This window comes from Rahnella selenatireducens, from assembly GCF_046449555.1.
Lineage (GTDB): Bacteria > Pseudomonadota > Gammaproteobacteria > Enterobacterales > Enterobacteriaceae > Rahnella > Rahnella selenatireducens.
The window spans coordinates 57,334-288,019 of the sequence record NZ_JBKEZJ010000007.1 but is presented as its reverse complement, the minus strand read 5'-3'; the positions used below and the strand labels follow the sequence as shown (position 1 = coordinate 288,019).

Here is a 230,686-nt window from a genome sequence, read left to right as displayed (position 1 = left end):
GTACTTCAGCATGTATGCCATGTATTCTGCGTCTAACAGATCGTTGATTGCTACGATCTCGATGTCAGAACGTTCCTGAGCAGCACGGAAAACAATGCGACCGATACGGCCAAAACCGTTGATACCTACTTTGATAGTCATATATTCCACCAGCTATTTTTTTAGTGAATAAAAGGTTGGTTGTAAAATTACAAAAACCTTGCTGAGCGTCAAGCGGAATCGTGTCAATTATTGCTGTAAGTCAAAGCGACGACCTACTGTTGCTCGCTTATTGCACGTTCCGTTTTTTTAATCGGCTCACAACCACATGGGGGCGAAAAACAGAATATAAAGGGCAATAAGATCAGGAGTGTGATCGCCATCACAAGTTGGAGCTGGCTAACGCTGATGCCATACAGTTTAGGACAAAACAGGCTGAATTGTTGTTAATTTTTTGTTATTATAAACTGTTAATTTAGTTGTAATTTAAATTCGTCAGAGAACGATAATCATGAGCAATGCATCCAAATCTGCTTCTGCACTCGAACAACTCACTGAAATTCAACGTTATGTCACCCAGAAACATGGAACCGAGCGTCCGTATACGGGAAAACTGCTGCACAATATTCGCCAGGGTATTTATCATTGCGTAGTGTGTAACGCGCCTCTGTTTTACTCCGAGACTAAGTATGAATCCGGCTGCGGGTGGCCAAGTTTTTATCAACCTGTTGACCACGATGCGATAAAATATCTCACTGATAATACGCATAATATGGACCGCGTTGAGATCCGCTGTTCCAGATGTGAGGCGCATTTAGGGCATGTTTTCCCGGATGGCCCGCAACCAACAGGTGAACGTTACTGCGTAAATTCTGCTTCGATGAGTTTTACCGACAGCAAAAATGGCGAAAAAATGGCCGGTTAGGTTGCGATGTAATCTTACCGACAAAATCGATTCAGCTATTATTCAAAATCTTTTGAATAATCGTGTTGAACAGAGGTGCTCAGATGGAAATTAATCAACTCATTGATGTCATGACGCCGGAAATCTACGCACGTCTGGCGCAGGCAGTAGAACTGGGAAAATGGCCAGACGGTGTGGCGCTGACGCCAGAGCAAAAAGAGCACAGCCTGCAGGCGGTGATGTTGTATCAGTCACGTCACAACGTGGATGCCCAGCATATGAGCATCGGCACTGACGGGCAGATCGTTACCAAAAGCAAACAAGAGCTGAAACAACAGTTTGCTCAGGACGCGCTGATTAGACTCAAACCGGAGTAATGGGAAGGGGGTTGTCAGATGCAAAAAAGGCGCATAACGCCCCTTTTTTGCATCTGAAGAGCTGTGCGAATCAGCCGTTCAGTGCATCTGCCGTTCCGATTTGTGCGCCAGCCTCGCGCATTGCTTCAACAGCTTCAGCACTGTCGTGAGGTTCGAGATTCACGCCACGGCAGCCATCGGTCAGCAGCGTAACCTGATATCCCTGCGCCAGCGCGTCCAGCACCGTGAACTTCACACAGTAATCCGTTGCCAGCCCCATAACATAAAGATGCGAGATTTCGGCGGCCTTCAGCCAGTCGTTTAGCACGGTGGCGGCGCGATGTCCGTTATCGAAGAATGCACTGTAACTGTCGATTTCTGCGTCCGTGCCTTTTTGCACGACAAAATCTAAAAGACGCGTATTCAGTGACGGATGGAATTCCGCGCCAGGCTCCTGCTGAACGCAGTGAACCGGCCACCAGACCTGCGGCAACCCGTTCAGTTCGCCCGATGTCCAGGCATCCTGATGCGAGTTTGCGGCAAAACTTTTGTGTCCGGCAGGGTGCCAGTCTTGCGACGCCACCACGGGAATATCGCGGTTTTTACACCACGACATCATCTGATTGGCGACGGCAATGGTTGCATCTCCGTCATTAACGGCCAGCGCGCCACCGCGGCAAAAATCGTTTTGCAGATCGACAAGCAACAACGCAGATTTCATATCGCCTCTTATTCGGGTAATTATTCCGTCAGCTCGCCACGCAGATTCTGCTGCATCAGTTCGCGGATTTCTTCCGGCGTATGCGACTGGCTGAGCAGGTAATGCAGCTTAGTCAGCGCGGCCTCTACCGTCATATCAAACCCGCTGATCACGCCGGAGTGTGCCAGCGCATTGCCTGTTGCATAACCGCCCATGTTGACGCGTCCTGAGATACATTGCGTCAGATTGACGACTACAATGCCGCGCTCGGAGGCATCTTTCAGCACTTTCAGCAAATCACCTTTTTGCGGGGCATTGCCGACGCCGTAAGAGCGCAGGATAAGCGCTTTCACCGGCTGCATCAGAAAGTTTTGTACAACTTCTGCGGAAATGCCGGGGTAAATTGTCACCACGCCGATAGGCTGCGGGGTGATGTGATGCACTTTCAGCGTCGAGGCAGGAACGACCGGCAGCGACGGTGTGGACAGGCGGCGGATATGAATGCCTGCTTCCAGCAACGGAGAAAGATTGGGTGACGCAAATGCATCAAAACCGTCCGCGTGGGCTTTGGTGCTGCGGTTGCCGCGATACAGCCGGTTATTGAAAAACAGAGTGACTTCGTTAACCGGATGATTTGCAGCGATATACAGCGAGTTTAGCAGGTTAATCTGGCCGTCAGAGCGCAGGGCTTCCAGCGGGATTTGCGAACCCGTGACGATCACCGGCTTGCTCAGATTTTCCAGCATGAAAGACAGCGCAGAAGCCGTGAAGGCCATGGTGTCCGTGCCATGCAGGATCACAAAACCGTCGTAATCGTCGTAATGCGCCTGGATGTCGTCCGCGATATGCTGCCAGTCTTCCGGCGTCATGTCGGAAGAATCCATCAGTGGCGCGTATTCCTGAATCGTGAATTCAGGCATTTCAGGTCGGTGGAATTCAGGCATCAGCGCCAGCTGGCGTTGTAAATGGCCGGACACAGGAATGTAACCCTGCTCAGAACGCTGCATACCGATGGTGCCACCGGTATAGGCAACGTAAATAGATTTTTTAGTCATCGAAGATGTTCTTTTTTTAGAAAGGTGAAAGCAACTGCGCTAAGTATAAAGGCTTCGCCGCCGCTGTCCCACCCAAAAAGCGCCGTGCCATAAAAAAGCCCGGCGTTCTTTGAGAGAAGTGCCGGGCGGATTTTCATGCAGCGGTGTTTAACGGAATTACTTCACGTCACCACACGTCAGGCAAAGTGCGTAACGGTTTTGCGGATCGTTCATGTTGCTGAACAGGTCAGCCTGTGATTTCAGCTCCATCGCCATTTTGCTCACCGGCGCAGGCAGATAGGCCTGAATAGCCGCGGGCAGCATGGCGTGAACGGATACGCTGACCTGAGAGAACAACATATCGCTCAGACTTGGCTCGCTGACATACCAGTTCAGCTGCCATTTTGGCAGTTTTGCCAGATCCGCGGCTTTCTTCACGGCGTCATCAAAATCACCCAGTTCATCCACCAGACCGTTGGCCTTGGCGTCAGAACCAATCCAGACGTGTCCCTGTGCAATCTGATCAATCTGCTCCGGCGTTTTATGGCGGGAATCCGCGACCAGGCCGAGGAAGGTTTTATACCCATTCTCGATGTTCAGCTGCATCATTTGCGAGAACTCTGGCGGCAACGCTTTGGTCGATGCGATATCGGCCAGCGGGGAGGTCGCCACGCCGTCAGTATGCACACCGGCGTAATCAAGCGTGTTCTGATACGTATTGATCACACCAAAGATACCGATGGAACCGGTCAGCGTGCTCGGGCTGGCAATGATGTAGTTCGCTGGCGTTGAAATCCAGTAACCCCCGGAAGCCGCCATGCCACCCATTGAAACCACAACCGGTTTACCTGCGGCTTTCGCGGCGGCCAGTTCAGAGCGGATCACTTCAGATGCGCTGACGCTGCCGCCCGGGCTGTTGACGCGCAATACAATCGCTTTCACTTTCGGATCCAGACGTGCATCGCGAATTTGCTGTGCGGTCGTATCGCCGCCCACGGCACCCGGTTGTTCTTCACCGTCGTTGATCGCGCCGGTTGCGAAGATCACGGCGATTTGCGGATCGTTATTATCCGGTTTTGGCTTCGGTGAATAATCGTAAATGCTGGTGTAGTTAAAGTCTTTGGTGGTTTTATTCCAGCCAAACGCTTTCACCATGTCATTGTCCGCTTCGGTACGCGACGCCAGAGAGTCCACCAGTTTGGCTTTCAGCGCGTACTGCGCCATGTCGCCTCCGGTGGCCTGCATGCCCGCAAGAATGCCCGCTGCACCGGGGAACAGTTGCTCAGGCGTAATCTGGCGGTTAGCTGAAACGGTATTGAGGTAGTTACTCCACAAGCCACCAATCCAGCGGCTGTCCGCCTCGCGGGCCGCAGGGGACATATCATCACGGATCAGCGGTTCAACGGCGGATTTATACGTCCCGACGCGGAAGATGTTGGTGGTGACTTTCAGCTTATCCAGCAGTGATTTGTAGTAAAGATTATTGGTCGCAAAGCCGTGCAAATCGACCGCGCCCTGCGGCGACAGATAGATTTTATTAGCATAGCTCGCCAGATAATATTGCGACTGATTGTAGCTGTCGCCGATGGCGTAAATCGGTTTTCCGGCATCACGGAATTCGCGCAATGCTTTACCGATATACTGCATGGATGACTGATCGGTGCCGGTGAAATCGGTCAGCTGCAACACGATACCGGTGACGTTTTTGTCATCTTTTGCGGAACGAAGGGTATCGACCAGATCAAACAGGGAGTTTTCCTGCAACCGGCTGCTGGATGTCCCCAGAAGCTCACGGCCCCACTGGCGGACTTTATTGTTCACGGAAGGTTTATCCACCACCGAGCCGCTAAGATCGACCAGCAGCGCGCCTTTCGTGGTTTCAACCGGCTTATCCTGCACGGCATACCAGATGCCGACGCCGGCCAGAATGATCAGAATAAGAAATACGTTGAGAATGAATTCTCTGACGAAATTAAGAAGACGCCAGGTCCACTTAAAAAAACCGGCGATAATTCGCCACAATGTGCGCATGGTCTCTCCAATAAGACGGTTAAGTCTCGCTATCCTAATGACCTGCCGGAGAAATGTCAGCTTTAAATCATTTCAGAATTTGGCGGTGACGCATTATCCGAAAGCCTGCCGGAGGTTGGAAAAATGCGTTGTGCCTATGTTAACGTAAGGTAAATAGCAATTATTCTCAGGAGATTAAAATGGACGCACTGGATTTGTTACTCAACCGCCGTTCTGCATCCCGTCTGGCGGCCCCCGCACCGGCAGGGCAAGCGCTGCAAAATATCATCAACGCGGGGATGCGTGCCCCGGACCACGGTGCGCTCCAGCCGTGGCGATTTGTGATTGCTGAAAATGATGGCCTCACGCGTTTCAGTGAATTACTGCGCGCAGCGGCCATTAAAGACGGTGCGGACGAAAAAGCCATTGAGAAAGCGACGCAGGCTCCGCTTCGCGCACCGCAAATTATCACCGTGATTGCAGCCTGCAAAGAAAGCCCGAAAGTGCCACAGTGGGAACAGTTATTGTCTGCCGGTTGTGCGGTGCAGGCGATGCAGATGGCGGCGCTGGCGCAGGGGTTTAACGGCATTTGGCGCACCGGCGCGTGGACCGATCATTCTGATGTCCGCAAAGCCTTCCATTGCGGCGAGAACGATAAAATCGTCGGTTTCCTCTATCTCGGTACGCCGCAACTTAAGGCCAGTTTGCAGGTCATTCCGGTGGACAGCGCACCTTTCGTGACACATTTCTAAGCCATTTCCTCACGAAACGCCGACCGGTTTTTCAGCAGAATATCTTCAGTACATTCTGATAAACCGGTTTTTCGTTGTCTTTGTGAGCGACTGCCATCGCGGATATCTCTATCCATCTTACTAATTGCGTCGCTAGCGGCTAACATAGCCCCCTCTGGATGATGAGGGCGTTGTGAATGAAGGATGGGACGATGGAAATTTTTGTAGCGATCACACTCGCGGTCACAGTTCAGGCCGGTGCGGTCTGATGCGTCTGTTTATTGCCGAAAAACCCAGCCTTGCCCGCGCTATTGCGGATGTCCTGCCGAAGCCTCATCGCCGCGGTGACGGATATATTGCCTGTGGTAACGACCAGGTGGTGACCTGGTGCGTCGGTCACTTACTGGAACAGGCCCAGCCGGATGCCTACGACAGCCGCTTCGCCCGCTGGGCGCTGGCTGACTTACCGATCATCCCCAATAAATGGCAGCTTCAGCCGCGTCCTTCCGTCGCCAAACAGCTTAATGTCATCAAACGTCTGCTGCTTGAGGCCTCTCAGGTTGTCCACGCGGGTGACCCGGATCGCGAAGGGCAGCTGCTGGTGGATGAAGTACTGGATTATCTGGAACTGACGCCGGAAAAACGCCACGCGACCCAGCGCTGTCTGATTAACGATCTCAATCCGCAGGCCGTCGAACGCGCCATTGAACGCCTGCGCGATAACCGGGATTTTATTCCGCTGTGCGTTTCAGCGCTGGCTCGCGCCCGTGCTGACTGGCTCTACGGCATCAACATGACCCGCGCCTATACTATTTTAGGGCGCAATGCCGGATACAACGGCGTGCTTTCTGTTGGCCGCGTGCAAACGCCGGTGCTCGGGCTGGTGGTGCGCCGTGATGAAGAAATCGAAAATTTCATACCGAAAGATTTCTTTGAAGTGAAAGCGCATATCGTCACCCCCGCCGAAGAACGCTTTATCGCGCTCTGGCAACCGAGCGAATCCTGTGAGCCGTATCAGGATGAAGAAGGGCGATTGCTGCACCGTCCGCTGGCCGATCACGTTGTGGCGCGCATTGCCGGGCAGCCAGCCATCGTCACCGGATATAACGACAAACGTGAAAATGATATCGCGCCGCTGCCGTTCTCGTTATCCACTTTGCAGATTGAAGGTTCAAAAGCCTTCAATCTTAGCGCACAGCAAATTCTGGATATCTGCCAGAAACTTTACGAAACGCACAAATTGATTACGTATCCGCGTTCGGATTGCCGATATCTGCCAGAAGAACATTTTGCCGGCCGTCACGCAGTGCTGAATGCCATCGGCGTTCACCGCCCGGATTTAATGCCGCAGCCGCTGGTTGATACCGATTTACGTAACCGTTGCTGGGACGACAAAAAGGTCGATGCGCACCATGCGATTATCCCGACGGCGCGCAGCAGTAACGTCAACCTGAGCGATGACGAGCGCAAAATTTACGGTCTGGTGGCGCGTCAGTATCTGATGCAATTCTGCCCCGACGCGGTTTACCGCAAATGCGTTATCGATCTGGATATCGCGGGTGGCAAATTCATCGCCAAAGCGCGTTTCCTGGCTGAGGCGGGCTGGCGTACACTGCTCGGCAGTAAAGAGCGTGACGAAGAAAACGAAGGCACGCCGCTGCCGGTGGTGGCGAAGGGCGATGAATTACTGTGTGAACGCGGTGAGGTGGTAGAGCGCCAGACGCAGCCGCCGCGCCCGTTTACCGATGCGACCTTACTTTCGGCGATGACCGGTATTGCGCGTTTTGTGCAGGATAAAGAGCTGAAGAAAATTCTGCGCGCCACGGACGGATTGGGCACAGAAGCGACGCGCGCCGGGATTATCGAACTCCTGTTCCGCCGTGAGTTTTTATACAAAAAAGGGCGTTATATCCATTCCAGCGACACTGGCCGCGCACTGATTCATTCGCTGCCGGACATTGCCGCACGGCCAGATATGACGGCTGACTGGGAATCCACGCTGACGCGTATCAGTGAAAAAAGCTGTCGCTACCAGGATTTCATGGAACCGCTGGTCGCCACGTTGCAGAACCTCATCATTCAGGCCAAAACAAACCGGGTGTCTTCGGCGTTCCGCAGCCTGCCTTCTAAGCCTCCAGCGGCGGCGAAAGGCAAAAGCGCACCTAAACGGCGTAAAGCCAGCCCCAAAGGGAAGGAAGCAAACAGTGATGAATAACGTACTGATGAACAAGAAGCTGATGCATAAAGTGTTGATGGCGTTACTGGTCAGTTCGTCATTGCTGGCCTCTCCGGCAATGGCGGAACGTTACGGTAACGGCGCGGACGTCGTGGTGCCGCTGCCGCCGCAAATCTGGGAGAACAGCGGCAACAGCAATAACAACAGCGCGCCGACCTGCCATAACTGCTGCATCTATAATAACCAGAGCTACAGCGAGGGCGCGGTGGTCACGGCGGACAGCGTGGTGCTGCAATGCTCGCGCGACCCGAACGTGGTCGGCACCAATGAACTGAAATGGGAAGTGCTGAAAAAATAACCCGGCTCTGAACAGCAAAAAGGCGCGGAAACAGTCACCTGTCCGTGCCTTTTTTATGGAGAAGCGTTAAGCGGCGCCGTGGCTACAGTGCGCGCAGATAGGCGTCAATCAGCGGAATATCTGCCGGTGCCAGTTCAAAGGAACTAACTTCTTCTGGCGCAACCCAGCAAAATTCCGAGTGACACTGTAACGAAATCGTTCCTGTAAAGCGGCTGACGCGCCAGCCGTGCAGGCGAATCAGGCGTTCCGGCTGATGCAGTTCGCTGGTCGCGACAAAATCGTCAACTTGCGCGGTGATGTTCATCTCTTCGCGTAACTCACGCACCAGCGCGGCGGGCTGGCTTTCCCCGGCTTCCACTTTCCCGCCGGGGAATTCCCACAAACCTGCCTGATCGCTGCTGGCATCACGCCGGGCGAGGAGTAATTTTCCCTCACGTTCTATCAGCGCGGCGACCACATCAATCGTTTTCATCTGTATTACTTCAGGTCGAACGTTGCCCAGATTGGCGCATGGTCAGACGGTTTTTCCATTCCGCGAATATCGTAATCGATACCGGTCGCTAAACAGCGTTCAGCCAGCGGATTGCTCGCCAGGATCAGATCGATACGCAGGCCGCGGTTTTCGTCAAAGCCGCGTGAACGGTAGTCGAACCACGAGAATCTATCGGTCGCTTCCGGGTTAGCGGCGCGGAAGGTGTCCACCAGTCCCCAGCCTTTCAGGCGATCCATCCATTCGCGCTCTTCCGGCAGGAAAGAACATTTACCGGTGCGCAGCCAGCGTTTACGGCTGTCTTCGCCGATACCGATATCCAGATCGGTCGGGCTGATATTCACGTCGCCCATCACAACCACCGGATTATTCACTGACAAACTGGTGTTCAGGTAATCCTGCAAATCACGGTAGAACTTCTCTTTGGCCGGGAATTTGGTCGGATGATCGCGGCTTTCGCCCTGCGGGAAATACCCGTTGATGACCGTCAGAATGCCCTGTGGCGTTTCAATGTCGGCCATAATGATACGGCGCTGGGAGTCTTCATCGTCTCCCGGGAAACCACGGCGTACAGCCACCGGTTCCTGTTTAGTCAGCATGGCCACGCCATAATGGCCTTTCTGCCCATGATAAAACACGTGATAGCCGTACTGGCTGACATCTTCCAGCGGGAACATGTCGTCGTGAACCTTAGTTTCCTGCAAACCGATCACGTCAGGCTGATGCTGTTCAATAATGGCGGCGAGTTGGTGTGGGCGCGCGCGCAATCCGTTGATATTAAAGGAGACGAACTTCATAGTCGGGAACCATTTGGCGATGAAATCAGAAGGGCGATAGTAGCAGAAAAAGGGAGGGATGGCGAAATCCGCGCACCCGAAAATCACAGCAAAAACACCGCAAAAGCAAAACGCTTACCCGATCATTGCGGCAAGCGGATTTCCACCCGGGAATTATTTTGTCAACTTTTCGTGACAGTCTCTTCTTCCCTTGTACATGAAAGAGTATTATCCCCCCAGCGATTTCCGCACCGGCAGAAAAAAGGTCAACACTGATGCGTCTGGAAGTTTTTTGCGAAGACCGCCTGGGGCTCACCCGGGAACTACTCGATCTACTGGTTTTACGCAGTATTGATTTACGCGGGATCGAGATTGCCTCGATTGGCCGCATTTACCTTAATTTTTCCCAACTGGATTTTGATACTTTTCGCGCCCTGATGGCAGAAATCCGCCGTATTGACGGCGTGACGGATGTCCGTACTGTTACGTTCATGCCTTCTGAGCGGGAACATCGCGCCCTGCGTGCGCTGCTGGTCTCCATGCCGGAGCCGGTTTTCTCCATTGATATGAAAGGCAAAATCGAGCAGGCCAATCCGGCGGCGATGGCGTTGTTTGAACTCGATGAAGAGAAAATCCGCAACGTCACGGCGGTGAACCTGATCACCGGTTACAACGTCACGCGCTGGCTGGAAAGCGATAATGCTCAGCCGCATTCCGAGCGAATTGTCATCCGCAGTCAGGATTTCCTGATGGATCTCACGCCGATCCACATTGAGGATGAAAACGAAAAAGGCGGTATCGCCGGTGCCGTGGTCATGCTCAAATCGGCCGCCCGCATGGGCCGCCAGTTGCAGGATCTGACAGTCAACGACGACAGCGAGTTCGACCACATTGTCGCAGTCAGCAGCAAAATGCGCCACGTGCTGGATCAGGCACGCAAACTGGCGATGCTGGATGCACCATTGCTGATTGTCGGTGACACCGGCACCGGCAAAGATTTGCTGGCGCACGCCTGTCATCTGCGCAGCGCACGCGGCAAAAAACCGTTCCTCGGCCTCAACTGCGCCTCGCTGCCGGATGACGTCGTTGAAAGTGAACTGTTTGGTTATGCCGCTGGCGCATATCCGAATGCACTGGAAGGCAAAAAAGGCTTCTTCGAACAGGCCAACGGCGGTTCGGTATTGCTCGATGAAATCGGTGAAATGTCGCCGAGAATGCAGATCAAGTTGCTGCGTTTTCTTAATGACGGCACGTTCCGTCGCGTGGGCGAAGAGCATGAAGTGAAGGTGGATGTACGCGTAATGTGCGCCACGCAGAAGAATCTGGTGGAACTGGTTCAGCGCGGAGAATTCCGTGAAGACCTGTATTACCGTCTGAACGTGCTGAGCCTGACGCTGCCGCCGCTGCGCGATCGTCCGGCGGACGTCATGCCGCTGACCGAACTGTTCGTGGCGCGTTTCTCTGATGAACAGGGAATGCCGCGACCAAAACTGTCCTCGCAGCTGGCAAATTATCTGACGCATTACGGCTGGCCGGGCAACGTCCGTCAGCTGAAAAACGCCATTTATCGTGCGCTCACCCAGTTGGAAGGCGGCGAACTGCGTCCGCAGGACATCGTTCTGCCAGACTTTGATGCCGAAGTGACGATTGGCGAAGAAGCGCTGAATGGTTCGCTCGACGATATTAGCAAGCGTTTCGAACGTTCGGTGCTGACCCGTCTTTATCGCACTTATCCAAGTACGCGAAAACTGGCGAAACGTCTGGGCGTTTCACACACGGCGATTGCCAATAAACTGCGCGAATACGGCCTCAGCGCCCGTCGCGGTGAAACCGGCGAAAGCGAAGAGTAACACCTGCTGATCAGTAAATTTTTCATCAAATAAGAAGCAATAAAAAAGCAACGGACTGAGCCGTTGCTTTTTTTCGCCTGTCATCCGCAGATGACAAAACTCAGATCCTTATTTCAGGACAGCCAGCGCAGACTCGTAGTCTGGTTCGGTGGTAATTTCGTTCACCAGCTCGCTGTACAGCACGTTGTCCTGACCATCCAGAACGATCACGGCACGTGCAGTCAGGCCAGCCAGTGCGCTGTCGGTGATCGCGACGCCGTATTCAGATTTGAAATCACCTCCACGCAGGGTGGACAGTGTAATAACATTGCTCAGGCCTTCCGCGCCGCAGAAGCGGGATTGTGCGAAAGGCAAGTCAGCGGAGATACACAGTACAACAGTGTTCTCGATTTCGCCCGCCAGCTGGTTAAATTTACGCACTGACGTCGCACAAACGCCGGTATCAATGCTTGGGAAAATGTTCAGGACTTTCCGTTTACCCGCGAAGCTGCTCAGGCTGACATCAGAGAGATCTTTAGCGACCAGGCTGAAAGGCTTGGCGGCGTCGCCTTTTTGTGGGATTTTGCCAGCAACGGTGACCGGGCTGCTCTGAAAGTGTACTGTCTGGGTCATGATTATTTCCTATGGACATTGGAGTCAAACGGCTTTCAGTTTAGGGGAACAATTGTAGATTGGATATATATTAAATGCTAAATACTTGTATATCTTATATATGCCCGTTTGAGTATATACCGAGGAGCCGTTATGAGAAGTGTTCGCTTTTATCCCGAAGCCTGGCCGTTGCATACGGCATTTGTGATCTCCCGCGGCAGCCGCACTGAAGCGCGCGTAGTCACTGTCGAAATCGAAGAAAAGGGCATTCGCGGCGTAGGAGAATGCACGCCGTATCCCCGCTATGACGAAAGCGAAACCTCGGTGATGGCGCAAATTGCCAGCGCCGTCACAGCGATTGAACAGGGTGCAACCCGCGAACAGTTGCAACATTTGCTTCCCGCCGGTGCCGCCCGAAATGCACTGGATTCTGCGCTGTGGAACATTGAAACACAGCTGACCGGCCTGAATCTCTGGCAACTCACCGGCACCGAACCGCTGGCGTCGATCAGCATGGCGCAAACCGTCAGTATCGGCACGCCGGAAGAGATGGCGCAAGCCGCGCTCGCGCTGCAACAAAGAGGCGCAACGCTGCTAAAAATCAAACTCGACGACCGGCTGATTGCCGAGCGTCTGGTCGCTATCCGCGCCGCCGTGCCCAAGGCGTCCCTGATTGTGGATGCCAATGAAGCGTGGCAAAGCGACGGGCTGGCGGCACGCTGCCAGTTGCTAGCCGATCTCGGGATTCTGATGCTCGAACAGCCGCTGCCTGCGGGCGAAGATTCCGCACTGGAAAATTTCATCCATCCGCTGCCCATTTGTGCCGATGAAAGTTGCCATATGATTGAAGGGCTGCCGGCGCTGAAAGGGCGTTATGAAATGGTGAATATCAAACTCGATAAAACCGGCGGACTGACGGGCGCTTTGCAACTGGCGCAGGCGGCGCGTGAACAGGGTTTTGAAATCATGCTGGGCTGCATGTTATGCACGTCGCGCGCGGTGCGGGCGGCACTTCCGCTAACGGCGGGCGCGAAGTTCATCGATCTCGATGGCCCGACCTGGCTGGCGCAGGACGTGGAACCTGCGATGAAGTTTCACTGCGGCGGAATCGACCTCGCCGGTTCCGAATAATTTTCCGCCTGTTGTCGCCGTTTTGTGCGCGAAGGCAAATCTGTAACGATTTCCTGTAGGGGATTGCGGTAACAAATGATAAAACTCCTGAATATTTCAGGGCTGGCCCCTTATGTGTTCAGGAGAATTTATGCCGCAGGGAAAATCGTTTCCTCTCTTATCGTATTCCGCCTGTGCCGCGCTGGTGGCACTGATTTCCGGTCAGGCCGTGGCCGCTCAGGTTCCCGCCGGTACGCAACTTGCCGCTAAACAGGAAATCGTCCGTCATATCAAAGATGAACCCGCTTCGCTGGATCCGGCAAAAGTGGTCGGCCTGCCTGAAGCGCAGGTGGCGCGTGACCTGTTCGAAGGTCTGGTGAATCAGGACGCTAACGGGAAAAGCATTCCCGGCGTCGCCGAAAGCTGGCAGAACCAGAACAATCAGGTTTTCCTGTTCACATTGCGTAAAGATGCCAAATGGTCGAACGGCGATCCGGTGACGGCGCAGGATTTTGTTTACAGCTGGCAGCGTCTGGTTGATCCGAAAAGTTTATCAACCGGTTCATGGTTTGCGGCGCTGGCCGGTATGGCTAACGCCGATGCGATCATTGCCGGGAAAATGCCGGTTGATAAGCTCGGTGTGACCGCCATCAGCCCGACGCAACTGCGCGTCACGCTCGACCGTCCGGTGCCGTTTTTTGTCAGCCTGCTGGCGAACTTCAGCCTGTTCCCCGTACATAAAGCTACGGTGGAAAAATTTGGCGATGACTGGACCAAGCCCGGAAATCTGGTGGGCAACGGCGCGTATGTGCTCAAAGAGCGCGTCGTGAATGAAAAACTGGTGCTGGAGCCAAACCCGAATTACTGGGATCACGCGCATACCGTGCTGACGAAAGTCACCTTCGTGCCCATCAATAAAGAATCCAACGCGACAAAACGCTATCTGGCCAACGACATCGACATCACCGAATCCTTCCCGAAAGATCAGTACAAAAAACTGATGCACGATATTCCGGGACAGGTCTACACGCCGTATCAGCTCGGTACCTATTATTACGCGTTCAATACCCGCCGTGCGCCGACCGACGACGCCCGTGTGCGTCTGGCGCTGTCGCTGAGTATCGACCGCGCCGTGATTGCCGAAAAAGTGATGGGCACCGGCGAAAAACCGGCATGGCATTTTACGCCTGACGTCACCAACGGTTTTAAAGCAACGAAAAGTGAAATGCAGGATTACTCGCAGGAAGAGCTGAATGCGCAGGCGAAAGGGTTGCTGGCGGCGGCGGGTTATGGCCCGAACAAACCGTTGCATCTGACTTTGCTGTACAACACCTCTGAAAGCCATCAGAAGATTGCCATCGCGGTGGCCTCGATGTGGAAAAAGAATCTGGGTGCGGATGTGAAACTGATTAATCAGGAATGGAAAACCTATATCGATAGCCGCAACACCGGTAATTTCGATGTGATTCGTGCGTCATGGGTCGGCGATTATAATGAAGCGTCAACCTTCCTGTCCCTGCTGACGTCCACGCACACGGGTAACATCAGCAAATTCAGCAGCGCCGATTACGACAAAGTGATCGCAGAAGCCAGCCGTGAAACCAGCGACGCACGCCGTAACGACGACTACAACAAGGCCGAACAAATCATCGCCAGCCAGGCACCTATTGTGCCGATTTATCAGTACACCAATGGTCGCCTGATCAAACCGTGGGTGAAAGGCTATCCGATCACCAATCCCGAAGACGTCGCTTACAGCCAGGAAATGTACATCATTAAGCACTGATATCCGGTTTCCTCCCAAAATACAAAAGCGCCAGTCACGGCGCTTTTTGTTTTATATGCCTGTCAGCTTTTACGGCTGAACAAACGGACCAGAAGGGCGGCGGCCGCAGCAACGGTGGCAAGCAGAACCACACCCGTCCAGCCACCGACTTCCAGTGCTTTACTGCCCAGTGCGGCACCGGCGGACATCCCGATAAACACCACGGTAAACAGCAGGGCGTTCAGCCTGCCGCGAGCCGCAGGTTCCAGACCATAAACCAGTGTCTGATGGGCAACCAGCGTGGCCTGAATACCTAAATCAAAACCGATGGCACTCGCCACAATCAGCGCAAGTTGCGCATGTGGCGATAACAGCGGTAGCAGGAACATCGCGGCGAATGACACCATCACCAGCGCAGAACCCAATTGTGTGACCCGCGCCGGGCCTTTTTTATCGGCTAATGCGCCTGCCAGCGGAGCCGCCAGCGCACCGGCCGCACCGGCCAGCCCAAAAGCGCCGGCCACTGCGCTCCCCAGATGAAACGTATCGTTGAGCATAATCGCCAGGGTTGACCAGAAGGCGCTGAACGCGACAGACAGCAAACCCTGAGCCAGCGCCGCGTGGCGCAGTGTTTTATAGTGTTTCCATAACCCGAACATGGAATGCAGCAGACGGGCATAGCTGATGCGCGTGTCCGGCGTAAACTTTGGCAGAACCCTCCACAGCGCAAAACCAATCAGCGCCACACTTACCGCCGCCAGCTGATACATCACCCGCCAGCCAAAATATTCAGCGACAAAGCCGCTGACCACGCGGGAAAGCAAAATCCCGACCAGCAAACCGGTCATCACCGTCCCGACCGTTTTCCCGCGCTGCGCCGCCGGAGCCAGATGCGCAGAGGCGGGCACAATATCCTGCGCCATCGTTGCACCTATGCCGGTGATCAGGCTGGCGGCCAGCAAACCGTGAATGCCCGGCACAAAACCGCACAGCAAAAGCGCCACGGCCAGCAAAATACTCTTGAGCAGAATAATCGTCCGGCGATCATGACGGTCACCGAGGGGGATCAGAAACAGAATGCCCAACGCGTAACCGGCCTGTGTCAGTGTCGGGATCAGCCCGACAGACGTGGTGCTGGCTTGCAAATTTCCGCCCATAATGCCGAGCATTGGCTGGCTGTAGTAAATCGATGCGACGCTCAGCCCGGCACCGGCGGCCAGCGTAATAATGATTTTTCCGGAAAGCGCCGGTTCAGCGGCAGTTGCAGAAGTTTGGGTGAAGTCGGACATGATATTTTCCTGATGAATTCGCGTGTTGTGTGGGATGTCATGGCATGTATTCTTCACCCGAACGGTTATAAGTGGTAGCCTGCAGAAAGGTAAAACTGTTATACGCGAGGCGTATGAATACACCCATCACCAGCGGTATTGACCGCATCGACTTAATGCAGACGTTCGTCCGTATCGTCGAAAGCGGCAGCTTGTCCGCCGCCGCCGCCCAGCTGGGCACCAGCCAGCCCACGGTTAGCCGCCGCTTGCAGTCGCTGGAGAAAATGCTCGGAGCCCGGCTGATTCTCCGCACCACGCACGCTATGAAACTAACCGACGACGGCGAGCGGTGTTACGCGCAGGCCAAATTATTGCTCGAACGCTGGGCCTCGCTGGAAGATCAGTTACACGGCGCGGGAGATAAACCGGTGGGGATCCTGCGCGTGCGTGCGCCGCATGCGTTCGGGCAGGACCAGCTGATCGGGCCGCTGACGCGCTACTTGCAGCAGTACCCGAATCTCACGGTGGACTGGATGCTCAACGACCGCACGCCGGATTTTCTCTCCGAAGATATCGACTGTGCAATTCAGGTCGGGAACGTTGCGGATCCGTCGATGGTGGCGGTTTTGCTTGCCGAAGTACCGCGTATCGCGATCGCCAGGCCCGAATTACTGCAACAGCATCCGGTGACGCAGGTCAGCGAACTGGCGAATTTACCCTGGGTCGCTCTCAGCACCTTTTACCGTAATGAAGTCATGCTGCGCCACGATACCGACGGCAGAATGGAAAGCTGCACGATTGCGCCGCGCATGGCGACAGACAGCTTATATGCCGTGCGCAAGGCCGCGCTGTCCGGGCTGGGCGCAGGCATAGTGTCGGCATGGGTGGTGCAGGACGATCTCGCGCAAGGGCATTTACAACGCGTCTTGCCGGGCTGGAACGCGCTGCCGCTGCCCGTGTATCTGGTCTATCCGTATTCCAGCTACTATCCGGCGCGGCTGCGCAAATTTCTGGAAGTGATGCGCAGCGTTATGCCGGATCTGGCCGAAATGCAGGCTCCGGGCAGTCAGAAATACTCTGGAAAATTATGAAACAGTAAAGCGGGCGCTGTTTACATTTTTCACGCTAACTCATGGCATGATCGCTTCAGGATATTGTGGTGAAGGGTTTTCACCTGAGTTGTGTTTTGGAACTTCAAACACTTAACGCTAAACTTAGAAAAGCTAATGCAGAAAAAGCGAGGAACATCGTGGAAGTGATAAAGGGAAATGAACTACAGGTTGCCGACGCCGTTTATTCATTCCAGATGAACGGCGAGGGCGGTGTGAACGAAATCAGCCCGCAGTGCGTGGCGAGCGATGAAAAGCCGTGCTGGCTGCATCTGGATTACACGCGGCCTGAAAGCGAACGGTGGATCAGCAATACACCGGTGTTACCCGATACCGTGCGTGAAGCGCTGGCCGGTGACAGCGTGCGGCCAAAAGTGGTTCGCGTCGGCGAAGGGACATTAATCACCCTGCGCAGCATCAATCTGAATGCGGATGCAAGACCAGACCAACTGGTCACGATCCGCGTTTATCTGACCGATAAAATCATCGTCTCGACCCGTCATCGCAAGGTGTTCTCGATGGAAGAGATGATCAACGATATGCAAACCGGTAGCGGCCCGAAAAATACCGGCAGATGGCTGGTGGAAACCTGCGATGCGCTGACCGATCACACCAGCGATTTCATCGAAGACCTGCACGACAAAATCATTGATATTGAAGACGACCTGATGGAACAACAGGTGCCGGAACGCGGCCAGATGGCGTTGCTGCGCAAACAACTGATCGTCCTGCGCCGCTATATGGCGCCGCAGCGTGACGTCTTCTCGCGTCTGGCGAGTGAACGTTTGCCGTGGATGAATGACGACGACCGCCGCCTGATGCAGGAAATCTCAGATCGTCTGGGGCGTGGGCTCGACGATCTGGATGGCAGCATTGCGCGCACTGCCGTGCTCTCCGATGAAATCAGCTCGCTGATGGCCGATTCCCTCAACCGCCGCACCTACACCATGTCGATGTTGGCGATGATCTTCCTGCCCACCACCTTCCTGACAGGCTTGTTTGGTGTGAACCTCGGTGGGATCCCCGGCAATACATCGCCTCTGGGTTTCGGCGTTTTCTGCGGATTCATGATGCTGTTGGGGGTTGTTGTGGCGTGGTGGCTGAAGAAAAGTCGCTGGCTGTGATGTACTAATTGCCTGAAAAAAAGCAAAAAAAAGCCGGTCATAAGACCGGCGTCGTTCGAATTAAATTGTGCTATGCATTAATTCTAAAAATTTGGAAATAAGACAATATGGAGCACAACGCCCATCGCTTGACGTTGCATTCACCTGCGAAATAGATACTGCACCCAATCAGTAGTTCTAATGTTGATTTCGCTCAATCTTTTTGAGGTTTATGCCCTGCAAGGTGCATTCACAGGCACTTTTGCCGGAATGATCCCATTTTTGCATACCCAGGAGTTTGTCTTGCATACCGCCGAAATGATTCAAAAAGCGTATGACGACGCGACCCGCAGAACGCTGGAAATCTGGAAATCTGGAATTCTCAACCGGAAACCGGCATTGTCCGCTCAGAACCTTTCTACCATCCCACCCGTCTGGCGATCACCAGCGGAAACCGCGCCGGGCCGGCCATGGCAGGGCTGATATCGGAACTGAAAGCGGTGACGCAGGGCGATCCGCTGGCCGACGTTGCGCCGCCAGACGGCATGCATTTTACCTTTTTCTGTGTTACGCAGGCGCTGTTTAACAAACCGGAAGACGCGAAAGGGGCTGGCGAACTCACTGAAATTTTCAGAAAGCATTGTGACGGCCATATCATGCATATCCGTAATTTGCGACTGATTGCGTTGCCGGACCAGCTGCTGCTTGCCGGATTTCCTGATGAAGAGAGTCAGCGCGTCAGACAATCGCTGGTGAATGAACTGATGAAAACACCGTGGGCGGAAAAAATCCGGGAGCGGTTTCCCCACACGGAAATACCGCAGGTTTTCTGGCATAGCACGCTGCTGCGGTACGGTGCACAGTACTTGCCTGAACCGCTGCGCGTCTGGTTTGATGAAAATCAGCATCGAAACTTCGGGTCACTCAGCCTGCCGGTGAAACTGGTGATGACCAATTACAACTGGACCGAAACACGCCCCCTGGCCTGAGAAACAAAAAAGCCCGCATCAGTGCGGGCTCTTCAAATTAGCGACTACCGGACGAAATCTTACTTAATTTCCAGCACGTTAAGACGCTCAACCGGCGCACTCGTTTCGTCGTCTTCCGGCTGCCAGCCTACAGGCTGCATCGGGATCTCTTCACGGTCAAACGCCAAATCGCCGCCATCAACTACTTCACCGCCATGTTTAATCCCTTTAAAATCAAAAAGATTCATGTCATTAAGATGTGAAGGCACCACATTTTGCATCGCGCTGAACATGGTTTCGATACGGCCAGGGTATTTTCTATCCCAGTCTTTCAGCATATCGCCGATCACCTGACGTTGCAGGTTTGGCTGAGAACCGCACAGATTACAAGGGATGATCGGGTATTCACGCGCAACGGCAAAACGCTCAATATCTTTCTCACGGCAATACGCCAGAGGGCGGATCACGATGTGTTTACCGTCGTCGCTCATCAGTTTTGGTGGCATGCCTTTCAGCTTGCCGCCGTAGAACATATTGAGGAACAGCGTTTGCAGAATGTCGTCGCGATGATGGCCAAGGGCGATTTTAGTACAACCCAGTTCAGTCGCGGTGCGGTACAAAATCCCGCGGCGCAGACGTGAACACAGAGAGCAGGTAGTTTTGCCTTCAGGGATTTTGTCTTTCACGATGGCATACGTGTCTTCTGTGACAATCTTGTATTCCACTCCCAGCTTTTCCAGATATTCTGGCAGGATATGCGCCGGGAAGCCCGGTTGTTTCTGGTCAAGATTGACCGCCACCAGGGAAAAATTCACCGGTGCGCTTTTTTGCAGATTGCCCAAAATTTCCAGCATGGTGTAACTGTCTTTACCACCGGACAGGCAAACCATAATGCGGTCGCCTTCTTCGATCATGCCGAAGTCACCGATCGCTTTACCCACTTCACGGCGCAGGCGCTTTTGTAATTTATTCAGGTTGTACTGAACTTTTTTATCAACTGATTGAATTTCTGACATTAATAGTAACTCTGACTCAAAAAGGGCACCAGAAGGGCGTGGTCGTCATAGCGCGAGTTTAGCATTATGCGATTCAGTCTGCTCGCCGCCCATATCTTCCGTCCTGCGGCGTTGTGGCGCGTATGATACGGATTACGCCGCCGAATGTCAGCGCGTTTTATAGCGGATTAATAAAGGGAAGGTTTGGTGCCAATAGTGAAAGTACGTTTAAGGCTTGCTGGCCAACCCCTTTATTTGCAGCCCTTTAATCTCCGGATATCATAAGGGAAAATGATAGGTTAGGATGTTTCTATAACCGAAATTTCTGCTACCCTGAGGGTCTAAACAAGCTGCTTTGGAAACATCCGATGCTTTTAACCCTCGTTTATCGCAGCCACATCAGTGAGCATGTTCATGCTCCTTCACTGGTCGAAATGGTGTCGCAAGCCAATGTTAACAACGAACTTTTGAGCATTACCGGCATTCTGCTTTTCGACGGGAAGCACTTCTTCCAGTTGCTGGAAGGGCCGGAAGAGGCAGTGGACGCACTCTACAGCATGATTTGCCAGGATCAGCGTCATCATAACGTAGTGGTTCTTATGCGCGATTATGCGCAGTCACGCCGCTTTGGCAATGTGGGGATGGAGCTTTTTGACCTCAGGCATCATCACGAAGATGAGGTGCTTCAGGCGGTGCTCGATAAAGGAACATCTAAATATCGTCTCACTTATGAAGACCGGGCTCTTCAATTTCTGTGCACCTTTGTGCAGGCTCGTGAGAAGGAAAATTATCTCGAAATTCTCCCGGCAGATTCCTGGTCTTTCATCGCCGATGAACCCCTGAAAGCAGAAGTAGAATTTATCTTTCCCGAGATGCAGGACTACAATTTTGCCTTCCAGCCGATCGTTGACCCGCTGAGTCGCGAGATTATTTCTTATGAAGCCACAATCCGCGGGCCGGAAGGTGGCTCCGCGATGGAGTATTACTCACGGCTTTCCGGAATAACAATCTATGAGGCAGATCTCAAATCCAAAAAGCTGGCTTTTGCTATGGCGCAGAAAATGGGGATCGGCGACAAAACGATTTCAATTAAGCTTTTGCCTATGACACTTGTGATGGTGCCGGATGCTGTGCAGTCTCTGGTTAATGACATCACCGCCGGCGGTCTGGTTCCTGAACAGATAGTGGTGGCAATCACAGAGAACGGCGTCATAACGCGTGAGGACAAGTTTTCCAACGCGATGAAACAACTCAAAGCCTCAGGAATGCGTCTGGCGATCGACGATTTTGGTGCGGGTTCAGCGGGATTGTTGCTGCTGACGCAATGCCAGCCGGACAAGATTATGATTGATCGCAATATGATTTGTGACATCCATACCAGCGGCCCGAAACAAGCTGTCGTGCAGGCTATCATCAGATTCTGTTCTGCGTTAGAAGTATCAGTTATCGCGACAGGCGTTGAAAAACCCGAAGAATGGATGTGGCTGGATGCGGCAGGGGTGTGTAATTTTCAGGGCGAGCTGTTTGCTGAGCCAAGACTGAAGGGCATTCCGGTGGTGACCTGGCCGGAAGTTAGCTACAAGTATCAGTCGGGTGAACAGACACTCTGAGAAGGTGCAGGCGGAATGTAAGCTTTATACGCATGAGCCCGGCAGATGATATTTGCCGGGTTCATTTCAAAATGTTTTGCTGTGGATTTATACAATATCATCATCAGGTGTGCGGTAAACGACGTATTCAAGTGCTTCCAGATAAATATCCTGCTTATCGGTATCACTTTCCTGCTCAATATTCTGAATCAGACAAAGAATAATATCTTTGTGAGTAACCACTTCTTTTTGTTTCTTTAAGTTTTTATAAATACGGATGACCGTTTCGTTTTCGACAAGAAGTTCAGGGTCTTCTGTCAGAATATAATCAGCCAATGTGACATGAGTATAAGACACGTCTTGCATTTTAATACCCTCCGCGTTTGTATTTAGAAAATATCATTTAATATCCCGTGCCGTCTGCAATGACTGAGCGGGAGGCGAATAAGAGAAAAGTGGATCTTTCTTTAAGGATCAGAATCCGTAATCATCGGGCGTCATGCCCACGACCATTTCAAGTGCACCGCGCAAGATATCCAGCTGCACAACGTCAGAAGTGGTTTCAAGCTGATTAATCAGGTGCATCATGATGGCCTTATTGGTCACCGTACCTTTATTCGCAAGAATAAGACGAATTGCGGCACCCAGAACTTCCGCTTCGCTGGAATAAAGTTCACCGGCTTTAGCGAAATGTTGATAAATGCCAGCGCTACTGACGGCGTCTGAAATCGGCTGAGATGGATTTGATACAACCGAATCGCTGTGACTAAGTGCACATTGGTTTGTTGTATCAATGTTTTTTCTGGTCATCGGACGGTCCTTCAGCATTGAAAAAGTGTCGTACATTGTCGACGTCCCGGACTTCATAACTGACACGCGCACGCTTATCAGCCTGATCGTGGCGCATTTCATTAATGATTTGCTCCAGGGCACTTTTTCGATTTAAGTTTTCAGCACTCACAGCCATAAACTGTAACTGCTTAATGAGTCTGTCGATTGATATTGGACTCTTCGATTTGAGTAAGGCGATAACTGCCTCACCAATCAATTTGTCCGTTAATTTTTCTTCGTTACTTCTATACATATTATCAGCCTCTGAATATTTGCTGGCCAAAGGTCTGGGCAGAGTAGCTTCAGGTTCAGAGTTATTACTTCATACCAGAGGGAATTACGCTAATGGTAATAAAGTATTGGTAGGCTATGAATCAATCAAGCCCGCATAATATGTCAAACCGTAGTTCTGTGAAGCTAATCTTAACTCTCTGAACTCAATTGATCATGAATCACGCTCAAGAACCAGACGGATAAGCTTCATATAATGCTTTTCCTCTTCTTCGCTGCCAGCGGATTCAACACGATTCAAAAGTTTCGAACATAATGCTTTTCGATTAAGGTTCTTGCCCGCTTCCAGAATTTCGACCACAACGCGTCCCATCGTTTCCTCTTTAGATAAACCCTGAGTGAAGAGAGAAGGGGAGATTTCTGGTGACAATCCATCGTGCTTATTCTGACGCATGACATATCCTCTTGTTAATGTGTGCGTAGTTAATGATTACTTATGTGACTATAAAGTTATACAAGATGCGGAAAGTTGTACAGGTATTTTTAGGAATAAGTGACATAAATACAGAATATTCTTAAACGGTCAACGGCTGAATCGCTACAATTGTCCACCGTCAGAGGTGAACTTTGCTCACAAAACTTCCGTTTGTCCTATTTTTCAATGTCTCCGGGAAGAGTGCCTATACTTACTAAGCTAATTGTTAAGGCAGAACCCTTTCAGGAGGAAATGTATGAAGAGGAATAACCTAATCGCCGCATCGCTGGCTGCTGTCTCCATTTTATTCGTCGCCGGGTGTGCGTCGAATCAGGCGATAAAAACTACGGACGGAAAAACCATCGTCACGGACGGGAAACCTCAGGTTGACAGTGATACCGGCCTGGTATCGTATAAAAATGCTGAGACAGGAAAGACTGAGCAGATTAACCGCGATCAGGTTAAAAATATGAGCGAACTGGATAACTGAGTTGCTCAATAATCGTTAGACAGGAGAGAATTATGAACAGGACTTTGCTTTTGCCAGTAGCCGCATTAATCAGTGTCGCAGCCTTATCGGGCTGTACTCGGACGAGCTATGCCATTCAGACCAATGACGCGAGAACCATCGTCAGCGACGGTAAGCCAAAAGAAGCCCCTACCGGATTGCTTGAATTTACTGATGCCAATGGTGTGAAACAGCAAATCAACAAATCCGAAGTGAAACAGGTCACGGAGCTGCCTAAATAAGCCCGGTGTTTCTGATTCAATTTCCTGATTATTTCTTAAAAACCTGCTGATAAGGCAGGTTTTTTTACGGAGGCACGGCAACAAATTTGCGCAGCACTTCTCAAGTCTTCCCGTCTCCCGCCACAGCGATGCCAGATTATGGTACTTTTTACCGCGCACAATATTGCCAAAATAGATCGTCAAATCAAAGTCTCAAAACAAGGAAAGTCATCATGCGCCAGAGAACCATCGTTTGTCCGTTGATTGAACATGAGGGTACGTTTCTGCTGTGTAAAATGGCCTCTGAGCGCGGCGTTTTTCCCGGCCAGTGGGCGCTTTCCGGCGGCGGAATGGAACCGGACGAAACCGTTGAGCAGGCGTTATTGCGCGAAGTGCGGGAAGAGTTGGGCGAAGCACTGGAACTCACGCATATCACGCCGTGGACGTTCCGCGATGATATCCGCCTGAAGACGTATCCCGACGGAGCTCAGGAAGAAATCTACATGATTTACCTGATTTTCACCTGTCAGGCGAAGAACACCGCGATTACGCTAAACGACGAATTTGAAAGTTACGCCTGGGTGCGAAAAGAAGATCTGCTGAAGTTCGATCTCAACGAAGCCACGCGCATTACCTTAAAACAGCGCGGACTGATTTAACGGTAAAGATGTGGACCTGCGTTCATGTTCAGCCCGTTGTTTTCAGTGCGAAATAAACACCGTATCGGGAGAAAACATGACGTTATTGCCGTGCCGAAAATCTGTTTTATTGAATACGACGACGATCATCGCGTTATTGCTGTCTTCTGCTGCCGCACTGGCGGATGCGCAACCTGCATTCCTCAATATTGCGCAGCTAAAAGTCGTGCGCCAGCAGTTGCAGGACAACTCCGCTGCGCCGCAAACGGCAGATGCCTATCATTATTTACTGGCGGCGGCAGATTCCGCGCTGAAGAAGCCCGAGCTGAGCGTGACGGACAAAGGCATGACGCCGCCCTCCGGCTCTAAACATGATTATCTCAGCCTCAGCGCGTACTGGTGGCCGGACAACAGCAAAGCAGACGGTCTGCCGTGGATCCGTAAAGACGGGCGCGTCAATCCGGCGAGTAAAAATGAGCAGAGTGACGGCGTGCGCCTGGCGGATTTCACCGCGCGGGTGCAGAACCTGACGCTGGCCTGGTATTTCTCCGGCGAACAGAAATATGCTGATAAGGCTGCCAGCTTGCTGCGTGCATGGTTTATTACACCGGAAACGCGCATGAACCCGAACCTGAATTTTGCGCAGGGCGTGCCGGGTATTTCTGCCGGACGAAATGCCGGAGTGCTGGACGGGCGTTACTTCTCCACGCGCATTGTGGATTCGCTGGTTTTACTGCACGGGAATCCGGCGTGGACAGACAGTGACGAACAGCAAACCCGCGCCTGGATGCAGGATTATCTGACCTGGCTTCAGGGCAGTAAAATCGCCAAAAAAGAAGGGCGCACGCAGAACAATCACGGCAACTGGTATGTCACACAGGTGTCCGGTATTGCGTGGTATCTCGGCGATAAAGCGGTGATCCGCGATATGGCAAAACTGATGGAAAGTAAGCTGAATATCCAGCTTAAACCCGACGGCACCCAGCCCGCTGAACTGGCGCGCACCCGTTCGTTCCATTACAGCTATTTCAATTTGCAGGCGATCAGCATGATGGCGGTGCTGGCGCAGAAAAACGGCATCGACCTCTGGCACTACAAAACACCACAAGGCGGCGGCCTGCTGACGTCGCTGGATTATATGGCGCGTTACACGGATCCGTCCGTGTCGTGGCCGTATAAAACCCTCGACCAAATCCGCGTGCGGCCCGTGCCGTTGCTGTCGTGGGCGGATAACGGCACAGGCGAAAAACGATACGAACAGCAAATCCGTCGCGCTACGTATGAACTGCCGCCAGCCGTTAAACCGGCAAAGGGCGGTTACCACGAAGACGTCACGCGCGGCGCGGTGATGGAGGCTGAGCGCGAGACGTGGCTGCTGTCACTGCCGTCGTTTGCCAGGGGGTATGTCGGCGCTTAAGTTTATGCCGGTAATCATCATCGTTATAACGGGGTATCGCATCGCGACACCCCGTTTTTTATTACGGTGCCACACATCCTGAAATAACGGCGTGATGCAAAATTGACACGACTATCACAACCGGTTACGCCACAGTGCCACACTGGCGTATAGACTTGTCATCATTATTCCGGTCTAATTATTCAATCAGGACGTTATATTTTCTGGAAAATGAAAGAGTCTTAATATTTATTATTATCAGGGTGGATAAATGAAAACCCTCAAGGTTGATGATTTCTTTCTTTCAGAATGTCATACTTTCAGCTTATTTGATATGACGCACCAGTCGATGGAGGATGTTCATCTTCACGAATTTGATGAGCTGGTAATCGTCCGTAATGGCAGTGGTTTCCATATAATTAATGATCAGGTGGAATTTATTCATAAAGGTGATTTTTTTATCGTCAGCGCAAACGACGTTCACTGCTATGAATCGACCAATAAACTGTCCATCACTAATATTTTGCTGCATAAAACACGGTCATTTTACTATCTTAGGAATGTCAGTGAACTGACTGATATGATCCGTGAACAGGGCGGAATAACGAAAAAAAGATGCGAAGGATTAACGGATGAAGAATTACTACAAATCATTCAGTTAACAAATAAAATCAATAGCGGCTGTGATGAGAAATATAATAATAGTTACTTTTGCGCCGTCGAGTCTGCATTGTTAGCCATATTGGTAATTATGTTCCAAAGTGTGACGCGAAAGGAGAGTCGCAACCGACATACCAATGCGGGTAAGCGGCATCTGCTGAATTATTTACGCGAGAATTATACACGAAGCATTAATTGGAATTACTTATGCGATGAAAGTGGTGTTGCGAAACGCACCATGTTTCGCTTTGTTAAAGAAATAACCGGTTATACCCCCGAGAGATTTCAGCAGCGTTTCCGCTTGCTTAAAACGAAAGAACTATTACGGACATCTGATTTAAGTGTCGGGAAAATCGCGACGATTTGTGGGTTTTCCACAACATCGAGGTTAACGGAAGCTTATAAAAAGGAATTTAATCGTACTCCCACTGAGGAGCGCCTCAGAGTCAGCAATAGTGTTGTCTGAGGGTTTAAAAAATAACAAGTCAAAATAAAGGAAGTCTTACGTAATAAATTACTCACCTCTACCTCTCAAGGACATAAATATGTCAACGGTCAAACAGCCAAACCCCTGGTATATCGGGGGCGTTTCCGGCATGGCGTCATATATTGATTCGGCAGCGATTGTTTCAAACGGAACGGCTCTGGTTATTTATCAGAAAGCGATAGGAACAACGTCTGCTCAGATAGGTATTCTCTCCGGAATATTAACGCTGAGCATCGCGCTCGGGGCGCTGGTGGGCGGGCGGTTGGGAGATTATTGCGGCCGGCGTAAAGTATTTATTGCCACAATGGCGATGATCATGATCGGCACCTTGCTGCTCGCTTTCGGCACACAATTTTCTGTGCTGCTGGCCGGAACCTTTCTCGTCGGCTTGGCGACAGGCGCGGATTTACCGGTGTCTTTAGCCACCATTTCCGAGGCGGCGACGGATAAAAATCGCGGTAAAATCATCGGATTATCCAACCTCTTATGGTTTTTAGGCATCGGAACAACGATGGCGATCTCCGCCGTCGTCGGTGACTGGGGGCAAACAGGGGCGCAAATTATGTATCTGCACGTCTGTATTGTTGCCATTATTTTACTGGCGCTGCGCTGGACCATTCCTGAATCCCCTTTATGGCTGACGGCTCGCAATGAACGCCGCGCGGGAATTATCACGGTTCGCGCACAAAAGTCAGGTTTTAAAGATCTGCTCTGCGGAAAATATCTCTGGCCCTTTATCGCACTGTGCTTGTTTTATGCTTGCACGAATCTTGCAGCCAATACTGGCGGGCAGTTTGGCACCTATGTAGCGGTAAACGTGGTCGGAATTTCCGTGGCGCAAAACTCTCTGTGGAACCTGCTGACATTACCGACAGGTATTGCAGCGGGAATAGTATTTATGCGTTATGTCGATACCTCAAAAAGAATTCCCGTCTTTATTTTGGGTGCCTGTTGTTTTGCAGGGGGATTTTTCCTGCCGGTAATATTTAACTTTTCCTCCACGTCCTGGTTCTGCTGCTTGTTCTTCACGGCGATAGGCAGCGGGCTGGCGTTTGAAGGCATTATGAAAGTCTGGTCACAGGAATCATTTCCAACAATGTTACGTTCTACCGCGCAAGGGCTTATCGTGGCCATTTCCCGATTATTGTGTGCTGTGCTGGCATTCGTCACGCCATTACTGCTTGATGCTGGCCCGGTTGTGCTCTATTGCATATTATCCACCACGGTTGCGTCGGGGTTATTGATTGGCTGGATATGTTTTCACGGAAAACAGCGGAATGAATTCAACAGCGAATCCGCGATTGTCGCGCCTGAAATACAGCCCGATTTTCAAAACTCTGCTCTGAAAAGTCGGTGATTTTTCTACAAATCATCGATATCACTTTGATTATATTTACACGGAGATACGTAATATGCTCACTGTTACCCGATTGACCCTGAATCAGGAATCCGCTTTATCCGGTGTACAGGAACTGCCGGTCATGGGTTGGGAAATTGAAAGTAATAAACGGGATGTTATCCAGACCGCTTATCGGATCCAGATCCACCACGAACGTGATTTTAATAACAGTATATTTCAGGGTGAATGGCAGGAGAGTGAAAAATCTAATAATGTCGAACTGACGGAATTGATTCTTTCACCCTCTGAACGTTATTTTATCCGGGTGCAAATTCGAGATAATTATGGTGAAACCAGCCTGTGGAGTTCACCAGCAGAAATGATTTCCGGAGTAATTGATAATCAATGGGAGGCGGAGTTTATTTCCGCAGAAACGTCAGAGGATAAAAATAATGCCAAAGGGACGTTGCTGAGAAAATCATTTTCGCTGACCAGAAACGGGGATATTCAGTCTGCGTTTATTCATGTCAGTGCGCTTGGGCTTTACGAATTGTATCTCAATGGGCAAAAAATTGGCGAAGATGCATTGACGCCAGGGTGGACGAGTTATCACCACCATCTGCTTTATCAGACATATGATCTGACCGGTCAGCTGGTAAATGGTGAAAACGTCATCGGCGCTATTCTGGGCGCTGGCTGGTACAAGGGCGATATGGGGTTCTCGCGTCACCGCAACTATTATGGCGAACAGACCGCGCTGATTTCACGATTAGTCATCAATTATAAAGATGGCACCCGGGATATTGTGGTCACCAATGAAAGCTGGAAAGGGAATGATTCCGCTGTTCTGTTTTCTGAAATCTATGACGGCGAAATCTACGATGCGCGCAAGGAAATCCCCGGCTGGTGTGAGAAAGCGTACTCCGGTGAAAACTGGCGTCGGGTCAATATTGTAAAACATGATCACTCTGCGCTGACGGCGCAGGGAAGCTGCACGGTCAGAAAAAATGAAACCCTTAAACCCGTGGCACTGATCACCACGCCACAGGGCGATACGGTGATTGATTTCGGCCAAAACATGAGTGGCTGGGTCGATTTTCAGGTCAGTGGTCGTCCGGGTGAAAAAGTGGTCTTGCGCCACTTTGAGGTGCTGGATGCGCAAGGTAATGTGTATCTGGATAATCTGCGCAGTGCGCAACAACGCACGGAATACGTGTTGAAAGGCGAAGGTGAAGAGTCCTGGCATCCGCGTTTTACGTATCAGGGCTTTCGTTATGTCAAAGTTGAACACTACCCGGGGGCGTTAAATCTGGATAATTTCACGGCGGTGGTGCTGCATTCCGCAATGGAACAAACCGGGCATTTTTCCTGCTCTGATGCCGACCTCAATCAGCTTCATCACAACATTGTCTGGGGGCTGAAAGGTAATTTTCTCGATGTGCCGACCGATTGCCCGCAGCGTGATGAACGTCTGGGCTGGACCGGCGATGCCCAGATATTTTGCCGTACGGCCAGCTATCTGATGCAAACGCGGAATTTCTTTGCCAAATGGCTGGCCGATCTCCGCTATGACCAGACGCCCGAAGGCGGCGTTCCGCATGTCATCCCGGATATTCTGACAAATCACTGTGATCAAGATCGTCTGTTGTCGGAAGGCGGGACACATTCTGCTTCGGCCTGGGCGGATGCCGCTGTGATCAATCCGTGGACAATTTATCTGATGTACGGCGATACCCGCGTGCTGAAAAAGCAATATGCGAGCATGAAGGGTTGGGTTGATTTTATGACCGCGCACTCAGAAAACCACGTCTGGAAGTACAAATTGCAGTTTGGTGACTGGGTCGCGCTGGATGCCAAAGAGGGGAGTTATTTCGGCGCAACGCCCAATGATCTGACCTGCATGGCGTATTACGCCTATTCCACGCTGCTTTTTTCGAAAGCGGCGAAGGCGCTTAACCGCGAAGAGGATTATCAGAAATACGCCGCGCTTCACGGGCAAATTGTCAGCCGCTTCCAGGCTGAATTCTTTACGCCCACCGGGCGTCTGGCGGCTAGTACGCAAACGGCGCATATCCTGGCGTTATATTTCAACCTGGTGCCCGACGCGTTCCGTCAGAGAACCGTGGATACGCTGGTGGAGTTACTTCATGAACATGATGGGCAACTGGTGACCGGTTTTGTCGGCACGCCTTATTTCTGTCATGCACTCAGCCAGAATGGACGGGCCAAAGAGGCCTGGAGTTTGTTGCTAAAAGACGATTTCCCGTCATGGCTCTATCAGGTCAAAGCCGGTGCAACGACGGTCTGGGAACATTGGGACGGCATCAAACCTGATGGCTCAATGTGGAGCGCAGACATGAATTCTTTCAATCATTACGCTTATGGTGCCGTTGGCGAATGGTTGTACCGCGCGGCGGCGGGCATAGAAGCCGATGAAAATGCACCCGGCTTTAAACATGTGGTGATAAGCCCGGTAATTGGTGGCGGTCTGGAATGGGTCAACGCCTGTTATAAATCGATATATGGGATGATAAAAGTCCACTGGACGGTCAGTGATGCCGCCGAGGGGGTTCAAAACATTGTCCTTGCTGTGACTATTCCGGCCAATACGGTGGCGACAGTATCGCTCATCAATGCAGAACGTATTCTTGCATCGGATGGGATCGCGTTTGTCGATTATGCGCAGGGGGTAACCGCTAAAGTCGGATCCGGAGAATATCGGCTGGAATATTTGATGAGGACAGAGAGGGTGAGGACCCGGCATACATGCCTGACCGGGAATTCTTCGGTTTTCCAATGACATCGATGACGTAACGTACGGCGTCGAAACCGTCCAAAGAGGGAAGTGCTTTCCCTCTTTGGATTTCTTCTCACAATATTAAACAACGCAGGGCGGTTAAGGAGCGCGTTAACGCTCCTTAACCCGGTGTGGGCTGGCGCCCACGACCTTGAACTTAAGATTCAGACTCGGTCTTCTTCCCCGCCAGCAGGGCCAAAAAGTCATATTTCTGCTGCAATTCCTTCTCCGCCGCTGCATACAACTGCGCCGCCACTTCCGGTTGTTGCGCATTCAGCCTTCTGAAGCGTTGTTCATTGTTGAGCGTATCGGTCAGTCCGCTGGAAGGTGGCCTTGAATCAAGCGCCAGCGCGGGTTTGCCTTCTTCCACACGACGCGGATCAAAGCGGTACAGCGGCCAGAAACCGGTAGTGGTCAGCTGTTTCATCTGATCATGGCTGAGCGCGAGATCATAGCCGTGTTCTTCACACGGGCTGTACGCAATGATCAGCGACGGCCCCGGATAAGCTTCGGCTTCCTGAATAGCTTTCACTGTCTGGTTGAGCTGCGCACCGAGGGAGATCTGCGCCACATACACATGACCGTACATCATCATGCTCACGCCCAGATCTTTACGCGATTTTCGCTTACCCTGTTCGGCGAATTTCGTGACCGCACCCAGTGGTGTGGCTTTCGACTGCTGCCCGCCGGTGTTGGAATAACACTGAGTATCGAGTACCAGCACGTTGACGTTTTCCGTCAGGCTCAGGACATGATCCAGCCCGCCGAAACCGATGTCATACGCCCAGCCGTCGCCGCCGATCAGCCAGATGGATTTATCCACCAAATAATCCGCGTCGGTCGCCAGCTGGCGCGCGTCCGGTGTATCAATATCGGCCAGAATCTTGCGCAGCGCGGTCACATGCTCACGTTTGACTTCCGGCGTGGACGTTTCATCGCGCAGTCCGCCCAGCACATCTGCCGGAATATGCGGCTCCAGCGATTCCACCAGACGCAGCACGCGACGGCGATGCTGATCGACCGTCAGACGGAAGCCCAGCCCGAACTCGGCGTTGTCTTCAAACAGGGAGTTCGCCCACGCCGGACCACGTCCCTCGGCGTTAGTGGTGTACGGCGTTGAGGGTAAATTACCGCCGTAAATGGATGAACAGCCGGTGGCGTTGGCAATCAGCAAACGGTCGCCGTACAACTGTGTCAGCAGTTTGATGTAAGGCGTTTCGCCACAACCGGAACAGGCACCGGAATACTCAAACAGCGGCGTAATCAGCTGCGAGGTACGGATATCGATGCGTTCCAGCGTGGTTTTATCGATCTCCGGCAGCTTGAGGAAGAAGTCATAGTTGGCGCGTTCTTCTTCCAGGTGCTCGATGCGGTCGGCCATGTTAATGGCTTTGATGGACGGATCCTGACGATCTTTCGCCGGGCAGACTTCCACGCACAAATTACACCCGGTGCAGTCTTCGGGCGCGACCTGCAATACGTATTTCTGGCCACGCATGTCACGGGATTTAACGTCCAGCGATTGCAGCGCGGCAGGGGCGTTTTCCATGGCGTCTGGCTGAACCACTTTGGCGCGAATGGCCGAGTGCGGGCAGGCGGCGACGCAGTGGTTACACTGCGTACACAGATCCGGCTTCCAGATCGGCACTTCTTCAGCAATGTTACGTTTTTCCCACTGCGTGGTGCCGGTCGGCCAGGTGCCATCCGGCGGGAAGGCAGAAACCGGCAAGGCGTCGCCAAGCCCGGCCAGCATGGTGGCGGTGACGGTTTTGACGAAGTCTGGCGCGGCGTCCGAAACAATGGGCGGACGTTTGCGCGGATTTTCCGGAATAGCCTGCAACGGCACGGCAACAAGCTCTTCCAGCGTGGCGGCCAGCGCCATCCAGTTGCGCGTGACCACGTCTTCGCCTTTGCTGCTGTAACTGCGGGCAATCGCGCCCTGCAATTCTTTCAGCGCTTCGTCGCCCGGCAGGATTTGCGTCAGGTGGAAGAACGCCATCTGCATGACGGTGTTAATTCGCGCGCCGAGTTTGCACTCGCGGGCAATTTTCGCCGCGTTAATCACGTAGAAACGGGCCTCACGCTGAATCAGCGTCGCCTGCACTTCCAGCGGTAACCGCGCCCAGACTTCCTCGGCGCTGAACGGCGTATTAAGCAGAAAAATCCCGCCATGGCGCAGACGTTCTGCCATCTGATACAGGTCGATAAACTGCCACTGGTGGCAGGCAACGAAATGCGCCTGACTGACCAGATACGCGGATTTGATCGGTTTTTCACTGACGCGCAGATGCGAAACCGTCAGGCCACCAGCCTTTTTGGAGTCGTAGACGAAATAACCCTGCGCATACATTGGCGTGCTGTTACCGATGATCTTGATGTTGTTTTTGGTCGCCGATACAGAACCGTCGCTGCCCAACCCGTAGAACAGAGCTTCGAGTGAGGCGCGCTCAGGCAACTCTTCTTCAACCACCGGCAGGGAAAGCCCGGTGACGTCGTCATAAATGCCGACGGTAAAGCGCGGACGCGGTTTGCTGAGCGCCAGTTCGCGGAACACCGACAGTACGCAGTCCGGCCCGAATTCTTTTGACGATAATCCGTAGCGACCGCCGATCACTTTCGGCAGCGAATCGCGCTCGCCGCAGTTATAGGCTTCAGCCAGCGCGGTCATGATATCGAGATACAGTGGTTCGGCCAGCGCGCCCGGCTCTTTAGTGCGGTCCAGCACGGCGATACTTTTCACGGTCTGCGGCAGCACGGCCAGCAAATGTTCAGCGCTGAACGGACGGTATAAACGCACTTTCAGCACGCCGACTTTCTCACCGCGCGCATTCAGGGTTTCGATGACTTCTTCGGCGGTGCCGATCCCGGAACCCATCAGCACGATCACGCGTTCTGCCTGCGGGTCACCGACGTATTCGAACGGTTTATATTCGCGGCCGGTGAGGGCAGCGAACGCATTCATGGCGTCGATCACGTGCTGGCAGGTGGCGTCGTAATATGGATTAGTAGCTTCGCGGGACTGGAAATAAGTGTCCGGGTTGGCGGACGTGCCGCGGATCACAGGATGATCCGGTGTCAAGGCGCGGGCGCGGTGTGCGTCAATCTGCGCCTGCGGCAGCATCTGCTGGAGCGTGTCGTCGCTCAGCGGCGCGATTTTATTGATCTCATGCGAGGTCCGGAAACCGTCGAAGAAATGGATAAACGGTACGCGGCTGTTCAGGCTGGCGACCTGGGCAATCAGCGCGAAATCCTGCGCTTCCTGCACGCTGGCTGCAGAGAGCAGGGCGCAACCGGTCTGGCGCACGGCCATGACGTCGGAATGATCGCCGAAAATAGACAACGCGTGCGTCGCGACGGTACGCGCCGCAACGTGCAGGACAAACGGCGTCAGCTGACCGGCCAGTTTGTACAGCACCGGGATCATCAGCAGCAGACCTTGCGACGAGGTGAAAGAGGTCGATAGCGCGCCGGTCTGTAATGCGCCGTGCACGGTAGAAATCGCACCGGCCTCAGACTGCATTTCCATTACCGTCGGGACATCGCCCCACAAGTTTTTCTTCCCTTCGCCAGACCAGGCACCGGCAATTTCGGCCATGGTTGAACTGGGAGTGATCGGGTAGATGGCAATGACTTCGTTGGTGCGATAAGCCACGGAAGCGACTGCGTTATTACCGTCAGTGGTGATCATGGAATACCCTTTGCTTTGCTCACAAAAAGGCCGGGAAACAGTAATTTTTACCGGCAATAATCATAAAAGCTTAGCAGAGGGGGGATTAATCAATTTATCCTGATTGTGTGCAGGGCTTTTTAACCTGATATTTTAAGGGGTTATGCGCGGCGGGGCGGTTTCAGGAATAGTCGTAGCCGCTGGCAGGAATAACCTGTACGTCAGCGGCGAAATAGGGGAATTCGCGCAGTAAGTGGCGATTAATTAATATCGATGCGTTTTATTCCTTTCACTGACATCAGCGCTTCATAAAGTTTGTCGACACTTTGTTTGGGCCGCAAGATAACGTCCAGAATCAGTTCACATTTGCTTTCATCTTCATCGCGCTGATTGATTTTGATATGGCCGGGACGAATACGCATTTTCTGTAATGCTAATAAAACTGAAGGCACACTTTCCGGCAATAAACGTATTTCGATTAAATGATGATGGCCGACCCAGTGATTGCTGATCTGGCGAAAAACTTCCAGCACAATTAAGGTCATAAAAGCGCCATATATCCCGATCTCATACAGTCCGCTACCAATCACCAGACCAATGGCGGCAGTGACCCATAATCCGGCAGCGGTGGTTAATCCCTTAACAATTTGCTTCTGGATAATGATGGTTCCGGCGCCGAGAAAGCCCATCCCGCTGACCACCTGCGCTGCCACGCGGCTGGGGTCAAAACTGACGTGTGTTTGCATCAGAATATCGGCGAAGCCGTACTTTGACACAATCATAAACATGGCGCTGCCAATCCCCACCAAAATATGGGTACGTAATCCGGCTTCTTTGGCGCGTAATTGACGTTCGATGCCGATCAATCCGCCCAGGGCACCGGCCAGGGCTATCCGCAGTAAGAAATCTGTCAGCATGTATTGCTCCTTTATCGTTATATTTCCCGGTCTTATGCAGGAGGAAAAGCGGTTAATCACGCTCTATTTTATGAGTCAAAGAAATAACCAGACGAAATAAAATGTGTCGGAGTGTTTAATTTTGGAATTAATTTAGGAAAAAGTTGATGTTATTTCGCCAACGGGCTCGACGCAGGCGAAAAACCTCGGATATGATGGCGATTCGAAAAAATTCCCCGCATTACCCAAAATCATTCAGGAGCAGGACAGATGATCACTGCGTTTCGCGTGTTACTGGCCGCCGGTGTGCTGGTGTTAGCCGCATGCAGCAGCCACGACGATTCGGCTGACGTTCCCCAAAAAGGCAACAGCGTGAATGTCGGTCAGCGTACCGTCAACATGGACAGCCCGGCCTATGCAGCCTGTTCAATGGCGGGCGGGCAACTCAGATTAGCACCACAGCTCGATGGCAGCCGCGTCGGCATGTGTTCGATGGCGAATGGCCGTCAGTGCTCTGAAGCCGCGTTGATGCAAGGGCGTTGTACTGCGGGTTAAAATGCCAGATGGGTGTCTGGCTTTTTCATGATTACATCCGGTCTTTCAGGCGGTAAACCAGCGTATGTTTACCCTGTTTCAGGACCATCTTATTCTCATTAAGGGAAACGGCCGCGCCGTTATTGAGCACGTCGCTGATCACGTGATCCCATTTGTTCAGGTTCTCGTCCGGGCACAACATCATGGTTGAAGCCAGGCCTTTTACCGTCAGCACGTTATTTTCCAGATTGCCCTGACCCATAAAGCGGTTACACATCTGGCCGGAAACATGCAGGTTTGAGCCGAACTCAATTTCCGGAATACGGCCCTGTGCGGCCGGAACTGTCTGACCATCCACACTCAGCAACTCGAAACGATGATGCTGCAAATCAGTTTGCTTCACGCCGGTCTGGCTGCTACATGCGCTGATAGTGATGGCGGCTGCCAGAACAAACAGTGACTTCTTCATGTTCTCTCCTGAGAAATATTCCATATGTGTCATACATATCGTTATATTCATCTTAATATATTACGTATTGCATCGCAATTATAGCGCAGGCGAATGCGTCGTCAGAACACTGCCAGATGCTCAAAAAAAACCTGCGACCTTCCTTTTCAGGATGACCACAGGTTTGTGCTTTCGCGAACTTTACTCAGGCATTTCACCGTATCAGCGTGACGGATGATTCACTTCAACCGGACGCAAATCAAACAGCAGGACTTCCGCATGGTCGCCGTCGGTAAAGGTAACGCTATCTTCATTGCGGATACGCGCGCCGTCGCCGGTTCTGAATTCGACGCCGTTCACCTTGATGCTGCCGCGGGCGACGTGGAGGTAAGCATAGCGCTCCGCATCGAGGGTAAACGTCGTTTGTTCTGCACCGTCGAAGAAACCGGCGTAGATTTTCATGTCCTGACGCACGGTCAGCGAACCGCCTGTGCCAAGTGGTGAAACAATCAGGCGGAATTTCCCGCGTTTTTCCGCTTCTGCGACGGACACCTGCTGGTATCCCGGTTGGGTGCCATTTTCTGACGGCACAATCCAAATTTGCAGGAAATGCACGTTTTCTTCACCGGAGTGGTTGAATTCACTGTGCGTCACGCCGCTGCCTGCGCTCATCAGCTGAACATCTCCGGGAACAATCACGGAACCGGTGCCCATTGAATCTTTATGTTCCAGCGCGCCTTCAAGCACATAGGAGATAATTTCCATGTTGCTGTGCGGATGCGCCCCGAAGCCGCGACCCGGTGCGACCTGGTCATCGTTAATCACCAGCAGGTCTGAGAAACCGACCTGTTTCGGATCCCAGTAATTGGCGAAAGAAAACGTGTGACGGGAATGCAACCAGCCGTGGTCACCTAAGCCGCGTTGTTCAGAGAGACGTTGTTCGATCATGGTGTACTCCTCAGTGTTGTCAGGGGGAAAGTGCGTTTGCGCTTTCGATGAACAGAGAATACACGTAAACTAATTTGCTCAACAATAAGGTGGATTGACTATCACTGTCACACTTCAGTTGACAATAACCGGTTGTATTTCTCAGGGCGGAACCGACATGCAGATAGAAGATCTCCGTATTTTTATGGCAGTGGTAAAAGCCGGGAATTTCACCGCAGCGGCGGAACAGTTGCTGCTCTCCAAGCAATACGTCAGCCGCCGGATGGCCGCGCTGGAGGCTTCGCTGAGCGTCAGGTTGCTTAACCGCAATACGCGCAAACTATCGGTGACCGAATCCGGTCAGGTATTTTTCCTGCACGCACAGCGCATTCTTGATGATATAGAAGAAGCGGAAAGGGCGGTTTCGCCGAAACGCCAGGCATTACAGGGTTCGTACCGTATCAGTATCCCGATGTCCTTTGGCATCAGCCATCTGTCGCCGCTGATGGCGGAGTTCTTACGGCAAAACCCGGCGATTCAGTTTCAGGTGGAACTGGTGGACCGGTATGTCGATCTGGTGGGTGAAGGGTTTGATATCGCCATTCGTATTGGCAATCTGGCGGATTCCTCACTGGTGGCGCGGCGTTTGGGCCAGCTGCAACGCATCATTTGTTGCAGCCCCGGCTATCTCGAACGGCGTGGCACGCCGGAAACGCCGGACGATTTACTCCAGCACGATTGCCTGCGTTATGGCCGTGAAGGGCAAAACGGCTGGGAGCTGGAGCGGCACGGTAAACTGCGGATTTTCGACGTGCGGGGGCCGGTTCTGAGCAACAACGGCGAAGTACTGCGCGACGCCGCTGTAGCCGGGCTGGGGATTGTCCTGCTGCCTGAATTTATCGTCGGCCCTGCGCTTGAAAACGGTTCGCTGGTGCGGATCCTGGAGGGCTTCCAGCCTGGTTCACTGAGCCTGCATGCGCTCTACCCACAGCATCGTCAGCGCAGCGAAGTCACCCGCGTGTTTCTGGATTTCTTACAGGAAAGGCTGAAAGCACAATTGGTATAACATTAATCCTAGCTCTGTAAAAATAACGTTTTAGAAAGCACCTAAATGTTATCAATATTATGTCAACTAACATAAAAGATATTGATAATTCGTATATATCCAATAACAATTATTTAAATCTATGATCATTAATTCCTTAATGAATCTTTAAATAAATATGTGATTGCAGACTTATCCGGCTGTTTAGGTTATGTATATCAGGGAGATATGGTTTTTTAATTCATAAATCACTTCAATTCATTCTATGGACTTCTGGTTTATTAACTGTTGAAATTACGCAGGTCAAAAATATTGGGTGATATTTCCCTGCCAAACTTTACCACGTTTTTGTTGATGCTTTCTAAATGGCAGAGTTATTCAGCTTATAGTTTACGTGTTTGTGAATAACAAACTCTCCAACAGAGAATGCATTGAAATGAAATCAGAAATTACCCCCCCTCCAGATCAGCAAGCAGTACCCAGGAAAATTAAATTTAACCTTAACTATTTATATACAGCATTGAAACTCTGTTTACTTACAGGATTTTCTGCAATTAACCCTGCTTACTCTGTTGATCTGCCTGCTGAAGGCACCGGATGTGAAAAAGGCAGTGTCAGTTGCGAAGTGACGTCTGAGATGGGGAATAATTTCACCATTAACAGTAACATGCTCGATACCGAAATTCATCTGGATAACACCGTCACCGACAGTACGTTGACAATTGACTCAAAAGTGATTGTGAAAAGCACAACAGGGGATGCCGTGACTCTCTTTGTTGACGGGGGTAAAAACAACACGATTATAAATAATGGTTCGATTTTTGGTCCCGTTGAACTTGCCAATTCAGACGGTTTGGTGCTGACAAATAACGGTAATATCATTGATGATTACGACAATCATCCTTACGGAGCGGTTTGGCGGGCGATAAATAAAGTCGGCAGCAATTCAGTTATTTCAAATAATGAAGGTGCGGTTATTATTGGCACGAAATCGGCCATTGCGGGTTCAGAGAATGCCAGTGGCATTACCATTAATAACGCGGGTTTCATTGGCTCTGATTTAGTCGCAATACAACTCTACGGTGATAACAATACCCTTAACCTGGCGACAACATCGGTGATCAAAGGCGATGTCCAGATGATGCCCGGCCAAACCAATAATGTGCTTAATTTGCTGGGAGGCACCACCGATGTCGGTACGTTTGATAATTACGTCAATGACAGCTCATTTAATTTTCTAAATATTGATGCGGCCGGGAAAGAATGGGATCTCTCCGGCGAACTGGTGGTGGCTGACACCATTCACGTCATTGCCGGAAAAACGGTAGTCACCGGAGATCTCGCGAATTCAGGTTCAGGCGCGACAACTATTGATAAAAATGCAACGTTACAGATAGGTAACGGAGGCGAGACAGGGACACTGGACGATAATGTTGTCAACGAGGGCGAACTGATATTCAACCGCACCAATGCGTACAGTTTTGGTAACAGCATCGGGGGTTCCGGCAACCTGATTAAAGCGGGAGCGGGTGAGCTGACATTAGGCGGAACCAGTGATTATACCGGTATCACCTGGCTCAATGATGGTGCCATTGTGGCGGGCAGTGATAACGCTTTGGGTAATACCTCTGCGTTGGTGCAGGCAGAGGGAACATCGTTTGATCTGAACGGTAAGTCGCAGACTGTCGGAAGTTTGAGCAGCGCAGCAGGGTCAACGCTAGATATTAACAACGGCACGATGACCATCAGCCACGGGGGGGAAAGCGATGGCGGAATCGTGGGCAAGGGTAATCTGATTATCGATAACGGCATATTCAATGCCAACGGCGATAACGCCGCCTTCGGGGGCACGTTTGTCATTAACGAGGGTGCAACGCTGGTGGTTGAGCAGAATAAGAATCTCGGTTCATCTGCTGCCACTGTGAACGATAATGGCCTTCTGCAAATTAATAACAACACCGACTGGGCGTTGACCCAGGCAGTGACAGGCACCGGCGGCCTGAATAAAAACGGAACCGGTACGCTTATTGTTAATCATGGCCTGACCTACACGGGAGATACGCATGTTTCCCAGGGCACATTACAGATTGGCGAAACGCAGGGCAGCCTTGACAGCACCGGCACTGTTTACATCGATAATGCCGCGACGTTGCAGGGAAATGGCGCGGTAGCCGGTTCGGTGGTGAACAATGGCCGCGTCGGCATGTTGAGTTCAGGATCAAGCCATCTTACTGTCGCCGGAGATTTTGAAAATAATGGCGTGATAGATCTCACCGGCAACACAACGGGCAATGCGTTGACTGTGGGGGGAAATTACACCAGCAACGACGGCATGCTCTGGGTGAATACCTCTTTATCCGATGACAATTCCTCAACGGATAAGCTTTACGTAGAAGGGAACACCCGTGGGAAAACCACCGTTCGGGTGAACAACATGCATGGTCTGGGGGACGCCACCGTTAACGGTATTGAGTTGGTGGATGTTCAGGGGCAGTCAGAGGGCACATTTGTTTTGCAGGGGCGCGCAGTTGCCGGTGCTTATGAGTATTCGCTTTATCAGGGAACCTCAACAGGTAATGACGGTAACTGGTACCTGAGATCTTCGTCAGAAGATCCTGACTCAGGGCTTCCGCCGGATCCGAATTTGCCGCCAGACCCCATTTTACCTCCGGATGATAATCCCTCTGCGCCAGTTATCCGTCCTGAGGCGGGAGCATACCTTGCGAACCAGAGCCTGGCCAACAGCGTTTTCCTGACAACAATGCATGATCGTAACGGTGAAAACCGGGAAACATGGGAAGAGTCAGCGGCGGGTTGGGCACATTTTGATGCCGGTCGTGTGAACAGCCGCGCCGCGGGTGACAATATTTCACTGGGTTCCAATACGGCAGTTTTACGTGCAGGTACCGATATCTATCGCCATGATTTTGGCGACCAGCAGGTTCGTGCCGGGCTGATGACGGGCTATGCGGATGCGGACACTGATAGCAGTGCGAAAAATGTTAGTGGCAACGCGAAAAGTAACCTTAAGGGGTATAGCTTCGGTGCTTACGGCACCTGGTATGGTGGTGCGGCAGGGCAAAAAACCGGCCCTTATGTGGATAGCTGGATCCAGTACGGCACGTTCCATAACACAGTTAATGGCGATGATTTGGCGGAGGAGAAATACGACTCACATAACTGGGTCGGGTCACTCGAAGCCGGATACGATTTGTCGCTTAGCAACAATCATGCGCTGTACTTCCAGCCTCAGGTTCAGACGATTTATACCCGTTACAGTCAGGGCGATCATACTGAAAGCAACGGTACGCAAATACACAGCCAGGATGCGGGCGGGCTGACGACGCGACTCGGTGGACGGTTATATGGTCAGTTTGACGATAAGGGTACCACTCAGCCATTTGCGGAAGTGAACTGGTGGCATGGTGGCAGTAGCAACAGTGTTGAGATGGACAGCACCTCCGTAGAACAGTCAATCCCCGTGAACCGTTATGAAGTCAAAGTCGGCGCACAGGCTCAGATCAGCAAAGACTGGTTATTGTGGATTAATACAGGCGTACAGGCGGGAAAAGATGATTATTCCGCGATTCAGGGGCAGGTGGGGGGAAAGTATTTCTGGTAATGCCACCGGCAGCGTCTTTCAATTTCACGATGTAACAAATGTAAAATCCACGCGCAGGCGTGGATTTTTTTACGCCGAAACTCCATGAGTTCGCACGCTTTATGGCGAATGACACACAAAAATCCAGATTTTTGTAGGATTTGCATCGTTTATTCCTATAAGAACTGCCGTACTTTTGTGTTGCACAAACGTTAACTAAAGAGGTGGGAAATGATAAATTTATCTGAGCAAAACCTGGATGAGCAGTACCTGGACGCCCTTGGCGCAACGCAGTCTCTTACCGCAGAACAAGCCGGAGAGCTGGAAACCCGAGGTTACGTGATCATTCATAATGTGATCGACAAAGACTGGCTGGAAGACATGCGCGTGGCGTTCGATGCGCTGGTGGCAAAAGAGGGGGACAATCTGGCCGTGGAGCATCATCAGGAAGCTACCGCGACGCGTATTGCGAACATGATCAACAAAGGCACTGTATGGGAAAAAGCGTGGTCACATCCGCTGATTCTGTCGGTTTGCCGCCATATCTTCCGCGGCGCGTTTAAAGTCTCTAGTCTGAATGGCCGCGAAGCGCTGCACCGTGGCGGGCATCAGCCGCTGCATGCGGACTGGAAAAAACCGCGCCCGGACTTTCCGAAAGTGCATCTGGTGAACTCTATCTGGGCGATTGACGATCTCAGTGCGGCAAACGGCGCACCGCGTATTATTCCGGGCACGCATCACCGGCCCGAACTGCCGGAAGATGTTCTGGCGGACGTCGGATTACCGCATCCTGATGAAGTGATTTTTGAGGCTCCTGCGGGCAGCGTGATGATTTACGACGCGCACGCCTGGCACGGCGGCACCAACAATACCGTCGGGACGCGCCGGCGCGTGCTGCACAGTTTGTACATCGACCGTGAAGATGCGCAGCAGCAGGATCAGCGCAAATGGCTTAAACCGGCAACCGCCCGCCGCCTGACACCGGCGCAAAAATGGCTGCTTGATGTATTGTAAATGCCATACCGGTCAAGACCTTGGGCGTCGGCAAGCCCAAGGTCTTGACCGGTATGGCAACCCAAGTTTTACCCTAAGTGATCAATGCAATTGAAAAACCGAGGGAACACTATGCTGCCCGTTGTGATAGAGACACTTTTCCGATCGTTTTGTGGCAGTGAGGCGCAGGCCGTGCGCTTTCCGGATAACACACAACCCGCACCTGAACTGGCACTGATGGTCAGTTTCCCGCGCATCGAATTTGTGGTCAGAGGTCACGTTCACGACCGGAGCCTTCCGGTGGAAAAAGGCTTACTAAAAGAAGGCGAAGCCCTGTATATCCCCGGCGGAAAATGGAATCTCACCCAGTGGAGCGCGCCCGCCGTGCTGCTGAGTATATTGTTCAGCAAAGAAAAGCTCGGTTTCAGCCTGCAATCCTGGGACGGCAACCGGTTTTCAGAAACTGACAAACAAAGCGTCGCCCGTCTGGGTCCGCGCGTCGGCTCGTTTTTATTGCAGGCGATGAATGAAATCGTTTCAAACCCGGATGACCAGCAAACCGCCCGTTGCGTGGTCGCCGGTTTGCTGAGCCATTGTCAGGAACAATTGGCGAACCGCACGCAAATTCTGACCCGCAGCGGCGCGCTCTTTGAAGTGATGAAGAAATACATCGAGGAAAACGCCTCGCTGCCGCTGACACGTGAAAACGTGGCCAAACGGTTCCATATCACGCCGAATTACCTGTCACATCTGTTCCGAAAATCCGGCGATATTGGCTTCAGTGAATACCTCAATCATATCCGGCTGGAACGGGCAAAATTGTTGCTGAAAGGGTATGAACTGAAGATCAAAGAAGTGGCGAGCAGCTGCGGATTTGTCGACAGCAATTATTTTTGCCGTGTGTTCCGTAAAAGCACCGCGCGTTCGCCTTCGCAGTACCGCAGCCAATGGCTGAGCCAGCATCCGGAAAAAGTAAACTGAACAGAATCAGGCAAGGATTCAGGAGAACTGTGGCTTGTGGCTTTAGGGGTAAATTCTATAGTAAAGGGGTCACTATCAACTCAGGAGTTTACCGATGAAAACTGTTGGATTTGCAGCGTACGATCCGAAAAAACCGCTGGCACCTTACGCATTTGAACGTCGCGGCCTGCGTGAAAATGATGTCGCAATGGAAATTTTGTATTGCGGCGTCTGCCATTCTGATTTGCATACCGCCCGGAATGACTGGGGCTGGAGCTATTATCCGATTGTTCCCGGCCATGAAATCGTCGGGCGCGTCACGCAGGTTGGTAATCAGGTTTCCCGCTACAAAGTGGGCGACCATGTTGCCGTCGGTTGTATGGTGGACAGTTGTCAGGAATGTGACCAGTGTGAAAAGGGCGAAGAACAGCTGTGCCGCGAAGGCAATACCGGCACATACGCGGGTTACGACCGTTTCACCAAAGAGCCGACGCAGGGGGGATATTCCAAACATTTAGTGGTGCGCGAGGAGTTTTGCCTGCGTATGCCGGAAGGGTTAGATCTCTCCAAAGCCGCGCCGCTGTTATGCGCCGGCATCACCACCTGGTCGCCGCTTAAAACCTGGAATGTTGGGCCGGGCAGCCGCGTGGGCGTTATTGGTCTGGGCGGGCTGGGCCATATGGCCGTTAAACTGGCCGTCGGGTTGGGCGCGGATGTCACCGTCCTGAGCCGTTCCAATGCCAAAGAGGCCGATGCACTGGCGCTGGGCGCGAGCCGTTTGCTGGTCAGCGCAGACAGCGATGCCATGGCGCAGGCGCACGATCATTTCGATTTGATTATCGATACTGTGCCGGTGAAACACGACATCACGCCATACATGCCATTGCTGGATGTGGACGCGACGCTGGTGCTGGTCGGACAGGTCGGGGCGATGGAAGAGTTCAATACCGTGCCGCTTCTGCTGGGCCGTCGCCGTGTGGCAGGTTCGCCAATCGGCGGGATCCGCGAAACGCAGGAAATGCTCGACTTCTGCGCTGAGAAAAACATTCTGCCGGACTGCGAGATGATCCGTATGGATGAAATCAACGCGGCATTTGAACGTATGGAAAAAGCGGATGTTCGCTACCGTTTTGTTATTGATATGGCCTCGCTGGAAGCCCCGGCGGCGGTATAAAAACGTGTAATTTTCGCAAAATGATGGCCCTGCAAAGGGCCATCATTCTTTCAGGCCGATGTCAGCACCGGCCTTCTTCTCAGCGGAACGGTGATGAAAATCAGGCAGGCGACGACCAGCCCGATGCCGGTCCAGCCCATTGCGGGCAGGCGTTCGCCGACAATCAGCACCGCCAGAACCGCCGCCACAGCAGGCTCGAGCAGCGTGATGGTTGTCGCCAGGCTGGCCGGAATGCGTGCCAGCGCATAACCGAAACACACATAACCGGTAAACATCGGGATCAGCGCCATATAAGCGCCGACAGCGGCGTTATTCCACGACGCCAGCAAAGGTGCGCCGGTCACGAATAACACCGGCATCAGCATCAGACCGCCGAGGCCAAACGTTGCGCCCATCGATACACGCGAAGGGACGCCGCGCTGCATCAGCTGACGCGCAGCCCACGCATAAAGTGCATACGTCAGGCCTGCCACCAGACCGAGCGCCATACCCGCCAGCGCGTGTGGTTGCTGGCCGGAAAGGGCGTGCGTGGTGCTTTCCGCCAGACATAACAGCATCATCCCGGCCACACCAATGGCTGCGCCCGTCATCCAGCGGCGGGTCAGACGCTGGCCTTCGAGCCAGTATTCAATCAGCGCAGAAAGCAGCGGGGCGGAACCGATGGAAATGACCGTACCCACCGTCACGCCCGCAAGATGCATCGAGGCATAAAAAGCCAGCGGATAGATGCCGACGGACAGGCCGCCGGTCAGTAAAATCCGCCAGTGCAAGGTGAGTGCGCGGCGGTGTCTGAGAATGCCGCGCGCGGCGATGACCGCCTGTAAAAGGCCGCCAATCCCCATTGCCACCGCGCCAATCGCCAGCGGACTGACCTGCGGGGCGAACGTCGCCGCTGTGCCCGTCGAGCCCCATAACACCGAGGCAAAAACCACGGCCAGAATGCCGAGTAACCGTTCTGCGGGCGAGTTTGTCACGACGCCTCCATCATGGCTTCGGCCATCGCCATCGCCTGACGCACGCAGGCACCGTTGCCTTCCAGCCCGGCGCGGGAAATCGCTCCTTCGAGCAGGAATGAAAAATGCCGCGCAAGTAATTTCGCTTTTGCTTCATCGCCGGCAAACAGCTCCAGCAAATGGGCGGTCACGATGGATTCCACCTGTTCCTTGTGGCCGCGCACCGCCAGCCTGCCGGGCGCACCGGCTGGGAGTTCGGCGGCGGCATTCAGCAGCCCGCAGCCACGAAAACCGCGCTCGTAGGAAAACTCCGCGTGATCGTCATACGCGCGGAAAACCGCCAGCACTTTTTCCTTCGGGCCAGAGGCTTCCTGTTCGCGGCGTGCATACAACGCCAGCCATTCGTCGTGGCGGACGGTAATGTATGTCGCGACCAGTTCCGCTTTGGATTCAAAATTGTTGTAGAGGCTTTTCTTCGCCACGCCCGCTTTTTTTACGATGGCATCAATGCCCGTGGCGGCAATGCCGTCGTTGTAAAACAGGACGCGGGCTGCGCCAAGCAGACGGTCGCGGGCGCTTTCCGGTGGCGTTTCAGGTTGTGACATAACGGCGCTCATTTTAGGGCTGCTATTGAGTAGGTAGCCCAGTCTACCTACTCAGTTTCTAAAAAGAAAGAAAACAGAAAGCCCGGCGTGCTGAAACGCGAAGACATTACCCGTGCCTTTATCAGGGGAAAAGGACATAATCCGGTAAAAGCCGTGAAGAGACAGCAGGTTGAAGTTGCCCGGCGTACCGCATTGTCGTTAACTTTAGAAGGAGTAAAACATGCTTCATGAGTGGCTGAATGCCCTGCACATTATCGCAGGGATATTGTGGATCGGCGGAATGCTAGCGATGGCGCTGGTTTCCATCACGTTTTCTAAAACCGCCGGAATGCAGGACAACGCGGGCAAAGCGGCGTTACTCGACACCGTCCGCCAGTGGAACCGCTGCGTCACCAGCCCGGCGATGATTTTGCTGTGGATTGCCGGGATTGTGATGATTGTCAGCCACGGCCAGATCCCGCACGCATGGCTGCTGATTAAGATCCTCGTGGTGTTCTTCCTTTCCGCGCTGCACGGGCTGCTTTCCGGCGATTTACGCAAACGCGCCACCGGGCAGCCCACAAAAAATTACGCATTACTGCGTAACGCCGCGGGAATTATCGCTCTCTGCGTCATTATTATCGGGATTCTGGCGATCATCCGTCCTTTCTGAATAACCGACATCGTTACCACCGATCCACGCCCCGGCGTGGATTTTTTTACCTGACGGAAGAGGAAAGCGAGCGCGGGAGGCAATTTTGTAAGGTGACTAATAGTTTCGTATGTTTTGTTACACTCTTCAAAAGGGCGCAATCTTCCGTGCAGGCTAAAATACTATTTTAAAATACGCTGAGCTGTTGATTTAAAGATGAAATGGTTAACAAAAAATGCGCTCTTGTTCTCCGTCAAAACCTGTATAGCGGCATTTTTAGCCTTATATATCGCACTTGAACTCAATCTCGATAAACCTGCCTGGTCAATGGTTTCGGTGTATGTCATTTCCCAGCTCTATTCTGCCTCTACGCTTTCTAAAGCCACGTACCGTTTTCTGGGCACGGTGCTCGGTGGGATTTTCATCTTTCTGGTGTATCCGTTTACAGTCACCGATCCGGTGCTTTTCAGCCTGAGCGTGTCGCTGTGGGTGGCATTTTGCCTGTACCTTTCACTGCATGACCGCACGCCGAAAGGGTACATTTTTATGCTGGCCGGATACAGCGCGGCGATTATGGGATTTGCTGACGTTGATACGCCGCTTTCCATTACGTATACCGTGATTTCGCGCGTCGAAGAGATCACTGTGGCGATTGTATGTAGTTCGCTGATCCACATGCTGGTGTTCCCGGTGCACATGCGCAATCTGCTGGAGAACAGCGTCAGTAACTGGTACGACAGTGCCAAAAAACTCTGTTCTGAGTTGCTGACCGTTACGCCAAAAGAGACATCGCCCGAGCGAGAACACATTCTGGTACAGATGGCGAATTACCCCGTCAGCGTGGAAGCGCTCATCACCCACAGCGTGTTTGAAGGCGATTCCGCGCGCCGGCTGATTCGCCTGGTGAACGCGCAGTATCAGCATTTGTCGTATCTGATCCCGACCCTGACGGCGATTGAAAAACGTCTGAGCCTGCTGGGCGAGCAGGGCATTGCCTTCCCGGATTTTGTCTCCGCGACCTTCAGTCAGTTTCTGCTGTGGCTGAACAACCCGGAACAAAGCGGCAATGCGAAGGCGATTCAGGACGACATCCGCGCGTCGCAGGAAAGAATTAAAGCGTGCTACGATCGGGGCGAAATGACGCCAGAAGAAGGGCTGTTGTTTATCGGTTTGCTGGAGCGTTTACAGAATTTTATTCACATTGCCGAGTCGTATTTTGGCGTGACCGAGCGCGTCAGTCAGTTAAGCAAAGAGAAAAAACGCAGCAAACTCAAACTCATCAGAAAGCATAAAGATGAAGGGATGATCCTTTTGTCGGCCTTCAGCGCCTTTGCGGCGACGATGGTCGGCTGCCTGTTCTGGATTGGTACAGGCTGGCGCGACGGGGCTTCCGCGCCGATGATGGCGGCGGTGATTTGCTCGTTCTTTGCCTCACTCGACAGCCCGATTGCCTCGATCCACGTCTTTCTCAAAGGCGTGCTGATTGCGATTCTGATCAGCATCGTTTACGCCGCGGTTTTTATCCCGCTGACAGTGACGTTTGAATCCCTGATTATCTGCCTCGCGCCGGGCTTGCTGGCGCTGGGGCTGGTGATTGCTAATCCTTCCACTAACTTTATCGGCCTGATTATTGCCACGCAGATCCCCGGTTTTATCGGCATGAGCCATGATTTCAAACCTGACCTGCTGGTGATCGTTAACGCCGCGATATCCACGCTGGTGGGGATTGCGATTGCGTTGCTAACCACGGCGCTTATCCGCAATAAACGGCCTTCGTGGACGGCAAAACGTGCATTACGCAAAGGTATTAAAGAATTATTGCAGTTTACCAATGAGATCAAAATTAACGCGTCGTCATTGCGCGGACGTCAGCAGTATGTCGCTAGCATGCTCGATAAAGTGAATATTATTTTGCCACGCAATAAAGTGGATCCGGTGCCGGGTGTTGCGCTGGGCGGGAATTTGATTACGGAAATCTGGCTGGGCGTGAATTGCTATGATTTTTATGCCCGCCATCAGGCCATTTTAAAAAACCATACGCTGGAAACGGACGCGCTGATGTTTGAAATTAATCAGTACATCAAAAAACGGTTAAAAAATATTTATATCGCCCCGCCGGAATCGCTGCTGGCGGAATTAAACCGCGTGCTGTTAAACCTCGAAACACGATGCCGTTCAGACATGACTTTATTTAAACCGCTGTTCCATCTGTTCAATATTCGTCTGTCGTTGTACCCGACGGAACGCTGGCCGGAGGGACTTGCTGCCTGATATCTTTCTGGTTCGTCGCATGAAAAAAACCACGCCAGGCGTGGTTTTTTCTAACATATTCGCTTGTTCAATACTTATTTTTTCTTATACACGTCAGCGGTACCGTGGATTTTGTTATTGGTATTGCCGGACGTTAATACAAAGACGTCGCCGCCTTTTTTATCGGCTTTCTTGGACAAGTCTTCAATTGCACCAGACTGGGAAGTTTTATTCGACGTGGTGACAGAACCGACCTTTGTATATTGCGAAGCGACTTTTTCAAAATCTGTTTTTTTCAAAAGCTGTGCTGAAAATGCGCTAAAGGAGAGACCACCGGTTAAAGCCACTGCCAACAATGCGTGAGATATTTTCATTTTTGCCTCAGAAGAATGAGAACCGGAAACCCGGCAGAATAAGCCTGTCAATAATTACCCTGTTAAGCGATAAGCCGGTGCAAAAACAGCAGTTTATCGCGTGGTTTAAGTAATAGACAAGGAACGTGATTATTACAAGGGGGAATGAAAATTCTTTGATGATTATCCCGCTGTGATATTTCCCCGTTTTACCTGCCTGTGTTATTCGCGTGTTAATTCCCCTACAAAAAATGTTTCATTGCTAATAGTTAATTTTGAACCTGATCACATTTATGGTTTTCGGCCGCCGTCACCGATTGTCAGACGTAAAAATCCCTCTGATAATGTTACCGATAACATGTTACCGGTAACATGGTTTATTAAGATTAATGGGCCAGGAGCGTAGTCGTGAACAATAACCAAAACAATAATCGTATTTACATCTTCATGGGTGTGTCCGGTAGCGGTAAATCCGCCGTGGCCAACGCCGTGTCACACCAGCTATCCGCCAGTTTTCTCGACGGTGATTTTCTGCACCCTCGCAGCAATATTTCCAAAATGGCCGCAGGCGAGGCGTTAAACGATGACGACCGCGCGCCGTGGCTGGCCTCACTCAATGACGCGGCGTTCGCGATGCAGCGAACTAACAGCGTGTCGATCATCGTCTGCTCTGCGTTGAAAAAACGTTACCGCGACCGCCTGCGCGCAGGGAACGGCAATTTGTCCTTTATCTACCTGCAAGGCGATTTTCCGGTGATCGAGAAACGCATGGCGGCGCGGAAAGGCCATTTCTTTAAGTCACAAATGCTGATTTCTCAGTTCGCCGCGCTGGAGCAACCCGGGGTTGAAGAGAGCGATGTCATCACCATCAATATCAATCAGCCGCTTGACGATGTGATCGCAGAAACCTTGCAACATATTCAAAGTTTCCAGCAACAGGAGCATTGCGCGTGAATACAGTTACTTTAGTTGGGACAGCAGTCGGGTCTGTTTTACTGCTTCTGTTCCTGGTTATGAAAGTCCGCATGCACGCCTTTGTGGCGCTGATGCTGGTGTCCATCGCCGCCGGGATTTTCTCCGGTATGCCCATTGATACCATCGCCGACACCATGCAAAAAGGCATGGGTAGCACGCTCGGTTTTCTGGCGATCGTGGTGGCGCTGGGCGCGATGTTCGGTAAGATCCTGCATGAAGTCGGTGCGCTCGATCAAATTGCGGCCCATTTACTGAATCGTTTCGGCAAAAACAAAGCCAATTACGCCCTTGGGATTGCCGGGCTCGTATGCGCATTGCCGCTGTTTTTCGACGTCGCGATTGTCCTCCTGATCGGCATTGTGTTCGCCGTTGCGCGCCGTACTGACGGCAACATTGTCAGGCTGGCGATCCCGTTGTTTGCCGGTGTTGCTGCGGCCGCCTGTTTTCTGCTTCCGGGGCCGGTGCCGATGCTTCTCGCGTCACAACTTAATGCGGATTTTGGCTGGATGATTGCCATTGGTCTGGTCGCCGCCATTGTCGGCATGCTGATCGCCGGGCCGCTGTACGGTAATTTCATCAGCCGCTATGTGAACTGGCCGATGCCAGTGGAAGAAAATGCGCCAACGCTGAACAAAGACAATCTGCCGTCTTTCGGTTTCAGTCTGGCACTGATCTTATGTCCGCTGGTGCTGGTGGGGATGAAAACCATCGGCGCGCGTTTCGTTACCCAGGGTTCGCATTTGCAGCAATGGCTGGAATTTATCGGCCATCCGTTTACCGCCATTCTGATTGCCTGCCTGATTGTGATTTACGGCCTGGCTAAACCGCGCGGCATGACCAACGAACAAACCCTCGCTATCTGTTCTGCTGCTGTACAACCGGCCGGGATCATCCTGCTGATGACCGGTGCGGGCGGCGTATTCAAACAAATTCTGGTGGATTCCGGCGTCGGCCCGGCCATCGGTGACGCCATGATCGGCACCGGTTTGCCTATAGCCGTGGCCTGTTTTGCGCTGGCCGCCGTGGTGCGCGTGATTCAGGGCTCGGCGACTGTCGCCTGTCTGACCACTGTCGGTCTGGTGCTGCCGGTGACGCATCAGCTCGGGCTGAACGGAGGACAACTCGCGGCGCTGGCGATCTGCATCACAGGCGGTTCCATCGTGCTGAGCCACGTGAACGACGCCGGTTTCTGGCTGTTCGGTAAATTTACCGGTGCGAGTGAACTGCAAACGCTGAAAACCTGGACCGTGATGGAAACCCTGCTGGGCACCACCGGCGGGATCATCGGCATGATTGCGTTCACGATGCTTTAAGAGAAGGAGAACGAAATGATTAACGAAACAGTCTCGCGCGTCACGCAGCGGATCATTGAACGCTCCGGCCCGACCCGCGAAGCCTATCTGGCGCGCATGGAATCTGCCCGTTCGAAAACGGTTCACCGCGCGCAGCTGGCCTGCGGCAATCTGGCGCACGGTTTTGCGGCCTGCCAGCCGGATGAGAAAAATGCCCTGATAAACATGGTGCGCAGCGACATCGCGATTATCACCGCCTACAACGACATGCTCTCCGCGCATCAGCCTTACGAGCATTATCCGCAGCGACTGAAAGAGGCGCTGAAATCCGTCGGTGCCGTCGGGCAGGTGGCGGGCGGCGTACCGGCGATGTGTGATGGTGTCACGCAGGGGCAGGACGGCATGGAGCTGTCGCTGATGAGTCGCGATGTGATTGCGATGTCCGCCGCCATTGGCCTGTCGCACAACATGTTCGATGGCGCGCTGTACCTCGGAATTTGCGACAAAATCGTGCCGGGATTAGTCATGGCGGCGCTGTCATTCGGGCACCTTCCTGCGGTCTTTATTCCGGCCGGACCGATGAGCACCGGTTTGCCGAACAAAGAAAAAGTGCGCGTTCGCCAGTTGTACACCGAAGGCAAGGTGGATCGTCAGGCGCTGCTGGAAGCAGAAGCCGCGTCATATCATGGCATCGGCACCTGCACGTTTTACGGCACGGCCAATACCAACCAGATGGTAATGGAAGTGATGGGCCTGCACCTGCCGGGTTCGTCATTCGTGCCGCCGGACACCGCATTGCGCGATGCGCTGACCGATTCGGCGGCGCGTCAGGTGACGCGTCTGACGGAAACCAGCGGTAATTATCAGCCGCTCGGACAAATGGTGAATGAGAAAACCGTAGTGAACGGTATTGTTTCGCTGCTGGCGACCGGCGGTTCCACCAACCTGACCATGCACATGGTGGCGATGGCGCGTGCGGCGGGCATCATCATTAACTGGGATGATTTCTCTGAGCTGTCCGACGCCGTGCCGTTGCTGTGCCGCATTTACCCGAACGGCCCGGCGGATATTAACCAGTTCCAGGCTGCCGGTGGCGTTCAGCGGGTGGTGCGCGAACTGCTTAATCATGGTCTGTTGCATCAGGACGTCAGCACCGTCGCCGGTTTCGGGCTGGAACGTTACACGCAGGAACCGTGGCTGGATAACGGTGAACTGGCGTGGCGGGAAGGGGCGCAAAGCTCGCTGGATACAAACGTGATCGCCAGCGTTTCCGCACCGTTCGAACATCACGGCGGCACCAAAGTGTTGTCCGGCAATCTGGGGCGCGCGGTGATGAAAACCTCGGCGGTTCCTGCGGATAATCAGATTATCGAAGCGCCCGCCGTCGTCTTTGAAAGCCAGCACGACATCGTGCCTGCGTTCGAGGCCGGAAAACTTAACCGCGATTGCGTGGTGGTGGTGCGTTTTCAGGGGCCGCAGGCCAACGGCATGCCGGAGTTACACAAATTAATGCCGCCGCTTGGCGTGTTAATGGATCGCGGATTTAAAGTGGCGCTGGTCACCGATGGCCGTTTGTCCGGCGCATCCGGCAAAGTACCGTCTGTCATCCACGTCACGCCGGAAGCGTATACCGGCGGCATGCTGGCGAAAGTGCAGGACGGCGACATCATCCGCGTGAATGGCCGCACCGGCGAGCTGGCGTTACTGGTGGATGACGCCGGGCTGGCGAAACGCACCACGTACCAGCCGGATCTGAGTGCCGAACATACCGGCTGTGGCCGTGAGCTTTTCGGTGCCTTGCGCAGCCAGCTTTCCGGCGCGGAACAGGGCGCGTGCTGCATCAAATTTTAAAGTCGAAGACGTAAGATAAGAGAAAACGAACATGAAAAACTGGAAAACGAGCGCTGAACAAATCCTGACATCGGGCCCGGTTGTACCGGTGATTGTCATTAATAAACGGGAACACGCGGTGCCGCTGGCGAAAGCACTGGTCGCCGGGGGCGTTCGCGTTCTGGAAGTCACGCTGCGAACTGCCTGCGCGATGGACGCGATCCGTGCGATTGCCCGCGAAGTGCCGGACGCGATTATCGGCGCGGGCACCGTGCTGAATGCGCAGCAGCTGAAAGACGTCACCGACGCGGGCGCGCAATTTGCCATCAGCCCGGGTCTGACGGATGACCTGCTGAAGGCCGCAACGGCCGGAACCATTCCGCTGATCCCAGGGATTTCGACAGTTTCCGAACTCATGCTGGGGCTCGATCACGGATTGCGTGAATTCAAATTCTTCCCGGCAGAAGCCAATGGCGGCGTGAAAGCGCTACAGGCGATTGGCGGCCCGTTCCCGCAGGTGCGTTTCTGCCCGACCGGTGGCATTTCACCGGCGAACTACCGCGATTATCTGGCGCTGAAAAGCGTGCTGTGTATTGGTGGTTCGTGGCTGGTTCCGGCTGATGCGCTGGAAAGCGGCGATTACACACGAATTACCCAGCTGGCAAAAGAAGCCGTAGCGGGGGGAAAAGCGTAACCAATAAATGTAGGAATAAAAAGTAAACAGAAAAGCAGACCCGCAGAGAATCATTTCTGCGGGTCTGCTTTTTTTATTTTTAACGCATTTAATGTTAAAGCTGTTTTTCTGATATTAAAGAACACAGCAATGAGTTCTTATTAATGCGGAAATAAACAGGGTTAACGCCTTTCTCTGAAAAGGTTATCACAATTCGTCAATGAATACGGGTTAATGAGAAAGAGTATAAAGTAAAGTTTCTGATTACCCATTGTGCAACTGACCGGCTTTACACGATGAATACCGGAAGTTTTCTGGCATATGAAATATAAAGTGTGACTCACATCACTCTTTACGCGATGTGGAAAAAAAGAGATAAATGGGTGTTATTTCAACGTTATCGTAATGTGAGAATGCAATGTAGAATAATGAAAATGGCTCCTGATCCTTGGGCGTCTGCACAATGTTATTTCGACTTGCCTTTCTTATACTGATTCAACCCTCTGAAGGTAGCCTTAAATCACAATCATTGCGTCAACAATACGGGTGAATTAAGGGCGTTATCTGCCAAAAGGATTTTTTATTTTAACAAGGATAGCAAACCTCCGGTTTCTGCATTTCACACTTTGACGGAGATTTTTTTCAAAGCGTGCTGAGTCCGGAAAGTGTTATTGAGAGGGTTCCCATGAGTGTTGAATCTGTCGCGTCAGGAAATAAAAAGACGCATGTCCGTTACATTATTCTTCTGATTATTTTTGTTATAACCGCCGTCAATTATGCCGACCGCGTAACCTTATCCATTGCCGGAACAGAAGTGTCTAAAAATCTGGGATTAGACGTTGTTGATCTCGGCAAAATATTCTCAGCCTTTGGTATTTCCTACCTGCTGATGCAACTGCCCGGCGGGTGGCTGCTCGACCGTTTTGGTACCATAAAGGTCTATACCTACAGCCTGTTTTTCTGGTCGTTCTTCACGCTGGTGCAGGGTTTCGTCGGCTGGTTCCCGGTGGCGTACGCCGTGGGGTCGCTGTTCCTGCTGCAATTCCTGTTAGGTTTTGCGGAGGCCCCGGCATTTCCAGCCAACGCGCGTATGGTCGCGGCGTGGTTCCCGACGCGGGAACGTGCCACGGCGTCTTCCATCTTCAATGCGGCGCAGTATTTCTCGCTCGCCATTTTCTCGCCTTTCCTCGGCTGGCTGACCTACGCCTGGGGCTGGGAAAACGTGTTTGTGGTGATGGGCGTGATTGGTTTTATCCTGACGCTATTTTGGGTGAAGTTTGTCCGTAACCCGCTTGACCATCCGGGTGTTTCAGCCAGCGAACTGGAATACATCGAGCAAGGTGGCGCGGTGGTCAATATGGATCAGGCGAAATCCAAAAAGGACAAAAAAGGCCCGAAATGGAATTATGTCCGTCAGCTTCTGAGCAGCAGAATGATGTTAGGCATTTTCTTCGGCCAGTATTTCCTCAACACCATTACCTGGTTTTTCCTGACCTGGTTCCCGATTTATCTGGTGCAGGAAAAAGGCATGTCGATTCTGAAAGTCGGCCTGATTGCTTCAATTCCGGCCCTGTGCGGTTTCTGCGGTGGCATTCTGGGCGGCGTGGTGTCAGACAATTTGCTCAAACGTGGATTCTCATTAACCGCCGCGCGGAAAATCCCGATTGTGTGCGGCATGATCCTGGCGTCCGGAATTATTCTGTGTAATTACACTGATAATAACGTGGTGGTGGTGGCACTGATGGCGCTGGCTTTCTTTGGCAAAGGCTTTGGGGCGCTGGGCTGGCCGGTGATTGCCGATACCGCACCAAAAGAAATGATCGGCATGTGCGGTGCGATATTCAATATCTTCGGTAACGTCGCTTCAATCGTCACGCCACTGCTGATTGGTTATCTGGTGAAAAACCTGCATTCATTCAACAGTGCGCTAATCTTCGTCGGCTGTTCTGCGCTGATGTCCATGCTCTGCTACCTGCTGGTGGTCGGCGAAATAAAACGCCTCGAATTTAAGAAAGTTTAAGGCTAAAAAAGGTGAATGCAGGTTGTCTGCATTCACGCTTTTATCTGCAATTCCACGCTCTGACTATCCGCAATGCACCCGGTTTCTGCCACGTCGTTTCGCTTCATACATCGCGGCATCGGCGTCGTTGTATAACGTATCAAAGCTGCTGTTCTGCTTTCCCCAGCTTACGCCCAGGCTGGCCGTCACCAGCTGATTTGGCAATAAATCCAGCGGCGATGCGTTGAGCAGCGCATGAATATAACCGGCGACAATCACCGACTGCGCTTTGGTGTAACGCGGCAGCAGAATGGTGAACTCCTCGCCGCCGACGCGCCCGATACTGCCCAGCTCCGGCACGGATTGCTCAATGCGCCGGATCAGCCCGCAAATCACTGCATCGCCCGCCGGATGTCCGTACTGATCGTTGATCGCCTTAAAGTGATCGATGTCGAGCAAAATCAGCCCGGCTTCTCCCGTATTCAGGGCTTTAGTTATCTGATCAATGATGGCGCTGCGGTTATAAACCCGCGTCAGCGGATCATGCGTGGCCTCATATTCCAGCCGCTCATTGAGCTGGTTCAGATCCCGCTCGGCGCGGTCGCTGCGGCGGATCAGGCGGTAAGATTCGTTCATGATCTTCTGATAATGCGCGGTCAGTTTGATCAGCGCGTCGCGGTAAACCTCTGCGTCAAGTCCCTGCGTCTCCGCCAGTTCGCGGTTGTCTTGCAGGATGGCGCTTTCTGCCGTGAATAACTCATCTAAGCTCGTCATGGTAGCTTTCCGCGTGGAGGTGGAAGGCGATGGCGGGGAAATCAAGGCTCAGTTCCTGGCCGAATTCTTCGGAAATATCGTCCTCAGGATCGTAATACCAGTGCAGCGTGGTGGCGATCCCGGCGGCTGCGGTGTTGTTCACCGCACTTAACAGGCTGAAAAGCATTTTGGTGCTGGAGCTATTGAAGTAACTCAGTGCGACGTGCAGCGTCAACGGCGAGCCGGTGCCCTGAGGTTGCGCGGGCACAAAGTTTTCCAGGGCGGTGATCAGCGGACGATAAAAAGCCGCCGCATTTTCCGGATAAGATTCACCGGCCAGCGACAGAGTTCGGCCATCAAAATCAAATTCAACTTCCGGCGTGCAGGAAGTCGCAGGGATGCTGATATTGTTCATAGTGATGCGCTCATTTTTAGATTATGGCTTTCAGATGAAAAGTGGACAGTTCAGAGGCTTTCACCTGATGAAAAGTAAATTCCAGCGGTTCACTGGCATCGCGGGCGAGGGTGAGCAGGCCAATGTTGGCTCCTTTACTCCACACCGGGCTTTCCGCACGTAGCGACGCTTTATAGGTGAGTTTAATTTCGTCGGCGCTCATGGTTCTGATCGTCTCCAGATATTCGCGCAGCCGCACAATATCTTCCGGGCGGATCAGGTTGGTGCTTTCGCATACGTACCGGCCATTATCGATGCCCAGCGTGACGGATCCGAAACGCATTTCGTCGTCAGCACGCGCCAGTGCACGACTATCCGAGGAGTAACGCAGGATGTTTTGCACCATCTCAATAAAGGTGGAAAACAGTTTGCGGCGTGTGCTGGAAGACGCTTCATGCTGTTCCAGATACAAACGGATCACTTCGCCCATCGCGGTAATATTGTTCTGCGAGAAAAATCCGGTGTACTGCAATGCCACCACGTCATAATGCGGCGCACTGAACGGTCCGGTGAAAACGGGTTCGTTTGTCATAAATAAACTCTACGGTTGCCGGCCCCTGAGGCCACAGTAACGGAAACCTAAAAAGGTCATATCATCGCGGCGTTGCTGATTGCCCTGCCAGTCGAGATAGGCCTGCATCATCGCTGCCGAGAGTTCGGGCACGGGCGCTAAACGGTGCTGTTCGAGCAGCGTTTTCACCTTTTTCTTCCCGAACATGATGTTGCGTTTACCGCCAACCTGATCGGTCAGGCCATCGGTATAAATAAACAGTAAATCCTGCGGATTGAGCGGGGTTTCATGCAGCGTCCAGCGATATTCAGCGGGCGTTTCGGTATATCCCACACCCATCCGGTCGGCACTCAGCGCCACCGCTTCTTCACTTTCAGCCGGTAACAGGAAACCGGAAAGGCGCGCACCGGCCCAGATCAGCCGCGGATCCTGCGGGTCGATAAACGCCGCCATCGCATCGCAGCCGTCGTTGGATGTGGAGGTCTGATTCGACTGTTCGGATTGCCCGAGTGTCTGTTTGATAAACTGGTTCACGTGACCGAGCAGCAAATCCGGGCGGTTGGCCGCGCATTCCTGCAAGGATTTATCCAACGCCGACGACAGGATCACGGTCATGAACGCGCCCGGCACGCCGTGGCCGGTGCAGTCGGCGACAAACAGCAGCCAGCCGCCGTCAACTTCATGAAACGCATAGAAATCACCGCCGACCAGATCCCGCGGCTGCCACACCAGGCTCCAGTCTTTGAGCTGCGCCGTCAGCGTTTTATGCGACTTGTTCAGCATTGATTCCTGGATCACGCGCGCGTACTCAATGCTTTGCATGATTTGCTGATGCTGCCGGGTCTGAACGTTCGACACCGTTTTGATGACGTCGATCCCCAGCCCCATGCCGATGTAATGGCCGCCGGTGGTCAGAATAAATCCGTCCGTAACCGAGCGGTCGCCGGACTCCACCATTTTCTGCGCCAGTTCATCGAGCGTACTTTCGGAATCAATTACCAGCGGGTGCTTATCCATAAACGCGATACAACTTTTCCGGTCATACAGTTCGCGAAAATAAGGTCGCGCCATCTGGGAAAGAAAGATATGGCGATTAATAAGCCCGAAGGGGCGATGGTCTTCGACAACGGGCAAACTGATCAGCGAAGAGTGCTGGGTGAATAATTCCATCACTTTCAAGTTGTCACTTTCCGGGGTGACAAAAGGGGCATCAATACACAATTCCCGGGCAGTTAAAGAACGGGAGCTGGGCGTAAATTGTCTTTGCAAATAGCCTGAGCGTTCCATGTTGACAGATCCGGTCACGATTAAGATGAACAGATTACTGCGGAAATATTTCAGTTTATCGATGCCATTAAGAAAATTCCGAATAACAGATAATAAAAACATTTCCTTACGGCAAACGCCGACATTAACGTCTCTGGAGATCGTTTACGGGTGGCTGTATTCTGGCAAAAGCGTCTCTCCGGGAAAAATAACCGCATGTTTGCTCTTGAAACTATTGAATCACTGATTAAAGCGCACGGACTCCTGTTCCTGACGCCACTGGCGATTATCGAAGGCCCCGTGGTGACGGTGCTTGCGGGCTACTTTGTCCGTCTGAATTATTTCAGTTTAGCAACGGTATTCACCATCGTGATGGCAGGTGAAGTGCTTGGCGATATTCTTTTTTATTCGCTCGGGCGCTGGGTTATCGGGCCGGACGGACAACCGCCTGGCTGGCTGGCACGCCTTGGGCTGACGCAGCCCAGACTTGAAAAAATGGTGCGCAGTTTTGAGCATAAAGGCGGGCGGTTGCTGGTGTTAGCAAAGCTGACCCATTCTGCCGGTGCGCTGGTACTGACCGGTGCGGGTATGGCGCGAATGCCACTGGTTCCGTTTTTCTTCTACAACATCCTCGCTGCCATTCCCAAGAGTCTGTTTCTGCTGGCGATCGGCTGGGTATTTGGCGACATCATCGCGCAAGTAAATAACTGGATGCTGTATCTATCAGTGGGGCTGCTTGTCGTGCTGGTCGCCGCCGGTGTGATGTGGTTGAGGCCAAAAGAGTGATGAAGATGCTGAATATCTTCCGTATCGCTACCACCGGTTTGGCCTTTTTATTCTCTATTTATTATTTGGTTACAAATAAAGCACTCTTTACACCCTTTTCTTAATTTCACATCACTCTGTTGCAAATCCTCATACTCCATTTCTTCCTTCCCGTTCGGGCAACTGATATCAATTATCATTAATAATTGATAATGCTTCTTGTTGCCGCGGAGTCAGCCCTTTGTTAGCCACTTTTATTATCGGACTTCGTGAAGGTTTAGAAGCCGCGCTTATCGTCGGGATTATTGCGGCGTTTCTCCGTAAGAATGGCAAAAGTCTGACCGCGATGTGGGTCGGCGTAGTGCTTGCCGTGGTGCTTTCTGTGGTGGTCGGTGTGGCGCTGGATCTGACTGAACGCGCGCTGCCGCAGGCGGGCCAGGAAGGGATGGAATCGGTGATTGGCGGCGTCGCCGTCTTCTTCGTCACCGGTATGATTTTGTGGATGAACACCCACGCCCACAATATGAAGAAAGAGCTGGAAAGCGAGGCCGCGCAGGCGATCAGCCAGTCGGGCGCCTGGGCGCTGGCGAGCATGGCATTTCTTGCCGTGCTTAAAGAAGGTTTTGAAACCAGCGTCTTCCTGCTGGCCACTTTCTCGGTGGCGCAGTCGGCGGCCTGGGCTGCCGCCGGGGCGGTTATCGGCCTTCTGGTGGCGGTATTTATCGGCTGCGGGATTTATTACGGCGGCATCCGCATCAACCTTTCCCGCTTCTTCCGCTTCACCGGCCTGTTCCTGATTTTCGTCGCCGGTGGCCTGATTATTACCTCACTGATGACCGCGCATGAAGCGGGCTGGCTCAACATCGGGCAGCAGCGCGTTGCCGATCTCTCCTGGCTGGTGCCGCCGGGCACGATCCGTTCGGCGCTGATCACCGGCGTTCTGGGTATTCCTGCCGATCCGAACCTGATTGAAACTTTCGGCTGGGTGCTCTACATCGCGATTGTCACGGTGATGATTTACTGGCCCGCAAACTATCGTCCTTCTGCAAAAGTGGCTGCCCGCGCCTTGCTGACGTCCGCCGCCGTGCTGGCGCTGGCGGCCATTTCGCTGTTCCTGTTTTATCCCGCTTTTACGCTTCAGGTGCCGGATACCGCGCCACTGGTCAGCAATGACGCACAAAACGCCGTGGGGCAGTTACAGCTTCTGCCGTTGGCCGGAAACGGTTATCAGTTGAGTGTGAAAACGGCCAGCGGCGGTGCCACCGTGATTAACCTGCCTGCGGAGGCGGCAACGGCGGGCAGCCAGGCCGGAATGCCAGCGGATGAGTGGACGGTTAAAAGTACGTATTCGCCGCCGGGCGCACCCGCGATTCTGGATCTCGATGCGGTGGTGGCGTTGTACGGCAACCGTATTCCGATCGGGCTGGATCCGGCGCAGCATCCGGGGCCGTATCAGGCGGCGTGGACGCTTCACTGCAGCGTTCAGGTTTCCGTGGCGCAGGGCGTTTTGCTGGGGGCCAGCGCGCAGGCCGACGAAGTGATCACGCTTTCGGGCAGCGGCCTGCAATCTCCGCGCACCGTCACGGCGCGCAATCCTACGGCGGCGGCGTCCGACTGTAACTGGCAGGTGAGCGGCGCGTATCAGCAGAGCGTGTCTGATGCGCTGCAACAGATGCAAACTTATCAGGATACTTACCGTTTTTGGGCCGTCATTTTGCCTGTTCTTCTGGCGGTGCTGGCCCTTGTTTTTGTCATCTCTGCATTACGGGTTCTCTTGAAACTCCGCAATGAACGGCTTTCTGTTTTGGGTAAAGACGGCCTGTCATTCGGTTCTCCATTACACACTGGCTTACCAAAAAATAAATAAAGGATAGGAAACTTATGCGCATTAAGACGTTTAAGAAAAAAGAGTCTCTGATGACGGCCGCGGGTCTGACGGCATTGCTGATGTTCTCCGTGGAAGCGCCTGCCAATGCGGCATCGGTGGCTCCGGTGAAAAACGGCGTTTCTGAAGTGAATATCACCATGACCAGCGCCGCAGACGGCACCTGCGTGGTCGACCACGATTCTGCGAAAGCCGGTCCGGTGACGTTTAACGTGGTGAACAAAACCGCGACGGCGATCACCGAATTAGAACTGCTGAGCAACAACCGTATTCTTGGCGAAAAAGAGAACCTCGCGCCGGGGCTGCCAGCGGTGAAATTCACCCTCACGCTCGATGGCGGCAAATACCAAATCTATTGCCCGGGCGCGAAACGTGAACTGATCGACTTCACCGTGACCGGCAAAAGCGCCGCGCAGCCCCAGGGCAGTACCGCCATCATTCTGGCGCAGGGCACCCAAGATTACGCGACTTATGTGAATGGCGTGGTGGACGCGATGGTCGTGGCCGTTAACCGCCTGAAAGCGGATATTGATGCTGGCGACCTGGCGACGGCCAAAGCTGATTACGCCAAAGCGCGTCCGTTCTACGAACGTATCGAATCTGATGTGAACGGCTTTATTCTGCCGGGCTTCAAAGCGACCGATAACGCCGGGAATCTGGATTACCTGATCGACATGCGTGCATCCAATCTGGATCCGAAAGCGGGCTGGCACGGCTTCCACGCCATCGAACGTGACCTGTTCGGTCAGGGCAAAATCACTGCCGAAACCAAACAAACGGCCACCGAATTGCAGCAGAACGTGGTGCGTCTGGACACACTGACCAAAGCGCTGACTTACAAGCCTGAAGATCTGGCTAACGGCGCCGCCGACCTGCTGGAAGAAGTGCAAAACACTAAAATCAACGGGGAGGAAGAGGCATTCAGCCACTTCGATCTGGTGGATTTCGCCGGTAACGTCGAAGGCGCGCAGCAAGCATTTGCTTATCTGCAACCGGGTCTGGAAAAAATTGATCCTGAACTGACTAAACAGGTTGCTGCGCAGTTCGCTGCCGTTCACGACATGCTGGAAACCTACCGCGACTCAAAAGTCCCGGGCGGATATAAATACTACACGGCTGAACTGAAAGCGTCTGATGCCGCCAAACTGAGCCGTACTATTCAGGCGTTGCAGGAACCTCTGTCTAAAATCGCTGAGAAAGTGGCGGCGAATAAAGGAGCCTGATCAATGAGCGACAAACTCAGTCCGGCCAGGGAGGCCGGTAAGTTTTCCCGTCGTGAATTGCTGAAAGGCGCAGTGGCGGGCGCTGGTGCTCTGGCTATTCCAACGGTCAGCTATGCGCATGGTCAGGCCACGGCCGCCCGCGACCCGGAAGATAAAATTGACCTTTCCCGTCAGTATTCTTTTTACGGTCACGAAGGTCAGGTGGGGATCAGCACGCCGCCGCAGCGCCATATCATGTTTATGACGTTTGATCTGACGACCACCACGCGGCAGGACTTGCAGGTTCTGCTGGCGCGCTGGTCGTCGGCGATTGCGCAGTTGATGAAAGGCGGCACCATCGGACAGGTTGAACCTGCCCGTGACAGCGGCGTCGGGATGGATACCGGTGAAGCGATGGACCTCGGCCCGGCGTCGCTGACGGTGACCGTCGGTCTGGGGCCGCGCGTCTTCACGGACACATTCGGGCTGACGCAGCACAAACCGGTGCTGATGCGTAACCTGATGCAGTTGCCGAGTGACGACATGCAGGCGGAACTGACCGGCGGTGACTTGTCATTGCAGGCCTGTGCGGACGATCCGCAGGTGGCGTATCACGCCATCCGAGATCTGGCGCGTATCGCCAAAAGCACCGGCGCAGCCCAAACCCGCTGGACAGTCATGGGCTTTGGTCGTGCGTCCGCCGGAAAAGGGCAGTCCACGCCGCGCAATCTGTTCGGCTTTAAGGACGGCACGCGCAACATCACCGAGAAAGCTGATTTCGATAAATATGTCTGGATCAAAGACGGGGGGCCCGCGTGGCAGCAAAACGGCAGTTATCAGGTCGTGCGTAAAATCAAAATTCACATTGAAAGCTGGGACACCGACCGCGTCAGTGATCAGAACAATGTGTTCGGACGCCACAAAGTTTCCGGCGCGCCGTTAACCGGTACAAAGGAATTTGATACGCCTGATTTTAAGAAGAAAGATGCTGACGGAAACCTGATCATTCCGGCGACCGCGCACATCAGTCTGGCGTCGCATGAAAATAATCAGGGCATTAAAATCTTACGCCGCTCTTACAACTATACGGACGGTCTGAACAACATGGCGCAGCTGGATGCCGGCCTGTTGTTTATCAGTTATCAGAAAGACCCCGCCCAGTTTGAAGCGCTGCAAACCCGCCTCGGTTCTTCCGATGCGCTGAACGAATACATTTCCCACATCGGTTCGGGGATATTCTTTGTGCCGCCAGCGCCAAAAGAAGGGTCGTATATCGGCGCGGAAATGTTCGAAGCCTGAAAATTTGCCTCAACGGTTTTACGCTGAGCCTCTTTCAATCAGCGTAAAACCGATATCCACCACGCTTTCTGCCACCGGCAATTCTTCAATTTTATCTGCCAGCAACGTGGCGGCCTGCTGTCCGATTTTCCAGCGATCGATTTTCACCGTCGTCAGCGGTGGCAAGGTGCATTGCGCAAAGTCCAGATCGCCAAACCCTATCACTGCAACATCCTCAGGAACCCGCAATCCGCGGCTTTGCGCCTCAAAAATGGCACCCTGCGCCAGCGTATCGGAGCTGCAAATAATCGCACCGTACTGTTCGCCGCTGTCCAGAAGTTGCGCCATCGCCTCGCGCCCGCGCGCAATGGTCGCGGGTAACGGCACGTGACTGTCGGTAAACGTCAGACCTTCATGCGTGGCGAACACATCCAGAATGCCTTTATGACGAAGCGCGGCGCGCTGGTCGGGCGTCCAGATCAGCCCGAAGCGCTGATGCCCTTTACCGAGCATGAAGCGGGCGAGGGCATTGCCGATTTTCTCGTGCGAAAAGCCGATCAGCATGTCGAGCGGTGTCGGCGTCAGATCCCAGATTTCCACCACCGGAATGGCGGCATTCAGCACGCATTTTTTCAGCTCGCTGCTGTGGTGGATCCCGGTCAGCACAATGCCGTCCGGCCTGCGGGAAAGCAGCGTCGAGACAATATCTGCTTCCTTTTCCGGGCTGTAGCCCGACACGCACAGCAGCATGTGGTAATTACGCCGCGCCAGCTCGTCGCTGATGGCCTGAATGGTATCGATAAACATGCTGTTGTTGATTTGCGGCACCACCACGGCAATCAGTTTGCTGCGCCGCGACGCCAGCCCGCCTGCCAGCATATTGGGAATATAGCCGGTCAGCAGCACCGCCTCTTTCACTTTAGCGACCGTTTTCGGGCGCACGATATCCGGCGTATTCAGCGCGCGGCTCACGGTGATCGGCGAAAGCCCTGCCGCGCGGGCGACATCTTCCAGCGTCGGCGGCCGCGTGGGACTTTTTTTAGCGTCAGAAGCGTTTTTCACAGGCGGAACCTTTCATCAATGATTGCGATATCATTACGCGTAAACAGCAGGGGAGCAGTATCGCAGGGATTAAAATACAAATCATGCTTAGTGCCAGAAATACCGCCATTTTTGTGAGCGGAAACAAATTTATCTGCCTTATTTATAGCCAGCGTTAACGAGCGGGTGTATCAATGATTGCGCAATCATTTTAAATATTATCTTAACGTGGAGGTTTAGCAGATGGTTTCCGGAACAAATTCTCAGGCAGTGACTTACGCAAAAGCGACAGACACAAAAACGGCGGCAGAAACCGGTGACAGAATTGCGTGGGTGAAAATCTCGCTGTCCATCTTGCCGCTGGCGACGCCCGTCAGTGACGCAAAAGTGCTGACCGGGCGGCAAAAACCGCTGACAGAAGTGGCGATTATTTTCGCCGAAATCCGCACGCGTGACGGCTTTGAAGGCGTCGGGTTCAGCTATTCCAAACGGGCTGGCGGGCAGGGGATTTATGCTCACGCGAAAGAAATCGCCGACAATCTGCTGGGTGAAGATCCAAACGATATCGACAAGATTTATACCAAACTGCTGTGGGCGGGCGCATCGGTGGGCCGAAGCGGCATGGCCGTTCAGGCGATTTCGCCGATCGACATCGCGCTGTGGGATCTCAAGTCCAAACGCGCCGGACTGCCGCTGGCGAAACTGCTCGGCGCACACCGCGATTCCGTGCAGTGCTACAACACCTCCGGCGGTTTCCTGCATACGCCGCTGGAGCAGGTCATCAAAAATGTCGCGATTTCCCGCGAAAGCGGCATCGGTGGCATCAAGATAAAAGTCGGCCAGCCGGATACCCGCGAAGACATTCGCCGTCTGACCGCCGTGCGTCAGGAACTGGGCGATGATTTCCCGCTGATGGTCGATGCCAACCAACAATGGGATCGCGAAACCGCCATCCGCATGGGCCGGAAAATGGAAGCATTTAATCTGGTATGGATTGAAGAACCGCTGGATGCTTATGACGTGGAAGGCCACGCTGCGCTGGCCGCCGCGCTCGATACGCCGATCGCGACCGGAGAAATGCTGACCAGCTACCGCGAGCATGAACAGCTGATCCTCGGCAATGCCAGCGATTATGTGCAGCCGGATGCGCCACGCGTGGGCGGCATCACGCCGTTTCTAAAAATTATGGATCTGGCCGCGCGGCACGGTAAAAAACTGGCCCCGCATTTTGCGATGGAAGTGCATCTGCATCTTTCCGCCGCGTATCCGCTGGAACCCTGGCTCGAGCATTTCGAGTGGCTGAACCCGCTCTTTAATGAACAGCTGGAACTGCGCGACGGGCGGATGTGGCTGTCAGACCGGCCGGGGCTGGGTTTCACGCTGAGCGAACAGGCACGCAAATGGACGCAGCGGGAGTGTGAATTTGGAAAACGGCCGTAACGGCAAACCCTTTTTTCAACTCTGTATTGATCGCAGCTGACCGCTGACTTTTTGTGGAAAAGTTTCCACCAGCCAGTCGATAAACACGCGAAGACGATGCGGAACGTGGCGGTTTTGCGGATAGACCGCATGGAACGGATAGGGCGCAGGCCGCCACTCTTTCAGGATTTCCACCAGCGTTCCGCGTTGCAGCATGTCGCAAATGGAATAGCTGAACGTCTGAATAATCCCCAGACCGGCCATTCCGGCCGCCAGATGTGCGTTGCTTTCATTCACGCCAATACGGTGATCGACCTTAATTTCCGTTTTCCCGCCATCGCGTTCAAAACGAAACGGAAAAGCCCGGCCATTCTGCGGTGAAAGATAACTCACCAGCCGGTGACCGTTTTTCAGTTCATCGGGATAAGCCGGTGTGCCAAAGGCTTTAAGATAAGCCGGTGTCGCGCAGGTGATAAGCGTCGCATGGCCAATATTGCGGGCGATCAGCGAAGAGTTGTCCAGCGGCCCGCCGCGTATCACGCAGTCCACATTGTCACTGATGAGATCAACCGGACGGTCAGAAACGCCCAGATCCAGACGGATTTCGGGATAAAGCGCCATAAAATCAGCCAGTGCCGGGATCAGCACATCGCGCGCCGTCGAACCGCCGACGTCAATGCGCAACAGCCCGCGTGGCTTGCTGCGCACGGCATTAAACGACGTATCGACATCTTCCAGATCGCGCAGGATACGCGCCGTTTTCTCATAATATTCGCTGCCTTCCGGCGTCACCGTCACGCGCCGCGTGGTGCGCTGCAACAACCGCACGCCGAGATGCGCCTCCAGTTCCTGCACCATTTTGCTCAGCGTCGCATTGGGCATATCCAGAGAATCCGCCGCACGGGTGAAATTCCCCGCCTCAACCACCCGGGCAAACGCCCGTATTGCCGTTAACTGATCCACACGCTTTTCCCGCCGGTTATCCGATGCTTTGATTATACACGTACAGGAATAGTCATTTTCATTTTTCACTATTTTTCAATAAACCGTCAGGCGCTAAATTACAGCCATGCCTGAGGCGGCAGACAACGGTCACCTCCCTCTGGCAACTTTACTTAACCTGATCTGACTTTGAGGAATGAAAAATGACAACTCCACTGAAGGGTAAAATTGCACTGGTCACCGGCGGGACAAGCGGCATCGGTCTGGGTACAGCGAAAGAGCTGGCGGAACAGGGCGCGCAGGTCTTTATCACCGGTCGCCGTCAGGCAGAACTGGACGCCGCCGTCGCTGAAATTGGCGCGGCGGCAACGGGTATCCGCGCCGACGCTTCCGTTCTGGCCGACCTTGATGCGGTTTATGCACAAATCGCCAAAACCGCAGGGCGCCTGGACATTCTCTTCGCTAACGCCGGTGGCGGCGATATGCAACCGTTGGGCAGCATCACCGAAGAACACTTTGACCGTATTTTTGGCACCAACGTCCGCGGCGTATTGTTCACGGTTCAGAAAGCTTTACCGCTGCTGGCCGATGGCGCATCGATCATTCTGACCGGCTCCACCACTTCAGTGCTGGGCACGGCGAGTTTCAGCGTATATAGCGCCAGTAAAGCCGCCGTGCGTAACTTTGCCCGCTCATGGGCGCTGGATTTGAAAGACCGCGGCATCCGCGTCAACGTCGTCAGCCCGGGCCCGATCCGCACCCCGGGCTTAGGCGATCTGGTTCCGGAAGAACACCGTCAGGGCCTGTTCGATGCACTGGCCGCACAAGTCCCGTTAGGTCGTCTGGGTGAACCGAAAGAAATCGGCAAAACCGTCGCATTCCTGGCCTCCGATGCCGCCAGTTTTATCAACGGTGTCGAACTCTTCGTCGACGGCGGAATGGCACAGGTCTGAGTATTAAAATAATAGTGAAAATAAACCGGCAGAATAGTGCCGGTTTTTTGTGTCTTGATTTCTGGCACTTCGGCTATCTGCTTATCTGTTTAATAATGTGCATAACGTCTCATATTAAGTTTAATTTTTAAGAAGATGACTAACTTCTTAAATTAAGATTTCCTGTAACAAAGGGGTCTCTCTTGGTAATTATGCTGTGGATGAATTGTTCCTATATTTATATTGAAATACAGCATTTGTTTGGAAGGTTTTATTCAGCTATAACCTCGTAAATTCACAGGAGGTGTTAAATGGCTAATCAAATCTACATGACGCTGAACGGAGAGAAACAAGGCCTGATTTCTCAGGGGTGCGGAACCTATGACTCCATGGGAAATAAATATCAGGCACTGCATCGTGATCAAATATTTTTACTCGCACTTTCACACAGCACGCATCGTGACCAAAACGTGTGTCATCAACCTCTATCAGTAACCAAAGTTATCGATAAATCGTCGCCCCTGCTGGGCGTTGTCATCGCCAATAATGAAAAAATTACAGTGTAATTTAGACATTATGCGAATCGATACGACAGGTATGCTATCAAAGTATTATTCAATCGAATTATGTGACGCTTATCTCATTGATGATTCCGTTAATTTCCCCCACTCGATAGACCACAGCGAAGCACAACCGGAAGAAAATATGATTTTTACGTTTAAAAGCATCACATGGCATCATCTTCAGGCGGGAACGTCGGGTTACAGCTTCTGGCAAGATATTGTGATGTAAAGGAGAAGGGAATGAGCAAACGCAGTGATATAAAAGATGGAACCAGTTCGTCTGGGGAAAAAAGTGGAATCATCTATACCCGGGTTTTGGGCTGGGTCGATCTCGGCCATGCTGGCGGGGAGGATTGCCGGAGGCTTAAAGCCATTTTGTTCGAAGAAAAAAACAGAAAATTCTTTCCTGAGTTTAATGAATGGTACTTTCCGGTAGATTACTTTCAGGATTTTGCCTTGAACTTTAAGATCAATAACATCACGAGGCAAACTGCTGTCGGGATTAATACGCCTTTGATGGTGCGTTCCTGCCTGAGCTGGGAGGTCAAAAAAAGAATCGCACTGACCATCATGATGAAAACAGCCTACCGGCTTGAAGTACTGGAGCAATCTCGCGCCTTTTCCTGGTATACAGACAGCGGATTTAGCGGTGGAGATCTGGTTTCGGATTTAGTCGGTTTTTACCGGATATTTGGTAACGGTGGAGATCCGGTCGTTCTTGCCTATCCCACAACCAAAGAATATGCCTTACGTATTTGGGGTTGCTACGGGCCAATAGGAAGCTATAAGAATAAAGAGTTCCGGCCATTGCTGTTCCCCCAGCCTTCACCGTTGAGGAAATTTTTGCCGAGAAAAGGCTATCTTCCCTCCTGGCTGAATTACATTAAACCACTCACTGACCTTTCCGATAATTATATATATAACAGAGTTAATGACGGGCCATTTGAAACATTATTTGAATAGAGAGACAGAATGAATCATGAGGTTTATTTTTCTACCCGGAATAAAGGTTGGGATTTTACTGATGGGTTAAAAAATAATCGCAAACCTCCGATGATTGATTTATGGCCACATGCGCCTGTTGTGCCCGATTATTTCCAGATCAGAGACTGGAAAACGAAGCACGCTGTTTTTAATTAATAAAAGGATTGCGGTAATGTTGAGTACGATAAGGTTTTGTCTGAAGTCCATTCTTGCGATAATTATTCTGATAGTTATCACAGTGATGCTTTTTGCCTTTTACTTATATTTCATGCTCATCTATACGCTTGACGGGAAGGATTATAAGAGATCAAATGTCTTTGATTATTATCTTTTAACCCCAAAGCTATTCAGGGATGCCCCCGATATCTCTAAGAATATTTTGTATTACACACGGGCTGACGATAATTATGGCTTTACACAAGAGCGGGTCACATGGGAAAACGTGGGGGACATCATGGTAGCGAAGAAAAAGGTTGAAAATTTTCTGTCAGAAAATGGCATCAAAAACGGAGAACTAAACAGCATGGGAGAAACATATTCAATCGTTCTGGAGGATGATGATATCACCCTGGTATTGATCACTTGCACCCGGTACTGTTGAGTCAGATCTTTACCAACCAAACCGTTATAACCTCGCACAAAACCATCTAACCCGCTGACTGCATGCGGGTTGCCACTTAAAGATATACGATATATTCTCTGAGTTCATTTTTTCGCCGGATTCGCCCATGACAACCGCCAGACCGCTCCTTGATGTCCGCTCTCTTACCATTCATACCGCCGCCGGTTTGCCACTGGTTAAGCCTGTTTCGTTGCAGGTAAACCGCCGTGAAATTGTGGCGCTGGTTGGTGAGTCCGGTTCGGGGAAAACCCTGAGTTCGCTGGCGCTGATGGGGTTGTTGCCGTCCGGCGTGAGTATGACCGGCGGAGAAATCTGGCTCGATGATCAGAGAATTGCCAGCCCGCAGATGCCTTTTGACGCCCCGGTGCGTGGGAAACGGCTTGCGATGATTTTTCAGGAACCGATGACCAGCATGAATCCGGTGCTGAAAGTTGGGGAGCAGATTGCCGAGGTTTTGGTTCGCCATCAGCAGCTGAGCTGGAAACAGGCGCACCGCGAAGCGGTGGCATTGCTCGATCGCGTCGGGATTGTGAATCCGGAACAACGGGCGAAGCAGTATATTCATCAGCTCTCCGGCGGGATGCGTCAGCGGGTGATGATCGCCAGCGCCATCAGCTGTAAACCGGCGTTGCTGATTGCCGATGAGCCGACGACAGCGCTGGACGTCACCATTCAGGCACAAATTCTGACGTTGTTGCAGCAACTGCAACAGGAAATGGACATGGGCATTTTGCTGATTACGCATGACCTGAGCGTGGTGGCACGCTACGCCGACCGCGCTTACGTGATGCATCAGGGAAATCTGGTTGAGCAGGGGCCAGTGGCGCAGCTGCTGACGCATCCGCAGGAGCCGTATACCCGCAAACTGATTGGCGCGTCGCAGCCGGAACCGCGTGAAAAGACCTGTGAAATCAGCGCGGATTCGCCGCTGGTGCGTTTACGCGGGCTGACCAAAAGTTATCCGCAGGCGCAACGTCTTCCCTTTGTTCCGGCAAAGCGCCAGACGGTGCTTTTCCCGACCACGATGGATATACGCCGGGGGGAAATTCTCGGGCTGATTGGTGAATCAGGTTCCGGCAAAACCACGCTCGGGCGCGCCATTATGGGTCTGACGGACACCGACAGCGGCGATATCGAATTTGACGGCGTGTCGCTGACACTGGCCAGCCACGGAACGCGGCAGAAAATGCGCCGCCGTGCGCAGATTATCTTTCAGGATCCTTACGCCAGTCTGAATCCTAGAATCCCCATCGGCGAACAAATTGCCGAGCCACTTCGCGTGTATAAGCTGCAGCCTGCGGAGCAAATTCAGGCGCGTGTGGAAGAATTACTCAAACTCGTCGGGCTGGAAGCGCATCACGCCAACCGTCTGCCCGCCGCGTTTTCCGGGGGGCAGCGTCAGCGTGTGGCAATTGCCCGCGCGCTGGCGCTGGAACCCGAATTACTGGTGGCGGATGAAGCCGTTTCGGCGCTGGATCTTTCGGTGCGCGGGCAGATTCTGACGCTGTTGGATCAGTTGCGCCAGCAGCTCGGGCTGACCGTGCTGTTTATCAGTCACGATCTGGCAGCGGTGAAACAGGTGTGCGATCGCGTGGTAGTGCTGTATCACGGGAAAATCGTGGAAAGCGGCGATACGGCGCGGGTTCTGCGTGCGCCGCAACATCCTTATACGCAAACCTTACTGGCCGCCGCGCCCGATATCACGCGGGCGTTGCAACTGCGTCAGGCGGGTTGAAAGCCGGTCAACAGTGGCAGTTCGCGGTGTTCTGCCCATTCATGCCACGAGCCGACATACACCGCCAGCTGGCGATAGCCGGCCCGCTGAAGCGCGATCAAAACCGTGGCCGCCCGCGCACCGCGATGACAATAAATGATCGTCCGCTGGTCAGGCGATAAACCCGCGGCGTCTGCCCGCTGGCGAATTTCCTCTGCGCTGAGAAATGCGCCGTTTTGCACCACATCTTCCCAAAACAGCAACTTCGCACCGGGTATTCTGCCCGCACGCTGACAGCATTCATGCGCAAATTCGCCGCTGAATTCTGTCGGACGGCGTGCATCCAGAATTTGCGCGCCCGTGGTCTGCGCGCTCAGCACGTCATCGCGGGTGGCGGTCAGGTCTTTCCGGAAAACGGAAGGGGTTAATGTATCCGGATTGTCTACGCTGATGACTGCCCGGCGACCGGAACCAGGCTGTAATTGGCCGCCTGCCTGCGTCCAGGCTTCCAGTCCGCCATCCAGAATCAGCGCATTATCAATGCCACCGAACTGCGCAAACCATGCGCCGCGCGGGGAACGCATGCCGACCTGTTGTTCGAAGAATACCGGCGTGACGTTGTCACTGATAGCCAGTTGTTGCCATGCCCGGTGAAACGCATTCGCCATCCCCGTAATGCCTGCAAAGGTGCTGTCGGGAATAAAATAATCGTACACGTTGAGGTGAAGTGCGTCGGGCACTGTTTCGGTTTGCCACTGCGAAAATTCACGGACGTCAATCAGGGCAAATGCCTGCCCGAGTTGGCGGCGCGACAGCAACTCTGCGGCGCTGATCAGCAGTTTTTTTTCTATTACATTGTGAGCAGCCAAATTTTTACTCCGGGAAAAGCGTTAAAAACGTGCCCGTTCCGCGTTCGGCGGCGAGTTTTAAAACGCGGGAAGCGAGGGCAATATCAAAAACGTTGAGGCCGAAAGAGGAGAAATACACACTGTCGTCAGCCGCCGGTCGCCAGCCATCGAGCAGCAGATTGCCTAAATCGGCGTCGACGTGTTCGGGCAGAAACTTTCCGGCGCGGTACATCTGGAACAGACTTTTGGCGCTGGTTTCACAGAAATCTCCCCATAAATCAACCAGCACGCGCGTCGAGCGGTTAATCGCTGCAAAGGACACTTCGTGATAGCCAACCTGAATGACCAGACGACCGGCGCGGATCGTTTCCGGCCCGAGCAGCGGTTTGGCGGCGCTGGTGCAGGTGAGCACGGCGTCAGCGTCCTGCGCCAGCGCATTGTGAAGATCGGGAATCCGAATCAGCGGCCAGGGAAATCGCGCGGTATCCACCGGCAATGCAATGGCACTGCGATCCCACCAGCTGACCTGGCGCAGATCGGGGAAAAGCTGGCGAAGCATGTCGAGATGCGCCATCGCCTGAACGCCCGCACCGAGCAGTAACACGCGCTGAACGGGACGCGGCGCGGCATGGCGCAGCGCAAGGGCCGTCACCGCAGCGGTGCGCGTGGCGGTCAGCGCGCCGCTCTCCACCAGCCCCAGCGGCTGGCCGCTATCGGCGCGGTTAATCAGCGTCAGCGCCATCGCCTGCGGGAACTGGTCCTGAGCATCCGGGCGATGTGCGGTCCATTTCACCCCGGCGGCGTTAAACCGCCCGCCCACGCTGGCGGGCAACGCATAGGCTTTGCCGCGCGGCGTGCCTAAACTGACGTGGGTCTCCGCCGGCATCTGCGCCGCATTCTGACGCATCAACGTGACAACGTCACAGATATCATCCAGCGCGGCCTGCGGATCGGTGCCGCCGAGTGCCACGATATCTGCGCGGTTCAGGATGCGAAAACCCGGTGTCATATTCAGTGCTCCAGCAACGTTTGTGCGAAAGGATAAAGCGCCGGTGAACCGCCGCAGTGCACGAAAATCACCCGCGAACCGGCACTGATTTTGCCTTGCTCAGTCAGGCTGATTAAGCCGTGCATCGCTTTGCCGGTGTAGACCGGATCCAGCAGCACACCCTCAGCCTGTGCAACGCGGTAGATAGCGTCGATACCGCCGTCAGAAGGCACGCCGTACGCGGTACCAACAAAACCGTCTTCAATCCAGATGTCGTCCGGTGTCCAGCTTTGCGGCCATTCAAGCAGGTTAGCGCAATCCTGCGCCATGGCGGAAATGCGGGTCTGGAACCATTCGGCTTTAGCGCTGACGCTGATACCGACAATTTTGGTGTCCGGCCAGTAACGGCGGGCACCGACATACAATCCGGCCAGCGTGCCGCCGGAACCTGTGGGCGCAACGATGACATCTGGCGGGAGTTGCCCGCGCTCTTTCCGCTGGGCGTCCATTTCTTCGATGGCGCGGACATATCCCAGCGCACCCAGCGGTGTGGCACCGCCCAGCGGAATGATCAGTGCTTTTTCGCCCCTTGTCTGTGCGGCGTCAGCATGGGCATTCATCGCGCCTTCAATCTGGGTGAAATAGCCGTCCGGATCGAGAAACTCCAGCTCCGCGCCAAACAGTTTGTCGAGCAACAGATTGCCCTGATACACCTCTGGCTGGTTGCCCCGCAGCACCAGCACCGGTTTCATGCCGAATTTACGTGCGGCGGCGGCGACCATACGTGCGTGGTTGGACTGATGTCCGCCAGTGGTGATCACCACATCCACGTTGTTGCGGCAGGCGTCGGCCATCAGATATTCCAGCTTACGGACTTTATTGCCGCCGCCGCCGAAACCGGTGTAATCATCGCGTTTGATGTCCAGCGTGATGCCGAGTGAGTCGCCTAATGTGGTCAGGCGCTCAAGCGGCGTGGGGAAGAACCCCAGTGAAACTCTTTCAAAATCATCGGACTGTTTCATGGCAATTATCCTGCTGGTTTATTTTTTAAAACTTTCCCGGGAGTTGACGCAAAACGCCTGCGGATCACACCGCCTGCGTAGAAAAATGAGGGCCTTTGCTGAATTCGGTGATCCAGTCTGTGACCGATTGCTGAAAACGTTCGAGCCCGCGCAGTGTGACGAATTCATTCACGCCGTGCGCGTTGCCGCCGTGGCCCAGCCCGCCAATCAGGAAGGCCGGTGCCACGCGCGCGAAGGTGTAAGCCGGTGCGCAGCCGGGTGCCCATGGCCAGATTTGCGGTTTTGCGCCCTGCATTTCATAGCTGGTGAGCAGAGCGTCGACACCGGGGCTGTGATGGGCAAAACGGTGGCCGGGATAACTGTCGTCGAGTTCCAGTTCCACGCCGTCGAATTCCGGGCGGGAAAGCGTCTGGCGGATCACCGTCAGCAGGCTTTCACCGTCAATACCTGGCGGGACGCGCAACGCTATTTCGGCGCTTGCGCTGGACGGAATGACGCCGCGTGACTCCAGCGGATCGCTGCGGATTTCAGAAATATTCAGCACCGCGCCGTTGATCAGCTGTTGCAGGCAGGCCAGCGTGTCGCCGCTGACCGATAACGTTTCACTGCGGCGGAACGCTAATTCGTCGGCGATGCTGAACTGTGCAGCGAGAGTGGAAAGCATCCAGCTGGCTTCCTCATCTATCACCTGACGGACAATCACGCCGCTGTTTTGCGCGGGTGCGATGGCGTTCAGTGCCGCCACCAGCCGCCACACGGGGTTGGCGATCCAGTTGGCGTTACTGGCGTGGATCGCCGCAGACGGCCCGCCCCATTTTCCGCCGCTGACTTTTAATCGTCCGCCGCTCAGCCCGCTGAAACCGAGATAGATGCGCGGTTCGCCGCCGCCGTATTCGCACAGCGACGGGAAAAAGACGGCGCTGGCGGCAGACAACGGGCAGGGATTTTGCGCCAGATAACGGCGCAGTTCGCCGCTGCCTGTCTCTTCTTCGCCTTCCAGAATAATTTCAATATTGACGCTGAGTTTTCCGCTGTCGCACAGAGATTTCACCGTCATCAGCATGCCCGCCAGCGGGCCTTTGTTGTTTTCGGCACCGCGCGCAATAAACACTTCGCCGACGCCCGGCCAGTCAGACACGCCGCCGCTGAATGGCGGGAATTCCCAGCCTGCGTCGTCCGCGGGCATCACGTCGTACATGTTGTAAAGCACCAGCGTTTTTTCCGCCTGCCGGTCAATGCGCATGTGTACCAGCGGCGGGGCGCTAAGTTGCGTCTGTTCACTTACGGACAGCACCGGCACGCCGCCCAGCTCAGTGCGGATCCAGTCTTCCAGCCAGTGCGCCAGTGCGCGTTGCTGATCAAGCTGGCCGGAAACGCTGGCGAATGGCGTAATGGCAGACAGCAAATCCAGCGTCGGGTAAATCGCTGGCGTAATGGAAATACTCACAGGCGGATCCTCGGGTTCAGTACCACATAGAGCAGGTCGATAATCAGGTTGATGCCGACAAACACCAGCGCGGCCAGCAGCACAATGGCCTGTACCAGCGGAAAATCACGGTTCTGAATGGCCTGCACGGCGAGGCGGCCAATGCCCGGCCAGGCAAAAATGATTTCTGTCACCAGTGCGCCGCCAAGCAGCGAGGCGAAATACATGCCCTGCACGGTAATGACCGGGATCAGCGCATTGCGTAATCCGTGACGCACCACAATCCGCCAGGCACTCAGCCCTTTGGCGTGCGCTGTGCGGATATAATCCTGCTGCATAACGTCAATCAGGCTGGCGCGGATCAGGCGCGCAATCGCGCTCATGTAATACGCGCCAAGGCTCAGGGCGGGCATGATCAGCTGACTGGCGCTGCCATAACCGCCGGACGGCAGCCAGCGCAGGTTCAGGCTGAATACGATAATCAGCAACAGGCCGAGCCAGAAAACCGGGACTGCCTGACCGCTGAACGCCAGCAGACGCGAGAGCAAATCCCACGCGGTGTTCTGATACAGTGCGCTGATGATGCCGAGCAGCAAACCGGCAACCGTGCTCCAGAGCAGGGCGCTGACGGCGAGCAATAAGGTGGCGGGAACGCGCTGACCAATTAACTCCGTGACCGGCTGGCTGTAGCGCAGGGATTCGCCGAGATCGCCGTGCAAAACACCGGTGAGATAATGCCCGTATTGCCAGATAAGCGAACGGTCAAATCCCATGCTGTGGCGGAAATTCTCGATTTCCTGTTGGCTCGAACCGGGCGGCATCATGACCGCCGCCGGATCACCGGTAAGATGCAAACTGTAGAAAATCAGCAGCGAAACGCCGAACATCACCAGCACGGATTGCCCGAGGCGTTGCAGGATATAACGCAGCATGTCAGTCGAGCCTCGTGTGGGTTTTGCGCAGCAGGCTGTCGCCGAGCAGGTTGCAGCCAATGACCAGCGCGGCAATCACCAGCCCCGGATACAGCACCAGCCACTGCGCGAGCAGCATGTAAGAACGGCCTTCGCCGATCAGGTTCCCCAGCGTCGGCGTCGGCGGCTGAATGCCCATGCCGAGAAAACCAATCGACGCTTCAAGCACGATAAGACGCGGAATATCCAGCGTCAGCAGGACAATCAGCGGCGTCATCAGGTTCGGTAAAACGTGGCGCAGCAAAATGCGCGGCGTCGAAAAGCCCATGGCTTTAACGGATTCGATGTATTCCAGCTCGCGGATTTCCAGCGTTTTGGCGCGCGCCACGCGGGCGTAAATCGCCCAGCTGGTGACACCCATAATCAGGATGATGTTGGTCAGCGACGCGCCGAACAGCGCCATCACCAGTAAGATCAGCAGGATAAACGGCACCGCCAGCTGAATGTCCATCAGGCGCATGATCAGCGCGTCCAGCCAGCCGCCGGTGTATCCGGCAATCATGCCCAGCACCGAACCGATCACCGCCGCAATCACCGCCGCCAGCAAAACCACCATCAGCGAAAGGCGGGTGCCTGCCAGAATACGTGACAATAAATCGCGCCCCAGCTGATCGGTGCCGAGCAGATGCTGGCCGCCGGGCGCAGAAAACGCCGCGGCCAGATCGTTCTTCAACGGATCCGGCAGCGGTAACCACGGCGCAAGAAGCGCCGGGATGATGACCAGCAACAGCAAAAGGCCGCCGAGAATACCGTCGCCATACAAGCGGCGACGGGGCTTTCTCTGCAAAACCGAACGCAATGAAATCATTTAAGCCTCAGGTCGAACAGCGGAATGCGGGAATCTGCGCGGCCTTTGAAGGTCACGTTATCCGCGCTGGCGTACAGTGAATCTTCCTTATAAAGCGGGATCAGCGGTTGCTGTACGGCCACAACCTGCTGGATTTGCTGCAAAATCTTCTCGCGTTTTGCCGGGTCCACCGTGGTGCGGCTGCTGTTGAGCAGGGCGTCCAGCTCCGGAGAATTCACCGTAGAATACGGTTCGCCGGAATGCAGGATCGGATACAGCGCGGCATCGGCGTCCAGCGTTTGCGTGGAACCCCATGCCAGCATGTAGAGCGGAGCCTGTTTCTGCGCCGCCACCTGCTGGGTATAAACCGACCATTCCGGGACTTCCAGCTCGGCTTTCACGCCGATCGCTGCCAGATCCTGGACGATCGCCTGTGCCACATCGGCGCTGGCGATATAACGGCGCGGTGCCTGGAATTTCAGGGTGAAGCCCTGCGGATAACCGGCTTCGGCCAGCAGGGATTTCGCTTTCGCGACGTCCTGCGCCGGTGCCGGGATCGCCTCATATCCAAAATCTTTCGGCCCGGCCATCGTGCCGGTTGGCGTCCCGAAACCGTGCAGCAGATCGCGGGTATACGCCGTGCGGTTCAGCGCCAGAGAAAGTGCCTGACGCACGCGGACGTCGTTCAGCGGTTTCTCGTCATTTTTCAGTCCGAGGTAAATCGTCAGACCGCCATTTTTCACCTGCTCAAGATGCACGCCCGGTTTGTTTTTCAGCGCCGGAACCAGATCGGCCGGAACGCCATCCACCAGCTGAACTTCGCCGGTCAGCAGGGCGGTGATACGTGCGGTAGCCTCAGGGATCGGACGCCAGGTGACGGTATCGATTGCGGGTTTACCACGCCAGTAATCCGGATTGGCCTTCATCACGACTTTTTCGTCGGGGATAAACGTCTGCAAGGTATACGCCCCGGACCCGACCGGTTTACGCGCAAATTCAGCCGCGCCCACTTTGGTAACATACGCCGGTGGTACGATGTATGTCGGGTAGCGGCTCAGGCGCGTGGGCAACAGCGGATCCGGGCCGCTGGTGTGAATTTTCACCTGATAATCGCCGGTGACTTCCACTGATTTGATTGTGCGGATATAAGAGATGGTTGGTGCATGGTTTGCGGGATCGAGAATACGGTCGATAGAGAATTTGACGGCCTGCGCATTGACCGGCTCGCCGTCGCTGAATTTCACACCCTGACGCAATGTGAATTCCCAGGTGGTGTCGTCGAGCGATTTCCAGCCAGTCGCCAGCCCCGGCTGCAACTGCATATTGGCATCGCGCAGCACCAGCGTGTCGAAAAGGTTATCCACCAGCGTGGCGGATTCTTTCAGGAATCCCGGATCCATCGCCGTGGCAGAAGTGGTTTGTGCGATCACCAGTTCAGAGGCAAAAGCAGCGGTTGTTGTCAGGCTAATCAGCAAGGCCAGTGACGCCAGTTTGAAGGCAGGTATTCTCATTACGGTCATTCCCAAAGTGAAGCCGCCAGAAAAGTTGACGGAATTAAATGAAGTCGGTGCGTTATAAAAAACGTTCAATCAATGTTCAATTCCTTAATGCATGATATATCCTATATAATGTATTTTTGGCAAGCCAGAGTTTAAACTGCAAAAGCAAATCGATAATTTTGCTAAAGGAAAGTCACATGTTTGAGATGGAAAAAGCGCAGCGAGTCAGCCTGACGATGCAGGTTGAAGCGAAGCTAAAAGGAGCGCTGATTGTCGGTGTACTCAAGCCGGGCGCGCGACTGGTCACGAAAGAGATTGCAGAAAAACTGGGAACCAGTGTGACACCGGTACGCGAAGCGTTATTGCGGCTGGTTTCTGCCGGTGCGCTGGATGCCACGCCCGCACAGGCGTTTCTGGTGCCAAAGATTCCCCAGTCGCGCTATCAGGAGATCACGCTGATCCGCAAAAATCTGGAAGGACTGGCGGTGTCGCAGGCCTGTGAGCGGGTCACCACAGATCACATTGCGCTGCTGAAAAACCTGAACGCAAAATTCCTGGCCGCCAAAAGAGAAAACCTTGTGGAAGAGGCGCTCGAGGCCAACCGCGAGTTTCGTTTTACGCTGTATGAAATGGCTGGAATGCCGACGCTGATGTCGCTGATCGAACAGCTCTGGGTGCAAATTGGCCCGTGCTTTAACTACCTCTATCCGCAGTCTTCGCCGATGACGCAGGGTAAGCACAACTACGATCAGCTGCTGCTGGCGCTGGAAGCCGGCGACAGCAAACGCTGCGTGAAGCTTGTCCACAAAGCGATTGATGACGGTGCGGCTATTCTGTTGGAACACTATTTTTCACAGGAATAATTCAGCGCTGTTCTGGACGGATGCCGCCCATAATAAAAGGTGCACAAACGTGCACCTTTTTTGCTGATAACGCCGTAGCGTTTATCAGAACATCAGCACCATCCACGGGTAGGCAATCAGCATCATGCCGCCGAGGAAGATGGCACCGAAAATGGTGCCCAGACGCCAGTAGTCTTTGGTTGGCAGATAACCGCTGCCGTAATAAATCGGGCTCGGGCCGGTGCCGTAGGGCGTAATAATCCCCATCACACCCAGCGAAGTCACCATCATCAGGCAGTAAACCGGCATGTTGATGCCCGGAATGGCGGCGGCGATAGTCAGCATCGCCGGTAACAGCGCCGTGGTGTGCGCCGTGGTACTGGCGAACAGATAGTGCAACAGGAAGAACGCAATCAGCAGCATCACAGCGGCGACCTGAGGGTCGAAACCGTTGAGCAACTGGCCGCCTTCTTTACCCAGCCAGGCGATGAAACCGACGCGCGCAAGGCCATCCGCCAGCGCAACCAGCGTGGCAAACCAGGCGAAAGTATTCCAGGCCGGTTTGTTGCTGGTAATATCGTTCCAGTTCAGTACGCCGGTCCACAGCATCAGAACCACCACCAGCAAGGCAGCCAGCGCCGGTTCAATCCAGGCGGCGGCAAAAATCCACATCAGCAGGGCGGAACACACGAAGATCAGCAGCAGGATTTCGTTACGCGACAGCTTGCCCAGTTTCTCCAGCTCAGCCTTCGCCCATTTCGGCACTTCATCGTTAATTTTGACTTCCGGCGGATAGAACCAGTACGCCAGCAGCGGCATGGTCAGGATCAGAATCACGCCCAGCGGCAGGAAGGCGAGGAACCACATCCCCCATGAAATGTTGAAACCGATAATGCTTTTCACCAGCGCCAGCGCCAGCAGGTTCGGGGCCAGTGCCGAAAGGAACATCGAACTGGTAATACAGGCGGCGGTGATTGCCACCCACATCAGATAGGAACCGATTTTACGTGCGCTCGGATCGTTCGGCTTGGAACCGTACAGCGGCGGCAGGTTGGCGATGATCGGGTAAATGGTCCCGCCGCTGCGCGCGGTGTTAGAAGGCGTGAAGGGCGCGAGCAACAGGTCGGCGAACGTGATGGCGTAACCGAGCGTCAGGCTGCGACGACCCAGATATTTCACCAAAATCAGCGCCAGACGTCGGCCAAACTGCGTTTTGTCATATCCCGCGGCAAACATAAATGCGCCAAATATCAGCCAGACCGTCGAGTTACCAAAGCCGCTGACCGCCCATTTAAAGGCTTCGGTGGGCATTTTAAACTTCGGATCTGCCAGTTCTGCCGGGCTGAACAACAGCCACTGGCCGAACAGCGCGATGACCACCACGCCGGTCAGGCCGATCACCGCACCGGGCAACGGCTCAAAAATCAGACCGACAATCACCCCGACGAAGACGGCGAAGAAATGCCAGGCATAAGGCTGTAATCCGGCGGGAACCGGGGTCAGCAGCAACAGCACTGCCACCAGAACTGGCAGGAACAGCATGATCAGACGTTTTTTTTGCCCCGCAGAGGCCGGAGCGGCCTTGTTGGGGTCATTCAAAGTCGTTGTGGGTTTCATAATTTGGTCTGCCCGTGATTGAAAGTGAGCGTTACGCCCTGGTTGTCCATGCGTGATTTCGTGTTCGAAAAAGTCATTTTGCTAATTCACTTTGACATCTTAAATCTATGAATTTTTCTTTATCAGAAGCTTGTCACGTATTACAAAAAGATGATGATTTGAGTAAGAGATGATTAAAAACTAAATATAATCTGCAGCCTGCATGACCCCGCAAAGTCATTATTATTTAAATAAAATACCACTGTAAGTTGTGTGGTTATTTTTTGGCAAAAAGTCCTGCTAATGAGAATGTAGAGTAAAATTTCACAAAATCCAGTTTCCAGCCCCAACTTGCTGATTTATCAGGTGAGATTTTTTATGTTAATCAAAAGTTGATTTTTGTCAATCGCTCGATAACAATTGGAGATGGTATTTGGTTTAATGTCGGGTAAATAAACAACTCCAGTTCCCTCGAACGTTATAACGACCCACATCGCCCTTTTCTTTATTCGCACAAACAGAAAAGTAAACAGAAAATCAGACCGATTTTTTAAATTCATCACCTGCATCGGATTGCTTAATTTAACGGTAAGTAATGCGGCCACGGAAAATTCAAGACTTTTAAATTGCGGAGTTGATCAACATGAATAAGCTCACCCCGGTCCTTAAGCCACTGACGCTGCCGAACGGCGCGGTGCTGAAAAACCGCCTGCTGATGGCGCCAATGACCACCTGTACGGGCTTTTACGACGGTACAGTCACCAGCGAACTGGTGGAATATTACCGCGACCGCGCCGGCAGCATCGGGACCGTCATCGTGGAGTGTTGCTTCATTGATCGTTTAGGCCCGGCGTTTCCGGGCGCGATTGCCATCGACAGCGACAACAAAATTCCCGGCCTGAAAAAAATTGCGGACGCCATCAAATCCAAAGGGTCGAAAGCGATTCTGCAGATTTATCACGGTGGCCGTATGGTTGAGCCTGAACTGATCGGTGGCCGTACACCGGTTGCGCCGAGTGCTATCGCCGCGCCGCGTGAAGGTGCCACCACGCCGAAAGAACTGACCGGCGAAGAAGTTGAAACCATGATCACCAAATTTGGTGATGCTGTGAACCGTGCGATCAAAGCCGGATTCGACGGCGTGGAAATCCACGGCGCCAACACCTATCTGATCCAGCAGTTTTATTCCCCAAACTCCAACCAGCGTACCGATAAATGGGGCGGTGACCGAGACAAACGCGCGCTGTTCCCGATGGAAGTGCTGGAAATCACCCATAAAATGGCGAAACGCTTCGCTGACGCCTCCTTTATTATCGGCTACCGTTTCTCGCCGGAGGAGCTTGAAGTGCCGGGCATCCGTTTTGACGACACCCTGTATCTGCTGGAAAAACTCGCCGCGCGCGGGCTGGATTACGTGCATTTCTCCGTCGGCCAGCTGCTGCGTCCTTCTATTGTGGATACCCAGGACCCCACGCCGCTTATTACAAAATTCCGCGCCATGCGTTCTGAGACGCTGGCCAAAGTGCCGGTGATTGGCGTGGGCGGTGTGGTCAATAAATCCGACGCCGAAAGTGCGCTGGAGCACGGCTTTGATCTGGTGGCGGTGGGTAAAGCCTGCATCGCGTACCCGGACTGGGCCGACCGCATTATCAACAACGATCACCTTGAGTTGTACATCGATAGCCACAAACGTGAAGAGCTGAACATCCCGGAACCGCTGTGGCGCTTCTCGCTGGTCGATGCCATGATCCGTGACACCAGCGTAACAGGCCGTAAATATAAGGCCGGGGTGTATCAGGAGAAAGTTGAAGCCGAAGCGCTGAAACTGAAAATCAACGTGGTGCTCGACACCGACCGTATTACCGATATCCAGCTGGTGAAAGACGACTCGCTGGACGTTGATTTTACCACCACGTTCGAAAGCCTGCGTACTCGGATGCTGGTCGCCAACAGCCCGCACGTTGATGCCATTACCGGCGCAACCACGCAAAGCGAGGCGCTGAAAAAAGCTGTTTCACGCGCGATGACAACCTCGAACAAAGAACACGTGATTGATGAGGGCGGTAACCCGCAGGCACCGCAAAACTTTGACGTGGTGGTCATCGGCAGCGGCGGCGCAGGGCTGGCGGCAGCAATTCAGGCGCACGACGATGGCGCGCACGTGGTGATTATTGAGAAAATGCCGACTATTGGCGGCAACACGATCAAAGCTTCCGTCGGGATGAACGCGGCAGAAACCCGTTTCCAGAAAATCAAAGGCATCGAAGACAGCAAAGAATTGTTCTACGACGAAACGCTGAAAGGCGGGAAGTTTAAAAACAACCCGGTCCTGTTGCGTGAGTTCGTAGAACTGGCTCCGGAAGCCATCGAATGGCTGGCGGCGAAAGAGATCGAACTTAACGACATCACCATCACCGGCGGGATGAGCATCGACCGCACGCACCGTCCGGCGGACCGTTCTGCGGTGGGCGGATTCCTCATCAGCGGTCTGGTGAAAAACATTAACAAACGCGAAATCGAAGTCCTGCTGGAAACGTCTGTCTCGGAAATCCTCTTCGAAAACGGCGCAGTAACGGGCGTGAAAGTGGTCGATGAGTACAACGACACGCGCATTCTTAATGCGAAAAGTGTCATTGTTGCCACCGGCGGTTTCAGCGCCAACCGTAATATGGTGGTGAGCTATCGTCCGGATCTCGACGGTTTTGTGACGACCAACCACGCAGGCGCGACCGGCAGCGGCATCGCGATGCTGCAAAAACTCGGCGCAGATACCGTGGACATGGGTGAAATCCAGATCCACCCGACGGTCGAACAAACCACGTCGTACCTGATTTCCGAAGCCATTCGCGGCGGCGGGGCGATTCTGGTCAGTCAGGCCGGGCATCGGTTCTACAACGAAATGGAAACCCGCGACAAAGTCTCCGCCGAAATTATCGCTCTGCCGGAGAAAAGTGCGTGGATTATCTTCGATGAACAGGTGCGGGCCAATAACAAAGCCGCGGATGAATACATTGCCAAAGGTTTTGTGCTCAGTGCGCCAACGCCGCAGAAACTGGCAGTGAAACTGAACATGGATCCGGAAGTGCTGGCCGAAACGCTGGAACGCTACAACCTGTTCGTCGTGGCGAAAAATGATGAAGACTTTGGCCGCACCACTGCACTGCGTCACCCGCTCAATCAGGGGCCGTTCTTTGCGATCCGCATTGCACCGGGCGTTCACCACACCATGGGCGGCGTTACCATTAACCCGGACACCGCGGTTCTTGATGCCCAGAAACAAATCATCCCAGGCGCCTGGGCTGCCGGTGAGGTCGTGGGCGGTATCCACGGCGCAAACCGGATTGGCGGCAATGCCGTGGCCGATATCATCATCTTTGGCACCCTGGCCGGGAGGAAGGCGACGGCTTTTGCGAAGGCATAAACATTGCGCTGTTTAATCACGCTTTGTGCGCATAAAGCGGGCATAGCTGCTGACAGCTGGATCGAGAAAATTTCGGTTTTTCAATTGCAGTGATTGCTCAGCGGCTGACGCCGAAACCGACCGAAGAGGCCCAGGACGGGGCCTCTTTGGAATCTCCACGTTTTTTCAATACGCGCTCAAAACCAGCCAGCATTCATCTTTCGAATCACATAGCCATTGGCCGCTTTCAAAAATCACGCTGGAAGGAGAGGTGGAAAACCGCGTACTTTTTTCGCGCGGTTTGTAATCCGACTGGAAGGAACCGCGCAGCGGCGGGATTTTGCGGCACTAGCTGTGGCTGCTGAAACTTAGCCAGCGAGCGGTAGCGCGCAGTGAAAGAGCCGGAGATTCTTAAGAGGCGCGGCGACAGGCGCCTATTATGGCCAGTTTGGGTGGCAACCTAAGGTTTTGACCTTAAGTCAGTGTTAATGGCAACCCACGATCTTAACCTGAACTACTCACCGCCCCAGACTTCCACAGCCAGTCGGTAAAAATTCCCCCCCAGAACATCTTTGATCACTTTGTCGCTGTGGCCGGATTGCAGTAAATGCACGACAACTTCTTCGAGCGCAGAAGGCGCAACGTAATCACTGACGCCGGAATACGCTTCGGCAGGCCAGTATTCCGGATGCGCGGCGAGGATTTCTTCGGTGCTGGCGTTGCCGACCGGGAAGGCGTAGTCAAGCGCAAGGGCGACGTGACGGGGCCCGGCGACGTCAATGAGGTAATCGACGTGGCGGGCAAACAGGGCGGCATCAGGATTATCTTCACCCAGGAATTTCCCGATGCCATTAACGCCGATCAGACCACCGGATTTCACGCAGGCGCGAATTTGTTCATCGCTGATATTGCGTCCGTGTGCGTGAACGGCTTTCGGGTTTGAGTGGGAAAAAATCACCGGTTTGCAGGAATAGTCTATAGCCTCAAGGCTGGTCTGAAGGCTGCAATGTGAGACGTCAACAAACATCCCCACGCGGTTCATTTCGTCGATGACTTCCTTGCCAAACCTGGTTAAACCCGTGTTTTCATCATGACAACCGCCACCGGCCAGATTATTGCGGTTATAGGCAAACAACATCTGCCGCACGCCGAGGTGATGATAAAACTCGACCATTTCCACCCGGCCATCCAACGCATTCATGCCTTCGATATCAAAGGTTATTGCCAGTTTACCGGCGGCGCGGGCGGTGAGAATATCTTCAGGTTTGCTTACAAGCAGATAATCATCGGCGTGGTCGAGGATCCAGTGGCGGAACGCCGCCAGATTACGCACTGTTTGTTCCCACGGCAGGACATCAAACCCGACATCCACCGACAGATAATGCACCCCGGCATCGCGCCAGAGTTGTAAATTATTCAGGTCCGCTGCCGGATCGGGCATAAAACCGGAGTGTCCGTCCCACACCAGCGAACCGGCAAAAAGTGTGCGGGCGCGTTGTGCGATGTCTGTCTGTTTCATGTCGGCATTTCCTGTAATAAAAAAGTCTGAGCGGGTGGTGACTGCTGCGTTAACACGTTATCCAGCCAGCCGGGCTCGAGCGTTGGTTCAGCCTGCAGCAGGCGCGCGGTGTAATCATCATAAGGCGGAGCCAGCACGGTTTCTCGCAGCCCCTGACGCACCAGTTTTCCACGGTGCATCACGGCGACGGAATGCGCGATGCTGCGTACGGTCGCGATGTCATGGGTAATGAAAAGCAGCGTCAGGCCGGTGGCGTGCTGTAGCTTGCGAAACAGCGTCAGCACGCCTTGCGCGACCAGAGGATCCAGCGCCGAAGTGGGTTCGTCACAAATGAGAATGTCCGGTTCAGCCGCCAGCGCCCTGGCAATCGCCACCCGCTGTTTCTGGCCGCCGGAAAGCTGAGACGGAAAACGATCAGTCAGATCGGCGGAAAGCTCGACCTGTTCGAGTAACTGGCTAACTTGCTCGCTGAGCGCCGCGCCGCGTAAACCGCTGAAGCGCGCAACATTGCGGCCTAACAGTTCGCGGACGCGATGGCGCGGATTCAGCGCGGTATCCGGGTTCTGATAGATGTACTGGATCCGCTGACGCTGCGCGGTTGTACGGCGCTGACAGTCAAATGACAGCGTTTCGCCTTCAAGCAACAGCTCGCCGGATGCGGTTTTATGCAAACCGGCCAGCGTGCGGGCAAGGGTGGATTTCCCTGAGCCGGATTCACCGACTAACGCAAAAGTTTGCCCGCGTGGCAGTGACAGCGAAAGCCGGGAAATCACCGGTTCGCCGTTGCCATAACCTACAGTGAGATTGCGCAGTTCCAGCACCGGCAGAGTTTGTACTGGCGCTTCCAGCGACGCGGGATGACGGGTGCCTAGCAGCGCCTGTGTATAAGCCTGCGCAGGCGCACGCAAAATTTCCGCCGTACGGCCACTTTCCACCGGCTTGCCGTGTCGCAGCACCAGCAGGCTGTCGGCAATCTGAGATACCACGGCAATATCATGCGAGATATACAACGCGGCGGTATGCGTTTGCTTTACGGCGTGGCGGATGGCAGCCAGCACGTCGAGCTGAGTTGTCACATCCAGTGCCGTGGTCGGTTCATCGAAGACAATCACGTCCGGCGCTGAACACAGCGCCATGGCGGTCATTGCGCGCTGCAACTGCCCGCCGGAAACCTGGTGCGGATATCGACGGGCGAACTGCACCGGGTCGGGTAAACCGAGCAAGATAAACAGCTGCAACATCCGTTCCTGCGCGGCCTTTTTGCTGATGACGCCGTGATAGCAGGCGGTTTCGATCACCTGTGCGCCGAGGGTTAACGCCGGATTAAACCCGGCGCTGGCCGACTGTGCCACATAGCAAATCCGTTTGCCCTGATGTAAGGCCAAACGTGGTGCATCCTGCGGAGGGTAAGGCTTGCCGAGAAACGTAACCGTGCCGCTGAGCGGACGCAACGCGCCACGATAATGCCCCATCACTGCCAGCCCGAGCGTGGATTTCCCCGCACCCGATTCTCCAATCAGCCCGAGCACTTCCCCCCGGCGCAATGTGAAAGAAACCTTATCCACCAGGACCGTTTCCCGGTAGCCCACGCTGAGATCATGTACCTGCAAAATGGCGTCTGGCATTACAGAATCTCCTGTTGTTGCAGTTTTCTGCTCAGTGCATCGACCAGCAGGTTGATAGCAATCACCAGCAGGGAAATTGCCACTGCCGGATAAAAGGCTGCGGTGACGCCAAACAGAATGCCGTCTTTATTTTCACGGACGATTGCCCCCCAGTCAGCAGCGGGTGGCTGAATACCCAGCCCGATAAAAGACAGCGTGGAGATGAACAAAATACTGGCGCTGAACTGCATTCCCCATTCGGCGAGTAACGGGAAGCGGGCGTTTGGCAGCATTTCCCGCGTGATGCGGTACCAGTGAGTTTCGCCCGCCAGTTTCGCCGCTTCCATATATTCCGTGGCGGCAATATGCGACGCGAGACTGTAACCGAGCCGGTAAACGCGGGTTGCGCCGATGGTGACCAGAACGCCCACCAGCGTGACGTTAGTTTGTGGTAACACCGCCAGGGCGACAAGCGCAATGATCAGTGAAGGCAATGACATAAAGAGATCGTTGAGCCGTGACAGCAGCATTTCAAATCCACCGCCAACGCTGACCGCCAGAAAACTCAGCAGTATGCCGAGAAATGTCGCTAATGCGGAAATCACAAAGGCAAAAAACAGCGTGAGGCGCGCGCCGTAAAGCAGACGGGAGAACAGATCCCGACCGAGATTATCTGTGCCGAGCCAGTGTGCGGCGGTCACGGGCTGCCAGATGTCACCGGCAATCTGCCCGGCATCAAAGGGTGCAAGCCACGGCGCGGCCAGGGCGGCGAAGATAAATATCGCCAGCAAAACGCCGCCAGCGATAGTGCTGAAAGAAGAGAACAACATTTTCATTTTGGAAATCTCAGGCGGGGATTCGCCACCATCGCCAGCATATCCACCAGCAAATTAAGCAGGATATAGACCGCCGCAAAGACCAGACCGCAGGCTTCAACAACAGGAATATCGCGCACCGTCACCGCATCAACCATGTACTGACCTACGCCGGGATAAACAAAAATCACTTCAATGATCATGGCACCGACAACCAGCCCGGCCAGATTCATAGCGATCACGGTCAGCACGGGTGAAATGGCGTTCGGCGCGGCGTGCTTCCACAGAATACGCAGAGGCGGCAGGCCTTTCAGCCGGGCAGTTTCCATCCACGGCGTGTTGGTCACGGACATCAGCGCACTGCGCGCGGAACGAAGCATGTTCGCCAACACGGCAATCGCCAGCGTCAGCACCGGTAACAGCATGGCGGAAAGCCGGTCGGTCAGGCTCATACCGTCATGGATTGTGGAGGGAAAGGTAGATACACCGACGTGTAACACCAGGATCTGAATCAGCAGATAACCGATGAAAAATTCCGGCAGGGAAAGAATAATCAGTGAAATCAGCGTGATAATCCGGTCGGGCAGACGGTGAAGATAGCGAACGGCAAACAACCCGCCGAGCAGCGCCACGGGCACTGCCAGCAGCGCGGAAGCGCCCGCGAGCCATAACGAATTCAGCAACCGATGACCGAGCTGCGCGCTGACTGGCTGCTGACTGGCCCACGACAGCCCGAAGTCACCGTGGAAAATTTGCTCCACCCAGTGCCAGTATCGCGTCACCAGCGGTTTATCCAGCCCGAGACTTTGCCGGATGCTGGCCACCGCTTCCGGCGTGGCGGTTCTGCCCAATGAAGTGGCCGCAAAATCGCCGGGCAGCGTGTTCACTGCAATAAAAATCAGCAGCGAAACGCCCCAAAGCAGAATCACCGCCAGCAACAGGCGGTGTCCTAATGCACGTGCCAGCGGATGACGGGGTACGGCAAATCTTACCCCGTAAGCCAGAGCTCTTTTCATCAACTGTTCAGCCAGACGCGTGAAATTACCTGACCGTTTGATAAGTCGTTACCGACATCCTCGGTATAGCCCTGAAGTTTGTTGCTGCTGGCGTTCAGATAGTTATTGAATACCGGCAACAGCGTGCCACCTTCGTCGCGCACAATCAGCGCGATATCGTGGTAAAGCGCGCGACGTTTGGCTTCATCTTCTTCTGCTCGCGCCAGTTTCAGCAGGCTGGCAAACTGCGGATTAGCGAAGTTTGTTTCGTTACTGGCGGACGTCGGGCCCAGTTCGAGCGAGTAAATAAGATCCTGTGTTAAACGCGTTCCCCATGAGGACACACAGAACGGCTTACTACGCCAGACATTATTCCAGTAGCCATCGTCAGGCTGGCGGCGGATATCAATTTTGATACCGGCTTTTTGCGCACTGAGCTGGAAGAGCGTGGCAGCATCAACCGCACCGGGAAATGCGCCTTCCGCCACGTCGAGCACTATGGGTCCGGTATAACCAGATTTCTTAAAGTGGAACGCCGCCTTCTCTGCATCATACTGACGCTGCGGGATATCGGCCGGGAACAGCGGGTAGGCCTGGTTTACCGGGAAATCATTGCCCAGCGATCCATAGCCGCCCAATACGCGGTCGAGGATCTGCTGGCGATCGATCGCGTACTTCAGCGCAAGGCGCAGATCGTTATTATCGAAGGGGGATTTATCAACCATCATCGGTAGCGTGTAATGTCCGCGCCCCGGCGTGTTGTAAACCGTCACCGGGCCATTTTTGAGTAATGCCACAATCTTCGGGCTCAGGCCGCTGATGAAATGTACTTTGCCGGTGGAGAGCGCCGCCACACGGGAAGACGCGTCGTTAATCGCAATCACTTCTGCGCTGGCAACATGGCCGCGCCCGCTGTCCCAGTCGTGTGGGTTTTTCTCCAGCTGGGTGTAGACGCCCGCTTCGAATTTCACAATGCGGTAAGGACCCGTGCCGATGCCGGCATTGGGGTTTTCTACGCCGCCGCCCGGTTGGATTTGCAGGTTCCACAACGAAAGCACCAGCGGAAAATCAACGTTACTTTCATTGAGTGTCAGGGTGATTTTATCGCCTTCCGCCGTTGCCGACTGAATGGACGACAGGTATGCCACCACGCCGGAACGGGATTTTGGATCACGATGGCGGAGAATGGTTTTCACCACATCTTCAGCGGTCAGCGATTGTCCGTTATGGAACAGCACGCCTTTACGCAGGGTAAACACCCAGCGCGTTGATTTTTCACTGCCTTCCCAGCTTTCCGCCAGACCGGGAATGGCTTTGCCGCTGGCCGGATCGGTGCGCACTAATGTATCGCCCCACGCGCAGCCAACGACCATCATGTAAGAACTGATCCAGGTGGCCGGATCCAGCCGATCGGTGGTGGCCGCGCCGTCAATGCCAAGCTTGAGATGTCCGCCTTTTTTTGGCGTGTTATCGGCAGCCTGCGCGGGCAGCGTCAGACTTATGCCTGAGGCGGCTCCGGCGGCGAGAGAGAATTTGAGAAAATCTCGACGATTCCAGGAAGTTGACATTTTATTATCCTAATTTTATGTGCTGAAACGGTGTAAATACCCTGCTGCATAGTCCGCCCGAAGCGGTCAGAAAATATCCCAAAGGGGCGTAATCCTAAAAAATAGGCAACATATTGTCTAATGTGAAAAACAGATAACTTCATGATAAAAGTGGGAATAACACCGATCGCGTAGCGGCGCCGTTACCGGCATGTTAATGTGCGTTTTTGCCTGCCAATCTTTGCCAACAATAAAAGCCTGCTGATAATGAAAAACAATCACGATCTGGCCGTTATGCACTGGGGGACGTACCGCGTCACCACGGACGACGGTGTGTTGAAATCTGTTAAACCGGTGGAATGGGATCGCAACCCGTCTGAAATCGGCCAGTCGCTGGTCGGCGGCGTCGACGGTGACAGCCGCATCCGCCGCCCCGCTGTACGCCTCGGCTATTTACAACACGGCGCGGCCTCACGTGAAGGGCGCGGGAAAGAGCCGTTTGTGGAAGTCAGCTGGGACACCGCGTTATCGCTTATCGCAGGCGAACTTCAGCGGGTGAAAACCGGACACGGCAATTCCGCGTTTTATGCCGGTTCCTACGGCTGGTCGAGCGCCGGGCGTTTCCATCACGCACAAAGCCAGATGCACAGGTTCTTCAACCAGTTTGGCGGCTACACCGGGAGTACCAACACTTACAGCCTGGCCGCCGCCGAGCGCCTGTTACCGCACATCATCGGCGACCTGGACGTCCTGCAAAAACAACATACGCACTGGTCAGTTCTGGCCGGAAAGTGTGAGCTTTTTGTCGCTTTCGGTGGCCTGCCGTGGCGCAATGCGCAAGTTAACGGCGGCGGCGCGAACGATCACTCCCTGAAATACTGGCTCCAGACTATGGAGCAAACGGGCACGCGCTTTATCAACGTCAGCCCGGTGAAAAACGATCTGTCTTCGGTGAAATCCGCGCAGTGGCTTTCCCTTAAACCGGGCAGCGATACCGCGCTGCTGCTGGCGCTGAGCTACGTGTTGATCGACGAATCGCGCTATAACGCCGGTTTTGTTGCCAGCCATACGGTCGGTTTTGACACCTGGCGCGACTATCTGACCGGCGCGAAAGACGGCAAAGCCAAAACGCCGGAGTGGGCGGAATCCCTGACCGGTATGAGCGCGGAAAGCATCCGGGCGCTGGCGCGTGAGATGTCGGAAAAGCGCACCATGATCAACATTGCGTGGTCATTGCAGCGGGCAAGGCAGGGCGAACAGACCTTCTGGGCGACGGTGGCGCTGGCGTCACTGCTCGGGCAAATCGGTACGCCGGGCGGCGGGCTGGGTTTTGCCTATGCCTCCACCAATCTTGCCGGTTCCGACCGCCGTACCTTCTCCGGCCCGCGCTTGCCGATGGGCAAAAATGCGGTGAGCGAACATATTCCGGTTGCACGGCTTTCCGACATGCTGCTCAGTCCGGGCGCGGAATATCAGTTTGACGGCAAAAATTGCCGGTATCCTGATATCCGCGTGGTGTACTGGGCGGGCGGCAATGCGTTTCACCATCATCAGGACATCAACCGGCTGATCAACGCCTGGCGTAAACCGGACACCGTCGTGGTCCACGAACAGTACTGGACGGCACAGGCGAAATTCGCCGATATCGTGTTGCCGGTGACGACATCGCTTGAACGTGAAGACATCGGCAGCGCCAGCAATGACGGCTTTATGATTGCCATGCGTCAGCATATTCCGCCGTTTGCAGAGGCAAAAAGTGACTACGGAATTTTCGCCGAACTGGCCGAAAAAATGGGCTTTGGCGAAGAGTTCAGCGAAGGGCGCGACCCGGCGCAATGGCTGCGCCATATCTATGAAATTTCGCGTCCGCGCGCCGAAGCTGACGGCATCGAACTGCCTGACTTTGAAGATTTCTGGCAGCAGGGAAAAATGGAATATGCGCGGCCGGACACGCCGCAGATCTTCCTGAAAGCGTTCCGCGACGACCCGCAAGGCGCGCCACTCGCCACGCCATCGGGCAAAATCGAACTGTTTTCGCAGACCGTCGCGGACTTTGATTACGAAGAATGTCCCGGTTTCCCGTTCTGGTTTGAACAGGATGCGCAGGAACAGCAGGCATTCAGCGACCGCTGGCCGCTGCATCTGCTTTCCAGCCAGCCACGCACGCGTCTGCACAGTCAGTACGATCACGGTGCCGTCAGCCGCAGTACCAAAGTGCAGGATCGCGAACCGCTCTGGCTTCATCCGCAAGATGCTGCCGCGCGTGGGATTACCGAAGGCAGTATTGTGCGCGTCTTTAACGATCGCGGAGCGATTTTAGCGGGCGTGCATATTACGGAAGATTTGCGACCCGGCGTGGTGCAGATGTCCACGGGGGCCTGGTATGACCCGCAGGATCCGAGGCAGCCACATTCAATTGATAAGCACGGCAATCCGAACGTACTGACGGAAGATCGCGGGAGTTCGCGCCTTGGTCAGGGTTGTACCGCGCAAAGTTGCTGGATTGAGATTGAACGCTGGGATGCGCCTCTGCCGGATGTGACGGCGTTTCAACCTCCGGCTTTTGTGGCTGCCGACGCGTAAAATGATGACGGTGCGATTCAGCCAAACGCCTCTTTAATCGCATTGATAAAGCAGCGGATTTTCACTGTTTGCCTCAACCCGGCCGGTGTCAGAACATGCATCGGCCGGGAAGGGCCGGTGTAATCCGGCAAAATCTGCACCAGCCGTCCTGCTGTAATTTCCTCATTTAACACATCTTCCGGCCCCAGCGTGACGCCGTACCCTTTCACCGCCGCATGCAGCAAGGCCCGCCAGTCATTGGCGCGCAATCTCCCGGCTGGGCGGACTTCATGCGTTTGTCCGTCTTTGCTGAATATCCAGCGGCATGGATCCTGCGGCGACCAGATGCCGTAAACCAGACACGAATGCTGCGCCAGACTGGCGGGCGTATCCGGTACTCCGTTTTGCGCCAGATAGCCCGGCGAAGCGCAGGCAATCAGACGGTAAGGCCGTAGCGGGCTGGCAATCATCGGGCCATCGGTCAGTTCGCCAATGCGCAAAATCACCTCATAACCTTCCTCGACAGGATCAACCAGGCGGTCGGTCAGCGTCAGCTCAACCTGGGTTTCCGGGAATTTATCCAGATATTGCGTAATAAAAGGCGCGAGCGTCGAAGATCCAAACGTGACCGGCGCATTCACGCGGATAATACCGGACGGTGTGGCTTTCATCTCCAGCGCAATCGCATCGGCGGCTTCTGCCTCGGCCAGCACCACTTTGCAGCGTTCATAATAACTGCGGCCAATATCGGTCAGATGCTGGCGACGGGTGGTGCGGTTGATCAGCACCGTGCCCAGCCGCGTTTCGAGGCGGGCAATGTGCTTTGCCACCATCTGCGGTGAAATCCGCAATGCCTCTGCGGCGGCGGCAAAAGAGCCCAGTTCGGACGTCCTGACGAACACATTCATGCTGGTTAACCGATCCATGATTCGCTCCATTTTGTTGTTTGTTTGTATCGATGATGGTGATTTATCAACGCTGAGTATCGAATTATTCTTTATCTTTCTGCAACGAAATGAAAGGTGAAATCATGAAAATAGGCATTATTGGCGCGGGTTTTGTCGGCCGCGCAGTCGCCAAACTGGCACTCAAAGCAGGGCATCAGGTGATGCTGAGTAATTCACGCGGGCCGCAGACATTGTTCAGCCTGAAACCTATGATCGGTTGTGAAATCGGTACTGCCACGGAAGCTGCCATTTTCGGTGATATCGTGGTGATTGCCGTGCCGCTGACCGCCATCGGGCAATTACCGGCCGCCGAACTCGCCGGGAAACAGGTCATCGACGCAGTAAATTATTACCCGGATCGCGACGGTCAGGTGCCCGAACTGGATAACCACACGACAACCACCAGCGAATATCTCTCCGGTTTCCTGCCGGGCGCGACCATCACCAAAGCGTTTAACTCGATTCGGATGACCGATCTTGAAAACGAAGGCTTACCCGCCAGCGACCCACAACGCCGCGCACTCCCGCTGGCCGGTGACAACGCCGAAACGAAAAAGCTTGTGACCGGTTTATACGATGCCTTTGGTTTCGACGCCGTCGACGCCGGTGCGCTCTCCGAAGGCTGGCGCTTTGAACGCGGCACGCCGACGTATTGTGTGCTGATGTCGAAAGCAGAACTGAAGGTTGGGCTGGAAGGGACGGGGAGGGAATAAGAATATTCAGTCAGGGTGGCTATAATAAATGACGAAGCTAAAACGAATAAATCAGTAATTTCGTTCCTCGAACTACCTGAGTTACTTAAATTATTGAGTAACTCATTTTCTTTAAAGCATTTTCACTTAGGAATATATCCTCTTTTTATTTATTTAACTCATCCATTGAAATATAGCATTTGTTTCACCATAACGATTAGGTTACAACCTCTTAAATTAAAAGGAGGCTCCAATGGCTAATCTGATCTACATGACCTTAACGGGTGAAAAACAAGGGCTGATATCACAAGGTTGTGGTACGTATGATTCCATGGGAAATAAATACCAGGCCGCACACCGGGATCAGATATTTCTCCTCGCACTTTCACACAGTACACATCGCTCACAAAATGTCTGTCATCAGCCCGTCTCAGTCACCAAAACCGTGGATAAAGCCTCGCCATTGCTTGGCGTCGCGATTGCCAACAACGAAAAGTTGCAGTGCAATTTTGATATCCTGCGTATCAATAAAACAGGCATGAGCGAGAAGTATTATTCCATCGAATTACGCGACGCATACCTGATTGATGTCGCTCTGAATTTCCCCCATTCCGTCGATCACAACGGTGCAGAAGCAGAAGAAACGTTGATATTTATCTTCAACAGCATTACCTGGCAACACCATCAGGCAGGAACTTCCGGCTACAGCTTCTGGCAAGATATTGTGATGTAAGGGGATAATATATGAGTGTAAGAAAAGATATTGTTGATGGATTATCTTATGGTCTCAGAACCAAGGGACTGATTTACACAAAAATTTTAGGGTGGATAGACCTTGGTCACGCGCGTGGTGACGATATGAGAAGGCTTAAAAAAACTCTATTTGAGGAAAAAGGGCGGAAGTTTATTCCAAAGCTGAATGAATGGTATTTCCCTGTCGATTATTATCAGGAAATGGCATATTCCATTGAAAATACTGATCTGAATATATGGGGTGGGGTGCATTCTCCGCTTATGGTTCGTTCATGCCTGAGTGATGAAATGAAAAAAAGGGTCGCACTCACTGTCATGATGAAAATAGCATGGAGGTTTGAGGCTTTTCAGGATTCAAGCCTTATCAACTGGAAAACAGACAGTGGTTTTAGTGCAGAAGATCTTGTCTCTGATTTAGTGGGTTTTTACCGGATATTTGGCAGTGATATTGATGTTCTGATGCTGGCTCAACCAACGCGGTTAACTTACGCGCTATCATTATGGGATCACTATGGTCCAGTAGGGGGTTTCAAAAATTATGGATTCAGACCACTGCTATTTCCTAAACCGTGTCCACCGAAAAAATCCTTGCCACGGCTTAGATATCTTCCTTCTTGGTTGAATTACATACAACCACTGGGTGATTTATCTGACAAATTCATTTCAAATAGATACTTAAATGTGCCAGTGAAAGACTTTTTTTCTGAGAAAAATAGATTGAACGGAGAGTTATACACATCACTACGTAAAGGATTCGAATTTAGAGACAAAGCGGAAATGCCTTCACATTTTAACTATCATTCTCACACCCCGGTTCCTCCTGATTATTTTCATATCGGTGGCGACAGTTCAAATCCTACATGGCGATGAACTATATTATTCTCAAATTTCATGATAATAATCAGGGGTTATAAAATGTGTAAGTTATTTAAATGGCTACTGATTTCAGTTGTTCTAATTTTATCTGGATATATTTACGTTTTCATTAAAGTTGCTGATACATTTGATGGCAGAGAGTACTCAGCCACCGATTATATCCATTACTATTTTGTTACGCCGGATCTCTTTATGGATCCGCCGATTATTCCCGGAAGGATCACGTATTACAGTCGGGGGGATGATAATTACGGATTTTTTCAAAATGATATTACGTGGAATGACATTGAAGACGTGCCTGCTGCGCAAAAAATCATAGAGAAATTTTTTATCAGCAAAGGGTACACACAACGGAAAGAGGGTCTGGTCTGGCGGTTTTACTGGTCAGATGTTGACGTTCCCCCTGATAAATGTGCCCATAAGCAATACAGTACAGTCTGGGGATATCATGCCATAAGCATAGAATTAATCACCGCTACAAGAGGTTGCTGAATTAATGTCATCAGTCACCTCCAGAAAATAATGAATGCTTACATATCTTAAATTTATACAACGGTCGCTGATTTTAAAGTACAGCTCAAACATTTGATGTTTTTTAAAAAGGATTACAGTTTGAATAGATTAATTGTTTGGGTGGTAAAGACTATTGTGCTATGTCTTGCTTTAATTATTTGCTTCATGTTTTTTTCTTCTTCCTTGTTTTATATACATTAGATGGAAAACATATTCAAAATCTAATGTTTTTGATTATTATGTATTAACACCGCCTATATTAATGGACGCGCCAGATATCTCGAATGAACAAGAGTTCTTTACGCAAACTGATGATAATTATGGCTACTGCCGGTATGAGGTAACATGGAAGCATGTCAGGGATGTTTATCTGGCCAAGGAAAAAATTGACGCTTATATGATGGAGAATAAGATCAAAAAGATACTAAAAGTCACTCCGGAACAACTTATGTACTAGAAATTGTAGGAGATGAAATTACTTTGGTTATCTACGATTATGATTGATTTCTTTAGGTTATAAGTTGGTGGAAACGTACCCTCAAGTGTTTTTTTAGTTGCTATTATTTTTACACTCTACATTTCCATTATAAAAAAACAGAGATTATAAAGTGTGTAAGTTGTTAAAATGGTTAATGAAGGGAGTTATTTTTTTCGGCTGGATATATTTACGTTTTCATTACAGTTGCTGATACATTTGATGGCAGAGAGTACTCAGCCACCGATTTTTATTTTTCTTAAAAAAACTATATTAACAACAAAATCCCATCAAAAACTGGCAATGGTTGTGCGCTAATTGTATTTAAACCGGACGCTCCTGAACATAAAAATCCGCTAGCGGAGATAACGACGCTAGCGGATTTTTTTAATTCTGACTTAAACGGCAGGCCTGATTACTTAATTTCAGTCACAAAGTTTTCGCGGCTGCGGCGGACCTTTTTCAGGTTCACCAGCCAGTCGCCTTCGTGTGCACGATAGCCGATTGGCAGGATGATCACGCTGCGCAGGTTTTTCTCTTTCAGACCCAGTATTTCATCCACAGCCGCCGGGTCAAAACCTTCCATCGGCGTAGCATCCACTTCTTCGAACGCAGCGGCTATCAGCGCAGCACCCAGGCCGATGTAAGCCTGACGGGCAGCAGCCTGGTAGTTTGCTTCGGTTCCACGTTCAGCGACGATACCCAGCAACATTTTGCGATAGTTTTCCCAGCCTTCATTGACGAAACCGCGCACGTCATTGGTCAGGTCAAACATCATATTGACGCGTTCTTCGGTAATGTCATCCCAGGCTGCGAAAACCAGCAGGTGAGAACTGTCGGTTACCTGCGCCTGATTCCACGCTACAGTGCGGATTTTTTCGCGCACTTCCGGGTTGGTGACGACAAACAGCTCAAACGGTTGCAGGCCGCTTGAGGTAGGCGCAAGGCGGACGGCCTCGATGATGCGTTCAAGCTTGTCAGCCGGTACGCTTTTGGTTGGGTCGAATTTTTTAGTGGCGTAGCGCCATGCCAGTCTGTCGTTTAAGGTCGTCATCATTTTTTTCCTGAAGGATAAGTTTGGAACCGAGGGCTTAATCGCCCGTGAAGTCATTTCCCCAAATACTTGCCGATATTCGCATTATCCGGTCCTCCGTGTTTTATGGATTTGAGCCCTGCCACGTCCGGATCACGTTTCTGCATGACGTGTTTCAAACATTTCGTGCTGAAAACACCAACTGATGCACAACTCAGATATTTCGCCTCATAAACTCGAAAATTCTTAGAATATTTGCAGGAAAAAACGCTTTGCGCTTGTTTGTGATCAATTTCGGCTTAAATGTGCGGATTTATTGATCAGAAGTGAGCGTGGGAAAAAAATGTCAATCAGACAAAATTTTTAAAGCACGCAAAGACTATAAAGAATAAGTATCTGCCTGATGTGGCTTTTATCAGTTTATTGTTTCATCTGATACGCAATAGATAATCAATTAATGATGAGTTGTAGTTGATTTATGGATTTTTATGATATGACTGTAAAAATCCTAACGAGACGCTTGAAATTCTCAAAATATCGACAGGAAAAATATCCCGAATTAAGATTGCGATGCATTCAGGGTGAGTAAGAATTTTCCCCTGAAAGGGAGATAAACGGAAAGTTTTACCAACGGAATGATTAATGAAACAAACAGTGATAATTCACTCAGGTTATTATGAACGGCTGGCAATTTCGGCTGTTCTGAATCAGCTTGATTTAAAAACGCATGCTTTCAGTTCACTGGCTGAATTTTACAATTCAGGAATAGGGACGGGGATCGACAGTATTATTCTCGAGGTTCAGGATGCCTCGGATGATTTCAATGCGGTCATGAAATTTATCCGGAGAATGAATTTCCTCTATATTCCTCCTCGGGTGATTGTCGTCACTAAGATTGAGCAGAATGATAAACTGGCGCAACTGTCTGATGAAAGCATTGATATGATTATCTCAGAACAGGAGGAAATCTCAGTGCTCAGGAAAATGCTTATTACTGGTGCCTCTGACCTGAATTATCAGCGGGCAATCAGCCCTTATTTTCAGCAAAAGAAAGCGACATCCGCGCAGTCTTCACAAAAGTTTTTGACGGCTACAGAATGGGAAGTTTTGATGGAGATTAAAACCATGAAGACCAATGCCAATGTTGCGCAGAAATTAGGACGGAGCTGTAAGACGATTAGTACGCATAAGCGAAATGCGATGAAGAAACTGGGGCTGAAAAACTCGATTGAGTTGTACAAGTACCTGATGCAATAAACCAGACGTAATAACCTGGCTTATATGAAGCCAGGTTGCGGGTCAGAGGGAGTGATTAAGCACCCGGTTGAGGTAACTGAAGAGCTCTTTGGTATTCTTCAGTTTAAGCTTCTTCATGGCGCTGTATTTATAGTAATAAAGATTCGACATGGGAATCGACGTGATTTTCTCGATATTTCTCATTGTCGGGTCTTTTGATAAGCACCGCAGCAAAATTGCTTCGTTTTTCGAGAGGAGATAATCCTCTACAAAAGGGCGTATGGCGTCGTACTTCTGGCTCAGCAGGCTGTCAAAGAAGAAATAGCTCTTCGAGAAGGCATGCTCTTTGCATAAGTGAAAGTCGGCCAGGCGACTGTTTACAATCACATTATCGCTCAAAATAACAAACTTGCTGCTGACCAGGCTCATAGACTTCAGATTATAAATAAACTTATCGATATTAAATTCGAAACTCACTTCACCTGGTTCAATTATATAGATGTCGTAGTTCTCATTGCTTCTGTCTAGCGCTTCCTCCGCACTGATTTGATTGAAAGTTATGCCTTTTGGTATATGGGTTAAAGAGAATAAATGCTTTAACCCGTTATACGTGAATGTGCATGAGTCAATAAGTGCAATGCGCATCATTAATTCATTCCTTTAAATGAACCGCTCTCCGTAAAGACATTGCATATGTACGATAGTTTGCCTCTGTTATTACCATCCAATATGCCTGTGATCATAATATATATTATGGATACTACCGTCAATGTAACCCAAGGTTATTAATTTCTTATAATGTAATTAAATATTCTCGGATTATTCTCCTAACTCATTGAAAATAAAAATTAATCATCAATCCAGAAGGCGGTTTGTGTTACCCGCTTAGGAATATTTTTCGTTTCTACATATAATACTTAAATAATCTTAGACTACTCCATAAAGCTGACATGGTTATACATTAATCGATAAATCTACAGAGAGTTATGACGCATCTCAAATGCATGAATGAATATTAGCGTCAGAAAGCCTTTGACTGATACTCATTTGCGCAGAGAACTTTCATTTAAAAATGCAAACGAAAGCCAGGAGGGTGATATGACATCGGTCTCGTCATGCCAATATAACGTTATTTTATGCTGCTGGCTTTGTATCCAAACAGGAACCCAGCGATGACTCTTTTCCGGCTTTATTATTAAGACGATCTGTGAACGATAATTTCGCCAGAGCATGAAATTCGCTTAACTATTTTCATGATTATTATTGTGCTGTTTTTTCACCTGTAGCTGAAATGATTAAAAGGAAAATTCGGGGTTTACACTCAGAATAATCTCACCCTGACAGCGTTTTTTTCGCTCCAAAACTGCAAAATAATGCAAATTCACCTGCATTTAATTGTAAGGATTCCGCAAATTTTCCTAAGAAGTGACCGATTTTTGTAAGTTTAGTGCCGCTGTTGTAATCAAATTGCCACCCATCTGACCGTTTTCGGTTATCAGAATTTTCCTTGATGTTAGAAAAATAACATCCTGATTTTTAAGATTAATCCATACATGTCATGAATGTTTTTAATAGGAATATTCGTCTTTCATCAATGTATTTCAAACGGTTTTTGTACTTTAGGACGGCTTTTTCTGTGTCCGGAAGATTGCAATAATACCCCTGAAAGTCAGATGGAATGTGGGTTCCGGGAACTGTGCGAAGGCTGCATTAGGATGTTTCCGGCAAGGAAAATGACAGGAGTGTCAGATGAAAAAATCAGTAAGAAAAATCGCAGGAAAGTTAAGTATTTTGACTGTATGCCTGACTCTGCCTCTTGTAACCCATGCGGATGTTACAAAAAGCGGGACTGAGTGGGCTGCAGCACCCTCAATGAAAGGGCTGGAATCTGTGGATCTGAAAACGGCGATCCTGCAGGCATTTTCCCGCAGCCCGTCTGTCACACAACAGGCGTACCAGATGGGGATCGGCCAGGCGCAGATCCGCGAAGCGCAGAGCGCGTGGTACCCGCAGGTGGGGCTGAACGCCAATACAGGCAGTTCAACGCAGCAGGATTTCTCAAACAGCCTTAACAATGCGGCTGCGTACGGTATGACCTTGTCACAGCTGATTTACGATTTCGGCAAAACCAATGCCAGCGTAAATCAGCAAAAATCGGCAGAGGAAAGCTACCGCTACAAATTACAGGCAACACTGTCCGACGTCGCAGAGCAAACGGCTACGGCGTATCTTGATGTATTGAAATATCAAGAGCTTACTCAGGCTGTGGAAGAGAATATCCGCGCGCTGGAAGACGTCAGAAGAATGTCTTCTCTACGTTCTGATGCGGGGTTAACTACCCGTTCTGACGTATTGCAGGCGCAGTCGCGTATTTCCGGTATGCGCTCGACGCTGAAACAATATCAGGCGAGTTTATCCGCTGCGAAAGCACAATTGACCGCGCTCACCGGCGTGGACGCGAAGTCCTATAAGCCTTTTGCCGCCAATAAATTCAGTGCGCCGGTCATGCCAGACAATATTGATTATTCCAAAATTCCGACGGTGCTTTATGCACAGGCACAAAAAGAATCCGCTTCTTATGAAGTGAGTAAAGCAAAATCTGATTATTTGCCGACGCTGAGTTTGCAGGCAAACCGTACGCGTTATGAAACCAAAAATGATCCGTACTGGAATAATCAGATTCAGTTACACGTCAGTGCGCCGCTTTATCAGGGCGGCGCGGTATCTGCACGTGTAGGTCAGGCAGAAGGGCGTAAAAATATCGCCGGTACGCTGGTTGACCAGGCCAAGCTCGATATTCTGCAAAAAGCGTCAGTGGCTTATGCCAATTGGGCAGGAGCCGAAGGGCAGGCGCAGGCCAGCGCCGAACAATTGCAGGATTCTGTACGCTCGCGTGATGTGTACAAAAGTGAATATAAGCTTAATCAGCGCACACTGAATGATTTGCTGAGTGTCGAACAGGATGTATTCCAGGCGAAGTTCTCACAAATCAGTGCGAAATATGACAGCGGTTATTCGCTGGTAAATTATGCCACTGCCGTAAATGATTTATTACCGCAGTTGGGTATTAATCAGGGCGCGAAGCAATCTTTACCGGACTTGAAATGATTTGTTATTAAATGTTTGTCAATAAACGTTTTGTTATTTAATAGCCAGTGGCTCGTATAAGCATTGGAATAACACCTATCAGGCATAATAAGGATAAAGGAAAATATCATGAGCAGAGTCATGGATATTATCTCTCGTAAAACATCATTGAAAAATGAGTTTACTGCACAAGGGAATGCAGCTGTCGCAATGAATGAATCCGGCATTGTCGTTATTCATGGCTCGGCAAAAGATGTTGCCAGCTATGAACGTAACGGGAATGACCTGATTATTCACATGAAGGACGGCTCCGTTATTCGTTGCGTAGGATATTTCGAGAATATCGGACAGGACGACGAGAATAAACTGGTCTTTCAGGATGAAAACCAGGGGCTGATGGAAGTCAGTTTCCCGGATGCCGCTGTGGCTCATGATGCGCCTGCCTTCGCTCTTCACGCGGTTGAAACGCCGTTGGCGGGTATTGAACCGCTGCTGCTCAGCAGCACTGAAGTCACGGTCGAATGGCCGTATCTGCTCGCCGGTGTGCTCGGCGCGGGTGCCGCTGGCGCATTGCTGGGGCACGGCGGCGGAACGGATGAAAAAACCAAAGTCATTGATAACACCAAAGATGTCGAAGTGGCGCAGCCGACGTTCCTCGTCACCGATACGCAGGGCGATAAGCAGGGCATTCTTGCCGACCGGGACATCACTGACGACACGCGCCCGACCTTCACCGGTACCGGTTATCCGGGCGCGGACATCTCGATTGTGGACAGCAGTGGCAATATCATTGCTACCGCGGTGGTCGGCGCAAACGGTCAGTGGACCGCCCAGCTGGCGGCGCAGTCTGCCGGTACGCACACTTACATTGTGGTGCAGGAAAGCAACGGTTCCACCACCACGGCGGGCACCATCACGCTGAATGTCGTGACGACCACTTCCGCTCTGACCATTGACACCATCGCCGGTGACAACGTGCTGAATGCCGCAGAAGCCGCGGCAGATGTGACGATTTCCGGCAAAAGTGACAACCTGGCCGCGGGCACCACGGTTACCGTGACCCTGAATGGCGCAAGTTGGCAAACCACCGTGGGCGCAGACGGATCATGGTCAGTCAGTGTTCCACACGCCAATGTCAGCGCACTGGCCGATGGCGTGCATTCCGTGCAGGTCAGCGGTGTGGATTCCGCAGGCAATACCATCACTTCAAATTCTACCCTGAATGTTGATACTCAGCCTCCTTCGCTGACCATCGGCACACTGGCGGGCGATAACATTCTTAATGCGGCAGAAGCGGATGCAGACGTTGTGCTGAGTGGTACCTCAGACGCCGGAGCGGGCCAGGTCGTGACGATCTCCCTGAACGGCCAAATGTACACCGCCATTGTCGGCGCAGACGGCAGCTGGTCAGTTAACCTGCCTGCGGCACAGGCGGGCGTGCTTCAGGACGGTAATGTCTCCGTCAGCGCGTCGGTCAGCGATGCGGCCGGTAACAGCACGACTGCGACGCAAGATTTGCGCGTCGATACCACGGTTCCGGTGATCACCATCAACACCATTGCCGGGGATAATATCCTCAACAGCGCTGAACAGACTCAGGCGCAAATCGTCAGCGGCACCAGCACCGGCGCAGAAGCGGGCGACACGGTCACGCTGGTGGTCAATGGTCAGACTTACACCACCACCGTCACGGCCGATGGCTCATGGAGCGTCGGTTTGCCGTCGTCTGTTTTCAGCTCCGTCGCCGATGGCAGTTACCCGATCAGCGTCAGCATTACCGATAAAGCGGGCAATACTGGCTCGCAGAACACTGCGGTTCTGGTGTCTTCAGAAGTCCCTGAACTGGCGATCAACACCGTTGCGCTTGATGATGTCATCAACGCCACCGGGAAAAACGAAGCGCTGGTCATCACCGGTACCAGCAACAGCGCCGACGGCACGCCTGTCAGCCTGACGCTCAACGGCGTGACATATTCCGGCACCATTAACGGTGGAAACTGGTCCGTTACCGTGCCTGCTTCCGATGTTTCAAAACTCGGCGAAGCAAACTACACGCTTTCCGCCACCAGTACGGACGCCGAAGGTAACACCGGCAACACGACCCACAACGTCCTCGTGGATTCCGCACTTCCGATCGTCAATATCGCGGTGACTGCGGGCGATGACATCATTAATGCCACCGAAATTGAAGCCGCTCAGATTGTCAGCGGTAAAGTCTCGAATGCCGCAGCCGGTGACGTTGTTACCGTCACCGTGGGCGGAAATTCCTACACGACGACGGTTCAGGACGATCTGAGCTGGAGTGTCAGCGTACCTTCGGCTGACCTGAAAGGGTTCGGCGACGGCGACCTGAATATCACCGCCACTGTGACCAACCAGAATGGCAATACCGGCAGCAGCGATCGCGAGATCGTGATCGACGCGGGTCTGCCGGGTCTGCGCATTGATACCGTTGCGGGCGACGATATCGTCAACAGCATCGAAGTTCAGCAGAACCAGATCATCAGCGGTACCAGCTCGGATATCGCACCGGGCAGCAGCGTCACAGTGACCGTTAATGGCGTGGATTATCAGGCCACCGTTGGCGCGAATGGCACCTGGTCTGCGGCCGTTCCGGCAGCGGATGTGGCTAACTGGCCAGCAGGCTCGCTGAATATCAGCGTGACCGGCTCGGATGCCTCCGGCAACAGCGTAACGATTTCTAATAACGTGACCGTGGATCTGAGCAGCGTGGCGATCTCCGTGGATACCATCGCGGCAGATAACATCATCAATGCGGCAGAAAAAGCGGCAGATCTCACCCTGACCGGCACCACGCAGAACGTGGAAGCGGGGCAGAATGTCACCGTAAACTTTGCCGGTGGTACTTATTCCGCGACTGTACAGGCCGATGGCAGCTGGAGCGTGACCGTTCCTGCCGCCGATCTCCGCACCCTGAAAGAGGGCGACACCACCGTCAGCGTCAGCGTAACCAATGTGGCGGGCAACAGTGCCAGCGCCGCACAGGATGCGACGGTCGATACCCTCGCGCCGACGATCACAATGAACACCATCGCCGGTGACAACGTACTCAACAGCGCGGAAGCGGGCGCGGACGTGGTGCTGAGCGGCACGTCAACCGCCGAAGCGGGTCAGACCGTGACCATCACGCTGAACGGCCAGACCTATACCGCGACCGTGGCGGCGGACGGCACCTGGAGCACCGCCGTTCCGGCAGCGGACGCGGCAGCAATGGCTGACGGCACCTATCCTGTGAGCGCAACGGTTACTGACATTGCCGGTAACGGCGCGAGCGCGAATGGCTCTTTGCTGGTGGATGTGACCGCGCCGACGCTGACCATTAACACGATTTCCGGCGACGACATTATCAACGCGCAGGAACATCAGCAGAACCTGATGATCTCCGGCAGCAGCACCGGCGTGCCTGCGGGCGGGCTGGTGACGGTTGAAATCAACGGCGTTTCTTACACCGCAGTGGTCGACGCCAGCGGCAACTGGAGCACCGGCGTTCCGGCTTCGGCGGTCAGCGCGATGACCGACGGCGGCTACACCGTCACGGCCACCGTGAAAGACGCGGCGGGCAACGATGGCGCAGCGTCTCACGCGGTTACCGTGGACACCGTTTCTCCGGTGCTGACGATTAATACCGTGGCGGCAGATGATGTGATCAATGCCGTCGAAAAAGGTGAAGCGCTGACCGTCAGCGGCACCAGCGACGGCGCGGACGGCACAACGGTTACCCTGAACTTTAACGGCCAGAACTACACCGCAACCGTCACCAACGGCGCGTGGACGCTCGACGTTCCGGCGGCAGACGTCGCCAAACTGGGCGAAGCGGATTACACCCTGACCGCCAGCAGCACCGACGCGGCGGGCAACACCGGCAATACCACGCACGTGGTGCTGGTCGACAGTTCGCTGCCGACCGTGATCATCAATCCGGTGGCGACCGATAACGTCATCAACGCGACCGAAATCAATGCCGATCAGCTGATCAGCGGCAAGGTGACCAATGCGGCAGCCGGTGACGTTGTCACTATTACGCTCGGCGGCAAGTCGTACACAGCAACGGTTCAGGATGACCTGAGCTGGAGCGTCAGCGTACCTTCGGCTGACCTGAAAGGGTTCGGCGACGGCGACCTGACCGTCAGCGCAAGCGTGACCAATCAGCACGGCAATGCCGCATCCAACGACCGCGATATTGCGATCGACGCCGGTTTACCGGGTCTGCGCATTGATACCGTTGCGGGCGACGATATCGTCAACAGCATCGAAATCCGGCAGAACCAGATCATCAGCGGCACCAGCTCGGACATCGCGGCAGGCAGCAGCGTCACCGTCACGGTTAACGGCGTGGATTATCAGGCCACCGTTGGCGCGAACGGCGCATGGTCTGCGGCCGTTCCGGCGGCAGACGTGGCGAACTGGCCAGCGGGCGCGCTCAATATCAGCGTGACCGGCTCTGACACGTCCGGCAATACCGTGACGATCTCCAACAACGTGACCGTCGATTTAAGCAGCGTGGCGATCTCCGTGGATACCATCGCAGCCGACGACATCATTAATGCGGCAGAAAAAGCGGCAGACCTGACGCTGACCGGCACCACGCAGAACGTGGAAGCGGGTCAGACCGTGACCGTGAACTTTGCGGGGCACAACTACACCGCACAGGTTCAGGCCGACGGCAGCTGGAGCGTGACCGTTCCGGCAGGCGACATGACCGGCCTGAAAGACGGCGACGTGACGGCAACGGCCAGCGTGACTAACGTGGCAGGCAACAGCGCGAGCGCGGCGAATACGGCGGAAGTGGATGCGTCTGCGCCCACGCTGACCATCAACGTCATCGCCGGTGATAACGTGCTCAACAGCGCGGAAGCGGGCGCGGACGTGGTGCTGAGCGGCACGTCAACCGCCGAAGCGGGTCAGACCGTGACCATCACGCTGAACGGCCAGACCTACACCGCGACCGTGGCGGCGGACGGCACCTGGAGCACCGCCGTTCCGGCAGCGGACGCGGCAGCAATGGCTGACGGCACCTATCCTGTGAGCGCAACGGTTACTGACATTGCCGGTAACGGCGCGAGCGCGAATGGCTCTTTGCTGGTGGATGTGACCGCGCCGACGCTGACCATTAACACGATTTCCGGCGACGACATTATCAACGCGCAGGAACATCAGCAGAACCTGATGATCTCCGGCAGCAGCACCGGCGTGCCTGCGGGCGGGCTGGTGACGGTTGAAATCAACGGCGTTTCTTACACCGCAGTGGTCGACGCCAGCGGCAACTGGAGCACCGGCGTTCCGGCTTCGGCGGTCAGCGCGATGACCGACGGCGGCTACACCGTCACGGCCACCGTGAAAGACGCGGCGGGCAACGATGGCGCAGCGTCTCACGCGGTTACCGTGGACACCGTTTCTCCGGTGCTGACGATTAATACCGTGGCGGCAGATGATGTGATCAATGCCGTCGAAAAAGGTGAAGCGCTGACCGTCAGCGGCACCAGCGACGGCGCGGACGGCACAACGGTTACCCTGAACTTTAACGGCCAGAACTACACCGCAACCGTCACCAACGGCGCGTGGACGCTCGACGTTCCGGCGGCAGACGTCGCCAAACTGGGCGAAGCGGATTACACCCTGACCGCCAGCAGCACCGACGCGGCGGGCAACACCGGCAATACCACGCACGTGGTGCTGGTCGACAGTTCGCTGCCGACCGTGATCATCAATCCGGTGGCGACCGATAACGTCATCAACGCGACCGAAATCAATGCCGATCAGCTGATCAGCGGCAAGGTGACCAATGCGGCAGCCGGTGACGTTGTCACTATTACGCTCGGCGGCAAGTCGTACACAGCAACGGTTCAGGATGACCTGAGCTGGAGCGTCAGCGTACCTTCGGCTGACCTGAAAGGGTTCGGCGACGGCGACCTGACCGTCAGCGCAAGCGTGACCAATCAGCACGGCAATGCCGCATCCAACGACCGCGATATTGCGATCGACGCCGGTTTACCGGGTCTGCGCATTGATACCGTTGCGGGCGACGATATCGTCAACAGCATCGAAATCCGGCAGAACCAGATCATCAGCGGCACCAGCTCGGACATCGCGGCAGGCAGCAGCGTCACCGTCACGGTTAACGGCGTGGATTATCAGGCCACCGTTGGCGCGAACGGCGCATGGTCTGCGGCCGTTCCGGCGGCAGACGTGGCGAACTGGCCAGCGGGCGCGCTCAATATCAGCGTGACCGGCTCTGACACGTCCGGCAATACCGTGACGATCTCCAACAACGTGACCGTCGATTTAAGCAGCGTGGCGATCTCCGTGGATACCATCGCAGCCGACGACATCATTAATGCGGCAGAAAAAGCGGCAGACCTGACGCTGACCGGCACCACGCAGAACGTGGAAGCGGGTCAGACCGTGACCGTGAACTTTGCGGGGCACAACTACACCGCACAGGTTCAGGCCGACGGCAGCTGGAGCGTGACCGTTCCGGCAGGCGACATGACCGGCCTGAAAGACGGCGACGTGACGGCAACGGCCAGCGTGACTAACGTGGCAGGCAACAGCGCGAGCGCGGCGAATACCGCGGAAGTGGATGCGTCTGCGCCGGTCGTAACGATCAACAGCATCAGCGCGGGCGATGTGCTGAGCGCAGTAAATGCCGGTACGGATATTGTGCTGAGCGGCACATCAACGGCGCAGGCGGGCCAGACGGTGACCATCGTGATGGGCACCGAAACCTTTACCGCGACCGTCGCTGCGGACGGCACCTGGACCACCAGCGTCGCGAACACTGTCTTCTCCGCTCTGAACGACGGTGTTTACACGATGACCGCCAGCGTTACCGATATTGCAGGTAACCCAGCGACGGCGACCGGCACCGCGCAGGTTGATCAGACCGCGCCTGTCGTCACCGTCAACGTGGTGGCGGGCGATAACGTGATTAACAGCACCGAACACGGGCAGGCACAGGTGATCAGCGGCACCGTCACCGGCGTGGATAGTGGCACTGCCGTAACCATCACGATTAATGGTGTGAGCTATCCGGCTATCAGCGATGTCAACGGCAACTGGAGCATTGGCGTTCCGGCTGACGTGGTCAGCGGTCTGGCGGACGGCAGCTACACCGTCGCCGCCTCTGTTACCGATCTGGCTGGAAATACCGGTTCAGCGAGCCAGAATGTCGTGGTCAATACCACCGCACCCGTCTTTGTGATCAATGACATGGCGGGTGGCGATAATGTGCTGAATGCCACCGAAGCCCTGACCACACTGACCGTTACGGGTACTGTGACCGGGCTTGCGGACGGCGCGCAGGTGATTGTGACGCTGAACGGCCTGAACTATACGGGAACCGTGAACGGCGGCGTGTGGAGTGCCGACATTCCTGCAAGCGCACTGGCAAATCTGGGGCAGGCGCTTTATCAGGTCAGCGTCAGCGGCACCGACGTGAATGGCAATACCGGTTCTGTTTCCAAAGGGCTGCAAACGGCTTCTGATAATCCTTCCGTCACCATCAATGCGGTGGCGGGCGATGACGTGATTAACGCGACCGAAGTGACGCAGGATCAGGTGATCAGCGGTTCCGTAACGCATGCCGAAGCAGGCCAGACTGTCACCGTGACCGTCGGCGGGAAAACCTATAGCGCGCAAGTGCAGAGCGATTTCACCTGGAGTATTACCGTTCCTGCGGCCGATCTTGCCGCTATGGGCGACGGCAGCCTGAACATTTCCGCCAGCGTCACTAACGTCAGCGGTAATGAGGGTTCCGGCGATCGCAATATCGCTATCGATGCGGCGCTTCCGGGCCTGCGCATCGGCACGATTGCGGGCGACGATATCGTCAACAGTATCGAAATTCAGCAAAACCAGATCATCAGCGGTACCAGCAACGGGTTGGCGGCGGGTAGCAGCGTCACCGTGACGGTGAACGGAATTGATTATCAGGCGACTGTCGGCGTTAACGGCAACTGGTCTGCGCCGGTTCCTGCCGCGGACGTAGCGAACTGGCCTGCAGGCGAGCTGGCAGTTTCCGTCACCGGCGTTAGCCAGGCCGGAAACTGCGTCACAATCAGCAACACCATCACGGTGGATCTGAGCAGTGTCAGCATAGCTATCGATGCGGTGTCTACCGACAACATACTGAATGCGTCCGAGAAAGCGGCGGATCTGACTCTGAGCGGCAACACGCAAAACGTGGAAGCCGGGCAGAGCGTGACGGTGATTTTCGCCGGTCACAGCTACACCGCGCAGGTACAAACTGACGGCTCCTGGAGCCTGACGGTGCCTGCTGCGGATATGACTACCTTGAAAGACGGCGACACATCCGTGAGCGTCAGCGTGACTAACACGGCGGGTAACAGCGCTAGTGCTGCGCAGGATGTGACGGTTGATACCCTCGCGCCGACTATCACGATGAATGTGATTGCCGGTGACAACGTGCTGAATCTGGCGGAAGCGACTGCCGAAGTCATCGTCAGTGGTACCACCACGGCTGAACCGGGCCAGATTGTCAATGTCGCCGGTTACACCACGGTTGTGGCGGCGGACGGCACCTGGAGCGTGACTATCCCTGCGTCTGACGCGGGCATGCTGACTAATGGCACATTCACCATCACAGCCACCGTTAGTGATGTGGCAGGCAACAGCGCCAAGGTTGACCGTGATTTGCTGGTGGATATCACGCCGCCAACGCTGACCATCAATACGATTTCCGGCGATGACGTGATCAACGCGCAGGAACTGCAGCAAAACCTGATGATCTCCGGTAGCAGCACTGACGTGCCAGCGGGGGGTGTGGTGACCATTGACATCGGCGGCAAGAGCTACACCGCAGTGGTAGACGCACAGGGCAACTGGAGTACCGGCATTCCGGCGTCAGCGGTAAGCACAATGGCCGATGGTAGTTACACTGTCACGGCAACAGCAAAAGACGCGGCGGGTAATGAAGGTTCCACGGTGCATGCGGTTACCGTTGATACCGTTTCTCCGGTGCTGACGATTAACACCGTCGCCGCGGATGACGTGATCAACGCCACCGAAAAAGGGGAAGCACTGACCGTCAGCGGCACCAGCGATGGTGCAGACGGCACGGTAGTTACCCTGAACTTCAACGGTCAGAACTACACCGCAACCGTCACTAACGGCGTCTGGACGCTGAACGTTCCGGCGGCAGACGTCGCCAAACTGGGCGAAGCGGATTACACCCTGACCGCCAGCAGCACCGACGCGGCGGGCAATACCGGCAACACCACGCACGTTGTGCTGGTCGACAGCTCACTGCCAACCGTGAACATCGGCGCATTCGCCACTGACAACATCGTTAACGCGACGGAAATCAATGCGGATCAGCTGCTGAGCGGCACCGTCACCAACGCGGCGGCAGGCGATATCGTCACCATCACGCTTGGCGGCAAGTCTTATACGGCAACGGTTCAGAGCGATCTGAGCTGGAGCGTCAGCGTGCCTTCAGCAGACCTGAAAAGCTTCGGCGACGGTGACCTGACAATCAGCGCCAGCGTGACCAATCAGCACGGCAATACCAACAGCAGCGACCGTGAAATCAACATCGATGCCGGTCTGCCGGGTCTGCGTATGGATACGGTGGCGGGCGACGACATCGTCAACAGCATTGAAATTCAGCAAAACCAGATCATCAGTGGCACCAGCACCGATATCGCGGCAGGCAGCAGCGTGACGGTGACCGTTAACGGCATTGATTATCACGCAACGGTTGGTGCGAACGGCACATGGTCTGCGGCTGTTCCGGCGGCAGACGTGGCGAACTGGCCTGCGGGCGCGTTGAATATCAGCGTTACCGGCTCCGACGCGTCCGGTAATACTGTGACAATTTCCAATAACGTGACCGTGGATCTGAGCAGCGTGGCGATTTCGGTCGATACCATCGCAGCCGATGACATCATTAATGCAGCTGAGAAAGCAGCAGATCTGACGCTGACCGGCACCACACAAAACGTGGAAGCAGGCCAGACCGTGACCGTGAACTTTGCGGGTCATAACTACACTGCACAGGTTCAGGCCGACGGCAGCTGGAGCGTCAAAGTTCCGGCGGCCGATATGACCGGGCTGAAAGACGGCGACGTGACGGCAACCGCGAGTGTCACTAACGTGGCGGGCAACGGCGCGAGCGCGGCAAACACCGCAGAAGTGGATGCAACAGCGCCAGCGCTGACTATCAATGTTATTGCCGGTGACAACGTGCTCAACAGCACTGAAGCCGCTGCAAACGTTGTGCTGAGCGGGACGTCGACTGCAGAAGCGGGTCAGATTGTAACGATTACGCTGAACGGCCAGAACTACACCGCGACCGTGGCGGCGGACGGCACCTGGAGCACGTCGGTTCCGGCTTCCGTGGCTTCTGCTCTGGCGGACGGCACTTATGCGATCAGTGCGGTTGTCAGCGATATCGCAGGCAACGGCGCGAGCGCAAACGGTTCATTGCTGGTGGATGTCACAGCACCGGTCGTTACGGTTAACACCGTGGCGGGCGACGATGTGCTGAACACCGCAGAACACGGGCAGGCGCAGGTTATTACCGGCGGCAGCACCGGCACCGTGCCGGGCAACGTAGTGACGCTGGTGATTGACGGCCACACCTACAGTACCGTCGTGGATGCCAGCGGCAACTGGAGCATCGGCGTTCCGGCCAGCGTGATCCAGGGTCTGGCGTCCGGCGATACCACGTTTGCGGTCAGCATTACCGACAGCGCGGGCAACACCGGCAGCCGCGATCACGTGATCACCGTGAACACCAATGCGGTCAGCCTGAGCATCGATACGATTGCGCAGGACGACATCATCAATGCGGCGGAAAAAAGCACCAGCCTGACGATTTCCGGCGGCAGCGATATGCTGGTTTCCGGTACCGAAGTGACCGTGATGCTGAACGGGAAAAGCTACACCGCCAGTGTGGATACCACCGGCCACTGGACGCTGAGCGTTCCGGCAGCTGATATGGCGGCCATCACCGACGGCAATTACAGCGTCACGGCCAGCGCCAGCGATGCGACCGGGAATCCGGCCAATGCCACGCACAACGTGGTGGTCGATACCACGCCGCCAGCGCTGCTTATTAGCCCGGTTACTGCCAGCGGGATGTTAAACGCGGTCGAACTCGGCCAGCCGCTGACGCTCAGCGGGACGTCCACCGCGCAGGCCGGTCAGACGGTCACCGTGACGTTCAACAATGAAACGTACACCACTACCGTGAATGGCAACGGCACCTGGTCGGTAAATGTACCTGCGGCGGACGTTGCTGCGCTGCCGGACGGTTCACTGCCAGTAAGCGCCAGCGTCAGCGACGTGGCGGGGAATCCGGCGTCAGCCAGCACTTCTGTTCTGGTGGATACGGTAGCGCCAACGCTGACCATTAACACCATTGCTGGTGATGACATCATCAATACCACCGAGCAACTGGCGGGCCAGACCATCAGCGGCACCACAACGGCGGAAGCGGGTCAGATTGTCACCGTGACGTTCAACAATCGCGAATACCACGCGACCGTGACGTCCACCGGTACCTGGAGCGTGAACGTTCCTGCGGCTGACTTTAACGGCGCGGCAGACGGCAATTACACCGTCAGCGCCAGCGTCAGTGATGTAGCGGGGAACCCGGCAACGGGCGGTTCATCGGTCACGCTGAACGGCGCGGTGCCGGAAGTGACCATCAACACCTTCGCGGCCGATGATGTGGTTAACGCCGCAGAACACGGTACGTCGCTGGCGGTTACCGGTACCTCGACGGCTCCGGCCGGTTCAACGGTGACGGTGACCCTGAACGGTCAGAGCTATACCGCGCAGGTGCAAAATGATCAGAGCTGGACGCTGAACCTGAGCGCCAATGCGGTGAGCGCGCTGGTGGATGGCGATAACTATGCCATCACGGCGTCGGTGACCAACAGCATCGGTAATACCGGTACGGCGACGCACGAAATTGCGGTCGATACCTCGGCACCGTCAATGACCATCACCATTGATTCGGTGAGCGATGACACTGGCCGCAGCAACAGTGATTTCGTGACCAGCGACACCACGATTACGCTCAAAGGCTCGCTTTCTGCGGCTCTGGGCAATGACGAGTCTGCGCAAATCAGCCTGGATGGCGGGTTGACCTGGGTCACATTGACCGTGACCGGCACCACCTGGAACTATGCGCAGGGAAGCGCGCTGACAGACGGCAGCTACAGCTACACCGTGCGGGTGATCGATGCCGCCGGTAACGTCGGGTCTTCCGCGTCACAGACGGTGGTGATTGACACCGTAGCGCCGGACGCCAGCCAGTCCATCAGTATCGATGCGATTTCGCAGGATACCGGCCTGAGCAGTACCGACTTTATTACCAGCGACACCACGCTGAACCTGCGCGGTACGCTTGGCGCGGCGCTGGGTGCAGACGAATATGCGCAAATCAGTCTCGACGGTGGCAACACCTGGGCTGACGTGAGCATCAGCGGCCTGACCTGGACGTACATCGACGGCCGCACGCTGACCGACGGTGATTACAACTACCAGTTGCGCGTTGTCGATCTGGCCGGAAACGTCGGGGCGACGGCAAGTCAGGTTGTCACTGTGGATACCACGGCACCGGACAGCAGCAAAACCATCAGTATTGATGCGATCAGCACCGATACCGGCCTGAGCAGCAGTGACTTTGTGACCAGCGACACCTCGCTGACCGTCACCGGTACGCTGGGTAAAACGCTGGCCGCCGATGAAGTGGTGCAGGTGAGCGTTGACGGCGGTCTGACGTGGGCGAATGCGACCACGATAGGCACCGGCTGGACGTTTGCCGATGGCCGCACGCTGACGGACGGGGATTACACCTATAACGTCCGCGTAGTGGATACCGCCGGAAACGTCGGCAATGTGACCTCGAAAGTGGTCACCGTCGATACCGTTGCGCCGGACAGCAGCAAAACCGTGACCATCGACAGCGTCAGCACCGATACCGGCATTTCTGCCAGCGATTTTGTGACCAGCGATACCTCGCTGACCGTCACCGGATCTATCGGCGCGGCGCTGGGCGCAGGCGAAGTGGTACAGATCAGCGTCGATAACGGCGCGACCTGGACCACCGTCTCGCTGTCCGGCAGCACCTGGACATACACCGACGGTCGCACGCTGACCGACGGCCAGACGCTGTATCAGGTTCGCGTGGTGGATCAGGCCGGAAACGTCGGCCAGACCGCGCAGCAGGTGGTGACGATTGACACTACGGCTCCGACGCAAATCATCACCATCGGTGCGATCAGCAACGATACCGGTGATTACGCGAATGACTTCATCACCAGTGATAACACGCTGACGATGTCGGGCACATTGAACGCCACACTGGCGACTGACGAAAGGGCGCAAATCAGCCTCAACGGCGGTCTGACCTGGACTGACGTGGTGGTTAACGGGCAGTCATGGAGCTATGACGCAACCGGCACCGTTCTTGCTGACGGCAATTACAACGTGCAGGTTCGGGTTATCGATCAGGCCGGTAACACCGGCACGGTCAGCAGCCAGACCGTGGTGATTGACACGCTGAACCCGGAAGCGGTGGCGAGCATCGTTCAGTATTCCGATGACGAAGGTGACCGCAAAGGATCGTTCGGTTCCGGCACCTACACCGATGAAACCGCACCGACGCTGAGCGGCACGCTGAGCAAGGCGCTGGCCGATGGCGAAGTGCTGAAAATCTACCGTAACGGCGTGTTTGTGGGCGTCGCGACGGTGGTCGGTCTGGCCTGGACCTTCGCGGATTCCGCGCTGGCGGACGGCACTTACGTGTACGTCGCGAAAGCGCAGGATCTGGCGGGGAACACCACACCATCGGGCGATTTCACCCTGACGGTGGATACCTCGATTCCGACCACGATTGCCACCGTCACGCCAGAGTCCACGCAGGATACGACGCCGATCATCAGCGGTACGTTGTCCGAAGCGCTGGGCGAAGGCATGTATGTTCAGGTAGTGGTAAACGGCGTGACGTACACGTCCGAAACGGGCGGCGCAGTGGTGGTCGACCCGCTGAACAATACCTGGTATTTGCAGGTTCCGGGTGCGCTGGGGCTGGCAAGTTATAACGTCACGGCGCAGGTGCGCAGCAGTGCGGGCAACGGGAACGATGCAGGTATCGACACCAGCGCCATCATTGTTTATGCCGAAACCGCCGTGGACACCAGCTGGGCGACCACTGCGGGTTCGACGTCCACCAATGCCATGGCGTTTAGCCTGAACAGCAGCGGTTTGTGGAACATTGTCACCGGGATCTCGGATTACACCAGTTCCGGCCTGAACAGCTATTCCGGCACCACGTTAACCAACACCCGTGGCAACATCGTGGTGAGTTACACGCTGGCGGATACCGACCGTAACGGTACGTCAGACATTTATGCAACGGAAACCAACTACGGCGGCAGCATCCAAGGCAAATGGACCGCAAATGCAGACGGCACGTACACCTACGGCCAGCAGGCGATCGGCACCACCATCTGGTATGGCGGCATTATTGCTTACGATAAAACCGGAGACGGTTGGGTGGATCTGGCGTACGGCGATGCCGGGGGTGACTCACGCAGTTATCTGGTGAACAACAATGGCGTTCTGACCGCAGACGGCACCTACGGTGCGGCGGGTCTGGCGGGTGTGACGTACCGTGAAATTTCCGGCGTGGATATCAACAACGACGGTACGGTCGATATCGTTCAGCACACCAACCGTAACGGCGCGTATGCCCTGACGGTAGTGAGCAATAACGGCACCGGATCGCTGACGGAAACGCAGAGCATCGCTAACGTGTTTATCCCGAATGCCGCCAACTCGACCACCGCAGTGTCGATGACCTGGGCGGACTTCAACGGCGATGGCCTGATGGACCTGTACATTTCAACCGGTCTGAACTCCAGCGGCGGATACAACTACGGCGGCATGATCTACTACAACAACGGGACAGGCGGCTTAACTGCCACGCCAACCGCAGTAGAAACGGCGACCACCAACGCGGCATCTGGTGGGTATCTGTCAGCGGCCGTGGACTGGGACGGTGACGGTGACATGGACATCATTAAGTTCAGCACCTATTCCACCAACCAGACTGCGACGCTGTACATGAATGACAGCACCGGCAAAGGCTGGACCAGCAGTCAGCTTGCATCCGCACTGGTGAACGTGACGGGGATTGCGACGCTCGACTACGACTGGAACGGGACGCAGGATCTGCTGGTCTCGCAGGCCAACGGCAAAGTGGTGTACATCGCCAACAACAACACCATTGCTGACGGCACGGCTATTCACCTGCGCATTCTCGACGGCGAAGGGATGAACGTGTTCTACGGCAACACCGTTCAGCTGTATAACTCTGCCGGACAACTGGTGGCGTCGCAGATCATCAACGCCCAGTCGGGTATCGGGATTAACGATGCCTCGGCGCTGGTGAACTTCTACGGGTTGGATCCGAATGAAACGTATTCGGCGGTGCTGGTGCGTAACATCAACGGCGTGTCGTCCAATGAAACCTGGAATGACCTGACCGCGGGTGACGGCACCACCAGCTACTCGTTAACGGCGGATGCAGCGACCGGCGGCACCAGCGGCACGATCACCGGTACCGGCTACAACGATACGTTTATCGCGGAAAATGGCACCTACGTGTATGACGGCTCCGGCGGCTGGAACACCTCGTCAGACCACGCGACATGGAGTGCCACCGGCGGTGAGGACATCGTCGATTTCCGCAATGCCACCAGCGGGATCACCGTGGATCTGAGCAGCAGTAACGCCCAGAACACCGGGTTCAACACGTCAACCTTCAAGAATATCGAAGGGATTGCCGGGTCGAACTACGACGATACCATCACCGGCAGCGCGGGCGATAACGTGTTCGAAGGCCGTGGAGGCAACGACACTTTCAACCTGGGCAACGGCGGGCATGACACGCTGTTGTACAAGCTGATCAACAGTGCCGATGCCACCGGCGGTAACGGTTCTGACACCATCAACGGCTTTACGGTCGGGACATGGGAAGGTACGGCGAACTCAGACCGTCTGGATCTGAGCGAGCTGTTGCAGTCGGGCGGTTACACCGGCACCGGTTCAGCAAGCTACGTCAACGGCGTGGCCACGCTGAACGCCTCGGCGGGCAATATCACCGATTACCTGTCGGTGACGACCGAAGGCAACAACACCGTCATCAAGATTGATATGGATGGCAGCGGTTCAGCACAGTCGATGACCACCATCGCGACGCTGACCAACGTGCATACCGATCTGGCGACGTTGCTGGCGAACCATCAGCTGATTGTTGGCTAATCAGTAGCGGAAAGCGGAGCAGGGGAAACTCTCTGCTCCGCGGCCCCGGATGGCCTTTTTATGCTCCGGAATGAGCGTGAAGAAAGACGATTTAGGGAAGAATGATGATGAAAAAAGACAACATGTTAGAGAAAGGCTACACCGCGTGGCTCAGCGCCATGCTCGATATCGCGAAACACTATCGGCTGGATTACTCAGAAGAACACGTGAAAGCCACTGTCGCCTGGGAGATGGGCGCACCGGCAGACGTGATTCTTGATGAGATGGCGAAAAAACTGGGGCTGGGCCGCGTAACGCGTGATTTCCACCCGAACGATCTCGATCCGATGAGCGTGCCGTTCATCCTGACGCTCGACAACGGGCGGCTGGGTGTGGTGACACATCTGGACGCCAGCGGCCAGTGCGCGGTGCAATTTACCGAAGATCAGGGGCTTGAAACCACCCTGACATCAGAACAGCTGGCGGAACGCGCGAAAAGCATCACGCTTCTGCGCCCGCTGCACAGCATTCCCGATGCGCGCGTTGATAACTACATCAAGCCGTACAAGAAAAACTGGTTCTGGGATCTGGCGCTGAAAGACTGGCGTCGTTACAGCGACATCATGCTGGCCTCAATGATTGCCAACGTGCTGGCACTGGCGGGCATGTTGTTTTCCATGCAGGTTTATGACCGCGTGGTGCCGTCGCAGTCCGTCCCGACCTTATGGGTACTTTTCGGCGGCGTAATGCTGGCGATTACCTTTGAATTCGTGATGCGCATGGTGCGTGTCCATATTTCTGACGTGGTAGGGAAACGCGCCGATTTGCGCATTTCCGACCGCGTCTTTGGCCGTGCGCTGCGCATTAAAAACAGTGCGCGCTCGAAATCCACCGGCTCCTTTATTTCGCAAATCCGCGAACTGGAATCCGTGCGTGAGCTGATCACCTCGACCACGCTCAGCGCGCTGTCAGACCTGCCATTCTTCCTGCTGTTCACCGTGATTCTGTGGATGATCGGCGGCCCGCTGGTGTTTGTGGTGTTGCTGGCGCTGCCTTTGCTGCTGATCCCCGGCATTCTGATCCAGAAACCGCTGGCGAAACTGGCGAACGAAGGGATGCGCGAATCGGCGGTGCGTAACGCCTCGCTGGTGGAAGCGGTGGAATCGCTCGAAGACATCAAACTGATGCGCGCCGAGCAGCGCTTCCAGAACCAGTGGAACCACTGTAACGAAGTGTCTGCCGAAATCAGCATGCGTCAGCGTTTTCTGACCAGCCTGCTGATGACCTGGACGCAGGAAGTGCAGTCGATTGTGTACGCCGTCGTGCTGCTGGTGGGTTGCTATCTGGTGATGCAGGGCGACATGACCACCGGTGCGCTGGTCGGTACGACCATTCTGGCATCGCGTACCATTGCACCGCTGGCGCAGATTTCCGGCGTGCTGTCGCGCTGGCAGCAGGCGAAGGTTGCGCGGAAAGGGCTGGACGAACTGATGCAACGCCCGATTGATCAGGAAAACGGCCAGAAAATGGTTCACAAGGCGCAGATCGCCGGTGAATACGCGCTAAGTGACGCGGTGTTTTATTACGACGAAGAAGCCAAAGCAGTGAATCTGGCGATTTCGCGCCTGAACATTAAGCCAGGTGAAAAGATTGCCATCCTCGGCAAAAACGGCGCCGGTAAATCGACGCTCTTACAAGTGCTGGCGGGGATGCAACAGGTTCAGCAAGGGCAGGTGGTGCTCGATAACGTCAACATCAAACAGATCGACCCGGCAGATTTACGCCGCGACGTGGCGCTGCACAACCAGCACGCCCGTCTGTTCTTCGGCTCGGTGCATGAAAACATCACCATGGGCCGCCCGCAGGCGACCGACGAAGAAATCCATGAAGCGCTGGTGATCAGCGGCGCGCTGGCATTTGTTCAGCAAAAAGAGGACGGCCTGAACTTCCTCATTCACGAAGGCGGCGTCGGGCTTTCCGGCGGGCAACGTCAGGCATTGTTGCTGGCGCGTAACATCATCACACAGCCGCAGGTTTTGCTGCTCGATGAACCGACCGCGTGGCTGGACGAGATTTCCGAATGGAACCTGATTTCCCAGTTATCCACCTGGGGCAAAGACAAAACGCTGATTATTGCCACGCACCGTCTGGCGCTGCTGCAACTGGTGGATCGCATTATCGTCATGGATAACGGGCGCATTTCGCTCGACGGTAATAAAGAGGACATCCTGAACAAACACTTCAGGCCAAAAGGACAGACCGCTGCCGCCACCGCAAAACCGGCGACAAGCAAGGAGGCATCATAATGAAAAAGCCTAAACTCACGACCCGCCAGCGGGCAGAAAAATCCCTGCCACGCTCGACCATTCTGGTCTGGTCGGTATCGCTGATGCTGCTGTGTTTCTTCCTGTGGGCGAATTTTTACACGCTCGATGAAGTTACGACCGGCACCGGCAAAGTGATCCCGTCGTCGCACGAGCAGATTGTGCAGTCGCTGGAAGGCGGCATCGTGCACACCATCGACGTGCAGGAAGGCGAAGTGGTTGAACGCGGGCAACGGCTGGCGCAGCTGGATCGCACCAAAACTGAATCTGGCGTTCAGGAAAGCGTGGCGCGTTTGCATGCCGCGCTGGCGACGGCGGCGCGACTGACAGCGCAGATCAACAACACGCCGCTGACGTTCCCGGCAGAGCTGGATGATGAACCGGAGCTGGTGAAATCAGAAACCGAACTGTACAACTCCAGCCGCAACAGCCTGGAGAAACAACTTTCCGGCCTGAAGCAGGGCGTATCGCTTATCCGCCGCGAGCTTTCAATGACAACGCCACTGGTCAAACAGGGCGCGGCCAGCGACGTGGAAGTGCTGCGTCTGCAACGTCAGATTAACGAGATGGAAAGCAAAGCGACTGACCTGGAAACGCAATACAACGTGCGTGCCGGTGAGGAACTTGCCAAGGCCAATGCGGAGATCGAGGCGCAGCGCTCAGTAATTCTGGGGCGTAAAGACTCACTGAACCGCCTGGAATTCTTCTCGCCTGTTAAAGGCATCGTCAAAAATATCGACGTGAATACCGTTGGCGGCGTGATCCCGCCCAACGGCAAACTGATGACGCTTGTGCCGATTGACGATCAGATGCTGGTGGAAGCGCAAATCTCCCCGCGCGACGTGGCGTTTATCCACCCCGGCCAGAAAGCCAAGGTGAAAATCACCGCCTATGATTATTCCATTTACGGCAGTTTTGACGGCGAAGTCACGACGATTTCCCCGGACACCATCCAGGATGAAGTCCGCCGCGACGTGTACTATTACCGCGTCAACATCAAAACGCACGCCAACTATCTGGAAAATAAACACAAAGAGAAGTTCTATATCTTCCCCGGCATGATCGCCACGGTGGATATCAAAACCGGGAATAAAAGCATCCTCGATTATCTGCTGAAACCGCTGAACAAAATGAACGAAGCGATGCGGGAACGTTAATAACTGCGTTGTGATAAAAGGAAAAACCCACGTGTGAACGTGGGTTTTTTTATGGGATTTTCTGGCGATTGCCGTGGTTCCTGAAAACCTCATAAGATATTCAGGTAAGTCATAAATATAAATATTACGATTCAGCAAATTTAAACGACGATTTTTTTCAGAATTATTGAGTGATTATTTATTAATAACGGCCATGTATTGATCGATTTTTTATATTGATATATAGCATTTGTTTTGAGTGATCGGTTGAGTTATAACGTCTTAAATCCAAAGGAGTTTTAGAATGGCCAATCAAATATATATGTCGCTCACAGGTGAGAAACAAGGCCTGATATCTCAGGGGTGTGGCACTTATGACTCGATGGGTAATAAATATCAGGTATTGCACAAAGACCAAATATTCATATTATCTTTATCGCATCACACACATCGTAATCAAAATGTTTGTCACCAACCACTGACTATCACTAAAATAATCGACAAATCTTCACCTTTATTGGGTGTTGCTATTTCCAATAATGAAAAATTACAATGCAATTTTGATATTTATCGGACTGATATCACGGGAAAGCTCATGAAATATTATTCGATAGAACTACGTGATGTTTTTCTTATTGATGTCTCCATTAATTTCCCACACTCGGTAGACCACTGTGACGCTCAGCCTGAAGAGACACTGATATTAACGTTCAAAAGTATCACGTGGCAGCACCATCAGGCTGGGACATCTGGCTACAGTTTCTGGGAAGACATTGTGATGTAGGGGGGTGCATGAGTAAGCGTGAAGATATAACCAGTGCATTATTAGGAAGCGCGATCGGTTTTGGCCTGGTTTACACCAAACTATTAGGTTGGATAGACCTTGGTCATGCTCAGGGGAATGATGCCCGGAAACTTCAGAGTATACTTCGCGAAGAAAAAGGAAGGTGTTTTTACCCGGAGCTAAATGAATGGTATTTTCCTGTTGATTATTATCAGGAAATGGCTTTAAAAATACATAAATCAACACAAACAAACATGTGGGCCGGCGTACATGCTCCATTAATGGTACGTTCGTGTTTGAGCTGGGAAATAAACAAACGAATTGCGCTAACCATTATGATGAAAACAGCATCGAGATTCGAAGCCCTGCAGGATTCATCTTTGGTAAATTGGCGTACAGATAGCGGTTTTAGTGGGGAAGACTTGGTCTCGGATTTATTGGGGTTTTATAGAGTCTTTGGTGAAGGTATTGATCCACTTATATTGGCCCAACCCACTGAAATTTCTTATGGTAAATCTATATGGGATCATTACGGCCCGATAGGAAAATTCAAGAATAGGGGGTTTAGACCCATATTGTTCCCTCAGCCCTCACCAGGTAAAACGTCAATACCTAGAATAGGTTACCTGCCAACCTGGTTAGACTATATTAAACCGCTCGGTGACTTATCTAATAAGTATATATCTAATAGATATTTTAATCGGCCGAAAAAAGATCTCTTCGATGATGTCAATCGGATGAACAATGAGCTATATATTGCTTTAAGAAGGGGCTACCAGAAACCCAATGATCTTCACATGCCATCCCATTTTTATGTTCATCCGCATAATATTCCCGCACCTGATTATTTTCATATAGGCGGTGATAGTCAATATCCAATATGGTGACGAAATGTTTTTGATTAAATACAAGGGGGTTAAAGTATGTGTAAATTGACAAAGTGGATTTGTGTATTATTCGTAATGTTTTTTTTGTGTTTCGTATGGATAATAATTTCTTGTGGTTATTCCTTCGATGGACGTGAATACAGAAAGTCTGACTGGTTTGACTATTATTATTTGACGCCTTCACTCATCAGAAATGCTCCTGCGGTATCAGACAACGCGACATATCATGTAAGAGGTGGGGACGAACACCAGAATTTCGAGGAAGAAGTGGTTTGGTCTGGTGTTAAAGATGTCCCTCTCGCAGTAAGCGAATTGAATGCTTATTTGATAAAAGAGGGTATTGATATAGACGCTGAATACAAACAGGGAACTGAGTATTTTGTATTACATTACAATGATGTAGTGGTATTGAAAATCGCAGATTGCATGGGGCCTTGCCCGTAGTTTTTTAGTTTTGCCCAAAAAAACGCTTTCTAGCAATGATGATCGTCCAGTAAGGACTGGAACGATCCAACAGTTGTTGTAAAAAGGGTCCAAGATTTTTATGGGGCTTTTTTTGTACAGCTGTATCTGAAGCAGAGCCACACTGATTCTCACTCCTGCTGTGCCACAGTATATATTATGTATTTTGCTTAACTTCCGTGCAACGGTAAGAATCACAGTATGTCTATTGTAAGGATTGCGTTATAATTACCCTTAAAGTTAACGTTTATTTACAGATGGCAATGGAACTGCGATGCGCTGTGCGCTTTTCATAATACTTTTAGTCCTATTAATACTTCTACTTATTATTACCGGTAGTGATGAGATACATCATGCGCTGAAAATGCATGCTCATTGGGTCTTAGGGCACTGCGAGCGCTAGCCGAGGGCCTATATCGATGGACAAAATGAGCAGGGATTAATAGATGTAAAACTAAAAAGGAGTTTTATATTACGGTGAGTGAGTGTAATGGTTCTCAATACACAGGCAGATATTTCCCCTGGGATAATTCAATTACTGATGGAGATGTATCCCTGTATCCCCTCTTCATTGTATAACTCTTGCACCAACAATCAGGCGGGCTTTTCTAGCAACAGTTTAAAGACCTTTAAGTCTTTCAATGGCCTGACATAACGCATCGTTAGGCTTACCGGTGATCGTTATCGCCGATTCCTGAACTCGTTCAAGTCTCAATGCTACCCGGTAACGGCTGATTTCTTCTCCATTCTGCGCAAGCATCACGCAGCACTCCCCAATTAGCCTGCACGCTTCCTCAAAAACTGGATTTGAAATATCCATGAGAACCTCCAGATGCTGTGTAAAAAAACATCTTAATGTTAACGCAAAAGTTGCCCAAGGATTTTTACTTTAGGAAAATTAATAATCAATGTCAGAAAAGCGTCTACGCTGTAATGAGCTGACAATAGATCAGCAGGTCTGCCAAGACTGATAGTGTTCTAATTCTTTAAGATAGCCCGCTTAAACAACGGGCTTTTTTTATGCCTGTCGCATGGTGTAAACCTGAGCATCGGCTACTATTTGAAGTGGATGGAGTGACTACCTTCCAAACTAAGTAATGTTGATACCTTTGATACTTTGCCCGTCGTTAACACGGGCATTTTTTTATGAGGAGACTTACCGCATACCGGGCTTTTTTGTTGTACTGCAGATGGGGAACTTCCTGCTACTGCATTTTGGCAAGCCGTATTTAAATAACAACACTTCAACCCATTATGGCAGGGCTGACGTGGCCATTCGGCTAAGTGCTGAAAGAGTGCGGTCACAAGGTGATGTTGAGGGACCCCAGCACTCAGGTGAATGAATTTTCCAATCAATAGGTATAAAACAACATTAACCTAATGAAACGAATGATTAAAATCTGTTATCCCGATGGACAGGATATTTACTCAAAATGGCCGGGTTATTTTAACACCTCCCTCTTCATCAATACTAAATTCAATGACGTTGTCCTTGTCATCATTTGAATAAAAATAAACTTTGCCTGTATAAGGTTCCATATATTCAAATTTAATACTGTACATCAATTCGTTAGTTGTAAACTCGGGATAACAAGCGCGAATGACGTTCCGAACTTGCATATCTACTACCGGCGGTGCTGACACGAAAAATAACATTTTAGCGCCTATAAGAATTTTCTTTTTATGACCCTAAATTATCTAAAATTTAACTTAAAGCAAAGATATTTTATGAAAGGTTACGAGGGTCCCGTTTGAAAAGGCGGAGAGCATCACAAACGATGAAAACCTCTTTATCACAGAGGTTATAAAAGGGGTACATAACCTATCTTCAAAAGTCAGCCTCACAGATCTCTTGTTATGACCTTGATGTAATATCGCTAATATTCAATAAAATCAGATATGTAACGGTAATAGCACTGAGAGCGTGCGTTAATCAACCATGAGTATATGCTCAAACTTTGTACTTGAAACTATTAGGGAGAGTTTGGGAATTCTGGTTTAGCCAATTGAAGTTCAGGCATAGGCATGAAGTGGGGGATCTCACGGAATGTTACCAGCTCATTGACGTTGGCCTGGTGTTGACAAACCCTGCACTCTATAGCAGACACGGTCTCAGAAGATACAGACGCTGAAGAGGCAGTAAATCGGTCAGATCCACATTTTTCGCAGATGATTTTTATGTCAGGCATTTTAACTCGGGGAGTAAGTTATCAAATTAATGAGAACATTAAGAATCATCCTATTTCAATGCAGAGTACAGCTATTTTTTGGGTTTCGAATCGAAAAGGTAACGTAAAGAGTGCAGGAAATGAGTAATCCTTCGAATTCGCGAGACGGTGACTGCCGCTTCCGCGAATTTCAGGGGCTTACCCGTCCCAAGCGAAGCGCCGAAGTCATGATTCGCTATCAAGGTCGCGCATGACGACAATAGTTCAAGAAGTAAATAATAATAGGATCCAACTATCACACTAATAAATAATGTCGCGGGAGGAATTGCCGATAACCACTGCAGTCATTACTTCATATGGTACAACTGATGCGCCTGAGTACTTTTAAAAACGCTTTATCTGCTCTGTTAGGTCTAAGAATTCCAAGCTCTGCTGCTTCATTCGAAGCACTGTGTAAGTCTATGCCAGTAATCGAATTTAGTGCCGAAGGGATAGTGCTGAGAGCCAGCCCGCTATTTCTTGCGACGATGAACTATCGAGATGACGAAATCATTGGGTGTCACCACAGGATGTTCTGTCCGGACTCGGTCGTAAAATCCCCTGAATACAGGTTGTTTTGGCAGCGTCTGGCTGCTGGGGAGAGTTTTAATGATAAATATCTGCGATTGGCTAAAGGTGGGCGTTCGGTATGGCTTGAGGCCAGTTACATCCCGGTAACTGATCCCAAAGGCCGGGTAATTAAAGTTGTTAAAATTGCAGCAGATATTTCTTCCCGAATGCAAACCGCCCTTGAACAAGAGTCTATTATCAACGCCATAAGTCGTTCGATGGCCGTGATTTCGTTCACTCCGGAAGGAAAGGTGCTTGCAGCGAATGAAAATTTCCTTAAAACCACCGGTTATAAGCTTGATGAAGTCAGGGGACAGCATCATAAAATGTTTTGTTCCGAAGAACTGTACAAGAGTCAAGAGTACCGTCAGTTTTGGGAAAGGCTTAATCAGGGGGAATTCTTTTCTGGCCAGTTTCCACGCCTTAACAGAAATGGGAAGGCCATTTGGCTCCGCGCCACTTATAACCCTGTTTTTAATAGTAATGGGCAGCTTTATAAAATAGTTAAATTTGCTTCAGAAGTGACTGAGCAAGTCCTTCGTAACCAGCAGGAACACGATGCGGCAGTTCACGCATGGAATATGGCTATTCAAACCCGCGGGAGTGCTCAGGCTGGTGCTGAGGTTATTGAAGGAAGCATAAGGACGATTGATAAGATTGCAGAAGGTATGAACACTGTATCCGACGATATATCTCTTCTTAACCGTCAGTCTGTCAGTATTGACGAAATAGTAGAAACCATCCGGGGTTTTGCCACTCAGACCCGACTTATAGCATTAAATGCTGCCATTGAGGCTGCCCGTGCTGGTGCCTCCGGCAGAAGTTTTGCGGTAGTTGCCGCAGAGGTCCGTAATTTGGCGAGCAACGTTAGCATCGCTACTGAGGATATTGAACGGGTGGTGAAAGACAATAATCAGCTTGCTAAAGAGGTCCTGAAAGGCATTGAAAGTAGTCTTGAGAACACTTATCAGGGTGTCAGACTCATGCGAAAAGCGGGTGAGGTGATGGCCAGTATTCAAAGTGATTCAGAACTTGTTGAAGCGGCTGTAAAGAATGTTGCCAGTTCCGTGACTCTGAAATAAGGATTGGGAATGGCCTGCATCAGGTACAAATACAATACTTAAAAGATCCATAAGATTGTCTTCAACTTGATTTTTCATTGATTAACATGGTGTTGAAAGAAAAAGCTCAGGGTGTGCTGATAACTCAGGCGATTTTTCCTGCCAGTGCAGCACAGGAGCTGATTTAGCAATTGCCTGTTAACATTACGGCGCATTTTCAGTTTGTTTTGACCCCATACCGCCTGAACGCTCGCAGCATATTTATTCCTTTTCTTACCATCGCATACAAGGTATTCCCTGAATGCCCGCCGAGCAGTCTCACTTTCGAAGAGATGCCAATTCGCAGCGGATACTGGCTCATTTGCATCGGGTTGATGGAAATGCGGACCGGGATTTTTTGCACGTCAGTGATCCATTTTCCTGTACCGTTCAGGGCGGAAATCGCGATGTCGGCGTCGTCATCCCATCCTTCCACCTGTCCGTCGAACACCACGTTGTCGCCGTACATTTCCGTCACAATTGAGGCTTTCTGGCCGACGATGACGTCCGAAAGTTCTGCCACGGTAAAATTGGCGTTTATCCACATCTGGTCGGCGGGCACGATAGTCAGCAGCATTTGTCCGGGCGTGACTTTCAAACCGGTATGCACATTTCTCTGCGCGATGTAACCGGTGACCGGGCTGCGAACCGCTGTGCGATCCAGCGCTTCTGCGGCTTTCTGTAATGCATTTCTGGCCTGCAAAATCTGCTTTTGCCGGGTGATATCGGAATCCCTGAGCAATCCGGTATTCCGCCGGTATTGCCGGATGGCCGTATCCAGAGCCGCTTTGCTGTTATTAACGTTGATGAGAGCCTGCCGGAGATCGTCTTTTGAAATCGCCGCAGGGCCTTTTGATTGTAAGCGCCGGTTGTAATCAATCAGCGCCTGCTGGTAGGTCATCTGGGCACTGAGGATTTGGGTATTATTCTGGCCGCCGGCGGTATAGCGTTCCCGGGTTTCTTTTTCCGTTTCCAGCAGCGTTTCTTCGGCCTTTTTATAGTGGAGAATTTCCCTGGTGTTATCCATATGCAGCAAAATATCGCCTTTGCGTACGCGGTCGCTGCTGGTCTGTATAACGACCGCCACCCGCCCGTTTATCTCTGAGGAAAGGGTGACCGGATTTCCGGTAATGTAAGCGTCGCTGGTGCCGGGCATTTTACGTAATGAAAAGTCCAGCCCGAGACTGCAAATAAAATACGGAACGATAATAACAATGACGCAAAGCATTCGTTTTTTAATTTTTGGGTTCGGACGTTCCTTGCCGATATTAGCGACCATGCCGTGAAACTCTTCCATGAGAAAATTCATCCATTCTTTCTGAAAAGGATGTGTTAATAATATTCAGTCAGAATAATCACCGGTGCGGATGAAATACAGGAGACACATCGGAAACTTTTGCAGGGAATATCCTACACGTGAAGTCCATGCAGCTAATTGGAAAGTTATTTCTCTTTAAAAACAATCAGTAAAATATTGCGATTGAGAATTTTTAAACCTTTCCTGAACGAATTGAGTTCAGGCGAACACGTTTTTGCATTGCGTGATACTATTAGTCTTAATGCTCATGAAAATAAAAATGCGCAGACAGTATAATTAATCCTTCTGATTTCCCTTCAATACGGTGCATTATAATTAGCACCGAAACACGTTCATCTTTCCGCAGCACGTTATAATTACGCCACCTGTCATTGGGATGTGCGTTGTTCTGTGCGCGAAAGTGAGTGAACCGGAAACATGAAGATGTCTTTTGATAAGGAGCTAAGATGAGTAAAACCAATAAGTTAAATGCTGTCATCGTTGACGATCATCCGCTGGCTCGTATGGCTATTAAAAACCTGCTGGAAAATGAAGAGATCGCCGTCGTCGCGGAAGCCGGTGACGGCGCGCAGGCGTTGCAGCTTGTCGGCGAACACAGCCCGGATCTGGTGATTGTCGATGTGGATATTCCGGTGATGAGCGGTATTGAAGTGGTGGAGAAACTGCGCAAGCAAGCGTTCAGCCGGATTATTATTGTGGTCTCTGCCAAGAACGATTTGTTTTATGGTAAGCGCAGCGCCGACGCGGGCGCAAATGCATTTATCAGTAAAAAAGAGGGCATGACCAATATTATCGCGGCGGTACACGCGGCGCAAAATGGTTACAGTTATTTCCCGTTATCATTGCAGACGTTTATGGGCAGTCTTTCTTCTGAGCAGGAAATGTTGCAGTCGCTCTCGAGTCAGGAAATTAAAGTGATGCGCTATATTCTGAACGGCGATGACAATATGAAAATCGCTTCGGAAATGTGCATCAGTAATAAAACCGTGAGCACCTATAAAAGCCGCTTAATGGAAAAGCTCAATTGCAAATCGCTGATGGAACTTTTCTCCTTTGCGCAACGTAATGCAATCGGGTAACACGATGATAACGCGGGCCATTGTGGCGCTGTTTCTGCTTTTGATCGCGAGTCTTCCGGCGCAATCTGCCATCCCTGAACCTGCGACGCTTCAGCTCGCCAGTGATAATCAGGTGTTTACGCCCGCGCTGCCTTTGGGGCATTACGATCTGCTGTGGCTGGCGGCGAAACGTTCCCTGACGATTGCGGTGTACGGGCAGGAAACGCCGCCGCTGAGCATGAATTCGACCACCGGGCGCTACCGGGGAATGAACGCGGATTATCTGTTGCTGATGGAAAACTCACTACAAATCAAAGTGGTGATTAAGCATTACGACGATCTCAGTGCAGCGTTAACCGCGCTCCAGGCCGGTGAGGCGGATATTATCCTGACATCGCCCGCCGGTGAAAGAGATCTGGATCCGGCGTTTGCCGCCTCACTGCCGCTGATCCGCGCGTATCCGACGCTGGTGACGCGCCAGGCGGATGTGATGAAGCCACTGTCTGACGATAAGAACGAGGTGGCGGTCGCCATTAAGCAGGGATATCCATCAGAACAGTTTATAAAGATGATTTTCCCGAAGGCGCACATCACGTCTTATGCGGATAATTATCTGGCGCTTGCGTCGGTGGCGAATAACGAAAATGACTATTTTTTTGGTAATAATCTGACGTCCAGTTTTATTCTGGTTCGCGATTTTTATCAGTCGCTGGAAATGGTGAAATTTTGGCGTGAACCGCAGACCGGGAATCATTTCATCGTACCGGCCGATCAGAAACAACTGCTCGGCATTCTCGACACCTTTATCAGTTCCCTGACGGAACAAACCCATAAGCAAATTGCCCAGTCGTGGGTCGATACCGGCAATATTTCATTTTTAAATAAGGCGATGAAGCTGACGCCCAGAGAGGAACGCTGGATTGCTAAACATCCGGAGCTGCGCGTACTGATTAACCCGTATTATGCGCCGCTGAGCATGGTGGATGACCATCAGGAAATCCGCGGGCTGCTGGGCGATATTCTTAACCTTATCCAGCTGCAAACCGGGTTAGTTTTTCAGCCGGTGATTGCCAATTCAAATACAGATATGGCCGATATCATGCGTAAAGGCGGCTGGGACGTGCTGCCGACGGCGACCTTCAGCGCCGAACGTGAAGAGGAAATGTTGTTTACGCATCCGTTTATCGCCACGCCTTTTGTGCTGGTGACACGTGCGTCATCGGAGCAAAACGATTTGCTTTCGCCGGGCTCAAAAGTGGCCATCCCCGCCTATCATCCGCTGACGGATAAACTCAAAAAGAAATATCCGGGCGTGGAATGGGTAATTGCAGAAAATACCAGTACTGCACTCAGTAAGCTGATGCTCGGTGACGTAGACGCGGTGGTTTCCACGCAGCTCGCGTCGCGGTTTATTATCGATCACTATTATCCCGGCACGATGAAATATACCCGCATTCCGGATGAGCCTTCGGCGCAAATAGCTTTTGCGATCCCGCGTGATTCCTCTGAATTACAAAGTATTTTAAATAAAGCGCTGGACGATATTCCGCCGAAAGAGATCCTGAATCTTGCCGGAAAATGGACCAAAGCGCCGGACGTAAAAATCGGCACCTGGAATTTGTACAACCGGCCATTTTATCTGGTCATCGGCCTGGCGGTTTTACTGGTGATCACCAGCCTGCTGTGGGGCGTGTATTTGCTGCGGGCCATCGGGCGGGGCAAGGCCGCGCAGGCCGCGCTGAATTATCAGCTGATCTTCAGCCAGACATTATCCAATTCGATTCCCGTGCCGGTTTACGTCATCACGCTGGAAGGTGAACTGGAAAGTTATAACAGCGCGTTCAGCGAGTTCTTTATTTCGGAGCTGCGTGGTTCGATGAGCTATTCCCTGTTTGACCGACGCAGCCCGCTGGCCGATGTTTTTCATGCCGTACAGCCCGACATTTTGCAGGGGCTGCAACCTGGCAGTGTGATCACGCATTCGTTGACGCTCAACGATGGCGAAGAAAATCGCCAGATTTTGCACTGGTTAACGCTGTGTCAGATGCCGGAAAACCGCCCAGCGATCCTGATTTGCGGCTGGCAGGACATCACGGAATCAAGGCAACTGATGAAAGCGTTGCAGGTGGAGAAAGATAAAGCCATTGATGCCAATCAGGCCAAAAGCCAGTTCCTCGCCAGCATGAGCCATGAGATCCGAACGCCGGTCAGTTCGATTATGGGCTTTCTGGAATTGCTGACCACCCGTAAACAGAGCGCGGAAGAGACTAAAGAAGCTATTCAGCTGGCACACAGTACGGCGCAAACGCTGATTGCGCTGATTGGTGATGTGCTGGATATGGAAAAAATTGAGTCCGGTAATTTTACGCTGACACCGGAATGGGTCGATCTTGAACCGGTGATTAACGCCACCGTCGCCAATTTTGAAGGACTGGCGCGGCAGAAAAACCTGCGTCTTACGATCGATTGCCGTCTTGAACACGGAAAAACGCTGTGGCTGGATCCGCAGGCCATTAGACAGGTGCTGTCTAATTTGCTAAGTAACGCGATTAAATTTACCGCCGAAGGCGGTGTGGACGTGATTGCCCACATGCAGGCGATGGGCGAGGAGCGGGCGTACCTCACGCTCAGCGTCCGTGACACCGGCGCGGGCATCAGCCACGACGAACAGCAACAGCTGTTTAAACCGTTCGGCCAGACTCCAGCGGGGAAACGGCAGATTGGATCCGGCCTCGGGCTGGTGATTTGTCGTGAAATGGTCGAACGCATGGCGGGGCAGATCAGCATCACCAGCCAGCCCGGCATGGGTACCACCATGATGGTCACGCTTGTGACGCAGGCCTCGGACAATGCGCCCGCGGTGCCGCTGATTGCCGAACAGGAAGCAACGTTGCCTGTCGCGCTGCGAATTGTGATTGCGGAAGATAACCCGACCAACCGCCTGTTATTACGGCGTCAGCTGGATATTCTTGGCTATCACGTCGATGAGTCCGAAGACGGCCTGCATGCGCTGAATCTCATCAAAAATCAGGATTACGATCTGCTGATTACCGATCTGAATATGCCCAACATGGACGGCATCACGCTGACCCGGCGGGTACGCGAGTTGAATCAGTCGATGGTGATCTGGGGACTGACCGCCAATGCGCAGACGGAAGAAAAAGAGCGCTGTCTGGCGGTGGGCATGAATTTATGTCTCTTCAAACCGATCGATCTTCAACAACTCAAGGCCGCGCTCAGCGGCGTGAATATTCCGGCGGACGGGCCGCCGCTGGATACGTTTATCGACATGCCCACGCTGGAGGCGCACAGCCTCGGTGATAAGAAACTGATGTGTCAGATGCTGGAACAGTCGCGGATTGAAAACGATAAAGACGTAGCGGCGGCCGTTCAGGCGCTGGCGCGTGAAGAGTGGGAACTGCTTCAACATCATCTGCACCGCATCAACGGTACGATGCAGCTGCTGGGCGCGACGTCATTGTACGAACTGGCCGAAACGCTGGAGAATCAGCTGGCCGCCGGGCTTCATCCGCCTGCGCTGGGAAAAGGTGTCGTGCTGCTGGAACAGCAAATAAAAGAACTGAGTGCGGGTATCGAAACGTATTCTCGTTCAATCAGACAGTAATTTCTTTTATCCGAATAAAGCCATCACCTTCGTGATGGCTTTATTTTTATTTCACGTCGTGCTAGTTTTTGAATCAACGTATTTATCACGCCATTAATATTGCACGTCCTACGCCTGTAGTCACCGGCCTTCATTAAAATAATCTCCCTCTCATGGTTAACCTTTCTGCCAGTGCGTATTATATTTTCCTCAGCCAAGGCAGGCTGAAAATAAATGTTTTTTAATCGTAATAAACATATTCTATTGAAGGATTGAGTAATGAAAAAAATTATCGCCCTTGCGCCCGTCGCTCTTATTTTGGGTTTTGCGGGTAACGTTCAGGCTGCAACGCAGGCTGATGTCACCCTGCAGGGGAATATTGTCGCAACCACTTGCGAAGTGACAGCAAATAATGGTGCTGCAACGTTAAACGTCGGTTCTTTCGCGAAGACTGAATTCACTGCGGCTAAACAACAAGTGGGCGAAGAGCCACTGGTTGTTACCCTGAAAAACTGTGATGCAGACGAAGAAGGTGCTTTGCAGGTAAGCGGCGTTGTGGGCACAAACAACAACATGTTCCTGAGCGACGCGTCCCAGACTGCGGGCTTTATGCTGAAACAGTCTGACAACACCACTCAGGTCATCAATGACACCAGCATCCCGGTTGTTGCTGATGAAGACGGCGCTCTGACCTACAACTTCACCGCCGGTATGGCCGTGATGGACACTGCAAACGTGATCCCTGGGGCGTACACCGCGCCAATCAAGATTTCTTACGTGAGCAACTAATAGCAAAGACTCCGTCATCTTCCGTGAATAACGGGGACGACACGAAGAGTAAGAAAAGAGAGGCACCTGGCGGCCTCTCTTTTCCATTGGACGGACAGAGAATATTATGAAATTTCATCACAAAGCAGGCGTTATTTTAAGTTTGAGTCTGTTTTTAATTCAGCCGGTATATGCAAGTATCAGTATTGGTGCATCGCGTATTATATTTTCCGCAAACGACAGCAGCCAGAGTGTTGACATTAATAACCGGTCTCATAATCAACCTTACCTTATTAATGTCGGTATTTCAGAGAGTCTTTCAGCGAAACCGTCGGACAGCGTTTTTATGCCGGCGCCTGCATTATTTCGTATTGAATCTGATTCAACCAATAAAATTCGAATTCTGAAGAAATCGAATTCACTGCCACGTGACAGGGAATCCGTTTTTTACCTGAATATTATGTCAATTCCGACCGGCAAAGCGGGGCAGGGAAATAATGATAATACCGTTGGCGGAACCCTTCAGGTCGCCACCGGAAATACCGTGAAACTGTTTTATCGCCCGGATAATTTGCCGATGACGCAAAAAGAGGCAATGGGGAAATTGCAGATTTCCCGTACAGGCCAGGGCGTGAAGGTGCTGAACCCGACGCCTTATTATATTTCCCTGAACAAGCTGATGATTGATGGCAAAAAAATCAAACTCGATGTCATCAAAGGCACCAGCATGGTTGCGCCGTTTGCGGCCAACACGTATGCGGTCAGCGTCGGGCAGGGCAAGGCCGAATGGGCGGCAATCAATGATTTTGGTGGCGTGGAGGTGTTCCGTGGCACCGTCAATTAAGCCGGTTTTACTGTATTTCTCGGCCGGGCTTGCGCTGATTTTGTCCAGCGCAGCGGCCGATGCCGCCACCACCGAAATTAAGGCCAATATCGTGGACGGCAGCTGTCAGGTTTCGCTCGATAACGCCAGCATCACCTTTGACCGCAAAGACACGACGCAATTTGCCACCGGCACGGCGCAAATTCTGCCGCTGGGCGTGAACCTCAACTGCGTGGAAATGCAGGGCAAAGCGCCTTCGATGAGTGTGACCGGCGAATCGGCCGGGCTGACGGACAAGCGCTTATTTCGTGCGGGCAGTTCAACGGCGAAATACGCCGGTTTTATGCTGAAAAAAGGCACGCTCACCAGCCTGACGGATTTCTATAACGCGGCGGGTACCGTCGCGCCCGGCGATACCGTGCTCATCAGTCAGGACGATGGTAATTCGGTGCAGCCATTTTCCGTCGGGCTGGTTCGCAGCGCGGGCGACCCGATGCTGACTCAGGGCAACGTCAACGCCAGAATCACGTTTGCCTTCATTTTCCCTTAACGCTTTCAACAGAAAAACCCGATGAAAAATCTCAACATTTTATCAGGGCATTTATTTGCCCTGAGGGCGTCCCTTGGCCTGTGTCTGCCGGGGATCGCGGCCTGCGCCACGGCGGCTGATGTGCAGTTTAGCGCGACGTTTCAGGCTCCGACCTGTCAGGTTTCGGCACCGGCGACACTGGATTTCGGGCCGGTGTTGTCGTCAGACATCCGGCAGGGCGTCAGTTTGGCCAATCCGTTACCGCTGGAAGTCAGGTTGTCGCAGTGCGCCGGATTTATTGGCGCGGTGCAGCGCCCCGGCGTCACGGTGGCGGGTTCAGGCAATACCGCTTCCGGCGATTTCCTGTTCCGCCAGGCGACGTCGCAGTCGGTGAATTACGGCGTGCGCATTGTCACGGCAGCGGGCGCAGTAGTGGCGAACAACACGTTTATTCCCGCCGTGGTGGACGCCGCCAGTTTCAACGGCGGCTCCACCCGCATTCCGCTGAAAGTGGCGCTGTCGTGCGGCAATCAGTGTATGAATGCCGCCACCCAATCCGGGACGCTGAACGCCAGCGTTACATTTGATTTTGTTTATCAGTGAGGATCCCGCCATGAATTTACTGTGTTTACTCGCGCGCCGGACGGTGACTGTCGCTGCGCTTATGGCGGCGATGGTGCAGGGCGCGATCGCTGAAGATGGCGGGATAAGCATCAGCCGGACGCGTGTGATTTTTCAGTCCACGGATAACGCGCAGACCGTGACCCTGCAAAACCACGGAACGTTGCCGTATTTGGTTCAGTCGGCGGTGGTCGCGACCCCGACCGGACACGACCCCGCGCCATTTCTCACCACGCCGCCGCTGTTCAGGCTGGAAGGTAACAGCAAGAACGCCGTGCGGATTTTGCGTAAAGGCGCTGCGGCGCTGCCCGACGATCGCGAGTCGGTGTTTTATTTCACCGCGATTGCCGTGCCGTCGATGACGCAGCCGAAAGAGGCCGAAGACGCCTCTCTGGCGGCGCGTATTTCCGTGGGCATCCGCAACACCATCAAGCTGTTTTACCGCCCAACCGGGCTGACGATATCGCAGGAAGAAGCCGCGGGGCGTTTAACGTTTCAACATCACAGCGGGCAGGTGCAGGTGAACAACCCGACACCGTATTACCTGACGTTTTCGTGGCTGGCGTTTGACACGGCTGACGTGGACGTAAGCCGCGGGATCATGGTCGCGCCCTTTTCACAGTTGAGCGTACCGGCTCCCGGCGGCGTCCGTCAGGCGCAATGGACCGTGATTAATGACTATGGCGGCAACAGCCCGTTGTTTAACGCCACTGTGCAAAGCCGGGGGAAATCATGAGGCGAGCCCTGACATTCACGCTGTTTCTCGCCGCTTTAACGGGCGCGCTGCCGTCTTTTGCTTCACCTGAAAAGCCGTCCGGTTTTTCACTTAACCAGTTCCGGATTGTGTATCCGGCGGCGGAGAAAAAGGGCATCACCTGGTCGGTGACCAACAACACCGACCGCGCCTATCTGATGCAGTCGTGGATCCGTCCGGTGGATTTCAGCACCGGATTACCGGCGGCAGAAATTGACAACAAAGCGCCCGGCGACTCTATTCCGCTGATGGTTACGCCGCCGTTGAAACGTATCGATGCCGGGGAACCGCTCCAGCTGCGTATTCGTCTCACCGGCATGACGTTGCCGCAGGACAGGGAATCGGTCTTTTACCTTTCGGTAAAAGGGATCCCGTCGGTGCCGGATAAAGCCAGCCAGAACGGCGGCCAGCTGGTACTGGCGGTGGTGAACAACATGAAGTTGTTTTACCGGCCAGAAGGGTTGCCGGAGGACGGCGTAAAAGGCGCGGCGAAACAGCTTCGCTTCAGCCTGCAAAACGAGGCGCTGGTGGTCGATAACCCGTCGCCGTTTTACCTCAATTTCAGCCAGCTGACCGTCGGCGGGAAATCTTTTGCGGCGGATGATCTGCGCAGGCTGGTTCCGCCAAAAGGACAGCAGCGTTATCCCGTGACCGTGGGAATGTGCGGTGCGGTGGAATGGCAACTGGTCGACGAAGACAGCCAGGTGACGCCGTTACAGCGCCAGACATTGTAAGTTCCGGCATTTTCCGGGACGGCATCAGACAGAGAATAATTCATTGCAAAGCAGGGAACGATCTTGAGTAAGAAATTGACATCCTGTTTCAGGACAAATGGCATGGCAGCCAGTACACGCGCGTTTCCGCGCAATTCACTCGCACTTTTCGTATTGATGAGTTGTCAGGGCGCGTGGTCGGAGGATTACTTTGACCCGGATCTGCTCTCGCTGGGAACCGGCACGACGGAAGTCGATCTCTCCGCGTTTGCCCATGCGGGTGGCGTGGCAGAAGGCGATTATCTGGTGACGATTTTCGTCAACCAGCGCGAAGCGGAATCCCGCGATCTGGTCTTCAAAAAGAATGCCCGTGGCAATGTTGTGCCGGAACTCACGCCGGAACTCTTGAAAACGCTGGGTGTTAACGTTGACCAGCTGCCTGCTTTGAAAGCGTTACCGAAAGATCAGCCGGTCGCTGATCTCACCGCGCTGATCCCGCAATCAACGGTGAAGTTTGATTTATCGCGCCTGCGGCTGGATGTCAGCATCCCGCAGGTTGCCATGCAGCCCGGCCGGGAGAGCCAGAGTGATCCCACGTTGTGGGATGACGGGATCCCGGCGATGTTGTTTAACTATAACGTCAGCGCCGGACGTAATGAGCAGACGGTGAACAGTGACCCGCGCACGAGCAATAGCGTTTTCGCCAATGTGCAAACCGGCGCGAATGCGGGCGCGTGGCGTCTGCGCAGCACCCTCACGCACAGCCATTCGGATTCAGACAGCAACAACGCCGACAGCACGCGTTTTTCCAATACCTATCTGGCGCGGGATATTCGTGGCTGGGGCTCACGCCTGCTGATGGGCGAAGCGAGCACCGGCGGTGACGTGCTGGATGGCGTGCCGTTCCGCGGTGTGCAGTTACGCACCGCCGAGCAAATGATGCCTGCACGCTTACGCGGATTTGCCCCGCAGATCACCGGTGTCGCAAACAGTAACGCGCGCATCACCGTGCGCCAGAACGGCTACGTGGTGTACGAGACTTATGTCGCGCCCGGACCGTTTGAAATCAAGGATCTGTATCAGGCCGGGATGTCCGGCGACCTCGACGTGGCGGTGACCGAAGCCGACGGCAGCGTCCACAGTTTCGTGGTGCCGTATTCGTCGTTGCCGGTGATGCTGCGGCCGGGGGCGGTGAAATATGAAGTCACGGCCGGACGTTATGACGGCGGCACCACCCAAGGCTCGCGCCAGTCCGATTTTGTGCTCGCCACGCTGATTTACGGTTTACCGAAAAACCTGACGCTCTACGGCGGCCTGCTGACGTCGCAAAAATACAGCGCGCTGAGCATGGGGAGCGGAGTTTCGCTCGGCGACTGGGGCGCGATGTCGGCGGACGGTACGTTTTCCAGCACGCAGTTTGAAGACAAAGACCGTCAGGGCGGTGCCTCGTGGCGCGTGCGTTATTCCAAAAGTATGCTCACGACCGGCACGTCAGTGGATCTGACGGCGCTGCGTTATTCGACGCGAAACTATTACAGCTTTTCCGAATACAACAGCCTGGGTTATGCGCAGAAGGAAGACGTATCGCCGTGGATCATGAGCCGCCGTCGCAGCAGTTTCCAGACGCAGGTGACGCAGCAGCTGGGCGATTTTGGTTCAGTCAGCCTGCGCGCCAACCGCGATGATTATTACGGCTCGACGAAAACGCTCACCAGCCTTTCCGCCGGGTATAACGGCAGCTATAAGGGCATCAGCTACGGGATTTATTACACCGTGGACCGGATGAAAGGCAACGGCGACTGGCCGGAAAACCGGCAGGTGTCGTTCAACCTGAGCATTCCATTCAGCATTTTCAGTTATTCGTCCGCGCTGCAAAACACCTACGCCAGCAGCCAGTTCACCCATGACAATCAGGGGCGCACGCAGGGGCAGGCCGGGATCGCCGGCAGCAACGCCGACGGCGCGTTTTCTTACAGCGTGATGCAGGGCTGGGGCAATCAGGATCAGGTCAGCAGCAGTACCGCCAATCTTGGCTATCAGGGCAGCAAAGGCAACATTTCCGCCGGTTACGGTTATTCCGCAGACATGCGCTCGATGAATGTCAACATGAGCGGCGGCGCGGTGGTGCATTCGGAAGGCGTGACATTGTCACGGCCTTTAGGCAGTTCGGTGGCGCTGATCAGCGCACCGGGCGCGGAAGGCGTCAGCCTGTCTAACAATGGCGGAAAGACCGACTCGCGCGGATTCGCCGTGGTGCCTTATCTCTCAGATTACAGCCGCAACAGCATCGGCCTCGACCCGAGCACGCTGGCAGATAATGTCGATTTGCCGCAAAACCAGCAGACGGTTTATCCGACCCACGGCGCAGTGGTGAAAGCTAACTTTGCCACCCGCATTGGCTATCAGGTGCTGATGACCCTGACGCGTGCAGGCGGTGCGGGCGCAGTGCCGTTTGGTGCCACCGTTGCACTGGCGCAAAGCGCCGCCAGTGAAGAGAACACCGGCATTGTGGGCGATAACGGACAGGTTTATCTGACCGGCCTGCCGCAAAAAGGCGATATCTCTGTGATGTGGGGTAAAGGCCAGGATAAGCAGTGCCGCGTCAGCTACAACCTGCACGGCCTTGCGCCGACGGCACAGATGCCGGTTATCCAGCTTAATGGCGAATGCCGTTAAGCGTAAATAATCCATGAATTCCGGCACAGGGCGGTGAAACCACGCTCTGTGCAGCAAAGGGAGTAAAACATGACAGCTTTAATTTCTCATTCAGACCGCGCGTGGAAACGCCGGGCAAAGTGCTTGCTGGGCGCAGCCGCATTACTCAGCGCGGCTAACTGTTCCGCACAGGAACTTCGTTCCGGCTATCAGGTGATCAGTGACATCACCACTACAATGTTGCAGTGGACCACCGGTGCAATCGTACCCGGCAACAAACCCGGCTGGTATTATTCCCAAAACCTGGTGCCTTTTTTGGGATACGGACAGGTGGGGACGATCCTGGTTTCCGCCGCACCGCTGGCTACCGGCGAGTGCATCAACATGTACCCGATGGCGACGTATGACGGCTATCGCGGTTACGAGATCGCCCCCGGAATTCTGGTGATCCCGTTTGGCACGATGTCAGGCCCGATGGTGGTGACGGCGGGGACGATGAACCCGATCACCAATGGCGGAACGTTTACACCGAACAGCAACCCCGGGCTGAATACCACCTCAGCCGTGTCATGGGATAAATTCGGCACCGGTAACAGCGCCGGAAGTCTGAGTACGCGCAGCGACTGTGTCGGCGTGGGGACAACGTATACTGTTTCCACCGGCGTAGTCGAAATGAACAGCGGCGGCGGCACACAGGCGTCCATTGGTTACGGGGTTTATGTGAAACCGGGGGCGGCCAAAATGGCGACCAAAAATGTTTATGCGCAGGCCTCACGCGGATACCGCTGGAACGCCACCACGTCGACATTTGATCGGCGGACATTTTCACTGACCTGGACCGGTGTGAGTTGCAACGTGAGTACGCCGGCATCCATCTCCTTCGGCGACGTGACGCCTGCGGATGTGGGCAAACCGGGCGGAATTCCGGTGAGTTCCACGTTAGATGTCACCTGCGTGAACCCGACGGGAACCGCATTGCCGGTGTCTTACTCCGTCACGCCAAAATCACAGGCGGGGGATAAAAGCAGTGTTCCGCTGATGTCAGCCAATGGCGCGATCAATGGCGATGTGCGCGGGTTCCGCGGCACAACCGCTTCCGCCGATGCCGGTTGCACGGACAAAAGCTCATCGGTGCCAATGGACGGTTCGAAAAACACTCTGCGCACCATCACGACAGAAACGTCATGGTCCGATCCGCTGGTCTGGGTGTTGTGTCCGCGGGCGAGCGCCGATCCTGGCCTGGCGACCGCAGCGGTAGCGATTGATCTGAACTGGTAAACGGTGAGTGATGTTGCGATGAGAAAAGGCATTCCCTTCGGGGGATGCCTTTTTTACGGGAGGAGAATCAGTGTGTTACGGAAGAAAGCGGCCATTTCAACCGGCTTCGAGAAGTAATATCCCTGAAAATGGGTGATGCCCATCGCGGCCAGTTTCTCTTTTTGTGAGGCCGTTTCAATGCCTTCGGCAATGGTCATACAACGCATGTCCTGCGCGATGGCAATAATATTGCGCACGATGGCTTCTTTTTTCGCATCGGTTTCGATACCTGACGTGAAAACTTTATCAATCTTGATATAACGCGGGCGGAACTGCATCAGGTAGCGGTAATTAGAATTCCCCGTCCCAAAGTCATCGACAGAAATATTGACGCCCAGCGCAGCAAGCTGCTGACACAGTTCCTGAACTCCGCGAGTGTCCTCGACGGGTTCACGCTCAGTAATTTCCAGCCCAAGATGCAAATCCGCAATCTGCGTTTTCTGCATAAACAATCTACACGATTCCAAAATATCATCACTCATAAAATCAGCGGCGGAAACATTGAAAAATAATGTCATCTCGCGCGGAAGTCTGTATTTTCCCAGCGCGATCCCGTCCGCAACGCTTTGAAGGGCGGACTGCGTAATACGGCTAATCAGGCCGTTTTTCTCAGCTAAAGGAATAAAACGTTCCGGAGGAATATTGCCCAGCGCTGAATGGTTCCAGCGCATCAGCACTTCGCCACCTACCGTATTACCACTGTGTGCTTCGATAATCGGCTGAATAACCGGAATAAGTTCTTTTTTATCCAACGCTTTTTTAAGGCCAAAAAGCAGCGTATTACGGCGGGAAAACCTTTTATCACTCCATGCGCAGAGTACGGAGGAGAGTAAGAACGTTAAAAAAATACCTGATTTCTCATCCTCAATTAACGTCTTTATGCCAGGCGAATATACAGGATATGCACTGATCTGATAATGAAAATCAGGGGAGTTATACCGGATGCTGGCGTTATTACTGGCGTGGCTCAGTACCTGACCGTCAGCATTAAGCGTCAGCCCGCTGACCGTCATCTGATAGTCCATGCGCTTGTCAGTGGTCTTCAGTTTGTTTTGCAGATAATAACCGTCGATGCCTACCATCACACTTTTATCCGCATGTTCCATCCTGTAAATCAGCAACGACCGGTAGGGCGTCAGCGCATTGCCGTTCATCAGAGACAATCCCACTGGCGGCGTACTTAGGGCATCAAGTATCAGGTTCTGCTGGCCAAAAACAGAAGAACAATAAATATGACTGCCCTTGAGCAGACTGACGGTCCTGACATCAGGAACAGTCGCGACGATTTTACGGATATCCGTTTGTGTGGCCGCATTGCATTTCCCCTCAAGGAAATGTGTGGCGGAGTGGCTGGCAATCCGGGCATGAGTGAGAACGCGATCAATTTCATCGCGAATGATAAGCACGTTTTTTTCAGTGTTTTTTTTCTGACTGATTTTCATCTTTTCAAAAAGAACAATGCCGCCAGCAAGATTAATACTGATGAATGTGATAAAAGTAAAAGTGAATCGATTATCGGGATGCATGAGATGCCATTTATTCTATTCGGGCGGCAGTTGTAAGCGATCTTCCTTAAATAAGAAATAAACAATACGTCTTTCTCTGTGTATTTCAGACTATGGCTACGCCTGTAAGATAGCACTGACTTAATAATAATCTTATACTGATTTTATTCCGGTGCGTATTAGGCAAGAGTGATCGTGTGGTAAAAATAAAACAGACTCATTGCTGAAGGCATGAGCCGTAAATGGACGAAAGTAAAAAAGGATTGACTATGAGCTCGCTGCATACCGTTTTATCTCAAGATTATTTTTTCACGTTTGGGATTAAAAAACTGCTTTCATCCCGTTCGTTCGATGGTGATTATTTAATTATTGATGTGCAAACAACCAGCCGTTCGCAGGTTGAACAATGTTTATTTCAGAACAAAAAGGTTTTTGCCTTTATTTCAAACGATTTTGACTATTACGCATTATGCCATCTGGAAAACGTGATTTTTATCGATCGCCGGAGTGAAATAAGCGAAGTGCTTTCCTGTCTGACAATTAATCACGCGCATTTCAATTATTGTGTGAAGAGCAAACTGTCTGAACGCGAAAACGACGTATTGACCTGTCTGCAGGAGGGGCTGGATACTCGCGAAATCGGCGTACGTCTGGGCGTAAATATCAAAACCATCTACGCCAGTCGTGCCCGCCTGATGAACAAGATGCAGGTCGGAAACCGCATTTATTTGTACCGAAATATCGTGCGGCAGTGAGGGAAATTACTCTTCTCCTACGCTTTCAAACGTCAGTGAGACGGAGTTCACGCAGTGTCTCAGGTTCTTTTCGGTTAAATACTCACCTTCGAAAACGTGTCCCAGATGCGCCTGGCAGTTTGAGCAGACGATTTCAGTTCTGCGCCCGTCTGCATCCGGAATACGTTCTACCGCACCCGGGATCTCATCATCGAAAGACGGCCAGCCGCAGTGGGATTCGAACTTGTGTTCTGAGGTATACAGCGGGGTACCGCAGCGTTTGCAGACATAACGGCCCGGCGAAAAATGCGCATTGTATTCCCCGGTGTGCGGGCGCTCTGTGCCTTTGTCTTCAATAACAAAGCGTTCAAACTCAGTGAGTTCTTTTTTCATGGGCGTCATTCCTGTTAAATTGCGTATTACGGATATCAATATATTTTACAACCGTAACATTACAGTGACAATGTGGCGAGTATGGGATTTTCCAAGTCAGATCCCCCTTCATTCCCCTAATAACGCTTTCTTAGCCGCATCGAGAAACTCATCTGAGACTTTATCGCCAGCGGTAGCGCGCGCTAAGGCCAGCGCCCCGGACAGCAACGAAAACTGTTTAAGCGCCTCAGCTCTGCGCGATGCCTCGTCTTCGAGAGTCGAGAAAGACGCCAGTTTTTCCAGCATAAAATTCACTCCGGTTAAATAGACTTTGCAGACCGGTTTGTCATCTGTTTCACGGGCGACATCGCTGGCCAGGGCCGTGAGCGCGCAGCCTTCTTCGATGTTGTCCCGGTGAGCGGGGGAAAGATAGAATTCGACTAAGGTGCGCAGATTATCCTGACCGGGTTGGCTGCTAAGTTGGTGCCAGCGGGCCTCGGAATCCGCAAATGCTTTGCCGCTGGCGATAGCCGCCAGTTCATCTTTAGATTTGAAGTGTCCGTAAAAACCCCCGTGGGTTAGCCCGACCGCTGCCATCAAATCATTCACACTGACGCCGTTTAACCCCCTGGCGCGAAAGAGATGAGAAGACGTTTCAATGATCGCCTCGCGGTTGCGTTCCATCTGCTGTTTTGAGACCCGTGCCATAAATTTAATTCTCCGAAACACATCGCTTTACCCACGATGATATCAGCAAATCCCCGTCGTCGTTTTCCCCGGGTCTGCTTGCCGCGCTGAAATTTTCATCGTTGACAGCTGTGAGACAGGATCATAACATCCCAAATAAATGATGACCATCATTTAAAAGCGATGAAGGTTATCCCTCCCATCCGGGTTCAATGCTCCCATGCTCAGAAGGAAGATTTATGTCCAGCGATATTCTGTTTAGCCCATTTACGTTGAAAGGCCTGACTTTGCCTAACCGAATCGTCATGGCACCCATGACGCGGGGCATGGCGGAAGGTGGGATCCCCGGCACTGCGAATGCCGAATACTACCGCCGTCGCGCGGAAGGCAGCGTGGGTCTTATCCTCACCGAAGGCACTGTAGTTGATCGCCCCGCCTCAAGAAACATGGCGGGAATTCCGTTTTTCCACGGCGAAAAGGCTCTGGCGGGTTGGGATTGTGTTGTCAAAGCCGTGCATTCCGCCGGTGGCCGCATCGGGCCACAACTCTGGCACACCGGTTCCACACATGGCCGTGGATGGGAACCTGATGCACCGGTTGAAAGCCCGTCCGGCCTGGTGGGACCGAATGAAGCGCGCGGTGTGGCGATGACGGAAGAAGATATTGCCGATACTGTAGCCGCTTTCGCCCGTGCGGCAGCCGATGCTAAGCGACTCGGTTTTGACACCGTTGAACTGCATGGCGCACACGGTTATCTGATTGACCAGTTCTTCTGGTCGGGCACCAACAAACGCACCGATTTCTTTGGCGGGGCGACTATTCGCGAGCGCGCGCGTTTTGCGGCTGAAATTGTCCGTTCCGTTCGCGCCGCTGTCGGCCCTGAATTCCCGCTAATTCTTCGTGTGAGCCAGTGGAAACAGCAGGATTATTCCGCACGTCTGGCGAATACCCCTGAAGAAATGGCTGACTGGCTGGTACCACTGGTAGAGGCCGGTGTGGATATTCTTCACTGTTCACAACGCCGTTTCTGGGAGCCAGAGTTTGCGCAAATTGATGGCGCAGAGGGGCTGAACTTTGCTGGCTGGGCGAAGAAACTGACCGGCGCGGCGACCATCAGCGTCGGTTCCGTGGGGCTGGATTCTGACTTCTTCGCTGCTTTCGGCGGTGAAGGTTCGGGTACAGCGGCTCTGGACAATCTTTACGCACGGCTTGAACGCGAGGAGTTTGACCTGATTGCTGTCGGACGTGCCTTAATTTCGGACGCGCACTGGGTGCAGAAGATCCGGAATGCACGACTGGATGAGCTGAAAGGATTTAATGCAGCTGATCTGGGCGCACTGGCCTGAGTTTCTGAATAACTCCTGAAAACCGGCATGTTGTTTCCGTTCAACATGTCGGTTTTATTTTGCCAATATAGATGATGATTGTCATTTATAGGGTTATGAAAGTGGATAACACAAAAATATGCAAGCATTCATCATTGATAAGTACAGCAAAAACAGCGGCCGGATTACTGAAATAGCTGAACCGCAGATGCAGGAAGATGACGTTCTCATCCGCGTCTACGCAGCGGGGGTGAACGCCCTCGACAGTAAAATAAGAACAGGCGAATTTAAACTTTTGCTGCCTTACCGGCTGCCGCTGATTCTGGGTAACGATGTGTCGGGTGTTGTTGTACGGACTGGTTCTGCCGTTCATGCGTTCAGACCGGGGGACGAAGTGTATGCCCGCCCCGATCAGGATCGTATCGGTTCTTTTGCACAATTCATTGCAGTAAAGGAAAGTGCGCTGGCGCATAAACCTAAAAACCTGGATTTCCTGCAGGCGGCTTCTGTTCCGCTGGTGAGCCTGACGGCGTGGCAGGCGCTCGTTGACGTCGCAAAACTGAGGAAAGGGCAGAAGATTTTCATTCACGCTGGGTCGGGCGGCGTCGGAACGATAGCGATACAGCTCGCTAAACATCTGGGTGCCTTTGTTGCCACCACGACCAGTGAAAAAAATGTGCATTGGGTGAAAGCCCTGGGCGCGGATGTGGTTGTTGACTACAAGGCGCAAAACTTCGAAACCGGTGATAGTGATTACGACGTGGTAATCAACAGCCTCGGAACGGATGTTCTGGAAAAATCGCTGAGCATCCTGAAACCGGGCGGTAAACTGATCTCGATATCTGGCCCGCCAACGCCCGAATTTTCCACCGAACAGGGTTTGCCGTGGTATCTCCGGCAGATTATGCGTCTGCTGAGTTACCGCATCCGAAAGAAAGCAAAACGGCAGGGCGTAAACTATACGTTTCTTTTTATGCGTGCCAGCGGACGCCAGCTCAGTGAAATCACAACGCTGATCGAATCAGGGGCTATTCATCCTGTCATCGACCGCGTTTTCCCCTTTGAGAAGACGGCAGAAGCATTAGGTTACGTCGAGACCGGGCGGGCAAAAGGTAAAGTGGTGATCGAGATGGGTATCATTAAGGAAAAGTGAGCATAGATTCAGCAAAGAATTCGGGAATTTTGCTCTTTGTAACTTGAAATGCACTCTTTCTGTGCAGCTACCCTGAGGTAGCTGCACAGTCTGTCAAACCTGCGTCAGGCCACCATCTACACAGATCTCCGCACCGGCGATATAGCTGCTCTCGTCACTCGCGAGGAATAGCGCAGCATTGGCGACTTCCTCAGGTTTGCCCAGTCTTCCGAGCGGGATCGCACCGGCTAATCCGTTGCGAACATCATCAGACGCAGCCGCCATCATTTCAGTATCGACAGGGCCGGGCGCCACCACGTTAATGCGGATGCCGCGAGCAGAAAGTTCGCGTGTCCAGGTTCGTGCGAAAGAGCGCAGCGCCGCTTTACTCGCACTGTAAACACCGTATCCCTGTGTGCCAATGACATCCGCGATTGAACCTATCAGCACCACACTGGCACCGGGTTTCAGCAAAGGCAGTGCGGCCTGTAACGCAAACACCGGCGAGCGCACATTGAGGTCGAAGATTTGATCAAAATGCGTTTCACTGATGTTATCAATCGTGGCGTGTTCCGACATTCCGGCGTTGATGACCAGCACATCGATCCGGCCCGATTCGGCCTGAATGGTCTGCATGATGCGGGTCAGTTCGTCAGGCTGGCTGACATCAGCACGAAGCGGAACCGAGGTGCCTGATATTTTCCCGCTCGCCACCTCAAGTTCTGTTTCCCGGCGTGAAGTAAACCAGGTTGTTGCGCCTTCCTGGGTAAACCGCTGGCTGATTGCCAGACCAATGCCTTTCGCGCCGCCCAATACCACGGCCACTTTGTTTTCTAATCTGCTCATCTGTCATCTCCCGTTTGGTTGGAAAATAGATGATATAAAATCTATACTAGATAACAATTACGCACTTTATTGATATCAGGTATAGCGGAGTATATCGGCATGGCAGAAATTGACGGTAACAGCTTGAGAGATGTAGGAAAAACGCGCCCGGTGCTTGAGCATATCACCAATAAATGGTCGATTTTAATTCTCACGGTGCTCTGCACCAAACCTTCACGCTTTAACGAAATCCGTCGTCGTCTTGATGGCATTACGCATAAAGCACTGGCAGATGCCTTAAAGCGGCTTGAACGAAATGGACTGGTTAATCGTGAAGTGTTGCCGACTTCACCGGTAGGGGTGGAATACAGCCTTACGCCGCTGGCGCAAACATTGCAGCAGCCGTTTGTGGCGTTGTATGACTGGGCTCTGGAGTTTGGACCCGCATTGGAAGAGGCGCAGGCGGCGTATGACCGGTGTCATGCGACAGAAAATGGCGAGCAGGTTTTTGAAGGTTTATGATTTTCCTTACTGATATTCACAGGCGCAGTAAAAATGAAAATTGACTGGCACAGTTCATCACTCACCCGTACTACCGTCGTGGATAAGAATTACAAAAACACCCAAAATGTGCGTCGTTTCATGGTTGAGCAGTGCGGGGAAGCATTTCGATTCGACCGAGATTTCATGGCCTGGATACGGAACGATGTGCCAAAAACTCTGGGAGATGTTGCTGATGAGTGGAAGCGCAGGCGTTAACCGGCGAAAGTCATGAAGAACAGGGATGGTCTGGATCGTCGTCATAACTTAGCCCGACTGGGTTTATCGGTTGAGCGATCCCACTGATCGCTCAACCCGGACTCAATTCTCTTCAAAGCACAAACTGTCTGGCGGTGCTATTTAGCCAGAAGTTCTTTACGGACGATTTCTGCGCCTGCACTCAATGCATCCAGCTTGCCTCTGGCGATGCCGCGAGGTAAAGGGATCATGCCGCAGTTGGTGCAAGGGTAGAGTTTGTCGGCGTCAACAAACTGCAGTGCTTTGCGCAGCGTCTCGGCAACTTCCTCAGGTGTTTCAATGGTATTGGTTGCCACGTCAATCGCGCCTACCATTACCTTTTTACCCCGAATGAGTTCCAGCAGTTCGATAGGAACATGCGAGTTATGACATTCCAGTGAAATAATATCGATATTCGATTTTTGTAATTTCGGGAAAATCTTTTCGTATTGTCGCCAGTCTGTTCCCAGCGTTTTCTTCCAATCTGTGTTGGCTTTGATGCCATAGCCGTAGCAAATATGCACCGCCGTTTCACATTTAAGCCCTTCAATGGCTCTTTCTAACGTGGCAATTCCCCAGTCATTCACTTCATCAAAGAACACATTAAATGCGGGTTCATCAAACTGAATAATATCTACACCGGCCGCCTCCAATTCTTTGGCTTCTTCGTTGAGAATTTTAGCGAATTCCCAGGCGAGTTTTTCGCGGCTTTTATAATGGTTATCATAAAGCGTATCGATCATCGTCATGGGACCCGGCAGAGCCCATTTAATCGGCTTGTCTGTTTGCTGACGTAAAAATTTAGCATCTTCAACAAACACAGATTTCTGGCGGCTCACCGGACCCACAACGGTGGGCACGCTCGCATCATAGCGATCGCGGATTTTAACGATCTCACGTTTTTCAAAATCGACGCCGTTAAGGTGTTCAATAAACGTGGTGACAAAATGCTGACGCGTTTGCTCGCCATCGCTGACAATATCAATGCCGGCCTGCTGCTGATCTTCCAGGCACAGACGCAGGGCGTCATGTTTACCGTCAGTTAATTCCTGATCTTGCAATTTCCAGGGTGACCAAAGTACCTCAGGTTGTGCCAGCCATGATGGCTTCGGTAAACTGCCCGCCGTTGACGTCGGTAATAACTTTTTCATAATAGATGACCCTGTATTTTGGTTAATCAAAGAACGGAACTGGCAGACCATTGTTCAAGAACAGTTTGGTAAGGTTTAATGAAATTCTCTTCAGTAAACTTCCCTTGTTCAATAGCTAAGTGACTACGTTCTTCGCGATCATAAACAATTCGTGTTAACGAATAATCCTGGAAGTTCAGGCTCGGCTGATAGCATTTTCCTGCGGCGGAATTCGCATTGTAAATTTCAGGCCGGTAAATTTTTTGGAACGTTTCCATCGTGCTGATGGTACTGATAAGTTCAAGGTTAGTGTAATCGCTGAGTAAATCGCCCGCGAAATAAAAGGCCAAAGGCGCAACGCTATCTTTTGGCATGAAATATCGGGCATGTAATCCCATTTTTGCAAAATAGGTATCTGTCAGGGAAAGTTCATCCTGCTGATATTCGATGCCCAGTACAGGATGTTCATTACCCGTGCGGTAATAGACGTTTTTACTGGAGACACTCAGACAGATAACCGGCGTTTTATTGAAGCTGTTTTTGTAGGTATCTGAATTGATGAATTGTTTGAAAATATTCCCATGTAACTCACCAAAGTTGTCCGGAAGCGTAAATTGGTCTTTGTTCTTATTGTGCGCGGGCAGTAAAACGCTGAAATCAAAATCGCGCACGTAAGAGGAGAAGTTATTCCCGACGATACCTTCTATGCGTTCCTGGTTTTTTTTATCAATGATATTTGTTTTCAAAATTTCAATCACCGGGAAGGCGTCGGCCTTTCCGTCAATATCAATATTCAGCTGCGCAGTAATGATCTCAAGTTCTACGCTATAACGATCACCATTCGGGTTATCCCAATGCGCCAGTGAATTGAAACGGTTGTCAATCATCACCAGAGTGTTGCGTAAGTTCTCCTGACGTTTCTCGCCGCGGGCCAGATTAGCAAAGTTCGTCGTGATACGCGTACTTTCAGAAGGGTTATAATTCTCGTCGAAGCAAATGCTCTTAATAGTAAATGCAAATTTCTTATTCATTTTATTCCGGCACCCTGATGTATATCTGTAGATAACTGCTATGCATAATTTATGCCTGAGTCAGTGATTGAGGAAAAGTGATTTAATTTCATTAAACATGAACGAACTTCATGATCAGGTGTGGGTTCAGGACGGTGGCAATGCAGATGTTCAGGGAGATTCGATGAAATACGTGTACGAAGTGAAGAAAGGAGGGGATTCTCGAAAGTCAGCCTCTGCGCCAGAGGCTGACATTTCGCATATTATTTCTTCTTGTTGAGCATCGACTTTAAATCGGCAAACGGGTTGTAGGTGGCGGCATCAACATCATTTTGCGCATCTTCGCCCGCCACAACGCGCGTGCCGTACTGGTCGGCTTCTGTGTACTTCGAGTGTTCGTGATCATGGCAATACAGACACAACAACTCCCAGTTACTGCCGTCTTCCGGGTTATTGGTATGGTCGTGATCAATATGGTGAACCGTTAATTCACGCAGATTGGAATAAACAAACTCCCGCGAGCAGCGGCCGCACACCCAGGGATAGATTTTGAGGGCTTTCTCACGATAGCCGCTTTCCAGACGCGAGTAGTTTTTGGGGATCAGTGCCATGGCGATGTTATCCGTTACAAAGAGATGATGTTAAAAGTCTGCGCCCAATATATCCCACAATGGGGCGCGAGGAAAAATGAAAGCCGGATGGGCTTATTGGTTTCTGTGCTTTTTGTCTCTGATCCGCCCCAGTTTCATCGTCACCTGAACCGGCATTTCATCCAGATTATCCTCGCGCAACCCCAGCACCACGTTGTAACCCACCAGCACGGAACGGTCGCCCAGGCGTGGCAGTGGCGCCAGTTTCATCGGAATGGTGAGTGACAGGCTGGCATCATAATCACACCCCAGATAGACGCGCAGCAGTTCGAATACGTCCTTACCCAGCTGGCCGCCGGGCAACCAGCCTTTGGCTTCCGCTGCGTTTTCAGTAAACATTTCTACGCCGATGCAATAATTCACGTCCGACGTTTCGCTGCCCAGCACCAGATGATCGCCCAGTTTTTGCTGATCTAAAAACGAGAATTTCGCCCGTTTACCGGCAGGCATCCGCGTGACTTTATGCGGTTTGACCGTCACCTGCGTATTCGGGGCCTGCGTGCCAATCACGCTGACAATCCCCTCTGCCGTGCGGGTGGTTCTGACTAGCGGTTGCAGCAATGCCAGCAGGCGCGAGGCCGGTACGTTGCCGCTGCCGGTGATGCCGGTCAGCGCCATCAGGCTGCGCGAGGTTTTATCGGTGCCGCCGTCTTCAAAGGTCGCCGGATAGCTGTACTTTCGCCAGATGCGGTAAAACTGCGTCATCATCCGGTGGTTGAAGATGTCTAAAAAGGCTTCGAGCGCTTCATGGCCTTCGCGTTTTTGGGCAATGTCATCGATGTAACGGGTCGGCAGCGGGGAATCCACGCCGTATAAACTCATAAACGTGGTGCGTACCGTCGGCGGTGCGTCCGGGCGTTGCGGATCCGTTTCTACCGCCTTTACCTCGCTGACCGGAAAACCCATGCCGGGATGCGGCCGAAAACGCACCGCGTCGTTTTTGGGCGAAAAGGTGCTGCCTAAGGGTTTATTGTCCGCGAGCTGTTTTTCCAGCAACTGACAAAAACGGTAGAAATTAAACGCGTGCGCCCGGTCGTTGCCGTCCTTGTCCCGCCAGAATTCTTTCATACGCTTTTCATTCTCCTCCCTGGTCATCAGAATAAAATCCGTGTTAAACGCCGTTCCGGCCAGGCCCACGTTGTGCCGGACTGACTGAGCGTCACCGTCAGTTGCGTGAAGCGGCGAATATCGGCGTACTGAGTGTAAAACTGCTCCAGAACCTCACAAAACAGCCGCGCGTCGCCTTGTCCGGAGAACTGATGTTCATCCAGCGTCACGCGGATCGCCACGCCGTGCCAGCCTTCGGCCGGATAATGGGACGGCGTGTATTCAACGTGCGTAATGCCCGCAATGCGGCGGGCGTTATCCGGATCATGCGTCCAGTCCAACAGCGTCAGCGCGTGGCGCAGGGTATCGGTTTCCATCAGACCGGCGATGGCCTGCGGATGCAGTAATGACAGCACCTGCCATTGATAAAGTTCGGCGGTTGGCGGGTAATGCGGCATGGACGGGCGGGTGCGGGTCGCACATTTCAGCGCGAGATTGCCGAGCGACATCTCGCCATCAAAAACGCTTTCCTGTAACGCCATGCGCGGATACGCGCCGTTAGTACAGGTCATATTCAGGCGCATTTTCAGGCCGTTCTGTTCAGCATGCGTCCGGCCACCGAGCATCAGAAGGGTGTCGTTCAGCCCGGACGTGCCGCGGTACATGCGCGTGTGATAATAGCGGTCGGGCCAGGACTTCTCATATTTCAGCATCCCGCCTTTCTGACGGAAGTGGCTGTAAGGCACATAGCTGAATTCGGTATTGTCGTCGGTGACTTCCGCCACGTCGTTTACCGCGTAAATCTCGGTATGACCGTCGCTGAGCCGGTGCGGTCGCAGACGGTAATCGCTGACCGCCGTGGTCACGGTCAGGGGCTGCGCCAGCAGGCGGAACAGATTGATGACCGGCACGCAGTGCATGCGGATGGCGTCCGGCGGCACGGCCAAATCGTACGGCCAGCGTTCGCTGAGCGTCACCTCGATATCAAATGAAGTGGTGTCCGGCGGAAAGCTCAGGGTTTCCAGCCCGCGCAGTTGCATAAAGAAATAGCGTTCGGGTGAGGTGAAATATTCCAGCCACGGGCGCACTTCGCCGCACAGCGCCGGGCTGTCGCTCTCCGGCCACAGCGACACATCGCTTTCCGCTTGCCAGCGCGGAATAAACTGCGCGTCCACCGGCATCAGTTCGGTCGAGTTTTGCCAGAACCGCACGTTGACCTGTTTTACCTGGCGGCTAAGGGCCAGATACAGCGCCGGTTGCAGCACGCGGTCGCCGTTCAGGTACAGACTGATATTCTGCCAGTCGGCAGGGCGAATTTCCGTCAGTATGGGCAGGGTAAAGCGCAGCCGCAACGCCTGTTGTCCTTCATGCAGGGTATAGAGCGAAACATGATCGAGCGCAAACGGATGCACTTTCAGGGCGCGGGTCGTGCGATAGGCGCAGCGCTGGCGGTCATTGCCCAGCGGCTGGGTGAACAGTTCGCTTTCAGCCGGTAACACCTCTTCGCGCACATGAAGTGCCGGCGCAGCAGGCGTCAGTTCGACGATGGCGGTGGAGGGCAGGGTGCGGTTAATCACGGGCAGAAGATGCGAAAGCAGCGGCTCGGTCAGTTCCGGAATGTCATCATCAATCTTCTGCCGCAGTTTGGCCATCATCAGCGAAAAGCCCTGAAACAACCGCTCGACCGATTCATCACGCGGAACCGGACTGCCGTCCAGACCCAGTGCACGGCCCAGCTCCGGGAATTCTTTCGCAAACTCCAGCCCGGCGTCCTTCAGGTAGCGCATTTCGCCGTCAAAATATTTTAAGAAATTGTCTTCCATTACTCACTTTTCCTGAGCTGTAACCGGTTGTCGTTAAGTTCAATGATCCGGTCTTTGCTGTCATCGAGGTCGCGACGCTCCAGCACAACACGCCAGGTATTATTTGCGATATCCGGTGCCATAAACAGGGCAACGACGGCCACGTATTGCGCACCCTCCTGCATCGGCACGGCAACCGGGGCTTCTGCACCCGGCATCACCTGAACAACCTGACGGTCGAGCAGGTCAGCGGCCAGCGCGGTATTGTCCTGTTTAAGCAATGTGGCATAGCGGGCGGCATCGAACGTTTTGCGGTCTTTTAACTGGTAAACCCGGACCACCGTCGGCAGCGCTTCACCGCCTTCGTTGTTGTTGAGTGCAGCGCGTGATACCAGCTTCAGGTGCAGGGTGTCAATTTTGCGGTAAAACACGGCCCCGGCGACCGCAGAGGCACCGTTGCCCACACGCTGCGACAGGCCACAGCTGCTTAACAGTAAGGGCAGCAAAAGCAACACGGCGGCGCGTGTCATTCGCGGAAAGTTACGGGGCGTCATTGCGTGTGGTGTCCTCAGCCTGTTTCGTGTCGGTCATGAATATTTGTGCGGGTAATTTGAAGCGCCGCAGGGCCAGAAGCTCCAGCGGCCCGCCGCCGCTTTGGGTGCGTAACACTACGCTCAGCGTTTCTTTGGTGTCTGTTTGCCAGGTCAGGCGATACCGGCTGCTGTCGAGCTGCTCAACCTGTGCTTTGTCAAGCAAACGCAGCCAGGCCCAGCTGCCGTCTGCCTGAAAATAGGTTCGGAAAGCCTCGGCATTTTGCCCGGATGCCGCGACGGGCGAAAAACTTAGGGCCACCTGCGGATGCTCGCTGGCGGCGTCCGGCCAGCGGATCGTCTGCCAGCCTGGCATCTGGTTAAAGTACTTCAGGGTGGCGTCGTCTATCTGCAGGTCGGTCTCCACGACGTTGCGGGTCGGACGGATTTGCAGCTCAAAGGCCACACCGGCCTGTCCCTGCGGGAAGAAACGGCGGCCGAGCTGGCTCAGCTGATTCACCGCGATGAGGAAATCCGGATTAATGACCATCCCCTGTGTGTTCAGTGGATTGGGTACCCAACTGTCCCCCTGTTTTTCCAGCACACCGTTCAACTGCTGCGTAATAAACTGATCGATAAGACCGGTATCCGGCGTCAGGTAGTGAGCCAGCTGCCCGAAGGCCGCATCATTTTTGGTGTTATCAAACGGGTAACGCCCGGTGAATTCAGTCTGCCACGGGGTTTGCACCTGTGCCTGCCAGGCGCTGTTCAACCCCTGCTGCGCCGGTGACATAACGCCGTTCCACGCTTGTTCGAGTGGCTGAACAAAAACAGCATCGGCGAAACTGCTCCATTCCCCACCCAGGCTGGCGGCCAGAAGCTGTGCGTAGTGACGCCCCTGGGACAGCGTGGTGTCGCCGCGCGTGAAAGCGGATTTCACCAGACTTTGTGCCATCGCCTGCGGATCGGAGGCGTTAGCCACCTGCAGTAATTGCAGCCGCGTTTGCGAGACCTGCAGCAGGTAATTACTCAGCGAAACACCGGCGGTGTTGGGCACCACCAGCGCCTCTCCGGCGACCGGTTTTTCCGGCGGCAGCACGTCCAGCAGCGGGGCAAAGGTCTCACTCAGGACGCGGGTCGGGTCATTGCGCCCGCCGTTTAACCCCTCACCGGCGGTATTATTGGATACCAGGTTTTGCGCGGATTTCAGCAGTGAGTCACCCATAGCCTCTCGGTTCTGACCGGCGGCGGACTGATAACGCAGGGTACGGCCCAGTGCCAGCAGCGGCGACTGGCGGGCATCGGCGAGCTGGGTCAACTGGTCGAGCGAAGTGCTCAGCGAATCACTGCTGTTCCAGCGGATTCCGTTGAGAAAATTAAGCCAGGCGTTGGTGTAGTCGGCAAAATAGCGCCCTGTCAGGCGATACTGCAGCTGTTCTTTGGTCAGCAGTTGTTGTTCGCCTTTGTCGTCCAGCACCCAGTCGGAGGTCACGTGGCGGGCGGACGCCGCTTTATCGATAGCATCGCTGACCTCACGTTCCCAGGCTTCGCGGGTAAACATGCCGGGCAGAGTTTCTTCGGTGGAAAACAACTGACTGCCCGCCGCATCCCCGAGCAGGCTGTCGAGCGTGACGTCGGCATAGTGCGGCGAAACGGACAGCAAAACCTGCTTGTACAGCGCGTTCTCACTGTTACTGATGCCTTTCTGGCTGCGCAGAATGGTGCGCACGTTGACGACCAGCGCGTCATCGGCAGGCAGTTTCCACTGAGAATGCAGCGGAAGCTGCTGCAGATAAAAACCCAGCAGTTTATCCGAACGGGTCAGCCATTCGCCAGGCGAAATGCCGTCGGGCGCCGCCCATAAGGGGGCCAGCACCGGTTGCATGAAGGCAGGATCGGCGTGTTCCGGGTGCAGCAGCATCAGATAGGCTTTCAGTTGCTGATAGGCGAGTTTTCCGGCCTGACGGCGTTCGGCGGAACCCGGCGGCAGGGACACAAAGGCCTGAAGCCGGGCTTTCAGTGCTTCCGCTACCGGCGTTATCAGCAAGGCCTGACTTTGTTGCGTATAAGCGGGCCACAGCGCGTTAAGCACGCCATCTCGCTGATCGAGGCCGAAGCGGTGCGCCCACGGCGACCCGTTTTGCTGCCACCACAGCAGGCGGTCAATATTGTCCTGCAACGCCACGCTGCGTGTCAGTTTTTCGGACATCGATGCCGGAGATTTTTCTGCCTGAAGCAGCGCACGGCTGTCGGCGATCAGATTGCGGTTGTTGTAAGCAGAAACCCCCATGCCGAGCACCCACAGCCCGGCCAGCGTCAGTGTGCCGATCACCAGCTTGTCGCCGGGGGTCAGATGGTCGCGGCGACCACGTTGTAACTGGCTCTGCGCAATCACGCCGTCCCACGCGGGGGATAAATAACAGGCGTGGGGGCTTTGGTAAACCGCTGCGGGTTCGGGAGCCGGGGGCATAAAGAACAATCCCGCCGGCAGTACGCGCTGATGTTCACCGAGCCACGGCTGCAACCGCTGTTTAAGCAGCGCGCCGGTGTGATGTTTTATATCCCCTGAGAGCTGCAGCAGCCAGGCCCAGCGCGGGTTTTCGCTAAGCTGCGCCATACCCTGTGGTATCAGTGCAGCGGCAAGCTGATTGATTTTGTCGTCGAGAGATACCGGTGTTCCCGCCGTCCAGTGGCAACCGATGCTTTGCACGGGGCGATCATCCTGCTCCCACTGCGGCTCATTCAGACACACGGCAAACACCGGCGGACGCCAGCTGAGGACGCGGCCAAGTTCAATAAACTGCCGGTAGACGGCGTCACTGTTATCCGGCGTTGGCTGACCCGCCGGGACTTTCGACGCCCAGAGCGTGTCTTGTGCAGTCGTCACGTCCGTTACCCACAGCACGGCATTGAACGCCCGGCGACCGCGCATCTCACGCAACTGCGCCACAGCAGAAAAATCCAGAGCTTCCGGCTCACCGCACCAGATAAGAACCGCGTTCTGGCTTTCGAGCCAGCGCGCCTGTGTCAGTCCCGGGATGATTTTTTCAACTACTCCCGTTTCACCGGTGATCAGCAGCCAGGGTTGTTTGTGCTTCCAGTTCCAGCCATGGCGGTGGCGCAGGGTAAAGCGCAGGGTGTCAAACGCCGAAATGCGGGCGTCGTCCTGCTTTTCTGGCGGGCGGTTAAAATCAAGCAACTCAATAGAGAAGGCGTAACGGGCCAGCAGGAAATAGCCTAGCAATATGACCCCGGTTCCCCACCACGCGGCGCTTTGTGCGAGGGGGTCATCACCGGTATTCAGCCAGAGAAGACTCAGGGCGAGGGCGAGCATCATTACCAGCAAAAAATGAAGGCTTTTAGTCATGACGGTTTTGTTCCAGCAGGTGCCATTCCACGTCCAGCTGTTTACGCCATAAGCGCAACGCCAGCGGAACAGAAAAACTCAGTAACGCCGCGACAATCAACAGTCCGCCGCCCAGCCAGGGCAGCATGGCTATTTGCGTATCGCGTTCAGACGGCAGCAATATCAGGGCCAGCATGACGGCAAAAATGCCGCCGAGATAGGCCAGCGGATAGCGAGAAATGTTGTCACGCGGAGCGTCAACCGGTGCGGCGGGTTGAGTGCTGAGCTGAACCAGGCTGATGGATTCATCGGACTGTGCCGCAACCAGCTGGCCGCGCTGGCCGAGATCGCATCCTGCGGCTGCCAGACATACCGTTAACCAAAAACCGGAGGGAGCCAAAGGCCCCAGTAACTGAGGTAGAATGTGCACATTATTTGGAGGTACCGCGATCGCACGTTCATCGAGTAACGAGATCAATTTGCTATGTTCCCGACGTTCTAATCCGTTATCCCATAAATGACGCAACCGGGCGCTCTCAGTTTGACCAGCGCCCAAAAAGTGCGCTGCATTATGCTCAAACTCAGTCAATGGACTTCTTTGGGGGCGGAATACGTACACCGGTTTAAGTTTCAAACTGTTCAGATGCGTGGCGGAATGAGGCTGAAAGAGCAAGGCTACGCTATATTCGCTTGCCTGGGACTCAGCCTTTAAAAGCTGACAGCATAAAAGTAAATGCGGTTTTGACAGGGTTTCATTGGTCCAATCAGTCAATCGCCGGTCATCCGGCGATTGCTCGAGATAGTGAATTTGATCCGGGGGAAGTTGCTTGTTCAGCGCAATTTTCCAGGCCTGTATGAGTGCGATGCGGGAGGTATTTTCAGCCTCGCCGGTGAATAGCCAGACCTGAACCCCCTGTAGTTTTCTCAATTGCTCCGACAGAGTCGTCAATGTTTGAGTGATGATGTCAGCCAATGGCGAAGCGCTGAGCTTATCCTTTTGATTTTCTATTAACGAAGTAGGTTTCGCCGGTGCCTGGGGAATAACGCCTTCAAACCCTAAAATCCGCACCGCCAGATCGGGCTCTGGCGTCAACAGGTTCCAACCGGTTAATTTTAAAGATCGGTGCGCCCAATGGTGCCACTGAGCCTGTTTGTTATCCGTATACAGATGGCGAAATAACACAGCCCTGCGTGCCTGCAAGGATGCACTCAATATAAAAGCGCCAAATGCGAATGCCAGTAAGAAAGGAATTACCAGCAAATATATCCAGAACCGGCTGTTGGCAAAACCACGCTGCACTGGCCAGGTGAAAAATAATACAAGCGCAGCAAGGGCAATTGAGATAAACAACATCAGAGGCCAACACCACCACATAGGAAGTTTTGCTAACTCTTTGCGAGGCATAAAAGGTAAAAGCCAGTTCATCCTTGAGCTCCTGCATTAGTGAGCGTCGTGCGTAGCACGCAACCACATTGCGCTGTGCAGCCATCGACAATGACAGCTTTGCCTCTCATTTTCCAGGTAGGGTGTCCCTGATTAACAGGAACCGTACCGTGTTGGGAACAGCTGACTTTATCGCCGACCAGCATGACAGGTTTTCCCGCAAAAACCGCACCGGACGCTGTGATGACGGTCCCCCCGTGATTATGGGGATCACCTAAGCGGATGAGTCCTTTCATTGTTTCCCTTAATGAAATATGAAATGTAGCCAGAATATGGAAATTGAATTAATGCCAAAAAAATAGAGTACACTTTGAGAAAAATTAAAATTGTATAAAAAATGAAAAATAGCCGATATAACAAAATTAATCCCGGAAACAACAAAGAATCCGAAGTAGAGGAGTAATGCAAAAATTGGCATCATCCATCTGCAGCCCGGCAGGCTAATTATGATGTAAGAAAATAATATTAATAACCATGGATAAAGTGAAAAAATATAGGCCCAAGTCTGCCGACGTTTAATGTTATGAAGACTCATTTTTAAATCATTAGTCGTTTCCATACTTATTTCTTCGCCTTAACTGAGGGCAAGCCTAAATCAGGGTCACAGTGCATATGATCCCAACCGGTATAGTTTTTGATTTCCGGTACTTGATGCGGAAGACCCTGAAAGTTTTTAGCTTCCGAGAATGTCATTTTGTAGCCATGTCGTTGATCTTCTATCGCCCTGAGAGATGCATAGTCTTCACCCCAACGTTCACCAAAAGGTTTTGAGCTGAGATAGAGTTCCTGCTTTTTGGTGAAAATGAAAGCTTGGTCATTGACGACTGTGAAGGATTCTATGTCATTCTTTTCGGGGCCTGAGGCTCCTCCTGATACGGCTCCCCCACCTGGAGAAAATCTTGCCCCTTCAAATGTACGTCCGTAATCCTTTGAGATAAGGAATCCAGATAAATCATCCCAGGGAATAGAAATGTACTTTTGAGAAGGATGGATGTATTTGAAAAATGATATCCTGAAAATAGGATTATTTTTCTCAACAACCTCTGTCCGAATCTTCATTTTCTGATCGACAAACCATAAAGCCCCCTCGCAGTTGAATCCTTCTAATTCTAAATAGCGATGATCGTCGAAACGATAGACGACTTGGGCTGGTGCGTGAATAGCGTTGTCCGTTTGCTGATCGCAAGCCATTAATATAAAACAACTAAGTACAAATGAAATTTTTCTAGCGACTAACATTCTTTTCTCCTTAAATCAATGACTTAGGCATATCCCATTGCAATACAGGATCACTTTTGAGAGTCGATCTAGGTACGATGCCCATTTCGATTTCTACCCGACTGCGCGGGCGAACTGTTTCTTTTAGCCCCCCAAATTCATTAATAACTCCATTTTCTCCTTTGGGAATACCTCCGGTCCGTTCGGGTTTATTCATAAGCTCTTTGATTTCTTTTGGTAACTTCCCATACTGATAATATTCTTTAATTTTAGATTCGGGATTTCGTTCCTGTCGCCAATCTGCCCGCAACAATAAATCACGCCAAAAATCACCGTTCTTTATCTCAAAGGCATTGCAGCGCCCGATAGCTAAATCAAAAGCCATCGCTTTGTTGGGTACGTCCTTGCTCGCTACAATTGAGGAGTGCTGACTGTAGGTAATAATGTTTTTGCTGCTATTAAGCCTTTCCTGTAACTCTCCTTTGGTCATCTGGCGTTTAATCAGCAGATCCTGGCCCGACTTTGCCATCATTTCTTGCGACTGCCCCTGCCAGTCAATTTTTTCACCCGACATGGCCCGGATATTATAGATTTTGCTTATTTCATCCAGTTGCTCAGATGTAAGCGGATCACCGGGGCGTAAGTTGTAAAATGTCGGTGTTTTAGGCTGGGGGATTGGCATTGCAAGAAACTCCTGGGCTGCCATAGCCGATGCGGCAAGGTGTGGATCATTGCCATCCAAAACGGCGTGATACCGTTCAGCAGGAACTGCTGGGTCATCTTTGTGACGTGCGGGGTTATCTTGCCCCATCAGGGAGAATTCGAAAGGCTCAGGTAACAGAGGTGCATTGATAGTTACGTCATAAAAATTATATCCGGCATTAGTTATCCCTACTGAAGGAGCGTCTTTATCACCCCGAGGGAACAAAAAATGCAGGTCAGTTCGATCGCCAATGATGAAACCTTTACAGAATGCCCGCTGACGGAAATTATCGCCCAGTGATTTGCGAATAGTGTCACGGACACCACTCCAGCCGAAGCCCTGAATAGGAAGCATAGAAACTACACCGTCATTGGGGCAAAAGTAGTTGTATACCAAACCGAAGTTGTTCCGTGAGAACAAAGGGTTTCCCCACTGGGAAACCGGTGGCAGGCACATTTTTTTTGTCAGTTCTTTCTGGTAAGCACTATCGTGGGGTTTTCCACCATTATACAAAGGGTTAGTGCTCATGAGTTTGCAAAAGTGAGCGAGAGTTTTCTGTCTGGCGTTATCCGTTTGCTGGTTCCCCGGTGAAGTATTTTCGAGCCAGCGGTTCTCCAGCGAATACGGGGAGTGGTTTAGAATGACGCAGTCAGCAGGGGGCTTACCTGCATCTTTAACCCACATATTTGCCAGCATAGTAATAATGGTACCCTGACTATGTGCCACGATATTAATTGCATCATTTTTCGTAGCATCATTATTACGAATCTCCAAAATCAAATCCGCTAAGCGCCGCGCAGCATAGGCCTGATAAATACGATGAGGGTTGTCATAGATAGGATGGCTCCAGTCTCCGTCGTTTAGTTCTGGGCGGGATAACTGACCGATGAGTTCTAGAGCAGCACCGCTGGCACCTGGACCAAACATGTCGGGAATGTTAGTCGTTGCATTGGCAAAAGTGCCACCCCCTTTCGCTGCCGTGCTATCTAACCAATTGCCAAAATTATCAATGTTTTCGTCATTAAATTGTGCGATACGCTTTGGATCGTTCTCCCTATAAGTGTTATAGGGAATATTGGCTTCATTGTGCAGCTTGTTTAAGTCCTGCCGGTAAGCTTTCTGATCTGCCTCCCAACTCGCTTTATCTACCGGCTTATATCCCCAATAGAATGGGATCACGGGTGAACGATTGAGGCCATCAATACAAGTTTGATGCTTCACGTCACAGGTTTTAGTGGTGATATTTCCATCGATATCCGCTATCTGAAAATGTTTTTCTATCCAGCTGTGTGGATGTAAATCTGTACGATTGAGACGATTATTTAGCCCCATGCAAAGACCAATGTCCTGATTTTGGTAGGCCTCTCCGACATCGTTAACGCCGTGGACCAATATAACAATACATGGCAATGCTGGGTGCACTTCGCAGGTCTGAGTCAGCATTGCCCCTGAGTCAATTGGCCTGCCGGTGTCATCTTCTGAAATGATCCCGCAGGAGCGTATAGCACCATTATTATCGTTGCTCATTTATTCATCCTTGATCAGCTCAATGACTAGTTTTTCCAGCTCATTCATTTTCAACAAAGGTGATTCTCCGTTACTGTCGGTAACCCCCTCTTGTATTGAGCCATCAGACTTCCGAATCCTGAATTTTTGTTCGGCTAACACCCAGTCAGGGTTGCCTTTACTGTGAAGTTTGTATTTCAACCCAAAATCCCCTTCTTTGAACGATGGCATAGCCTGGCTGACGCTGTCGCCATCCTGGTAAATCAATTCCGGTGATTTTTGGGTAATACGCGTCGGAGCCAGTTCTTCGATTACACCATCTTTAATGCGGATCCCGGCACCGCCACACATCAGCAACAGCTCTTTCTTGGCATTCAGCACGATGCGGCCATTGGTGCTGGTGATTTGCATGTCCTCAAAGGAGGTCAGTTCCATCTGGGCTTTCTGCGCCTGAAGCTGCACCTTTCCTGCCGCCGCGATAAGTTTAATGCCCAGCTTATTCACGAAGACGGAGAACAGTTCACCGGCGGCTACAGAGAAGCGGCGGAAGACGCTGAAACTGGCATCCTGACCTGCGGTGGCGACCAGATTTTTACCGGCGGTTTGTTGAATCGTTTTCGGCGTCGCATGCGCAATGCCGGCGTCGCCGTAAACGACGACGCCGGGCTGAACCAGCTTCGTCAGGTCGGTGGTGAGTTGTTCCTGTTCGGTGGTTTCTGCCGGAGATGCCTGAGCGATATCGGCGGTACTTTTCAGGGTTTTGGCCAGCGCCAGCGCCTTTTCAAGCTGGGCAATGGCGGCGTCCATATCCAGCTGTTGTCCCTGAGCGCTGTTTTTAGGCTCGGTGGAAAGCAAAATGCCTTTTCCCCCGCGAACGGCAACATGTGCATCGGTACGCAGTTCAGCGCCTTCTCCGCGCTGCTTTCTGGCACTGTCCACCAGGTGCCCGAGGCTGAGCTGGCTTTTTCCGGAATGTACCGTGCTGATTTTGATATGTTCTTTGCCGCGCTGATCTTCAAGTCTGATCTTATTTCCAGAAGGCGTGCGTATCACGTTCCGCTTATAATTCGGCAGCGCCACATGGTCCGGATGGCGTGAATTATGCAGCGCGTAAGCGATGTAAGGCCGGTCCACGTCGCCGTTCTCAAACGCAATCGCCACGCCGGTGGAATCCAGCAAGGGCATATGGAAGCCGTAAGTGTCGCCGGAATAGGGTTTTGCCAGACGCAGCCAGCAGCTTTCAAAACCCTTCTGCCATTCGGTGCGGTCGAAGCCAAACTGGGCGCGGTACAAACCGTCGGCGTTGATGTGGGCGTAAGGCTCATCGGGATGGGCGCTGGAAATTCGGGCGGGTAACGTGCCGGTGACGGTCGGCCACGGCAAAAGAGCAGGGCGGTACGGATGCTGGGTATTACGCGGAACGGCGGTGAAGGTGACGAAATACGCCGTGTCGCGGGCGACGTTTTGAGACTCGGTGGAAACAATCAGCAAACCGTCCGGCGCTTCCGGCCAGTCCTTGCCCGGCGTGGTGATGACCATGCCGGGGCGCAGCGTCATGCAGTTGGATTTGCCCTCAAACGTGATTTGCTCGGTGAGATAGCGCTCCTGACGGCGTCTGGCGTACCACATGCCCTGACCGGGTTCGTTGCTGTATTCCTTGCCGGTCTCCGGATAATACTCGCCCCAGCGGTAATCTTCGGCGACCAGCGCCGGATAATCCGGATTGGTGGCGGTTGTGGCGGTCATATCGCTTTGCGCCGCCGGGTAATAATCGTCGTTAACCGTCACTGACTTGGGAATGGATTTGCGGCTGACCGACATCTCCCAGACCGATTCCAGCCCGCCGTCGAACATGCCGGTCGGGTTGCGGAACGGAATAGCAATACTCTCAGGCCAGGCGTAAGCATGGTCGGCCAGCACCATCACATCGCAGTTATTTTCTTCATCGTATTCAAAGAAGTACGAGATGCCGCTGTCAGCCAGACGTCGCGCAATGTGCGCATATTCGCTTTCACCGAACTGCATCATGAATTTTTTCAGCGGGTACTGGTCATGCAGCGCAAACCGGAAGTCCAGCCGGTCCATGTTGTACCGCAGGAAGGTATTTTCGGTCATGCTGATGACGCTGTCATTCTGGTAAATCGCGTTGTTCGTGCCCTGATCCAGGCGGGTGAGGCGATGCTCCAGCGTGGCGACGTAACGGGTTTCGTCGGCAGACGTGCTGCACTGGCGAAACTGAGTAATGACGCCGGGAATAGTGCGCGGTTTAACCGGTTCCCACGGCTTGCCGTCGGGATACATCAGGAACAGGGCGGAGTAGTTGATGATGTGCTGCGCGGGGATGTCTTTCACCGCGCTGGTGAACTCGATTTCATAGCGCAGGATATCGCTGATGGCCTCGGTGCCGCTGAACTTGAGCACCGAAATATCAACGCCCGGCTGCCGGGATTCGAGGCGTGTCAGTCTTAACTGGTAATGGTTGTGGATCGGGAATTTACTGCCCGCAAGAATGTATTCCTGAATGCTCATCGTTGAAATCCCTTTATCACAGGCCGTAAACCGGTTACTCCCTGTGAATTATTCCGTTATCCCGCCACCGTCCGCGGTGAGGTTACTTAAGATGATCTGAACTTAAGTCAAATTTATAATTAATGAGTTTACTCAGAAGCCAGGCTTACAAAAGAGAGAAAAATCGGGAATGCGTACTTTTACAGAAATTAAGTATTTCTGAATGTAAATCATGAGGGTTTAAAAGGCTGCTAGGAATTTCCTTTTAAATTAATAAGATAAGTCGCAGTCCGGATGTTAAGACGTTAAAATGCACGCAATGATATGGATGTTATCAGGCTCGTCAGTCTTCATGACGTTGCTTAAAACGTCATGAAGACATCAAAAACGAATCAGCCGTTAAGTTTGTGTTGTGCTGAGGATCCGTCCTTCATCCCGATTTATTACGGTACAGGCAGAGCAAATTGGTTTTTCAGTACACCGGCAATTTCGTCTTTCGTCAGTTGCTGCGTTTTGACGCCCTCCGCGGTGACCGTTTTGAGTATATCACCCAGCAAAATCAGGCGTCCTCCGGAGCCATGCTGCACGACCAGTAACTTCTGCACAAAGATAGCATCAGGGTGAGTGGAGTTGAGGTAGTTGGCCGGGGCGAAGTCAATCCACTCCTGGGGAGAGAGGTCAAACCCGTATTGACTGGCCCATTCGCCTTCTACCTTCGCCTGTAGCAGGTACGCGTTATTCGCGTCACGGGTCAGTCGGAAAGTGTCAAAATCCTGCACGATGTCAGTATCTGTCATGTCTAAGGCCACCGGCGCGCGAATACCGTAGCTGCCGAACCCCAGGTCGCAGAGCCACTGACGGCCATCGACTTCAGCAATTATGGCCATATGCGTTTTCGGACGGCGCGCAGGGTAAAACATCGGACGCGCCGCAACGAAACGGTAGGGGATACCTAAAGCCGCCAGCGCCATGGCAAAGAGTCCGTTGACCTCATAACAGTATCCGCCCCGGCCGCGTTGCAGCAGTTTGTCGGCTATGTCTTCGGGTACCAGTGAGACCCCTTTACCAGCCTGAACATCCAGATTCTCGAAGGGCACCGAAAAGAGCTGTTGACGCATGAGTGCGTGCAGCGTGGCGGCATCGGCGGCCGCCTGTCCGGTATAGTGGATACGACGGAAATATGTAGAAAGGTCGAAGTTATCGCTATGCATAATGCCTCCTTATCTGATCAGGTCAGACACTGTAGATGGAGAACATCATTGTCTGTATAGTCAGATTTATCGAAAATCAGCCTGCACAGATCGCAATGTCCGTCCCACCACTGTCCTCCCCACATTACCGCCGGATTGCTGAAATGCTGCGCCTGACCCTTGAGTCCGGTGCATTGCGAACCGGTGACAGGATGATCTCAGCGCGTAAACTGGCCGAACGCGAGCAAGTCAGCCTCCCAACGGCACTGGAAGCACTCCGCTGCCTCGAGGCTGAGGGGCTGATTGTTGCGCGTCCGCGCTCGGGCTACTTTGTCTGCCAGATTAAAATACTTCAGGGCAGACCGCATTCCCCGCATTTACCTGGCCCGGTTCCGGTGACGATGTCAGCCGTAGCCCGTTCAATATTCAGTCGTTCAGAAGCGCGTCTGGTACCACTTGGGGCCGCGCTGCCCGATCCCGCATGGCTGCCAGCAGAGACACTACAGCGGGCGCTGCAGACGGTGAGCCGTCGCCTTGAAGCTCGCGGGCAGAGCTACAGCCTGCCGCCGGGGCGTGCAGATCTGCGCAGAAATATCGCCCTGCGTGCTGCACAGTGGGGTGCCCGTTTTGGTGCAGATGACCTGGTCATCACGACGGGCGCGACGCAGGCGCTGCGCCTGGCTCTCCGGGCGGTGTGTCAGCCGGGTGATATTGTGGCGATTGAGCAGCCCGCCTACTTTGGCACACTCCTGCTGCTGGAGGATTTAGGCCTGAAGGCATTGCAAATACCTACAGATCCCGCAGAAGGTTTGTTACTGGCCCCCCTGGCCGACGCTATTGAGCGCCACCATCCCGCTGCCGTTCTGGCTTCGCCGACGGTGCAAAATCCGCTCGGTGCCAGTATGTCCGTCACGCGCAAACAGGAACTTGTTGCGCTAATTGAACGTGCAGGTATCCCTCTAATAGAGGACGATGTGTACGGTGATCTGGCCGGTGAGGGGCAACGTGCTCCGGCCTGCAAGGCGTTCGACCAGATCGGAAATGTGATTTATTGCAGTTCATTGTCCAAAACCCTTGCTCCAGGCTGGCGGATAGGTTGGATTGCGGCAGGACGCTACCACACACAGGTATTGCAGGCGCGCATGGCCGGGGATTGGGCTGGTTCGCCGCTGCTGGAAGCCGCTGCGAGCGAGATGCTGGGCAGCGGGGACTACGAGCGTCATCTGCGGCGTCTGAAGCACCGTGTTTCAGAAGGTGTAAAAGCCGTCATCGCCCGGGTCGAAGCCAGTTTTCCACCGGGCACGCGTGTTGCCGTACCAGCAGCCGGTTTCTTGTTATGGGTTGAACTTCCGCCTCAGGTCAAGGCATGGACGGTGTATCGTCGCGCGCTGGCGCTGGGCATTGGTGTCTGCCCCGGTTCACTGTTTTCTCCCGGTGCGGAATTAGAGAATTTCCTGAGGTTAAATTGTGCGAACGAACCCTCGCACAATCTGCTCAATGCCGTTGAAAAGATCGGTGCGCTTTGTCACGAACTGGCCGGGAGCGACAATGACAAATGCACGCCAATGCCAGGTTCTTTATCTGTTGACGATTTTTGACTGTGCCTCCACAAAATAATCTGAGACGCCCCGAGACATCAAAAACGAATCAGAGATTGAGTTGTGATCTTTTGTTTAATGCTTTGATAAGTAATACTTGGTGGTTCATTATTTCCAGATGCGCCGGTTCACACCTTGATGATTGAAACAGGGTAGCGATGATGGATATTTTTCGAATGCTCACGTTAAGTGAGTCGGGTATGAATCTCGTCCTTACGACTGCATGCAACGGTTTGAGACAACATTTACGACAGAAATTTTCAGGGGGTCCTGCAAGGATAATTCAAGGATTATTGGCCTGGAAGGTAATCCTCTGCGGAGAGTTACTGCGTCAGACAGTTAAGTAAAATAACGATATCAATAGCGTATATATTTGAGTAAACGATAGGATAAACGACGGTATGACCAATTATACGGATGTAACGGTGAAAGCGCAGAATGCTGGACCTGGCCTCTGCTTTTTGCTGCTGTTAGCGGTTTGGGCTGGTGTGTTTTTCATACCGGAAGCTATTTTTCTTATTGTTCCTGGGATGATTGGTTTTGCACTTCTATTTTTTATTTACTATCTGGCATCGGAAGGGCATCTTGCAGGTATTCTGGGCGGGATCGTATTCAGCGTTATTTTAATGGCGATCGCCGCTGCAATCCCCGTTATTGGCTGGATAATCCTCATATGCTGGATTCTCTACAATAGTGCCAGGGCATTTGAGAGCATTCAAAATTTGCTGCCGGACGCTTTGCTGAGCGCTGCGCTGTACGCCAGCCTATTTATTCCTGTCATTTATCAGCTTGATCATTACGATAACAGCAATATGTGGCTGACAATAGGATGTGGAATTGTCTATTTTATTGCGGCAGTGGGTTGTACTGTGCGTATTAGTGATCGTTCGGATACGCCAAAACACAGTCTGTTTCTCTTCTCCGTTATGCTGCTATCTGTACCGATGATTGTGCTGTTGTTTGCGTCTATTGTCGCCTCGCTACGTGCTGCATTCCAGACGAGCTTAGTAAAAACAACCGCGAAACTTCCCCAATCGGTGAGCGGATATACCACTGCGCGAGGAACGATCGTTGCTGACTATACACGAAACGTTACCCAAACGGTTGTCAGCTCCACGATCGTTCCGGGAAGCGGGGCCGTAGGCGCATCGTTAACCGGTTCACTGGCTGAATTAAGCACGCCTGCTGCTGAACCGCCCGCCAAACGATTAAATCATGAAAAAGAACAGCGCTACGCGACGCATAAAGATCATCACTTTTATCGTTACGACGGACTGAATGATAAAAAAATCGCTAATTTTATTCAGGCTGTTGCCGCAGCAGGAACATTGCCGCCTCTTAAGAAAGAGGATGTCCTTGTTTACTTTGATGAAACGCTGATGGGAAAAGGCGACCGTGGCGTAGTGTTAACCGATGAGGCTATCTATTGTTTACCGGGAATGTTTGAGGATGAAGAGAAATTTTTCACACGGTTCAGTAATATTGAGAAAGTCACTTTTTCAGGTGCGTTGAATAAACAAATCACGCTCTGGTTAAAAGAGGGAAAAAAACAAAAAATCACGCTGACGCAATCCAACGCCGGTGCGAAAAAAGTCTTCGAGATGATTGAGCTGGCGATTGATTGAGAACCAGGTTCAGTGCTACGGAGCGTTTTTCGCGATTTTGGGGTTCAGCACTCAGTCTTTATAAATGGCGGCGTTCAATAAAATCTGATAACAGCGGGCATCAGGTTCAAGATTTACTGGATGCAAGAACGGAGATCCTCAGGCTGAAAGCGCAGTTTAAACGTACTGAGGAAGAACGGGATATCCTGAAAAAGGTAGATCTCTTTGTTAACGACGCCTCCACGAAACCATCTGAGGCGCTATGAAAAGAAAAACCCATGCTTTCGCATGGGTTTTAGGTCTTTCATCCGTCTCAGACAGATTCCCCGGGACATCAAAAACAATCAGACGTTGAAGAGGAAGTTCATCACGTCGCCGTCTTTGACGATGTACTCTTTGCCTTCTGAACGCATTTTGCCGGCTTCTTTCGCGCCTTGCTCACCTTTGTAGGTGATGAAGTCTTCGAACGCGATGGTTTGTGCACGGATGAAACCTTTCTCGAAGTCGGTGTGGATTTTACCTGCGGCTTGTGGCGCAGTCGCACCGACAGGGATGGTCCATGCGCGAACTTCTTTCACGCCTGCGGTGAAGTAAGTTTGCAGGTTCAGCAGTTCGTAACCGGCGCGGATCACGCGGTTCAGGCCGGGCTCTTCAATGCCTAACTCAGCCATGAACTCTTCACGGTCAGCGTCGTCCAGTTCGGCGATGTCAGATTCAACCGCGGCGCAAACGGCAACCACAACAGAACCTTCGGCATCGGCGATTTTACGCACAACGTCGAGGTACGGATTGTTTTCAAAACCGTCTTCGTTAACGTTGGCGATGTACATGGTCGGTTTCAGGGTCAGGAAACTCAGGTAGCGGATGGCCGCTTTGTCTTCTTCGGTCAGATCCAGCGCACGCAGCATGCCTGCGTTTTCGAGCTGTGGCAGACATTTTTCCAGCGCAGCCAGCTCAGCTTTGGCATCTTTGTCGCCGCCTTTGGCACGTTTCTGTACGCGGTGAATGGCGCGTTCGCAGGTATCCAAGTCAGACAATGCCAGTTCGGTATTGATGACATCGATGTCGTCAGCCGGATCCACTTTGTTGTTAACGTGGATGATGTTGTCGTTTTCGAAACAACGGACAACGTGGCCAATCGCTTCGGTTTCACGGATGTTGGTCAGGAACTGGTTGCCCAGGCCTTCACCTTTGGACGCGCCTTTTACCAGACCGGCGATGTCCACGAATTCCATGGTAGTCGGCAGGATACGCTGTGGTTTGACGATCTCGGCCAGTTGGTCAAGACGCGGATCGGGCATTGGCACGACGCCGGTGTTAGGTTCAATGGTGCAGAACGGGAAGTTTGCTGCTTCGATACCCGCTTTGGTCAGCGCATTGAACAGAGTGGATTTACCGACGTTCGGCAGGCCGACGATACCGCATTTGAATCCCATGTTTTTCTCACCTTAATATCTTAATTATCAAGCAATTAAACGTAATTGCGCGATGTAATGACCATAATTCCCCGCATTATACACGAGAACGGCATTTTTCTCGATCCGGTTGTGATCGCAATGAACAGCCGCTACATCATTGACCGCATTGATTAAACCTTGCCTCGTTCCGGTCATTTTTAGATACTTGTCACAATTTTTTAACTGACTGGAAGTAAACCGGATGTCTTATGTTTAGCCTGCGTGGTCTGAAGTTGTCGGAAGTGAAGAACGAAACGTTGGCCGGATTTGTTGTGGCGGTGTCGATGATCCCGGAGGCTGTCGGGTTCTCGCTGGTGGCGGGGCTGTCGCCGATTGTCGGTTTACACACCGCTTTTATTATCGGCCTGGTGACCGCGCTGTTTGGCGGCAAACCGGGCATGGTGTCGGGCGCGGCGGGTTCTATCGTGGTGGTGCTGATGAGCCTGGCGGCGCAGCACGGCATGGGGTATGTGCTGTGGGCGACGATTTTTGCCGGTGTGATTCAGATTCTGATTGGCGTGTTCCGGCTCGGTAAGTTTATCCGGCTGGTGCCGCTGCCAGCGGTACACGGTTTTGTGAACGGGCTGGCGATTGTCATTATGCTGGCGCAGCTTCACATGATTGCCGGTCAGGGGCCGCTGATGTACGGGCTGGTGCTGCTGGCGATCCTGGTCGTCGTGCTGTTCCCGAAACTGACCAAAATCATTCCGTCTTCGCTGGCGGCGCTGATTGTGGTTTCCGCCGTGGCAATGGGGTTTAACCTGCACACGCTGCGGGTCGGGGATCTGGCGAATATCTCCGGTGCATTGCCGCATTTCAGCTTACCGGTCGTGCCGTTCAGCCTCGAAATGCTGAAAGTGGTGCTGCCTTATGCGGTGGTGATTGCGCTGGTCGGGCTGATTGAATCGCTGCTGACCATGACGGTGCTCGATGAAATGGGCGGCCATAAAGGCAACGGTAATCGTGAAAGCATCGCGCAGGGTGCGGGTAATACGATTTGCGGTCTGTTCGGCTGTTTCGCCGGTTGCGCGATGATCGGGCAATCAATCATTAACTTTACGTCGGGCGGGCGCGGGCGGATTTCCGGCACGGTTGGCGCGATTTTGCTGATTCTGTTTGTGGTGAGTTTGTCCGGTTACATCGGGCTGCTGCCGGTCGCGGCGCTGGCCGGGATTATGCTGGTGGTCTGCTACAACACGTTCGAATGGAGTTCTTTGCGCCGCTTGCGGCGGATGCCGAAAGCCGATGCACTGGTGATGCTGATTGTCACCGTCATTACCATTTTCACCGATCTGGCGGTTGCGGTGATCAGCGGTGTGATTATTTCGGCGCTGGTTTTTGCCTGGCAGCAGGCGCGGATCCGTATCCGCGAGAAGAAAACCAAGGGCGCGCTGACGGTGTATAAGCTGGAAGGGCCGTTGTTCTTTGGTTCAGCGGCGTCGTTTTCAGAACTGTTTGAACCGCAAAATGATACGCAAAACGTGGTGCTGGATTTTGCCGGGACGCGGGTAATGGATTCGAGCGGTGTAGAGGCGATTGATAAGCTGACTGCGCGGTATCTGGATGCCGGAAAGACGATACGCCTTCGCCATCTGAGCAACGACTGCGTAAGCCTGCTGAAAAAAGCGGGGCCTTTTTGTAGCCACGAACTGGATGACCCGCAGTATTATGTCGCGGAAGATAATCTCTGACATCCAACAGGTGCCCCTTAAAAACGGCACCTTTTTTTGACGCCAAACCGCCGACAGCAGCTGCGCCTGGCTGCCAGCGCGCCGTAAGATAATCGCTTACATTTAGTGGCAAAAAAGCGGCTAAATTCATATCGCCGAAAATTCTGTAATGTTATACGGTTACGCTCGGTTAATCCGATACGAACTGGCGCCGTGCCAGCGTGACGGATTATTTTTTCTCCTCTGCCGGAGCGGACATGAGCATAAACAAAGCATCCGGAACGGACGATGCCAGCAAGCAGCTGCGCTTTCAGTCCGCCGCTTCCCACACGCGCTGCCTGAGCGGGCTGATCCACGCCGTGATGGTGATCAGCAGCGTGTTGTATCTGATATTGCTGATGTTGTATCTGGTCACGCCGGAGTCGGTCTGGCCGTGGGTGGTCGGGAATATCATGGCGGCGATGTGGGTTTGCGCTGCCTCGCTGCAATGCGCACGGCGCATTACCCGCTGGCGCGAGCAACATTTAGCCTCCCGTAACGGCCTGGTCGGGCCGCAAATTCCCCCCGGATTTTCTCAGCGTCTGGCCTCCCGCGCGTGGATGCAGCCCCTATTACGTTATGTTAGTGCGCACGTTTTCTTTCAGGCATTTCCCGCATTAGCCGCTTTGCTGCTCATCGCGCTGCTGTGGCAGTTGCCGTTACCGGTCAATGAAACCGGGGATGCAGGATATTTCGCCGGTTCTGTCTTTATTCTTTGCGCCTTCGCCGTGCTGGTGGTTGAGCGCCACTGGACGTTAAAAAATCCGCAGGAATGGCCGGAAGCGGCAAAACTGGCACCGCTGTTGCGCATGTTAATTGGCGTCTTTCTGCTGACGGCGCTGGCGCTCATGTTTGCGCGGGGAACAGCGGTATGGCCCGCACATCTGCTGGTGGTCACCGGATTGTTACCGGCGCTGGTGGCGCTGGAGCTTTTCCTGCGGGCGCTGACCGGGGTATTCTCACCGCCGCGCGAGGACAAAGAGCCGGCGTTTATTGCGGGCAGCTTGCTGGCGGCGCAACTCTGCTGGCCGCCGCGTCCGCTGCAATTTGTGCAAAACGAACTGCATCAGCACTTTGGTATCGATCTCCGCCAGATTTGGGCATTCCGTTTTATGCGTCGGGCGCTGTTGCCGCTCTGCGCAATCCTCCTGCTGACCGGCTGGCTGCTGACGGGCATCAGCGAGGTGTCGCTGGCCCAACGCGGGATCTATGAATCCTTCGGCAAACCGGTGGCCGTCCGGCAGCCCGGTTTACATGCGGGGCTGCCATGGCCCTTTGGCCGCACGCTGATGGTGGATAATGGCGAAGTGCATGAACTCACCACGGGTTCTGAAGACCCGGTAAACGCCACTCCCGTCGCGCTGGCTGACACGGCAGAAGGCCCCGCGCCGGAGAGCGCGAACCGGTTATGGGATTCCGGCCACAGCAGCGACAAATCACAAATCATCGCCAGCGCAGCGAACGAACGGCAAAGTTTTCAAATCATGAATATGGACGTCCGCTTCGTGTACCGCATCGCCATGAATGATGACGCGGCGATGGCGAGCCTTTATCACACCGAAAATATGCCGGTGCTGATCCGCAGTATTGCCAATCAGGTGCTGGTGCATGATTTTTCCTCGCGCACGCTCGACAGCCTGCTGGGCAGCGATCAGACCCGTCTGGCCGGAGATATCGGGCAAAAAGTGCAGGCGCAGCTTGACCATCTCAACAGCGGTGTGGAACTGCTGGCAACGGTGATTGAGTCGATCCATCCGCCTGCGGGTGCGGCTGACGCTTATCACGGCGTGCAGGCGGCACAAATTCTGGCGCAAAGTGCGATTGCCGGTGAGAAAGGTCGGGCTGCACAGCAGCTGAATGCCGCGCAGCAATTTGCCGGGCTGGCGCGGGATGCTGCCACCGCACAAAGTCATGAAGATCTGGATCAGGCGCAGGTCATGGCGCTGTCCTTCAACGCCGAAAATCAGGCGTATCAGACCGGAGGACAGTCGTTCCTGACGGAACGCTATTTCAGCCGTCTGACGCTGGCGATGCAGCAACATCCGAAGGTGTTGATTGTCGATCATCGCATGGGGGGCGGGACGCCGCCGGTGCTGGATCTGAGAAATTTTACCCTGCCATTTACGCCCGGAGTGGATAAAGCGGCGCATTCTGTCAAAGCGGAGAGTACCCGGTGAGTGATTCTCAACAACATGAAGGCCACGGACACGATCACGATGCGCACGGCGGGCATCATCACGGTGCCGGTCATCATCACCATCATCATTCCGGCCCGGCGGCACCCAAACTCTGGCGGCGGGTCACGATTGCCACCGTGCTGGTGGCGCTGATTGCCGCCACGGCCTGTCTGGTGCAGGTGCGTTCAGGCGAAGCAATGGTGATCACGCGCTTTGGCAATCCGGTGCGCGTGCTGTTGCAACCGGGGCTGGCGTGGCATCTGCCGATTCCGCTGGAAACGGCGATCCCGGTGGATTTGCGTATCCGCACCACGTCCAGCGGTTTGCAGGATGTCGGCACGCGCGACGGGCTGCGGATCATCGTTCAGGCTTATACCGTCTGGCAGGTGAAAAACGATACTCAGCACGTGCAGCGTTTTATCCGCGCGGTACAAAATCAGCCGGATATGGCGGCTGCGCAGATACGGACGTTTATCGGCTCGGCGCTGGAAACCACCACCAGCGGTTTTGCGCTGGCTGACCTGGTGAATACCGATGCCAGTAAAATACGGCTTTCCGGTTTTGAACAGCATCTGCATGACCAGATCGCCCGTCAGCTGCTCGACAGCTACGGCATCGAACTGGTGCAGGTTGGTGTTGAACGGCTGACGCTGCCGTCGGTAACGTTAGATGCCACCGTTGACCGCATGCGGGCTGAGCGGGAAACCATCGCTACCGAGCGCTCTGCCGAAGGCAAGCGTCAGGCGGCTGAAATCCGGTCTTCCGCTGAACGTGACGCACGCGTTATTAAGGCGGATGCCTCAGTCAACGCGGCCAATATCGAAGCGCAGGCGCAGGTGCAGAGTGCGGCGATCTACGCCAAAGCCCGCGCCGGTAATCCTGAACTCTACGATCTGTTACGCTCGCTCGATACGCTGAGCAGCGTCATCACGCCCGGCACGCAGCTGGTGCTGGGCACCGATGCGGCACCGTTCCGCCAACTGGTCGAAGGCCCGCCGGCATTACCCGGCGCTCCGGCTAACGGAACGCGCCCATGAATCCGTTATCCCGTTTTCAGGGGAATGCGTGGTTTCAGGCGGGGCGCTTGGCGTATCTGGCGCTGTTCGCCATGACGCTGATCGCCGCGGCGAGCTGGCTGTTTTCCAACGTCCGGCAGATAGAGCCGGACAAGCGCGCGGTAGTGATGCGGTTTGGTGCCGTTTCGCGCACGGCGGGAGCCGGGCTGTTGCTGGCATGGCCGGAACCACTGGAACAGGTTGAAATCTTACCCGCGGCTGACCGAGTGATCGAACATCATGTGACCGCCTTGCTGAGAACCGACATTGTGCCCGCATGGAACAATACCAGTGGCGAGAAAAGTGATGCCGTCGCCGGTGCGGGATATTTACTGACCGGAGATTCCGGCGTGGTTCAGCTGGATGTTCAGGTGTACTACGCGATAACCGATCCAGTGGCGTTCGTTTTGCAAGGTAAACACGTGTTACCGGCGCTTGACCGTTTAACCGAGCATGCGGCGGTGGCGATTTGTGCCTCACGGGATCTGGACACCATTTTGGTCGCCCGGCCGGAAATAGCAGGCAACGGCAGCAATATTGCCGAACGCCGTGAACGGCTTCGCGGTGATTTGCGTCAGGGCATAAATCAGCAACTTGCGGCGCTGAGCGCTGGAGGGAGCAGTACCGGTATCGAAGTCCGCCGCGTTGACGTGCAGTCGTCGCTCCCTCCGTCGGCGGTGGATGCGTTCAATGCGGTGCTGACGGCCAGCCAGCAGGCGGAACAAAATATCGCCAGCGCCAGTAATGAGGCGGCGCGCGTTCATCAGGACGCTGTTCAGGCGGCAGACCGCGCTTTACAGGTTTCGCATGCTAAAGCCAGCGAGCAGATTGCCCGGGCGTCCACCGACACGGCAACCGTAGTGCAGCTGGCAGACGATCATTCGCCGGAATTGCTGTGGCGTTTGTGGCGTGAACGGATGCCTGCGATCCTCGCGCATGCCGGCAGCGTCACTGCTGTTAATCCGCATGACGACGCGCATCTGATCCTGCCGGGGCCAGATCGTACGACATCTCAACCCTGAGGTATTGCTTCCGTGACTTCTTTTTCCTCTGAAGAACCGCACACGTCGCCTGCAAAAAGCGTGCTGTTAACGCGCCATGAACAGCGAAATATGGCAGTGCAGCTGTTGCTGGCGATGGCCGCGTTTGGTTTGTTGCTGTGCGGCTGGATCTGGCAGTGGCTGTTTCCGCAACAAAGTGACGTCGGGCAAATACTGTTTGGCGTGGCGTCACTGCTGGTCGCGGTGCCGGTGCTGCGTTCGGCGATTTACAGCTTACGCAGCCCCAGCCTGCACGGCGTGACCGATCAGCTGATTGCCATCGCGATGCTGGGCGCGTGGGCAACCGGCGACCTGATGACCGCCGCATTGCTGCCGGGCATTATGATTTTTGGTCACATTCTGGAAGAGCGCAGCGTGATCGGTTCGCAGGAAGCCATTGACGCGCTGAGCCATCTGACCCGCAGCCGCGCACGGCGAATTTTGCCAGGCGGTGAAATTGAAGAAATCGATAACCACCAGCTGCGAACCGGCGACCGGGTTGAAGTCCGCGCTGGTGACCGCTTGCCCGCCGATGGTCGTGTGTTATCCGGCAGCGCCAGTCTGGATACTGCGCCGATCACCGGAGAGTCCGTGCCGCAGGAAGCCCGCACGGGCGATGACGTTTTCGGAGGGGCTATTAATCTCGACGGATTACTCAGCGTTGAAGTTACGCGCACCGGCGCGGACGCCACGCTGGGTAAAGTGATTGCGCTGATGCAAAAAGCCGAACATGCCAAACCGCCAATCACCCGTTTGCTCGAACGTTATGCCGGGCAATATCTGGTGCTTATTCTGCTGATCGCCGCCGCGACCTGGTTCATCACCCGTGATGCCCATGCCATGCTGGCGGTACTGGTGGCGGCGTGTCCGTGCGCGCTGGTGCTTTCCGCGCCTGCTACGGCGATTGCCGGGATTGCTGTGGCGGCGCGTCACGGGATCCTGATCCGCAGCTCCGCATTCCTGGAAGAACTGGCCGACCTGAACGCCATCGTGGTCGATAAAACCGGTACGCTGACGCACGGTGAACTGCAATTGCAGCGCACGGTGCTGCCCGCAGAAGCGTCGTCTGATGCGGTGCTCCGGCTGGCGGCCAGCCTGGGCGCGGCAAGCAGTCATCCAGTCAGCCGCGCGTTGGCGAAGTTACTGCCGCGTGAACAATATTTACCGCTGGAAGACGTGTCAGAAGATCAGGGCATGGGTGTGCGTGCGTGCACGGCACAGGGCGATGCACTTTTAGGGCGTCCGGCTTTTTTCAGCCAGAACAATATCGCGGTGAATGCCGAACCTGAACATGACGGACCGCTGGTCGGGCTGGCGCTTAACGGACGTTTTCTCGGCTGGCTGCTAATGGCGGATTCGTTAAGGCCGGAGGCACAAACGGCACTGGCCGAACTGCGCGAGCTTGGGTTGCAACGCCAGCTTCTGCTGACCGGTGACCGCGCCAGCGTGGCAAACCGTATTGCAGGAGAATTGGGTATCAGCGATGTCGTTGCGCAGGCGTTACCGGAAGATAAATTGCATCAGGTTTCAGCAGAAATTGCACAAGGGTTCCGGCCAATGGTGGTCGGCGACGGCATCAATGATTCTCTGGCGTTGAAAGCAGGCGTGGTGGGCATCGCGATGGGGGCGGGCGGCAGCGATATTGCGCTGGCTTCCGCGGACGTGGTGCTGATCGGCAGCGATTTGCGGCGTCTCGGGACCTGCGTTCGGCTGAGCCGTGCCTGCCGTAAAACGCTGAAAATCAATGTTTTCATCGGGCTGGGCTGGACACTGGTAGTGATGGCGGCGGCTGCAATGGGATTACTCGGCGTAGGCGGTGTGCTGATTGCCGCCTTGTTGCACAACCTGAGCACCTTGCTGGTGTTGGGCAATGCCGGGCGACTGTTGCGGTTTGACGAACCTCTGTAAGCCCGTCATTGAAAATAAAAATGGGCGCAAAAGTTGCGCCCGTCTGCAGGATTATCGGTCAGTCCGTGCGGATTAAAGTTCGGCTTTGAACGTGTGCAGACGACGCATGGTTTTTTCCAAACCGTCTTTCATCAGCAATTCAGTACAGCGCAGTGATTCATCAATCGCATCATCAATCAGCTTCTGTTCACTGGCTGGCGGCTTGCCCAGCACAAATCCCACGACTTTGCTTTTATCGCCCGGATGGCCGATGCCAATACGCAGGCGGTAGAAATTCGGGTTGCCGCCGAATTTGCTTTGGATATCTTTCAGGCCATTGTGGCCGCCATTGCCGCCACCCAGCTTAATTTTCGCCATGCCCGGCGGGATATCCAGCTCATCGTGCGCGACCAGAATTTCATCCGGCTCAATGCGGTAGAACTGCGCCATCGCCAGAACGGATTTGCCGCTGAGGTTCATAAACGTGGTCGGAACCAGTAAACGGACGTCCTGGCCCGCCAGGGATAAACGCGCGGTGTAGCCAAAAAACTTACTTTCTTCTTTTAACTGCTGGTTGTGCTGGCGGGCCAGAAGATCAACATACCAGGCGCCCGCGTTGTGGCGGGTTTGGGCATATTCGGCTCCGGGATTGGCCAGCCCGACGATCAATTTAATGCTGCTCACGGTTTTCGCTTCTTAATCGGGTGAGGTTTAGCGGGCTAGTTTACCTGTCACTTTTGTTTGTGCCAAATATCCGGCCACAGAAATCCTGTTTAAATGGGATTGTTTCTGAATAGTTTCTGAAGTTAATTATTAACTCTCCGAATGTATCTGACTGGAAAACGTAAAGAATTGTCATCTGATGTTCTCTGTCTGTGATCGTGACCGCAAAGTGAACCGGATGGGACGTCTATAGTTAAGGCAGGAAATGACAAGACAGCAATGATGCTAAGACTATCGACAACCGGAGGTGACATATGAAACGTAAAACCGCAATGAGACTGGGCAATGCCCTGATGGGACTCGGTTTACTCACAATGGTCGGTGGCGTTGGTTATTCCATTTTAAATCAATTGCCTGAATTGGGATTACCGCAGTTTATGGCTCACGGTGCTGTTGGTAGTATTTTCATCGGGGCTATTTTGTGGCTGGCCGGTGCCAGAGTCGGCGGACGCGAACGCGTTGCGGATCGCTACTGGTGGGTGCGTCACTATGACTCACGTTGTGCAAACAGTAAGACACATCGCCATTCCTGATTAAACGGCCTGAAAAGAAAAAACCGTTGTCGCTCACGCTTCAACGGTTTTTTGCATTTCTGAATCAATCAGTTTTTACAGAAAACAAAACGCCCCTGAAAAGGGGCGTCATGATTAATGCTCGAACATCGCAGAAATGGATTCTTCATTGCTGATGCGACGGATAGCCTCAGCCAGCATGCCTGACAGGGTCAGGGTGCGTACTTTTTTCAGTGCGCGGATTTCTGCGGACAGCGGAATGGTGTCACAAACAATCACTTCGTCGATGACGGAGTTTTTGATGTTTTCCACCGCGTTGCCGGAGAAGATTGGGTGAGTTGCGTAAGCGAATACGCGCTTAGCACCGCGTTCTTTCAGTGCTTCAGCGGCTTTACACAAGGTGCCACCGGTGTCGATCATGTCATCAACCAGCACACAGTCACGGCCAGCGACGTCACCGATGATGTGCATCACCTGAGAAACGTTGGCACGCGGACGGCGTTTATCGATGATAGCCATGTCGGTATCGTTCAGCAGTTTCGCCACGGCACGGGCGCGAACAACGCCGCCGATATCCGGGGAAACAACGATTGGGTTTTCCAGGTTCTGTTGCAGCATATCTTCGAGCAGGATAGGGCTGCCGAAAACGTTGTCTACTGGTACATCAAAGAAGCCCTGAATCTGCTCTGCGTGCAGGTCAACGGTCAGAACGCGGTCAACACCGACGCTTGACAGGAAGTCAGCCACAACTTTCGCGGTGATTGGCACACGGGCAGAACGCACCCGGCGATCCTGACGTGCGTAGCCGAAATAAGGGATAACGGCTGTGATACGACCAGCGGAGGCGCGGCGTAAGGCATCAACCATGACGACCAGTTCCATCAGGTTATCGTTAGTAGGCGCGCAGGTGGACTGGATAATGAAAATATCTCCGCCACGTACATTTTCGTTAATTTGCACACTTACTTCACCGTCGCTGAAACGACTGACGGCGGCGTCACCAAGGCTGGTGTATAAACGGTTGGCAATACGTTGTGCTAGTTCCGGGGTGGCGTTACCAGCAAAAAGCTTCATATCAGGCACGAGAAGAACCTCAGGCTTGCGTCCAGGGAAGACATTGGCTTTTGGCACCACCGGGCGGTGAGCGGTACCAAAGCATTATGCTCACGATACTTCTAAATCTTACTGCTTAAACAAAAACCGGTGAATAATTCGCTGGCAAAGAACAGACACAAAACCGCTGTGACTCTCTACGCTTTGCCCGCAGTTCTCAACGCGGCTTCGCGAAAACGGTGTAACGGAGAAACGTTGACACCGCGTGCAACAAAACCCTGACTCCATGCCGGGATTTCATTTAATACCTGACGGGCTTCGGTTTCGGTGTCGAATTCAGCAAACACACAAGCACCTGTTCCGGTCAGTCGCGACGGCGCGTATTCTAACAGCCAAGAAAGTAGCTGTTCAACCTCGTAAAAACGTTTTCTCGCAATCGGTTCGCAATCATTTGCGTAAGGCGTGTTCAAAAGCACATTTACAGGGCGTTTCGGTGTATTTCTGGTCAGTTCCGGATCGCCGAAAATCACCGGGGTCGGAATGTGAACACCGGGATGAACCACCAGGAACCATTTTTCCTGCGGTGTGACCGGCTGCAAGATTTCACCAATGCCTTCGGCAAACGCGGCAAAACCCATCACAAATACCGGCACGTCCGCGCCCAGCGTGATGCCGAGTTCAGCCAGTTCCGTATCCGTCAGCCCGCAGTTCCATAAGGTGTTCAGGGCAACCAGAACGGTCGCGGCGTTAGAGGAACCGCCACCGAGGCCGCCGCCCATCGGGATCTGCTTTTTCAGGGAAATTGTTGCGCCAAGCGGGCTTCCCGTGTGTTTCTGCAAAAGACGCGCGGCGCGGACTACCAGGTTTTCGTCGTCTGAAACGCCTTCAACCGGCGTGGTCAGGGCGATAACGCCGTCGGCGCGTACGTCAAAACTCAGGGTGTCACCGTAATCGAGAAACTGAAACAGCGTCTGCAAATCATGGTAGCCGTCAGGCCGCTGCCCGGTGATATAAAGGAACAAATTGAGTTTAGCCGGAGACGGCCACAATTGCTGCGTCATCTCAGTTTAATGTCCAGTTGTCCATTTTCAGCTTGATGCGCTGTTCGCCCTGGGTCATTTCCAGACGTTGCGGCAGGGACGGTTTTGCGTCGTCGTCATAGGCCTGATACACCACGGTGCCGCTCTGACCATTCTGGCTGAACTTAACCTGGGACAGACGATACTGGCTGTCGAGGGTGAAATCGGTGCCATCACCCGGCAGTCCGAGCATCCACAAACGCAGGTTGGACAGCGGAATCGACATACCGGTCAGCTTTTGGATCATATCGTCCGGATTGTCGCTGGTGTAATGCTTGCCTTCGTTATTAGTCAGCTGTGCGATACCGCTTTGCACTTTCAGCTCCATTTCGGTGCTGCCAAGCGGATTGGTCAGCAGCAGACGGTAGCTCTCCGGGGAGTATTGTTGCCAGAAGAAGCGGGCATAGACTTTCTGTTTATCCGAAATGTAAGCGAAGGAGCCGCGGGTCTGATAATGCTCGAGTTGTTTGACCTGAGCTTCATGTTCACGCCATTGCGAAGACGTCGGGCTGGTCGCCGGGCCTTTCGGCGCATTAATCGAACACGCAGCAAGCACTAAACTTGCCAGAGGGAGAAGGCGAACAAAATGTGTTTTACGCATTGGCATAACAGGTTAAATCCTTTGTGCTTTGGCTGCGGTGGCTTTTATAAACAGAAAAGGGGCCAGACAAATACGGTGTGCGCTAGTCTAGCACAGCCAGCGCATCGGTTGATCGGCGCCCGGTACAGATGATCGACGATCGGAGAGTTTTGGGACAATACTGATTTGTAAATGGATTTAACGTTAGATGCTGTACGGCTTTTATTGATCCCGCGCATCTTGTAGAATGCGCAGCAGACGTAAACCCATACTATTATAAAGTATAAGTCGATAATCGCTTCCCATATGACCCTGCTTGCATTAGGTATCAACCACAAAACTGCCCCGGTGTCTCTGCGTGAACGGGTAACCTTTTCACCCGAGACTCTGAATGAGGCGCTCTCCAGTCTGCTCCAGCAACCGCTGGTGCAGGGCGGAGTCGTGTTGTCTACCTGTAACCGTACGGAGCTCTATTTGAGCGTCGAACAACAGGAAAATCTGCAAGAACAACTGGTTAAATGGTTATGCGACTACCATCATCTCAGTGAAGATGAAGTGCGTAAAAGCTTGTACTGGCATCACGATAATGACGCCGTGAGCCATCTGATGCGCGTGGCGAGCGGGCTGGATTCGCTGGTATTGGGCGAACCTCAGATCCTCGGGCAGGTCAAAAAAGCCTTCGCCGAATCGCAAAATGGCCGTGCCGTTTCCGGCGAACTGGAACGTCTGTTCCAAAAATCCTTCTCCGTTGCCAAGCGTGTCCGCACTGAAACCGATATCGGCGCAAGTGCCGTTTCCGTCGCTTTCGCCGCCTGTACGCTGGCGCGCCAGATTTTCGAATCCCTTTCTGATGTGAATGTGTTGCTGGTCGGTGCGGGTGAAACCATCGAGCTGGTGGCGCGTCACCTGCATCAGCACAATGTCCGTCACATGATGATTGCGAACCGTACCCGTGAACGTGCGCAGGCGCTTGCAACCGAAGTGAACGCGGAAGTGATCAGCTTGCAGGATATCGATTCCCGTCTGGCCGAAGCCGACATTATTATCAGTTCTACCGCCAGCCCGCTGCCGATTATCGGTAAAGGGATGGTGGAACGTGCGCTGAAAGCGCGCCGGAACCAGCCGATGCTGATGGTAGATATCGCCGTTCCGCGTGATATCGAACCGGAAGTCGGTAAGCTTGCCAACGCCTATTTATACAGCGTTGATGACCTGCACAGCATTATTCAAAACAATCTTGCCCAACGTAAAGCCGCAGCTGTTCAGGCGGAAACTATCGTTGAGCAGGAAAGCTCAAACTTCATGGCCTGGCTGCGTTCGCAGGGAGCCGTTGAAATTATTCGTGATTATCGCTCGCGTGCTGATATTATTCGCGCAGACGCACAAGCAAAAGCCTTAGCCGCCATCGCGCAGGGCGCTGACGCCGAAGCGGTGATCCAGGAATTAGCCCACAAATTGACCAACCGCCTTATTCACGCGCCAACCCGTTCTCTGCAACAGGCAGCCAGCGACGGTGATGTGGAGCGTTTGCAAATTTTACGCGACAGCCTCGGGCTGGATCAGCAGTAATTCTCCTTTTCTCACAGGGTTAAACACCACGCATGAAGCCTTCTATTGTTGCCAAACTGGAAGCGTTACAAGAGCGCCACGAAGAAGTGCAGGCGATGCTCGGCGATGCCAGCGTCATTGCCGATCAGGATAAATTCCGCAGTCTTTCCCGCGAATACGCTCAGTTAACGTCCGTTTCCGAATGTTTTCTGGCCTGGCGTCAGGCTCAGGAAGATTTAGAAACTGCCGAAATGATGCTCGACGATCCCGAGATGCGGGAAATGGCGCAGGACGAAATTAAAGACTGCAAAGCCACCATCGAAGAACTCGAACAAAAATTACAACTTCTGTTACTGCCGAAAGACCCTGATGATGAACGCGGGTGTTTCCTTGAAATTCGTGCAGGAACCGGCGGTGATGAAGCGGCGATTTTTGCCGGTGACTTATTCCGCATGTACAGCCGTTACGCAGAATCGCGTCGCTGGCGTGTGGAAATCGTGAGCGCCAACGAAGGCGAGCATGGCGGATATAAAGAAGTTATCGCTAAAGTGAGCGGTGAGGGCGCATACGGCCAGTTCAAATTTGAATCCGGCGGTCACCGCGTTCAGCGCGTTCCGGAAACCGAATCTCAGGGACGTATTCATACGTCAGCTTGTACCGTTGCCGTGATGCCGGAAATTCCGGAAGCCGAATTGCCGGAAATTAACGCCGGTGATCTGCGCATTGATACGTTCCGCTCTTCCGGCGCGGGCGGTCAGCACGTTAACACCACCGATTCTGCAATCCGTATTACCCATATTCCTACCGGAATTGTGGTGGAATGTCAGGACGAACGTTCTCAGCACAAAAACAAAGCCAAGGCGATGTCCGTGCTCGGTGCGCGTATCCGTGCGGCAGAAGTGGCGAAACGTCAGGCGGAAGAAGCCTCTACGCGCCGTAACCTGCTGGGCAGCGGCGACCGTTCTGACCGTAACCGTACCTACAATTTCCCTCAGGGCCGCGTGACCGATCACCGCATCAACCTGACGATTTACCGTCTCGATGAAGTGATGGAAGGCAAACTCGACTCGCTGATCCAGCCGATTGTGCAGGAATATCAAGCCGATCAGCTCGCAGCACTTTCTGAGCAGGACTAATGGATTTTCAGCGCTGGCTGTGTGATGCCACCCGCCGTCTGGCTGCGGGTGAAAGCCCGAAGCGTGACGCTGAAATCCTGCTCGGTTTTGTGACTGGCCGGGCAAGAACCTACATCATGGCGTTTGGCGAAACCCCGCTGACGGCCACTGAATTTCAACAACTGGACACCCTGCTGGCGCGACGCGAGCAGGGTGAGCCTGTTGCCTATCTGACCGGTGAACGCGAGTTCTGGTCGCTGCCGCTGTCTGTTTCTCCCGCCACGTTAATTCCGCGTCCGGATACTGAATGTCTGGTCGAACAGGCGCTTGCACGTTTGCCGTCTGAGCCGGTGAACGTGCTGGATTTGGGTACAGGAACGGGTGCGATTGCGTTAGCGTTGGCCAGCGAGAGGCCTGATTGCCAGCTGACCGGTATCGATTTGCAGCCCGACGCAGTCAAGCTGGCGCAACACAACGCGCAAAAACTGAATATCACCAACGTGCGTTTCTTACAAGGCAGCTGGTTTTCGCCGGTTGCCGGTGAAACGTTCGCCCTGATCGCCAGTAATCCGCCGTACATTGACGCCACCGATCCGCATCTGGTGCAGGGTGATGTTCGTTTTGAACCGTCGAGTGCGCTGGTGGCAGAAAATGCCGGTCTGGCTGATCTGGCTCATATTATTCAGACGGCACCCGCGTATCTTCAAAAAGACGGCTGGCTGTTGCTCGAACACGGCTGGCAGCAGGCGACAGAGGTACAGACACTTCTGCGCGATGCCGGTTATCAGCAGGTTTCGACCGTGAAAGACTATGGTGGCAACGATCGCGTCAGTCTCGGGCAATGGAATTCTTAGTCAAAACCTTTTGATTTTAAAACGATAAAAAGAAGGAAACGGGCAATGGCGTATGTCTGGATAAAGCAACTCCATCTGGTCACGATTACCCTGAGTATTGCGCTGTTTGTTTTACGATTTTTTTGGAAATGGGCGGGTTCTGCTATGATGCAGAAACGCTGGGTGAAGATAGTTCCGCACATTGTGGACACCTTGCTGCTTTTAAGCGGCATTTCGCTTATCTTCATCACACACTTTTATCCGTTCAGCCCACAGGGAACCTGGCTGACCGAAAAGATTTTTGGCGTTATTATCTATATCGCGCTGGGCTTTGTGGCCCTGAGCAAGCGACCTGTTAGCCAGAAGACCCGCTGGCTGGCCTTCATTCTGGCGCTCGCTTGCCTGTATCTGGTTCTCAAACTGGCGCTGACGAAAATACCGCTGCTAATGGGATAACTATGAGTACCCTTGCTGATTTTGAATTTAATACCGCCCGGCTCAGTACCGGGGTGATCAAAGTAACGGAATCTGTGCGTTTTGATTTCAATGCGGACGATGTGCGCCAACATCTGCAAACGCTGGTTGATGAAGCACGCCGCGTGGTTCCTGAGGACCTTGATCAGGATCAGCAGCTTGAAGTGTTGATTGAACTGTTTTACCGCACCTGGGGATTCGGTGGCGCGGGCGGCGTGTATCGCCTTTCTGACGCGATCTGGATCGACAAAGTGCTGGCTTCGCGTCAGGGAACACCGGTTTCGCTGGGCGTGATTTTCCTGCACATCGCGCATGAGCTGGATTTACCGCTGATGCCGGTTATCTTCCCGACACAACTGATCCTCCGCGCCGACTGGATGGATGAAGAAATGTGGCTGCTCAACCCGATCAATGGCGACACGCTCAATGAGCACATGCTCAACGTGTGGCTGAAAGGGAACCTGGGCGTGACGGCGATTATCGAAGACGATGACCTTGAAGAATCTGATAACACGATGATCGTGCGTAAAATGCTCGACACGCTGAAAGCCGCGCTGATGGAGGAAAAGCAGTTCGAACTGGCCCTGCGGGCGAGTGAAACGGTTTTACAGTTTGATCCGGATGACCCGTATGAAATCCGCGACCGGGGTCTGATTTATGCTCAGCTGGAGTGTGACCACGTGGCGATTTCCGATCTCAGCTATTTTGTTGAGCAGTGCCCGGAAGACCCGATTTCAGAAGTGATTAAAGTGCAGATCCACTCTATTGAGCACAAGCAAGTCACGTTGCACTAATTTTAAATTACCTTACGTTATCACCGGGTAAATGCTGATGAAACAACGCGTTGATGCATTTTCAGGTGAAGGATTTACCATTAAAAAGGCCAAAGCATGAAACATAAAGTGGTTAGCATTCAGGACATTAAAGTCGCCAACGATCTGCCGTTTGTGTTGTTCGGAGGGATGAACGTACTCGAATCACGCGATATGGCGATGCGTGTGTGTGAGCATTACGTCACCGTGACACAGAAACTCGGCATTCCTTACGTTTTCAAAGCGTCTTTTGATAAAGCCAACCGCTCATCTATTCATTCCTACCGCGGTCCGGGTCTGGATGAAGGTATGAAAATCTTTCAGGAACTGAAGAAAACCTTCGGCGTGAAAATCATCACCGACGTTCACGAATCCTGGCAGGCACAGCCGGTTGCAGATGTGGTTGATGTTATTCAGCTGCCTGCATTCCTGGCTCGTCAGACCGATCTGGTTGAAGCTATGGCGAAAACCGGTGCCGTGATTAACGTGAAAAAACCACAGTTCGTGAGCCCGGGCCAGATGGGTAACATCGTGGACAAATTCAAAGAAGGCGGCAACGATCAGGTTATCCTGTGCGATCGCGGCAGCAACTTCGGTTACGACAACCTGGTTGTGGACATGCTGGGCATGAATGTGATGATCAACGCTACGGGCGGACACCCGGTGATCTTCGACGTGACTCACGCCCTGCAAACCCGTGACCCGTTCGGTGCAGCTTCCGGCGGCCGTCGTGCGCAGGTTGCAGAACTGGCTCGCGCAGGTATGGCGGTCGGTATCGCTGGCCTGTTTATTGAAGCACACGAAGATCCGGCTCACGCAAAATGCGACGGCCCGTCAGCACTGCCGCTGGACAAACTGGAGCCATTCCTGGTTCAGATGAAAGCCATCGACGATCTGGTGAAAAGCTTCCCGGCGCTCGATACCAGCAAGTAATTTGCGGTTTGAATGTCAGTAAAAAGGCGACCGTCGGGTCGCCTTTGATGTTTCTGAAACAGATGTTTTGAAAACTTACAGCGCGTCTGCCAGATTTCCGTGAAAACTCAGACGACCTTCGACCGGATGCATTCGGGCCCGGGCGAGAGTTTTCAGGGGCTGGAAGGGAACCTCGGCAATGCGCAGCTCCGTATCTTCCGGCAGGGCGTCGATAAAGTGACGTAAAGCATTAACGCCGCCAGCATCCAGAACGGCGACGCGATCCCACAGCAGGACGATCACTTTTTTGCCTTCGGCACGCGCCTGAAGTTCGCTGAAAATGCGTTCGGCGGCGGCGAAGAATAACGGCCCGTTGACGCGCAGAACCAGCGTGTTATCCGGTATTTCGACGGCAACTTCAGTCAGGCGCGTCAGCCGTGCAATGCGGCGCATAAACAGCAGCGAAGCCATCACAATCCCGGCCGTAATCGCAATCACCATATCGAACAACACTGTCAGGCTCATGCAGGTCAGCATCACCAGAATGTCGTCTTTCGGCGCGCGGCGCAGTAAATCCACCACTTTATGCGCTTCACTCATATTCCACGCCACCATCAGCAGCAGTGCCGCCATTGCCGCCAGCGGAAGCCAGGAAAGCAGCGGGGCAAGAATGAGCAGGGCAAGAATGACCAGCAGCGAGTGGATAATGGCGGAAACCGGCGATGTCGCACCGGCACGCACGTTTGCCGCCGAGCGTGCAATGGCCGCCGTGGCCGTAATACCGCCAAAGAACGGGCTGACCATATTGCCAATACCCTGACCGATCAGCTCATTGTCCGAATGGTGTTTTTTGCCGGTCATGCCGTCGAGTACCACAGCGCACAGCAGGGATTCAATTGCACCGAGCATCGCCATCGAAAATGCGGCGGGCAGCAATGCCTGAACCAGTGACCAGCTCAGACCGCTGCCGTCAGGCTGTGTCCACGGCAGTGCGAACTGCGGCAGAATCGGCGGAATTCCGTTGCCCTGAGTGCCGTCTGGCAAGAGAAAATGAAAACGCGAACCGATGGTGGCAACCGGATGTCCGGCCTGCATGAATATCGCCATGACGGCGCAACCGGCCAGCAGCGCAGGCAGATGTCCGGGGACGCGCAGCCCGAGTTTCGGCCATAGAATCAGCACGCCGAGTGTGACGATGCCAATTGCTGCATCGCCGATATCCAGCGTCGGCAGCGCCATTACCAGCGCCGCGACTTTACTGAGGTAATGCTCCGGCACGCTCGCCATCGTCAGCCCAAAGAAATCCTTGAACTGCATTGTCCCGATGGTAATTGCAATACCCGACGTAAAGCCGAGCGTCACCGGCAGGGGAATGTATTCGATTAAGCGGCCAAAACGCGCGAGGCCCATCAGCAGCAGAATAAACCCGGACATCAGCGTCGCCAGCAATAAGCCCGACAAACCAAACTGCTGCGAAACCGGATAGAGAATAACGACAAATGCTGCCGTGGGGCCGGAAACGCTGAAACGCGATCCACCGAAAATGGCGATAATAAGGCCCGCGATTGCCGAAGTATACAGCCCGTACTGCGGCGGAACTCCGCTGGCAATCGCCAGTGCCATTGCCAGAGGAATCGCGATAATTCCGACCGTGACACCCGCAATGGCATCTTTAAGTAAGCGTTGAAACGTATATTTTTCACGAAAACAGGCGTCTGTCAGGGCGCTGAAAAGCCTGACATGGCGTCTTCCTGAGGTATTCATAAGGCGTAAACCACCTGGCGAAAAGAATGAAAGAGAACCCAGTATTTTAATACCGGAAAAACCCTAGAATACGCCGTTTTGGGTATTACCGTGTAGACATAAATCAAGGCTTGTAAGCACAAAGGAGCGTAACGCGCATAACAGCAGGATTATTGGCAATGTGACGTGCCACCAGATATTTAACAGCAGGCTACGACGCACGCATTCATCATCTATATTTAAGTGAATACGCGTTAATCGGATAGGGAAAGCGTGAGAGGGCACCGTTGACCATGCCGGATATATTGTCTCTGGGAAGTTTGTATGCGGATATATGCGTTACTTACGCCACGCTCTCAATCAGTTTTTTTGTACTGAGTCGCAGCGAACCCTTTAACTTTAAAGGCTCCCACTGGAAACGGCTGGCGTTTGGTCTGGTCGCGGGGATCACCGCACTGTATCTGCGCGGCAATCAGTTAGTCCTGACTGACAATTTATCGTTCAGTTTTGAAATGTTACCTATGATTTTAGTGACATTTTTCGGTGGATGGCTCAGCGGATTGTGCAGTTTTGTGGTGGCATTTTTCTTCAGCGGGATGTTTACGCTCAATAATCTGTTTATCGCCATTATTCTCGGCACACTGTTTTTATTTCGTGTCTGGAGAAGGCGCAAACATCGAGAACTGTATATTACCATCGTGCTGATCGGTATTTGCCGGCTGGCACTGGTCTCCGGTATTCATGGTATTCAGGTACCGTGGACTGAGCTGATGTTTTATCAGGCGATTGCCGCCTGCTGCATGATCCTTTGTTATCACGCGCTGAATTATAAAGAAATCTATATGAATAAAGTTTTCGTCACCCGGGTGAAGGCTGCCACCGACGAGCTGACGCAAATTAATAACCGCGCCAGTCTGGATTACTGGCTGGCGCAACGGCAAATCCAGCGTGAAGCCTGCGGATTAATTTTGCTGGATATTGATAACTTCAAACGGGTCAATGACACGCTCGGCCATCAGGTGGGGGATCGGGTATTAATTGAGGTAGGACGTTTATTACGTCACCTGACGCGCAACGAAGATTTTGCCGGGCGTTATGGCGGCGAGGAGTTTCTGGTGATGACGTCAGCCTATGATTCCGCCAGGTTGCTGGCGATTGCTGAACGCATCCGCAAGGAAGTGGAGGATTGTGTGATCATTCTCGAAGATGGCCGCACGCTGAGAGTGACAGTGTCACTGGGTGTGTCGTTGTATTTACCGGGTATGATTATCCGTAAATCGCTGAAACTGGCCGATCTTTCGTTATATGAGGCAAAACGGAAAGGAAAAAACTGTGTCGTAGCCAGTTCCATCCTGACGCTGGCCGCACTCGGCGCTAAACGCCACCCGCACCGAATGTAAAAAGGAGCCTTTATGGCTCCTTGTTTACCTGTTCACGGTGACTTACTGTTTGCCGCTACTTCTGCGTGCCTTCTTCTATTTTCGGCGGGTAACTCAGATCCGCATCTTTACGCATCTTCGCCACCTCTTTCGCCGTCACCGTTGCGCCTGCCGGATTACCAAACTGCGTGCTGACATAATTGCTCAGCGTCGCAATCTGCTCATCATTCAGCTGGTTTGCGAACGACGGCATCATGATCTCGCCTTTATCCATATGGCGCTGGACGCCATTTAAGATCACCGAAACCTGATTACGGCTGTCATAAGAACCGGTGCTGGTGTGGCTGAACAGCGACGGATAGGCATGGAACCCTTCGCCGCTGCCCGCGCCGCCTTTACCGTGACAGGCTGCGCAGCTGGCATTAAACAGCGCGGCGGCAGATTCATTCACTGTCTGGCCTTCGGCGCGCAGAGGATAAACATCCTGATTCTGCTGGCCCCAGGCATCACGCGGTTTAGTCTGCTTGTCGTCACCAATAGCCGGAACGGAACGGATATAGGTCGCGATCGCGTTCAGGTCGCTGTCGGACAGATGTTGCAGACTATGCTCGATAGCTTCACCCATCGCACCGGATGCTGACGCTTTCCCGGCCACAAAACCGGTTTTCAGGTACGTCACCAGTTCCTGTTGCGACCAGGTGCCAATCCCGGCGTTTTTGTCCGGCGTGATGTTAAATGCCACCCAGGAACCTAAATCACCGCCGGAAAAAGCTTTGTCGGTGTCCATGCCCATGGTCAGCGTGCGCGGCGTGTGGCAGGTGCCGCAGTGTTCAAGCGCTTCCACCAGATAAGCGCCACGGTTCCAGTCCGCAGATTTAGACGGATCGTTTTTCAGCTCGCCTTTGTCGAAGTTAAATAACTTCCACACGCGCATGCCCCAGCGCTGGTTGAACGGGAAGGACAAATCGGTTTGCGGCCCGGCGGAATGCACAGCAGGCAGGGACATCAGATAAGCTTTCACCGCCAGCACGTCGTCGCGTTTCATCCTGGTGAAAGAGTCATATGGCATTGCCGGATACAGCTGCTGCCCGTTTTTGCCTACACCTTCACGCACCGCACGCACGAACTCATCATCCGTCCAGCTGCCGATACCAAATTCTTTATCGGAAGAAATATTGGTGCCGTAAATCACCCCGAAAGGCGAGGCCAGCGGATACCCGCCGCCAAATTTCGCGGTTTTATCCGCACCGGGCGCCGTATGGCACGCGGTGCAGTCACCGGCAGTCGCCAGATATTCACCGCGTTTGATAAGTTCTGCATTACCGGAGGCGTCATCCGCCCAGGCGCCGGTCGCTGCCACTAACGGCAGCATCGCCAGCATGAATTTCATTTTCATTGCTCAGTCCTCAGAAAATCAATCAGGCCAGGCTTTTCAGCACCGTGTCCGCCATGCGTAATGCCAGTGCTGTACCGGACAGCGTGGAGTTCACCGTGGAGGCCGACGGCATAATGCCGGTGCCGGCAATGAACAGATTCGGGTGGTCATGCGTCCGACAGTCGCCATCCACCACAGAATCCGTCGGATCGCTGCCCATAATCATGGTGCCGGTGATGTGCTGGTTGTTGTCGTAAACGCCACGCTTGCTGTACACCACCTCGGTACCGCCCATCTCTTTGACGATCTTCTGGAAATCGAGCATTGACTGGTCATACCCGCGATGCACGTATTCCGGGAATTTATAGTGGACTTCCAGACGCGGAATTCCCCATTTGTCTTTCTCAGTTTTACTGAGCACGACGCGGTTTTCCGGCTCCGGCAGCATTTCCAGCAGGCATTTCAGCTGGATAAAACGCTCGGACTGGAACGCCAGTTTGTCGTTCAGTGCTTTACCGTAATAGCCCTGACGCACCAGCCGTTCAGTGAGATAACGCACCGGGGACGTATTGGCGACGTCGATACGTAACGCGGAACGGTCGCGGCGGAATTCACCGTCGCGCAGGTTATTGATACTGCCCGGACGCATCGGGCCACGGCCGAAATACACCGGTTCATCGGCATAAAATTCTACAGAGGTGCCGGGGTGATCCATCAGGTTACGGCCGACCATGCCGGAACTGTTGGCGATGCCGTCCGGATATTTATCACTGGTGGACATCAGCAGCAATTTAGGGCTTTCGATACCGTTGGCGGTCAGAACGAAACGCTTACCGGTGACTTTGTGCGTGACTTTGTCGGCATCGAGATAATGCACGGCCACAATCTCGCCGTTGTCGCTGGCTTCAATCTTGTACACCACGGCATTGGCAATCACGCGGACACCGGCTTCGATGGCTTTACGGGCGGAAATCCCGCCGTGGTATTGCGCATCAATCGGGCAGACCGGCATGCAGTTATTGTTACCACAGCAGGCAGGGCGGCCATCGTAAGGAATACTGTTGCGCGCCTGCGGGCCGATGCCCAGCACGTAGCCCAGTTTGGCAATACGTTTGCTGATGCGGTCAAAACCGTAAGGCAGGGGAATGCCCGGCAGAGGGTACGGCTGCGAACGCGGGGAATCCAGCGCATCGTCACCAGACACACCCATCTGAATTTCGGCTTCGGTGTAATAAGGTTCCAGATCCTCGTAACTGATAGGCCAGTCGCGCCCGATGCCATACAGCGTTTTGATTTTCATGTCGTTCGGCAATAAACGAAACGCCTGTCCCGCCCAATGCCAGGTCGTGCCGCCGACGCCACGCAGGTATTGTGCGGCATACAAATCCGGGCCTTTCTGAATCAGATAGTTGTTATCTTTTGGCTGGAATTTCGGTTGCGGCGCCCAGGGTTTTGGCGGATAGGGTTCGGTGAAATCGCCTTTCAGCGGCGACTGACGAAACAGTTCGACGGCCTCGTCACGCTTAATTACCGGGCCGGAATCCAGCATCAGCACGGAAACACCGGCTTTCACCATTTTCAGCGCGGCGAGGGAACCGGCGATACCGGCACCAATGACGACGACGTCAGCATTCAGCGCATCAGCCATGAGTGACCTCCGGGGAATTTTGTTGCGTTGTGGCAGGTTTGTTAACCCAGAAATTCGGCTCGCCCGGCGCGTAGCTTGGCGGCAGCAAATTATTTTTCAGCAGCTGATAGCTGACGATGTTTTCGAATCCGATGCATTTCTGGCTGCCGGGCTGGCCGACCACGCCGAGATACCAGCCGCTGACCAGTTGCTGGTAGAGTTGCGCCAGTCCCGCTGGCTGCTGTGCCAGCAGCTGATGCAGATCATCGCCGACGACGCCGTCATGCGCGGTGAGCAGCGCGGAAAGGGCGTCGAGCTGGGCATCAAGTTGCTTATCGTGCAGCCAGCTGTAGAGCGCCTGGCCGAGATGCGGTTCCAGCGTTTCCATACCGGTTAGCAGTTTCGACAGCGTCATAAATTCGGCAGGCATGGTGATGGCTGAAGCCAGCGGTGGTGCGGCAAGCGCCAGTGAGGTAAATACGCCACCGCCAAGCAGCTGGCTGCCAAAACCCGCAGCCAGCACGCCCGCGGTGCCGAGAACCATCCGGCGGCGAGAGAGATTGATCATGCTGAAATTCCGTATACGTTCTGAAACGGCCACGGGCGTGACCGTCAACAAGAATAATTGTAGAAAAGTGCCTGTTATTTCAGGACGCTGGCCGCTTTTTCAGAAGACTGGTTATCAATATCCTGTTTCGGTGTGCTGACGCCCACGGCACCCACCACTTCGCCGTTCAGGGTCAGCGGAAAACCGCCGCCCAGCGCAACCGCGTGCGGGATCGCCAGCACCGTCGTTTCGCCACCGGCCAGACGCTGCATGAATTTCAGCGACGGCGCGTGATACAGCGCCGAGGTGCGGGCTTTACCGATTGACGCATCGACACAACCCGCCGGAGAACCGTCGAGGCGCTGGAATGCCAGTAATGAACCAGATGAATCAACAATGGCAACGCAACCGGTGCTGTGCTGTTCGGTTAGTGTGGATTTCACGCTGTCGATCACTTTTGCAGCCTGAGCGTTATCGAGCTGAGGATGCTCAGCAGCGAAGGCTGTTGCGGCAGAAAACAGCAGTGAGGTGACGCAAAGTAGTGCTTTAGCGGTGTGTTTTTTTACAGACATAGACTCATCCCTTGTAACAGTAGCAACAACATTGTCTTGAAAGTGTTTTGAAATAAAATTGCTAAAAATAAATAAGTTAAAAGCAGCTAACCGTGCCGGATCGAGCATTTTCGATGCTTCTTAATGCCACAGCGAGTGAAGTGTTATTGCTTTTTGTTTCGTGGATGTTAATTCAATTAACAAACTAGCAGAAGTGACGGTTGCGGCTGGCAACTAATTTTTACAGGGAATTTGTGAGCTTTTTTTAACCCAATCGGGCTTGCAAGCCTTGCAGAACAAGGGGTGAGCATTTTGTGCTTTTATGTACCACATGATCCATTTGTATTAATGAAGTGTGATCTGATTAACAAAAAACCTCCCGAAAGGGAGGTTTTGGGATGACGAACGCACTGGTTTTCTAGTGCGTCAGTTTTCGCAGCGGGTCTTCCGGCGAGCGGTTCGTAGTAGTTTTACTCCGTTTTTCCAGCCAGGCGATAATGCTGCTTGCCGCCTGCCTCCCGTCGTCCATCGCAGTCACTACCAGATCTGCGCCGCGCACCGCATCGCCTCCGGCAAAAATCTGCGGATGGCTGGTCTGATACGGGAAAGCTCCCGCGTGCGACGTGACCAGACGCCCGGCAGAATCACGCGCGACGGCCAGTTCATTCAGCCACGGCATGACGTGAGGCTGGGATCCGAACGCCATAATAATGGCATCGGCCTCGAGCAAAAATTCAGAACCGGGGATCGGCTCTGGTCGCCGCCGTCCGCTGGCATCCGGCGCTCCAGGCGCGGTACGTAACAGGCGGATCCCGCACACATGGTCCTGCGGATCCAGTTCGATACTGACCGGCTGAACGTTGAACTGGAATTCCGCGCCTTCCTCGCGCGCATTTTTCACCTCTTTTTTCGAGCCGGGCATATTTTTTTCGTCACGACGATAAGCGCAGATCACGCTGGCCGCCTCCTGTCGCAAAGACGTCCGCAGGCAATCCATCGCTGTATCGCCACCGCCCAGAACCACCACGCGCTGGCCTCTCATGCTGATATACGGCTCGTGCGGCAGTTCCGGCAAGTGCATCAGGTGTTTGGCATTGGCAATCAAAAACGGCAGGGCGCTGAACACGCCCGCTGCGTCTTCGTGCTCCAGCCCGGCTTTCATCGGCTGATATGTCCCGACGCCGAGAAAAACAGCGTCAAATTCTTTGAGCAAATCCGCAACGCCGGTATCCGTGCCGATTTCACTGTTCAGACGAAACTCAATGCCCATGTCAGTGAAAATCTCCCTACGCTTCGCCAGCACTTGCTTATCGAGCTTAAATGCCGGAATACCGAACGTCAGCAGCCCGCCGATTTCCGGGTGACGATCAAACACTACCGTGCTGACCCCGCTACGCGCCAGGATGTCTGCACACCCCAGCCCCGCAGGCCCTGCGCCCACAATAGCAACGCGGTAATCACGTGGTTTCACCGCAGATAAGTCCGGTTTCCAGCCCATCGCCAGCGCGGTGTCGGTGATGAAACGTTCGATGTTTCCGACACTGGCAGAACCCGATTTTTTCAACGTACAGGAGCCTTCGCATAACCGATCCTGCGGGCAAACTCGACCACAGATTTCCGGCAGGCTGCTGGTGCGGTGAGACAGTTCGGCGGCTTCGAGAATTTTGCCTTCTTTGACCAGCGACATCAGGGCGGGAATGTCGTTGTGCAGCGGGCAGATCCAGGCACAGAAAGGGTGGTCACTGCACTGAATGCAGCGCGCTGACTGTTCCTGCGCCTGTTCAGGCGTAAAGCGGCGGTAGATCTCGTTGAACGTGTTCTTACGCTCAGTGAGTGCGATCCGGATGGCGTCCAGACGCGGCGGGTTAAGCGCGCTGGCGAACACAGTTTCTGTCGCGCGCACGCTTGGGGCTGGACGGTGACTGAATTCGGCCAGTGCGGAAAGCCGCTGTTTGCTGGTGCGATTTTGCCGCAACGACTGTTCTGTCATCAGATGCAACGCCTGCGTCGGGCAGGCATTAACACAAGCCTGACCGGCCGGATTGCCAGTGCAAAGATCGCATTTTTGTACGGTTGCCTGTGACGTAACAGGATTTTCGGAATACCCGATAATATCCAGCGCGCCAAACGGGCAGGCAATCAAGCAGGTTTTACAACCGATGCATTTTTCTTCCAGCAACTGAATGCTGTTGTCACGGTAAACCATCGCCTGTGTCGGACAGACGCTAACGCACGGGGCTTCTTCACAGTGACGGCACAGCACGGCATTGCTGAAAGTGTCATTCCGTATGACGTGAATGCGCGGTAAAAACGTGTCTTTTGACGGGTAATGTTGCTCATTGTGCGATAGAACGCAGGCCACTTCACAGGCCCTGCAGCCGATACAATCTTGCGGGTGGGCAAGGACAAATTGATTCATTTTTCGCGTCTCAGCCCGGCCTTCGGTGTGAACTGAAAGCAGGAACTATTTATGTGCCCGGGGTTTTAATTTAAAAAGAATAAGAGGGGTAAACGTCGGGTTTTGCGGGCGGAGTCACATTTTACAGCTGTAAACGTTTCAGCTTTGGCAATTAACCACAAATTAATAAAGGGTAATTTCACATCCAGATTTTAAAGGAATTTTCAATTGGACGTCAGCACGGGTTTTCCTGTCAGGAACAGGCATTTGTACAGGTTTTTAAGTGGGGTTAACGTCGGGGGAAATCCTTCACCGAGCTTGCCGCCGCCCCGCATTGACCCGGAATAACCGGTTAACGCGGAGCGGCGGAACGGACCGATTTATTTCGTCGTCGGCCAGCTGATACGGCATTCGTCACGACGGAAATTCAGCACGCGACTGCGGTTTGAAATAAGCCGGACGCTGTAACCCTGAAAGTAGAGACAGAAGTTTTTCTTCCACGGCCCGTCGGGGAGTTCGACCAGCAGGCGTCCCGCGCCGAGCGACGTCAGTTGTCCGCAGGCGCGTAAAGTGCCAACTCCAATCCTGAGCTCATCGCCTTCGATATCAAACGCAGCTTTGGATTCGGGATGGTACCAGCGTCCCTGAACCATCTTCAGGCAGTCATTGGGTTCTACAGGCGTGAAATAACGCGGTGCGTGTCCGATTTCGCCCTGAATGGCTTTGCCGTCCCAGCGCAGACGCATCGGCATATGTGCGGAAAGCGTAATGGCTTCCTCCGCATCTGCGCCCTGATATAAGTTGTCGGCAGAACCGAGATAACTGGCGGTGCCATTGCTGACTTTCAGCCAGTAAGGCTCGGCGGTGCTGGCGTAGAGACCGTCCGGCAGCGCGTGGCTGCGCGGCGGTAAGGGGGCCGCGAGCAAGGCGGACATCACCTCCAGCGCGTGAGTGTACGCGGTGGTGTCTTCGCGGTTGGAAACCAGCGCCACGCCGACGTCCAGCTCAGGATGCAACAGAAAATAGGTTTTGTAGCCGGCATGTGAACCACCGTGGCCGTAAACTGTATGATCGCCGATTTTGGAAGATGTGGTGCCCAGCCCGTAAGCCGACGGAATATCACCGTTCAGATAACGCGGTTCCGTGAGCGTTTGCAGCACGCCCGCGCCGGGACCGGTATTGCTGAGTAGGCTTTGCAGCCACACGGTCAGCGAACGTACGCTGCCGGTCAGACTGCCGGACGCGGAAAGGTGCAGTCCGGCGACGGCGGTTTTCCAGCCGGTCGCGTCCTGCCAGTAGCCTGGCACCAGCCCGTGGACGATATCAAACCAGGTTTCCGGCGCGTGGAAAGCAATGTCCAGCGGTTGCGCGATATGCTTTTGCAGCAGGTCTTCGAACAGGATGCCTTTTTGTTTCAGGATCTCTTCAACCATCCGGTATCCGGTATTGCTGTAAGAAATCTCGGTACCCGCCGGGAAATTCAGCGCGCCGTCCTGCGCCAGAAAATTCATGATTGTCCCGGCTTCGCTGACGTTATAAACCGATACGCCCAGCAGCGATAAGGTTTCACGCACGTCCGGCAAACCGCCGGTCATGTCCAGCGCCTGGCCTATTGTGACTTGTGCCATCGGGGCTTTTAGCTGGGGTAAATACTGGCCGAGGGTATCGCTGAGGGAAAGTCCTGCATCACTGCGGAGCAGTGCGAGGGTGGCAAAAATATGTTTGGTGACGGAGGCATAACGCACGACGGAATCAACGCTGAAAGGTTCTGTGGTCGTCAGATTCGACAGACCGCCGGTGGCGTAACCGCGCAGCGTTTTGCTGTCAAAAAAGGTGATCGCGCCACCCGGTTCACCGGGTTTATTCCATTTTTCAGTGATGCGTTTTGCTGTCGTTTCAGCCGCCTGCCACTGTAAAGCAGACTGTGCGGTGGATGTCATTAACATCTCCTAAATTGTCTAACAGTGAATAAGATGGGCAGCCCAGACTGCCCGTGGTAACCGAAACCGCCGCCAGGGCTATTCGGGCTCCTCTAAACTGAGACTTAACGATCTTAACTCTGCTGTGTGCGGATGGGTGACGTTGCCTGTCCGCAAATCGTCTGCACTCAGAAGCTCGACCATTTCACCACCAATCATGACGCCGATGCTGGTGCAAAGATGCGCTACGACGGCCAGATTGTGGCTGACCAGAATATACGTCAGTTTCCGGCGCTCACGCAGATCGCTCAGCAGGTTAAGAATTTCGGCCTGAACCGAAACGTCCAGCGCCGACGTGGGTTCGTCAAGCAGCAGGATTTCCGGTTCTGAAATCATCGCCCGCGCAATTGCCACGCGCTGGCGCTGTCCGCCGGAAAGCTGGTGCGGGAAACGAAAACGCACCGCCTGCGGAAGGCCAACTTCGGTCAGGGCGTCCGCGATTCGTTTTTCGATATTCAGGAAACCGTGGACGATCAGTGGTTCACTCAGAATGCGGTCGATGGTCTGGCGCGGGTGCAGCGAGCCGTACGGATCCTGAAAAACCATCTGCACACGACGAAAAAATCGCTTTTGCCGCACCGGCATCTGGTCTTCGCCGCCAATCACCATTTCACCTGACCACGACCGATTCAGCCCGGCCAGCGCGCGCAAAATCGTGGATTTTCCCGAGCCGCTTTCGCCGACAATGCCAAAGCATTCGCCGGGAGCCACGCTGAAGCTGACGCCTTTGACCACTTCCGTATCGCCGAACGCAATGCGCAGGTTATTGAGGATGATTTTGCTGTTATCTAAAGAAGGAGATTCTACAGTCATGAGGTTTTCCAGGCTTCATCACGCACCAGCACTGGCAATCTGTCACGCGGATGTTTCAGCGACGGCAGGCATTCCAGCAGCCCGCGCGTGTAAGGATGTTGGGCTTTCAGAAGATCACCAGCCTGTAACGTTTCGACGATGCGCCCCGCGTACATCACCGCCACGCGGTCACAGAATTTGGAGACCAGCGGCAAATCGTGGCTGATCAGAATCAGACCCATTCCGCGGCTGGACACCAGGTCATCCAGCAAACGCAGAATTTCCGCCTGAACGGTGGCATCGAGCGCGCTGGTGGGTTCGTCGGCAATCATCAGTTCAGGATCCGGTGCCAGCATCATGGCAATCATGATGCGCTGGCCCATACCGCCGGACACTTCATGCGCGTAACGTTGTGCCACTTTATGCGGCTCACGGATTTTCACCTGATCAAGCAGTTCAATGGCGGCATTCATCGCCTGTTTGTTCGTGCCACCTTTGTGCGTCTGCCACGCTTCGGCCACCTGTTTGCCCACCGGCATCACCGGATTGAGCGAGTATTTCGGATCCTGAAGGATAAAGCCGACGCGCTTTCCGCGTATCTGGCGCATCTGTTTTTCACTGGCATTACGCAGATCAATGCCGTCGAAAGAGAGCGTTTCCGCGCGGCATTTCGCGCTGGACGGCAACAGGTTCATCAGACAGCGCGCGGTCAGCGATTTCCCCGAACCGCTTTCGCCCACGATGCCGAACTTTTCCTTGCCCAGAGAGAGCGAAACGCCGCGAACGGCATCAAAACTGCCGCTGTTGGTCTGGAAGGTAATATGCAGATCTTTGATATCAACCAGCATCATTTCTCCTTAGGATCGAGGACGTCGCGAAGCCCGTCGCCGAGGAAGTTAAACGCCAGAGAAGTCACGAAAATGGCAATCGCCGGGATCAGTGGCACCCACCATTCGCTGAACAGGAAACGGCGTGCGGTCGCAATCATCGCGCCCCATTCCGGCGATGGCGGTTGTGCGCCCATGCCCAAAAATCCGAGGCTGGCGGCGGTGATGATAATCGAGCTCATGTCCAGCGTGATGCGCACGACCAGACTCGGCACGCACAGCGGCATAATGTGGCGCAGCACAATGCGGGCGGGGGTCGCACCGGTCAGACGGCAGGCAGCAATGTAATCCGTGCCACGAACCTGCATGGTTTCGGCACGTGCCAGACGGGCATACGGCGGCCAGGCAGTGAGGGCGATGGCGAGAATGGCGCTTTCGATGCCGGGCCTGAGTGCCGCCACGAAAGCCAGCGCCAGAATCAGACGCGGGAAGGCCAGAAAAATGTCGGTGATGCGCATCAGAATGCGATCCAGCAATCCTCCGGCGTAACCCGCGACACAGCCGATCAGCAGGCCAACCGGCGCGACAATTGCCACGACGATAATCACCATGCCGAGCGTGATGCGTCCGCCGTACAGAATGCGGCTCAGCGTGTCGCGCCCCAGCTCATCGGTGCCGAGCCAGTGCAGGGACGACGGTTTCGCCAGACGGTGCGCCAGATCCTGCGCACCCGGATCATAGCTGGTCAGCCACGGCGCACAGATTGAAATCAGCAGAACCACCAGTACGGTAAACAGGCCGGTGATCGCCAGTGGATTTTTGCGCAGGCCGAGCCAGATACGGTATCTGCGCCCCCAGACCGCCTGCGTGCGGGTGTGCGGCGTATCCGCCAGCAGCCAGGCACGGCTGCCTGCGCGGGGTTGCGATGTGACAGGTAAAATGCTCATGTTACGCGGGGATCCAATAGTCGGTAGAGAAGGTCGGCCAGCAGGTTAAGCAGCACGTAAATGGCGCCAATCAGCAACGTAGAGCCGATGACCGGATTCATATCGGCGTTCATCAATGACACGGTGAGATATTGCCCGAGGCCCGGCCACGAGAAGACGTTTTCAGTGACCACTGCACCTTCGAGTAAACCGGCGTAAGTCAGGGCCAGAACGGTAATAAGCTGTACGCCTACGGTCGGAAATGCGTGTTTCCAGATGACGCGCTGCGCCGACAGCCCTTTGGCGCGGGCGGTGATGACGTATTCGCCACCGAGCGCGTTGAGCATGAAGGTCCGGGTCATACGGGTGATGTAGGCCATGCTGAAATACGCGAGGATCAGAACCGGCTGAGCCATGTGCGCCAGCGCATCCCAAAATGCACCCATATCCCCGGCGATCAGCGAATCAACTGTCAGTAAACCGGTGACCTGCGGGATCATGTCTTGATAGATGATGTCCTGACGGCCCGGGCCGGGCGCGATGCCTAATGCGGAGTAGAAAATCAGCAGGCTGAGCAGCGCGAGCACAAAGACCGGCAGGGAGTGACCAGCCAGACACACCACGCGGATGGTCTGGTCAATCCAGCTTCCCTGACGCGTTGCCGCCCAGACGCCCAGCGGAATGCCGACGATTGCCGCAATAATAATCGCCGCCGTGGCCAGCTCGAGCGTGGCCGGGAAGAAACGTGCGATATCCGTAGTGACCAGATTGGACGTCAGGGCAGACCGGCCTAAATCACCGTGAAAGACCTGACTGATGTAATGAAAGAACTGCATCCAGAGGGGCTGATCCAGCCCCATTTCATGACGAACCCGTTCGACGACTGCCTGCGGTGCATTGTCGCCCACCGCAGCCAGAACCGGGTCCGTCGGCATAACGCGACCGATAAAGAAAGTCACCACCGACAGACCAAACAAAGTAAGACAAACGCTGATGCAGGTACTCAGAAATCCATTGAGTCTCTTGCTCACGCTTTAACAACCTTCTCGTAAGGGCTGGTGCTCATTACAGTCAATACTACACCGGAAATCACGTTACGGCAGGCGGCGGTCATAGTCGGTTGCAGCATGATGATAAACGGACTGTTTTCCATATGTTTGGTCTGCAATTCTTCATAGAGCTTGATGCGGGTGGCCGGATCAGATTCTTTCAGCGCTTTCGTGCTTAGATCAGAAATTGATTTATCCTGCCAGCTGCAACGCCAGGCCAGCGTGCGGCTTTTCGCAGAATCGGTGTTATCCGGATTGCTGCAAAATGCTTCGGCATTAGAGTTCGGGTCAAAGTAATCCGCGCCCCATTGGGTCAGCGCCAGTTGCTGCTGGCGGGCGCGCATTTTGGTCAGCACCTGACGGCTTTCAGCCGCGAGCAACGTCACTTTTATTCCGACTTCGGCGAGGTTAGCTTGTAATGCCTGCACGATGTCAGAAGAAGGTGAGGCGGAATAGTGATCGAGCGTGATCTCAAAACCATTCGGGAAACCGGCTTCTGCCAGCAACGCTTTGGCTTTTGCCACATCTCGTTTGTACATGATGGTATTCACGGCAGCCGGGAAACCTTCAGGCAGGAAACTCTGATGGATTTTGTGAGTGAGCGGCACGATATGCTGCTGAATATTTTCGTAATCAACCGCCCATTTCAGCGCCTGCCAGACCTGCGGTTTCGCGAGGTTGGGGTGTGCGGTATTGGCGGAGAGCATATAAGTCCCGGCGATACCTTTGCGTACCAGCGTGAAGTTTTTGTCGTTCATCAGCGGACGCAGCTGTTCGGTCGTCAGGTTACGTGCGATATCAATATCGCCTTTTTGCAGCATTAACAGCTGTGCAGAAGGGTCAACGATATGGCGCATGATGATGCGCTGGATTTTACCCGCGTGCGGGTTGTACTTGTTACTTTCGAGAATGACGGATTCGCTGACTTTCCAGTCGCGCAGTTTGAAGGCACCGGAACCGGCGCTGTTTTTCTTCAGCCAGGCGTTACCCAGATCCTCACCGACCTGATTCGCCAGACAGGCGGATTTCTGCACTATGCTGCCAACGTTGGCGGTCAGGCAATATAAAAGGAAAGATTCGGAAGCGGGTTCAGCGGTTTGAATCACCAGAGTTTCGGTGTCTGGTGCAGTAATCAGGGTGTCGACATTGTCTTTGGTATAACCAAACTGGTTGATGATGTAGGCCGGGCTTTTATCTAGTTTGACCACGCGTTGCAGGGAGAAAGCGGCATCTTCAGCGGTAACCGGTTTGCCGTCGGCCCATTTAGCTTTCGGATCCAGTTTGAAGGTAAAGGTTTTTTTATCGTCAGAAGCGGTCCATGACAGGGCCAGATCGCCTTCGATTTCATCAGGGGAAGCCAGCTTGGGTTTCACCAGTTGCTGATACATATTGCCGGTAATTTCGCTGCCCACGGACTCGAAGCTTTCATGCGGGTCAAGGCTGGTAATGATGTCGAGTTGGATTGCCATCACCAGTATCGAGGCGGGCGTGGCCGCAAACACGGCATCAAATTTAAGGTATGACAGCACAGGTATTGCGGAAAAACCGGTAACAAATTGACGCCTGGTAACCATAACTACTCCCATCGTGTTGATATATAAAAGTAAAATTAAAAATTACGTTGTCAGACCCTTGACTTAAACTCAGGCAACTGGCTTAAATGAAAAAACGTTGCTTTGCACCTGTCGACGTTTCGTATCGAAAAAACTAATCTGAAGCGTACTGTGTTTGTTCTTCGTTGGTGCAATCGTTCGCAGGTGATGCACTTCGTCTGAGCAAATCTCCGTTGTCTTAGTCATGCTTAATCAAAGGTAGACCTTTTTTATGAATAACGTAGCGCACGGAACTGAAGAATTAATGCCGGTATTTGATGGACATAACGATGTTTTGCTACAGCTTTGGAAAGAACATCGTCAAAATCCTGAACGCGCATTCCTTCAGGGACCCGCCAGCGGACAATTAGACCTGCCGCGCTGTCGTGAAGCGGGCTTTGCCGGCGGACTGTTTGCCGCGTGGGTACCCACTCCAGACACTGATCTTGCAAATAGCGTGCCTGATCGCTCAGTCGACACGCGATTCCTTGTGGAAGGTACTCAAAAACATCCTGATTTTTCTCCGACACCTTCTTTCGATTTTGCACGCGATATCACATTCGGGATGATGGCGTTTTTGCTCAGAATTGAAGAACAGTCGCAAGGGAAGGTGAAAATTTGCCGCACGGCGCAGGAAATCCGTCAGTCTATCGATAACCGTGCATTAGCTGTGGTTATGCATATCGAAGGTGCGGAAGCGATCGATGAGGATTTATACAATCTGGACGTGTTGTACAGCATGGGGCTGAGATCTCTCGGTCCGGTCTGGAGTCGTCCGAATATCTTCGGTCATGGCGTGCCATTTAAATACCAGACCTCACCGGATACCGGGCCGGGGCTAACGGAGGCGGGCGTCAGGTTGGTGAAAGCCTGTAACCAAAAACGCATCATGATTGATCTGTCGCATCTGAATGAAAAAGGGTTCTGGCAGATTGCCGGACTCAACGATGCCCCGCTGGTCGCCAGCCATTCCAACGCGTTCAGCATCTGCCCGCAGTCACGCAATCTGACTGACAAACAGCTGGCTGCTATCAAAGAGAGCAACGGTTTCGTCGGGCTGAACTTTGCCGTGCCGTTCCTGCGTGAAGACGGCAAAAGAAGCGACGACACCGGCACCGACATTATGGTGCGCCACGTGGATTATCTGGTGGAACATCTGGGAGAAGACAACGTGGGCTTTGGCTCGGATTTTGATGGCGCATCGATGGCGCCGTTTATGTCCGATGTGCGCGGGTTGCCGGTGTTGGTGAATGCGCTGCGTGAAGCGGGTTACGGGCAGGCGCTGCTGGAGAAGATTTGCTACAAAAACTGGGTAAACGTTCTGGAAAGAACCTGGGGACAATAGCGCGACTCAGGAAGTGGCATAAAGTAAAAAGGCAGCCCCGAAAGGCTGCCTTTTGCATCGTAGCGTTAATCAGACTTATTTGAAGAAGTCTGCGCTCACGGTCAGGTTGCCGCCGCTTTTGTTCTGCCACTGACGGGTAATATGGTAGAACTTCGCGCCTTTCGCCGCAGCACGGTTCGCCACTTCCTGTGAAACGTCCGTAGTGCTGTTGAAGTGGCCGGTGAAGGTTGTGGAATCAAACGGAACCATCTGAGCGGCGGTGACGTCGTTCACTTCCTGAATTTTAGCACCGTTAGTTGCTGTGACAGTGTAACGTTTGCCGGTAGATGATTGCGTTTCGAAGAAACGGCCAACATCACGGCTTGGGCTACCGGAAGAAGCCACACCCGGGATTTCCACTTTCGCCGCTGCTGCACCGCCAGCTGCCAGCGCGGCTTTACCTGCTTCGGAATCAGCAGGAATGGCATCCGGAGACTGAACTACGCGTTTTGGTGCATCTTTCTTATAAATGAACGCAGTGATGTACTGGTTACCGCCGCTGTTGGCATCAATCTGGCGCACGATGAAGAAGGAGTAAGCCCCTTTCTGTTTCGCTGCTGTCGTGATGGCATCATTAACGTCTGGCTGGCTGCGGAAGAAACCGCTGACAGTCACAGTGTCAAAAGGCTCCAGGCCATAGGCGACATCTTTCGGAAGCTCTACAACGCCGTTAATCACACGGTAGTGCGGGTCATTGCTGACTTCAGGCGCATCTTTTTTATAGATATCTGCAACTACGCGCCAGTTACCGCTATTGTTAGTGGTATTGGTATCTTGAATATAAAAATAATCTGCACCCAGCGTATCGGCACGGCGGGAGACAGCGTCAGACGCGTCGCCCAGCGTGTTAAATCGCCCGGTAATAACAATGCGATCAAAAGGCTTGATGGCTGCTGCTTTCTGCGGGCTAATTTCCTGCGCGGCATGTGCTGCGGACAGCGCAGAAATAGAAAACAGGGCCGATGCGATGATCGTTTTTGTCAGCTTCATAAAAAATCCTTTCACCTTGCGCTGTAATGTTGAAACGAGCTGAATTCTTGATGTGTAACAGGTTAGCGGCCGATTATTGCATGTAACAATGCTGAGTGTCTCAGCAATTTATGGCAATAATGCGAGCGGTATCGAGATAACACACCTCTTTTTTTGCTGCCATTAACTTATATAAGTTTGATGAATAAACCAAGTGGTGAAATAAATGTTAATTATTCACTATTTTCTAACTTTTATGCCCGCGCCGGGCGGGGTAGAGTGAGACTTTCCTGAGTGATTGATCCGGTATAAATAGGATTTTCAGGTGAAATAAAGGCTTGTTTCTCACGGTTTGCAGCAGGTTTGCGGACCATATCAATTTTTTTATTATTAATTGTCTGACTATCGCTGCGATACGTAGATTATTGATTAGATATTCAGTAGGTTATACCCAGCCTGCAAAAACAGATTTTCGGTCGTTTATATAACCGACAGGCTGGTAATTGAATTGTTATGTCGATGACACAAATCATCAATGAAAAGGGTGAAGGGAATACTATGCGTATTGGTGTACCAAAAGAGCGGTTGACCAATGAAGCCAGGGTTGCAGCCACGCCGAAGACGGTGGAACAGTTGCTCAAACTCGGCTTCACGGTGGCTATCGAACAGGGTGCCGGTAAGTTAGCCAGCTTTGAAGATTCCGCGTATGAAGAAGCGGGAGCCTCGGTCGTCACTGGCGATGATGTATGGCAATCAGATATCGTTTTGAAGGTGAATGCGCCTGAAAACGATGAAATTGACAAATTACAGGCAGGAAGTACGCTGGTCAGCTTTATCTGGCCTGCACAAAATCCTGAATTGATCCAAAAATTGGCCGACCGTCAGGTGACGGCGATGGCGATGGATTCTGTGCCACGTATTTCTCGCGCGCAATCTCTGGATGCCCTGAGCTCGATGGCTAACATCGCAGGTTACCGTGCGATTGTTGAAGCTGCGCATGAATTTGGCCGTTTCTTCACCGGGCAAATCACCGCCGCCGGTAAAGTTCCGCCTGCAAAAGTCATGATTATCGGTGCTGGCGTGGCTGGCCTTGCTGCCATCGGTGCAGCAGGCAGCCTCGGTGCCATCGTTCGTGCGTTTGATACCCGCCCTGAAGTTAAGGAGCAGGTACAAAGTATGGGTGCTGAGTTCCTGGAACTGGACTTCGAAGAAGAAGCGGGCAGCGGTGACGGCTACGCGAAAGTGATGTCCGAAGCGTTCATCAAAGCGGAAATGGCGCTGTTTGCGGCTCAGGCTGAAGAAGTGGATATCATCGTGACTACCGCGCTGATCCCGGGCCGCCCGGCACCCAAGCTCATCACTAAAGAAATGGTTGCTTCCATGAAACCGGGCAGCGTGATTGTTGATCTGGCGGCGCAAACCGGCGGTAACTGCGAGCTGACCGTTGCAGACAAAATCACGACCACCGAAAACGGTGTGAAGATCATCGGTTATACCGATCTGCCAAGCCGTCTGCCAACACAGTCTTCGCAATTGTACGGCACTAACCTGGTTAACCTGCTGAAACTGCTGTGCAAAGAGAAAAACGGTGTAATCGAAATTGATTTCGAAGATACCGTTGTGCGCGGCGTGACCGTGGTGAAAACCGGCGAAGTAACCTGGCCTGCGCCACCGATTCAGGTTTCAGCGCAGCCCCAGGCAGCCAAAGCCGCAGAACCGGTAGTAAAAGCCGAAGCAAAACCGGCTAATCCGTGGACTAAATACATCATCATGGCCGTCGCCATCGTGCTGTTTGGCTGGCTGGCGAATGTTGCTCCGAAAGAGTTCCTGTCCCACTTTACCGTTTTCGCGCTGTCCTGCGTGGTCGGTTATTACGTGGTCTGGAACGTCAGTCATGCGTTGCATACCCCGTTAATGTCGGTCACTAACGCCATTTCAGGGATCATCGTGGTGGGTGCCGTGCTGCAAATCGGTCATGGCGGTTGGGTCAGTTTCCTGTCCTTTGTTGCCGTTCTGATTGCCAGTATCAATATTTTCGGCGGATTCACCGTCACTCAGCGCATGCTGAAGATGTTTCGTAAGAACTAAGGAATAACATATGTCTGGGGGTTTAGTTACAGCAGCATATATTGTTGCCGCTATTCTGTTTATTTGCAGCCTTGCGGGATTGTCAAAACATGAAACATCTAAGCAAGGTAATATTTTCGGTGTCACCGGGATGGCTATCGCGCTTGTCGCGACCATTCTGGGGCCAGACTCCGGTAATGTAGGCTGGATCATCGTCGCGATGGTGATTGGTGGTGCGATTGGCGTATATCTGGCACGTAAAGTCGAAATGACTGAAATGCCTGAGCTGGTGGCAATCCTTCACAGCTTCGTGGGTCTGGCGGCGGTTCTGGTGGGCTTTAACAGCTATCTGGATCACGGCGCTGTACCGATGGAAGGCGTGATGGAGAACATCCATCTGACCGAAGTGTTCCTCGGCATCTTCATCGGTGCGGTGACCTTCACCGGTTCGATTGTGGCGTTTGGCAAACTGCGCGGGATTTTCTCTTCCAAACCGCTCGCACTGCCGCACCGTCACAAGCTGAATCTGGCAGCGCTGGTCGTTTCATTCCTGCTGATGGTCACGTTCGTTCGTACCGATAGCGTTGGCCTGCAAGTTCTGGCACTGCTTATCATGACCATTATCGCCCTGGGCTTCGGCTGGCATCTGGTTTCTTCCATCGGCGGTGCGGATATGCCGGTGGTGGTTTCCATGCTGAACTCTTATTCCGGTTGGGCCGCGGCGGCCGCAGGTTTCATGCTGAGCAACGATCTGCTGATCGTCACCGGTGCGCTGGTAGGTTCTTCCGGTGCGATTCTGTCCTACATCATGTGTAAAGCGATGAACCGTTCGTTCATCAGCGTGATTGCCGGTGGTTTCGGTACTGACGGTTCTTCTACCGGTGACGCAGAAGAAATGGGCGAATACCATGAAGCGTCAGCCGAAGAAGTGGCTGACATGCTGAAAAACGCCAGCTCTGTGATCATCACCCCGGGCTACGGCATGGCCGTGGCGCAGGCGCAATACCCTGTACACGACATCACGGCTAAACTGCGTGCGAAAGGTATCAAAGTCCGTTTTGGTATTCACCCGGTGGCCGGACGTTTACCAGGCCACATGAACGTGCTCCTGGCTGAAGCAAAAGTCCCGTATGACATCGTGCTGGAAATGGACGAGATCAACGACGACTTTAGCGATACCGACGTGGTGCTGGTTATCGGTGCGAATGACACTGTGAACCCGGCCGCGCAGGAAGATCCGCGCAGCCCGATCGCCGGCATGCCAGTGCTGGAAGTGTGGAAAGCGCAGAACGTTATCGTATTTAAACGTTCAATGAACACCGGTTATGCCGGGGTACAGAACCCGCTGTTCTTCAAAGAAAATACGCAAATGCTGTTTGGTGATGCGAAAGAAAGCGTAGAGAAAATTCTGCGCGCGCTGTAACTCTTCGTCAGTCATTCAGTAATGAAAAAGGCCAGTCTGTTGACTGGCCTTTGTTTTATCCGTTGTTCAGACGTTATTCGTCGTCATCTTCTTCGTCATCGTCAGACGTAATCGGGCACTCGAAATCATCGGGCTTAATGGCCAGCAAATCACATTTCAGATGATCGATCACCTGTTCTGTGGTATTGCCCAGAAACGCCGCAGACAATCCGGTACGCCCGATAGATCCCAGCACCACAACACCCGCTTGCAGATGTTCCGCAAGGTCAGGAATGACTTCTTCCGGCAGGCCTTTTTCCACATGCGTGAATTTTTCGTCGAGTTGGAATTTCTGGCGTAGCGCTTTCATCGCAATCAGATGCTGGCCACGTATCGCGTCGTTGTAAACGCTCGGGTCAAAATCGGGAAGTTCGATGGCGATGTTAATCGGTGTCACCGGGTAAGCCCCCACCAAATGGACTTCTGTCTGATTCACATGGCTGGCGAGTTCAATGGTCTCTTTCACAAGTTTGATGTTGAGCGGATCGTGATAAGGCTCTTCGCTGGAAAGGTTAACGGCAACCACTGCTTTACCGCCTTCCGGCCACGGCTGGTCTTTCACCATCCAGACCGGGCAAGGGCATTTGCGCAGCAAATTCCAGTCCGTCGGAGTGAAAATAACGGATTCAAGACGGTCATGCTGATGGGCCATTTTCAGAAGCAAATCATGATTTCCGGAAATCACCTCCTGAATAATCGCTTCAAAAGGTTTGTTATGCCAGACGACTTTCACATCAATCGGAATGCCCGCGTCGACATAATAGTGGCATTGCTCTTTGATCCATTCTTCTCTTTCGCTGATCACGCTCTGGCGCATGCTGGTTCGCTCATCCGGCGAAAGCATGGTCGTCATTTCGTACGAAAAGTCATAAATGGACAGGAAAGCTTTGATGCGGCCACCGTTGCGCTGCACCAGATAAACGGCACGACGCAGTGCGGGTTGGTCATCCTGATTGGGGTCTATAGCAACCAGTAAATTCTGATACTTAGCCATGGGGACTCCTTAACACCTGTAAGAGAACGGCGGTCAGTGTATTAACTACAGAGTAAACCAAGATTAAGCAATCGGACAGAGGAGAAATTGAGTCGGATCAACAAATTATTCCTTGATGATCCAACGCCAATCTATTAGAAGAAAATCAAAACGATCAGGCAGAAACGGGAGCAGACTGTCCGGCTAACTGAGAAAGCATTTCGTGATTCTCAATCGTAATGTATTTGCCTTTAACACTCAGCATTTCTGATTTTTGGAAACGGCCCAGCAAACGACTGATGGTTTCGACGGTCAGGCCGAGATAGTTACCGATATCGCCACGGGTCATTGTCAGGCGGAATTCGCGCTGAGAGAAACCACGTTGTGCGAAACGGCGGGAGAGGTTGTAAATAAACGCCGCCAGTCTTTCTTCAGCATTTTTCTTGGACAGCAACAGGATCATGTCCTGATCGCCTTTGATCTCACCACTCATCAGGCGCATCATTTGCTGGCGCAGATTGGGCATTTTCCCGGAGAGGTCATCAAGTGTCTCAAATGGGATTTCACAAACCATGGACGTTTCCAGAGCCTGTGCGAAACTTGGGTGCTGCAAACCACCAATTGCATCAAAGCCGACTAAATCGCCTGCCAGATGGAAACCGGTAATCTGTTCGTCACCTTGTTCAGTGATGGTATAGCTTTTGATGGTTCCTGAACGGATAGCGTAAAGGGATTTCAGTTCATCACCGGCTTTAAACAATGCCTGACCTTTTTGGATCGGCTTTTTCCTTTCGATGATGTTATCCAGCTGATCGAGTTCATGCTCGTTCAGGGTGAAAGGAATACAAAGCTGGCTGATGCTACAGTCCTGACAATGGATTGCACAGCCACCAGATTGGATACGTCGAATAATACGTTTTTCTGGGATCATGATAGTCACTCTGGCAATATTGATATGGGTCAATTTTAACATCTTTTGCAACGAGTGATAAGTAGCTGAATGGAGCGAAAAGAGCGAAATGTTAAAAAACCCCGATTTTAAACAGGTTTTTCTTCGGAATATTTTGATCTGAACTGGGAATTAAGTCGAATTGAGAATCAATGAGATTTAAAACTGCGTCAAATTATCCGTGAAAATTATAATTCTATTTTAATGAATTAGCCGTCTGAATCAATTTATAGCAACCTAAGGATATTCTCTGACGGTAAATTATTCGCGGGCGTAGGGGATCAATTTACACCCTTAATTCGCCGCGCGAGATTATGGCACAAAATGCCACCTGCCAACGACTTTGATACCCATTCGCTTCGCAACCGCATACAATGCGCAGATTCGTTTAGCTTTCGTTTAACTTTAGGAAAGGTGTAATGCAGTCTGATTCTCTGGGATTCCCATTCGAAACGACCGTGGTTTTTGTTGTCGTGGCCGTCGCCGCGCTGCTGATTGATATCTTCGCACATCGCAGCCACAAACCGATTGGCCTGAAAAGCGCTTCAATCTGGACACTCTTCTGGATTGCTGTTTCTCTCAGTTTTGCCGGATTTCTCTATATTCATCACGGTAAAGAAGTCGCCAGCTTGTTCCTGACCGGCTATGCGCTGGAGCAGGTATTGTCCGTGGACAACCTGTTCGTGATTATGGCGATTTTTGCCTGGTTTAAAGTGCCTGACGGTTATCGCCACCGCATCCTTTACTGGGGCGTTATTGGTGCCATCGTCTTCCGTGGTATTTTCGTGGTGATCGGCACCAGCCTGCTGGCTCTGGGGCCTTGGGTCGAAATGGTGTTTGCCGTCGTCATCCTGTGGACCGCAATTCTGATGATGCGTGCAGGGAATGATGATGAAGAGAATGATGATTACTCTGATCACATCGCCAACCGTCTGGTGCGCCGTTTCTTCCCGGTGTTCCCGAAACTGGTAGGGCCGCATTTTCTGGTGAGCAGCGAGCAGGTCGAAGCTGAACTGGCGAAACCCGAAAATCAGGGCTTCAGCTTTACCGTGAAGAAGGGCGTGCGCTACGCGACGCCGTTGCTGCTGTGTATTGCCGTTGTGGAAATCTCCGACCTGATGTTTGCTTTTGACAGCGTGCCTGCCGTGATTGCTGTCAGCCGTGAACCGCTGATTGTGTATTCTGCCATGATGTTCGCGGTGCTCGGTTTGCGTACGATGTATTTCGTACTTGAAGCGCTGCGTAAGTATCTTGTGCATCTGGAAAAATCTGTGATTTTCCTGCTGTTCTTTGTGGCGGCAAAACTGGCGCTGAACTCAAGTAATCATCTGTGGCATCACGGCATAGAAATCGAGGCGTTAACCAGTCTTTACGTGGTTCTGGGCGTGCTGGCGCTGGGTATTGTGGCCAGCTTGCTTTTCCCTGGCAAAAAAGAATCCGCCTAGTTTCTAATCCTTAATTCGCTGGTCAGTCCCATAAAAAACGCTGCAATCGCAGCGTTTTTCTTTCCTGTTTTCAGAATCCTCAGGGCATTACACGTCGCCTTCGTTATCTTTTTCCACCGCTTCATGAATGCGATCCAGCATATCCGGGAACGCCGACTGCACACGGCTCCAGCTTGGAATAAACGGCTTTTCGCTCGGCGTATCCACAAACGCCTGACCGGCTTCCATAATCGCGCCGGAGAAGAGTTCAACAGCCGACTCCTCGCTGTGGCGGTCAAACGACAGACCGTTCATCCGCGCATCGTTCTCAAAGCTGTCAATCATATCCAGCGCATTACGGTAATACGTGGCTTTCAGAATGCGGAATGACTCGCTGGTAATATTCACGCCGAGAATTGCCATCTTCCGGTACAGCGCCTTGGTAATATCAATACTCATACGCTGCAAACCGTTGGTGGCGTCATCTTCTGACATCGGCTGATGCTTGTGGTCGTAATTATCAGCGATATCCACCTGACAGATACGGCGCGTCGCGGTATTGCGGTGAAGTTCGGACAACACACCGATTTCCAGCCCCCAGTCGCTGGGAATACGCAAATCATTCAGAACGTGCGTGCGCATGGCGAACTCACCGGAAAGTGGGTAACGGAAGGTGCGCAGATATTCCAGAAAATCCGAATGACCATAAACAATTTGCAGCGATTTGAGCAGCGGGAAGACCAGAAGACGCCCGACGCGCCCGTTGAATTTCCCGTCCGCCACACGGGCGTAATAACCTTTGCAGAAATCGTAATGGAAGTTCGGGTTCGCCACGGGATACATCAGACGCGCCAGCATATCCCGACTGTACGTGACAATGTCACAATCATGCAGCCCGACCACCGATGTCCGGCGCGATGCCAGCGTATACCCGGCGCAGAACCACACGTTGCGGCCTTTACCCGGTTCATTTGGCGACAGGTTTTCTTTTTTAAGCTCTTCATCCAGCGCCTTCAGACGCGGCCCATCATTCCACAAAATACGGTGACGCTGCGGCAAGCGGGAGAAGAATTCGCGGGCAAATAAAAACTGATCGCGGTCTGCGCGATCTAAACCAATGACTATTTCTTCCAGATAGGGGACTTTTGTCAGCTCATCGACAATATGGGTCAGCGCCGGGCCTTCGAGTTCTGAAAACAATGAAGGTAATATTAACCCCATTGAACGGCGGCCTGAAAACACCTGCAAATCGTATTCCAGTTCTTCAACTTTACGGTGAGTCAGGTTATGAAAATTAGTGATTACACCATCCTGATAAAAATCGCTCATACGGTATTCTCCAATTTTAGAATAGATAAAATTATTGGAAGTCTTATCGGTAAAACAAAGAGCAATAAACAATGCAAATGCCTGCATTGAATAAATGACTTTTCCTTTAACACCTTCTTTTATGAAAGGGTAATAAAATGATTCAGCCCCTGACTCCAACCGTGTGGGCCAAACTCTGTGGTGCGAAATACCTGTGAGCCGTTCCCGTCGTTCACCGGCATCTGATGGTCGTGATAGCCTTTAATCACCACGGCGTAATCTACGGTCTCCAGCATCGATAAGTCGTTCGGGCCATCGCCCAGCCCGATACTGGCGACCGGCACGCCGCGCTGTTGCCGGTATTGTTCTGACAACCATTGAACCGCCTGACCTTTTCCGGCATCCGTGCCCATCACGTGCCAGAAACGGCCTCCGCGCGTGAGCGCCAGACCTTCACGGGACAGGCACTTTTTCAGATGTGCAAAATCCAGATCGTTACCAAACCACACCAGCGGTTCGGACGCTTCGCGCTGCATCGCCCGCTGCGCATCAGTTTCTGAAAGCCCGGTCCAGACTGCGACCTGTTTTGGTGTAACGTCACCAAAGCCGCGAAACTCAAAGTCATAGCGCTGGCGCAAATCGACCAGCGTCTCACGGATATCGCGGTAACGGGCACCGATGATATGAACCGGTTCCTGATCCTGCGTTTGCCAGCCCGAAGGCAGGTGGATAATCGCCCCGTTTTCTGCAATAAAAGGCTGGTGCGTTAAGTGCAGGGCGGATTGTAATGACCCAACTTCGGCGGAGGTTTTACTGGTGGTCAGAATTAACGGAACGTTCGCGTCAGCCAGTTTATCCAGCCACGGTTGCGCGGGTTTCCAGCTGTAATCGTGATGGTCGAGCAGCGACCCGTCCAGGTCAGTAAAAATAATTAAGGGATCATCAAGGTACGGCATCTTTTCTCCTCAATTTGACAGGGTTACAGAAGCGCATTGATTGGAATGTGTTTCTGCCCCAGCAGCTAAGTATAGATTCAAAAATGACTTTTACCGGTTATCCGGCTCTTTCCAGATTCTTTAACGGCGTCCGGCAAACAGAACCCGGCTTTACCCGCAGGCCATTTGCAGGGATAATTTACCCCGGTCCTGCCGCTGAAAAAGAGGTAAAAAATGAGCGATGATGATGATTTATTCAGTCAGGAAATGGCAGGTGTGGAGCCGCTGGCGTCGGATAAACGGGTGGTCTACCTCAGGAACTCAGCCACAGGGAACAAACCGAAAACTGGCGAAGCCGCCGAAAAACGCGACAACCCGCTGACTACCGGTTTTCTGAATATTCAGGCGTGCGATGAGCCGCTGGAGTACAAACACGACGGCGTCCAGCAGGGCGTGCTCGACAAACTCCGGCAGGGAAAATACCCGCTGGGAGCCAGCCTGAATCTACTGCGTAAGCCGGTCGAACAGTGCCGTCAGGAACTTTTTGCCTTCTTCTGTCAGGCGCAGGCGGGAAATTTACGCACCCTGTTAATCATCCACGGACGTGGCCGGGCTGACGAAAGCCACGCCAATATCGTGCGCAGCTACGTCGCGAAATGGCTGAAGCAGCTTGATGATGTTCAGGCTTTCTGCGTAGCAATCCAGAAAGATGGCGGCGCGGGGGCCTGCTATGTGGCACTCAGAAAAACGGCGCAGGCCAAACAGGAAAACTGGGAACGCCACGCCAAACGGAGTCGCTGACCCCTAAGCTTCTACAGAAACTTTGTTGCGTCGTGGTTTAAGCGCGACCCCTTAATGTCCTGATACTTTTTCTGCCCGGCGACGGGCACTCAACTGAGTTATTTTCATGTTTTCAAAACCGGTTTATTTACGTTGCACACTGGTACTGTGTGCGGTGGGTCTGCTTTCTGCCTGCGACCGTAGTGCGTCTGATGCAAAAGATGCGCTGGTGATAGAAGGGAAAACCATGGGCACGTTTTACCGTGTCAGCCTGGCGGGAGTAGGCAAAAACCGGGAAGCCTCGCTGCGTGAACAAATCGAAGCGCAGCTCAAAGAAGACGATCACGAGCTGTCGACCTACAAAGAAGACTCTGTGCTGTCGCGCTTTAACCAGTATCAGGGCAACGTACCGCAGCCGGTCAGTGCGGGTATGGCGGATGCCATTGTGACGTCAATGCGCATAGGCCAGCTGACCGGCGGTGCGATGGACATTACCGTAGGGCCGCTGGTGAACTTATGGGGATTCGGGCCGGATAAACAGCCAGTGAAAATGCCGACGCCGCAACAAATTGCGGATGCCCGCCAGCGTATCGGATTACAGCATCTGAAAGTGATCCAGCAAAGCGACGGGCAGTATCTGCAAAAAGATTTGCAGGGGATGTATGTTGATCTCTCGACCGTGGGCGAAGGTTATGCGACCGACCATCTGGCGCGCCTGATTGAAGGCAACGGCATCAGCAATTATCTGGTGTCGGTGGGCGGTGCGGTGGTTTCACGCGGACACAATCCGAAGGGTAATCCGTGGCAGGTGGCGATTCAGAAACCGACGGACAAAGAGACGGCGGTGCAGGCGATTGTCGATTTACAGGGCATGGGGATCAGCACCTCCGGCAGCTACCGCAATTACTACGAACTCGATGGCAAACGGTTATCGCACATTATTGATCCGGCAACCGGCGCACCGATCACGCACAAACTGGTTTCAGCGACCGTGATTGCGCCGACCGCGCTGGAAGCGGATGGCTGGGATACCGGCCTGATGGTGCTGGGTACGCACAAAGCGCTGGCGCTGGCGGAGAAAGAGCATCTGGCGGTATATCTCATCACCAAAGAGGGCAACACCTTCAAAACCTACATGTCGCCGCAATTCAAAGCGTACCTGAAAGATCCCGAGTAACCGTTTACAGCGTTCCGTGCAGTTTCTCCGCCAGAAAATCGAGAAACACGCGTAATGCCGGAGACTGGCCTTTGTGGCTGGCATACAGCGCCGAAATCTCAGACGGCGGTGTCTGCCAGTCCGGCAGAAAATAGTGCAGCCTGCCGGTCGCTAAATCGTCTTTGCACGCCATTTCCGGCAGCAGCGCAATACCCAATCCGTCCACCGCAGCCTGGCGCAGCACCAGCAGATTATTGCTGATCATCTTCGGCGTTAATGCCACTTTTCGGGATCCGTCCTGTGGATGTGAGAGCGCCCAATGACTGGCTGCCCACGGTGTTTTGCGCACTAAAGTCGGCAGATAACTCAGCTGATCCTTCGATGGCGTGCAAGGCAGAGCAGCGATAAACGCCGGGCTGGCTACCAGCGCGTAGCGGAGCAGCCCGAGTGATTTGCGGTACAAACCAGAATCCTCCAGCGGTTCGCTGTGCGAGTGCAGAGTGACGTCGAAATTCTCCTCCAGCAAATCTACCGACCGGTTGATGGCCAGAAGCTCCAGCTGTATATCGGGAAAACGGGTCAGGAATTCCGTCATCAGCGGCGCGACCACCATTTCCGCCATCATGACCGGCGTACACACACGCAGAAGCCCGCGAGGATTCTGCTGTAAATCATCGATGACCTGCCGCGCCGCCTGTGCCTGTTGCAGTAATTTCTGGCATTCAATCGCGTAGCATTCGCCCACGCTGGTGACTGCAAAATGGCGCGATGTGCGTTGCAGCAAACGCACGCCGAGGCGGGTTTCCAGCACTGAAGAAGGGAAGTTGCATGATTTCCAGGAGCCGTATCTGGTGTCCATTCTGGAACTGATGGGCGTGGTGAACAGCCACATTATTCGTGCGGAAGGCGTGAGCCGTCAGGCTATTGGTCGCGAAAAAGGGCTGGCGCAAGGGCGTGAAACGCTGCTTCAGATTTTGAATGCCTGAAGCAGCAGGGCGGGCTTAGTGTTTGGCGGTGCTAACCAGTTCAAACAGCACCACGGTTCGCGAAGTACAGATGTATTCACGGCCAAACTCAAAATTATGCTCGTTCACATCGTCGGGCTGGAATGTATCAAGAATATGCCGCCAGCCTTCTCCGTGCACAACGGAGGGAAGCGTGAACACGACATCTTCGTGCGAGGCGTTAAACAGCAGCAAAACCGTGCTTAACGATCCCTGCCGCAGCAAACCGGTGGGCTGTGCGCGGCCATCGAGGAGCATCGCGATGCATTTAGCGTGCGGATCCTTCCAGGCGACGTCAGTCATTTCTTCGCCCTGCGGCTGGAACCAGCTGACATCTTTCACGCCCAGTTTTTCATGCACTGCGCCTGTCAGAAAACGGCCACGGTGCAGGATCGGGAAACGCTTACGCAGAGCAATAAGCCGGTACGTAAAGAGCAGGAGCGACTGGCCTTTCTCCTCAATATTCCAGTTAACCCACGCAATCTCGGTATCCTGACAATAGGCATTGTTATTGCCATTTTGCGAGCGCGCAAATTCGTCCCCGGCCAGCAACATCGGCGTGCCCTGCGAAAACAGCAGCGTCGCCAGCATATTGCGCATTTGCCGCAACCGCAGCGCGTTAATGGCAGGATCATCAGTCTGACCTTCCACGCCATAGTTGGCCGAAATATTGTTATCGCTGCCGTCTTTACCACTTTCGCCGTTGGCTTCGTTGTGTTTGCTGGCGTAAGACACCCAGTCGTTAAGCGTGAAACCGTCGTGCGCGGTAATAAAATTCACCGAGGCATAAGGCTTTCGCCCGCGGTGATTAAACAAATCTGCCGAACCGGAAAGCCGGGTGGCAAACTGCGCCAGCTGGCCTTCGTCGCCGCGCCAGAATTTACGCACCGTGTCGCGGAACCGGTCATTCCACTCCATCCAGCCCGGAGGGAAACCGCCCACCTGATAGCCTCCGGGGCCGCAGTCCCAGGGCTCGGCAATCAGCTTACACTGGCTGAGGATCGGATCCTGACGGCAGGTATCAAGGAAACCACAGCCTTCGTCAAAACCGTAACTTTCGCGCCCGAGAATGGTCGCGAGGTCGAATCGGAAACCGTCGACCTGCATTTCAGTCGCCCAGTAGCGCAAAGAATCCGTGACCATTTGCAGCACTCGCGGATGGCTGAGATTGAGCGTATTGCCGGTTCCCGTGTCATTGATGTAATAACGCTTATTGTCCGGCATCAGGCGGTAATAGCTGGCGTTGTCGATGCCTTTGAACGACAGGGTCGGGCCAAGTTCATTGCCTTCCGCCGTGTGGTTGTAAACCACGTCGAGAATGACTTCTATGTTTGCCGCGTGCAGGGTGGCAATCATTTGCTTGAATTCATTAACGGTGTGCGTCGCCATATATTGCGGGTGTGGCGCGAAGAAACTCAGCGTGTTGTAACCCCAGAAATTATGCAGCCCTTTATCCTGCAAATGCCGGTCATCGGTGAACGCATGAACCGGCATCAGTTCAACTGACGTCACACCCAGCGACCGGATGTATTCCACGATGTGCGGCGTACTCATTCCCGAGAAAGTTCCGCGCAGATGCTCCGGCACTGCCGGATGACGCATGGTGTAGCCGCGTACATGCGTTTCATATATCAGCGTTTTTTCCCACGGAATATGGCGCTTGCGTGAACGCGCCCACGAAAATGCCGGGTCGATCACGCGGCACTTTGGCAAAAATTCCGCGCTGTCGCGGTTATCAATGTGCAAATCTTTCTTCGCACTTTGCAGATCATAGGCAAACAGTGCGTCATCCCATTTCAGCTCGCCGACAATCTGTTTGGCATAAGGATCGAGCAGTAATTTGGCCGGATTAAACCGGTGACCGTCGTGCGGCGCATAAGGGCCGTGAACACGATAAGCATAAAGCAGGCCGGGGCGGGCGTCCGGCAGATAGCCGTGCCAGACCTCGTCGGTGTATTCAGGCAGTTCAATCACGTCGTACTGCTCACCGGCTTCATTAAACAGACACAGCTCAACTTTTGTGGCGTTGGCGGAAAACAGCGCAAAATTCACACCCAGACCGTCCCAGGTTGCGCCGAGCGGGACGGGCAATCCTTCGCGCACGCGGGTGGTGTGCCCGGAATCGAAGCTACGAACAATTTCGCCGTCGCTGTAAGGATGAATGATGCGCACACCCAAACCGTCAACGGCGATATCAACCTGTGCATGAGAAGGGACGGTGCGGACTTCGTCCGCCGTGGCAGTGGGTTTACTTGGCTTACCGGATCGGGCCTTTGTCATACTCGACGTCACTCCGTTTCAGGGAAATCTGACAAAAAAATACCGAAAGAGGCCTGTCTGCGCATGCACAGACAATATCAAGGAGTGTAGACCGGACTGGCAAAATTGACCTGAAAACCGCGAAAAGCTGTACAAGCTAAGAGGCTTCGTCAATAGTGAGAATGAAAAGCTAGCCTGCTAGTGATTATAAGAATTCATCCCCGAGGATTTCCTTTATGACCATTGCTTTGCTGAGCCACATCGACCTTGATGCGGGTTACCCTGAACGGTTTGAAGCTGCCGGATATTCACTGCATTTCGCCACTACACCGGAACAGCGTGCAAACCTTGATCCGCACATCGCCCAAACCATTCGCGGCATTTTAACCATCGGCACTATTGGTGTGAGCGCGGCGGAAATCGCGTCTTTGCCCGCGCTGGAAATCATCTGCGCGCAGGGCGTTGGCTTTGAACATATCGACGTGGCTGCGGCAAAACAGCGCGGCATTATGGTCACACACGGGCCGGGCACCAACAGTTCTTCGGTTGCGGATCATACGCTGGCGCTGATGCTGGCGATCACCCGGCGGATCCCGCAGTTCGATGCTGCCGTGCGTGCCGGAGAATGGAAAAAAACGCGCTGGAACGTGGACGGAATGGCCGGTAAACGGCTGGGGATTATTGGTCTGGGCAACATCGGTGCGCTGATTGCCCGCCGCGCCGCCGGAGGTTTTGATATGGACGTGGGATATCACAACCGCCGTCCGCAGGAGAACAGCCCGTATCATTATTTCCTTAGCATTACCGAACTGGCCGCCTGGTCGGATTATCTGGTTGTCGCCACGCCTGGCGGTGCCAATACCACCCGGCTGGTGAATGCGGAGGTTTTGCAAGCACTGGGTGAAAACGGTTATCTGATTAACATTTCGCGGGGCAGCGTGGTGGACAGTGACGCGCTGATCGCCAGCCTGCAACGCCGTGAAATTGCCGGAGCTGCGCTGGATGTGGTGGACGGAGAGCCGAAAGTTCCGGCAGAAATGCTGTCTTTGGATAATCTGGTGCTGACGCCGCATGTGGCCGGGCGGTCGCCGGAATCCGTTGAAAATATGATGACGCTGGTGCAGTCAAATCTGCATGCCTGTTTTTCAGGTCAGCCGGTTATGACGCCAGTGCCTCAATAATCCCCCGTTGTATTTGCCAGAAGTTGAGATTAAACGCCGCCTGCCGGCGTTTTTTTATGGGCGTTAAAAATCAGGCAAGCAGTCTATAGTCGTAAAAAGCATAAGTAACCGCTTTTTCTTATTTGTCTGGCATAGCTACAGATCGTAACAATAGGCTTTTCAGGCAGAACAGAGGCAGACAGCGGTGAATTTTCAACAACTCAAAATTATACGGGAATCCGCGCGATGCAATTACAACCTGACCGAAGTCTCGAACATGTTGTTCACTTCGCAGTCAGGCGTCAGTCGTCATATTCGCGAGCTGGAAGATGAGCTGGGCGTTGAGATTTTCATCCGTCGCGGCAAGCGTCTGCTGGGGCTGACAGAACCGGGCAAAGAGCTGCTGGCCGTGGCCGAGCGCATTCTCAATGAAGCGCAGAATATCCGCCGTCTGGCCGATGTGTTTTCGAAAGAAGATGCAGGCGTACTGACCATCGCCACCACGCACACGCAGGCGCGTTACAGTCTGCCCAAAGTCATCAAAGCCTTCCGCGCGATTTATCCGGGCGTACGGCTGGAACTTCATCAGGGCTCGCCGCAGGAAGTGCTGGCGATGTTGCTGAGCGGACAGGCGGATGTGGCCATCGCCAGCGAAAAACTAATGAACGACCCGGCGGTGGCGGCGTTCCCGTATTACCGCTGGCATCATGCGATTGTCGTTCCCCAGGGGCATCCGCTCACGTTGCAGCATCCGGTCACGTTACAGCATCTCAGTGAACAACCGCTGATCACTTATCGTCAGGGCATCACCGGGCGTTCCCGCCTGGATGAAGCCTTCAGCCGCGCGGCGCTCAACGCGGATATCGTGCTCAGCGCGCAGGATTCTGACGTGATTAAAACCTACGTAGAACTGGGATTAGGTGTGGGGATCCTGGCGGATAAAGCCTTTGAAGCCGCGCGCGACACCGGCCTTCAGCTGATTAACGCCGAGCATTTGTTCGAAGGCAACACCGTCTGGCTGGGGCTTAAAAAAGCGCAGTTGCAGAGAAACTACGTCTGGCGGTTTATCGAACTGTGTAATCCGGGGTTATCGGTGAATGAGATCAAGGAGAAGGTGTTTGCGGTAGGGGATGAGCCGGTGATTGACTATCAGATTTGATTGTATGAGGCGTCATACGGGCGCCTGAAAATTCAACTTTCAACTTTCAACTTTCAACTTCAAGACCTTGGGCTCGCCGCCCAAACTGGCCCAAAGGGCGTGTTAACGCGCGCGCCCTCTGGACACCCGCGCTTTTAAACTGCGCGCTGCCGCTGGCTGGCCATGTTTCAGCCACTCCGGCTATTGCCGCAAACGCCGCCGCTGCGCGGTCCTTTCGCTTCGGGTTCGAACCTGCTCGAAAAAAGACTCTCGCCGTTTCTCACCACTTTCTCAACGTCGTTTTGAAAGCGGCCAATGGCTATGTCATTCGGAAGCACGGGATGGGGTGTTGTCAGAGGTTTGCTAAACCCCCTCCCGACCTCCCCCTTCGCAGGGGGAGGAGCAAACCATAGCGCATAAAAAAAGCCGATTCCTGAGAACCGGCTCTGATGCACATCAAACGAACAAGCGTTCGCTAAGCTGCAGGCTTGGCAATTACATTGCGATTTTCCATCCGCACTTCCGCGATATTGACATCAATGATGTCACTCTGACGATAGGCGACTTCGCCTTTAATCAGCACGGTGCCGGTGTCTGCACTGCATACCAGCTCGTCGCGCACGCTGTGCAGGAACGGAGCAGGGATGAATGCGACGGCCCCGATATCTTGCAGACGTACGCGCAAACCACCGCGGGTCACATCGATAACTTCAGCGCTGAATTTCACATCCGTGCCGACTTTATCTTCCAGATAACGGGCGTACAGCCAGTCACCGACGTCGCGCTCAGCCATGCGGTTGGCACGGCGGCGTTCGGCAAGCTGAACAGTCATATCGTCCTGCGGTTTCTCAGCCGACTGTTGCAGAATCATCGCTTTCAGCAAACGGTGGTTCACCATATCGCCGTATTTACGGATTGGTGAAGTCCAGGTTGCGTAAGCTTCCAGACCCAGACCGTAGTGCGGCCCCGGCGTGGTGCTGATTTCTGCAAAAGTCTGGAAACGACGGATACGGCTGTCGAGGAACTGTGTTGGCAAGGCATCCAGTTTACGGCGTAGTGCGCAGAAACCTGGCAGCGTCAGCAGTGCTTCGGCGTTAGCTTCAACGTCATTCGCCTGAAGTACGGTGACCGCGTTTTCAACCAGCAGCGGGTCAAAACCTGTATGCACGTTGTACACGCCGAAACCGAGGCTGTCGCGCAGCGCAATCGCCGCACAGACGTTTGCTGCGATCATAGATTCTTCAACGATGCGGTTAGCTATACGGCGGTGCTCGGCGATGATTTCCAGGACGTTGCCTTTTTCACCCAGCACGAAGCGGTAATCGGGACGGTCTTTAAACACCAGCGCGTGTTCGGTACGCCATGCACTGCGCACGTCGCAAACGCGTTTCAGCAGACGGATTTGATCAGCAATCACATCGCTCGCAGGCTGCCATGCGCTTTTCTCATGTGCTTCCAGCCAGTCGGACACATCGTTGTAGGCTAGTTTGGCTTTGGATTCGATGGTGGCGGCGAAGAAACGAATGTCGCTGCCCAGTGCGCCATCGGTGCCCAACGTGACGGAACAGGCGAGAACAGGGCGGCTGACGTCCGGCCACAGGGAACAGATATCGTCGGACAATTCACGCGGCAGCATCGGGATGTTAAAGCCCGGCAGATAGTTGGTGAATGCGCGTTTTTTGGCGATGTTATCGAGTTCGCTGCCTTCGGTGACATACGCGGTCGGGTCAGCAATCGCGATGGTCATCAGCAGGGTGCCGTCGCCGTTGTCTTTCACATA

General features: G+C 53.3%; 183 protein-coding genes and 2 pseudogenes (2 of these 185 running past the window's edge). 99 read left to right on the top strand and 86 right to left on the bottom strand.

Features of this window, described 5'->3' with window-relative positions; all coding sequences use genetic code 11:
* A protein-coding gene (gene gapA, locus ACLBVC_RS14160) for a glyceraldehyde-3-phosphate dehydrogenase (RefSeq protein WP_193333173.1) crosses the window boundary here: on the bottom strand, positions 1–141 show its 5' end (the start). The gene continues 858 nt to the left of window position 1, outside the view; only the first 141 of its 999 coding nucleotides appear in the window; it begins with the start codon at positions 139–141; the stop codon falls past the left edge of the window.
* A 349-nt stretch (positions 142–490) separates the two neighbouring features.
* On the opposite strand from gapA, the gene msrB reads away from it, so the two are divergent.
* Both msrB and ACLBVC_RS14150 read left to right on the top strand, forming a co-directional pair.
* The gene (gene msrB / locus ACLBVC_RS14155) at positions 491–904 is read left to right on the top strand and encodes a peptide-methionine (R)-S-oxide reductase MsrB (RefSeq protein WP_410150148.1); all 414 of its coding nucleotides are present in this window, start codon (positions 491–493) and stop codon (positions 902–904) included.
* An 83-nt stretch (positions 905–987) separates the two neighbouring features.
* On the top strand, positions 988–1,260 hold the full coding sequence (locus tag ACLBVC_RS14150; RefSeq protein WP_104921851.1) for a YeaC family protein: 273 nt from the start codon (positions 988–990) through the stop codon (positions 1,258–1,260).
* A 70-nt stretch (positions 1,261–1,330) separates the two neighbouring features.
* Here ACLBVC_RS14150 and pncA read toward each other — a convergent pair whose 3' ends face one another.
* The 3 genes from pncA to sppA form a co-directional block, all read right to left on the bottom strand.
* A complete protein-coding gene (gene pncA / locus ACLBVC_RS14145; RefSeq protein ID WP_410150147.1) occupies positions 1,331–1,960 on the bottom strand; it encodes a bifunctional nicotinamidase/pyrazinamidase in 630 nt (209 codons plus the stop codon).
* Positions 1,961–1,980: 20 nt separating this feature from the next.
* Positions 1,981–2,994 carry an asparaginase gene (ansA, locus tag ACLBVC_RS14140; protein WP_165057761.1) on the bottom strand — a complete coding sequence of 338 codons (1,014 nt, stop codon included), beginning with the start codon at positions 2,992–2,994 and terminating at the stop codon, positions 1,981–1,983.
* A 156-nt stretch (positions 2,995–3,150) separates the two neighbouring features.
* Positions 3,151–5,004: a signal peptide peptidase SppA gene (sppA, locus tag ACLBVC_RS14135; RefSeq protein ID WP_410150146.1), complete on the bottom strand. Its 1,854-nt coding sequence runs from the start codon at positions 5,002–5,004 to the stop codon at positions 3,151–3,153.
* A 179-nt stretch (positions 5,005–5,183) separates the two neighbouring features.
* Here sppA and ACLBVC_RS14130 point away from each other — a divergent pair, with 179 nt between their 5' ends.
* The 3 genes from ACLBVC_RS14130 (at position 5,184) to ACLBVC_RS14120 (ending at position 8,248) form a co-directional block, all read left to right on the top strand.
* On the top strand, positions 5,184–5,735 hold the full coding sequence (locus ACLBVC_RS14130) for an NAD(P)H nitroreductase (RefSeq protein WP_410150145.1): 552 nt from the start codon (positions 5,184–5,186) through the stop codon (positions 5,733–5,735).
* Positions 5,736–5,982: 247 nt separating this feature from the next.
* Positions 5,983–7,929, top strand: coding sequence for a DNA topoisomerase III (locus ACLBVC_RS14125; RefSeq protein ID WP_410150144.1), 1,947 nt, complete (start codon positions 5,983–5,985; stop codon positions 7,927–7,929).
* A complete protein-coding gene (locus tag ACLBVC_RS14120; protein WP_410150143.1) occupies positions 7,922–8,248 on the top strand; it encodes a DUF1496 domain-containing protein in 327 nt (108 codons plus the stop codon). The genes ACLBVC_RS14125 and ACLBVC_RS14120 overlap by 8 nt, the downstream gene beginning before the upstream one ends.
* A gap of 82 nt (positions 8,249–8,330) precedes the next feature.
* Here the strand turns inward: ACLBVC_RS14120 and ACLBVC_RS14115 are convergent, their stop codons facing one another.
* Positions 8,331–8,720 carry a pyrimidine (deoxy)nucleoside triphosphate diphosphatase gene (locus ACLBVC_RS14115; RefSeq protein ID WP_410150142.1) on the bottom strand — a complete coding sequence of 130 codons (390 nt, stop codon included), beginning with the start codon at positions 8,718–8,720 and terminating at the stop codon, positions 8,331–8,333.
* A gap of 5 nt (positions 8,721–8,725) precedes the next feature.
* Complete coding sequence (gene xthA, locus ACLBVC_RS14110) at positions 8,726–9,535, bottom strand: exodeoxyribonuclease III (RefSeq protein WP_410150141.1); 810 nt, start codon at positions 9,533–9,535, stop codon at positions 8,726–8,728.
* A gap of 254 nt (positions 9,536–9,789) precedes the next feature.
* On the opposite strand from xthA, the gene tyrR reads away from it, so the two are divergent.
* The gene (gene tyrR, locus ACLBVC_RS14105) at positions 9,790–11,364 is read left to right on the top strand and encodes a transcriptional regulator TyrR (protein ID WP_410150140.1); all 1,575 of its coding nucleotides are present in this window, start codon (positions 9,790–9,792) and stop codon (positions 11,362–11,364) included.
* Between the two features lie 108 nt (positions 11,365–11,472).
* On the opposite strand, the gene tpx is transcribed toward tyrR, so the two are convergent.
* Entirely contained in the window at positions 11,473–11,976 is a 504-nt protein-coding gene (gene tpx, locus ACLBVC_RS14100) for a thiol peroxidase (RefSeq protein WP_410150139.1), read from the bottom strand.
* 132 nt (positions 11,977–12,108) lie between these two features.
* On the opposite strand from tpx, the gene ycjG reads away from it, so the two are divergent.
* Both ycjG and ACLBVC_RS14090 read left to right on the top strand, forming a co-directional pair.
* Positions 12,109–13,086 (top strand): L-Ala-D/L-Glu epimerase, encoded by a 978-nt coding sequence (gene ycjG, locus ACLBVC_RS14095; RefSeq protein WP_410150138.1) that lies wholly within the window; start codon positions 12,109–12,111, stop codon positions 13,084–13,086.
* A 130-nt stretch (positions 13,087–13,216) separates the two neighbouring features.
* A complete protein-coding gene (locus tag ACLBVC_RS14090) occupies positions 13,217–14,851 on the top strand; it encodes an ABC transporter substrate-binding protein (protein WP_410150137.1) in 1,635 nt (544 codons plus the stop codon).
* 62 nt (positions 14,852–14,913) lie between these two features.
* Here ACLBVC_RS14090 and ACLBVC_RS14085 read toward each other — a convergent pair whose 3' ends face one another.
* Positions 14,914–16,119 (bottom strand): MFS transporter, encoded by a 1,206-nt coding sequence (locus tag ACLBVC_RS14085; protein ID WP_410150136.1) that lies wholly within the window; start codon positions 16,117–16,119, stop codon positions 14,914–14,916.
* Positions 16,120–16,232: 113 nt separating this feature from the next.
* Between ACLBVC_RS14085 and ACLBVC_RS14080 the strand changes: the two genes are divergently transcribed.
* The 4 genes from ACLBVC_RS14080 (at position 16,233) to ACLBVC_RS14065 (ending at position 19,299) form a co-directional block, all read left to right on the top strand.
* Complete coding sequence (locus tag ACLBVC_RS14080; protein WP_410150135.1) at positions 16,233–17,189, top strand: LysR family transcriptional regulator; 957 nt, start codon at positions 16,233–16,235, stop codon at positions 17,187–17,189.
* A 158-nt stretch (positions 17,190–17,347) separates the two neighbouring features.
* Complete coding sequence (gene zntB / locus ACLBVC_RS14075) at positions 17,348–18,331, top strand: zinc transporter ZntB (protein WP_410150134.1); 984 nt, start codon at positions 17,348–17,350, stop codon at positions 18,329–18,331.
* Between the two features lie 282 nt (positions 18,332–18,613).
* Positions 18,614–18,793 carry a hypothetical protein gene (locus ACLBVC_RS14070; RefSeq protein WP_410150133.1) on the top strand — a complete coding sequence of 60 codons (180 nt, stop codon included), beginning with the start codon at positions 18,614–18,616 and terminating at the stop codon, positions 18,791–18,793.
* Entirely contained in the window at positions 18,781–19,299 is a 519-nt protein-coding gene (locus tag ACLBVC_RS14065; RefSeq protein ID WP_410150132.1) for a hypothetical protein, read from the top strand. Before ACLBVC_RS14070 ends, ACLBVC_RS14065 begins: the two co-directional genes overlap by 13 nt.
* A 59-nt stretch (positions 19,300–19,358) precedes the next feature.
* Here ACLBVC_RS14065 and ttcA read toward each other — a convergent pair whose 3' ends face one another.
* Positions 19,359–20,294 carry a tRNA 2-thiocytidine(32) synthetase TtcA gene (gene ttcA / locus ACLBVC_RS14060; protein WP_410150131.1) on the bottom strand — a complete coding sequence of 312 codons (936 nt, stop codon included), beginning with the start codon at positions 20,292–20,294 and terminating at the stop codon, positions 19,359–19,361.
* 347 nt (positions 20,295–20,641) lie between these two features.
* Between ttcA and ACLBVC_RS14055 the strand changes: the two genes are divergently transcribed.
* Positions 20,642–21,883, top strand: a complete 1,242-nt coding sequence (locus tag ACLBVC_RS14055; protein ID WP_410150130.1) for a diguanylate phosphodiesterase — start codon at positions 20,642–20,644, stop codon at positions 21,881–21,883.
* A gap of 87 nt (positions 21,884–21,970) precedes the next feature.
* Here the strand turns inward: ACLBVC_RS14055 and ACLBVC_RS14050 are convergent, their stop codons facing one another.
* The 4 genes from ACLBVC_RS14050 to ycgZ form a co-directional block, all read right to left on the bottom strand.
* Positions 21,971–22,228 carry a biofilm development regulator YmgB/AriR family protein gene (locus ACLBVC_RS14050; protein ID WP_410150129.1) on the bottom strand — a complete coding sequence of 86 codons (258 nt, stop codon included), beginning with the start codon at positions 22,226–22,228 and terminating at the stop codon, positions 21,971–21,973.
* A gap of 108 nt (positions 22,229–22,336) precedes the next feature.
* Positions 22,337–22,672 carry a biofilm/acid-resistance regulator YmgB/AriR gene (locus ACLBVC_RS14045; protein ID WP_410150128.1) on the bottom strand — a complete coding sequence of 112 codons (336 nt, stop codon included), beginning with the start codon at positions 22,670–22,672 and terminating at the stop codon, positions 22,337–22,339.
* Positions 22,653–22,946, bottom strand: coding sequence for a hypothetical protein (locus tag ACLBVC_RS14040; protein WP_410150127.1), 294 nt, complete (start codon positions 22,944–22,946; stop codon positions 22,653–22,655). The genes ACLBVC_RS14045 and ACLBVC_RS14040 overlap by 20 nt, the downstream gene beginning before the upstream one ends.
* Before the next feature lie 192 nt (positions 22,947–23,138).
* On the bottom strand, positions 23,139–23,378 hold the full coding sequence (gene ycgZ, locus ACLBVC_RS14035) for a regulatory protein YcgZ (RefSeq protein WP_410150126.1): 240 nt from the start codon (positions 23,376–23,378) through the stop codon (positions 23,139–23,141).
* A 277-nt stretch (positions 23,379–23,655) separates the two neighbouring features.
* Here ycgZ and ACLBVC_RS14030 point away from each other — a divergent pair, with 277 nt between their 5' ends.
* The 7 genes from ACLBVC_RS14030 (at position 23,656) to ACLBVC_RS14000 (ending at position 31,448) form a co-directional block, all read left to right on the top strand.
* Complete coding sequence (locus ACLBVC_RS14030) at positions 23,656–23,889, top strand: YgdI/YgdR family lipoprotein (RefSeq protein ID WP_410150125.1); 234 nt, start codon at positions 23,656–23,658, stop codon at positions 23,887–23,889.
* Positions 23,890–23,921: 32 nt separating this feature from the next.
* Positions 23,922–24,149 (top strand): YgdI/YgdR family lipoprotein, encoded by a 228-nt coding sequence (locus tag ACLBVC_RS14025; RefSeq protein WP_410150124.1) that lies wholly within the window; start codon positions 23,922–23,924, stop codon positions 24,147–24,149.
* A gap of 212 nt (positions 24,150–24,361) precedes the next feature.
* Positions 24,362–24,787, top strand: a complete 426-nt coding sequence (nudI, locus tag ACLBVC_RS14020) for a nucleoside triphosphatase NudI (protein WP_410150123.1) — start codon at positions 24,362–24,364, stop codon at positions 24,785–24,787.
* Between the two features lie 76 nt (positions 24,788–24,863).
* Positions 24,864–26,183 (top strand): alginate lyase family protein, encoded by a 1,320-nt coding sequence (locus ACLBVC_RS14015; protein ID WP_410150122.1) that lies wholly within the window; start codon positions 24,864–24,866, stop codon positions 26,181–26,183.
* Positions 26,184–26,433: 250 nt separating this feature from the next.
* The gene (locus tag ACLBVC_RS14010) at positions 26,434–27,288 is read left to right on the top strand and encodes a helix-turn-helix domain-containing protein (RefSeq protein WP_410150121.1); all 855 of its coding nucleotides are present in this window, start codon (positions 26,434–26,436) and stop codon (positions 27,286–27,288) included.
* A gap of 79 nt (positions 27,289–27,367) precedes the next feature.
* Positions 27,368–28,666 carry an MFS transporter gene (locus ACLBVC_RS14005; protein WP_410150120.1) on the top strand — a complete coding sequence of 433 codons (1,299 nt, stop codon included), beginning with the start codon at positions 27,368–27,370 and terminating at the stop codon, positions 28,664–28,666.
* Between the two features lie 55 nt (positions 28,667–28,721).
* Positions 28,722–31,448 (top strand): family 78 glycoside hydrolase catalytic domain, encoded by a 2,727-nt coding sequence (locus tag ACLBVC_RS14000; RefSeq protein WP_410150119.1) that lies wholly within the window; start codon positions 28,722–28,724, stop codon positions 31,446–31,448.
* Positions 31,449–31,602: 154 nt separating this feature from the next.
* Here the strand turns inward: ACLBVC_RS14000 and nifJ are convergent, their stop codons facing one another.
* Positions 31,603–35,133, bottom strand: a complete 3,531-nt coding sequence (nifJ, locus tag ACLBVC_RS13995) for a pyruvate:ferredoxin (flavodoxin) oxidoreductase (RefSeq protein ID WP_410150118.1) — start codon at positions 35,131–35,133, stop codon at positions 31,603–31,605.
* 239 nt (positions 35,134–35,372) lie between these two features.
* The gene (locus ACLBVC_RS13990) at positions 35,373–36,029 is read right to left on the bottom strand and encodes an MgtC/SapB family protein (RefSeq protein WP_195815298.1); all 657 of its coding nucleotides are present in this window, start codon (positions 36,027–36,029) and stop codon (positions 35,373–35,375) included.
* Positions 36,030–36,278: 249 nt separating this feature from the next.
* Here ACLBVC_RS13990 and ACLBVC_RS13985 point away from each other — a divergent pair, with 249 nt between their 5' ends.
* Positions 36,279–36,563 (top strand): putative hemolysin, encoded by a 285-nt coding sequence (locus tag ACLBVC_RS13985; RefSeq protein ID WP_152327127.1) that lies wholly within the window; start codon positions 36,279–36,281, stop codon positions 36,561–36,563.
* A gap of 31 nt (positions 36,564–36,594) precedes the next feature.
* Here ACLBVC_RS13985 and ACLBVC_RS13980 read toward each other — a convergent pair whose 3' ends face one another.
* A complete protein-coding gene (locus ACLBVC_RS13980) occupies positions 36,595–37,011 on the bottom strand; it encodes an META domain-containing protein (protein WP_152327128.1) in 417 nt (138 codons plus the stop codon).
* 201 nt (positions 37,012–37,212) lie between these two features.
* A complete protein-coding gene (locus tag ACLBVC_RS13975; protein ID WP_410150117.1) occupies positions 37,213–37,938 on the bottom strand; it encodes a pirin family protein in 726 nt (241 codons plus the stop codon).
* Between the two features lie 157 nt (positions 37,939–38,095).
* Between ACLBVC_RS13975 and ACLBVC_RS13970 the strand changes: the two genes are divergently transcribed.
* From ACLBVC_RS13970 to ACLBVC_RS13950, 5 genes are all read left to right on the top strand, one after another.
* Complete coding sequence (locus ACLBVC_RS13970; protein ID WP_410150116.1) at positions 38,096–38,983, top strand: LysR family transcriptional regulator; 888 nt, start codon at positions 38,096–38,098, stop codon at positions 38,981–38,983.
* 616 nt (positions 38,984–39,599) lie between these two features.
* Complete coding sequence (locus ACLBVC_RS13965; protein WP_410150115.1) at positions 39,600–42,584, top strand: autotransporter family protein; 2,985 nt, start codon at positions 39,600–39,602, stop codon at positions 42,582–42,584.
* A 210-nt stretch (positions 42,585–42,794) separates the two neighbouring features.
* Complete coding sequence (locus ACLBVC_RS13960; RefSeq protein ID WP_410150114.1) at positions 42,795–43,577, top strand: phytanoyl-CoA dioxygenase family protein; 783 nt, start codon at positions 42,795–42,797, stop codon at positions 43,575–43,577.
* Between the two features lie 111 nt (positions 43,578–43,688).
* Positions 43,689–44,537 carry an AraC family transcriptional regulator gene (locus ACLBVC_RS13955; protein WP_410150113.1) on the top strand — a complete coding sequence of 283 codons (849 nt, stop codon included), beginning with the start codon at positions 43,689–43,691 and terminating at the stop codon, positions 44,535–44,537.
* A 94-nt stretch (positions 44,538–44,631) separates the two neighbouring features.
* Complete coding sequence (locus ACLBVC_RS13950) at positions 44,632–45,690, top strand: NAD(P)-dependent alcohol dehydrogenase (protein WP_410150112.1); 1,059 nt, start codon at positions 44,632–44,634, stop codon at positions 45,688–45,690.
* A 50-nt stretch (positions 45,691–45,740) separates the two neighbouring features.
* Here ACLBVC_RS13950 and ACLBVC_RS13945 read toward each other — a convergent pair whose 3' ends face one another.
* Both ACLBVC_RS13945 and ACLBVC_RS13940 read right to left on the bottom strand, forming a co-directional pair.
* Positions 45,741–46,664, bottom strand: a complete 924-nt coding sequence (locus ACLBVC_RS13945; RefSeq protein WP_410150111.1) for a DMT family transporter — start codon at positions 46,662–46,664, stop codon at positions 45,741–45,743.
* Positions 46,661–47,248, bottom strand: a complete 588-nt coding sequence (locus ACLBVC_RS13940; RefSeq protein WP_410150110.1) for a TetR/AcrR family transcriptional regulator — start codon at positions 47,246–47,248, stop codon at positions 46,661–46,663. Before ACLBVC_RS13940 ends, ACLBVC_RS13945 begins: the two co-directional genes overlap by 4 nt.
* 220 nt (positions 47,249–47,468) lie before the next feature.
* Here ACLBVC_RS13940 and ACLBVC_RS13935 point away from each other — a divergent pair, with 220 nt between their 5' ends.
* The gene (locus ACLBVC_RS13935; RefSeq protein WP_410150109.1) at positions 47,469–47,900 is read left to right on the top strand and encodes a CopD family protein; all 432 of its coding nucleotides are present in this window, start codon (positions 47,469–47,471) and stop codon (positions 47,898–47,900) included.
* A gap of 195 nt (positions 47,901–48,095) precedes the next feature.
* Positions 48,096–50,150 carry an FUSC family protein gene (locus ACLBVC_RS13930; RefSeq protein WP_410150108.1) on the top strand — a complete coding sequence of 685 codons (2,055 nt, stop codon included), beginning with the start codon at positions 48,096–48,098 and terminating at the stop codon, positions 50,148–50,150.
* A gap of 74 nt (positions 50,151–50,224) precedes the next feature.
* On the opposite strand, the gene yahO is transcribed toward ACLBVC_RS13930, so the two are convergent.
* Complete coding sequence (gene yahO, locus ACLBVC_RS13925; protein WP_410150170.1) at positions 50,225–50,503, bottom strand: DUF1471 family periplasmic protein YahO; 279 nt, start codon at positions 50,501–50,503, stop codon at positions 50,225–50,227.
* A 387-nt stretch (positions 50,504–50,890) separates the two neighbouring features.
* Between yahO and gntK the strand changes: the two genes are divergently transcribed.
* From gntK to ACLBVC_RS13900, 5 genes are all read left to right on the top strand, one after another.
* Complete coding sequence (gntK, locus tag ACLBVC_RS13920) at positions 50,891–51,436, top strand: gluconokinase (protein ID WP_410150107.1); 546 nt, start codon at positions 50,891–50,893, stop codon at positions 51,434–51,436.
* A complete protein-coding gene (gene gntU / locus ACLBVC_RS13915) occupies positions 51,433–52,770 on the top strand; it encodes a gluconate transporter (protein ID WP_195815311.1) in 1,338 nt (445 codons plus the stop codon). The genes gntK and gntU overlap by 4 nt, the downstream gene beginning before the upstream one ends.
* A 15-nt stretch (positions 52,771–52,785) precedes the next feature.
* On the top strand, positions 52,786–54,600 hold the full coding sequence (gene edd / locus ACLBVC_RS13910; protein ID WP_410150106.1) for a phosphogluconate dehydratase: 1,815 nt from the start codon (positions 52,786–52,788) through the stop codon (positions 54,598–54,600).
* Between the two features lie 31 nt (positions 54,601–54,631).
* Entirely contained in the window at positions 54,632–55,273 is a 642-nt protein-coding gene (locus ACLBVC_RS13905; protein ID WP_410150105.1) for a bifunctional 4-hydroxy-2-oxoglutarate aldolase/2-dehydro-3-deoxy-phosphogluconate aldolase, read from the top strand.
* Positions 55,274–55,937: 664 nt separating this feature from the next.
* Positions 55,938–57,272, top strand: coding sequence for an MFS transporter (locus ACLBVC_RS13900; protein WP_410150104.1), 1,335 nt, complete (start codon positions 55,938–55,940; stop codon positions 57,270–57,272).
* Positions 57,273–57,335: 63 nt separating this feature from the next.
* On the opposite strand, the gene ACLBVC_RS13895 is transcribed toward ACLBVC_RS13900, so the two are convergent.
* The 4 genes from ACLBVC_RS13895 to ACLBVC_RS13880 are packed head-to-tail and all read right to left on the bottom strand — an operon-like array spanning position 57,336 to position 60,256.
* Positions 57,336–58,025, bottom strand: coding sequence for a GGDEF domain-containing protein (locus tag ACLBVC_RS13895; RefSeq protein ID WP_410150103.1), 690 nt, complete (start codon positions 58,023–58,025; stop codon positions 57,336–57,338).
* Positions 58,009–58,419: a DUF1987 domain-containing protein gene (locus tag ACLBVC_RS13890; RefSeq protein WP_410150102.1), complete on the bottom strand. Its 411-nt coding sequence runs from the start codon at positions 58,417–58,419 to the stop codon at positions 58,009–58,011. The genes ACLBVC_RS13895 and ACLBVC_RS13890 overlap by 17 nt, the downstream gene beginning before the upstream one ends.
* 16 nt (positions 58,420–58,435) lie before the next feature.
* Positions 58,436–58,990 carry a SiaB family protein kinase gene (locus ACLBVC_RS13885; protein WP_410150101.1) on the bottom strand — a complete coding sequence of 185 codons (555 nt, stop codon included), beginning with the start codon at positions 58,988–58,990 and terminating at the stop codon, positions 58,436–58,438.
* 9 nt (positions 58,991–58,999) lie between these two features.
* Positions 59,000–60,256, bottom strand: coding sequence for a SpoIIE family protein phosphatase (locus ACLBVC_RS13880; RefSeq protein ID WP_410150100.1), 1,257 nt, complete (start codon positions 60,254–60,256; stop codon positions 59,000–59,002).
* A gap of 195 nt (positions 60,257–60,451) precedes the next feature.
* On the opposite strand from ACLBVC_RS13880, the gene ACLBVC_RS13875 reads away from it, so the two are divergent.
* The 4 genes from ACLBVC_RS13875 (at position 60,452) to efeB (ending at position 65,386) form a co-directional block, all read left to right on the top strand.
* Entirely contained in the window at positions 60,452–61,021 is a 570-nt protein-coding gene (locus ACLBVC_RS13875; RefSeq protein ID WP_410150099.1) for a DedA family protein, read from the top strand.
* A 220-nt stretch (positions 61,022–61,241) separates the two neighbouring features.
* On the top strand, positions 61,242–62,867 hold the full coding sequence (efeU, locus tag ACLBVC_RS13870) for an iron uptake transporter permease EfeU (RefSeq protein ID WP_410150098.1): 1,626 nt from the start codon (positions 61,242–61,244) through the stop codon (positions 62,865–62,867).
* Between the two features lie 14 nt (positions 62,868–62,881).
* On the top strand, positions 62,882–64,108 hold the full coding sequence (efeO, locus tag ACLBVC_RS13865; protein WP_410150097.1) for an iron uptake system protein EfeO: 1,227 nt from the start codon (positions 62,882–62,884) through the stop codon (positions 64,106–64,108).
* 3 nt (positions 64,109–64,111) lie between these two features.
* Entirely contained in the window at positions 64,112–65,386 is a 1,275-nt protein-coding gene (efeB, locus tag ACLBVC_RS13860) for an iron uptake transporter deferrochelatase/peroxidase subunit (protein WP_410150096.1), read from the top strand.
* A gap of 18 nt (positions 65,387–65,404) precedes the next feature.
* On the opposite strand, the gene ACLBVC_RS13855 is transcribed toward efeB, so the two are convergent.
* Positions 65,405–66,427 (bottom strand): LacI family DNA-binding transcriptional regulator, encoded by a 1,023-nt coding sequence (locus ACLBVC_RS13855; RefSeq protein ID WP_410150095.1) that lies wholly within the window; start codon positions 66,425–66,427, stop codon positions 65,405–65,407.
* Between the two features lie 222 nt (positions 66,428–66,649).
* On the opposite strand from ACLBVC_RS13855, the gene ACLBVC_RS13850 reads away from it, so the two are divergent.
* A complete protein-coding gene (locus ACLBVC_RS13850) occupies positions 66,650–67,846 on the top strand; it encodes an L-talarate/galactarate dehydratase (RefSeq protein ID WP_410150094.1) in 1,197 nt (398 codons plus the stop codon).
* Between the two features lie 15 nt (positions 67,847–67,861).
* Here the strand turns inward: ACLBVC_RS13850 and ACLBVC_RS13845 are convergent, their stop codons facing one another.
* Positions 67,862–68,788 carry a LysR family transcriptional regulator gene (locus tag ACLBVC_RS13845; protein ID WP_410150093.1) on the bottom strand — a complete coding sequence of 309 codons (927 nt, stop codon included), beginning with the start codon at positions 68,786–68,788 and terminating at the stop codon, positions 67,862–67,864.
* A gap of 182 nt (positions 68,789–68,970) precedes the next feature.
* Here ACLBVC_RS13845 and ACLBVC_RS13840 point away from each other — a divergent pair, with 182 nt between their 5' ends.
* The 5 genes and pseudogenes from ACLBVC_RS13840 (at position 68,971) to ACLBVC_RS13820 (ending at position 73,603) form a co-directional block, all read left to right on the top strand.
* Positions 68,971–69,720: a glucose 1-dehydrogenase gene (locus tag ACLBVC_RS13840; RefSeq protein ID WP_410150092.1), complete on the top strand. Its 750-nt coding sequence runs from the start codon at positions 68,971–68,973 to the stop codon at positions 69,718–69,720.
* A 290-nt stretch (positions 69,721–70,010) separates the two neighbouring features.
* Positions 70,011–70,491 (top strand): annotated as a pseudogene (locus ACLBVC_RS13835) (Hcp family type VI secretion system effector).
* Between the two features lie 11 nt (positions 70,492–70,502).
* A complete protein-coding gene (locus ACLBVC_RS13830; RefSeq protein WP_410150091.1) occupies positions 70,503–71,225 on the top strand; it encodes a hypothetical protein in 723 nt (240 codons plus the stop codon).
* 193 nt (positions 71,226–71,418) lie between these two features.
* A complete protein-coding gene (locus ACLBVC_RS13825) occupies positions 71,419–71,847 on the top strand; it encodes a hypothetical protein (RefSeq protein WP_410150090.1) in 429 nt (142 codons plus the stop codon).
* 127 nt (positions 71,848–71,974) lie between these two features.
* Entirely contained in the window at positions 71,975–73,603 is a 1,629-nt protein-coding gene (locus tag ACLBVC_RS13820) for a dipeptide ABC transporter ATP-binding protein (protein ID WP_410150089.1), read from the top strand.
* On the opposite strand, the gene ACLBVC_RS13815 is transcribed toward ACLBVC_RS13820, so the two are convergent.
* The 7 genes from ACLBVC_RS13815 to ACLBVC_RS13785 form a co-directional block, all read right to left on the bottom strand.
* Positions 73,591–74,451 (bottom strand): sulfurtransferase, encoded by an 861-nt coding sequence (locus ACLBVC_RS13815; RefSeq protein ID WP_410150088.1) that lies wholly within the window; start codon positions 74,449–74,451, stop codon positions 73,591–73,593. The two genes, ACLBVC_RS13820 and ACLBVC_RS13815, sit on opposite strands and share 13 nt — an antisense overlap.
* A gap of 4 nt (positions 74,452–74,455) precedes the next feature.
* Complete coding sequence (locus ACLBVC_RS13810; RefSeq protein ID WP_410150087.1) at positions 74,456–75,439, bottom strand: ornithine cyclodeaminase; 984 nt, start codon at positions 75,437–75,439, stop codon at positions 74,456–74,458.
* 2 nt (positions 75,440–75,441) lie between these two features.
* On the bottom strand, positions 75,442–76,440 hold the full coding sequence (locus ACLBVC_RS13805) for a 1-aminocyclopropane-1-carboxylate deaminase/D-cysteine desulfhydrase (protein WP_410150086.1): 999 nt from the start codon (positions 76,438–76,440) through the stop codon (positions 75,442–75,444).
* Positions 76,441–76,504: 64 nt separating this feature from the next.
* Positions 76,505–77,887 carry a M20/M25/M40 family metallo-hydrolase gene (locus ACLBVC_RS13800; protein WP_410150085.1) on the bottom strand — a complete coding sequence of 461 codons (1,383 nt, stop codon included), beginning with the start codon at positions 77,885–77,887 and terminating at the stop codon, positions 76,505–76,507.
* Positions 77,884–78,798, bottom strand: coding sequence for an ABC transporter permease (locus tag ACLBVC_RS13795; protein WP_410150084.1), 915 nt, complete (start codon positions 78,796–78,798; stop codon positions 77,884–77,886). The genes ACLBVC_RS13800 and ACLBVC_RS13795 overlap by 4 nt, the downstream gene beginning before the upstream one ends.
* Position 78,799: 1 nt before the next feature.
* A complete protein-coding gene (locus tag ACLBVC_RS13790; RefSeq protein WP_410150083.1) occupies positions 78,800–79,645 on the bottom strand; it encodes an ABC transporter permease in 846 nt (281 codons plus the stop codon).
* Positions 79,642–81,135 (bottom strand): ABC transporter substrate-binding protein, encoded by a 1,494-nt coding sequence (locus ACLBVC_RS13785; protein ID WP_410150082.1) that lies wholly within the window; start codon positions 81,133–81,135, stop codon positions 79,642–79,644. The genes ACLBVC_RS13790 and ACLBVC_RS13785 overlap by 4 nt, the downstream gene beginning before the upstream one ends.
* 185 nt (positions 81,136–81,320) lie before the next feature.
* On the opposite strand from ACLBVC_RS13785, the gene ACLBVC_RS13780 reads away from it, so the two are divergent.
* Positions 81,321–81,986 carry a GntR family transcriptional regulator gene (locus ACLBVC_RS13780; protein ID WP_410150081.1) on the top strand — a complete coding sequence of 222 codons (666 nt, stop codon included), beginning with the start codon at positions 81,321–81,323 and terminating at the stop codon, positions 81,984–81,986.
* 84 nt (positions 81,987–82,070) lie between these two features.
* Here ACLBVC_RS13780 and ACLBVC_RS13775 read toward each other — a convergent pair whose 3' ends face one another.
* Positions 82,071–83,582 carry an anion permease gene (locus ACLBVC_RS13775; protein WP_152327167.1) on the bottom strand — a complete coding sequence of 504 codons (1,512 nt, stop codon included), beginning with the start codon at positions 83,580–83,582 and terminating at the stop codon, positions 82,071–82,073.
* Between the two features lie 622 nt (positions 83,583–84,204).
* On the opposite strand from ACLBVC_RS13775, the gene ACLBVC_RS13770 reads away from it, so the two are divergent.
* The gene (locus ACLBVC_RS13770) at positions 84,205–86,982 is read left to right on the top strand and encodes a flavocytochrome c (protein ID WP_410150080.1); all 2,778 of its coding nucleotides are present in this window, start codon (positions 84,205–84,207) and stop codon (positions 86,980–86,982) included.
* A 493-nt stretch (positions 86,983–87,475) separates the two neighbouring features.
* Here the strand turns inward: ACLBVC_RS13770 and ACLBVC_RS13765 are convergent, their stop codons facing one another.
* From ACLBVC_RS13765 to ACLBVC_RS13745, 5 genes are read right to left on the bottom strand one after another with little or no spacing between them, the layout of a single operon-like run.
* Positions 87,476–88,480 (bottom strand): dipeptidase, encoded by a 1,005-nt coding sequence (locus ACLBVC_RS13765; RefSeq protein WP_410150079.1) that lies wholly within the window; start codon positions 88,478–88,480, stop codon positions 87,476–87,478.
* The gene (locus ACLBVC_RS13760) at positions 88,477–90,105 is read right to left on the bottom strand and encodes an ABC transporter ATP-binding protein (protein WP_410150078.1); all 1,629 of its coding nucleotides are present in this window, start codon (positions 90,103–90,105) and stop codon (positions 88,477–88,479) included. Before ACLBVC_RS13760 ends, ACLBVC_RS13765 begins: the two co-directional genes overlap by 4 nt.
* Entirely contained in the window at positions 90,105–90,920 is an 816-nt protein-coding gene (locus tag ACLBVC_RS13755; protein ID WP_410150077.1) for an ABC transporter permease, read from the bottom strand. The genes ACLBVC_RS13760 and ACLBVC_RS13755 overlap by 1 nt, the downstream gene beginning before the upstream one ends.
* Positions 90,917–91,915, bottom strand: coding sequence for an ABC transporter permease (locus tag ACLBVC_RS13750; protein ID WP_410150076.1), 999 nt, complete (start codon positions 91,913–91,915; stop codon positions 90,917–90,919). Before ACLBVC_RS13750 ends, ACLBVC_RS13755 begins: the two co-directional genes overlap by 4 nt.
* The gene (locus tag ACLBVC_RS13745) at positions 91,915–93,462 is read right to left on the bottom strand and encodes an ABC transporter substrate-binding protein (RefSeq protein ID WP_410150075.1); all 1,548 of its coding nucleotides are present in this window, start codon (positions 93,460–93,462) and stop codon (positions 91,915–91,917) included. Before ACLBVC_RS13745 ends, ACLBVC_RS13750 begins: the two co-directional genes overlap by 1 nt.
* 246 nt (positions 93,463–93,708) lie before the next feature.
* Between ACLBVC_RS13745 and ACLBVC_RS13740 the strand changes: the two genes are divergently transcribed.
* Positions 93,709–96,024, top strand: coding sequence for a molybdopterin-dependent oxidoreductase (locus ACLBVC_RS13740; protein WP_410150074.1), 2,316 nt, complete (start codon positions 93,709–93,711; stop codon positions 96,022–96,024).
* A gap of 17 nt (positions 96,025–96,041) precedes the next feature.
* Here ACLBVC_RS13740 and ACLBVC_RS13735 read toward each other — a convergent pair whose 3' ends face one another.
* Positions 96,042–96,929, bottom strand: coding sequence for a LysR family transcriptional regulator (locus tag ACLBVC_RS13735; protein ID WP_410150073.1), 888 nt, complete (start codon positions 96,927–96,929; stop codon positions 96,042–96,044).
* 104 nt (positions 96,930–97,033) lie between these two features.
* On the opposite strand from ACLBVC_RS13735, the gene ACLBVC_RS13730 reads away from it, so the two are divergent.
* From ACLBVC_RS13730 to ACLBVC_RS13715, 4 genes are all read left to right on the top strand, one after another.
* Positions 97,034–97,663: an NADPH-dependent F420 reductase gene (locus tag ACLBVC_RS13730; protein WP_410150072.1), complete on the top strand. Its 630-nt coding sequence runs from the start codon at positions 97,034–97,036 to the stop codon at positions 97,661–97,663.
* 232 nt (positions 97,664–97,895) lie between these two features.
* The gene (locus ACLBVC_RS13725; RefSeq protein ID WP_410150071.1) at positions 97,896–98,375 is read left to right on the top strand and encodes an Hcp family type VI secretion system effector; all 480 of its coding nucleotides are present in this window, start codon (positions 97,896–97,898) and stop codon (positions 98,373–98,375) included.
* 11 nt (positions 98,376–98,386) lie between these two features.
* Entirely contained in the window at positions 98,387–99,265 is an 879-nt protein-coding gene (locus ACLBVC_RS13720; RefSeq protein WP_410150070.1) for a hypothetical protein, read from the top strand.
* 45 nt (positions 99,266–99,310) lie between these two features.
* Entirely contained in the window at positions 99,311–99,763 is a 453-nt protein-coding gene (locus ACLBVC_RS13715; protein ID WP_410150069.1) for a hypothetical protein, read from the top strand.
* A gap of 911 nt (positions 99,764–100,674) precedes the next feature.
* On the opposite strand, the gene ACLBVC_RS13710 is transcribed toward ACLBVC_RS13715, so the two are convergent.
* Positions 100,675–101,313 (bottom strand): NAD(P)H-dependent oxidoreductase, encoded by a 639-nt coding sequence (locus ACLBVC_RS13710; RefSeq protein ID WP_410150169.1) that lies wholly within the window; start codon positions 101,311–101,313, stop codon positions 100,675–100,677.
* Between the two features lie 621 nt (positions 101,314–101,934).
* Here ACLBVC_RS13710 and ACLBVC_RS13705 point away from each other — a divergent pair.
* Positions 101,935–102,549, top strand: a complete 615-nt coding sequence (locus ACLBVC_RS13705) for a helix-turn-helix transcriptional regulator (protein ID WP_195815351.1) — start codon at positions 101,935–101,937, stop codon at positions 102,547–102,549.
* Positions 102,550–102,591: 42 nt separating this feature from the next.
* On the opposite strand, the gene ACLBVC_RS13700 is transcribed toward ACLBVC_RS13705, so the two are convergent.
* Positions 102,592–103,176 carry a hypothetical protein gene (locus ACLBVC_RS13700; protein WP_410150068.1) on the bottom strand — a complete coding sequence of 195 codons (585 nt, stop codon included), beginning with the start codon at positions 103,174–103,176 and terminating at the stop codon, positions 102,592–102,594.
* Between the two features lie 1,224 nt (positions 103,177–104,400).
* Between ACLBVC_RS13700 and ACLBVC_RS13695 the strand changes: the two genes are divergently transcribed.
* The 7 genes from ACLBVC_RS13695 (at position 104,401) to ACLBVC_RS13665 (ending at position 127,489) form a co-directional block, all read left to right on the top strand.
* Entirely contained in the window at positions 104,401–105,636 is a 1,236-nt protein-coding gene (locus ACLBVC_RS13695) for a TolC family outer membrane protein (RefSeq protein ID WP_410150067.1), read from the top strand.
* 108 nt (positions 105,637–105,744) lie between these two features.
* Complete coding sequence (locus ACLBVC_RS13690) at positions 105,745–121,935, top strand: Ig-like domain-containing protein (RefSeq protein ID WP_410150066.1); 16,191 nt, start codon at positions 105,745–105,747, stop codon at positions 121,933–121,935.
* A gap of 107 nt (positions 121,936–122,042) precedes the next feature.
* Positions 122,043–124,220 carry a type I secretion system permease/ATPase gene (locus ACLBVC_RS13685; RefSeq protein WP_195823443.1) on the top strand — a complete coding sequence of 726 codons (2,178 nt, stop codon included), beginning with the start codon at positions 122,043–122,045 and terminating at the stop codon, positions 124,218–124,220.
* Positions 124,220–125,395 (top strand): HlyD family type I secretion periplasmic adaptor subunit, encoded by a 1,176-nt coding sequence (locus tag ACLBVC_RS13680; RefSeq protein ID WP_410150065.1) that lies wholly within the window; start codon positions 124,220–124,222, stop codon positions 125,393–125,395. The genes ACLBVC_RS13685 and ACLBVC_RS13680 overlap by 1 nt, the downstream gene beginning before the upstream one ends.
* A gap of 283 nt (positions 125,396–125,678) precedes the next feature.
* Positions 125,679–126,158: an Hcp family type VI secretion system effector gene (locus ACLBVC_RS13675; protein WP_410150064.1), complete on the top strand. Its 480-nt coding sequence runs from the start codon at positions 125,679–125,681 to the stop codon at positions 126,156–126,158.
* Positions 126,159–126,166: 8 nt separating this feature from the next.
* On the top strand, positions 126,167–127,045 hold the full coding sequence (locus ACLBVC_RS13670; protein ID WP_410150063.1) for a hypothetical protein: 879 nt from the start codon (positions 126,167–126,169) through the stop codon (positions 127,043–127,045).
* A gap of 36 nt (positions 127,046–127,081) precedes the next feature.
* Positions 127,082–127,489, top strand: a complete 408-nt coding sequence (locus ACLBVC_RS13665) for a hypothetical protein (RefSeq protein WP_410150062.1) — start codon at positions 127,082–127,084, stop codon at positions 127,487–127,489.
* A 637-nt stretch (positions 127,490–128,126) separates the two neighbouring features.
* Here ACLBVC_RS13665 and ACLBVC_RS13660 read toward each other — a convergent pair.
* A complete protein-coding gene (locus tag ACLBVC_RS13660; protein WP_410150061.1) occupies positions 128,127–128,327 on the bottom strand; it encodes a hypothetical protein in 201 nt (66 codons plus the stop codon).
* 1,716 nt (positions 128,328–130,043) lie between these two features.
* Between ACLBVC_RS13660 and ACLBVC_RS13655 the strand changes: the two genes are divergently transcribed.
* Entirely contained in the window at positions 130,044–131,366 is a 1,323-nt protein-coding gene (locus ACLBVC_RS13655) for a methyl-accepting chemotaxis protein (RefSeq protein WP_410150060.1), read from the top strand.
* Positions 131,367–131,562: 196 nt separating this feature from the next.
* On the opposite strand, the gene ACLBVC_RS13650 is transcribed toward ACLBVC_RS13655, so the two are convergent.
* Positions 131,563–132,693, bottom strand: coding sequence for an efflux RND transporter periplasmic adaptor subunit (locus tag ACLBVC_RS13650; protein WP_410150059.1), 1,131 nt, complete (start codon positions 132,691–132,693; stop codon positions 131,563–131,565).
* Positions 132,694–133,148: 455 nt separating this feature from the next.
* On the opposite strand from ACLBVC_RS13650, the gene evgA reads away from it, so the two are divergent.
* From evgA to ACLBVC_RS13600, 10 genes are all read left to right on the top strand, one after another.
* Positions 133,149–133,781 carry an acid-sensing system DNA-binding response regulator EvgA gene (gene evgA, locus ACLBVC_RS13645; RefSeq protein ID WP_410150058.1) on the top strand — a complete coding sequence of 211 codons (633 nt, stop codon included), beginning with the start codon at positions 133,149–133,151 and terminating at the stop codon, positions 133,779–133,781.
* Between the two features lie 4 nt (positions 133,782–133,785).
* A complete protein-coding gene (locus tag ACLBVC_RS13640) occupies positions 133,786–137,385 on the top strand; it encodes a response regulator (protein ID WP_410150057.1) in 3,600 nt (1,199 codons plus the stop codon).
* Between the two features lie 258 nt (positions 137,386–137,643).
* Complete coding sequence (locus ACLBVC_RS13635; RefSeq protein ID WP_410150056.1) at positions 137,644–138,153, top strand: fimbrial protein; 510 nt, start codon at positions 137,644–137,646, stop codon at positions 138,151–138,153.
* Between the two features lie 106 nt (positions 138,154–138,259).
* Positions 138,260–138,976 carry a fimbrial biogenesis chaperone gene (locus ACLBVC_RS13630; RefSeq protein WP_410150055.1) on the top strand — a complete coding sequence of 239 codons (717 nt, stop codon included), beginning with the start codon at positions 138,260–138,262 and terminating at the stop codon, positions 138,974–138,976.
* Positions 138,960–139,505, top strand: a complete 546-nt coding sequence (locus ACLBVC_RS13625) for a fimbrial protein (RefSeq protein ID WP_410150054.1) — start codon at positions 138,960–138,962, stop codon at positions 139,503–139,505. The genes ACLBVC_RS13630 and ACLBVC_RS13625 overlap by 17 nt, the downstream gene beginning before the upstream one ends.
* A 21-nt stretch (positions 139,506–139,526) precedes the next feature.
* Positions 139,527–140,087, top strand: coding sequence for a fimbrial protein (locus ACLBVC_RS13620; RefSeq protein ID WP_410150053.1), 561 nt, complete (start codon positions 139,527–139,529; stop codon positions 140,085–140,087).
* A 10-nt stretch (positions 140,088–140,097) separates the two neighbouring features.
* Positions 140,098–140,841 (top strand): fimbrial biogenesis chaperone, encoded by a 744-nt coding sequence (locus ACLBVC_RS13615; RefSeq protein WP_410150052.1) that lies wholly within the window; start codon positions 140,098–140,100, stop codon positions 140,839–140,841.
* The gene (locus ACLBVC_RS13610) at positions 140,838–141,593 is read left to right on the top strand and encodes a fimbrial biogenesis chaperone (RefSeq protein WP_410150051.1); all 756 of its coding nucleotides are present in this window, start codon (positions 140,838–140,840) and stop codon (positions 141,591–141,593) included. Before ACLBVC_RS13615 ends, ACLBVC_RS13610 begins: the two co-directional genes overlap by 4 nt.
* Positions 141,594–141,695: 102 nt before the next feature.
* Positions 141,696–144,248 carry a fimbria/pilus outer membrane usher protein gene (locus ACLBVC_RS13605; RefSeq protein ID WP_410150050.1) on the top strand — a complete coding sequence of 851 codons (2,553 nt, stop codon included), beginning with the start codon at positions 141,696–141,698 and terminating at the stop codon, positions 144,246–144,248.
* 69 nt (positions 144,249–144,317) lie between these two features.
* Positions 144,318–145,505, top strand: a complete 1,188-nt coding sequence (locus ACLBVC_RS13600) for a hypothetical protein (protein WP_410150049.1) — start codon at positions 144,318–144,320, stop codon at positions 145,503–145,505.
* A gap of 53 nt (positions 145,506–145,558) precedes the next feature.
* Here the strand turns inward: ACLBVC_RS13600 and ACLBVC_RS13595 are convergent, their stop codons facing one another.
* Complete coding sequence (locus ACLBVC_RS13595) at positions 145,559–146,950, bottom strand: EAL domain-containing protein (RefSeq protein WP_410150048.1); 1,392 nt, start codon at positions 146,948–146,950, stop codon at positions 145,559–145,561.
* Between the two features lie 368 nt (positions 146,951–147,318).
* Between ACLBVC_RS13595 and ACLBVC_RS13590 the strand changes: the two genes are divergently transcribed.
* The gene (locus ACLBVC_RS13590) at positions 147,319–147,804 is read left to right on the top strand and encodes a helix-turn-helix domain-containing protein (RefSeq protein ID WP_410150047.1); all 486 of its coding nucleotides are present in this window, start codon (positions 147,319–147,321) and stop codon (positions 147,802–147,804) included.
* Between the two features lie 6 nt (positions 147,805–147,810).
* Here ACLBVC_RS13590 and ACLBVC_RS13585 read toward each other — a convergent pair whose 3' ends face one another.
* Both ACLBVC_RS13585 and ACLBVC_RS13580 read right to left on the bottom strand, forming a co-directional pair.
* Positions 147,811–148,176: a methionine-R-sulfoxide reductase gene (locus tag ACLBVC_RS13585; protein ID WP_410150046.1), complete on the bottom strand. Its 366-nt coding sequence runs from the start codon at positions 148,174–148,176 to the stop codon at positions 147,811–147,813.
* Between the two features lie 108 nt (positions 148,177–148,284).
* A complete protein-coding gene (locus ACLBVC_RS13580) occupies positions 148,285–148,863 on the bottom strand; it encodes a TetR/AcrR family transcriptional regulator (RefSeq protein WP_410150045.1) in 579 nt (192 codons plus the stop codon).
* 218 nt (positions 148,864–149,081) lie between these two features.
* On the opposite strand from ACLBVC_RS13580, the gene ACLBVC_RS13575 reads away from it, so the two are divergent.
* Entirely contained in the window at positions 149,082–150,188 is a 1,107-nt protein-coding gene (locus tag ACLBVC_RS13575) for an NADH:flavin oxidoreductase (RefSeq protein ID WP_410150044.1), read from the top strand.
* 118 nt (positions 150,189–150,306) lie between these two features.
* Positions 150,307–151,320: an NADP-dependent oxidoreductase gene (locus ACLBVC_RS13570; protein WP_410150043.1), complete on the top strand. Its 1,014-nt coding sequence runs from the start codon at positions 150,307–150,309 to the stop codon at positions 151,318–151,320.
* Between the two features lie 93 nt (positions 151,321–151,413).
* Here the strand turns inward: ACLBVC_RS13570 and ACLBVC_RS13565 are convergent, their stop codons facing one another.
* On the bottom strand, positions 151,414–152,145 hold the full coding sequence (locus ACLBVC_RS13565; protein WP_410150042.1) for an SDR family NAD(P)-dependent oxidoreductase: 732 nt from the start codon (positions 152,143–152,145) through the stop codon (positions 151,414–151,416).
* 99 nt (positions 152,146–152,244) lie between these two features.
* Between ACLBVC_RS13565 and ACLBVC_RS13560 the strand changes: the two genes are divergently transcribed.
* Positions 152,245–152,646, top strand: a complete 402-nt coding sequence (locus ACLBVC_RS13560; RefSeq protein ID WP_410150041.1) for a winged helix-turn-helix transcriptional regulator — start codon at positions 152,245–152,247, stop codon at positions 152,644–152,646.
* A gap of 33 nt (positions 152,647–152,679) precedes the next feature.
* Entirely contained in the window at positions 152,680–152,883 is a 204-nt protein-coding gene (locus ACLBVC_RS13555) for a DUF6434 domain-containing protein (protein ID WP_410150040.1), read from the top strand.
* Between the two features lie 137 nt (positions 152,884–153,020).
* On the opposite strand, the gene ACLBVC_RS13550 is transcribed toward ACLBVC_RS13555, so the two are convergent.
* The 13 genes from ACLBVC_RS13550 to ACLBVC_RS13490 all read right to left on the bottom strand — a co-directional run bounded on the left by ACLBVC_RS13550 (position 153,021) and on the right by ACLBVC_RS13490 (position 171,006).
* A complete protein-coding gene (locus ACLBVC_RS13550; protein WP_410150168.1) occupies positions 153,021–154,052 on the bottom strand; it encodes a methionine synthase in 1,032 nt (343 codons plus the stop codon).
* A 26-nt stretch (positions 154,053–154,078) separates the two neighbouring features.
* Positions 154,079–155,062, bottom strand: coding sequence for a DUF1852 domain-containing protein (locus ACLBVC_RS13545; RefSeq protein ID WP_410150039.1), 984 nt, complete (start codon positions 155,060–155,062; stop codon positions 154,079–154,081).
* Between the two features lie 242 nt (positions 155,063–155,304).
* Positions 155,305–155,652 carry an HNH nuclease YajD gene (gene yajD / locus ACLBVC_RS13540; protein WP_101076489.1) on the bottom strand — a complete coding sequence of 116 codons (348 nt, stop codon included), beginning with the start codon at positions 155,650–155,652 and terminating at the stop codon, positions 155,305–155,307.
* A gap of 93 nt (positions 155,653–155,745) precedes the next feature.
* Positions 155,746–156,759: a type VI secretion system baseplate subunit TssG gene (gene tssG, locus ACLBVC_RS13535; protein ID WP_410150038.1), complete on the bottom strand. Its 1,014-nt coding sequence runs from the start codon at positions 156,757–156,759 to the stop codon at positions 155,746–155,748.
* 26 nt (positions 156,760–156,785) lie between these two features.
* Complete coding sequence (gene tssF / locus ACLBVC_RS13530; RefSeq protein WP_410150037.1) at positions 156,786–158,561, bottom strand: type VI secretion system baseplate subunit TssF; 1,776 nt, start codon at positions 158,559–158,561, stop codon at positions 156,786–156,788.
* The gene (tssJ, locus tag ACLBVC_RS13525) at positions 158,561–159,094 is read right to left on the bottom strand and encodes a type VI secretion system lipoprotein TssJ (RefSeq protein WP_410150036.1); all 534 of its coding nucleotides are present in this window, start codon (positions 159,092–159,094) and stop codon (positions 158,561–158,563) included. The genes tssF and tssJ overlap by 1 nt, the downstream gene beginning before the upstream one ends.
* Positions 159,081–162,437: an ImcF-related family protein gene (locus ACLBVC_RS13520; protein ID WP_410150035.1), complete on the bottom strand. Its 3,357-nt coding sequence runs from the start codon at positions 162,435–162,437 to the stop codon at positions 159,081–159,083. The genes tssJ and ACLBVC_RS13520 overlap by 14 nt, the downstream gene beginning before the upstream one ends.
* Positions 162,430–163,842, bottom strand: coding sequence for a hypothetical protein (locus tag ACLBVC_RS13515; protein ID WP_410150034.1), 1,413 nt, complete (start codon positions 163,840–163,842; stop codon positions 162,430–162,432). Before ACLBVC_RS13515 ends, ACLBVC_RS13520 begins: the two co-directional genes overlap by 8 nt.
* Entirely contained in the window at positions 163,839–164,096 is a 258-nt protein-coding gene (locus ACLBVC_RS13510) for a PAAR domain-containing protein (RefSeq protein ID WP_410150033.1), read from the bottom strand. The genes ACLBVC_RS13515 and ACLBVC_RS13510 overlap by 4 nt, the downstream gene beginning before the upstream one ends.
* A gap of 325 nt (positions 164,097–164,421) precedes the next feature.
* Entirely contained in the window at positions 164,422–165,099 is a 678-nt protein-coding gene (locus ACLBVC_RS13505) for a T6SS immunity protein Tli3 family protein (protein WP_410150032.1), read from the bottom strand.
* A 10-nt stretch (positions 165,100–165,109) separates the two neighbouring features.
* On the bottom strand, positions 165,110–167,308 hold the full coding sequence (locus ACLBVC_RS13500) for a T6SS effector phospholipase Tle3 domain-containing protein (protein WP_410150031.1): 2,199 nt from the start codon (positions 167,306–167,308) through the stop codon (positions 165,110–165,112).
* On the bottom strand, positions 167,309–169,816 hold the full coding sequence (locus tag ACLBVC_RS13495; protein ID WP_410150030.1) for a type VI secretion system Vgr family protein: 2,508 nt from the start codon (positions 169,814–169,816) through the stop codon (positions 167,309–167,311).
* A 422-nt stretch (positions 169,817–170,238) separates the two neighbouring features.
* Positions 170,239–171,006: an arylamine N-acetyltransferase family protein gene (locus ACLBVC_RS13490; RefSeq protein WP_410150029.1), complete on the bottom strand. Its 768-nt coding sequence runs from the start codon at positions 171,004–171,006 to the stop codon at positions 170,239–170,241.
* Between the two features lie 95 nt (positions 171,007–171,101).
* On the opposite strand from ACLBVC_RS13490, the gene ACLBVC_RS13485 reads away from it, so the two are divergent.
* From ACLBVC_RS13485 to ACLBVC_RS13475, 3 genes and pseudogenes are all read left to right on the top strand, one after another.
* On the top strand, positions 171,102–172,583 hold the full coding sequence (locus tag ACLBVC_RS13485; protein ID WP_410150028.1) for an aminotransferase-like domain-containing protein: 1,482 nt from the start codon (positions 171,102–171,104) through the stop codon (positions 172,581–172,583).
* 401 nt (positions 172,584–172,984) lie between these two features.
* Positions 172,985–174,208, top strand: a complete 1,224-nt coding sequence (locus ACLBVC_RS13480) for a hypothetical protein (protein WP_410150027.1) — start codon at positions 172,985–172,987, stop codon at positions 174,206–174,208.
* A gap of 38 nt (positions 174,209–174,246) precedes the next feature.
* Positions 174,247–174,402, top strand: a pseudogene (locus ACLBVC_RS13475) (IS3 family transposase); the annotation flags it as partial.
* A 129-nt stretch (positions 174,403–174,531) separates the two neighbouring features.
* Here ACLBVC_RS13475 and ychF read toward each other — a convergent pair.
* The gene (ychF, locus tag ACLBVC_RS13470; protein WP_101079643.1) at positions 174,532–175,623 is read right to left on the bottom strand and encodes a redox-regulated ATPase YchF; all 1,092 of its coding nucleotides are present in this window, start codon (positions 175,621–175,623) and stop codon (positions 174,532–174,534) included.
* A gap of 230 nt (positions 175,624–175,853) precedes the next feature.
* Here ychF and ACLBVC_RS13465 point away from each other — a divergent pair, with 230 nt between their 5' ends.
* From ACLBVC_RS13465 to ACLBVC_RS13445, 5 genes are all read left to right on the top strand, one after another.
* Positions 175,854–177,335, top strand: coding sequence for a SulP family inorganic anion transporter (locus ACLBVC_RS13465; protein ID WP_410150026.1), 1,482 nt, complete (start codon positions 175,854–175,856; stop codon positions 177,333–177,335).
* A gap of 236 nt (positions 177,336–177,571) precedes the next feature.
* Positions 177,572–179,530, top strand: coding sequence for an SPFH domain-containing protein (locus tag ACLBVC_RS13460; RefSeq protein WP_410150025.1), 1,959 nt, complete (start codon positions 177,572–177,574; stop codon positions 179,528–179,530).
* Positions 179,527–180,567: a protease modulator HflC gene (gene hflC / locus ACLBVC_RS13455; protein ID WP_410150024.1), complete on the top strand. Its 1,041-nt coding sequence runs from the start codon at positions 179,527–179,529 to the stop codon at positions 180,565–180,567. Before ACLBVC_RS13460 ends, hflC begins: the two co-directional genes overlap by 4 nt.
* A complete protein-coding gene (gene hflK / locus ACLBVC_RS13450) occupies positions 180,564–181,607 on the top strand; it encodes a protease modulator HflK (RefSeq protein WP_410150023.1) in 1,044 nt (347 codons plus the stop codon). Before hflC ends, hflK begins: the two co-directional genes overlap by 4 nt.
* A 12-nt stretch (positions 181,608–181,619) precedes the next feature.
* Complete coding sequence (locus ACLBVC_RS13445) at positions 181,620–183,533, top strand: cation-translocating P-type ATPase (RefSeq protein ID WP_410150022.1); 1,914 nt, start codon at positions 181,620–181,622, stop codon at positions 183,531–183,533.
* 72 nt (positions 183,534–183,605) lie between these two features.
* On the opposite strand, the gene pth is transcribed toward ACLBVC_RS13445, so the two are convergent.
* The gene (gene pth / locus ACLBVC_RS13440) at positions 183,606–184,196 is read right to left on the bottom strand and encodes an aminoacyl-tRNA hydrolase (protein ID WP_410150021.1); all 591 of its coding nucleotides are present in this window, start codon (positions 184,194–184,196) and stop codon (positions 183,606–183,608) included.
* Between the two features lie 293 nt (positions 184,197–184,489).
* On the opposite strand from pth, the gene ychH reads away from it, so the two are divergent.
* Positions 184,490–184,768 (top strand): stress-induced protein YchH, encoded by a 279-nt coding sequence (gene ychH / locus ACLBVC_RS13435; protein ID WP_410150020.1) that lies wholly within the window; start codon positions 184,490–184,492, stop codon positions 184,766–184,768.
* Positions 184,769–184,882: 114 nt separating this feature from the next.
* Here ychH and prs read toward each other — a convergent pair whose 3' ends face one another.
* The 3 genes from prs to lolB form a co-directional block, all read right to left on the bottom strand.
* On the bottom strand, positions 184,883–185,830 hold the full coding sequence (gene prs, locus ACLBVC_RS13430; RefSeq protein WP_013575591.1) for a ribose-phosphate diphosphokinase: 948 nt from the start codon (positions 185,828–185,830) through the stop codon (positions 184,883–184,885).
* Positions 185,831–185,997: 167 nt separating this feature from the next.
* Complete coding sequence (gene ispE, locus ACLBVC_RS13425) at positions 185,998–186,861, bottom strand: 4-(cytidine 5'-diphospho)-2-C-methyl-D-erythritol kinase (protein WP_410150019.1); 864 nt, start codon at positions 186,859–186,861, stop codon at positions 185,998–186,000.
* Between the two features lies 1 nt (position 186,862).
* Positions 186,863–187,486 carry a lipoprotein insertase outer membrane protein LolB gene (gene lolB, locus ACLBVC_RS13420; RefSeq protein ID WP_410150018.1) on the bottom strand — a complete coding sequence of 208 codons (624 nt, stop codon included), beginning with the start codon at positions 187,484–187,486 and terminating at the stop codon, positions 186,863–186,865.
* 279 nt (positions 187,487–187,765) lie between these two features.
* On the opposite strand from lolB, the gene hemA reads away from it, so the two are divergent.
* From hemA to kdsA, 6 genes are all read left to right on the top strand, one after another.
* Complete coding sequence (gene hemA, locus ACLBVC_RS13415; protein WP_410150017.1) at positions 187,766–189,028, top strand: glutamyl-tRNA reductase; 1,263 nt, start codon at positions 187,766–187,768, stop codon at positions 189,026–189,028.
* Between the two features lie 32 nt (positions 189,029–189,060).
* Complete coding sequence (gene prfA / locus ACLBVC_RS13410; protein ID WP_410150016.1) at positions 189,061–190,143, top strand: peptide chain release factor 1; 1,083 nt, start codon at positions 189,061–189,063, stop codon at positions 190,141–190,143.
* The gene (gene prmC / locus ACLBVC_RS13405; protein ID WP_410150015.1) at positions 190,143–190,976 is read left to right on the top strand and encodes a peptide chain release factor N(5)-glutamine methyltransferase; all 834 of its coding nucleotides are present in this window, start codon (positions 190,143–190,145) and stop codon (positions 190,974–190,976) included. The genes prfA and prmC overlap by 1 nt, the downstream gene beginning before the upstream one ends.
* A 45-nt stretch (positions 190,977–191,021) precedes the next feature.
* Positions 191,022–191,411 carry a SirB2 family protein gene (locus ACLBVC_RS13400; protein ID WP_410150014.1) on the top strand — a complete coding sequence of 130 codons (390 nt, stop codon included), beginning with the start codon at positions 191,022–191,024 and terminating at the stop codon, positions 191,409–191,411.
* 2 nt (positions 191,412–191,413) lie between these two features.
* A complete protein-coding gene (gene sirB1 / locus ACLBVC_RS13395; protein WP_410150013.1) occupies positions 191,414–192,223 on the top strand; it encodes an invasion regulator SirB1 in 810 nt (269 codons plus the stop codon).
* A gap of 96 nt (positions 192,224–192,319) precedes the next feature.
* On the top strand, positions 192,320–193,174 hold the full coding sequence (kdsA, locus tag ACLBVC_RS13390; RefSeq protein WP_152326288.1) for a 3-deoxy-8-phosphooctulonate synthase: 855 nt from the start codon (positions 192,320–192,322) through the stop codon (positions 193,172–193,174).
* Positions 193,175–193,249: 75 nt separating this feature from the next.
* Here kdsA and dauA read toward each other — a convergent pair whose 3' ends face one another.
* Positions 193,250–194,917, bottom strand: a complete 1,668-nt coding sequence (dauA, locus tag ACLBVC_RS13385) for a C4-dicarboxylic acid transporter DauA (protein ID WP_410150012.1) — start codon at positions 194,915–194,917, stop codon at positions 193,250–193,252.
* A gap of 272 nt (positions 194,918–195,189) precedes the next feature.
* On the opposite strand from dauA, the gene ACLBVC_RS13380 reads away from it, so the two are divergent.
* On the top strand, positions 195,190–196,296 hold the full coding sequence (locus ACLBVC_RS13380; RefSeq protein ID WP_410150011.1) for a GGDEF domain-containing protein: 1,107 nt from the start codon (positions 195,190–195,192) through the stop codon (positions 196,294–196,296).
* 55 nt (positions 196,297–196,351) lie between these two features.
* On the opposite strand, the gene ACLBVC_RS13375 is transcribed toward ACLBVC_RS13380, so the two are convergent.
* The 11 genes from ACLBVC_RS13375 to ACLBVC_RS13325 form a co-directional block, all read right to left on the bottom strand.
* Complete coding sequence (locus ACLBVC_RS13375) at positions 196,352–197,671, bottom strand: c-type cytochrome (protein WP_410150010.1); 1,320 nt, start codon at positions 197,669–197,671, stop codon at positions 196,352–196,354.
* Positions 197,672–197,693: 22 nt separating this feature from the next.
* Complete coding sequence (locus tag ACLBVC_RS13370; protein WP_410150009.1) at positions 197,694–199,298, bottom strand: GMC family oxidoreductase; 1,605 nt, start codon at positions 199,296–199,298, stop codon at positions 197,694–197,696.
* Entirely contained in the window at positions 199,291–199,845 is a 555-nt protein-coding gene (locus ACLBVC_RS13365; RefSeq protein WP_410150008.1) for a sugar dehydrogenase complex small subunit, read from the bottom strand. The genes ACLBVC_RS13370 and ACLBVC_RS13365 overlap by 8 nt, the downstream gene beginning before the upstream one ends.
* 74 nt (positions 199,846–199,919) lie before the next feature.
* Positions 199,920–200,396, bottom strand: coding sequence for a GlcG/HbpS family heme-binding protein (locus ACLBVC_RS13360; RefSeq protein WP_410150007.1), 477 nt, complete (start codon positions 200,394–200,396; stop codon positions 199,920–199,922).
* A gap of 397 nt (positions 200,397–200,793) precedes the next feature.
* Positions 200,794–202,794, bottom strand: coding sequence for a formate-dependent uric acid utilization protein AegA (gene aegA / locus ACLBVC_RS13355; RefSeq protein WP_410150006.1), 2,001 nt, complete (start codon positions 202,792–202,794; stop codon positions 200,794–200,796).
* A gap of 359 nt (positions 202,795–203,153) precedes the next feature.
* Entirely contained in the window at positions 203,154–204,713 is a 1,560-nt protein-coding gene (locus tag ACLBVC_RS13350) for a serine hydrolase domain-containing protein (protein WP_410150005.1), read from the bottom strand.
* Between the two features lie 78 nt (positions 204,714–204,791).
* Positions 204,792–205,565, bottom strand: coding sequence for an ABC transporter ATP-binding protein (locus tag ACLBVC_RS13345; protein WP_410150004.1), 774 nt, complete (start codon positions 205,563–205,565; stop codon positions 204,792–204,794).
* Positions 205,562–206,392 carry an ABC transporter ATP-binding protein gene (locus ACLBVC_RS13340; RefSeq protein WP_410150167.1) on the bottom strand — a complete coding sequence of 277 codons (831 nt, stop codon included), beginning with the start codon at positions 206,390–206,392 and terminating at the stop codon, positions 205,562–205,564. Before ACLBVC_RS13340 ends, ACLBVC_RS13345 begins: the two co-directional genes overlap by 4 nt.
* Positions 206,392–207,318: an ABC transporter permease gene (locus ACLBVC_RS13335; protein WP_410150003.1), complete on the bottom strand. Its 927-nt coding sequence runs from the start codon at positions 207,316–207,318 to the stop codon at positions 206,392–206,394. The genes ACLBVC_RS13340 and ACLBVC_RS13335 overlap by 1 nt, the downstream gene beginning before the upstream one ends.
* A complete protein-coding gene (locus ACLBVC_RS13330) occupies positions 207,315–208,328 on the bottom strand; it encodes an ABC transporter permease (protein WP_152326277.1) in 1,014 nt (337 codons plus the stop codon). The genes ACLBVC_RS13335 and ACLBVC_RS13330 overlap by 4 nt, the downstream gene beginning before the upstream one ends.
* Positions 208,325–209,920 (bottom strand): ABC transporter substrate-binding protein, encoded by a 1,596-nt coding sequence (locus ACLBVC_RS13325; protein ID WP_410150002.1) that lies wholly within the window; start codon positions 209,918–209,920, stop codon positions 208,325–208,327. The genes ACLBVC_RS13330 and ACLBVC_RS13325 overlap by 4 nt, the downstream gene beginning before the upstream one ends.
* Positions 209,921–210,170: 250 nt before the next feature.
* Here ACLBVC_RS13325 and ACLBVC_RS13320 point away from each other — a divergent pair, with 250 nt between their 5' ends.
* Positions 210,171–211,283: a dipeptidase gene (locus ACLBVC_RS13320; protein WP_410150001.1), complete on the top strand. Its 1,113-nt coding sequence runs from the start codon at positions 210,171–210,173 to the stop codon at positions 211,281–211,283.
* 75 nt (positions 211,284–211,358) lie between these two features.
* On the opposite strand, the gene ydgH is transcribed toward ACLBVC_RS13320, so the two are convergent.
* The gene (ydgH, locus tag ACLBVC_RS13315; protein ID WP_410150000.1) at positions 211,359–212,312 is read right to left on the bottom strand and encodes a DUF1471 family protein YdgH; all 954 of its coding nucleotides are present in this window, start codon (positions 212,310–212,312) and stop codon (positions 211,359–211,361) included.
* A 537-nt stretch (positions 212,313–212,849) separates the two neighbouring features.
* Between ydgH and pntA the strand changes: the two genes are divergently transcribed.
* The gene (gene pntA / locus ACLBVC_RS13310; protein ID WP_410150166.1) at positions 212,850–214,379 is read left to right on the top strand and encodes a Re/Si-specific NAD(P)(+) transhydrogenase subunit alpha; all 1,530 of its coding nucleotides are present in this window, start codon (positions 212,850–212,852) and stop codon (positions 214,377–214,379) included.
* A gap of 10 nt (positions 214,380–214,389) precedes the next feature.
* On the top strand, positions 214,390–215,781 hold the full coding sequence (gene pntB / locus ACLBVC_RS13305; protein WP_410149999.1) for a Re/Si-specific NAD(P)(+) transhydrogenase subunit beta: 1,392 nt from the start codon (positions 214,390–214,392) through the stop codon (positions 215,779–215,781).
* 73 nt (positions 215,782–215,854) lie between these two features.
* On the opposite strand, the gene uspE is transcribed toward pntB, so the two are convergent.
* Both uspE and ACLBVC_RS13295 read right to left on the bottom strand, forming a co-directional pair.
* On the bottom strand, positions 215,855–216,814 hold the full coding sequence (gene uspE, locus ACLBVC_RS13300) for a universal stress protein UspE (protein ID WP_195815092.1): 960 nt from the start codon (positions 216,812–216,814) through the stop codon (positions 215,855–215,857).
* Positions 216,815–216,968: 154 nt separating this feature from the next.
* Positions 216,969–217,724 (bottom strand): FNR family transcription factor, encoded by a 756-nt coding sequence (locus ACLBVC_RS13295; protein ID WP_013575564.1) that lies wholly within the window; start codon positions 217,722–217,724, stop codon positions 216,969–216,971.
* Positions 217,725–218,161: 437 nt separating this feature from the next.
* Between ACLBVC_RS13295 and ACLBVC_RS13290 the strand changes: the two genes are divergently transcribed.
* Positions 218,162–219,187: a TerC/Alx family metal homeostasis membrane protein gene (locus ACLBVC_RS13290; protein WP_152326271.1), complete on the top strand. Its 1,026-nt coding sequence runs from the start codon at positions 218,162–218,164 to the stop codon at positions 219,185–219,187.
* An 87-nt stretch (positions 219,188–219,274) separates the two neighbouring features.
* Here the strand turns inward: ACLBVC_RS13290 and ACLBVC_RS13285 are convergent, their stop codons facing one another.
* Positions 219,275–220,495 (bottom strand): glycosyltransferase family protein, encoded by a 1,221-nt coding sequence (locus ACLBVC_RS13285; RefSeq protein WP_410149998.1) that lies wholly within the window; start codon positions 220,493–220,495, stop codon positions 219,275–219,277.
* A 119-nt stretch (positions 220,496–220,614) separates the two neighbouring features.
* A complete protein-coding gene (locus tag ACLBVC_RS13280; protein WP_410149997.1) occupies positions 220,615–221,430 on the bottom strand; it encodes a mannosyl-3-phosphoglycerate phosphatase-related protein in 816 nt (271 codons plus the stop codon).
* A gap of 213 nt (positions 221,431–221,643) precedes the next feature.
* Between ACLBVC_RS13280 and smrA the strand changes: the two genes are divergently transcribed.
* Both smrA and apbE read left to right on the top strand, forming a co-directional pair.
* Positions 221,644–222,210, top strand: coding sequence for a DNA endonuclease SmrA (gene smrA, locus ACLBVC_RS13275; RefSeq protein WP_410149996.1), 567 nt, complete (start codon positions 221,644–221,646; stop codon positions 222,208–222,210).
* A gap of 106 nt (positions 222,211–222,316) precedes the next feature.
* On the top strand, positions 222,317–223,366 hold the full coding sequence (gene apbE / locus ACLBVC_RS13270; protein ID WP_410149995.1) for an FAD:protein FMN transferase ApbE: 1,050 nt from the start codon (positions 222,317–222,319) through the stop codon (positions 223,364–223,366).
* A gap of 4 nt (positions 223,367–223,370) precedes the next feature.
* Here apbE and ACLBVC_RS13265 read toward each other — a convergent pair whose 3' ends face one another.
* Complete coding sequence (locus tag ACLBVC_RS13265; protein WP_410149994.1) at positions 223,371–224,204, bottom strand: LysR substrate-binding domain-containing protein; 834 nt, start codon at positions 224,202–224,204, stop codon at positions 223,371–223,373.
* Between ACLBVC_RS13265 and ACLBVC_RS13260 the strand changes: the two genes are divergently transcribed.
* Entirely contained in the window at positions 224,197–224,331 is a 135-nt protein-coding gene (locus ACLBVC_RS13260) for a hypothetical protein (RefSeq protein WP_410149993.1), read from the top strand. The two genes, ACLBVC_RS13265 and ACLBVC_RS13260, sit on opposite strands and share 8 nt — an antisense overlap.
* Before the next feature lie 15 nt (positions 224,332–224,346).
* Here ACLBVC_RS13260 and glgX read toward each other — a convergent pair whose 3' ends face one another.
* On the bottom strand, positions 224,347–226,629 hold the full coding sequence (gene glgX, locus ACLBVC_RS13255; protein ID WP_410149992.1) for a glycogen debranching protein GlgX: 2,283 nt from the start codon (positions 226,627–226,629) through the stop codon (positions 224,347–224,349).
* Positions 226,630–226,844: 215 nt separating this feature from the next.
* Here glgX and ACLBVC_RS13250 point away from each other — a divergent pair, with 215 nt between their 5' ends.
* On the top strand, positions 226,845–227,789 hold the full coding sequence (locus ACLBVC_RS13250; protein ID WP_410149991.1) for a 2-hydroxyacid dehydrogenase: 945 nt from the start codon (positions 226,845–226,847) through the stop codon (positions 227,787–227,789).
* Positions 227,790–227,973: 184 nt separating this feature from the next.
* Positions 227,974–228,927 carry an HTH-type transcriptional regulator Cbl gene (gene cbl / locus ACLBVC_RS13245; protein ID WP_410149990.1) on the top strand — a complete coding sequence of 318 codons (954 nt, stop codon included), beginning with the start codon at positions 227,974–227,976 and terminating at the stop codon, positions 228,925–228,927.
* A gap of 454 nt (positions 228,928–229,381) precedes the next feature.
* Here cbl and ACLBVC_RS13240 read toward each other — a convergent pair whose 3' ends face one another.
* Positions 229,382–230,686 carry the 3' portion of an exoribonuclease II gene (locus tag ACLBVC_RS13240; protein WP_410149989.1) on the bottom strand. It continues 639 nt past the right edge of the window, so 1,305 of the gene's 1,944 nt are visible here — the last part of the coding sequence; its start codon lies off the right edge, out of view; its stop codon occupies positions 229,382–229,384.

Bases quoted from the DNA above. Each gene is read 5' to 3' on its own strand.
- ACLBVC_RS13635 (WP_410150056.1), top strand. From the start codon at position 137,644: ATGAAAAAAATTATCGCCCTTGCGCCCGTCGCTCTTATTTTGGGTTTT.
- ACLBVC_RS13965 (WP_410150115.1), top strand. From the start codon at position 39,600: ATGGGGAATAATTTCACCATTAACAGTAACATGCTCGATACCGAAATT.
- ACLBVC_RS13960 (WP_410150114.1), top strand. From the start codon at position 42,795: ATGATAAATTTATCTGAGCAAAACCTGGATGAGCAGTACCTGGACGCC.
- apbE (WP_410149995.1), top strand. From the start codon at position 222,317: ATGTTTTCAAAACCGGTTTATTTACGTTGCACACTGGTACTGTGTGCG.
- ACLBVC_RS13720 (WP_410150070.1), top strand. From the start codon at position 98,387: ATGAGTGTAAGAAAAGATATTGTTGATGGATTATCTTATGGTCTCAGA.
- ACLBVC_RS13550 (WP_410150168.1), bottom strand. From the start codon at position 154,052: ATGAAAAAGTTATTACCGACGTCAACGGCGGGCAGTTTACCGAAGCCA.
- ACLBVC_RS13650 (WP_410150059.1), bottom strand. From the start codon at position 132,693: ATGAATTTTCTCATGGAAGAGTTTCACGGCATGGTCGCTAATATCGGC.
- ACLBVC_RS13610 (WP_410150051.1), top strand. From the start codon at position 140,838: ATGAGGCGAGCCCTGACATTCACGCTGTTTCTCGCCGCTTTAACGGGC.
- ACLBVC_RS13700 (WP_410150068.1), bottom strand. From the start codon at position 103,176: ATGATGCGCATTGCACTTATTGACTCATGCACATTCACGTATAACGGG.
- ACLBVC_RS13575 (WP_410150044.1), top strand. From the start codon at position 149,082: ATGTCCAGCGATATTCTGTTTAGCCCATTTACGTTGAAAGGCCTGACT.
- hflK (WP_410150023.1), top strand. From the start codon at position 180,564: ATGAATCCGTTATCCCGTTTTCAGGGGAATGCGTGGTTTCAGGCGGGG.
- ycgZ (WP_410150126.1), bottom strand. From the start codon at position 23,378: ATGCGTCAGAATAAGCACGATGGATTGTCACCAGAAATCTCCCCTTCT.
- ACLBVC_RS13480 (WP_410150027.1), top strand. From the start codon at position 172,985: ATGACCAATTATACGGATGTAACGGTGAAAGCGCAGAATGCTGGACCT.
- ACLBVC_RS13510 (WP_410150033.1), bottom strand. From the start codon at position 164,096: ATGAAAGGACTCATCCGCTTAGGTGATCCCCATAATCACGGGGGGACC.
- ACLBVC_RS13785 (WP_410150082.1), bottom strand. From the start codon at position 81,135: ATGAGAATACCTGCCTTCAAACTGGCGTCACTGGCCTTGCTGATTAGC.
- ACLBVC_RS13750 (WP_410150076.1), bottom strand. From the start codon at position 91,915: ATGAAAAGAGCTCTGGCTTACGGGGTAAGATTTGCCGTACCCCGTCAT.
- ACLBVC_RS13930 (WP_410150108.1), top strand. From the start codon at position 48,096: ATGAAATGGTTAACAAAAAATGCGCTCTTGTTCTCCGTCAAAACCTGT.
- ACLBVC_RS14115 (WP_410150142.1), bottom strand. From the start codon at position 8,720: ATGAAAACGATTGATGTGGTCGCCGCGCTGATAGAACGTGAGGGAAAA.
- ACLBVC_RS13565 (WP_410150042.1), bottom strand. From the start codon at position 152,145: ATGAGCAGATTAGAAAACAAAGTGGCCGTGGTATTGGGCGGCGCGAAA.
- ACLBVC_RS13935 (WP_410150109.1), top strand. From the start codon at position 47,469: ATGCTTCATGAGTGGCTGAATGCCCTGCACATTATCGCAGGGATATTG.
- ychH (WP_410150020.1), top strand. From the start codon at position 184,490: ATGAAACGTAAAACCGCAATGAGACTGGGCAATGCCCTGATGGGACTC.
- glgX (WP_410149992.1), bottom strand. From the start codon at position 226,629: ATGACAAAGGCCCGATCCGGTAAGCCAAGTAAACCCACTGCCACGGCG.
- nifJ (WP_410150118.1), bottom strand. From the start codon at position 35,133: ATGATCACCACTGACGGTAATAACGCAGTCGCTTCCGTGGCTTATCGC.
- ACLBVC_RS13715 (WP_410150069.1), top strand. From the start codon at position 99,311: ATGTGTAAGTTATTTAAATGGCTACTGATTTCAGTTGTTCTAATTTTA.
- hemA (WP_410150017.1), top strand. From the start codon at position 187,766: ATGACCCTGCTTGCATTAGGTATCAACCACAAAACTGCCCCGGTGTCT.
- ACLBVC_RS13730 (WP_410150072.1), top strand. From the start codon at position 97,034: ATGAAAATAGGCATTATTGGCGCGGGTTTTGTCGGCCGCGCAGTCGCC.
- ACLBVC_RS13740 (WP_410150074.1), top strand. From the start codon at position 93,709: ATGAAAAACAATCACGATCTGGCCGTTATGCACTGGGGGACGTACCGC.
- ACLBVC_RS13265 (WP_410149994.1), bottom strand. From the start codon at position 224,204: ATGGACACCAGATACGGCTCCTGGAAATCATGCAACTTCCCTTCTTCA.
- ACLBVC_RS13975 (WP_410150117.1), bottom strand. From the start codon at position 37,938: ATGATCGAACAACGTCTCTCTGAACAACGCGGCTTAGGTGACCACGGC.
- ACLBVC_RS14125 (WP_410150144.1), top strand. From the start codon at position 5,983: ATGCGTCTGTTTATTGCCGAAAAACCCAGCCTTGCCCGCGCTATTGCG.
- ACLBVC_RS13380 (WP_410150011.1), top strand. From the start codon at position 195,190: ATGCCGGATATATTGTCTCTGGGAAGTTTGTATGCGGATATATGCGTT.
- tyrR (WP_410150140.1), top strand. From the start codon at position 9,790: ATGCGTCTGGAAGTTTTTTGCGAAGACCGCCTGGGGCTCACCCGGGAA.
- ACLBVC_RS14055 (WP_410150130.1), top strand. From the start codon at position 20,642: ATGCTTTTAACCCTCGTTTATCGCAGCCACATCAGTGAGCATGTTCAT.
- efeB (WP_410150096.1), top strand. From the start codon at position 64,112: ATGAGCGACAAACTCAGTCCGGCCAGGGAGGCCGGTAAGTTTTCCCGT.
- ACLBVC_RS13335 (WP_410150003.1), bottom strand. From the start codon at position 207,318: ATGAGCATTTTACCTGTCACATCGCAACCCCGCGCAGGCAGCCGTGCC.
- tssG (WP_410150038.1), bottom strand. From the start codon at position 156,759: ATGAAAGAATTCTGGCGGGACAAGGACGGCAACGACCGGGCGCACGCG.
- ACLBVC_RS13555 (WP_410150040.1), top strand. From the start codon at position 152,680: ATGAAAATTGACTGGCACAGTTCATCACTCACCCGTACTACCGTCGTG.
- ansA (WP_165057761.1), bottom strand. From the start codon at position 2,994: ATGACTAAAAAATCTATTTACGTTGCCTATACCGGTGGCACCATCGGT.
- ACLBVC_RS14080 (WP_410150135.1), top strand. From the start codon at position 16,233: ATGAATACACCCATCACCAGCGGTATTGACCGCATCGACTTAATGCAG.
- nudI (WP_410150123.1), top strand. From the start codon at position 24,362: ATGCGCCAGAGAACCATCGTTTGTCCGTTGATTGAACATGAGGGTACG.
- uspE (WP_195815092.1), bottom strand. From the start codon at position 216,814: ATGGCTAAGTATCAGAATTTACTGGTTGCTATAGACCCCAATCAGGAT.
- ACLBVC_RS14150 (WP_104921851.1), top strand. From the start codon at position 988: ATGGAAATTAATCAACTCATTGATGTCATGACGCCGGAAATCTACGCA.
- ACLBVC_RS13760 (WP_410150078.1), bottom strand. From the start codon at position 90,105: ATGCCAGACGCCATTTTGCAGGTACATGATCTCAGCGTGGGCTACCGG.
- xthA (WP_410150141.1), bottom strand. From the start codon at position 9,535: ATGAAGTTCGTCTCCTTTAATATCAACGGATTGCGCGCGCGCCCACAC.
- ACLBVC_RS13590 (WP_410150047.1), top strand. From the start codon at position 147,319: ATGAGCTCGCTGCATACCGTTTTATCTCAAGATTATTTTTTCACGTTT.
- ACLBVC_RS13825 (WP_410150090.1), top strand. From the start codon at position 71,419: ATGTTGAGTACGATAAGGTTTTGTCTGAAGTCCATTCTTGCGATAATT.
- ACLBVC_RS13345 (WP_410150004.1), bottom strand. From the start codon at position 205,565: ATGACTGTAGAATCTCCTTCTTTAGATAACAGCAAAATCATCCTCAAT.
- ACLBVC_RS14085 (WP_410150136.1), bottom strand. From the start codon at position 16,119: ATGTCCGACTTCACCCAAACTTCTGCAACTGCCGCTGAACCGGCGCTT.
- tssF (WP_410150037.1), bottom strand. From the start codon at position 158,561: ATGGAAGACAATTTCTTAAAATATTTTGACGGCGAAATGCGCTACCTG.
- efeO (WP_410150097.1), top strand. From the start codon at position 62,882: ATGCGCATTAAGACGTTTAAGAAAAAAGAGTCTCTGATGACGGCCGCG.
- ACLBVC_RS13970 (WP_410150116.1), top strand. From the start codon at position 38,096: ATGCAGATAGAAGATCTCCGTATTTTTATGGCAGTGGTAAAAGCCGGG.
- yahO (WP_410150170.1), bottom strand. From the start codon at position 50,503: ATGAAAATATCTCACGCATTGTTGGCAGTGGCTTTAACCGGTGGTCTC.
- ACLBVC_RS14045 (WP_410150128.1), bottom strand. From the start codon at position 22,672: ATGACCAGAAAAAACATTGATACAACAAACCAATGTGCACTTAGTCAC.
- ACLBVC_RS13950 (WP_410150112.1), top strand. From the start codon at position 44,632: ATGAAAACTGTTGGATTTGCAGCGTACGATCCGAAAAAACCGCTGGCA.
- ACLBVC_RS14000 (WP_410150119.1), top strand. From the start codon at position 28,722: ATGCTCACTGTTACCCGATTGACCCTGAATCAGGAATCCGCTTTATCC.
- ACLBVC_RS13875 (WP_410150099.1), top strand. From the start codon at position 60,452: ATGTTTGCTCTTGAAACTATTGAATCACTGATTAAAGCGCACGGACTC.
- ACLBVC_RS13765 (WP_410150079.1), bottom strand. From the start codon at position 88,480: ATGAAACAGACAGACATCGCACAACGCGCCCGCACACTTTTTGCCGGT.
- ACLBVC_RS13365 (WP_410150008.1), bottom strand. From the start codon at position 199,845: ATGATCAATCTCTCTCGCCGCCGGATGGTTCTCGGCACCGCGGGCGTG.
- ACLBVC_RS13285 (WP_410149998.1), bottom strand. From the start codon at position 220,495: ATGAGCGATTTTTATCAGGATGGTGTAATCACTAATTTTCATAACCTG.
- ACLBVC_RS14050 (WP_410150129.1), bottom strand. From the start codon at position 22,228: ATGCAAGACGTGTCTTATACTCATGTCACATTGGCTGATTATATTCTG.
- ACLBVC_RS13655 (WP_410150060.1), top strand. From the start codon at position 130,044: ATGCGCCTGAGTACTTTTAAAAACGCTTTATCTGCTCTGTTAGGTCTA.
- ACLBVC_RS13980 (WP_152327128.1), bottom strand. From the start codon at position 37,011: ATGAAGAAGTCACTGTTTGTTCTGGCAGCCGCCATCACTATCAGCGCA.
- aegA (WP_410150006.1), bottom strand. From the start codon at position 202,794: ATGAATCAATTTGTCCTTGCCCACCCGCAAGATTGTATCGGCTGCAGG.
- ACLBVC_RS13670 (WP_410150063.1), top strand. From the start codon at position 126,167: ATGAGTAAGCGTGAAGATATAACCAGTGCATTATTAGGAAGCGCGATC.
- ACLBVC_RS13820 (WP_410150089.1), top strand. From the start codon at position 71,975: ATGACAACCGCCAGACCGCTCCTTGATGTCCGCTCTCTTACCATTCAT.
- ACLBVC_RS13375 (WP_410150010.1), bottom strand. From the start codon at position 197,671: ATGAAAATGAAATTCATGCTGGCGATGCTGCCGTTAGTGGCAGCGACC.
- ACLBVC_RS13250 (WP_410149991.1), top strand. From the start codon at position 226,845: ATGACCATTGCTTTGCTGAGCCACATCGACCTTGATGCGGGTTACCCT.
- ACLBVC_RS13770 (WP_410150080.1), top strand. From the start codon at position 84,205: ATGAATAAGCTCACCCCGGTCCTTAAGCCACTGACGCTGCCGAACGGC.
- ACLBVC_RS13295 (WP_013575564.1), bottom strand. From the start codon at position 217,724: ATGATCCCAGAAAAACGTATTATTCGACGTATCCAATCTGGTGGCTGT.
- msrB (WP_410150148.1), top strand. From the start codon at position 491: ATGAGCAATGCATCCAAATCTGCTTCTGCACTCGAACAACTCACTGAA.
- lolB (WP_410150018.1), bottom strand. From the start codon at position 187,486: ATGCCAATGCGTAAAACACATTTTGTTCGCCTTCTCCCTCTGGCAAGT.
- ACLBVC_RS13600 (WP_410150049.1), top strand. From the start codon at position 144,318: ATGACAGCTTTAATTTCTCATTCAGACCGCGCGTGGAAACGCCGGGCA.
- evgA (WP_410150058.1), top strand. From the start codon at position 133,149: ATGAGTAAAACCAATAAGTTAAATGCTGTCATCGTTGACGATCATCCG.
- tssJ (WP_410150036.1), bottom strand. From the start codon at position 159,094: ATGACGCCCCGTAACTTTCCGCGAATGACACGCGCCGCCGTGTTGCTT.
- ACLBVC_RS13520 (WP_410150035.1), bottom strand. From the start codon at position 162,437: ATGACTAAAAGCCTTCATTTTTTGCTGGTAATGATGCTCGCCCTCGCC.
- ACLBVC_RS13340 (WP_410150167.1), bottom strand. From the start codon at position 206,392: ATGCTGGTTGATATCAAAGATCTGCATATTACCTTCCAGACCAACAGC.
- yajD (WP_101076489.1), bottom strand. From the start codon at position 155,652: ATGGCACTGATCCCCAAAAACTACTCGCGTCTGGAAAGCGGCTATCGT.
- ACLBVC_RS14030 (WP_410150125.1), top strand. From the start codon at position 23,656: ATGAAGAGGAATAACCTAATCGCCGCATCGCTGGCTGCTGTCTCCATT.
- ACLBVC_RS13580 (WP_410150045.1), bottom strand. From the start codon at position 148,863: ATGGCACGGGTCTCAAAACAGCAGATGGAACGCAACCGCGAGGCGATC.
- ACLBVC_RS13485 (WP_410150028.1), top strand. From the start codon at position 171,102: ATGTCCGTCCCACCACTGTCCTCCCCACATTACCGCCGGATTGCTGAA.
- edd (WP_410150106.1), top strand. From the start codon at position 52,786: ATGATTAACGAAACAGTCTCGCGCGTCACGCAGCGGATCATTGAACGC.
- ACLBVC_RS13400 (WP_410150014.1), top strand. From the start codon at position 191,022: ATGGCGTATGTCTGGATAAAGCAACTCCATCTGGTCACGATTACCCTG.
- ACLBVC_RS13895 (WP_410150103.1), bottom strand. From the start codon at position 58,025: ATGACGAGCTTAGATGAGTTATTCACGGCAGAAAGCGCCATCCTGCAA.
- ACLBVC_RS14025 (WP_410150124.1), top strand. From the start codon at position 23,922: ATGAACAGGACTTTGCTTTTGCCAGTAGCCGCATTAATCAGTGTCGCA.
- ACLBVC_RS14065 (WP_410150132.1), top strand. From the start codon at position 18,781: ATGGCAGGGCTGATATCGGAACTGAAAGCGGTGACGCAGGGCGATCCG.
- ACLBVC_RS14120 (WP_410150143.1), top strand. From the start codon at position 7,922: ATGAATAACGTACTGATGAACAAGAAGCTGATGCATAAAGTGTTGATG.
- ACLBVC_RS13370 (WP_410150009.1), bottom strand. From the start codon at position 199,298: ATGGCTGATGCGCTGAATGCTGACGTCGTCGTCATTGGTGCCGGTATC.
- kdsA (WP_152326288.1), top strand. From the start codon at position 192,320: ATGAAACATAAAGTGGTTAGCATTCAGGACATTAAAGTCGCCAACGAT.
- ACLBVC_RS13620 (WP_410150053.1), top strand. From the start codon at position 139,527: ATGAAAAATCTCAACATTTTATCAGGGCATTTATTTGCCCTGAGGGCG.
- ACLBVC_RS13605 (WP_410150050.1), top strand. From the start codon at position 141,696: ATGGCAGCCAGTACACGCGCGTTTCCGCGCAATTCACTCGCACTTTTC.
- pntA (WP_410150166.1), top strand. From the start codon at position 212,850: ATGCGTATTGGTGTACCAAAAGAGCGGTTGACCAATGAAGCCAGGGTT.
- ACLBVC_RS13495 (WP_410150030.1), bottom strand. From the start codon at position 169,816: ATGAGCATTCAGGAATACATTCTTGCGGGCAGTAAATTCCCGATCCAC.
- ACLBVC_RS13290 (WP_152326271.1), top strand. From the start codon at position 218,162: ATGCAGTCTGATTCTCTGGGATTCCCATTCGAAACGACCGTGGTTTTT.
- ACLBVC_RS13745 (WP_410150075.1), bottom strand. From the start codon at position 93,462: ATGTCAACTTCCTGGAATCGTCGAGATTTTCTCAAATTCTCTCTCGCC.
- ACLBVC_RS13885 (WP_410150101.1), bottom strand. From the start codon at position 58,990: ATGACAAACGAACCCGTTTTCACCGGACCGTTCAGTGCGCCGCATTAT.
- ispE (WP_410150019.1), bottom strand. From the start codon at position 186,861: ATGACGCAGCAATTGTGGCCGTCTCCGGCTAAACTCAATTTGTTCCTT.
- ACLBVC_RS14040 (WP_410150127.1), bottom strand. From the start codon at position 22,946: ATGTATAGAAGTAACGAAGAAAAATTAACGGACAAATTGATTGGTGAG.
- ACLBVC_RS13665 (WP_410150062.1), top strand. From the start codon at position 127,082: ATGTGTAAATTGACAAAGTGGATTTGTGTATTATTCGTAATGTTTTTT.
- ACLBVC_RS13490 (WP_410150029.1), bottom strand. From the start codon at position 171,006: ATGCATAGCGATAACTTCGACCTTTCTACATATTTCCGTCGTATCCAC.
- ACLBVC_RS13840 (WP_410150092.1), top strand. From the start codon at position 68,971: ATGACAACTCCACTGAAGGGTAAAATTGCACTGGTCACCGGCGGGACA.
- ACLBVC_RS13850 (WP_410150094.1), top strand. From the start codon at position 66,650: ATGGTTTCCGGAACAAATTCTCAGGCAGTGACTTACGCAAAAGCGACA.
- ACLBVC_RS13905 (WP_410150105.1), top strand. From the start codon at position 54,632: ATGAAAAACTGGAAAACGAGCGCTGAACAAATCCTGACATCGGGCCCG.
- ACLBVC_RS13460 (WP_410150025.1), top strand. From the start codon at position 177,572: ATGAGCATAAACAAAGCATCCGGAACGGACGATGCCAGCAAGCAGCTG.
- ACLBVC_RS13810 (WP_410150087.1), bottom strand. From the start codon at position 75,439: ATGACACCGGGTTTTCGCATCCTGAACCGCGCAGATATCGTGGCACTC.
- ACLBVC_RS13630 (WP_410150055.1), top strand. From the start codon at position 138,260: ATGAAATTTCATCACAAAGCAGGCGTTATTTTAAGTTTGAGTCTGTTT.
- ACLBVC_RS13325 (WP_410150002.1), bottom strand. From the start codon at position 209,920: ATGGTTACCAGGCGTCAATTTGTTACCGGTTTTTCCGCAATACCTGTG.
- ACLBVC_RS14015 (WP_410150122.1), top strand. From the start codon at position 24,864: ATGACGTTATTGCCGTGCCGAAAATCTGTTTTATTGAATACGACGACG.
- ACLBVC_RS13320 (WP_410150001.1), top strand. From the start codon at position 210,171: ATGAATAACGTAGCGCACGGAACTGAAGAATTAATGCCGGTATTTGAT.
- ychF (WP_101079643.1), bottom strand. From the start codon at position 175,623: ATGGGATTCAAATGCGGTATCGTCGGCCTGCCGAACGTCGGTAAATCC.
- ACLBVC_RS13505 (WP_410150032.1), bottom strand. From the start codon at position 165,099: ATGTTAGTCGCTAGAAAAATTTCATTTGTACTTAGTTGTTTTATATTA.
- ACLBVC_RS13585 (WP_410150046.1), bottom strand. From the start codon at position 148,176: ATGAAAAAAGAACTCACTGAGTTTGAACGCTTTGTTATTGAAGACAAA.
- ACLBVC_RS13990 (WP_195815298.1), bottom strand. From the start codon at position 36,029: ATGCTGACAGATTTCTTACTGCGGATAGCCCTGGCCGGTGCCCTGGGC.
- ACLBVC_RS13830 (WP_410150091.1), top strand. From the start codon at position 70,503: ATGAGCAAACGCAGTGATATAAAAGATGGAACCAGTTCGTCTGGGGAA.
- ACLBVC_RS13570 (WP_410150043.1), top strand. From the start codon at position 150,307: ATGCAAGCATTCATCATTGATAAGTACAGCAAAAACAGCGGCCGGATT.
- ACLBVC_RS14090 (WP_410150137.1), top strand. From the start codon at position 13,217: ATGCCGCAGGGAAAATCGTTTCCTCTCTTATCGTATTCCGCCTGTGCC.
- ACLBVC_RS13955 (WP_410150113.1), top strand. From the start codon at position 43,689: ATGCTGCCCGTTGTGATAGAGACACTTTTCCGATCGTTTTGTGGCAGT.
- ACLBVC_RS14130 (WP_410150145.1), top strand. From the start codon at position 5,184: ATGGACGCACTGGATTTGTTACTCAACCGCCGTTCTGCATCCCGTCTG.
- ACLBVC_RS13545 (WP_410150039.1), bottom strand. From the start codon at position 155,062: ATGAATAAGAAATTTGCATTTACTATTAAGAGCATTTGCTTCGACGAG.
- ACLBVC_RS13940 (WP_410150110.1), bottom strand. From the start codon at position 47,248: ATGTCACAACCTGAAACGCCACCGGAAAGCGCCCGCGACCGTCTGCTT.
- ACLBVC_RS13790 (WP_410150083.1), bottom strand. From the start codon at position 79,645: ATGATTTCATTGCGTTCGGTTTTGCAGAGAAAGCCCCGTCGCCGCTTG.
- ACLBVC_RS13710 (WP_410150169.1), bottom strand. From the start codon at position 101,313: ATGACGACCTTAAACGACAGACTGGCATGGCGCTACGCCACTAAAAAA.
- prmC (WP_410150015.1), top strand. From the start codon at position 190,143: ATGGATTTTCAGCGCTGGCTGTGTGATGCCACCCGCCGTCTGGCTGCG.
- sirB1 (WP_410150013.1), top strand. From the start codon at position 191,414: ATGAGTACCCTTGCTGATTTTGAATTTAATACCGCCCGGCTCAGTACC.
- prfA (WP_410150016.1), top strand. From the start codon at position 189,061: ATGAAGCCTTCTATTGTTGCCAAACTGGAAGCGTTACAAGAGCGCCAC.
- ttcA (WP_410150131.1), bottom strand. From the start codon at position 20,294: ATGTCAGAAATTCAATCAGTTGATAAAAAAGTTCAGTACAACCTGAAT.
- ACLBVC_RS13350 (WP_410150005.1), bottom strand. From the start codon at position 204,713: ATGACATCCACCGCACAGTCTGCTTTACAGTGGCAGGCGGCTGAAACG.
- pncA (WP_410150147.1), bottom strand. From the start codon at position 1,960: ATGAAATCTGCGTTGTTGCTTGTCGATCTGCAAAACGATTTTTGCCGC.
- ACLBVC_RS13500 (WP_410150031.1), bottom strand. From the start codon at position 167,308: ATGAGCAACGATAATAATGGTGCTATACGCTCCTGCGGGATCATTTCA.
- ACLBVC_RS13880 (WP_410150100.1), bottom strand. From the start codon at position 60,256: ATGGAACGCTCAGGCTATTTGCAAAGACAATTTACGCCCAGCTCCCGT.
- ACLBVC_RS13360 (WP_410150007.1), bottom strand. From the start codon at position 200,396: ATGTCTGTAAAAAAACACACCGCTAAAGCACTACTTTGCGTCACCTCA.
- dauA (WP_410150012.1), bottom strand. From the start codon at position 194,917: ATGAATACCTCAGGAAGACGCCATGTCAGGCTTTTCAGCGCCCTGACA.
- ACLBVC_RS13805 (WP_410150086.1), bottom strand. From the start codon at position 76,440: ATGAAACAGTCCGATGATTTTGAAAGAGTTTCACTGGGGTTCTTCCCC.
- ACLBVC_RS13640 (WP_410150057.1), top strand. From the start codon at position 133,786: ATGATAACGCGGGCCATTGTGGCGCTGTTTCTGCTTTTGATCGCGAGT.
- ydgH (WP_410150000.1), bottom strand. From the start codon at position 212,312: ATGAAGCTGACAAAAACGATCATCGCATCGGCCCTGTTTTCTATTTCT.
- ACLBVC_RS13900 (WP_410150104.1), top strand. From the start codon at position 55,938: ATGAGTGTTGAATCTGTCGCGTCAGGAAATAAAAAGACGCATGTCCGT.
- ycjG (WP_410150138.1), top strand. From the start codon at position 12,109: ATGAGAAGTGTTCGCTTTTATCCCGAAGCCTGGCCGTTGCATACGGCA.
- ACLBVC_RS13515 (WP_410150034.1), bottom strand. From the start codon at position 163,842: ATGAACTGGCTTTTACCTTTTATGCCTCGCAAAGAGTTAGCAAAACTT.
- pntB (WP_410149999.1), top strand. From the start codon at position 214,390: ATGTCTGGGGGTTTAGTTACAGCAGCATATATTGTTGCCGCTATTCTG.
- ACLBVC_RS13795 (WP_410150084.1), bottom strand. From the start codon at position 78,798: ATGCTGCGTTATATCCTGCAACGCCTCGGGCAATCCGTGCTGGTGATG.
- smrA (WP_410149996.1), top strand. From the start codon at position 221,644: ATGAGCGATGATGATGATTTATTCAGTCAGGAAATGGCAGGTGTGGAG.
- ACLBVC_RS13725 (WP_410150071.1), top strand. From the start codon at position 97,896: ATGGCTAATCTGATCTACATGACCTTAACGGGTGAAAAACAAGGGCTG.
- ACLBVC_RS13465 (WP_410150026.1), top strand. From the start codon at position 175,854: ATGTTTAGCCTGCGTGGTCTGAAGTTGTCGGAAGTGAAGAACGAAACG.
- ACLBVC_RS13690 (WP_410150066.1), top strand. From the start codon at position 105,745: ATGAGCAGAGTCATGGATATTATCTCTCGTAAAACATCATTGAAAAAT.
- sppA (WP_410150146.1), bottom strand. From the start codon at position 5,004: ATGCGCACATTGTGGCGAATTATCGCCGGTTTTTTTAAGTGGACCTGG.
- ACLBVC_RS13775 (WP_152327167.1), bottom strand. From the start codon at position 83,582: ATGAAACCCACAACGACTTTGAATGACCCCAACAAGGCCGCTCCGGCC.
- ACLBVC_RS13675 (WP_410150064.1), top strand. From the start codon at position 125,679: ATGGCCAATCAAATATATATGTCGCTCACAGGTGAGAAACAAGGCCTG.
- ACLBVC_RS13685 (WP_195823443.1), top strand. From the start codon at position 122,043: ATGAAAAAAGACAACATGTTAGAGAAAGGCTACACCGCGTGGCTCAGC.
- ACLBVC_RS13695 (WP_410150067.1), top strand. From the start codon at position 104,401: ATGAAAGGGCTGGAATCTGTGGATCTGAAAACGGCGATCCTGCAGGCA.
- ACLBVC_RS13780 (WP_410150081.1), top strand. From the start codon at position 81,321: ATGTTTGAGATGGAAAAAGCGCAGCGAGTCAGCCTGACGATGCAGGTT.
- ACLBVC_RS13280 (WP_410149997.1), bottom strand. From the start codon at position 221,430: ATGCCGTACCTTGATGATCCCTTAATTATTTTTACTGACCTGGACGGG.
- ACLBVC_RS13615 (WP_410150052.1), top strand. From the start codon at position 140,098: ATGAATTTACTGTGTTTACTCGCGCGCCGGACGGTGACTGTCGCTGCG.
- ACLBVC_RS13735 (WP_410150073.1), bottom strand. From the start codon at position 96,929: ATGGATCGGTTAACCAGCATGAATGTGTTCGTCAGGACGTCCGAACTG.
- ACLBVC_RS13560 (WP_410150041.1), top strand. From the start codon at position 152,245: ATGGCAGAAATTGACGGTAACAGCTTGAGAGATGTAGGAAAAACGCGC.
- ACLBVC_RS13680 (WP_410150065.1), top strand. From the start codon at position 124,220: ATGAAAAAGCCTAAACTCACGACCCGCCAGCGGGCAGAAAAATCCCTG.
- ACLBVC_RS13985 (WP_152327127.1), top strand. From the start codon at position 36,279: ATGATCACTGCGTTTCGCGTGTTACTGGCCGCCGGTGTGCTGGTGTTA.
- ACLBVC_RS14010 (WP_410150121.1), top strand. From the start codon at position 26,434: ATGAAAACCCTCAAGGTTGATGATTTCTTTCTTTCAGAATGTCATACT.
- tpx (WP_410150139.1), bottom strand. From the start codon at position 11,976: ATGACCCAGACAGTACACTTTCAGAGCAGCCCGGTCACCGTTGCTGGC.
- ACLBVC_RS13890 (WP_410150102.1), bottom strand. From the start codon at position 58,419: ATGAACAATATCAGCATCCCTGCGACTTCCTGCACGCCGGAAGTTGAA.
- ACLBVC_RS13705 (WP_195815351.1), top strand. From the start codon at position 101,935: ATGAAACAAACAGTGATAATTCACTCAGGTTATTATGAACGGCTGGCA.
- ACLBVC_RS13660 (WP_410150061.1), bottom strand. From the start codon at position 128,327: ATGGATATTTCAAATCCAGTTTTTGAGGAAGCGTGCAGGCTAATTGGG.
- ACLBVC_RS13755 (WP_410150077.1), bottom strand. From the start codon at position 90,920: ATGAAAATGTTGTTCTCTTCTTTCAGCACTATCGCTGGCGGCGTTTTG.
- ACLBVC_RS14005 (WP_410150120.1), top strand. From the start codon at position 27,368: ATGTCAACGGTCAAACAGCCAAACCCCTGGTATATCGGGGGCGTTTCC.